Annotated in this window: 242 protein-coding genes, 7 tRNA genes, 2 rRNA genes, 3 riboswitches and 1 other annotated feature (1 of these 255 running past the window's edge); of the genes, 58 read left to right on the top strand and 193 right to left on the bottom strand. The window is 49.8% G+C overall.

Features of this window, described 5'->3' with window-relative positions:
* From DFR62_RS13355 to DFR62_RS13345, 3 genes are all read right to left on the bottom strand, one after another.
* Window positions 1-832: the 5' portion of a GMC family oxidoreductase gene (locus DFR62_RS13355; protein ID WP_121300845.1), read on the bottom strand. 881 nt of this gene lie to the left of the window's left edge; the window shows 832 of its 1,713 coding nt (coding positions 1-832); the start codon lies at window positions 830-832; its stop codon lies off the left edge, out of view.
* A 19-nt stretch (window positions 833-851) separates the two neighbouring features.
* Window positions 852-1,607: a gluconate 2-dehydrogenase subunit 3 family protein gene (locus DFR62_RS13350; protein ID WP_121300844.1), complete on the bottom strand. Its 756-nt coding sequence runs from the start codon at window positions 1,605-1,607 to the stop codon at window positions 852-854.
* Window positions 1,608-1,822: 215 nt separating this feature from the next.
* Window positions 1,823-2,635: a LysM peptidoglycan-binding domain-containing protein gene (locus DFR62_RS13345; RefSeq protein ID WP_121300843.1), complete on the bottom strand. Its 813-nt coding sequence runs from the start codon at window positions 2,633-2,635 to the stop codon at window positions 1,823-1,825.
* A 300-nt stretch (window positions 2,636-2,935) separates the two neighbouring features.
* Between DFR62_RS13345 and DFR62_RS13340 the strand changes: the two genes are divergently transcribed.
* Complete coding sequence (locus DFR62_RS13340; protein WP_121300842.1) at window positions 2,936-4,441, top strand: BCCT family transporter; 1,506 nt, start codon at window positions 2,936-2,938, stop codon at window positions 4,439-4,441.
* Between the two features lie 54 nt (window positions 4,442-4,495).
* Here DFR62_RS13340 and DFR62_RS13335 read toward each other — a convergent pair whose 3' ends face one another.
* A complete protein-coding gene (locus DFR62_RS13335) occupies window positions 4,496-5,482 on the bottom strand; it encodes an NAD(P)/FAD-dependent oxidoreductase (RefSeq protein ID WP_058381929.1) in 987 nt (328 codons plus the stop codon).
* A gap of 155 nt (window positions 5,483-5,637) precedes the next feature.
* Here DFR62_RS13335 and DFR62_RS13330 point away from each other — a divergent pair, with 155 nt between their 5' ends.
* A complete protein-coding gene (locus tag DFR62_RS13330) occupies window positions 5,638-6,429 on the top strand; it encodes an SDR family oxidoreductase (RefSeq protein ID WP_121300841.1) in 792 nt (263 codons plus the stop codon).
* 75 nt (window positions 6,430-6,504) lie between these two features.
* On the top strand, window positions 6,505-6,945 hold the full coding sequence (locus DFR62_RS13325; RefSeq protein ID WP_058381931.1) for a peptidylprolyl isomerase: 441 nt from the start codon (window positions 6,505-6,507) through the stop codon (window positions 6,943-6,945).
* Between the two features lie 1,252 nt (window positions 6,946-8,197).
* Here DFR62_RS13325 and DFR62_RS13320 read toward each other — a convergent pair.
* From DFR62_RS13320 to DFR62_RS13285, 8 genes are all read right to left on the bottom strand, one after another.
* On the bottom strand, window positions 8,198-8,926 hold the full coding sequence (locus DFR62_RS13320) for an amino acid ABC transporter ATP-binding protein (protein WP_058381932.1): 729 nt from the start codon (window positions 8,924-8,926) through the stop codon (window positions 8,198-8,200).
* On the bottom strand, window positions 8,923-9,567 hold the full coding sequence (locus tag DFR62_RS13315) for an amino acid ABC transporter permease (RefSeq protein ID WP_121300840.1): 645 nt from the start codon (window positions 9,565-9,567) through the stop codon (window positions 8,923-8,925). The genes DFR62_RS13320 and DFR62_RS13315 overlap by 4 nt, the downstream gene beginning before the upstream one ends.
* A gap of 55 nt (window positions 9,568-9,622) precedes the next feature.
* Window positions 9,623-10,405 (bottom strand): transporter substrate-binding domain-containing protein, encoded by a 783-nt coding sequence (locus DFR62_RS13310; RefSeq protein ID WP_121300839.1) that lies wholly within the window; start codon window positions 10,403-10,405, stop codon window positions 9,623-9,625.
* A gap of 124 nt (window positions 10,406-10,529) precedes the next feature.
* Window positions 10,530-11,615, bottom strand: a complete 1,086-nt coding sequence (locus DFR62_RS13305; RefSeq protein WP_121300838.1) for an AI-2E family transporter — start codon at window positions 11,613-11,615, stop codon at window positions 10,530-10,532.
* A 96-nt stretch (window positions 11,616-11,711) separates the two neighbouring features.
* Window positions 11,712-11,993, bottom strand: a complete 282-nt coding sequence (locus DFR62_RS13300) for a hypothetical protein (protein WP_121300837.1) — start codon at window positions 11,991-11,993, stop codon at window positions 11,712-11,714.
* A gap of 121 nt (window positions 11,994-12,114) precedes the next feature.
* A complete protein-coding gene (locus DFR62_RS13295) occupies window positions 12,115-12,813 on the bottom strand; it encodes a type 1 glutamine amidotransferase domain-containing protein (protein ID WP_158290777.1) in 699 nt (232 codons plus the stop codon).
* 119 nt (window positions 12,814-12,932) lie between these two features.
* Window positions 12,933-13,367: a YaiI/YqxD family protein gene (locus DFR62_RS13290; protein ID WP_121300835.1), complete on the bottom strand. Its 435-nt coding sequence runs from the start codon at window positions 13,365-13,367 to the stop codon at window positions 12,933-12,935.
* Window positions 13,348-13,929, bottom strand: coding sequence for a DUF1836 domain-containing protein (locus tag DFR62_RS13285; protein WP_121300834.1), 582 nt, complete (start codon window positions 13,927-13,929; stop codon window positions 13,348-13,350). Before DFR62_RS13285 ends, DFR62_RS13290 begins: the two co-directional genes overlap by 20 nt.
* Window positions 13,930-14,058: 129 nt before the next feature.
* On the opposite strand from DFR62_RS13285, the gene trhA reads away from it, so the two are divergent.
* Window positions 14,059-14,706 (top strand): PAQR family membrane homeostasis protein TrhA, encoded by a 648-nt coding sequence (gene trhA, locus DFR62_RS13280; RefSeq protein ID WP_121300833.1) that lies wholly within the window; start codon window positions 14,059-14,061, stop codon window positions 14,704-14,706.
* Window positions 14,707-14,743: 37 nt separating this feature from the next.
* Here the strand turns inward: trhA and DFR62_RS13275 are convergent, their stop codons facing one another.
* Entirely contained in the window at window positions 14,744-15,526 is a 783-nt protein-coding gene (locus tag DFR62_RS13275) for an STAS domain-containing protein (protein ID WP_158290776.1), read from the bottom strand.
* A gap of 190 nt (window positions 15,527-15,716) precedes the next feature.
* On the opposite strand from DFR62_RS13275, the gene DFR62_RS13270 reads away from it, so the two are divergent.
* A complete protein-coding gene (locus DFR62_RS13270; RefSeq protein WP_121300831.1) occupies window positions 15,717-16,493 on the top strand; it encodes a 2-keto-4-pentenoate hydratase in 777 nt (258 codons plus the stop codon).
* Window positions 16,494-16,554: 61 nt separating this feature from the next.
* Here the strand turns inward: DFR62_RS13270 and DFR62_RS13265 are convergent, their stop codons facing one another.
* The 4 genes from DFR62_RS13265 to DFR62_RS13250 all read right to left on the bottom strand — a co-directional run bounded on the left by DFR62_RS13265 (window position 16,555) and on the right by DFR62_RS13250 (window position 22,543).
* Window positions 16,555-17,823, bottom strand: coding sequence for an acetyl-CoA hydrolase/transferase family protein (locus DFR62_RS13265; protein WP_121300830.1), 1,269 nt, complete (start codon window positions 17,821-17,823; stop codon window positions 16,555-16,557).
* A gap of 146 nt (window positions 17,824-17,969) precedes the next feature.
* Window positions 17,970-18,182: a hypothetical protein gene (locus tag DFR62_RS13260; RefSeq protein WP_101805502.1), complete on the bottom strand. Its 213-nt coding sequence runs from the start codon at window positions 18,180-18,182 to the stop codon at window positions 17,970-17,972.
* A 111-nt stretch (window positions 18,183-18,293) separates the two neighbouring features.
* Window positions 18,294-21,383, bottom strand: coding sequence for an AAA family ATPase (locus DFR62_RS13255; protein WP_121300829.1), 3,090 nt, complete (start codon window positions 21,381-21,383; stop codon window positions 18,294-18,296).
* Window positions 21,380-22,543 carry an exonuclease SbcCD subunit D gene (locus tag DFR62_RS13250; protein WP_121300828.1) on the bottom strand — a complete coding sequence of 388 codons (1,164 nt, stop codon included), beginning with the start codon at window positions 22,541-22,543 and terminating at the stop codon, window positions 21,380-21,382. The genes DFR62_RS13255 and DFR62_RS13250 overlap by 4 nt, the downstream gene beginning before the upstream one ends.
* 128 nt (window positions 22,544-22,671) lie before the next feature.
* On the opposite strand from DFR62_RS13250, the gene DFR62_RS13245 reads away from it, so the two are divergent.
* Complete coding sequence (locus tag DFR62_RS13245; protein ID WP_121300827.1) at window positions 22,672-22,893, top strand: transcriptional regulator; 222 nt, start codon at window positions 22,672-22,674, stop codon at window positions 22,891-22,893.
* Window positions 22,894-22,959: 66 nt separating this feature from the next.
* Window positions 22,960-23,400, top strand: coding sequence for a YtoQ family protein (locus tag DFR62_RS13240; RefSeq protein ID WP_121300826.1), 441 nt, complete (start codon window positions 22,960-22,962; stop codon window positions 23,398-23,400).
* Window positions 23,401-24,229: 829 nt separating this feature from the next.
* Here the strand turns inward: DFR62_RS13240 and DFR62_RS13235 are convergent.
* The 11 genes from DFR62_RS13235 to DFR62_RS13185 form a co-directional block, all read right to left on the bottom strand.
* Window positions 24,230-24,538, bottom strand: coding sequence for a DUF4870 domain-containing protein (locus DFR62_RS13235; protein ID WP_121300825.1), 309 nt, complete (start codon window positions 24,536-24,538; stop codon window positions 24,230-24,232).
* 70 nt (window positions 24,539-24,608) lie between these two features.
* The gene (locus DFR62_RS13230; RefSeq protein WP_121300824.1) at window positions 24,609-25,592 is read right to left on the bottom strand and encodes a zinc-binding dehydrogenase; all 984 of its coding nucleotides are present in this window, start codon (window positions 25,590-25,592) and stop codon (window positions 24,609-24,611) included.
* Window positions 25,589-26,530 (bottom strand): ArsA family ATPase, encoded by a 942-nt coding sequence (locus DFR62_RS13225; RefSeq protein WP_121300823.1) that lies wholly within the window; start codon window positions 26,528-26,530, stop codon window positions 25,589-25,591. The genes DFR62_RS13230 and DFR62_RS13225 overlap by 4 nt, the downstream gene beginning before the upstream one ends.
* Before the next feature lie 24 nt (window positions 26,531-26,554).
* Window positions 26,555-26,818, bottom strand: a complete 264-nt coding sequence (locus DFR62_RS13220; RefSeq protein ID WP_101189361.1) for a cory-CC-star protein — start codon at window positions 26,816-26,818, stop codon at window positions 26,555-26,557.
* 118 nt (window positions 26,819-26,936) lie between these two features.
* Complete coding sequence (locus tag DFR62_RS13215) at window positions 26,937-28,679, bottom strand: carbon starvation CstA family protein (protein ID WP_121300822.1); 1,743 nt, start codon at window positions 28,677-28,679, stop codon at window positions 26,937-26,939.
* A gap of 90 nt (window positions 28,680-28,769) precedes the next feature.
* On the bottom strand, window positions 28,770-29,696 hold the full coding sequence (locus tag DFR62_RS13210; protein WP_121300821.1) for a ketopantoate reductase family protein: 927 nt from the start codon (window positions 29,694-29,696) through the stop codon (window positions 28,770-28,772).
* Between the two features lie 15 nt (window positions 29,697-29,711).
* Window positions 29,712-30,686, bottom strand: coding sequence for an MBL fold metallo-hydrolase (locus DFR62_RS13205; RefSeq protein WP_121300820.1), 975 nt, complete (start codon window positions 30,684-30,686; stop codon window positions 29,712-29,714).
* Complete coding sequence (locus DFR62_RS13200) at window positions 30,683-31,657, bottom strand: quinone oxidoreductase family protein (protein ID WP_121300819.1); 975 nt, start codon at window positions 31,655-31,657, stop codon at window positions 30,683-30,685. The genes DFR62_RS13205 and DFR62_RS13200 overlap by 4 nt, the downstream gene beginning before the upstream one ends.
* Before the next feature lie 12 nt (window positions 31,658-31,669).
* Entirely contained in the window at window positions 31,670-33,433 is a 1,764-nt protein-coding gene (locus DFR62_RS13195; protein ID WP_121300818.1) for an acyl-CoA dehydrogenase family protein, read from the bottom strand.
* 53 nt (window positions 33,434-33,486) lie between these two features.
* Window positions 33,487-34,260, bottom strand: a complete 774-nt coding sequence (locus DFR62_RS13190; RefSeq protein ID WP_121300817.1) for an SDR family oxidoreductase — start codon at window positions 34,258-34,260, stop codon at window positions 33,487-33,489.
* A 153-nt stretch (window positions 34,261-34,413) separates the two neighbouring features.
* Window positions 34,414-35,376 carry a threonine ammonia-lyase gene (locus tag DFR62_RS13185; protein WP_121300816.1) on the bottom strand — a complete coding sequence of 321 codons (963 nt, stop codon included), beginning with the start codon at window positions 35,374-35,376 and terminating at the stop codon, window positions 34,414-34,416.
* A 147-nt stretch (window positions 35,377-35,523) separates the two neighbouring features.
* On the opposite strand from DFR62_RS13185, the gene DFR62_RS13180 reads away from it, so the two are divergent.
* The 3 genes from DFR62_RS13180 to DFR62_RS13170 all read left to right on the top strand — a co-directional run bounded on the left by DFR62_RS13180 (window position 35,524) and on the right by DFR62_RS13170 (window position 39,213).
* Entirely contained in the window at window positions 35,524-36,087 is a 564-nt protein-coding gene (locus DFR62_RS13180) for an SLOG family protein (protein ID WP_121300815.1), read from the top strand.
* A 160-nt stretch (window positions 36,088-36,247) separates the two neighbouring features.
* A complete protein-coding gene (locus DFR62_RS13175; RefSeq protein WP_121300814.1) occupies window positions 36,248-37,738 on the top strand; it encodes a glycine betaine uptake BCCT transporter in 1,491 nt (496 codons plus the stop codon).
* 71 nt (window positions 37,739-37,809) lie between these two features.
* Window positions 37,810-39,213, top strand: a complete 1,404-nt coding sequence (locus DFR62_RS13170) for a Glu/Leu/Phe/Val family dehydrogenase (protein ID WP_241663044.1) — start codon at window positions 37,810-37,812, stop codon at window positions 39,211-39,213.
* An 82-nt stretch (window positions 39,214-39,295) separates the two neighbouring features.
* Here the strand turns inward: DFR62_RS13170 and DFR62_RS13165 are convergent, their stop codons facing one another.
* Entirely contained in the window at window positions 39,296-40,210 is a 915-nt protein-coding gene (locus DFR62_RS13165; protein ID WP_121300813.1) for a catalase, read from the bottom strand.
* Between the two features lie 100 nt (window positions 40,211-40,310).
* Between DFR62_RS13165 and DFR62_RS13160 the strand changes: the two genes are divergently transcribed.
* Window positions 40,311-40,580, top strand: a complete 270-nt coding sequence (locus DFR62_RS13160; RefSeq protein ID WP_121300812.1) for a GNAT family N-acetyltransferase — start codon at window positions 40,311-40,313, stop codon at window positions 40,578-40,580.
* Between the two features lie 180 nt (window positions 40,581-40,760).
* Here DFR62_RS13160 and DFR62_RS13155 read toward each other — a convergent pair whose 3' ends face one another.
* Complete coding sequence (locus tag DFR62_RS13155) at window positions 40,761-41,438, bottom strand: hypothetical protein (RefSeq protein WP_121300811.1); 678 nt, start codon at window positions 41,436-41,438, stop codon at window positions 40,761-40,763.
* A gap of 128 nt (window positions 41,439-41,566) precedes the next feature.
* Here DFR62_RS13155 and DFR62_RS13150 point away from each other — a divergent pair, with 128 nt between their 5' ends.
* Window positions 41,567-41,866: a hypothetical protein gene (locus tag DFR62_RS13150; RefSeq protein WP_121300810.1), complete on the top strand. Its 300-nt coding sequence runs from the start codon at window positions 41,567-41,569 to the stop codon at window positions 41,864-41,866.
* Between the two features lies 1 nt (window position 41,867).
* Here DFR62_RS13150 and DFR62_RS13145 read toward each other — a convergent pair whose 3' ends face one another.
* The 3 genes from DFR62_RS13145 to DFR62_RS13135 form a co-directional block, all read right to left on the bottom strand.
* Window positions 41,868-42,068 (bottom strand): hypothetical protein, encoded by a 201-nt coding sequence (locus DFR62_RS13145; RefSeq protein WP_121300809.1) that lies wholly within the window; start codon window positions 42,066-42,068, stop codon window positions 41,868-41,870.
* Window positions 42,069-42,322: 254 nt separating this feature from the next.
* Entirely contained in the window at window positions 42,323-43,276 is a 954-nt protein-coding gene (locus DFR62_RS13140) for an ATP-grasp domain-containing protein (RefSeq protein ID WP_121300808.1), read from the bottom strand.
* A gap of 133 nt (window positions 43,277-43,409) precedes the next feature.
* The gene (locus DFR62_RS13135) at window positions 43,410-43,889 is read right to left on the bottom strand and encodes a PaaI family thioesterase (RefSeq protein ID WP_121300807.1); all 480 of its coding nucleotides are present in this window, start codon (window positions 43,887-43,889) and stop codon (window positions 43,410-43,412) included.
* Between the two features lie 628 nt (window positions 43,890-44,517).
* On the opposite strand from DFR62_RS13135, the gene pepF reads away from it, so the two are divergent.
* A complete protein-coding gene (gene pepF, locus DFR62_RS13130; protein ID WP_121300806.1) occupies window positions 44,518-46,332 on the top strand; it encodes an oligoendopeptidase F in 1,815 nt (604 codons plus the stop codon).
* 45 nt (window positions 46,333-46,377) lie between these two features.
* Here pepF and DFR62_RS13125 read toward each other — a convergent pair whose 3' ends face one another.
* From DFR62_RS13125 to DFR62_RS13110, 4 genes are all read right to left on the bottom strand, one after another.
* Window positions 46,378-47,667, bottom strand: coding sequence for a purine/pyrimidine permease (locus DFR62_RS13125; RefSeq protein WP_121300805.1), 1,290 nt, complete (start codon window positions 47,665-47,667; stop codon window positions 46,378-46,380).
* A 72-nt stretch (window positions 47,668-47,739) separates the two neighbouring features.
* Entirely contained in the window at window positions 47,740-48,018 is a 279-nt protein-coding gene (locus tag DFR62_RS13120) for a hypothetical protein (protein WP_121300804.1), read from the bottom strand.
* Between the two features lie 85 nt (window positions 48,019-48,103).
* Window positions 48,104-49,123: an LLM class flavin-dependent oxidoreductase gene (locus DFR62_RS13115; RefSeq protein ID WP_121300803.1), complete on the bottom strand. Its 1,020-nt coding sequence runs from the start codon at window positions 49,121-49,123 to the stop codon at window positions 48,104-48,106.
* A gap of 78 nt (window positions 49,124-49,201) precedes the next feature.
* Entirely contained in the window at window positions 49,202-49,936 is a 735-nt protein-coding gene (locus DFR62_RS13110; RefSeq protein WP_121300802.1) for an MBL fold metallo-hydrolase, read from the bottom strand.
* A 115-nt stretch (window positions 49,937-50,051) separates the two neighbouring features.
* Between DFR62_RS13110 and DFR62_RS13105 the strand changes: the two genes are divergently transcribed.
* The 3 genes from DFR62_RS13105 (at window position 50,052) to DFR62_RS13095 (ending at window position 52,337) form a co-directional block, all read left to right on the top strand.
* Window positions 50,052-50,378 (top strand): YflT domain-containing protein, encoded by a 327-nt coding sequence (locus tag DFR62_RS13105; protein WP_121300801.1) that lies wholly within the window; start codon window positions 50,052-50,054, stop codon window positions 50,376-50,378.
* 237 nt (window positions 50,379-50,615) lie between these two features.
* Complete coding sequence (locus DFR62_RS13100; protein WP_121300800.1) at window positions 50,616-51,701, top strand: YkvI family membrane protein; 1,086 nt, start codon at window positions 50,616-50,618, stop codon at window positions 51,699-51,701.
* Between the two features lie 339 nt (window positions 51,702-52,040).
* Complete coding sequence (locus DFR62_RS13095) at window positions 52,041-52,337, top strand: DUF3219 family protein (protein WP_121300799.1); 297 nt, start codon at window positions 52,041-52,043, stop codon at window positions 52,335-52,337.
* 42 nt (window positions 52,338-52,379) lie between these two features.
* Here DFR62_RS13095 and DFR62_RS13090 read toward each other — a convergent pair whose 3' ends face one another.
* The 8 genes from DFR62_RS13090 to glgB all read right to left on the bottom strand — a co-directional run bounded on the left by DFR62_RS13090 (window position 52,380) and on the right by glgB (window position 62,517).
* Entirely contained in the window at window positions 52,380-52,643 is a 264-nt protein-coding gene (locus DFR62_RS13090) for a DUF3006 domain-containing protein (protein WP_121300798.1), read from the bottom strand.
* Between the two features lie 4 nt (window positions 52,644-52,647).
* Complete coding sequence (locus DFR62_RS13085; protein WP_121300797.1) at window positions 52,648-53,733, bottom strand: MBL fold metallo-hydrolase; 1,086 nt, start codon at window positions 53,731-53,733, stop codon at window positions 52,648-52,650.
* 86 nt (window positions 53,734-53,819) lie between these two features.
* Window positions 53,820-54,629, bottom strand: coding sequence for an SDR family oxidoreductase (locus DFR62_RS13080; RefSeq protein WP_121300796.1), 810 nt, complete (start codon window positions 54,627-54,629; stop codon window positions 53,820-53,822).
* A gap of 20 nt (window positions 54,630-54,649) precedes the next feature.
* On the bottom strand, window positions 54,650-57,034 hold the full coding sequence (locus DFR62_RS13075) for a glycogen/starch/alpha-glucan phosphorylase (RefSeq protein WP_121300795.1): 2,385 nt from the start codon (window positions 57,032-57,034) through the stop codon (window positions 54,650-54,652).
* A gap of 14 nt (window positions 57,035-57,048) precedes the next feature.
* Entirely contained in the window at window positions 57,049-58,473 is a 1,425-nt protein-coding gene (gene glgA, locus DFR62_RS13070; protein ID WP_121300794.1) for a glycogen synthase GlgA, read from the bottom strand.
* Window positions 58,470-59,492: a GlgC family sugar phosphate nucleotidyltransferase gene (locus tag DFR62_RS13065; protein ID WP_121300793.1), complete on the bottom strand. Its 1,023-nt coding sequence runs from the start codon at window positions 59,490-59,492 to the stop codon at window positions 58,470-58,472. The genes glgA and DFR62_RS13065 overlap by 4 nt, the downstream gene beginning before the upstream one ends.
* Window positions 59,489-60,640, bottom strand: coding sequence for a glucose-1-phosphate adenylyltransferase (locus tag DFR62_RS13060; protein ID WP_121300792.1), 1,152 nt, complete (start codon window positions 60,638-60,640; stop codon window positions 59,489-59,491). Before DFR62_RS13060 ends, DFR62_RS13065 begins: the two co-directional genes overlap by 4 nt.
* Window positions 60,634-62,517, bottom strand: a complete 1,884-nt coding sequence (glgB, locus tag DFR62_RS13055) for a 1,4-alpha-glucan branching protein GlgB (RefSeq protein ID WP_121300791.1) — start codon at window positions 62,515-62,517, stop codon at window positions 60,634-60,636. Before glgB ends, DFR62_RS13060 begins: the two co-directional genes overlap by 7 nt.
* Before the next feature lie 216 nt (window positions 62,518-62,733).
* Here glgB and DFR62_RS13050 point away from each other — a divergent pair, with 216 nt between their 5' ends.
* Window positions 62,734-63,321 (top strand): SCO family protein, encoded by a 588-nt coding sequence (locus DFR62_RS13050; protein ID WP_241663043.1) that lies wholly within the window; start codon window positions 62,734-62,736, stop codon window positions 63,319-63,321.
* Entirely contained in the window at window positions 63,318-63,647 is a 330-nt protein-coding gene (locus DFR62_RS13045; protein ID WP_121300789.1) for a hypothetical protein, read from the top strand. The genes DFR62_RS13050 and DFR62_RS13045 overlap by 4 nt, the downstream gene beginning before the upstream one ends.
* Before the next feature lie 28 nt (window positions 63,648-63,675).
* Here DFR62_RS13045 and DFR62_RS13040 read toward each other — a convergent pair whose 3' ends face one another.
* Window positions 63,676-64,710, bottom strand: coding sequence for a lactonase family protein (locus DFR62_RS13040; protein ID WP_121300788.1), 1,035 nt, complete (start codon window positions 64,708-64,710; stop codon window positions 63,676-63,678).
* Window positions 64,711-64,916: 206 nt separating this feature from the next.
* On the opposite strand from DFR62_RS13040, the gene DFR62_RS13035 reads away from it, so the two are divergent.
* Window positions 64,917-65,420 (top strand): shikimate kinase, encoded by a 504-nt coding sequence (locus tag DFR62_RS13035; protein WP_121300992.1) that lies wholly within the window; start codon window positions 64,917-64,919, stop codon window positions 65,418-65,420.
* 48 nt (window positions 65,421-65,468) lie between these two features.
* Here DFR62_RS13035 and DFR62_RS13030 read toward each other — a convergent pair whose 3' ends face one another.
* Window positions 65,469-66,770 carry an acetamidase/formamidase family protein gene (locus DFR62_RS13030; protein WP_121300787.1) on the bottom strand — a complete coding sequence of 434 codons (1,302 nt, stop codon included), beginning with the start codon at window positions 66,768-66,770 and terminating at the stop codon, window positions 65,469-65,471.
* 109 nt (window positions 66,771-66,879) lie between these two features.
* Window positions 66,880-68,295: a hypothetical protein gene (locus DFR62_RS13025; RefSeq protein WP_121300786.1), complete on the bottom strand. Its 1,416-nt coding sequence runs from the start codon at window positions 68,293-68,295 to the stop codon at window positions 66,880-66,882.
* A 372-nt stretch (window positions 68,296-68,667) separates the two neighbouring features.
* Here DFR62_RS13025 and DFR62_RS13020 point away from each other — a divergent pair, with 372 nt between their 5' ends.
* A complete protein-coding gene (locus tag DFR62_RS13020; protein ID WP_121300785.1) occupies window positions 68,668-69,579 on the top strand; it encodes a proline dehydrogenase family protein in 912 nt (303 codons plus the stop codon).
* Window positions 69,580-69,626: 47 nt separating this feature from the next.
* Here the strand turns inward: DFR62_RS13020 and DFR62_RS13015 are convergent, their stop codons facing one another.
* Window positions 69,627-70,565, bottom strand: coding sequence for a ring-cleaving dioxygenase (locus tag DFR62_RS13015; protein ID WP_121300784.1), 939 nt, complete (start codon window positions 70,563-70,565; stop codon window positions 69,627-69,629).
* A 65-nt stretch (window positions 70,566-70,630) separates the two neighbouring features.
* Complete coding sequence (locus tag DFR62_RS13010) at window positions 70,631-71,368, bottom strand: hypothetical protein (protein WP_121300783.1); 738 nt, start codon at window positions 71,366-71,368, stop codon at window positions 70,631-70,633.
* Between the two features lie 204 nt (window positions 71,369-71,572).
* Here DFR62_RS13010 and DFR62_RS13005 point away from each other — a divergent pair, with 204 nt between their 5' ends.
* Window positions 71,573-72,565, top strand: coding sequence for an alpha/beta hydrolase (locus tag DFR62_RS13005; RefSeq protein ID WP_121300782.1), 993 nt, complete (start codon window positions 71,573-71,575; stop codon window positions 72,563-72,565).
* 40 nt (window positions 72,566-72,605) lie between these two features.
* On the opposite strand, the gene DFR62_RS13000 is transcribed toward DFR62_RS13005, so the two are convergent.
* The 10 genes from DFR62_RS13000 to DFR62_RS17420 all read right to left on the bottom strand — a co-directional run bounded on the left by DFR62_RS13000 (window position 72,606) and on the right by DFR62_RS17420 (window position 82,070).
* The gene (locus tag DFR62_RS13000) at window positions 72,606-73,928 is read right to left on the bottom strand and encodes a nucleobase:cation symporter-2 family protein (RefSeq protein ID WP_121300781.1); all 1,323 of its coding nucleotides are present in this window, start codon (window positions 73,926-73,928) and stop codon (window positions 72,606-72,608) included.
* Entirely contained in the window at window positions 73,928-74,512 is a 585-nt protein-coding gene (locus DFR62_RS12995; RefSeq protein ID WP_121300991.1) for a xanthine phosphoribosyltransferase, read from the bottom strand. The genes DFR62_RS13000 and DFR62_RS12995 overlap by 1 nt, the downstream gene beginning before the upstream one ends.
* A gap of 142 nt (window positions 74,513-74,654) precedes the next feature.
* A riboswitch (purine riboswitch) is annotated at window positions 74,655-74,756 on the bottom strand.
* Between the two features lie 504 nt (window positions 74,757-75,260).
* Window positions 75,261-75,665, bottom strand: coding sequence for an acyl-CoA thioesterase (locus DFR62_RS12990; RefSeq protein ID WP_121300780.1), 405 nt, complete (start codon window positions 75,663-75,665; stop codon window positions 75,261-75,263).
* Window positions 75,666-75,726: 61 nt separating this feature from the next.
* A complete protein-coding gene (locus DFR62_RS12985) occupies window positions 75,727-76,698 on the bottom strand; it encodes a proline dehydrogenase family protein (protein ID WP_121300779.1) in 972 nt (323 codons plus the stop codon).
* Window positions 76,699-76,914: 216 nt separating this feature from the next.
* The gene (locus DFR62_RS12980; protein WP_121300778.1) at window positions 76,915-77,412 is read right to left on the bottom strand and encodes a TspO/MBR family protein; all 498 of its coding nucleotides are present in this window, start codon (window positions 77,410-77,412) and stop codon (window positions 76,915-76,917) included.
* A gap of 19 nt (window positions 77,413-77,431) precedes the next feature.
* Window positions 77,432-78,724 carry a DUF4139 domain-containing protein gene (locus DFR62_RS12975; RefSeq protein ID WP_121300777.1) on the bottom strand — a complete coding sequence of 431 codons (1,293 nt, stop codon included), beginning with the start codon at window positions 78,722-78,724 and terminating at the stop codon, window positions 77,432-77,434.
* A gap of 134 nt (window positions 78,725-78,858) precedes the next feature.
* Window positions 78,859-79,080: a hypothetical protein gene (locus tag DFR62_RS12970; RefSeq protein ID WP_121300776.1), complete on the bottom strand. Its 222-nt coding sequence runs from the start codon at window positions 79,078-79,080 to the stop codon at window positions 78,859-78,861.
* Entirely contained in the window at window positions 79,080-80,744 is a 1,665-nt protein-coding gene (locus DFR62_RS12965; RefSeq protein ID WP_121300775.1) for a formate--tetrahydrofolate ligase, read from the bottom strand. The genes DFR62_RS12970 and DFR62_RS12965 overlap by 1 nt, the downstream gene beginning before the upstream one ends.
* A 125-nt stretch (window positions 80,745-80,869) precedes the next feature.
* Complete coding sequence (locus tag DFR62_RS12960) at window positions 80,870-81,811, bottom strand: hypothetical protein (protein ID WP_121300774.1); 942 nt, start codon at window positions 81,809-81,811, stop codon at window positions 80,870-80,872.
* A gap of 115 nt (window positions 81,812-81,926) precedes the next feature.
* Window positions 81,927-82,070: a hypothetical protein gene (locus DFR62_RS17420; RefSeq protein WP_157073521.1), complete on the bottom strand. Its 144-nt coding sequence runs from the start codon at window positions 82,068-82,070 to the stop codon at window positions 81,927-81,929.
* 126 nt (window positions 82,071-82,196) lie between these two features.
* Here DFR62_RS17420 and DFR62_RS12955 point away from each other — a divergent pair, with 126 nt between their 5' ends.
* Entirely contained in the window at window positions 82,197-82,700 is a 504-nt protein-coding gene (locus DFR62_RS12955) for a methylated-DNA--[protein]-cysteine S-methyltransferase (RefSeq protein WP_121300773.1), read from the top strand.
* A gap of 40 nt (window positions 82,701-82,740) precedes the next feature.
* Here DFR62_RS12955 and DFR62_RS12950 read toward each other — a convergent pair whose 3' ends face one another.
* From DFR62_RS12950 to DFR62_RS12940, 3 genes are all read right to left on the bottom strand, one after another.
* Window positions 82,741-83,295 (bottom strand): TetR/AcrR family transcriptional regulator, encoded by a 555-nt coding sequence (locus DFR62_RS12950; RefSeq protein WP_121300772.1) that lies wholly within the window; start codon window positions 83,293-83,295, stop codon window positions 82,741-82,743.
* Window positions 83,296-83,437: 142 nt separating this feature from the next.
* Complete coding sequence (locus DFR62_RS12945; protein WP_206662496.1) at window positions 83,438-83,821, bottom strand: hotdog fold thioesterase; 384 nt, start codon at window positions 83,819-83,821, stop codon at window positions 83,438-83,440.
* Window positions 83,822-83,866: 45 nt separating this feature from the next.
* The gene (locus tag DFR62_RS12940) at window positions 83,867-85,423 is read right to left on the bottom strand and encodes a fatty acid--CoA ligase (RefSeq protein WP_121300771.1); all 1,557 of its coding nucleotides are present in this window, start codon (window positions 85,421-85,423) and stop codon (window positions 83,867-83,869) included.
* A gap of 299 nt (window positions 85,424-85,722) precedes the next feature.
* Here DFR62_RS12940 and DFR62_RS12935 point away from each other — a divergent pair, with 299 nt between their 5' ends.
* A complete protein-coding gene (locus DFR62_RS12935; RefSeq protein ID WP_121300770.1) occupies window positions 85,723-86,760 on the top strand; it encodes a C40 family peptidase in 1,038 nt (345 codons plus the stop codon).
* 72 nt (window positions 86,761-86,832) lie between these two features.
* On the opposite strand, the gene DFR62_RS12930 is transcribed toward DFR62_RS12935, so the two are convergent.
* Complete coding sequence (locus DFR62_RS12930; RefSeq protein ID WP_121300769.1) at window positions 86,833-88,227, bottom strand: protoporphyrinogen oxidase; 1,395 nt, start codon at window positions 88,225-88,227, stop codon at window positions 86,833-86,835.
* 205 nt (window positions 88,228-88,432) lie between these two features.
* On the opposite strand from DFR62_RS12930, the gene DFR62_RS12925 reads away from it, so the two are divergent.
* Window positions 88,433-88,990 carry a nitroreductase family protein gene (locus DFR62_RS12925; RefSeq protein WP_121300768.1) on the top strand — a complete coding sequence of 186 codons (558 nt, stop codon included), beginning with the start codon at window positions 88,433-88,435 and terminating at the stop codon, window positions 88,988-88,990.
* 35 nt (window positions 88,991-89,025) lie between these two features.
* Here DFR62_RS12925 and coaW read toward each other — a convergent pair whose 3' ends face one another.
* A complete protein-coding gene (gene coaW / locus DFR62_RS12920) occupies window positions 89,026-89,829 on the bottom strand; it encodes a type II pantothenate kinase (protein ID WP_121300767.1) in 804 nt (267 codons plus the stop codon).
* A gap of 249 nt (window positions 89,830-90,078) precedes the next feature.
* On the opposite strand from coaW, the gene DFR62_RS12915 reads away from it, so the two are divergent.
* A complete protein-coding gene (locus DFR62_RS12915) occupies window positions 90,079-90,285 on the top strand; it encodes a hypothetical protein (RefSeq protein WP_121300766.1) in 207 nt (68 codons plus the stop codon).
* 51 nt (window positions 90,286-90,336) lie between these two features.
* On the opposite strand, the gene DFR62_RS12910 is transcribed toward DFR62_RS12915, so the two are convergent.
* Window positions 90,337-91,326 carry a S8 family peptidase gene (locus DFR62_RS12910; RefSeq protein ID WP_121300765.1) on the bottom strand — a complete coding sequence of 330 codons (990 nt, stop codon included), beginning with the start codon at window positions 91,324-91,326 and terminating at the stop codon, window positions 90,337-90,339.
* Window positions 91,327-91,503: 177 nt separating this feature from the next.
* On the opposite strand from DFR62_RS12910, the gene DFR62_RS12905 reads away from it, so the two are divergent.
* Entirely contained in the window at window positions 91,504-92,574 is a 1,071-nt protein-coding gene (locus DFR62_RS12905) for a saccharopine dehydrogenase family protein (protein WP_121300764.1), read from the top strand.
* Window positions 92,575-92,848: 274 nt separating this feature from the next.
* On the opposite strand, the gene DFR62_RS12900 is transcribed toward DFR62_RS12905, so the two are convergent.
* From DFR62_RS12900 to hisC, 19 genes are all read right to left on the bottom strand, one after another.
* Window positions 92,849-93,598 (bottom strand): ABC transporter permease, encoded by a 750-nt coding sequence (locus DFR62_RS12900; protein WP_101189306.1) that lies wholly within the window; start codon window positions 93,596-93,598, stop codon window positions 92,849-92,851.
* The gene (locus DFR62_RS12895) at window positions 93,595-94,326 is read right to left on the bottom strand and encodes an ABC transporter ATP-binding protein (RefSeq protein WP_121300763.1); all 732 of its coding nucleotides are present in this window, start codon (window positions 94,324-94,326) and stop codon (window positions 93,595-93,597) included. Before DFR62_RS12895 ends, DFR62_RS12900 begins: the two co-directional genes overlap by 4 nt.
* 204 nt (window positions 94,327-94,530) lie before the next feature.
* Window positions 94,531-95,154: a 3-hexulose-6-phosphate synthase gene (hxlA, locus tag DFR62_RS12890; protein WP_121300762.1), complete on the bottom strand. Its 624-nt coding sequence runs from the start codon at window positions 95,152-95,154 to the stop codon at window positions 94,531-94,533.
* A gap of 27 nt (window positions 95,155-95,181) precedes the next feature.
* Window positions 95,182-96,018: an SDR family oxidoreductase gene (locus DFR62_RS12885; RefSeq protein ID WP_112232848.1), complete on the bottom strand. Its 837-nt coding sequence runs from the start codon at window positions 96,016-96,018 to the stop codon at window positions 95,182-95,184.
* 11 nt (window positions 96,019-96,029) lie between these two features.
* Window positions 96,030-97,088 (bottom strand): mannonate dehydratase, encoded by a 1,059-nt coding sequence (uxuA, locus tag DFR62_RS12880; protein WP_121300761.1) that lies wholly within the window; start codon window positions 97,086-97,088, stop codon window positions 96,030-96,032.
* Window positions 97,089-97,099: 11 nt separating this feature from the next.
* The gene (locus DFR62_RS12875) at window positions 97,100-97,723 is read right to left on the bottom strand and encodes a bifunctional 2-keto-4-hydroxyglutarate aldolase/2-keto-3-deoxy-6-phosphogluconate aldolase (protein ID WP_121300760.1); all 624 of its coding nucleotides are present in this window, start codon (window positions 97,721-97,723) and stop codon (window positions 97,100-97,102) included.
* A gap of 11 nt (window positions 97,724-97,734) precedes the next feature.
* A complete protein-coding gene (locus tag DFR62_RS12870; RefSeq protein WP_121300759.1) occupies window positions 97,735-98,754 on the bottom strand; it encodes a zinc-binding alcohol dehydrogenase family protein in 1,020 nt (339 codons plus the stop codon).
* 12 nt (window positions 98,755-98,766) lie between these two features.
* Complete coding sequence (locus DFR62_RS12865; RefSeq protein ID WP_112232842.1) at window positions 98,767-100,041, bottom strand: TRAP transporter large permease; 1,275 nt, start codon at window positions 100,039-100,041, stop codon at window positions 98,767-98,769.
* On the bottom strand, window positions 100,038-100,535 hold the full coding sequence (locus DFR62_RS12860; protein WP_112232841.1) for a TRAP transporter small permease: 498 nt from the start codon (window positions 100,533-100,535) through the stop codon (window positions 100,038-100,040). The genes DFR62_RS12865 and DFR62_RS12860 overlap by 4 nt, the downstream gene beginning before the upstream one ends.
* Window positions 100,536-100,605: 70 nt before the next feature.
* Window positions 100,606-101,604: a TRAP transporter substrate-binding protein gene (locus DFR62_RS12855; protein WP_121300758.1), complete on the bottom strand. Its 999-nt coding sequence runs from the start codon at window positions 101,602-101,604 to the stop codon at window positions 100,606-100,608.
* Between the two features lie 38 nt (window positions 101,605-101,642).
* Entirely contained in the window at window positions 101,643-102,653 is a 1,011-nt protein-coding gene (gene allD / locus DFR62_RS12850; RefSeq protein ID WP_121300757.1) for an ureidoglycolate dehydrogenase, read from the bottom strand.
* 10 nt (window positions 102,654-102,663) lie between these two features.
* Window positions 102,664-103,209, bottom strand: coding sequence for a 6-phospho-3-hexuloisomerase (hxlB, locus tag DFR62_RS12845; RefSeq protein ID WP_121300756.1), 546 nt, complete (start codon window positions 103,207-103,209; stop codon window positions 102,664-102,666).
* Window positions 103,210-103,224: 15 nt separating this feature from the next.
* Complete coding sequence (locus DFR62_RS12840) at window positions 103,225-104,181, bottom strand: sugar kinase (RefSeq protein WP_121300755.1); 957 nt, start codon at window positions 104,179-104,181, stop codon at window positions 103,225-103,227.
* A 26-nt stretch (window positions 104,182-104,207) separates the two neighbouring features.
* Window positions 104,208-105,212: a LacI family DNA-binding transcriptional regulator gene (locus tag DFR62_RS12835; RefSeq protein ID WP_121300754.1), complete on the bottom strand. Its 1,005-nt coding sequence runs from the start codon at window positions 105,210-105,212 to the stop codon at window positions 104,208-104,210.
* Between the two features lie 270 nt (window positions 105,213-105,482).
* Window positions 105,483-105,854 carry a nuclear transport factor 2 family protein gene (locus DFR62_RS12830; RefSeq protein WP_135449617.1) on the bottom strand — a complete coding sequence of 124 codons (372 nt, stop codon included), beginning with the start codon at window positions 105,852-105,854 and terminating at the stop codon, window positions 105,483-105,485.
* On the bottom strand, window positions 105,844-106,026 hold the full coding sequence (locus DFR62_RS12825) for a hypothetical protein (protein ID WP_121300752.1): 183 nt from the start codon (window positions 106,024-106,026) through the stop codon (window positions 105,844-105,846). The genes DFR62_RS12830 and DFR62_RS12825 overlap by 11 nt, the downstream gene beginning before the upstream one ends.
* Before the next feature lie 62 nt (window positions 106,027-106,088).
* Window positions 106,089-106,388, bottom strand: coding sequence for a hypothetical protein (locus DFR62_RS12820; RefSeq protein ID WP_121300751.1), 300 nt, complete (start codon window positions 106,386-106,388; stop codon window positions 106,089-106,091).
* A gap of 70 nt (window positions 106,389-106,458) precedes the next feature.
* Window positions 106,459-107,367: an NAD(P)/FAD-dependent oxidoreductase gene (locus tag DFR62_RS12815; RefSeq protein WP_121300750.1), complete on the bottom strand. Its 909-nt coding sequence runs from the start codon at window positions 107,365-107,367 to the stop codon at window positions 106,459-106,461.
* 142 nt (window positions 107,368-107,509) lie between these two features.
* Window positions 107,510-108,613: a histidinol-phosphate transaminase gene (gene hisC, locus DFR62_RS12810; RefSeq protein WP_121300749.1), complete on the bottom strand. Its 1,104-nt coding sequence runs from the start codon at window positions 108,611-108,613 to the stop codon at window positions 107,510-107,512.
* A 229-nt stretch (window positions 108,614-108,842) separates the two neighbouring features.
* Here hisC and DFR62_RS12805 point away from each other — a divergent pair, with 229 nt between their 5' ends.
* Window positions 108,843-109,616 carry a SurA N-terminal domain-containing protein gene (locus DFR62_RS12805; RefSeq protein ID WP_121300748.1) on the top strand — a complete coding sequence of 258 codons (774 nt, stop codon included), beginning with the start codon at window positions 108,843-108,845 and terminating at the stop codon, window positions 109,614-109,616.
* A gap of 325 nt (window positions 109,617-109,941) precedes the next feature.
* Here the strand turns inward: DFR62_RS12805 and DFR62_RS12800 are convergent, their stop codons facing one another.
* Window positions 109,942-110,226: a DUF6509 family protein gene (locus DFR62_RS12800; RefSeq protein ID WP_121300747.1), complete on the bottom strand. Its 285-nt coding sequence runs from the start codon at window positions 110,224-110,226 to the stop codon at window positions 109,942-109,944.
* Window positions 110,227-110,357: 131 nt separating this feature from the next.
* Here DFR62_RS12800 and DFR62_RS12795 point away from each other — a divergent pair, with 131 nt between their 5' ends.
* From DFR62_RS12795 to DFR62_RS12785, 3 genes are all read left to right on the top strand, one after another.
* Window positions 110,358-111,002, top strand: a complete 645-nt coding sequence (locus DFR62_RS12795) for an SDR family oxidoreductase (protein ID WP_121300746.1) — start codon at window positions 110,358-110,360, stop codon at window positions 111,000-111,002.
* Window positions 111,003-111,072: 70 nt separating this feature from the next.
* Entirely contained in the window at window positions 111,073-111,450 is a 378-nt protein-coding gene (locus tag DFR62_RS12790; protein ID WP_101189296.1) for a nucleotide excision repair endonuclease, read from the top strand.
* 169 nt (window positions 111,451-111,619) lie between these two features.
* Complete coding sequence (locus DFR62_RS12785; RefSeq protein WP_121300745.1) at window positions 111,620-112,474, top strand: dimethylarginine dimethylaminohydrolase family protein; 855 nt, start codon at window positions 111,620-111,622, stop codon at window positions 112,472-112,474.
* A 50-nt stretch (window positions 112,475-112,524) separates the two neighbouring features.
* Here the strand turns inward: DFR62_RS12785 and DFR62_RS12780 are convergent, their stop codons facing one another.
* Both DFR62_RS12780 and trpE read right to left on the bottom strand, forming a co-directional pair.
* Window positions 112,525-113,133, bottom strand: a complete 609-nt coding sequence (locus tag DFR62_RS12780; protein ID WP_121300744.1) for an anthranilate synthase component II — start codon at window positions 113,131-113,133, stop codon at window positions 112,525-112,527.
* On the bottom strand, window positions 113,130-114,482 hold the full coding sequence (gene trpE, locus DFR62_RS12775) for an anthranilate synthase component I (protein ID WP_121300743.1): 1,353 nt from the start codon (window positions 114,480-114,482) through the stop codon (window positions 113,130-113,132). The genes DFR62_RS12780 and trpE overlap by 4 nt, the downstream gene beginning before the upstream one ends.
* Window positions 114,483-114,561: 79 nt before the next feature.
* Window positions 114,562-114,763: a binding site (T-box leader), on the bottom strand.
* A gap of 190 nt (window positions 114,764-114,953) precedes the next feature.
* Here trpE and DFR62_RS12770 point away from each other — a divergent pair.
* From DFR62_RS12770 to DFR62_RS12760, 3 genes are read left to right on the top strand one after another with little or no spacing between them, the layout of a single operon-like run.
* Window positions 114,954-116,213, top strand: coding sequence for an ABC transporter substrate-binding protein (locus DFR62_RS12770; protein ID WP_121300742.1), 1,260 nt, complete (start codon window positions 114,954-114,956; stop codon window positions 116,211-116,213).
* A gap of 7 nt (window positions 116,214-116,220) precedes the next feature.
* Window positions 116,221-117,096 carry a carbohydrate ABC transporter permease gene (locus tag DFR62_RS12765; protein WP_121300741.1) on the top strand — a complete coding sequence of 292 codons (876 nt, stop codon included), beginning with the start codon at window positions 116,221-116,223 and terminating at the stop codon, window positions 117,094-117,096.
* 16 nt (window positions 117,097-117,112) lie between these two features.
* A complete protein-coding gene (locus tag DFR62_RS12760; RefSeq protein WP_121300740.1) occupies window positions 117,113-117,922 on the top strand; it encodes a carbohydrate ABC transporter permease in 810 nt (269 codons plus the stop codon).
* A 35-nt stretch (window positions 117,923-117,957) separates the two neighbouring features.
* Here DFR62_RS12760 and DFR62_RS12755 read toward each other — a convergent pair whose 3' ends face one another.
* The 3 genes from DFR62_RS12755 to DFR62_RS12745 all read right to left on the bottom strand — a co-directional run bounded on the left by DFR62_RS12755 (window position 117,958) and on the right by DFR62_RS12745 (window position 119,682).
* Window positions 117,958-118,581 (bottom strand): cell wall hydrolase, encoded by a 624-nt coding sequence (locus DFR62_RS12755; RefSeq protein WP_121300739.1) that lies wholly within the window; start codon window positions 118,579-118,581, stop codon window positions 117,958-117,960.
* A 236-nt stretch (window positions 118,582-118,817) separates the two neighbouring features.
* Window positions 118,818-119,351 (bottom strand): dihydrofolate reductase family protein, encoded by a 534-nt coding sequence (locus DFR62_RS12750; RefSeq protein WP_121300738.1) that lies wholly within the window; start codon window positions 119,349-119,351, stop codon window positions 118,818-118,820.
* Between the two features lie 55 nt (window positions 119,352-119,406).
* On the bottom strand, window positions 119,407-119,682 hold the full coding sequence (locus tag DFR62_RS12745) for a hypothetical protein (RefSeq protein ID WP_241663115.1): 276 nt from the start codon (window positions 119,680-119,682) through the stop codon (window positions 119,407-119,409).
* 127 nt (window positions 119,683-119,809) lie between these two features.
* Between DFR62_RS12745 and DFR62_RS12740 the strand changes: the two genes are divergently transcribed.
* Complete coding sequence (locus DFR62_RS12740; protein ID WP_121300988.1) at window positions 119,810-120,310, top strand: metallophosphoesterase family protein; 501 nt, start codon at window positions 119,810-119,812, stop codon at window positions 120,308-120,310.
* Between the two features lie 79 nt (window positions 120,311-120,389).
* Here DFR62_RS12740 and DFR62_RS12735 read toward each other — a convergent pair whose 3' ends face one another.
* Complete coding sequence (locus DFR62_RS12735) at window positions 120,390-121,241, bottom strand: STAS domain-containing protein (protein ID WP_121300737.1); 852 nt, start codon at window positions 121,239-121,241, stop codon at window positions 120,390-120,392.
* A 185-nt stretch (window positions 121,242-121,426) separates the two neighbouring features.
* Here DFR62_RS12735 and DFR62_RS12730 point away from each other — a divergent pair, with 185 nt between their 5' ends.
* Window positions 121,427-122,620 carry a hypothetical protein gene (locus DFR62_RS12730; RefSeq protein WP_121300736.1) on the top strand — a complete coding sequence of 398 codons (1,194 nt, stop codon included), beginning with the start codon at window positions 121,427-121,429 and terminating at the stop codon, window positions 122,618-122,620.
* Between the two features lie 71 nt (window positions 122,621-122,691).
* Here DFR62_RS12730 and DFR62_RS12725 read toward each other — a convergent pair whose 3' ends face one another.
* The 4 genes from DFR62_RS12725 to DFR62_RS12710 form a co-directional block, all read right to left on the bottom strand.
* The gene (locus DFR62_RS12725; protein ID WP_121300735.1) at window positions 122,692-123,093 is read right to left on the bottom strand and encodes a thiol-disulfide oxidoreductase DCC family protein; all 402 of its coding nucleotides are present in this window, start codon (window positions 123,091-123,093) and stop codon (window positions 122,692-122,694) included.
* 41 nt (window positions 123,094-123,134) lie between these two features.
* Entirely contained in the window at window positions 123,135-123,500 is a 366-nt protein-coding gene (locus DFR62_RS12720) for a nuclear transport factor 2 family protein (protein WP_167456534.1), read from the bottom strand.
* 58 nt (window positions 123,501-123,558) lie between these two features.
* Window positions 123,559-124,110, bottom strand: a complete 552-nt coding sequence (locus tag DFR62_RS12715) for a TraR/DksA C4-type zinc finger protein (protein WP_121300734.1) — start codon at window positions 124,108-124,110, stop codon at window positions 123,559-123,561.
* A 77-nt stretch (window positions 124,111-124,187) separates the two neighbouring features.
* On the bottom strand, window positions 124,188-125,117 hold the full coding sequence (locus DFR62_RS12710) for a phosphotransferase family protein (protein WP_121300733.1): 930 nt from the start codon (window positions 125,115-125,117) through the stop codon (window positions 124,188-124,190).
* 196 nt (window positions 125,118-125,313) lie between these two features.
* Here DFR62_RS12710 and DFR62_RS12705 point away from each other — a divergent pair, with 196 nt between their 5' ends.
* From DFR62_RS12705 to DFR62_RS12695, 3 genes are all read left to right on the top strand, one after another.
* A complete protein-coding gene (locus DFR62_RS12705; RefSeq protein ID WP_121300732.1) occupies window positions 125,314-126,642 on the top strand; it encodes a cytochrome P450 in 1,329 nt (442 codons plus the stop codon).
* Between the two features lie 730 nt (window positions 126,643-127,372).
* Window positions 127,373-127,420: riboswitch (PreQ1 riboswitch) on the top strand.
* 96 nt (window positions 127,421-127,516) lie between these two features.
* Window positions 127,517-128,011 (top strand): preQ(1) synthase, encoded by a 495-nt coding sequence (gene queF, locus DFR62_RS12700; protein ID WP_058382035.1) that lies wholly within the window; start codon window positions 127,517-127,519, stop codon window positions 128,009-128,011.
* A gap of 12 nt (window positions 128,012-128,023) precedes the next feature.
* A complete protein-coding gene (locus DFR62_RS12695; RefSeq protein WP_112232783.1) occupies window positions 128,024-128,653 on the top strand; it encodes a queuosine precursor transporter in 630 nt (209 codons plus the stop codon).
* A gap of 53 nt (window positions 128,654-128,706) precedes the next feature.
* Here DFR62_RS12695 and DFR62_RS12690 read toward each other — a convergent pair whose 3' ends face one another.
* The 6 genes from DFR62_RS12690 to DFR62_RS12665 all read right to left on the bottom strand — a co-directional run bounded on the left by DFR62_RS12690 (window position 128,707) and on the right by DFR62_RS12665 (window position 135,632).
* Window positions 128,707-129,555, bottom strand: a complete 849-nt coding sequence (locus DFR62_RS12690) for an endonuclease/exonuclease/phosphatase family protein (protein ID WP_121300731.1) — start codon at window positions 129,553-129,555, stop codon at window positions 128,707-128,709.
* A 96-nt stretch (window positions 129,556-129,651) separates the two neighbouring features.
* The gene (locus DFR62_RS12685; RefSeq protein ID WP_121300730.1) at window positions 129,652-130,398 is read right to left on the bottom strand and encodes an endonuclease/exonuclease/phosphatase family protein; all 747 of its coding nucleotides are present in this window, start codon (window positions 130,396-130,398) and stop codon (window positions 129,652-129,654) included.
* A gap of 96 nt (window positions 130,399-130,494) precedes the next feature.
* Entirely contained in the window at window positions 130,495-131,256 is a 762-nt protein-coding gene (locus tag DFR62_RS12680; RefSeq protein WP_121300729.1) for a MerR family transcriptional regulator, read from the bottom strand.
* A gap of 62 nt (window positions 131,257-131,318) precedes the next feature.
* Window positions 131,319-133,058: an ABC transporter ATP-binding protein gene (locus DFR62_RS12675; protein WP_121300728.1), complete on the bottom strand. Its 1,740-nt coding sequence runs from the start codon at window positions 133,056-133,058 to the stop codon at window positions 131,319-131,321.
* 32 nt (window positions 133,059-133,090) lie between these two features.
* On the bottom strand, window positions 133,091-134,305 hold the full coding sequence (locus DFR62_RS12670; RefSeq protein WP_175578540.1) for an MFS transporter: 1,215 nt from the start codon (window positions 134,303-134,305) through the stop codon (window positions 133,091-133,093).
* Between the two features lie 136 nt (window positions 134,306-134,441).
* The gene (locus DFR62_RS12665; protein ID WP_121300727.1) at window positions 134,442-135,632 is read right to left on the bottom strand and encodes a class I SAM-dependent rRNA methyltransferase; all 1,191 of its coding nucleotides are present in this window, start codon (window positions 135,630-135,632) and stop codon (window positions 134,442-134,444) included.
* Between the two features lie 121 nt (window positions 135,633-135,753).
* Between DFR62_RS12665 and DFR62_RS12660 the strand changes: the two genes are divergently transcribed.
* Window positions 135,754-135,957 carry a hypothetical protein gene (locus DFR62_RS12660; protein ID WP_121300726.1) on the top strand — a complete coding sequence of 68 codons (204 nt, stop codon included), beginning with the start codon at window positions 135,754-135,756 and terminating at the stop codon, window positions 135,955-135,957.
* Window positions 135,958-136,690: 733 nt separating this feature from the next.
* Here the strand turns inward: DFR62_RS12660 and DFR62_RS12655 are convergent.
* Both DFR62_RS12655 and DFR62_RS12650 read right to left on the bottom strand, forming a co-directional pair.
* Entirely contained in the window at window positions 136,691-137,047 is a 357-nt protein-coding gene (locus DFR62_RS12655) for a SpoIIAA family protein (RefSeq protein ID WP_121300725.1), read from the bottom strand.
* A 6-nt stretch (window positions 137,048-137,053) separates the two neighbouring features.
* Window positions 137,054-137,413: a SpoIIAA family protein gene (locus DFR62_RS12650; RefSeq protein WP_121300724.1), complete on the bottom strand. Its 360-nt coding sequence runs from the start codon at window positions 137,411-137,413 to the stop codon at window positions 137,054-137,056.
* 163 nt (window positions 137,414-137,576) lie between these two features.
* Here DFR62_RS12650 and DFR62_RS12645 point away from each other — a divergent pair, with 163 nt between their 5' ends.
* The gene (locus DFR62_RS12645) at window positions 137,577-138,239 is read left to right on the top strand and encodes a GntR family transcriptional regulator (RefSeq protein WP_121300723.1); all 663 of its coding nucleotides are present in this window, start codon (window positions 137,577-137,579) and stop codon (window positions 138,237-138,239) included.
* A 44-nt stretch (window positions 138,240-138,283) separates the two neighbouring features.
* Here the strand turns inward: DFR62_RS12645 and brnQ are convergent, their stop codons facing one another.
* Complete coding sequence (gene brnQ, locus DFR62_RS12640) at window positions 138,284-139,657, bottom strand: branched-chain amino acid transport system II carrier protein (RefSeq protein WP_121300722.1); 1,374 nt, start codon at window positions 139,655-139,657, stop codon at window positions 138,284-138,286.
* Window positions 139,658-139,991: 334 nt separating this feature from the next.
* Between brnQ and DFR62_RS12635 the strand changes: the two genes are divergently transcribed.
* Window positions 139,992-140,366 carry a CidA/LrgA family protein gene (locus tag DFR62_RS12635; protein ID WP_121300721.1) on the top strand — a complete coding sequence of 125 codons (375 nt, stop codon included), beginning with the start codon at window positions 139,992-139,994 and terminating at the stop codon, window positions 140,364-140,366.
* 2 nt (window positions 140,367-140,368) lie between these two features.
* Window positions 140,369-141,058, top strand: a complete 690-nt coding sequence (locus DFR62_RS12630) for an LrgB family protein (RefSeq protein WP_121300720.1) — start codon at window positions 140,369-140,371, stop codon at window positions 141,056-141,058.
* 98 nt (window positions 141,059-141,156) lie between these two features.
* Here DFR62_RS12630 and DFR62_RS12625 read toward each other — a convergent pair whose 3' ends face one another.
* The 4 genes from DFR62_RS12625 to DFR62_RS12610 are packed head-to-tail and all read right to left on the bottom strand — an operon-like array spanning window position 141,157 to window position 144,701.
* Window positions 141,157-141,534, bottom strand: coding sequence for a VOC family protein (locus DFR62_RS12625; RefSeq protein ID WP_121300719.1), 378 nt, complete (start codon window positions 141,532-141,534; stop codon window positions 141,157-141,159).
* 13 nt (window positions 141,535-141,547) lie between these two features.
* Window positions 141,548-143,149, bottom strand: coding sequence for an ABC transporter permease (locus tag DFR62_RS12620; protein WP_241663092.1), 1,602 nt, complete (start codon window positions 143,147-143,149; stop codon window positions 141,548-141,550).
* Complete coding sequence (locus DFR62_RS12615) at window positions 143,149-144,054, bottom strand: ABC transporter ATP-binding protein (RefSeq protein ID WP_121300717.1); 906 nt, start codon at window positions 144,052-144,054, stop codon at window positions 143,149-143,151. The genes DFR62_RS12620 and DFR62_RS12615 overlap by 1 nt, the downstream gene beginning before the upstream one ends.
* A complete protein-coding gene (locus DFR62_RS12610; RefSeq protein WP_241663091.1) occupies window positions 144,051-144,701 on the bottom strand; it encodes a TetR/AcrR family transcriptional regulator in 651 nt (216 codons plus the stop codon). Before DFR62_RS12610 ends, DFR62_RS12615 begins: the two co-directional genes overlap by 4 nt.
* A gap of 180 nt (window positions 144,702-144,881) precedes the next feature.
* Between DFR62_RS12610 and DFR62_RS12605 the strand changes: the two genes are divergently transcribed.
* The 6 genes from DFR62_RS12605 to DFR62_RS12580 all read left to right on the top strand — a co-directional run bounded on the left by DFR62_RS12605 (window position 144,882) and on the right by DFR62_RS12580 (window position 150,456).
* A complete protein-coding gene (locus DFR62_RS12605; RefSeq protein ID WP_407951622.1) occupies window positions 144,882-145,727 on the top strand; it encodes a transporter substrate-binding domain-containing protein in 846 nt (281 codons plus the stop codon).
* A 274-nt stretch (window positions 145,728-146,001) separates the two neighbouring features.
* Window positions 146,002-146,700 (top strand): 5-oxoprolinase subunit PxpB, encoded by a 699-nt coding sequence (pxpB, locus tag DFR62_RS12600; RefSeq protein ID WP_121300716.1) that lies wholly within the window; start codon window positions 146,002-146,004, stop codon window positions 146,698-146,700.
* A complete protein-coding gene (locus DFR62_RS12595) occupies window positions 146,684-147,664 on the top strand; it encodes a 5-oxoprolinase subunit C family protein (protein ID WP_121300715.1) in 981 nt (326 codons plus the stop codon). The genes pxpB and DFR62_RS12595 overlap by 17 nt, the downstream gene beginning before the upstream one ends.
* The gene (locus DFR62_RS12590) at window positions 147,661-148,431 is read left to right on the top strand and encodes a LamB/YcsF family protein (RefSeq protein WP_121300714.1); all 771 of its coding nucleotides are present in this window, start codon (window positions 147,661-147,663) and stop codon (window positions 148,429-148,431) included. The genes DFR62_RS12595 and DFR62_RS12590 overlap by 4 nt, the downstream gene beginning before the upstream one ends.
* 22 nt (window positions 148,432-148,453) lie before the next feature.
* Entirely contained in the window at window positions 148,454-149,659 is a 1,206-nt protein-coding gene (locus DFR62_RS12585; protein ID WP_121300713.1) for an NRAMP family divalent metal transporter, read from the top strand.
* A 14-nt stretch (window positions 149,660-149,673) separates the two neighbouring features.
* Window positions 149,674-150,456 carry a putative hydro-lyase gene (locus DFR62_RS12580; protein ID WP_121300712.1) on the top strand — a complete coding sequence of 261 codons (783 nt, stop codon included), beginning with the start codon at window positions 149,674-149,676 and terminating at the stop codon, window positions 150,454-150,456.
* A 58-nt stretch (window positions 150,457-150,514) separates the two neighbouring features.
* On the opposite strand, the gene DFR62_RS12575 is transcribed toward DFR62_RS12580, so the two are convergent.
* From DFR62_RS12575 to flgB, 29 genes are all read right to left on the bottom strand, one after another.
* The gene (locus tag DFR62_RS12575; RefSeq protein WP_121300711.1) at window positions 150,515-151,144 is read right to left on the bottom strand and encodes an NUDIX hydrolase; all 630 of its coding nucleotides are present in this window, start codon (window positions 151,142-151,144) and stop codon (window positions 150,515-150,517) included.
* Window positions 151,134-151,604, bottom strand: coding sequence for a GNAT family N-acetyltransferase (locus tag DFR62_RS12570; protein ID WP_121300710.1), 471 nt, complete (start codon window positions 151,602-151,604; stop codon window positions 151,134-151,136). Before DFR62_RS12570 ends, DFR62_RS12575 begins: the two co-directional genes overlap by 11 nt.
* A gap of 27 nt (window positions 151,605-151,631) precedes the next feature.
* Window positions 151,632-152,390: a hypothetical protein gene (locus DFR62_RS12565; RefSeq protein ID WP_121300709.1), complete on the bottom strand. Its 759-nt coding sequence runs from the start codon at window positions 152,388-152,390 to the stop codon at window positions 151,632-151,634.
* Window positions 152,391-152,485: 95 nt separating this feature from the next.
* A complete protein-coding gene (locus tag DFR62_RS12560; protein ID WP_058382060.1) occupies window positions 152,486-152,836 on the bottom strand; it encodes a PilZ domain-containing protein in 351 nt (116 codons plus the stop codon).
* 26 nt (window positions 152,837-152,862) lie between these two features.
* A complete protein-coding gene (locus tag DFR62_RS12555; RefSeq protein WP_158290799.1) occupies window positions 152,863-153,297 on the bottom strand; it encodes a YaaR family protein in 435 nt (144 codons plus the stop codon).
* Between the two features lie 13 nt (window positions 153,298-153,310).
* The gene (locus tag DFR62_RS12550; RefSeq protein ID WP_121300707.1) at window positions 153,311-153,724 is read right to left on the bottom strand and encodes a DUF6115 domain-containing protein; all 414 of its coding nucleotides are present in this window, start codon (window positions 153,722-153,724) and stop codon (window positions 153,311-153,313) included.
* Window positions 153,725-153,745: 21 nt separating this feature from the next.
* Window positions 153,746-154,504, bottom strand: a complete 759-nt coding sequence (locus DFR62_RS12545) for a FliA/WhiG family RNA polymerase sigma factor (protein ID WP_121300706.1) — start codon at window positions 154,502-154,504, stop codon at window positions 153,746-153,748.
* A gap of 27 nt (window positions 154,505-154,531) precedes the next feature.
* Window positions 154,532-155,389 carry a MinD/ParA family protein gene (locus tag DFR62_RS12540; RefSeq protein WP_121300705.1) on the bottom strand — a complete coding sequence of 286 codons (858 nt, stop codon included), beginning with the start codon at window positions 155,387-155,389 and terminating at the stop codon, window positions 154,532-154,534.
* Window positions 155,382-156,482, bottom strand: coding sequence for a flagellar biosynthesis GTPase FlhF (flhF, locus tag DFR62_RS12535; RefSeq protein ID WP_121300704.1), 1,101 nt, complete (start codon window positions 156,480-156,482; stop codon window positions 155,382-155,384). The genes DFR62_RS12540 and flhF overlap by 8 nt, the downstream gene beginning before the upstream one ends.
* Window positions 156,479-158,518: a flagellar biosynthesis protein FlhA gene (gene flhA, locus DFR62_RS12530; protein WP_121300703.1), complete on the bottom strand. Its 2,040-nt coding sequence runs from the start codon at window positions 158,516-158,518 to the stop codon at window positions 156,479-156,481. Before flhA ends, flhF begins: the two co-directional genes overlap by 4 nt.
* Window positions 158,519-158,839: 321 nt before the next feature.
* Complete coding sequence (gene flhB / locus DFR62_RS12525) at window positions 158,840-159,931, bottom strand: flagellar biosynthesis protein FlhB (RefSeq protein ID WP_121300702.1); 1,092 nt, start codon at window positions 159,929-159,931, stop codon at window positions 158,840-158,842.
* Between the two features lies 1 nt (window position 159,932).
* Window positions 159,933-160,709, bottom strand: a complete 777-nt coding sequence (gene fliR / locus DFR62_RS12520) for a flagellar biosynthetic protein FliR (RefSeq protein ID WP_121300701.1) — start codon at window positions 160,707-160,709, stop codon at window positions 159,933-159,935.
* A gap of 6 nt (window positions 160,710-160,715) precedes the next feature.
* Window positions 160,716-160,985: a flagellar biosynthesis protein FliQ gene (gene fliQ / locus DFR62_RS12515; RefSeq protein ID WP_058382069.1), complete on the bottom strand. Its 270-nt coding sequence runs from the start codon at window positions 160,983-160,985 to the stop codon at window positions 160,716-160,718.
* 17 nt (window positions 160,986-161,002) lie between these two features.
* Window positions 161,003-161,686, bottom strand: a complete 684-nt coding sequence (gene fliP / locus DFR62_RS12510) for a flagellar type III secretion system pore protein FliP (protein WP_058382070.1) — start codon at window positions 161,684-161,686, stop codon at window positions 161,003-161,005.
* The gene (locus tag DFR62_RS12505; RefSeq protein ID WP_241663145.1) at window positions 161,683-162,291 is read right to left on the bottom strand and encodes a flagellar biosynthetic protein FliO; all 609 of its coding nucleotides are present in this window, start codon (window positions 162,289-162,291) and stop codon (window positions 161,683-161,685) included. Before DFR62_RS12505 ends, fliP begins: the two co-directional genes overlap by 4 nt.
* A 25-nt stretch (window positions 162,292-162,316) precedes the next feature.
* Window positions 162,317-163,363: a flagellar motor switch protein FliN gene (fliN, locus tag DFR62_RS12500; RefSeq protein ID WP_121300700.1), complete on the bottom strand. Its 1,047-nt coding sequence runs from the start codon at window positions 163,361-163,363 to the stop codon at window positions 162,317-162,319.
* The gene (fliM, locus tag DFR62_RS12495; RefSeq protein ID WP_121300699.1) at window positions 163,353-164,297 is read right to left on the bottom strand and encodes a flagellar motor switch protein FliM; all 945 of its coding nucleotides are present in this window, start codon (window positions 164,295-164,297) and stop codon (window positions 163,353-163,355) included. The genes fliN and fliM overlap by 11 nt, the downstream gene beginning before the upstream one ends.
* A gap of 11 nt (window positions 164,298-164,308) precedes the next feature.
* Window positions 164,309-164,524, bottom strand: a complete 216-nt coding sequence (locus DFR62_RS12490) for a flagellar FlbD family protein (RefSeq protein ID WP_121300698.1) — start codon at window positions 164,522-164,524, stop codon at window positions 164,309-164,311.
* Window positions 164,525-164,552: 28 nt separating this feature from the next.
* Window positions 164,553-165,335 (bottom strand): flagellar hook-basal body complex protein, encoded by a 783-nt coding sequence (locus DFR62_RS12485; RefSeq protein ID WP_121300697.1) that lies wholly within the window; start codon window positions 165,333-165,335, stop codon window positions 164,553-164,555.
* A 31-nt stretch (window positions 165,336-165,366) separates the two neighbouring features.
* Window positions 165,367-165,825: a flagellar hook capping FlgD N-terminal domain-containing protein gene (locus DFR62_RS12480; RefSeq protein ID WP_121300696.1), complete on the bottom strand. Its 459-nt coding sequence runs from the start codon at window positions 165,823-165,825 to the stop codon at window positions 165,367-165,369.
* Window positions 165,826-165,842: 17 nt separating this feature from the next.
* On the bottom strand, window positions 165,843-167,135 hold the full coding sequence (locus DFR62_RS12475; protein ID WP_121300695.1) for a flagellar hook-length control protein FliK: 1,293 nt from the start codon (window positions 167,133-167,135) through the stop codon (window positions 165,843-165,845).
* A complete protein-coding gene (gene fliJ / locus DFR62_RS12470; protein ID WP_121300694.1) occupies window positions 167,132-167,593 on the bottom strand; it encodes a flagellar export protein FliJ in 462 nt (153 codons plus the stop codon). Before fliJ ends, DFR62_RS12475 begins: the two co-directional genes overlap by 4 nt.
* The gene (gene fliI, locus DFR62_RS12465) at window positions 167,590-168,912 is read right to left on the bottom strand and encodes a flagellar protein export ATPase FliI (RefSeq protein WP_121300982.1); all 1,323 of its coding nucleotides are present in this window, start codon (window positions 168,910-168,912) and stop codon (window positions 167,590-167,592) included. The genes fliJ and fliI overlap by 4 nt, the downstream gene beginning before the upstream one ends.
* A complete protein-coding gene (locus DFR62_RS12460; protein WP_121300693.1) occupies window positions 168,896-169,684 on the bottom strand; it encodes a FliH/SctL family protein in 789 nt (262 codons plus the stop codon). The genes fliI and DFR62_RS12460 overlap by 17 nt, the downstream gene beginning before the upstream one ends.
* Entirely contained in the window at window positions 169,677-170,693 is a 1,017-nt protein-coding gene (fliG, locus tag DFR62_RS12455) for a flagellar motor switch protein FliG (RefSeq protein ID WP_121300692.1), read from the bottom strand. The genes DFR62_RS12460 and fliG overlap by 8 nt, the downstream gene beginning before the upstream one ends.
* Before the next feature lie 11 nt (window positions 170,694-170,704).
* The gene (gene fliF / locus DFR62_RS12450; protein WP_121300691.1) at window positions 170,705-172,351 is read right to left on the bottom strand and encodes a flagellar basal-body MS-ring/collar protein FliF; all 1,647 of its coding nucleotides are present in this window, start codon (window positions 172,349-172,351) and stop codon (window positions 170,705-170,707) included.
* A gap of 22 nt (window positions 172,352-172,373) precedes the next feature.
* Window positions 172,374-172,670: a flagellar hook-basal body complex protein FliE gene (gene fliE, locus DFR62_RS12445; protein ID WP_058382082.1), complete on the bottom strand. Its 297-nt coding sequence runs from the start codon at window positions 172,668-172,670 to the stop codon at window positions 172,374-172,376.
* Window positions 172,671-172,695: 25 nt separating this feature from the next.
* Window positions 172,696-173,148, bottom strand: a complete 453-nt coding sequence (gene flgC / locus DFR62_RS12440) for a flagellar basal body rod protein FlgC (protein WP_058382083.1) — start codon at window positions 173,146-173,148, stop codon at window positions 172,696-172,698.
* 5 nt (window positions 173,149-173,153) lie between these two features.
* Window positions 173,154-173,546: a flagellar basal body rod protein FlgB gene (flgB, locus tag DFR62_RS12435; RefSeq protein ID WP_121300690.1), complete on the bottom strand. Its 393-nt coding sequence runs from the start codon at window positions 173,544-173,546 to the stop codon at window positions 173,154-173,156.
* An 82-nt stretch (window positions 173,547-173,628) separates the two neighbouring features.
* Window positions 173,629-173,715, bottom strand: a riboswitch (cyclic di-GMP riboswitch).
* 215 nt (window positions 173,716-173,930) lie between these two features.
* Between flgB and DFR62_RS12430 the strand changes: the two genes are divergently transcribed.
* The gene (locus DFR62_RS12430) at window positions 173,931-174,734 is read left to right on the top strand and encodes a flagellar hook-basal body protein (protein ID WP_121300689.1); all 804 of its coding nucleotides are present in this window, start codon (window positions 173,931-173,933) and stop codon (window positions 174,732-174,734) included.
* Between the two features lie 15 nt (window positions 174,735-174,749).
* Window positions 174,750-175,562, top strand: a complete 813-nt coding sequence (locus DFR62_RS12425; RefSeq protein ID WP_121300688.1) for a flagellar hook-basal body protein — start codon at window positions 174,750-174,752, stop codon at window positions 175,560-175,562.
* Window positions 175,563-175,768: 206 nt separating this feature from the next.
* Here DFR62_RS12425 and flgL read toward each other — a convergent pair whose 3' ends face one another.
* The 13 genes from flgL to DFR62_RS12360 all read right to left on the bottom strand — a co-directional run bounded on the left by flgL (window position 175,769) and on the right by DFR62_RS12360 (window position 185,094).
* Window positions 175,769-176,650 carry a flagellar hook-associated protein FlgL gene (flgL, locus tag DFR62_RS12420; protein ID WP_121300687.1) on the bottom strand — a complete coding sequence of 294 codons (882 nt, stop codon included), beginning with the start codon at window positions 176,648-176,650 and terminating at the stop codon, window positions 175,769-175,771.
* A 24-nt stretch (window positions 176,651-176,674) separates the two neighbouring features.
* Window positions 176,675-177,865, bottom strand: coding sequence for a flagellar hook-associated protein FlgK (gene flgK / locus DFR62_RS12415; protein ID WP_121300686.1), 1,191 nt, complete (start codon window positions 177,863-177,865; stop codon window positions 176,675-176,677).
* 27 nt (window positions 177,866-177,892) lie between these two features.
* Window positions 177,893-178,369, bottom strand: a complete 477-nt coding sequence (locus DFR62_RS12410) for a flagellar protein FlgN (RefSeq protein ID WP_241663137.1) — start codon at window positions 178,367-178,369, stop codon at window positions 177,893-177,895.
* A 40-nt stretch (window positions 178,370-178,409) separates the two neighbouring features.
* Window positions 178,410-178,682 (bottom strand): flagellar biosynthesis anti-sigma factor FlgM, encoded by a 273-nt coding sequence (flgM, locus tag DFR62_RS12405; protein ID WP_058382090.1) that lies wholly within the window; start codon window positions 178,680-178,682, stop codon window positions 178,410-178,412.
* A gap of 20 nt (window positions 178,683-178,702) precedes the next feature.
* Complete coding sequence (locus DFR62_RS12400; RefSeq protein ID WP_147433804.1) at window positions 178,703-179,104, bottom strand: flagellar protein; 402 nt, start codon at window positions 179,102-179,104, stop codon at window positions 178,703-178,705.
* Between the two features lie 119 nt (window positions 179,105-179,223).
* Complete coding sequence (locus DFR62_RS12395; RefSeq protein ID WP_241663136.1) at window positions 179,224-179,640, bottom strand: flagellar basal body-associated FliL family protein; 417 nt, start codon at window positions 179,638-179,640, stop codon at window positions 179,224-179,226.
* A 10-nt stretch (window positions 179,641-179,650) separates the two neighbouring features.
* Window positions 179,651-180,424 carry a flagellar motor protein MotB gene (gene motB / locus DFR62_RS12390; protein ID WP_175578531.1) on the bottom strand — a complete coding sequence of 258 codons (774 nt, stop codon included), beginning with the start codon at window positions 180,422-180,424 and terminating at the stop codon, window positions 179,651-179,653.
* Window positions 180,414-181,211, bottom strand: coding sequence for a flagellar motor stator protein MotA (gene motA / locus DFR62_RS12385; RefSeq protein ID WP_058382093.1), 798 nt, complete (start codon window positions 181,209-181,211; stop codon window positions 180,414-180,416). The genes motB and motA overlap by 11 nt, the downstream gene beginning before the upstream one ends.
* A 396-nt stretch (window positions 181,212-181,607) precedes the next feature.
* Window positions 181,608-181,982, bottom strand: coding sequence for a flagellar export chaperone FliS (gene fliS, locus DFR62_RS12380; RefSeq protein WP_058382094.1), 375 nt, complete (start codon window positions 181,980-181,982; stop codon window positions 181,608-181,610).
* Window positions 181,983-181,997: 15 nt separating this feature from the next.
* On the bottom strand, window positions 181,998-182,378 hold the full coding sequence (locus tag DFR62_RS12375) for a flagellar protein FliT (RefSeq protein WP_121300682.1): 381 nt from the start codon (window positions 182,376-182,378) through the stop codon (window positions 181,998-182,000).
* On the bottom strand, window positions 182,378-183,886 hold the full coding sequence (gene fliD / locus DFR62_RS12370) for a flagellar filament capping protein FliD (protein ID WP_241663135.1): 1,509 nt from the start codon (window positions 183,884-183,886) through the stop codon (window positions 182,378-182,380). The genes DFR62_RS12375 and fliD overlap by 1 nt, the downstream gene beginning before the upstream one ends.
* 18 nt (window positions 183,887-183,904) lie before the next feature.
* Complete coding sequence (gene flaG, locus DFR62_RS12365) at window positions 183,905-184,249, bottom strand: flagellar protein FlaG (protein ID WP_121300681.1); 345 nt, start codon at window positions 184,247-184,249, stop codon at window positions 183,905-183,907.
* 125 nt (window positions 184,250-184,374) lie between these two features.
* Window positions 184,375-185,094, bottom strand: coding sequence for a glucosaminidase domain-containing protein (locus DFR62_RS12360; protein ID WP_121300680.1), 720 nt, complete (start codon window positions 185,092-185,094; stop codon window positions 184,375-184,377).
* Between the two features lie 243 nt (window positions 185,095-185,337).
* Between DFR62_RS12360 and DFR62_RS12355 the strand changes: the two genes are divergently transcribed.
* The gene (locus DFR62_RS12355) at window positions 185,338-186,183 is read left to right on the top strand and encodes a DNA endonuclease (protein ID WP_241663134.1); all 846 of its coding nucleotides are present in this window, start codon (window positions 185,338-185,340) and stop codon (window positions 186,181-186,183) included.
* A gap of 64 nt (window positions 186,184-186,247) precedes the next feature.
* On the opposite strand, the gene DFR62_RS12350 is transcribed toward DFR62_RS12355, so the two are convergent.
* From DFR62_RS12350 to DFR62_RS12310, 9 genes are all read right to left on the bottom strand, one after another.
* Window positions 186,248-186,424, bottom strand: coding sequence for a YjfB family protein (locus DFR62_RS12350; protein WP_121300679.1), 177 nt, complete (start codon window positions 186,422-186,424; stop codon window positions 186,248-186,250).
* A 441-nt stretch (window positions 186,425-186,865) separates the two neighbouring features.
* Window positions 186,866-188,086: a flagellin N-terminal helical domain-containing protein gene (locus tag DFR62_RS12345; RefSeq protein WP_121300678.1), complete on the bottom strand. Its 1,221-nt coding sequence runs from the start codon at window positions 188,084-188,086 to the stop codon at window positions 186,866-186,868.
* 216 nt (window positions 188,087-188,302) lie between these two features.
* Window positions 188,303-188,524, bottom strand: coding sequence for a carbon storage regulator CsrA (gene csrA, locus DFR62_RS12340; RefSeq protein ID WP_058382099.1), 222 nt, complete (start codon window positions 188,522-188,524; stop codon window positions 188,303-188,305).
* Window positions 188,525-188,527: 3 nt separating this feature from the next.
* Window positions 188,528-188,974, bottom strand: a complete 447-nt coding sequence (gene fliW / locus DFR62_RS12335; protein ID WP_121300677.1) for a flagellar assembly protein FliW — start codon at window positions 188,972-188,974, stop codon at window positions 188,528-188,530.
* A 29-nt stretch (window positions 188,975-189,003) separates the two neighbouring features.
* Complete coding sequence (locus tag DFR62_RS12330; protein ID WP_241663168.1) at window positions 189,004-190,812, bottom strand: adenylate/guanylate cyclase domain-containing protein; 1,809 nt, start codon at window positions 190,810-190,812, stop codon at window positions 189,004-189,006.
* A 9-nt stretch (window positions 190,813-190,821) separates the two neighbouring features.
* Window positions 190,822-191,166: a DUF3307 domain-containing protein gene (locus tag DFR62_RS12325; RefSeq protein ID WP_121300675.1), complete on the bottom strand. Its 345-nt coding sequence runs from the start codon at window positions 191,164-191,166 to the stop codon at window positions 190,822-190,824.
* Window positions 191,163-192,308, bottom strand: coding sequence for a GAF and HD-GYP domain-containing protein (locus tag DFR62_RS12320; protein ID WP_121300674.1), 1,146 nt, complete (start codon window positions 192,306-192,308; stop codon window positions 191,163-191,165). Before DFR62_RS12320 ends, DFR62_RS12325 begins: the two co-directional genes overlap by 4 nt.
* A gap of 228 nt (window positions 192,309-192,536) precedes the next feature.
* On the bottom strand, window positions 192,537-193,367 hold the full coding sequence (locus DFR62_RS12315; RefSeq protein ID WP_121300673.1) for an STAS domain-containing protein: 831 nt from the start codon (window positions 193,365-193,367) through the stop codon (window positions 192,537-192,539).
* A 143-nt stretch (window positions 193,368-193,510) separates the two neighbouring features.
* Window positions 193,511-193,972, bottom strand: coding sequence for a DinB family protein (locus DFR62_RS12310; RefSeq protein WP_121300672.1), 462 nt, complete (start codon window positions 193,970-193,972; stop codon window positions 193,511-193,513).
* Between the two features lie 219 nt (window positions 193,973-194,191).
* Between DFR62_RS12310 and DFR62_RS12305 the strand changes: the two genes are divergently transcribed.
* Entirely contained in the window at window positions 194,192-195,193 is a 1,002-nt protein-coding gene (locus DFR62_RS12305) for an EAL domain-containing protein (RefSeq protein WP_121300671.1), read from the top strand.
* 95 nt (window positions 195,194-195,288) lie between these two features.
* On the opposite strand, the gene DFR62_RS12300 is transcribed toward DFR62_RS12305, so the two are convergent.
* The 4 genes from DFR62_RS12300 to DFR62_RS12285 are packed head-to-tail and all read right to left on the bottom strand — an operon-like array spanning window position 195,289 to window position 197,799.
* Window positions 195,289-195,657 (bottom strand): iron chaperone, encoded by a 369-nt coding sequence (locus DFR62_RS12300; RefSeq protein WP_121300670.1) that lies wholly within the window; start codon window positions 195,655-195,657, stop codon window positions 195,289-195,291.
* A 56-nt stretch (window positions 195,658-195,713) separates the two neighbouring features.
* Window positions 195,714-196,820 (bottom strand): mechanosensitive ion channel family protein, encoded by a 1,107-nt coding sequence (locus DFR62_RS12295; protein ID WP_121300669.1) that lies wholly within the window; start codon window positions 196,818-196,820, stop codon window positions 195,714-195,716.
* A 28-nt stretch (window positions 196,821-196,848) separates the two neighbouring features.
* Window positions 196,849-197,301 (bottom strand): PaaI family thioesterase, encoded by a 453-nt coding sequence (locus DFR62_RS12290; RefSeq protein WP_121300668.1) that lies wholly within the window; start codon window positions 197,299-197,301, stop codon window positions 196,849-196,851.
* Window positions 197,302-197,328: 27 nt separating this feature from the next.
* Window positions 197,329-197,799 (bottom strand): HIT family protein, encoded by a 471-nt coding sequence (locus tag DFR62_RS12285; protein WP_121300667.1) that lies wholly within the window; start codon window positions 197,797-197,799, stop codon window positions 197,329-197,331.
* A 141-nt stretch (window positions 197,800-197,940) separates the two neighbouring features.
* On the opposite strand from DFR62_RS12285, the gene DFR62_RS12280 reads away from it, so the two are divergent.
* The 4 genes from DFR62_RS12280 to DFR62_RS12265 all read left to right on the top strand — a co-directional run bounded on the left by DFR62_RS12280 (window position 197,941) and on the right by DFR62_RS12265 (window position 202,093).
* Window positions 197,941-198,615 carry a response regulator transcription factor gene (locus DFR62_RS12280; protein WP_121300666.1) on the top strand — a complete coding sequence of 225 codons (675 nt, stop codon included), beginning with the start codon at window positions 197,941-197,943 and terminating at the stop codon, window positions 198,613-198,615.
* Window positions 198,612-199,997 carry a sensor histidine kinase gene (locus tag DFR62_RS12275; RefSeq protein ID WP_121300665.1) on the top strand — a complete coding sequence of 462 codons (1,386 nt, stop codon included), beginning with the start codon at window positions 198,612-198,614 and terminating at the stop codon, window positions 199,995-199,997. The genes DFR62_RS12280 and DFR62_RS12275 overlap by 4 nt, the downstream gene beginning before the upstream one ends.
* A 387-nt stretch (window positions 199,998-200,384) precedes the next feature.
* On the top strand, window positions 200,385-201,419 hold the full coding sequence (locus DFR62_RS12270) for an ABC transporter permease (protein WP_121300664.1): 1,035 nt from the start codon (window positions 200,385-200,387) through the stop codon (window positions 201,417-201,419).
* Between the two features lie 2 nt (window positions 201,420-201,421).
* A complete protein-coding gene (locus DFR62_RS12265; RefSeq protein WP_121300663.1) occupies window positions 201,422-202,093 on the top strand; it encodes an ABC transporter ATP-binding protein in 672 nt (223 codons plus the stop codon).
* Between the two features lie 30 nt (window positions 202,094-202,123).
* Here the strand turns inward: DFR62_RS12265 and DFR62_RS12260 are convergent, their stop codons facing one another.
* From DFR62_RS12260 to DFR62_RS12250, 3 genes are all read right to left on the bottom strand, one after another.
* Entirely contained in the window at window positions 202,124-202,504 is a 381-nt protein-coding gene (locus DFR62_RS12260; protein WP_121300662.1) for a hotdog family protein, read from the bottom strand.
* Window positions 202,505-202,517: 13 nt separating this feature from the next.
* Window positions 202,518-204,158, bottom strand: coding sequence for a ribosomal protection-like ABC-F family protein (gene abc-f, locus DFR62_RS12255; protein WP_121300661.1), 1,641 nt, complete (start codon window positions 204,156-204,158; stop codon window positions 202,518-202,520).
* A gap of 284 nt (window positions 204,159-204,442) precedes the next feature.
* The gene (locus DFR62_RS12250; protein ID WP_112232716.1) at window positions 204,443-205,204 is read right to left on the bottom strand and encodes a TerC family protein; all 762 of its coding nucleotides are present in this window, start codon (window positions 205,202-205,204) and stop codon (window positions 204,443-204,445) included.
* Window positions 205,205-205,620: 416 nt separating this feature from the next.
* On the opposite strand from DFR62_RS12250, the gene DFR62_RS12245 reads away from it, so the two are divergent.
* Window positions 205,621-206,667, top strand: coding sequence for a hemolysin family protein (locus tag DFR62_RS12245; protein ID WP_241663170.1), 1,047 nt, complete (start codon window positions 205,621-205,623; stop codon window positions 206,665-206,667).
* Window positions 206,668-206,675: 8 nt separating this feature from the next.
* Here the strand turns inward: DFR62_RS12245 and DFR62_RS12240 are convergent, their stop codons facing one another.
* The 17 genes from DFR62_RS12240 to DFR62_RS12160 all read right to left on the bottom strand — a co-directional run bounded on the left by DFR62_RS12240 (window position 206,676) and on the right by DFR62_RS12160 (window position 221,894).
* Window positions 206,676-207,434, bottom strand: coding sequence for a DUF1129 family protein (locus DFR62_RS12240; protein ID WP_121300659.1), 759 nt, complete (start codon window positions 207,432-207,434; stop codon window positions 206,676-206,678).
* A gap of 1 nt (window position 207,435) precedes the next feature.
* The gene (locus DFR62_RS12235; protein WP_068459767.1) at window positions 207,436-207,765 is read right to left on the bottom strand and encodes a PadR family transcriptional regulator; all 330 of its coding nucleotides are present in this window, start codon (window positions 207,763-207,765) and stop codon (window positions 207,436-207,438) included.
* Between the two features lie 150 nt (window positions 207,766-207,915).
* Window positions 207,916-208,338: a GNAT family N-acetyltransferase gene (locus tag DFR62_RS12230; protein WP_121300658.1), complete on the bottom strand. Its 423-nt coding sequence runs from the start codon at window positions 208,336-208,338 to the stop codon at window positions 207,916-207,918.
* The gene (locus DFR62_RS12225; RefSeq protein ID WP_121300657.1) at window positions 208,335-208,712 is read right to left on the bottom strand and encodes a VOC family protein; all 378 of its coding nucleotides are present in this window, start codon (window positions 208,710-208,712) and stop codon (window positions 208,335-208,337) included. The genes DFR62_RS12230 and DFR62_RS12225 overlap by 4 nt, the downstream gene beginning before the upstream one ends.
* An 18-nt stretch (window positions 208,713-208,730) precedes the next feature.
* Window positions 208,731-209,597, bottom strand: coding sequence for a YitT family protein (locus DFR62_RS12220; protein WP_421958197.1), 867 nt, complete (start codon window positions 209,595-209,597; stop codon window positions 208,731-208,733).
* A 201-nt stretch (window positions 209,598-209,798) separates the two neighbouring features.
* On the bottom strand, window positions 209,799-210,359 hold the full coding sequence (locus DFR62_RS12215; RefSeq protein ID WP_121300655.1) for an NADPH-dependent FMN reductase: 561 nt from the start codon (window positions 210,357-210,359) through the stop codon (window positions 209,799-209,801).
* A 137-nt stretch (window positions 210,360-210,496) separates the two neighbouring features.
* On the bottom strand, window positions 210,497-211,372 hold the full coding sequence (locus tag DFR62_RS12210) for an AraC family transcriptional regulator (protein WP_121300654.1): 876 nt from the start codon (window positions 211,370-211,372) through the stop codon (window positions 210,497-210,499).
* Window positions 211,373-211,514: 142 nt separating this feature from the next.
* Entirely contained in the window at window positions 211,515-213,317 is a 1,803-nt protein-coding gene (gene glmS, locus DFR62_RS12205; protein WP_121300653.1) for a glutamine--fructose-6-phosphate transaminase (isomerizing), read from the bottom strand.
* 387 nt (window positions 213,318-213,704) lie between these two features.
* Window positions 213,705-213,977 carry a hypothetical protein gene (locus DFR62_RS12200; RefSeq protein WP_121300652.1) on the bottom strand — a complete coding sequence of 91 codons (273 nt, stop codon included), beginning with the start codon at window positions 213,975-213,977 and terminating at the stop codon, window positions 213,705-213,707.
* Window positions 213,978-214,555: 578 nt separating this feature from the next.
* Window positions 214,556-215,905, bottom strand: coding sequence for a phosphoglucosamine mutase (gene glmM / locus DFR62_RS12195; protein WP_121300651.1), 1,350 nt, complete (start codon window positions 215,903-215,905; stop codon window positions 214,556-214,558).
* A gap of 71 nt (window positions 215,906-215,976) precedes the next feature.
* Window positions 215,977-216,978 (bottom strand): CdaR family protein, encoded by a 1,002-nt coding sequence (locus DFR62_RS12190; protein WP_121300650.1) that lies wholly within the window; start codon window positions 216,976-216,978, stop codon window positions 215,977-215,979.
* Window positions 216,971-217,807 carry a diadenylate cyclase CdaA gene (gene cdaA / locus DFR62_RS12185; RefSeq protein WP_121300978.1) on the bottom strand — a complete coding sequence of 279 codons (837 nt, stop codon included), beginning with the start codon at window positions 217,805-217,807 and terminating at the stop codon, window positions 216,971-216,973. The genes DFR62_RS12190 and cdaA overlap by 8 nt, the downstream gene beginning before the upstream one ends.
* Window positions 217,808-217,907: 100 nt before the next feature.
* Window positions 217,908-218,543, bottom strand: coding sequence for a zf-HC2 domain-containing protein (locus DFR62_RS12180; RefSeq protein ID WP_121300649.1), 636 nt, complete (start codon window positions 218,541-218,543; stop codon window positions 217,908-217,910).
* Between the two features lie 12 nt (window positions 218,544-218,555).
* A complete protein-coding gene (gene sigW, locus DFR62_RS12175) occupies window positions 218,556-219,119 on the bottom strand; it encodes an RNA polymerase sigma factor SigW (RefSeq protein WP_101189215.1) in 564 nt (187 codons plus the stop codon).
* A gap of 271 nt (window positions 219,120-219,390) precedes the next feature.
* On the bottom strand, window positions 219,391-220,299 hold the full coding sequence (gene rocF / locus DFR62_RS12170) for an arginase (protein ID WP_121300648.1): 909 nt from the start codon (window positions 220,297-220,299) through the stop codon (window positions 219,391-219,393).
* Window positions 220,300-220,366: 67 nt separating this feature from the next.
* Complete coding sequence (locus DFR62_RS12165) at window positions 220,367-220,933, bottom strand: GNAT family N-acetyltransferase (protein WP_241663169.1); 567 nt, start codon at window positions 220,931-220,933, stop codon at window positions 220,367-220,369.
* A gap of 79 nt (window positions 220,934-221,012) precedes the next feature.
* A complete protein-coding gene (locus DFR62_RS12160; protein ID WP_121300646.1) occupies window positions 221,013-221,894 on the bottom strand; it encodes a LysR family transcriptional regulator in 882 nt (293 codons plus the stop codon).
* Window positions 221,895-221,997: 103 nt separating this feature from the next.
* Between DFR62_RS12160 and DFR62_RS12155 the strand changes: the two genes are divergently transcribed.
* A complete protein-coding gene (locus tag DFR62_RS12155) occupies window positions 221,998-223,077 on the top strand; it encodes a citrate synthase/methylcitrate synthase (RefSeq protein ID WP_121300645.1) in 1,080 nt (359 codons plus the stop codon).
* A 62-nt stretch (window positions 223,078-223,139) separates the two neighbouring features.
* Here DFR62_RS12155 and DFR62_RS12150 read toward each other — a convergent pair.
* The 9 genes from DFR62_RS12150 to DFR62_RS12110 all read right to left on the bottom strand — a co-directional run.
* Window positions 223,140-223,212 (bottom strand) — tRNA-Ala (locus DFR62_RS12150).
* Window positions 223,213-223,236: 24 nt separating this feature from the next.
* Window positions 223,237-223,309 (bottom strand) — tRNA-Lys (locus tag DFR62_RS12145).
* Window positions 223,310-223,320: 11 nt separating this feature from the next.
* A tRNA-Gln gene (locus tag DFR62_RS12140) sits at window positions 223,321-223,395 on the bottom strand.
* Window positions 223,396-223,409: 14 nt separating this feature from the next.
* Window positions 223,410-223,493: transfer RNA gene (locus DFR62_RS12135), tRNA-Tyr, on the bottom strand.
* A gap of 30 nt (window positions 223,494-223,523) precedes the next feature.
* A tRNA-Val gene (locus DFR62_RS12130) sits at window positions 223,524-223,599 on the bottom strand.
* A gap of 5 nt (window positions 223,600-223,604) precedes the next feature.
* Window positions 223,605-223,679 (bottom strand) — tRNA-Glu (locus DFR62_RS12125).
* 58 nt (window positions 223,680-223,737) lie between these two features.
* Window positions 223,738-223,810: transfer RNA gene (locus tag DFR62_RS12120), tRNA-Thr, on the bottom strand.
* Window positions 223,811-223,852: 42 nt separating this feature from the next.
* Window positions 223,853-223,968 (bottom strand): 5S ribosomal RNA (gene rrf / locus DFR62_RS12115).
* Window positions 223,969-224,028: 60 nt separating this feature from the next.
* Window positions 224,029-224,114: ribosomal RNA gene (locus tag DFR62_RS12110) — 23S ribosomal RNA — on the bottom strand; the annotation flags it as partial.

The raw sequence follows: 224,114 nt of genomic DNA, 5'->3' as shown, positions 1-224,114 counted from the left end.
GGACGCCCGTTACACGATCGCCTTCTTTCAATACTTCCACTACGTTGGCCCCGAAGCGGATGTCGTAGTTGCCAGTGGCACGAGCCGCCGGAACGACCGTAATTTCAGGTGATGTCTTTGCGCCGTACTCACAACCGAAACGTTCACAGAATCCACAATACTGGCAAGCAGCGATTTGCTGGCCGTCAGGGTTTTCATACGCTTCCGATAAGTTTGCAGAAGGCAGCATGAACGGCGTATAGCCGAGATTGCTAGTGGCAGTCTCAAACTTCGACAGTAAAGGCGTTTTCTTCATTGGCGGCGTTGGATAATCTGAAGAGCGTTTGCCCCAGAATGGGTTTTTGTCTTCGCCCGAAATACCTGCTGTTTTTTCGAATTTATCGAAATAAGGCTCCAGTTCATCATACGTGATGCCCCAATCCTGCAAAGTGTATTCTGGAGGCAGTTTATTGGCACCATATTTCGCATCCGTCATGGACTTGATTTCAAAATCATACGGCAAAAATCGCCAAGTTTGCCCGTTCCAGTGAGTCCCTGCGCCTCCAAGACCTTCTCCTAGAAGGAAAGAACCTAATTGACGCATCGGCAATGCCTTCTGGTTTCTGGAGTTGCGGAATGTAATCGTTTCTTTCGACAAATCCTGCATCAATTCATAACGGATAGCATAGCGGTATTCATCATGAACCATCGAGTAATCAGCAGTCGAACGCTCTTGCCCGCGTTCGAGCCCCATAACTTTCAAGCCTTCTTTAGCACATTCAGCAGCGATAATTCCGCCGGTCCAGCCGACCCCTACCGTCACTACATCTACTTTATCTAACGTCGTCGCCATACGTACTCCCCCTTCTAATTTAAGTCAGCATATCTCCTACTGAATGCGGATCCATTTCCACAAAGTCTTCGCTCTCGATTTCATTGATATAAGATGGGCGATGTCCTGGGAATCCTTTCATGCGCCAAGCATCCATGTTCTGGTTTCCTCCGTAAATCGGATCGGCGTATGCCCCGTTCAAAGTCGCCTGCCGTAGAAGGCGGAAAAAGAATCGGGCGTTCGCCCCTTGCATGTCCACTTCGTTATCTTGGAATGCTGTTAAGATTTCATCCATCTGCTCTCCTTCAAGGTCGACGAAGTTAGCTTCGAAGCGGCTTTGCGCTTCCTGCTGCATTTTTTGCAGTCCCTGCCTGAACAATTCATTGCGTTTCAAACGGCTTTGATAGCCTTGGGTTGTTTCGCCTACCTCAAATGGCGGCTGCATATACTCGCGCGAGTTCTCACCATAGCTGCCTGCCAGCTGATGATCGATGAAGAAAGGAACACCAAGACCTATTGCGCCCGGCCCTAAATCATCTTCCGGAAAAATTCGCTCGGTCGCTTGCTGTAAAACGGCAAATTCCTGTTGGTTCTTGAAGAACTGCAAGCCGCGTACGGTTTCGATTGTTTCAGCGCCGCCGTTTTGGCCAGCTTCACCGCCGCTAGGAGCTGCTGTATCCTGACGGGTATTTGCACCGATTACTCCGCCAATGATTCCTCCACCGACGAGAGCGCCTGCCGCGATCCCGGACGTCTTCAGGAAATCGCGTCTGGAAACATTTTTCTTCTCTGCCATCTCATGCGCCTCCTTTAAAATAGGTATAAAAACTATAAATACTCAATAACTATACCCCACATTATATGCCTCCTAACGTTGATTTCAACACTTTTCCGACTATTCACTAAAAAAATGTGCAATTAATCCCCAAAAAAGCCTTTGCATAGGTGCAAAGGCTGTCATAAAAAAAGGCCGAGGGAATGGTCACCTCGGCTTTGTAGCTTGTAAAGATATTAGTCTAGAACTTTGATTGTGATGTTTTTGCGTCCCCATTTCAAAGCTTCGCTTTGAGTCGGGATGAAGACGTCGATCTTGTTTCCTTTGATTGCTCCGCCAGTGTCGCCAGCGATAGCTGTTCCGTATCCTTCAACCCATACTTTTGAACCGAGTGGGATAACGGATGGGTCAACTGCGATGACTTTTTGGTTCGGGTTCGAACGCAAGTCAATTCCAGTACGCGTGATACCTGAGCAGCCTGCGCAATAAGCTGTGTAAGCTGTTGCGGATACTGTCATTTCTTTACCTGATTGTGTAGAAGCTGCTGCTGGTTTAGCAGCCGCTGGTGCACTTGCAGGTGTTGGTGCTGCTTGAGTTGATTTTGGTGCTTCTTTAGCTGGTGCTTTTGCTGCTGGTGCAGGTGTTGACGCTTTTGCTGCTGCGCCTTTAACTGCGAATTCTTGTCCAGGGTAGATCATGTGGCCAGAGATGTTGTTCCAGCTCATCAATTGATCCAATGAGATTCCATGAGCGGAAGCGATCTTGAACAAAGTGTCGCCGCTTTTAACTGTATAGGTAGATGATGAGTTCGATGATTTCTTAGATGCCTGTTCTTTTCCTTCAACAGAGAGCGTCTCGTTCGGGAAAATCAAGTCTGATGATAGGTCGTTCCAGTTTTTAAGATTTTGAACGGAAACGTTCTTTTCTTGTGAGATACCCCACAGAGTGTCACCTGACTGAACTGTATACGATGAATTAGCGCTTGCTGTTGTAGCTGCGCCTACACTTAATGCCGCGATTGCCGTTAGTGTAACGATTTGCTTTTTCATAATTGAAATTCCTCCTTTTCACTAACACAAGACACAGCTTAACATGTGCGCATTGCAAGAAGATGACAGGACGACCATTCAAACTTAACAATTACATTACGGCATTCTTTTAAATATGACAGGCTGTAATAAATCAGAACATTCTCTCTTATAAGCTGTAAATAAAGCTTTTTTGCCCATCTTCCCTTTTTTTCTTCTATTAATAACGATAGGATGGATTAGCTTCCCTTTGTTGGGGAATAACTAATTACAGCTTTATTCGTGTGGAAAAGCACAGCTTTCAATTTAGGAGGAACTCATTTGAAAAATGTCACGATCGTTTTTTGGATTTCGATCGCCATCTGCCTGGCCATGGTTGCCTGGGGATTTTTCGTGCCCGAAAACTTCCAAGCACAAACCGGTGCGCTCACTTCGTGGATCTCATCCACATTCGGCTGGTATTACCTGGCTTCTGTATTCGTCATCCTTATCTTTTGCCTTTATTTGATTTTTTCCAGGTTTGCCGATATCAAGCTCGGAAAAGCCGGCGACGAGCCGGAATTCAGTTTGATTTCCTGGTTCGCGATGTTGTTTTCCGCTGGAATGGGCATGGGGCTCGTTTTCTGGACCACCGCCGAACCGATTTCCCACGCCTTTATCAGTGCACCGCGTTCTGAACTCGGCTCTAATGAAGCCGTCAAGGAAGCGATGCAGTTTTCGTTTTTCCATTGGGGCATTCACGCTTGGGCCATCTACGGGCTCGTGGCTTTGTCACTTGCTTACGCTAAATTCCATAATGGTTCCCCAGGACTCATCAGCGCGACACTCATTCCGCTATTCGGCAAAAAACGGATGAGCGGCTGGCTCGGCAAGCTGATCGATACACTTGCCGTCTTCGCGACGGTTATCGGTGTCGCTTCTACGCTTGGCTTCGGTTCTGCGCAAATCAACGAAGGCTTGTCGTTCTTATTTGGCACACCAAATACGTTCGCCTTTCAATTATTGATCCTTGCCGTCGCCACGCTATTGTTCATCATCTCCGCTTGGTCCGGCATCGGGCGGGGCATCAAGTATTTGAGTAACATCAATATGGTGTTAGCATTCATCCTGCTCGGCATGCTGCTGATTGTCGGACCGACGCTTTACATCATGAATATGTTTGCCGATTCACTCGGCGGCTATTTCTCCAACTTCCTATCGATGAGCTTTAATTTGGAGCCATTGAACAGTGACCGTCGCGCCTGGGTAGACGGTTGGACAGTCTTTTACTGGGCATGGTGGGTATCTTGGGCGCCATTCGTCGGGATTTTCATTGCCCGTATTTCCCGGGGCCGCACCGTCCGCGAATTCATGCTTGGCGTTCTCGTCGTCCCGTCGCTCGTGTGCTTTATTTTCTTCTCGGTGTTCGGGACTTCTGCTTTGGACTTGGAGCAAAAAGGCATCGACAAAATTTCCGAATACAGTTTGGAAACTGCCACATTCGGCGTACTCCAGCATTATCCGCTCGGTACCGTCATGTCGATTTTGACTTTGTTCGTGGTCGCCATCTTCTTCATCACTTCTGCTGACTCCGCGACATTCGTGCTCGGCATGCAGACAACCGGCGGCTTATTGAATCCGCCGAACCTGGTGAAAATCACTTGGGGATTGATCCAGTCAGCGGTTGCGGCGATCGTCGTCTTCAGCGGAGGAACACAGGGCTTGCAGAATTCCTTGATTATCGCCGCCTTGCCGTTCTCAGTCGTCGTCCTGCTGATGGGGGCCGCGTTCCTGAAAGCGGCCAGTCAAGATCCTGTTGCAGTTAAGCAGAAAAAACAGCCATTATAATTACAGACAAAAATGCCCGGCAAGCTGAATCAGCTTGCCGGGCATTTTCGTTCTTTATTTAAATACGCTTGTGCTATGCAAAGGCTGTACTCTGGATTTCGGATCCAAGTAAGATTTCGCATTATTGATGGCGGTCGGTGCTTCACCGAAGCCGACAGCGATCAATTTCACTTTTCCTTCGTAGGTGGCGATGTCGCCTGCTGCATAGATTCCCGGGACGTTCGTTTCCATTTTGGAATTGACGATGACCGAGTTCTTCTCCATTTCGAGACCCCATTCCTTGATCGGGCCAAGAGATGTGATGTTGCCATAGTTGACGACGACATGGTCGACTTCTAGGCGTTCTTCATTTCCTTCTTTGTCTTCCAGCACAAGCTCACGGATTTCGCCGTTTTCGCCAACCAGTTCTTTGACATTGAAAGGCTTCTTCACTTCCACCGTCGACTGCATCATCGTATCGATATTCGCTTCGTGAGCCGTCATTTTCTCGCGACGATGGCTCAAAGTCACTTGCGAAGCCACGTTCTCAAGCATCATCGCCCAGTCAACCGCTGAGTCGCCGCCACCAAGGACCACAACTTTTTTATCGCTGAACAAGGTCAAATCTTTTACGCCGTAATGCAAAGTCTTGCCTTCGAATTGTTCAGCGCCATCGACTGCCAATTTACGCGGGTGGAAAGCCCCGACTCCGGCCGTCAAAAGGATCGCTTTCGAATAATGCGCGCCTTTGTCCGTCGTAATGACAAAATGCTCGTCTTCACGTTCGACTGCCGCAACCGTTTCTTCCAGGCAGATCTCGGGATCGCCATATTTAGCCTGCTCAACCAGATTATCCACCAAATCTTTTGCCAGCACTTTCGGGAAGCCGCCGATGTCATAAATGAATTTATCTGGATACAATTCCATCAATTGCCCGCCGAGCTGCGGAAGGCTGTCCAGCACTTTCACTTTCATTTTGCGCATGCCGCCGTAAAACGAAGCGAACAAGCCGGTTGGGCCGCCGCCGATGATTGTAATATCGAAGATTTCACGTTCTTCCATTTCCAACACTCCTAATCTGATCAATATATCCATCCTACCACATCTATATAGGGTCTCCGCCATTGGACTTATGGCGGAAATCCGAAACAAGCATTTCCATCCCCTCTATTCTATCGTAAACTGAAACAAGGAACCAAATGGAAAGGATGATAAATGTGGATCTTGGATTAAAAGAAAAAGTAGTTGTCGTCATGGCTTCCAGTAAGGGGCTCGGCAAAGCATCTGCCTTGGAGTTCGCCAAAGAAGGGGCGATTGTCATCATCTCAAGCCGCAGCCAGGAATCGGTCGACGCGGCTGCCGAAGAACTGCGCACAGCAAGCGGAAACGAACACGTTCACGCTTATGCGTGCGATATGTCAAAAGCTCAAGACATCCAGCAATTATTCCACAAAGTCAACGAACAATTCGGGCGCATCGATGTGCTGGTCAACAACACAGGAGGCCCAAAAGCAGGCGGATTTGACAATATGAGCGATGAAGATTGGTATGCGGCATTCGACCGAAACTTATTGAGCTATATCCGCACATGCCGCGAAGTGCTTCCTTATATGAAAGAACAGCAATTCGGCCGCATCATCAATATCTCTTCGTCTTCGACAAAAGAAGTGATCGATGGCTTGATCTTGTCCAACACGATGCGCGCTGGCATGGTCGGCTTCGCGAAAACACTTGCCCGGGAAGTAGCCGGTGACAATATCATGGTCAACACTGTCGGACCCGGCAAGATTTCAACCGGCCGCATCGCCGAACTCAATGAAGCCGCAGCCAAAAGACAAGGCATTACAGCAGACGAAGTATTGAAGAATACAGAAGCACAGATTCCAACTGGCCGCCTAGGCGAACCAGCTGAATTCGCCCGCACAGTGGTCTTTTTGGCATCTGCTGCCAATTCATATGTCACCGGCCAATCCATCGTTGTAGACGGCGGATTCCTGAAAGCGCTGTAAGCCCCTTATCAGTAGGCAGTAGAACCAAAAGCCGATATACTAAGGGATGAACCAATTGAAAAGGAGATGTTATATATGGCGAAAAAAGGCCACATGCACATGGAAAACGGCGAAGTAATCGAATTCGACCTTTTCCCGAATGAAGCACCGAACACAGTTGCAAACTTTGAGGAGCTTGCAAACTCTGGATTCTATAACGGCGTTGTTTTCCACCGCGTTATCCCAGGTTTCGTTTCCCAAGGCGGCGACCCAACTGGAACAGGTATGGGCGGCAGCGGCAAGACAATCAAATGTGAAACAGAAGGCAACCCGCATAAACACCAGCCAGGCAGCCTCTCTATGGCACATGCCGGCAAAGACACTGGATCAAGCCAGTTCTTTATCGTCCATGATTCACAGCCGCATCTTGACGGCGTACACACAGTATTCGGCCAAGTAACGAAAGGCCTTGAAACTGCAAAAGCCATGAAAAATGGCGACAAAATGGAAAAAGTCCACGTCTTTGACGCTGAATAATCCATTATAAAAAAACGTGCCCCTGCGGCACGTTTTTTGTTTTGTTTGAATTTAGGGGGTGGACTGTAAAAATTAATAATTAAGAGATTAGAAAAGCTTCCGCTTTTCGACTGCGTTTCAGGGGCACGCTTTCCGGAGGGCTCGCATTGAGCCGCTTCGTCGCTGCGCAAAAACCCGCCTGCTCAACTCTCACGATATTCGAGCTTCGCAAACGAATATGCTCAATACCTTTCGCAGATTCGCTTGCAGGGTCTCAATTGTCTCGCTAATCCTCCCGGAGTCGGCCCCCTTCCACTCCGCCTCTAGTTTTAGAAGGGAAAAAACTTCTTCTTTCCACTTGATGGAAAATGTCAAAATGCGTCGTATTTTGTAGCTCGTATCATTTGGATCAAAGAGAATGCGATTTTCAGTCCTCTTTCTCTATCAAGATATTCGGTTCAAATATTTACTAGTCGGATGTCGCATACAGGGAAGCGATTCCCCCACTAGCCGGGAACTAACTATAGAAGTAGAGCGATTTAAACAATGGATATACAATGAAATCTCCAAGCCGACGAGCGCCAAGGGTGAGCCGATGCAATAAGACAAGTGCTCTTCTTGGCTTATTGCTAAAGGTCAACCCAAAGCCCGGCGGCGACTGCCAAGATGAAGCTCAACTAGAAAGCCGAAACAATTCCGCAAGCAAACCCTCGCTATCTTATTTCAACTACCACCCGGTAAGCGATTCCTCCACTAGCCGGGAACTAACTATAGAAGCAGAGCTATTTAAACAGTGTATATACAACGAAATCTCCAAGCCGCCAAGCGCTAAGGGTGAGCCGATGCAATAAGACAAGTGCTCTTTCTGGCTTATTGCAGGAGGCCAACCCAAAGCACGGCGGCGATTGCCAATATGAAGCTCAACTAGAAAGCCGAAACACTTCCGCAAGCAAACCCTCGCTATCTTGTTTCAACCGCCACCCGGGAAGCGATTCCCCACACTAGCCGGCAACTATATATAGAAGCAGACCGATTTCATCAAGCAGTAAACAATGAAATCTTCAAGCCGCTAAGCGCCAAGGGTGAGCCGATGCAATAAGACAGGTGCTCTTTCTGGCTTATTGCAAGAGGCCAACCCAAAGCACGGCGGCGATTGCCAAAACGATGCTCCAGCCAACCCCAAGAACATTTCCACACATAGACTTTCGCTATTTAATTCCCGCTCTCGGTCAAACAAAAAAGCGCGCCCAATAGGCACGCTTTCCACTCATCTTTACAACACCTTACTCAAGAATGCTTTCGTCCGTTCGTGTTGCGGATTGCCGAACAATTCCTTCGGCACGTTTTCCTCGACGATATAGCCGCCGTCGATAAACAGCACGCGGTCGCCCATTTCCGCCGCGAAGCCCATCTCGTGGGTCACGACGACCATGGTCATCCCTTCTCTCGCGAGTTGCTTCATAACGTCCAGCACGTCCCCGACCATCTCCGGGTCGAGCGCTGAAGTCGGCTCATCGAACAGCATGATTTTCGGGTCCATCGCAAGCGCCCGCGCAATCGCGACACGCTGTTTCTGCCCGCCCGACAATTCGCCCGGATAGGCTTTCGCCTTTTCGCGCAAGCCGACCTTATCCAGCAATTCGTAAGCTTTCTTTTCGGCGGCTTTCTGGTCGCCTTTTTTCAATTTAATCGGCGCCAGCGTTACGTTCTGAAGAACCGTTTTATGCGGGAACAAATTAAATTGCTGGAATACCATCCCTACGTCTTGACGCACTTTATTGATATCGACTTTCGGGTCGGTGATGTCCGTCCCTTCAATATAAACATGGCCTCCGCTGATGTCTTCCAAGCGATTCAAGCAACGAAGAAACGTACTTTTACCGGAACCGGAAGGACCAATGACGCAAATGACTTCCTTCTCTTCGACAACCGTGCTCATGTCTTTGATGACTTCCAAATCTCCGAATGATTTTTTGAGGTTTTCTACTCTGATCATACTCATCGCAATACAAACTTCCTTTCCACAAAGCTCGCGAGCATCGAGAGCAAGTAAATGACGATAAAGTAAATGATGCCGAGGATCAAGTACACATTAAACGCATCGAATGTGGCACTTGCCTGGATGCGCCCTTCCTGGGTCAAATCCGCTACGCCGATAACCGACAGGAGCGAAGTATCCTTCAAGGAAATGATCGCCTGGTTGGTAATCGTCGGAAGCATACGGCGGAATGCCTGAGGCAAAATGATGTGGCGCATGGTCTGTGTCGAGTTGAGCCCGAGCGAACGCGCCGCTTCTGTTTGCCCTTTGTCGATCGACTGGATCCCTGCCCGGATGATTTCCGAGAAGTAAGCACCGGCGTTGATCGCAACTGTCACGATCCCGGCTGTCGTGTTATCGAGCGAAAAGAACCCAAGCGAGTTCAAGCCGAAGTAAATGAAGAACAGCTGGACGATGAACGGCGTCCCCCGGATTGCGTCGACGAAGATTTTGGCGATCCAGTTCAAGATTTTGAACGGTGCCAAGCGCAGCAACGCCACAACCAGTCCTAGCAAGAAGCCCAGGACGATGGCAATGCCGAAAATATATAACGTAACTTGCAAGCCTTCCATTAAGTACGGAAAAGCATTGATAATTGTCTGCACCCTCAGTTCCCCCTTGCATAAAAAAATGCAGCGCGCGAATGCGCGCTACATGATTTTATTCTGCGATGTATTTGTTTAAGATTTCGTCATATTCGCCGCTGTCGCGCAATTCCTGCAGGCCTGCATTGATCTTTTCAAGCAATTCCGCATTCTCGCCTTTCAACACAGCGATGCCGTATTGGTCGCCTGTCAAGCGGTCGCCGACAGTTTTCAAAGCCAATTCGCTTTCTGCGATGGCATAAGCGATGACAGGGTAATCTTCAAGAAGCACATCGGCATTGCCGTTTGATACTTCTTGGAACATCGATGGGCTGTCTTCGAACTGGGAAATTTCATAGCCGTATTCAGCTTCGTTGTCGCGCGCGAATTGAGCGCCAGTCGTTCCGCTCTTTACCGCAACCGTTTTGCCTTCTAAATCTTCAAGTGAAGTGATGTCGTTATTGTCTTCTGCTACAACCAATGAAAGGCCGGCGTCAAAATACGGATCCGAGAAATCCACGATTTCTTTACGTTCATCTGTAATACTCATGCCCGCAATCGCTACATCCAATTGTCCAGCCTGAAGGGCCGGGATGATGCCCCCGAAATCCATCGGGTTGAATTCGATTTCAAAGCCTTGGTTTTCAGCAATTGCGTTGATCAAATCGATATCGATTCCTGTGTATTCACCGTCTTTTTCAAATTCGAATGGTGGATAAGTAGTATCGATGCCGACACGGTAGGATTCCCCGTCGCCTCCGCCAGATTCACCGCCGCCGGATTCTTCTTCCGAACCGCCGCACGCGGCAAGCACTGTAAGAATTGCTAGCAATAATGCTAATAAAGTCCATTTCTTCATTAATAAACATCCCCTCTGTTCTGTATTGGTCATTCTACTGACTAATATATCACAATATTTGCAAATTCAGAACCTTTCGAATGAAATTTACTAGGAAGTAGGATGGATGCTTGCGTCTAAATGACTAGCCCTCATGGCTGACGGCACGCTTTTTATGGAGCCGATAAAACAAGCGGAAGTTATGTGTGAGCGTCTTCAAGACGGCATAAGTCGGGATGGCAATCAAAATCCCGATGAAGCCGTACAAGGAACCTGCTACCATCAATAATAAGATGATCGTTAAGGGATGGACATGAAGCCGGTTGCCCATGACGTTCGGCGTGACGAGATTGCCTTCGAGCTGCTGGACCACCAATAGCACGAGAACGACTTTGAATGCCATGAACAATCCGTCGTTCAAGAGAGCAACGAAAATCGCAGGGATGATCCCGATGATCGGCCCAAGAAATGGAACGACTACCAAGAACATCGCGAACACGGCAAGCGTCAAAGCGTATTCAAGGCCGATGATCAAATAGCCGATGTACATCAAGACGCCAATCACTGCGGCGACGATCGCTTGCCCGACCACAAACGTCGATAATGTCTCATCCAAATCCTTCATCAGTTTCTTGCCTTCCGGTTTATGGTCTTCGGGGAGGCGCTTCACCGAATACGGAATGAACTTATCATCGTCCTTCAACAAGAAAAACAAGATGAACGGCACTACGATTAAAACGATTGCCGCATTGACCAGCATCCCCAGGATGTCGAGTACATTCTCGAACAAATTGCTCGATAGACTTTCGGCATAGCCGTAGATGCGGTCGCTGATTTCCCGTCCGGAAATCCCGCCGAATTCAAATCCCTGTAAGAGATTATTCGATTCCGAACTCATTTCCTCCACTTTCTCAGGCGCCAAATCCACTAGGCTTTCTCCTTGTTCAATCAGCGTCGGGCCGAAGAAATAGACGAGGCTCCCGAACACCAGCGCAATTACCGTAAAAACAATTCCAATACCTGCAATCTTTGGCATGCGCCGTGCGAGCACCCTAACCAATGGCCTGAGCAGATAATATAAAATTCCGGCGATGACAATCGGCGCAAATAGCGTCGTGATGATGATGCGGATCGGTTCCCAAATATAGTCCAACTTGCTGAGTACGTATAATGTAAGGGCGAGTAATAATATTCCTGCTGTGTATTCAAAAAATGGCTTTCGGATCCACACTTGCTGACACTCCTTTCAAATTTAGTTCTACACTTAAATCATACACGAAGAAAAAGCGAAGGCAGATGTTTTTCTGCCTTCGCTCACTCGTCTGATTTATTTGTCTTCTTCGAGTTCGCGCAATTCCTTCTGGGTTTGCGGGAAAGCATTCGCTTGCCATTCTTCACGGTAAGCGGAATCCAATTGCGAGAGTCCCTGTTCACTTGAATCTTCGATGGCGTAGACACTTTCGCGCTCATCGATTTCTTTGCTGTTGTGCATATCGATGTCTTCCTGTACGCGGACTGTATTTTTTTCTTGATAGGCTTTGTAGACGAAAACTCCTGCAGCTGCTGCAAGTGCGCTGCCTACTACTGTATTCATGGTTGATCTCTTCATCAGAATCCCTCCAAAATATTGCGTCTTTCTGTCACTTCTCTTCTGTATACCCTGAATCTCGATTTTTAAGCCACCCCGACTTTTTTAGTCAAGATCGTCTTGTCCCCTTGACGCTCGCTCGTTACGAATAGCGCTCCATGTCTTTCAATTGCTCGCGCATCTTTTCCCCGACGCCTGAAGCAGAGGCTGGATTTTGCCCAGTGATTAGGCGCCCTGACTCAATGACGCATGCTTCGAGCGGCAGTTGGGCGATTTGAACAAGTGCGCCACTCTCTTTGAGTTCATGCTGCAAGGAAAATGGAATGTCTTTATAAAGGCCGAGCAACTTTTCTTCCAAATCCGAAAAGCCGGTGGCGAGATGTCCTGATAATAACGGGCTGCCATCAGACAGGCGGACATTCAATAATCCGCTTGGCCCGTGGCAGACGGCTGCTACGATGCCGCCTTTTTCGTAAATGCTTGCTGTCATCCGCTGTAATTCCTTATTGTCCGGGAAATCCCACATGGTCCCGTGCCCTCCGGTAAAGTAAATGCCGGCATATTCGTTGGCTTTCGCTTCGCCTGGCGTCAGCGGCCGGTCCAATTGCTTCTGGATGTTTTTGTCCAAATAATAATGCCGCGTCCGGCCATTCATTACGGCCGCCGGAAGGCTTCTTGGATCGATCGGCACTTTTTCGGCTTTCGGGCTGATGATATCGATTCTGAAGTCATCTTTCACTTCGTGGTAGAAATCCGTCAGTTCACGCAGCCACAAGCCCGTTTTTTTGCCGCGATTCCCTAACTCTTGATGATTCGTCACGATAACCGCTATTTTCTTCATGGCATATTCCTCCCATCGATTCATATCCCTTTCTATTCCCTATCGCCTGAAAATTACTCGCGCCACGGAGCGGAGGATGCGCTTGCCTACAGAAAAAGGCCCGCACTACGGCGGACCTTTCAGGCTTCCAATATACGCGTCAAGCTGTCGCGAAACTTGTCGTTGTCGGCTTGTTGGCGTTTTTTCGGCCCTTTCATGCGCCCGCCACTTTGGCGGATTTTTTTCGCGACGTGGCGGCCGTAGAGTAATTGTTCGATATTGCCTTCATTATAAACGCGCCCGTTTTGGTCGATCGGCACGCCGCGTTTCGCTAGCACCATCGCAGCGAGCCCATAATCCTGCGTAACGACGATATCGCCAGGTTGCACACGGTTTACCAACACAAAATCGACGGCGTCCGCCCCTTTCGATACCGTCAGCGTCTCCGCTCCTTCGCGATACATTTCATGGGACGTATCGCAAATGAGCAGCACCGGCCAATTGAACCGCTTGGCCAGCCCAATCGTCAAATCGACCACGGGACAGCCATCTGCGTCAATAAGAATTTTTGCCATCGGCTTCCTCCCTTACCAATTCATCGGCCAGTTTTTCAGCGGCCCTTCTGTACAAATTACTTTTATGGACCAGCGATGCAATGAACAGCACCTTGGCAAGTTCCCCCTCCTGTTCGCTTTGCGTATTGGCGACAGCCTCTGCCTGCCGCTCAAGCTCTTCTTTGAACGCAGCGTGATTGTCCTGTTGAAGCGCTAGGTAGGTTTCATAGAATTCGGATAGATCCAGTTCCCGCTCCTGCGCTTTTTCGTTCACTTTCTCCAGCACCTTTTTAACATCGTTGATCGATAGCGTACTTTTCATTTGGTAAATCAAGCTGATGAGCATAATATGGTCAGGCGTATATTTTTTATGCTGCACCGGGTAGAATAATTTTCCTTTGGCATAATTATTGATCATCGTTTTCGTCAATATTTTATCGTCTGGCTGCCTTTTCGTATCGCGGAAGGCCGTTTCGAATAATTGAATGACCTGATCTACGTATAAATCGATTTTCGGAATATCGCTCGTGCGGATTTGGCTGTCGAGAGCCAATTGGCCAATGAGCCGATCGATGCTTTCCATTCGCTTCACCTCAACTTCTATTCCCCCATTTTACCCTATGATGGAAAAGCCGACAAACTTGACCGAGGAAATCAATGCGTATATTATTATATGTAGTTTCAATAACTACGTATCAGGAGGTACAGATCCATGACTGCATTTATCCGAGAGCCTTTCAATGCTTTGTCCCATTTGGCCGGAGCACTTTTGTCCTTTACTGCCTTGCTTGCCATGGCCATCAAAGCTGCCTACACGCAAGCGCCTGCGTCACACGTTACAGCGGTCGTCATTTTCGGCATCAGTTTGATCCTGCTGTATACGGCTTCAACGGTTTATCATTCCGTCAAAGCGCGCCCAGGAGTCATCGCCTTTTTCCGCAAACTGGACCATTCCATGATTTTCTTGCTGATTGCCGGTTCCTATGCGCCGTTTTGCTTGATCGCGCTTGAAGGCACACTCGGCTGGTCGATTTTCGCTTTAGTGGCCGCGCTTGGCATCAGCGGCATCCTTTTCAAGATGATTTGGTTCCACTCCCCTCGTTGGCTATCGACCGCCATCTATATCTTGATGGGCTGGATCATTATTTTTGCAGTGGGCCCGCTCGCCTCCAGCCTGCCCGCTGCCGGGTTATGGCTGCTCGTTGCCGGTGGTCTTCTGTACACAGTCGGCGGTGTCATCTACTGGCTCAAGCCAGACTTCCTATCTTCTCGTTACCTCGGATTCCACGAAATTTTCCATATTTTCATCTTGCTCGGAAGCACATGCCACTTCCTGGCCGTCTATTTATACGTGTTATAACGCAAAAAGAGCCGCTCTCAAAGAGAACGGCTCTTTCTTAATGTTCGAGTGCATCCAGCGCCTGCATCAAGTTGGCGTAGACCTTGATATTTTTGAAATCAATGCCGAGTGTCACGGCGGTCTGTGCGATTTCAGGGCGAATGCCGGAGAGGACAGATTCCACGCCGATAATTCTCAGAGAATCCATCAACTGGAATAATTGATGCGCTACCATCGTATCGACGATCGGCACCGCCGACAGGTCGATGTAGAGCGTCGTCAATTGCTGTTTGGCACTTTCTTCAAGAGCCGTCTCCAAAATCACTTTGGCGCGATATGTATCGATACCGCCGACCAACGGCAAGATACCGACACCTTTACGGATCGGAATGACCGGGCTGCTCAACTCGTCGATCACTTCTTGCTGACTCGCCAGCAATCGCTGGTGGGCTTCATGATGATGGCGCGCAAAGCTTTCGATGATAAAGTCGAAAATATCATTCAGCATTTCGCTCCAGCGCAACGCATCCTGGCTATTCGCTCTATCGACTTCTTCAAAGAAATGGCGGACACACGTCCAATAGATTTTACGTAATTGCCCCAGATGCTCCATCACTTCATAAAGAGGCACGGATTGTTGGGCGCGTTCTTTTGCAATTGTCGATGACCAATCTTCAACGTAGGCAAGCGATTCTTCCTTGTCGTGGATAAAGATTGCCGTAACCGCCTCGATAAAGCCAAGCGATTCCTTTCTCAGTTTCTCTACCGTATCATCAGACGCAGTTGCGGAGTATACCGTATTTGAATGATTGCCGCGTGTAGCAAGCCATTCTTCAACCATGGAGTTTTTATTTTTTAGAATAAAATCATGTAGCTCTCTGCTAATTTCTCCCATAATGTATGCCGCTCCTTTTTCTAACTTGTCCCTATCATCTTATAAGATAAGCCAATCGAAAAGCAAATTAACCTTCTCCGGATGCAAGCCTCAGCTTTAAAGTGATAAGATGAAGCCAAGGAAAGGAGACTGAATAATGGGACCATTAGACTTAGAGAAACAGGAATACGCAGAACGCCTTTACAGCGCATATGAAAACCGGCAAGCTTTCGGGAAAGACCAGATTCCTGAATCGATTAACCCCCGCCTAGCCTATGAGGTGCAGCAGGCGGTGACAGACAAAAAAGCACAGAACGGCGAACCGCTCGCAGGCTATAAAATCAGCTTGACGAGCCCTGAAACGCAGCAATTGTTCAGCTCCGAAAAACCGCTGTACGGCGCATTGACCGCTCCCGCGATTTCCGGCAACACCATTGAGCTCTCAACCTTGCTTTCGCCATTGATCGAAATCGAATTGATCTTCCTCATCCAGGAAGACATCGATGCCGCCGATTCAACAGCGGCGATTCTTGAAAAAACCTTGGTGGCCCCGGGTATCGAAGTTCCCGACTCGCGATTCACCGAGTGGTTCCCGAACATCACACTCGGGCAAGTCATCGCAGACAGCGCAGTGGCTGGCCGCATTGTGGTCGGCGAACCTGCAAAGAGCCATTCCTACGATCAACTCGATCAAGTCCACGGCGAATTATTCCTCGACGGCGAACCGATTGCTTCTGGAAGCTCGTCTGAAGTGTTGGGGCATCCGGTAAACGCCATCAAATGGCTGGCAGCAGAACTTGAAGCGCATGGCTTGAAGCTAAAGCGCGGCCTGACTGTCTCATCCGGCACGTTCATCTTGCCGAAGCCGCTCCAAAAAGGGCGTTACGAAGCGAAATATGAAGGCATTGGCAGTGTCGAACTGACCGTCCATTAAAAAATCCCCGGCTGCTTTTGCAGCCGGGGATTTTGATATTCAACTAAAACACCATGTTCATTTACAGCAAGAAGCCATTCTTTTTCGCATCGAACATCAGCTCTTCCCGGAATTTCGGATGGGCGATGCTGATGAGTCGTTTTGCCCGCTCCGCAAGGGACACGCCGTGGAGACGCGCGATGCCGTATTCCGTAACGATGTTGTCGACATCGTTTTTGCCTGTTGTCACGACCGATTGAGGCGCCAAGTTCAGCTTGATGCGCGATAAGCTCCCGCCTTTTGCAGTGGACGGCATGCAGATATAGCCTTTGCCGTTTTCAGCGAAGCGAACGCCCCGCGCGAAATCGACTTGGCCGCCGCTGGATGAATAATATTTTCCGCCGACCGTTTCAGAAGCGCATTGGCCATATAAATCGACTTCTGTCGTTGCATTGATCGAAACGATATTCCTCTCTTTGGCGATTTCTCGTGGATCGTTGACGACACTTACCGGAAGCATCTCCACTGCCGGGTTTCCATCAATGAAATCATATAATTTCTTCGATCCGTAGGCGAATGTCGCGACGATCTTGCCAGGGTTCGTAAATTTGCGCGTACCGTCGATCGCCCCCGAATTGACCAGGTCCGCCACACCGTCCGGAAGCATTTCCGTATGGATTCCCAAGTGGCGATGGTCTTTCAGCATGCTAATGACCGCATTCGGCACAGAACCGATGCCAATCTGGAGCGTATCGCCGTTTTCGATATCGCCAATGATCGACGAGGCAATCTTCATGTCCATATCGCTGATTTCACCGACTTGCTCTTCTGCAAGCGGCGCGTGATGCTCCACATAGCCTTCGATTTGGCTAATGTGGATTTGGTTGCGTCCGAAAGTGCGCGGCATATGTTCATTCACTTCCAAAATGAACGGCACTTTGCCGATGAACTCAGCGACGTAATCGGCTTGTGTGCCGAATGTGAAATAACCGTGTTCGTCCATCGGCGAAGCGACTGTCATGATCATCGACATCTTCGTCGCTTTTTGCAATAGGCGCGGCATCTCGTGGAAATTATTCGGCACCAGGTCCATCTTCGCTTGCTGATACACTTTGCGGGTCGCGCCGCTCAGGAAATAAGACACATGGCGAAGCTGCTCGAGTTCCCCGCGGATATAGGCACGGTCGCGCAAGGCGAGCATTTGGTGAATCTTGACCCCGTCCAGTTCCTGGGCATGTTGTTCCAGAATATCGAGCAGCTGGATCGGCTCCCCGTTCGCGATCGGCACGATAATATCTGCTTGTGATTCGATCAAATCGACCACTTGCTGCGGACTAAGTTGTTTGGACATCTGCATTCACTCCTGATTTCTCATATTGTTTCCACTTTATCATAGAATTTGCGCTTGATTGAGTTGCCAAACTTTCATCGCTATTCTGCCTTTTCAGTCAAAAGAGCCGCCGCAAAACCATCGTGGGTTCTGCGGCGGCTCTCGCCCTATTTATTGTTGCGCTTTTTTACGGCGAAGCTCGCGATGATGCCGCCAATGCCAAATGCGGCCATCACACCCCATAAAATAAGCAAGATGATCGAGCCGATGCCTGTGCCGCCGTCCATGACTGATGAAAGCTGCAGAAGAAAGAAGCCAAGGCTGAAAAGGACAATCGCCCCGAAATATATCAGTCTGGCATTGAAACTGAAATTCTTCATCGTCACAACCCCTTTGCCGATCTGCTCCGCTTGCCTTTTTAAAAAGGCATGTTCCGAAAGCAAGCTTTGCTATTATCATTCACGTTCTTCTCTCATTGTAAACGTTGCTCGTCATTTCAATTGAAAACGTGTCTGGCTGATGCCTTCTTTCGTCTTTTCCACTTCCAAAATCGCAGGAATCGCCGCTTTCAATTCCTGGACATGGGAAATGACCCCGATCATCCGTCCCGATTTCTGCAAGTCGACCAAAGTCTCGATCGCTTTATTCAAAGATTCTTCATCCAGCGAACCGAAGCCTTCATCAATGAACATCGTTTCAATCGATACATTGCCTTCAAAGCTTTGAATGACATCGGCCATTCCGAGCGCCAGGCATAGGGAGGCATTGAATTTCTCCCCGCCGGACATCGTTTTGACGTCGCGCGTCTGGCCGGTATAGGCGTCGTATACGTCTAAGCCGAGGCCGCTTTGTTTCCCGCGCGCTTCCTGCCGGTCGCTTCTCGTCAAATGAAATTGCCCATTCGACAAATGTTTCAGGCGTTCATTTGCCGCTTCCAAAATCTGTTCCAAATACTCAATCTGTAAATACCGTTCGAAGGATAGCTTCACATCGTTCTGGCCGCGGATCGTATCGTAGAGGTCGACGATGCGCGCGAACTCCGCTTCGGCCGCCGCTTCTTTGGCAGACGCATCGGAGACTTCATCAAAGAACGCTTGCGCTTTTTTCTTATAATCGTTGGATGTATTCAACTCGGCAAGCGCCTGCTCGTAATCCGCTTTCAATTCGGCAAGTGCTTGCTCCGCATCCGACACGTCAATACGGCCACGTCCGTCGAGCGCGCTTTCGAGTTCTGCCGTTTGCCGCTCTGTCGTGTGGCGGTCTTGTCTGTACCGCTCAATTTGCGTTTTCAATTCTTCGTAGCGGGATGCTTCCAGTTTGGCCTGTTGATAAGCTTCCTTCGTAGCGAACGCGGATTTCACGAGCGCTTCCTCAAAACGGCTTTCGGCATGCGCACGCTTTTCTTGCAGTTCTTGCACGGACTGCTTGCTATGACGAAGCGATACAGCCGCTTCCGACACTTGCCGTTCGGCTTTTTGGAGGGCATCCTGCGCACGTTGCCAAGCCGCTTCCAAGCGGTCTTTCGTTTCCTGCGCTTTTGCGGTCTCTGTTCGAAGCGACCCAAGATCACGCAGCGCTTCGGGAATCGAGGTCAGCTTACTTTCCAGAACCGCTTGTGCCGATTCATGCGCAGAACGTTTTTCTTGCGTGCTGTGCTGGGCTTCCGCTTGCTGTTTCTTCAATCTTGATAACTGGTCTTCCATCTCTACGAATGTCGCTTTGCGCTTGCGCAGCTGCTCCTTATCAGACTGCAATTGCTCGAGCTCTCCAGTTAATGAATGCTGTTCAGCCCGTATCGTCTCCAATTGCGCTGACGCTTGTGCAGCAGCAATCGACATGTCGTCCAGTTCCTCGCGCTTCACTGCCGCCTGCTCATGAACTGCGGCTTGTTCCGCTTCCGTTTTACGGAATTTTTGCTCGCTTTGCGCCAACACTTGCTTGGCCTGTTCCATCGCTTGCTGGTCCACTGCTGCAGAACTGCCCAGCTGTTTTGCTGGGTGGTCGAGGCTGCCGCAAACGGGGCACGCTTCGCCGTCGTGCAGATTCGATGCGAGCAGCGCTGCCTGATTGGCAAACCAATCATGTTCCATCGTTTGATAGGCTTTTTGCGCTTGTTCAAAATTCGCCTGATTTCCCGCTGATTGCTCGGCCAAACCTTCGAGCTTTTGCTCCAAGCGAAGATATTCCGCCAAGACGCGCTGTTGTTCCGCCAATCGGTTCTGGCGGTCCCGCTTTTCGTCGAACTGCTCCAGTCTTTCTTCCAGTTGTTGAATGAATGATTTCGTTTGCGCCAGTTGTTGCTCGGCGCTTGCTGCTTGTTCATCCGTTCTTTGCAATGCCGTTCTGGCGTGAATGGCAGCTTTCTCCAATTGCTGGACAGCTGCACGCTGTTGTTCCAGCTCCTTTACGCCTGCTTCCATATCGATCAGGCGGATCAGCGCTTGTTGTGCAGCTTGACGCTGTTCATGGCGGTTTTCTTCTTCATCTTTCACTTGCTGCGCCTGCCGCTTCATTTCCTGGGCTTTCTGTTCAGCCGTCTCGGCACGACGCAATTCTTCGCGTTTTTGGCGTTCATTGGCTACAAGATCCAGCACCTGCTCTTCCAAGCCAGTGATCATGCCCGCTTGATCGGCTGCTGTGACTTGCTGTTCCCATTCTTTGACCGCCGGCAGTTGTTCTTCGAGTTCCTGCAAATGGCGCTTTTTCGCTTCTAATTCGTCGAAGCGCCCATTCCAGCCTTTCGCTTCGTGGAACTCGGCCATTTTTTTATTGTGGAAATCATAGGATTGCTGATAGCGCTCCTGCAGGCCAATGCTTTCCGATTCATAATGGCGAATTTCCCCTTCAAGCCCGGCGAGTAATTGGCTGCGCTGGAAATCGCCTTGTGCGAACACTTCAAAAAGAGCTGATTCACGCTGCGGCAAAGAACCCGCAATCGCCTGCACTTGCTCTTTGTAAAGCATCTGCTGCGCTTTAAAACGGTCCTGCGCCTCTTCTTTTTTGTGCTTGAGTCGCTCGGCAACCAAGCGGTACGGTTCGGTGCGGAAAATCTTCCGCAAAATCGCTTCCTTATTATCTGTTTCAGACGTCAATAGCTTGCGGAATTCCCCTTGCGGCAGCATGACGATCTGGTTGAACTGAGAGAAAGTCAGCCCGAGAATCTCCTCGATGCGCCGATTGAGCTCCGAGACGATTTGCCGCTCGACACATGGCTTTTCGCCCGCATCGGTCAATTCGAAAAATTCATAGCGTTCACCGGTCGCGCTTTTATTGCCTTTTTTCACATGGCTCATCTGGCGCAGGATGCGGTAAGTGGTGCCGTGCACTTCAAAGGTCAATTCTGCCGAAGTATGGACCGAATCCTTGGCGAAATCGCTGCGCAGGTTTTTCGGTTCACTGCGGTCCGAGCCGCTTGCCGAGCCGTAGAGCGCGAAACAAATGCCGTCGAAAATGCTGGTCTTGCCGGAACCGGTGCTGCCTGAGATGACAAATAGGCGATTGCCTTCCAAGTCTTCAAAATTAATTTCTTCACTGTCACGGTATGGGCCGAATGCCGTCAGTTTTAATTTGACCGGTTTCATGACTTCACCTCTTCCCGCTCAGAATCTGCTTGCAGGAATTCCTGCAACACGTCGCCGAACAGTTCAGCCGTTTCCGCAGACGGTGCATCTCCTTTTACTTCTTCATAGAAAGCGTTGAATAATTGCATCGGGTCCATTTTCCGCCGGCTGCCGATGGTCGATTCACCGGCTTCTTTTGCGAACGTTTTGCGCTGTACGTGCATCGCGTTCGGATACACCGAGCGCACTTTTTCCATCGGATACAAAACGGGCGTCTCATCGAGCAAGGTAACGAAGACATAATCGTCGCTTCTCTCATGCTCCATAATTTCCGCGATGGTCCCTTCCACTGAACGCATATCGCGCTTCGCTATGAATAAGCGCTTGTCGACCGTGACAGATCCATCTGCAGCTAACTCAACCACATGGAAACCTTTTTGATGGTGTTCTTCCGATATCGAATATTTCAATGGCGACCCTGAATAGCGGATCGTTTCATTCAATACATAATGCGCTTTATGCAAATGGCCGAGCGCTGTGTAATGGAACGGCTGGAAATGCTGCGCGCTGACGTGTTCCGCCCCGCCGATCGCAAGCGGCCGTTCGGAATCGCTCGTATTGTCTTCCTGTTCTCCGCGAGGCGTCACGAACGCATGGCCGACGAAGACATGGCGCGCTGAGGGATCCATTTCAGCGGAAATGCGTCCGGTCATCGCTTTCATCGCATCGTCATGTGTTTTAATGTCCGGATCGTCAAAAACATGGCGCACCATCAACGGATCCGTGTAAGGTACCAGATGGAAATGCACTTCTCCCGCTTCATCGCTCAAAACGACCGGATCGAATTCAGGCCGGATCGGGCCCGCGATATGGAGGCCGTTGCTTTTCAATGCGCGGCTCCCGAAATCAAGCCTTCCCGGGCTGTCATGGTTTCCTGCCACGGCAATAACCGGCACCTTCATATCCAGCACGATTTTCGCGAGTGTATCGTCCAGCAAACGCACCGCTTCTGTCGGCGGCACGGCACGGTCATATAAATCCCCCGCAATAACCAGTGCATCGGGACGCTCCTGTTCGATTGCTTTGATCAATTGGTCCAGCACAAATCGCTGGTCTTCTGTCATATGTACGCCCTGCACCAATTTCCCGAGATGCCAGTCAGCGGTATGGATGAATTTCATGAAAAGCTCCCCTTTCTTCTATATAAAAGAATATACGTTCGTTCCATTATACACGATTCATTTCACTTGTTTCATTCTCCTGCCCGGTATATAATGAGAACAAATGTTCTTATCCGAGGAGGGTTATCATGAAAGCGCAACTTCTAAAAGCATTCAAATACCGGCAATTGATCGACATGATGTATATCGCAAATGACGGTACCATCAGCAAACGCCGCGTCAAAATCCTGAAAGTCAGCGGTGATTCGTTCCAAGCTTACTGTTTTTTGCGCCGCGAGAAGCGCCATTTCAAAATCAGCCATGTGCTTTCATGCATGCCCGTCCGCACGAAAGAACGCCAAATTGTCTGAATCCTTTTCCGACTCTTACTGCTTTATGCTACACTAAGAGGAAATGGAAAATGGAGGATGAGACTCATGAGATTAACCGTTTACCTTGCCGGCGAAATTCACAGCTCCTGGCGCGAAGAAATCAAAAAGAAATCCTTGGCGCTCGATTTGCCAGTCGATTTCGTCGGGCCGATGGAAGACCACGACCGCTCCGACAATATTGGCGAAGAGATCCTTGGCGAACAGCCAAGCGCCATCTTCAAGGATGCCGCAGCATCCAGCTTCAATAATTTGCGCACGAGCGTGTTGATGGAAAAATCGGACCTCGTCATCGCCTTGTTCGGCGAGCAGTACAAGCAGTGGAACACAGCGATGGATGCAAGCGCCGCATTGGCAAGCCATAAGCCGCTCATCGTTATCCGCCCTGAAAAATTGCACCATCCGCTAAAAGAGCTATCCCAAAAAGCGAACGCCACCGTCGAAACTTGCGACCAGGCGATCAAAGCATTGTCTTATATTTTTGAATAACAAAAAGTGCAGCGGCTTAAGCCGTTGCACTTTTTTTAGATGTGTCATTCATTGTTGGGTGCTTCTCTGAATAGTAGCTTCCCGGATCGAGCGTTAACGAAGATAGCTAGAATTTTTGTGTGTAAATGTTTGGGTGTTTGCTTTAAGCTTCATCTTACTATTCGCCGCCCGGCTTTGGGTTGGCCTTTGGCAATAAGCCAGGGAGAGCACCTGTCTTATTGCGTCGGCTCACCCTTGACGCTCGGCGGCTTAAAGGTTTCGTTGTGTGCAGACTACTTAAGCAAATCTTCTTCTATATTCAGTTACCAGCTAGCGGGGGAATCGCTTCCCGAGATGGTGCGTCTGACAAGCCGCTAATTGAGCAAGTTAAATTTATGGGTTTGTTTTGTGGATGAAGACACGTGACCCTTCATTCTTCTACCTGTTTGAAGCAAGCTATATAATAAGATGAATTTCTACATTTCATTTTAAAGGAGCTGAAGAAATGATTTTCCCCTCTAAAGCTAGAGACGGAGTGGAAGGGGACTGACTCCTGAGGGACCGCGCGGGCTGGCGAGACAAATGTGCCGTGCACTTAGCGGCACATTGGCTCAACACCCGCCCCTCGGAAAGCAGCCCCCTGTAACGCAGTCGAAAAGCGGAAGCTTTTCTACTCACTTTCCTATACTATACTCTTCACGTAGTCCGAGCTATATGGGGTGTTCGATTGGAGCGCAATCCCCCATATAAAAATTACTACTTCCCCTCTCTCGTACTTCACACACTTGATTCCACAAAAAAACCGCCGAAAAATATTCTCGGCGGGTTTTGTGATGCTGCTTCTATTCCATTACTGGTACCATGCTCCAACTACCGGGTAGTCGTAAGGCTCGTTGTTCAAGGCTTTGATGATGGCGATGATCGGCACGATGATACCAATGGCGCCGAACAACAGCAAGAGCGGGAATCCGATTAAAACCACCGTCAGTAAGCTTGATACAAAAATCAATGCACTCATGACCAATTGGAACAATAAAGCTTGAATCGATAGTTTCTTCACTTCCTGATCGGCCGAAAGAATAAAGACAATCACCGGGACAAGAAACGGAAGGAAAAACGCACTGGCGTGGACGAGTATTTTCATTCCTGTGTTCTCCATTAGGTTGACCTCCAGTCAAATTGCTTTCTTACCCTTATATACGGCCGATGATCAAAAAAGTTTCATTTTTTTATTCGGAAGCACGCAAAACTACTTTGCCGAACTGCTTGCCTTCCGCCAAATAATCGAACGCTTCTTGCGCTTCCTCCAAGGAAAAGACGCGGTCGACGACAGGATGGGTATCGTGCTGTTCGATGTGCTGGATCATGTCACGCAGTTCCTCGCGGCTGCCCATTGTGGAGCCGAACAATTGATATTGCCCGTAGAAGAAGCTGCGCAAATTGAAATCGACATTATCAGCGGTCGTCGCACCGAAAATGACGATGCGCCCACCTTTTTTCAATACGTCGAGGGAACGGTTGAACGTTGCACCACCGACGCTGTCGATGACGAGGTCGATCGTTTGGCCTTCGAGTTCCTTGACCCAATCGCTGTCGGTCGGAATGGCGATGTCAGCGCCGATTTCTTTTGCCTGGGCAAGTTTGTCTTCACTTCTTGAGGTAACGATGACCGTCGCACCAGCGTTTTTCGCAAACTGAATCAAAAACGTCGCGACGCCACTTCCTGCGCCCGGAATGAACAGAGTATCGCCTTTTTTCAATTGCCCTTTCGTGAACAAAGCACGGTACCCGGTCAAAGCAGGCAAAGCGAGCCCAGCTGCTTCTTCCCACGATAGATGGGCCGGCTTTTTCTCGAGCTGTTCTGCGGAAATGGCGATTTTTTCAGCGAACGTCCCGTGATCCGGCATCCCAAGGATATCGAAGCCTGCTGGCGGGGCGTCACTGTTTTCATCCCAGCGCAGTGCCGGGTTGATGATCACTTCGTCACCCACCTCAAAAGCCGTCACGCCTTCTCCGAGCGATTCGACAACGCCCGCACCGTCTGATCCGATAATCAACGCTTCCGGGTTGTCCCCGTAGCGCTTCAACAGGCCAAGGTCGCGGCGGTTGACGCCTGCGTCGCGGATTTTCACGACTACTTCTCCTGGCTGCGCTGTTGGTTCGGGCATGTCTTTTAGTTTATATTGTCCTGCTTCCATTACGAATGCTTTCAAACTGCGTCACCCTCCTGAAAATGTTGGCTGAATTGTTCTAGCTGTTGCTTGCTGATGATGTCTTGCGAAAACAGCGGAATATACAATAGCTGCTGTTTTGGGAATGTTTCTTTAATCATGTCCATATACTTGGTTTCATGCTTTTTGCGTTCCTGGAAAAACGCGCCTTCCACTTTTTCCGGGAGCACTTTATTGATGATCAAGGTTTTCACGTGGAGATGGTATTTATCCAATAGTTCCAGTGCTTTTTTTGTCTCCAAAATCGGCAGGCGCTCCGGATTCAAGACGAAAACGAAACCGGTTTGCTTAGCGTCGAGTAAAATATCGCGCGCTTTCGAGAAGCGTTCCTGACGTTCGCGCAAGACATCGTAAATCGGGTCTTCGCGCGGTTCGCCATCATTCAACAGCGCCGTATAATTCTCATTGGTTTTGCGGCGCTTATCAAGCAAACCTTCAATCCATACGCCCATCAGCTCCGGCAGCGATAACAGCCGGATTGTGTGCCCTGTCGGCGCCGTATCGAACACCAGCTTGTCGAAATGCTGGCGCTCCTCGAGAATGATGTGGATCAGTTTGTCAAAAAGCGCCGCCTCATCCGCTCCAGGAGAGGCTTTTGCCGTATCGAGCTGGCGGTTCACTTCTTCCATCATGCTTGTGTGGACCGTCCCGCGGATATTGTTTTTGACGCCTTTGATGTAATTTTCCGTCTCGATTTCCGGATCGATTTCAAGTGCGTATAAATTGTCGGCGATTTCTTTTGTGCGGCCGCCGATTTGTTCGTTGAAGATATCCCCGACATTATGAGCGGGGTCAGTAGAGACCAGCAAAGTCCTGTACCCCGCTTTTGCGGATTGCCAGGCGATGGCTGCAGCGGATGTCGATTTGCCGACACCGCCCTTGCCTCCGACAAAAATAATGCTTTTCGATAACACGTCCATGCCATTCCCTCGTTTCGTTAAATATCAGCAGCAACGGATTCCAGACAGCGGGGATTTTTCCATTCCCATACGCAAATGCCAGTCGTGGAATTCTTCGATCATGTACGGATAAAGCTCGAGCGTGTAGTAATAGACCGGATTCGGGATGCCGAGCATTTCCGAATACAGCATCAATAAGAACAAATCGTCTTCACTTCGGAGTTCCCGTGCGATTTCCGTTCGGTGCGGATGTTCCAAGACAGCCTCATACCAGTCGATTAGTTTTTTCAGTTTGTCGCTGATCGGCATAATGGCACCTCTTCCTGAAAAAAGTACAAGGGATCATGAATATGATCCCTTGGCATTTCCTACTATAAATAATGAACGTTCTAATGGCGGCAGATTTCCTGCACCTTCTGTAAAGCCATTATTTCAAATCTTCATCCGAAAAGCCAGGATTTGATTTACTCATGAGCGCCTGTGCAGCCGTCAAGATGATCCATAAAGTGAACACGAAAATGATGGCCCCGAAGACAAACAGCAAGGTATTCGACCCTTCATTGTACCAAGCCCATTGCAGGAACACCTGCTGGAACATGGCCCATAACGTCATGAACATCAAGAACACCATCGGAATAATGGTGATCATGTAATTTCTTCCGAGCTTGCGCAGCCAGATCGAAATCAACAGCAAGCTGATCCCGGCAAGCAGCTGGTTGGAAGTCCCGAACAGCGGCCATAATAAGTAGCCGCCGGAACCGAATCCGTTCGGCCCTTCCGGCAAGATGACAAGCGCCATGCTCGAAAGCACCGCAATCGACGTCGCAACGTGCTTTTTCTCAAGCTGCGGCACTTTGTATTCCACGCCGAGCTCTGAAATGATATAACGCATGAGGCGGACTGAAGTATCGAGTGTCGTGGCAGCGAACGAAACGACGATGATCGAAACGATCGTCGAAGCGACCGAGCCCGGTATCATCAAACCGGAAGCAAGGATGGTCGCACCTTCAATGAAGTTTCCAAGACCGGCGCCGCTTGCGTCAGCAAAGCTGCTGTAAGAAGCACTGAATGCGGCACGGTCAGGGAATAGCGTGATGACGGCGATGATCGAGATCAACGCGAGCACGCCTTCACCGACAGCTCCCAAATACCCGACAAAGCGTGCATCTGTTTCTTTATCCAACTGCTTCGATGAAGTGCCGGAAGAAACGAGTCCGTGGAAACCGGAAATCGCACCACAAGCGATAGTGATGAAGAGCAATGGGAACCAAGAGACATCTGCGCCTGGGTTGGTTGCCGGAGCTGTGATTTCAGGATTCGTGAACAATAGCCCAAGATACAAAATTGCAAGGCCGACGATCAATTGGTGGGAGTTGATGAAATCACGCGGCTGGAGAAGTTTCCAAACGGGCAAGGTGGATGCGATGTAGACATAAATCATCAACACGACTATCCAGATGAAGAACGCGCTGGAAATCGCGCCAAGCCCGAATAAGCCGGCGCCTTCTTCCCCGCCCATATAGCGGACAAGATCGATTTGTAAAAAGTCTACTTGGCTGGAAATGACTGCTGTCCCGTACATGATTGCAAGCGCTATCAAAGAAGGGATAAGCATTTTCATATTTCGCTTGTAAGCAGCGTAGCCGATCCAAATCGCAAGTGGAATTTGGATGAATACCGGAATGACGCTGGCCGGATACGAGATGAATAAATTCGCGATGACCCAAGCGAATACCGCATTGACCATGAGAACCAAGATTAAGATGATAAACAAGAACAACACTTTCCCGCGCTGGCCGATCAAGCGGTGGGCGAGCGTCCCGACGGATTGCCCTTTGTTGCGGACTGACAGCGCAAGCGTCCCGAAGTCATGGACGCCGGCTGCGAACACCGTACCGAAGACGACCCATAGGACCGCTGGCAGCCAGCCCCAATAAACGGCGATGGCCGGCCCGAGAATCGGTGCAGCCCCTGCAACCGATGTAAAATGATGTCCCCATAAGACGAACTTATTGGTCGGGACAAAGTCGACGCCGTCTTTGTAACGGTGGGCCGGTGTCACGTAATTCGGGTCGAGCTTGAAGATCTTTTCTGCTACGAATTTGGAATAAAACCGGTATCCGAGAACGAATATAAATAACCCCATAGCAGCTAAAGCAATTGCATTCACATTTCCCAACTCCCTTTTGTCTTTTTTGAAATTTCTGCACGTCTTGTTTAATCATAGAGGAGTAATTTAATATTGTAAATGTTCTGTTTTTTATTTCTTTCTATTGTTATTTTCTTCATACAGTTTCAGCTTCGTATAAACGGTCTCGAGCACTGGCACCGGAACATCGGCTTGCTGGGCTTTTTCAATGAGATGCCCTTGCAGATGGTCGGCTTCAATGCCCTGGCTTTTCTCCATATCGCGCTGCATCGATGATTTCATGCTGTCGTCCATGCTGTTCACTTTGTCGAGCTGGATGGCGGCAATCCCTTTTTTGATTGGCGCGTCGATTGCCATCATGACCGCTTCAAGTTCTTCGAGCAGCGATTGGATGGCAGATTGGCCGGACGGCAGCTTGCGGATCGGGCCGATGGGCGATTCCATGAGCGAGGTGATGCCGGACATCGCCGTGATGAACATGTATTTATGCCACATGTCTTGATCGATATCCTCACTCAAAACAAATTCCGCTTTCGTTCCATCGAAATGCATTTTCAATTTGTCGATGCGATCTGTCCTTTCGCCTCCCCGTTCCCCGTAAACCAATTGATGAATCGGGCTCGTCTGGACAATCGAACCGTCTTCGGCAATGGTTGTCTCGATAAAGCATAAGCCGCCGATTACCGCTTCCTCCCCGAATGCAGAGATGAGCTGTTCAACGTGCGCAATGCCATTCAGCAGCGGCAAGATCATCGTCTCTTCGCCGACAAATGGACGGATGTCTTCGATGGCTTGTTCAAGCTGATACGCTTTCGTCGATAGCAGAATAATATCGAACGGCTCGGCTTGCATCGTTTTCGTCAAAAGAGCCGGCTGGAGATGCAGATCTCCGTGCCGGCTGTTGACGCGTAAGCCTTCTTCTTCAATCTTTTTCTTGCGTCCTTCCCTGACCAAAAATGTTACGTCTTCCCCTTTTTCCAGTAAACGCGCACCGAAATAACCTCCGATGCCTCCTGCTCCTACCATCAACATTCTCATCCTGACACATCCTTTTTAAATTTGTTTATAAATCCAGCGCTCCGCTTCCATCACCCGTTCGCATCTGCCCTCGGCGCGTAAATATTCAAGATGCGCCAAAGTTTCCCCAACTGCAAAACGCATTTCATGGACTGTCAACGGCCGGTCGAATAAACGCTCGCGCACTTCAAAAATCGTCAGCGGTTGTTCAAGCATCCGCCAAGTCGCATCCAAACGTTCCTCGTGATGGGCAAGCAATTCATCGATTCGTTTGTTAGCCCCTTGGAACGCTTCGCCATGCGATGGGATGACCCATTCCACATCCAGTTCACGGATTTTCTCCAAAGAATGCATATACGTCATAAGCGGATTCGGGTCGCCGTGAAACCAATAGGAAATATTCGGCGTGATACGCGGCAAAATATGGTCCGCCGCCAACAGCGTATTGTGCTCGCGTTGGTAAAAACACACCATGCCATCCGAATGTCCTGGCACGAACAGCACTTCATAATCAAAGCGGCCGATGCGCACTTTTTCCCCTTCCTCGAAATGATGATCGACTTTCGGAAGCGGGGAAATGAGCGGTCGAAAGGCTCTCGTATTGTCCGCCATTTCCTGCGACGCTTCCTGTGGGATGCCCGCTGCCTCGTAATAGCCTGGCAAGGCATTCAAAAATGCATCATCCCACGATTTCATTCCTGCGTCCGCATCGATTTTGCTCATCGACAGCCGTGCGCCGGTCTTTTGCTGCAATCCGCCTGAATAGCCAAAATGATCGGGATGGTAATGGGTCAGGAGGATCTGCTCCACCTTGTCATCCCCGATTTCCTGCTCCCACAACTCTCTCGAAGCGTCATTGTTCAACCCGGTATCGATAATCGTCCAGCCATCCTCCCCTTTTGCCATGAAGCAATTGACGTGGTTCAGCCTAAACGGCAATGGATGCCTCACGAGCTTCAATTCAAGTTTGTCAAAAAGCTCTTGGGTTTCGGCTTGTTGGACGTCGTTCATGGCTTCAGCACCAACTTCCCGATCGTTTTGCGGCTTTGCAGCAATTCGTGCACATCAGCGGCCTGTTCGAGCGGATACGTGCCGCCGATCGTCAATTTCAATTGCCCGCTATCCATATATTCGAGTAACTCCTGAAAGCTTTTCTGGAATAATTCCGGTTTGCGCATGATCTGCGGCAGGAAAAAACCAATGACTGATTGATTGCGCTTCATCAATTGACCCGGCGCGAATGTCGCTTGCTCTCCGCTTGCCGCACCAAAAATGACCAATCGCCCGAACGGCGCCAAGGTCTTCAGCGTATCGTTGAAGACGCTGCCCCCGACCATTTCAAGCGCCAGATCGACGCCTTTGCCTTCAGTGATTTCTTTGATGCGCCCTACCCAGCCATCTTCGCTGTAATTCACCAAATGAGTGGCGCCCATCTTCTCGGCATGGAACAGCTTTTCTTCCGTGCTCGCCGTAGCGATGATTTTCCCGGCACCAAAAAGTTTCGCGAGTTGCACGGCAATCGTCCCGACGCCTCCGGCAGCAGCGTGAATCAATACCGTTTCGCCCGGTTCCAAACGGCCCATCGTTTTTAAAATATGGTAAGCGCTCAAGCCTTGAAGCGGCAATGCGACAGCTTCTTCAAAACTGACGCCTTCCGGCACCGGCGTCAATACCTGCTCCGGAATCGCCACATATTCAGCGTAACCCGACGATTCGATCAAGGCGACGACGCGGTCGCCCGTTTTGAAACGCGTGACGCCCGCTCCTGCTTCGACGACCACTCCCGCCACTTCAGAGCCCGGAATATATGGCAATTCGGTCGGCACGACATATTTCCCTTCACGTCTTGCCGTATCGGCATAATTGACACCTGCCGCTTTCACTTCAATGAGCACTTCATGATCTTTCGGTTTTGGTTGTTCCGAATCGATATATTGGAGCACTTCCGGGCCACCATATTCCTCGAATTTCACCACTTTCATCTCGTTTCCCCCTTAGCTGATATACTGCCCTGCCTGATAAATCGTTTGGGCCAATTGGCGTTTAGCTGCAACTGTCCCGCCGCGTTGCAAGCGGCTGAGTTCGTCGGTCGCCATCGCTGTATAGTGCGCCAGTTCTTCTCCTTCCGTCATGCCTTGGAGTATTTGACGCGCCGTCATCTCGCTTTCGAGCAAGGCATCATCGATAAACACTTGGGTCATCTCCACTTTATGCTGAGCTTTGTTTTCATCCTGTTCGAGCGCTTGCTGCGTCCGCGCGACGGCTGATTCGGCGGCATACAAGCCAATCGCAAGGTCGGCGAGTTTCAAAAGCGCTTCTTGCTGCTCCCCGATCCCTGGGCCGTAAGATTTTGCGGCCAGCCCGAGCATACTGAGGAAGACGCGCCGCATCGCCCGCACGGCTTCCGTTTCGCGGGCAAGCGTTCCGATATACGGCACTTCCGGCGTCTGCATTTCTTCAACTGCTTGCGTCGCTGCTGCTTCCAGGTCAAGCGCGCCTTTTGAGGCAGCTTTCAATACATTGCCCGGAACGAGCAGCCGATTGACTTCATTCGTGCCTTCGAAAATGCGATTGATGCGTGAATCCCTGTACACTTGCTCGATTTTGTATTCCTGGATATAGCCGTAGCCGCCGAACAACTGCAGGCTCTCATCCGCGACGAAATCCAAGGTTTCTGAACCGTATACTTTGCAGATGGCGCATTCAGCGGCATATTCCATCATCCGCTTGGCGATCAATCCGTGGTCCTGCGATTCATACAATCCGCCGAGCGCTTCTTCAAGATAGCCCGCGGTCCGGTATTGCAACGATTCCAAAGCGAATATGCGCACAGCCATCTTCGCCACTTTCTCTTGCGTCGCCGAAAACTCCGAGATGGCGCGATTAAACTGCTTGCGCTCCTGCGTGTAGCCAAGCGCCAGCGACAAACTGAATTTAGCAGCGCCCATGCAGGCCGACCCTAAATTAAAGCGGCCGAGATTCAGGACGTTCAATGCCACAAGATGGCCTTTTCCGACTTCTCCAAGCACGTTTTCCACCGGAACTTTACAATCTTCGAAAATAACCGGGCGCGTCGAGGAACCTTTGATGCCCATTTTCTGCTCTTCAGGCCCGAGCGATAAGCCAGGATGTTTCTTTTCGACGATAAATGCCGTGAACGCTTTGCCGTCCACTTTCGCATAGGTAATGAAGGTATCGGAAAACGCGGCGTTGGTGATGTACAACTTCGAACCATTCAGCAAATAATGCGTCCTTTCTTCATTCAGCACCGCAGTCGTTTGGGCAGCTAAGGCATCCGAACCCGCTCCCGGTTCTGTCAGGCAATACGCTCCGATAAATTCGCCGCTTGCAAGTTTCGGTAAATAATATTGTTTCTGTTTTGGCGTGCCGAAATACGTGATGGGCAAGGTCGCGATGCATGTATGGTTGGAATGCGCCACGCCGTATCCGCCTGCCGGTCCGAGCGATTCGCCGACCAGCCCTTTGCTGATTTTATCGAGCCCAAGCCCGCCGTAAGCTTCCGGAATGCTGTGCGCGAGCAAGCCAAGTTCTCCCGCTTTGTGAAAGAGCTCCTGGACAAGTTCAAAATCCTGGCTCTCCAGCCGTTCGTTGTGCGGGTGCACTTCTTTCTCCAGAAACTGCTTCGCTGTTTTCGCAATCATTTTGTGTTCATCGGTAAACTGTTCAGGTGTAAAGATCGGACCCGCGGCTTTTATCAAGAAATCAGCGCCCCGGTATACATTCGCCTCAGCTTTCATCTTCTCCGTCCCCTTTGTTGTTCAAATATGTATTGCATCCAGTGGCCGATTCCTTACATGGCGTGCATGCCGCCGTCGACCATCACGACATCGCCCGTCACGTAATCCGATGCTCTCGCTGCCAGGAATAAAGCCGCGCCTTTCAAGTCTTCGTCTGTCCCGAAACGGTTTAACGGCGTCCTCGCCAGCAAGCCTTGCTCGCCGTGCTTCATCACGTCTTTCGACATTTTCGTCGGGAAGAATCCAGGTGCGATAGCGTTGACCTTGATATTATGGCGCCCCCATTTCGCCGCCAAATCTTTTGTAAATGTGATGACCGCGCCTTTGCTTGTATTGTAGCCGATTGCATCCATCAGCTGCGGGTCGATCCCCCCGAGCCCTGCGACCGAAGCGATATTGATAATCTTTCCGCTATTTTGGGAAATCATCACTTCCCCAACAGCCTGGCTCATAAGAAACGTGCCAGTCACATTGACCGCCATCACTTTATTCCATGCTTCAAGCGGCATCTCTGACACAGGCGCTCCCCAGGAAGCCCCTGAATTGTTTACGAGGATATCGACCGTCCCGAACGCCTCGACAGTCTTCTCGACAACATTTTTAACGTCTTGTGGATTGGTGACGTCGCAAGCGAGCGCCAAAGTTTTCACGCCCTTCGCTTCGAGTTGCTTAGCGACTTCCTCGCACGCTTCCACTTTGCGTGAACATAGCACCACATTGGCACCGGCTTCCGCAAATCCTTCTGCAATCTGTGCACCAAGCCCCCTGCCGCCTCCTGTCACGATTGCTGTCTTTCCGGTTAAATCGAATAAATCCATTACTGGCATATTGCTTCCCCCTTCATTATAAATACCGACTAGTCGGTATGTTCAGAATACTTAAACTTTATGTTACCGTTTTCATCGCCATTATGCAATCGCCTACCCGCGCCAAAAAGCCGAGCCCCATCACAATCAGGGCTCGGCTCAAAGCAATTCGATCTATTCATTTTCAGGAGCGTTCAACAGCGCCGCAAAACGCGGGAGGTCGACATTGCCGCCTGAAATCACTGCGATGATGGTTTGATCCGCCGTGCCTGCTTTGCCCGACATGATGGCCGCTGCGGCAACTGCCCCTGAAGGTTCCACCAGCTGCTTCGTGCGGACAGCGATATCGCGCATCGCTTCAATGATTTCCTGTTCTTCCACCAACACCAGCCCGTCGAGCAACTCGTTTACAATCGGGAAGGTCAAGTCGCCGGGCTGCGAGGTCCGTAAGCCGTCGGCAATCGTTTCGGTCGGGCCGATCGCTGTAATCTCTCCCCGCTCCAAAGATAAGGCCGTGTCATTCGCAAGCGCCGGCTCTGCGCCGATCACCAATACATCCGGACGCCGTGCTTTCACTGCCGTCAAGATGCCCGAAATCAATCCGCCGCCGCCGACAGGCACCACGATGACATCGGCATCCGGCATTTGTTCGACTATCTCTAAGCCGACTGTTCCTTGTCCAGCGATGATGTCACGATGGTCATACGGGGGAATGTAGACGCCACTCAGTTGGTTCGCCAGCGACTTGGCATGCGGAATCCGCTCCGCTGAAGTCGTGCCGCAATATTCCACCCGTCCGCCATATGCTTTGATCGCTGCGACTTTTGCCGGGCTTGCGTCCGTCGGCACGACGATAACAGAGGAGATGCCGAGCTCGTTGGCCACATAAGCGACCGCTTGTCCGTGATTGCCGGAAGAAGCGGCCGTTACGAGCGTCGCCCCGTTCGATACGGCATTCGTCACAGCATTCGCCGCCCCGCGAATCTTGAACGAGCCCGTCTTCTGCAAATGCTCGGCTTTAAAGAACACTCGGCGCTCCCATTTTTCCTGGAGCGACTGTGAATGCACAATCGGCGTTTTATGGATGATGTTTTGAATGCGGCTTCTTGCCTGCTCTACCTCTTCAATATTGGCCACTGATCTCACTCCTTTTTTCGTTCAGCTTACCATAAAGCGAATATTCAGTTACACAAAGACTGGTAATGCAAACGAGCCGTGCATTCTCCATAATGGAAGAAAATGCGTTAAACTGATAACACTGATTTGCATAAAGGAGGAGACGATATGCTCAAACGCTTAGTCATCACCGGCTATAAACCACATGAGCTCGGCATATTCGACGACAAGCACGAAGGGGTGCGCTTTATCAAGAAAGCGCTCGAAAACCGCCTGCGCGCACTGGTCGACGAAGGGCTCGAATGGGTGATCTTGAGCGGCCAGCTGGGCGTCGAAACTTGGGCTGCTGAAGTGGTGATCGAATTGCAGGAGGAATTTCCACAGCTGCATTTCGCCATTCTTACACCTTTCGAGGACCAGGAGAAAAACTGGGACGAAGCGAAACAGGAAAAATACGAATTCCTGTTATCCCAAGCCGATTTCCACCGCAGTTTGACGAACAAGCCTTATGAGGCACCGTGGCAGTTTGTCGAGAAAAATAAGTTCTTCCTCCGAAATTCCGACGGCATCCTGCTGATTTACGACGAGGAAACGGAAGGCTCGCCGAAGTTCATCAAACAAGAAGCCGAACGCTATGCTGAAAAGAACGAATACGACATCCTCATCATCTCGGCCGATGATCTGCGCATCGTCGCGGAAGAGGAACAGCAAAACGAATGGAACGGCTGGTGAATGACTCCCTTGCGCAATCTGTGCAGGGGATTTTATTATCCTCATTTTCCCAAATAAGAATATCAAATCACAAGTTTTTATTATCTGCTAAGCATTTGACTATTCTTCCGCATTCCTATACCTTTAATAGTTATGTTAAAAAAACATCATAGGAGGAAACATGAACAAAGCAACTAAAGTTTTCTATATCGCATTCGCACTTGTCATTTTGACCGTCGGCTTCGGAGTTATCGCGCCGGAAGTATTTGAACAGGCTACAGGAACAATCCGAACTTATATCAATACAGCTTTCGGCTGGTATTATTTGATGATCATGGCGCTTCTGCTGATTTTTGTCATCGTCATCATCGTTAGCCCCTACGGCAAAATCCGCCTCGGCCGGGATTCGGACCGGCCTGAATTTTCCACATTTACTTGGCTGGCCATGCTGTTCTCAGCCGGAATGGGCATCGGGCTCGTCTTCTACGGCGCTTCTGAACCGCTGTCTCATTTCGCCATCCAGCCAGCGACAGCTGAACCCGGAACGGATGAAGCTTTCAAGGAAGCTTTGCAGCGTACTTACTACCATTGGGGCATCCACGTCTGGGCCATGTATGGAATGGTCGCACTGTCCCTGGCGTTCTTCCAATTCCGCAAAGGGCAGCCAGCTCTGATTTCGACCACATTGAAGCCACTGTTCGGCGATCGCATGAACGGCCCGCTTGGCACATTAGTTGACGTATTGGCTGTATTCGCCACCGTCTTTGGCGTCGCCACATCGCTTGGCTTCGGGGCTGCCCAAATAAACGGCGGGCTTGCTTACCTATTCGGCGCACCCCAGGAATACTGGGTGCAGATGGTCATCATCGGTGTCGTTACACTTTTGTTCATCATCTCGGCTTGGTCGGGACTGAACAAAGGAATCAAGTATTTATCCAATACCAATATGGTCCTGGCCATCGTTTTGCTGGTATTGGTCCTCATTCTGGGCCCGACGATTCTGATCCTCAATCTCTTTACGGAAACATTCGGGGCTTATGTCCAGAATTTGATCAGCTTGAGTTTCCAGTCTGCACCGCTTGATGCGGAAAACCGCAGCTGGCTCGATGGCTGGACAATCTTCTACTGGGCATGGTGGATTTCCTGGGCGCCATTCGTCAGCATGTTCATCGCCCGCGTTTCCAAAGGCCGGACGATCCGCGAGTTTTTGATCGGCGTTGTCCTCGCTCCAACGATTTTCGGTTCGCTATGGTTTGGCGCATTCGGGACCACTGCGATCGATATCCAAAAAAGCGGTGTCGACTTGACCGCCTTCCCGACCGAACAAACTTTGTTTGCGACATTCAGCCAATTGCCGCTCGGGATCATCATGTCGATTATCGCGATCTTGCTCGTCAGCACATTCTTCATCACATCTGCAGACTCAGCGACTTTCGTCCTGGGCATGCAATCGACAAAAGGTTCGTTGCTTCCGAGCAACCAGATTAAGATCCTTTGGGGCATCGCCCAGTCACTCGTCGCTGCGATCCTGCTTTCTGTAGGCGGTTTGACAGCTGTGCAAAACACCATCATCATTGCGGCTTTACCGTTTTCGTTCGTCATGATCCTGATGGTCATCGCGCTGTTCAAAGCCTTGAACACTGAGCATCAATTGATGCAGCGCAAAAAATAAATTCCCGACCGCCGTTAAACAACGGCGGTTTTTTTTAAGCTTAACGCCGCATCCAAGGGGTATAAGGAAGTATGAATATCTTGGAGGTGCTCACGTTGGAAGAAGAAACGAAGAAAATCATTCAGGAGTCACTCGATGCCTTATACGAAAAAAAGGAATTTTTACCTGATTTGACCGACGGGGTCCGTACTCAAGCGTTTAACTCATTAAGCGCAATTATCTCCACACCGAACAATATCCATAAATCATTTTTACGTGTCCCGCGAGAAGACGGGACAATCGAACGAATTCCCGCTTACCGTGTGCAGCATAACGATAGCTTAGGGCCATATAAAGGGGGCATCCGATTTTATGAAGGCGTCAATGAAGATGAAGTCGTCAATTTGGCCTTTTTGATGACTTTGAAAAATGCCCTTCACCAAGTGCCTTTCGGCGGAGGCAAGGGCGGCATCGTCATCAATCCGCGCAATTACAGCGAAAAGGAATTAAATATCGTTTCGCGTAAATATGTCCGCTATTTTGCCGATGTCATCGGGCCGGATAAAGACATTCCAGCACCCGACATGGGATCTGGCGAACGCGAAATGGACTGGATGATGGCGGAGTATAAAAAGATCCACCACGGCAAGCCTTATCTCGGCAGCTTCACCGGAAAAAGTGTTGTCAACGGCGGTTCGCTCGGACGCCGGGAAGCGACCGGCAAAGGCGTCTATTTCACTTTCCGCTATTTGATCCACGATTACGTATTGGCACACAAAGAGCATCTGAAAAATTCCGGGAACCTGTTTGCGCAGACAGCTTTGGAGCATGCGGAACGTCCCTTGAAAATGGCGGTCCAAGGGTTCGGGAACGTCGGATCTGTCGCTGCACTTGAAGCCTATCAATGCCGCGCCTTGAACAATCAAGTGATCGCCGTCAGCGATCGCAATGTCACGCTGTATAATGAAGACGGCCTCGATATACCAAGTTTGATCGCTTTTACTTCCGGCAATCGGGGAGATTTGCCGAAAGATGCAGCAGAACTTGACCAGTCTGGCATAAAAGCAGAAATCCGGGGGCGCGAAGAATTATTGACTTTACCTGTCGATGTACTCTTTTTGGCGGCGCTTGAAGACCAGATTCACCAAGGCAATATGGAGGACATCCAAGCCAAGATCATCGTAGAAGGCGCAAATGCACCGACGACGCGTGTTGCCGATGAGTATTTGGACAATGAAGGGGTTATCATCATCCCGGATATCTTAGCCAATGCTGGCGGTGTCATCGTCTCCTATCTCGAATGGCTGCAAGGCCGCGAAACCCAATACCACGAAGAATCGGAAGTATTCCGCCTGTTGTTGGAAAAAATGCAGGAAACGATGGACACGATCCTTCCCCAATATTTCGGGAATCCATATCCACTTCGCGAAACTTGTTTTATCCATGCCGTACAGCGTTTATCGACGGTGCTGCATAAACAAGGAAAGCTCTATTAAAAAAGACAACCCGCTGATATGTAGCGGGTTGTCTTTTACTTTAGAAGCACATTTTCAGCAATCTTTTCAGACCGCTTTCCGTTCATTCATTTTCGGCTGTGCGTTTTTCGTAAGAATGCCGGTATGCACCGCGGCGGAACTGGAGAATCGGATCTTCCGAACAACTGATGCCTGCGGTCATTGCGGTTGGATCATACAAGGCTTGTTCAGCTTGCTCGTCGGGCGCTTCGATCATCAATCGCCCAAGAAAGATGCGTTCACGGTCTTTTGGCCAATCGCGCGTCGGATCGTCCGTCGGATCGCCTGCTTCACCAATGATGGCATACAGCTTGAAAAATACGGGGCTGCGTGTGGTTCGCTCAGCCAATTCCCGTTCGTAATAGCCGAAAGGCAAGTCTTTCATATCCTTTAATGAACGCTTGTCTTCACCTGCATCCGGCTCGAATACATATTTCACTGCCTGTCTCTTGCCTTCCTTTTCAAAATAGAACGCATGGATGGAATGGTAGATGCCTGTCGCAAAACTTTCTGGCACCGTCATTTTCTTCACGCTCGAGAACATCGCTCTCACTTCAGGAAAATCCGTCAGCAGCTCTGCCAGCTCTCCTAATTCCGGACGGCCCTTCTGAAAAGAGCGGGACACTTCAAGCATTTCCATGAAGCGTTCCGGCGAACGGGTAAAGAACACCGGTGAAGTCACCGACACGATATTTGTCACCTCTTCCGGCCCGATCTTGAATTGGACTGCCATGCCTTTGACTGGCGACATGGCATCCGCCCAAGTGGGATCCGGCGAGAAATGGGAAAAACGCACAAATACCGGCACCTTTGAATTTTGAAAATGCGCAGCATCGGTCAATTCACTGGCCTCTCCGCTGCCTTCGAACAGTCCTCTGTATCCTGCGCCTCTAGCATGCGCGCGCCGATAGCCTTTATGCTCACCGAAGACTTCTTCGATCTGGTTGACTGCCTGTTGTTCTTGTTGATTGGCTTCCATGCCATCCCTCCTTTTTTCTTTCATACCCGCTATGCATATTATTGAAAAGAACGGGAATACCTTTTAAGTAGAATGCTTTTTTAAAAAGGAGGAAATTGAAATGGATTTTCAACATCAAGACAATCGCATTGCCATGATCGACGGTTCAGAGGAAGTCGGCTTTGTCAGCTACGTCGAAAACGGCGATGTACTAACGGTTGATCATACCGAAGTGGCCCCGCAGCTTAGCGGCCAAGGCATGGGCAAAGAGCTGGTCGGCAAAATGGTTGAGCATGCAAGAAACGAAGGCAAATCAGTGGACCCGCAATGCCCATACGCCAAAAAAGTAATCGAGCGCACAGAAGAGTTCCAGGATGTTCTGGTGAAATAAAGCATAAAAAAAAGGAAGCCGCTGCGGCTCCCTTTTTTAGTATCGAGAAACTCCAAATGTTTAACTTTCATTTTGCTCAAGCTTCCCATAACAACTGTGCTCCCACATCTGCGTGGCAGATGCGTCGCAAATGAATGAACTCAGCGGTTGCTTCGTTCATTCACTTGCCGTCTTTTTTTATTAACGGAAATCGCCGTCCGCTACGTTGTAGAGGTAGCTCCAGTTGTCCGCTTTATGCAAGTCGTGGAACGTCAGCTTGTCACCTGTTCCAAGTGTCACTTCTTCACCCATGATCGCGACGACCATGGCCGTGCCTGTGTTATCAAGATTCAAATAGACATCGCCGATTGACGGGCGGATTGAACTTCTGTCGCGCAAATCATCTGCAAGCTGTGCGTCATGCTGCTGCTGTTCTGCTGACACTTTCCCTTTATCGTAATATGCAATGTCGTTGCTGCCTTGCTCTTCTCCCGGAACCATCACGAAAAATTCTCTCGACTTGACCGTGTTCTGTCTTGTCGTGATGACATTCTTGCCTTCAACCGATTCGATTTTCTCGAACTCATTCAAGGAATAATGGTCCATATAATCCGGGTCCGGCTTGGCGATCAGGATGTAGCCGCCTTCTTCTGCGGAAACGTCTTCGCGCAATGTGTAGCGCTCCCCGAAGAACAGGAACGAATCCATATGTTTCGGCTTATAGAGCGATACTTCGTCTGCACGGCTTGCTACTTGCTCCATGTCCTTGACGCGGAACATCAAAACCGATTTTTTAGCGAGCGGCTTAACGGAATAAACTTTGTGCAATTCGTTGTTGTAGTAGACGAATTGACCTTTACGTACTTGAAGTAATTTCATTCTTTCCCCTCCGATACTATCAGTGCTATGGACCATTCTAGAGCAAACAATGCAGGAAGTCCATGCAACCGAGTGATTTATCTGCTATTGTGAAAACATCCCAAGATTCTGTAAAAGGAGTGACCCGCATGGAATACGAAAGCCGTGAAGATTTCATCATCAAGAAATACCAGCAAGACGAAGAAACGATGGTCCGCGTCTTTGTGCAATGGTGCGTCAACCATAAAATCGACCCGCTCGCACTTTATACGGCAGCATACCCAGCACAGGCTGAAAATCAACTGTTGAAAACAGCAATGGAAGAAACCGAAGCATTTGAATACGACATCAGCGGTGATGTCCTGCTCGAAGTACTGCAATCATTCGGCAACGACGATTTAGCGTTTGAAGTCGCAAACGCCATGGCAACATTACCGCGCGAGGAATAGTTTAGCGGTGGCCTTTGCGCGCCAATTCCTTCGCCTTGTTTTCGATGTGGGTCGTGCGCAAGTTTTCCAGGCGGTTCGAGGAGACACGGCTATAGATGCCATCGAATTTCGACGCCGTTTTTAATTCCTTGCTTTCCACGTCCGCCACATCTTCCACTTCTGAAGGCGTCCGTTCTTCCACTTCCTGCGTTTCTTTATCCATCGCGAGTTCACTCCCTTCCGCAAACAAATCCCTTTTTTCAACCGTTCCCTTGAATGGCGGGAAGTAAACGTCCAGCCCACAGGCAATGAATGAGCGAAGCTGTGTTGAGTAGACGGTTTTTTAGTGACGAGGAAGCTCTCCTGCCCACAGGGTCTTGAGATCAGCTGTGGAAAATACGGCTTCTTAACTTTATCGACAATATGAAAAGAACGGCCGAATTTGCATCCGGCCGTTCTTTTCATGTTAATCTCCATTTACTTTGCAAAAGTGGCAAGGTTTTGCCGCTGATTTTCCAGATACTTCGCCAATTCAAGCATCCCGTACGTGCCGCTTTCTGCTTCCGCATCGGCATTGTAATTGGTGTTGGTGTTGACATCGTAAGTAAACAATTCGCCATCGGCATTTTGAATAAATTCGATTCCGGCCACTTCAATACCGTTTTCTTCAAGGAAGCGTTCGTATTTGGCGATGATTGGATCATCGAATCCTTCGATGATCTGGAATTTCGGGCGTGTTTCCGACGCACCATCTGCCGGGCAGGAGATGTCTTCAAGCCGGCATGCATCGGCCGGGCATAATTCGAACCCTTCCGATGTATCCACCTGCACCGCGTAGAGGAATTTGCCGCCGACAAATTCGCAGCGCGTGATGAACGGCTCAGGTGCTTGAATATATTGCTGCAATAAAGTGATGCCATCCACGGATTCGTCGAATTCACCACCGCCCACATATTCCTCCAGCGCTTCTAATGAATGGAACAACCGGACACCAAGCCCTTTTCCGGCACGGTTATGCTTAGTAATGAATGATTCGCCTTCAAAAGCCGAAGCAGCTGCGAGAAGTTGTTCCTTCCCGCTCACCGCAACCGTTTTCGGCGTCCGGATTCCCGCTGCGTCAAGCGCCATGTATTGGTTCACTTTGCTCACTTCAAGCCGGAGTGCGCGGCTGCCATTGACGACGCGCCGGTTGTGGCGCTCGAGCCAGGCGATTTTCGCTTCGGCCATTTCAGGCGCAAAGCGATGCCCTCTCGTATGCGAAGAAGCACTCATGCGGTTATAGAACACCCCTTGCGGCGGCTCATTCGTTAAATCGACCGATCCAGCGTCGGTAAACCAATCTTCATAGGGCACGCCGAGCTCTTCCAAGCGCCGAAACAAATGGACTGTCCATTCTTCGTTTTCATGAATTACATAAACTTTCTCCGTCATCCGGGTTCCTCCTTAGAAATAGAGCTTTGAATACATTGAGCATACAGCATCCTCTTAATCCCTACAAGTCTTATAGACTTTAAGGAATAAAACGCATAAAAAAACGCCGGATGGCTCCGGCGCCCATTTCATTTCAAGAAGTGAAAGTCGATGGCATCAACACGGCAACCACTTCGCCGTTTGCGACTTTTACACCCCCTGCAAATACTTCCACATTCACTTTGAATTTTTTCGGATGGATCTCTTCAACTTTCCCTACCGCTTTTAAGGTCTTGCCTTGAGGCGTCGGCTTCAGGAAATCGACATGCAATGAACCTGTCACGAAGCGCGGCGGCTCTTCCCCGCTGCCAGGCTCATGCCCATTTTTACGGTGAAGGGCGAGCGACGCCGATCCCGTGCCGTGGCAATCCACAAGCGAAGCCAATAATCCCCCGTAAACAAATCCGGGAATTGCCGTATGTTCTTTCCGCGGTTCGTAGAAAGTCACGGTTTCTTCGCCATCCCATCCTGTCCGTAAGTGAAGCCCGTCTTCGTTCAGGCGGCCGCATCCGTAGCACCAGGCAAAATCTTTTCCATACTCATCTTGAATTGCATGTTCTACCGTTTCACTCAATCTCGTCCACTCCTTTTGCAAAAGTTATCCTCTGCTCTATTCCACATGATCGCGAAAGATGCCTGCCAGAAGGCATAGAAAAAGCATGACCCGATAAACTCGGATCATGCTCTTCCTTACCTTATCCTCCGATTCGTCCGTGGAGGATTTTCGCACGCGGAAAATTCTATTCAATTCTTCTACAAACGTACATGTTGGCGATGTAAAACTCCCGCCTATGCAGTTTAATGGCGCTGGCCGTCTTTGGATTTCTCACATATACCTCTCAGTGATCAATAGACTTTGCAGCCAGGCGTTCAGTTGCACTTACACAAAAAACCTACCTCTTACTGTTGAAACTTCTTAGGCTGAACCATTTTCATCTGGTTCCCGACAAGAGCTATATCGCCAGTAAAGCAAATTTTCCGCCAAGGCTGTGCATATTCTCATCAGAAGGCGATTCCGGTAAAAACCGCTCGTGTCTTCTGACGGTCATTCCGCCTTGTACTGATTTATACCCGCCCCATTTATCGCTTAAACCTATTTTTCATAATTTTCTTATTAATTTTAAAACTTTTTTTACTTTTCATGATTTGGACATTATACTTAGAATTAGTTCGACATCCGGAATACAAGGGAGAGAAAATCATTGGTTAAAAGTTTACCGCCACGTTCAGAAATATCTATAGAAGAAACATGGAATTTAGAAAGCTTAATGGCAAGTCCTGAAGCATTCGATGCCGCTTTGGAAGAACTTGACCAGGAAACAGCAGCCTATGCCGAGAAGTTCCAAGGCCAGATCACCGACGCCCAGTCGGCATTGGAAGCACTTGAAGCGTATTTGGCAATTGCCGAAAAACTGGTCGCCCCGGGCACTTTTGCAAGCCTGTCCTACAGCACAGACCAAACCGATGCGAAAGCACAGATGCGCACCGGGAAATACAGCGCTTTTTCCGCAAAGATCGGCAGCCGCCTCGCTTTTGTGACGAGCGAACTGCTGGAATTGCCGGAAGACACGCTAAAACAGGCGATGTCAGAATCCAAAGAGTTTGAAGGCTATTTGAAGAAATTACTGCGCAAAAAACCGCATCAATTGCATCCGGCCGCGGAAAAAGCATTGGCTTCCTACTCCTCTGTCTTCCAAGCGCCTTACGAGCTATACAATACGACGAAAATGGTTGATATGGATTTCCCGGATTTTGAAGCAGGCGGCAAATCCTATCCGCTCAGCTATGTGTCGTTCGAAGGTGACTGGGAAGCGGAAACCGATACCGAGCTGCGGCGCGCCGCATTCAAGGCGTTTTCCGATAAGCTGCGCGATTACCAGCACACGACGGCCAAAACTTATGATATGCAATTACAGACCGAAAAAACGACTGCCGATTTGCGCGGTTATGAGGACATTTTCGAGTACCTGCTATTCAACCAGGAAGTCGACCGCACGCTTTATGACCGTCAAATCGATTTGATCCAGACGGAATTGGCGCCCCATATGCGCAAATACGCACGCCTGCTGCAAAAATCGCACGGTTTGGACAAAATGACCTTCGCCGATTTGAAGATTTCCTTGGATCCGGAATACGATCCAGAAATTACAGTCGAGGAATCGAAACAGTATATCAATGAAGCGCTCGGCATCATGGGAACGGATTATTTGAATATGGTGGAACGGTCGTACAATGAACGCTGGATCGATTTTGCCCAGAACAAAGGCAAGTCGACGGGCGCATTTTGCGCAAGCCCTTACGGCGACCATCCGTATATCCTCATTTCCTGGACCGGCCGCATGAACGAAGTATTTGTCCTCGCGCATGAACTCGGTCACGCAGGTCATTTCTATCACGCGAACCGCGAACAGAACCTATTCAACGCGCGCCCTTCGCTGTACTTTATCGAAGCGCCATCGACGATGAACGAAATGCTTGTGGCGAATCATTTGCTGAAGAATTCCGAAGACCCGAAATTCAAGCGCTGGGTCATTTCATCGATTGTCGCCAGAACCTATTACCATAACTTCGTCACCCATTTGCTTGAAGCGGCTTATCAACGCGAAGTGTATAAAAAGATCGATGCCGGAGAAAACGTCAACGCAGGTGTACTCAATGCACTGAAACGCGGCGTACTTGAAGAATTCTGGGGAGACGATGTAGAAGTCACAGAAGGCGCGGAATTGACGTGGATGCGCCAGCCGCATTATTATATGGGCCTTTACCCGTATACCTACAGTGCCGGGCTGACCATCTCCACGCAAGTGTCCAAGCGCATCTTGTCGGAAGGGCAGCCTGCCGTCGATGAATGGATCGACGTATTGAATGCAGGGGGCACGAAAACTCCTGTCGAATTATCCAAGATGGCGGGTGTCGACATCACGACCGAACAGCCACTGCGCGACACGATCGCCTATATAGGCGAATTGATTGATGAACTCGAACGCTTAACTGAAGAAATCGAACAGCAAAATTAATACAAAACAGGCGGCATAAAGGATCTCCCTTTATGCCGCCTGTTTTTATTTCACACGTACGAACCGAATCATTACTTGTTCGATAATGATGGCGATGATGGTGCCTGAAATCAACCCGTTGGATAAAATGGCCGCGACAGCTGAAGGCAGCCCGGCCATGCTTTCTGTCGGGATGAACATCAAACCAACACCTGTCATCAGACCAAAAGCCGCCACTTTATAAGATCGTTTACGATTTGGTTCCGCTTCAAGCGCGTTGAAAGCCATTTCCACCATTTTGGAGAAAATCGCAAAGATGACTGCATAGGCAACCGGAGCCGGCAAAGCGGCGAGCACGGCCATCAATTGAGGAAACAAACTGATGCCCGTGACGATGACGCCGCCAACGATAAACGGGCGCAGTCCTGGAGTCCTTGTTGCACTGACAAACCCAGCCGAACCGGAAATCGGCACAGGGCCAACAGAAGAAAAAAGCCCTGCAAGCAGATGGTTCAGCCCTGAGGCAACCGATGCCTGCTTCATGCGGTCTTCTGACTGGATGGAAAAAGCATTTTTCAGCAAGCTTTCCATCACGTGGACCGAAGCCATCATATTGGCGATGAGCAAGATGGTCAAGAACAAGGTCGTGACCAGCATTCCCCCGTCAAAGACGAGCGGGCCAAAGACCAGCATGTCGGGGAATGTCATCCATGCCCCGTCAGTTCGGGGAATACTTGGCGCTTTGCCGATCGCCCAAAACAACAGCCACCCAAAAGCGATGGATAACAGTACTGAATAACGGCTGATAAAAGCCGAACGGTGGAACATGAAATAGAAAGTGATTAAAATGACAGCGACCGCTGCCAACAGCACCCGCACATCCAATAAATCCCCTTCCGATGAAATACCAAACAGGCCTTTCATGATCGATTCGCTGATCTGCAGCACAAGCAGCAGTAAATAGATAAACGTGACTGTAGGAGTGAAAAATTGTTTCAGCTTATCCACTACACCCGTGACTGCGAAAACAATAAATAGAATGCCGCTATAGAACAAGCCGCTTTGCAGCACTTGCAAAGACTCCTCAGCAGTTGAGTACAAGACGCCGACAAGTCCGGCGTAGACGATAAACACGCCCCACCATAACCCTGCCGGTCCTTCGTTGATTGGCAAGCGGTGGCCGATAAAGGCCTGGATGAGGCTGGCGATACCGAGGACGAAGATGGTGCGCTGTAAGAACAGCGCGGTATCGGCAGTGTCCATGCCGAAGATGTTTGCGATGGCGATGGGGGCTGCAATGGATGAAGCGATGAGAAAAATCGCCCATTGAAAACCGCCCGCTAAATTTTTTGTCATGATGGCAACTCTTTTCATTTAAAGTATTGTTTCAGTATACACGCTCCACTAACGAGAAAAAGCCCTGAAACGTCAGGGCTTTTTGGTCGGCGGGCCGTTTGTGTCTTTCGGCTCTTCCGGTGTATTCGGATGTGCTTGCCGTTCTGCTGTTGCTTGCTCATCAGCATCTTCCCGTGTCTCACCGCGGTCGTAAATCACCGGGTATCCTTGCTCGTTCAATTTTTTGACTTGCTTCCGCGATGCTTTCGTCAACAGGCGGACGATCAGGATCGATAGGATGAAAATGATGACGACCGAGATGATTCCCGGAATATATTCTGATTTATCTTCAGGAAAATAGAGAAAGTCCATAACATTACTACCACCTTTAAACTTCAAGTTTCACTAGTATTATACATGAAGCCGAGCGGCTGTTGCCGCCGGTAAGGTGAACATTTCATGGCAATCGAACAGTATTCGATACCGCTTGTTTTAGGATTTCGTAAGAACGCACACGTTTTTCCTGGTCATAGATATAGGAAACAGCCATCAATTCATCGATTGGCAATGAACCGGCGAAACGGCCGATTTGTTCTCCCAATTGCTCGGCATTCCCTTTGAACGTATAGCGCGCCATCGATTTGACCATCGCTTCTTCTGCATAGCTCCAGCGGCCTTCCATTGTATCTACAGGCGGCATCAATGGATTTTTCGTGCCGCGGACGACGTTCAAGTAAAACTGGTCGCTCGATGTCGAAAGCTGCTCCGCTTCTTCTGCACTTTCGGCCCCGACCACATTCACACAAGCGATGACATACGGTTCTGATAATGTATCGGAAGGCTCGAAGCGGCTGCGATAGATGGCGACTGCCGACTCGAGTTGCTGCGGGGCGAAATGCGCTGCAAACGCATACGGCAATCCGAGCTTCGCAGCGAGCACGGCACTCGATGTGCTTGAGCCTAGAATGAATAACGGTACTTCCGTCTCTACGCCTGGATAGGCTTTCACGGATTCCTGTGCTTCGAGCGGGCCGAGGTAGCGCTGCAATTCTTCGACATCTTCAGGAAATTGGAACGCAGTTTCCTGTGTTGTCCGGCGAAGCGCGCGGGCGGTTTGCATATCCGTTCCCGGTGCGCGCCCAAGACCAAGATTCACGCGTCCGGGATGCATCGTCTCAAGCGTGCCGAATTGTTCGGCGACGACAAGCGGCGTATGGTTCGGCAGCATGATGCCGCCGGAGCCGACTTCGATCGTCTCGGTCGCTTCGAGCACTTTGGAAATGAGAATCGACGTCGCGGAACTCGCGAGCGTCGGTGTATTGTGATGCTCGGACAGCCAGAATCGCTTATAGCCGAACTGCTCGGCATGGCGGGCAAGGTTTTTCATATCTTCGAACGCTTGCACCATCGGAAAGCCTTGGCGTACTGGCACCAGATCCAGAATGGATACTGCAAGCTCTTTTGTTTGTTGTGTCATGTGTCAACTTCCTTTCATCCAATTCGGATGATATAAGGATAGGAGGAAATTCCTTCAAATTCAAACTATCTGCTCTGCCTATAATTGATAGCTTTTGCCGATTTCAGCGAATGATACATCTCCGCTGTAAGTTTTCTTCGCTTCCGCAAGGATTTCGGACAATTCGCCGTACTGCGGCAAATGGGTAAGCAGCAGCTGTTTGGCTGAAGCTTCTGAGGCGAGTTTTCCCGCCTGGTTGCCGCTCATGTGGCCTTGGATGATGCCGAGGTATTTTTCGTATAAATTCGATTCTGCGACGAGCAAGTCAGCGGATTCAGCAAACGGCACGAGTTCGTCTTTCCATGCCGTGTCAGCCGTAAAGACCGCTGTCCGCTCCCCATTCGTGAAGCGCATCGCCAGGCAGTAGACAGGATGGTCCGTTTCGCAGAAGGTCACCTGGAACGGCCCAATATCCAGCGTGTCGTCCGAGTGAATCGCACGCCCTTCCGTAACGCCTTTATAAGACAATGAAGCGAATCCTTCCTTGTCTTTATCATGCGCATAGATCGGCAAAGGCACATTCCATTCCTTCAATTGCATGCCGACCATCGCCGCATGCTGCAAGACGCCAATATCCGCCACGTGGTCGGGGTGGTAATGGCTGATGACGACCGCATCGATGTCTTTCAGTTCCGTATAATTCTGCACCGCTGCAACCACTCCACTGCCGCAGTCGAGCAGGCAGCGGTAGCCGTCCTGTTCGATCAAGTAAGCGCAGGTCGCTTCGTTTTTGTTCGGGTAGCCGCCCCAAATCCCGATTGGCGTAATTTTCATGGTCACCACTCCTCCCGTTTTTCCCCAGTATATCATTTCAACACACGCCGCATAGTTTAAGAGTTTTGGCACGTGGTATATAGGAAGTAAGAAGAAAATATTGGAGGGATTCGTTTTGGTAATTAAACTATCAGTTGAAAACGCGGTACAAGCAAAAGCAGAAATTGAAAAGCTTGAAACACAAGGATTCACGCATGACGACATCTATATTTTCGCTCACGACCCTAAACGCACGAAAGACATCACGAAAGCACTAGATACAGAATCGGTTGGCATGAAAGAACAAGGCTTCCTCGACAGCATGAAAAACATGACTTCTTCACGCGGAGATGAATTGCGCGCGAAATTGGAATCAGCCGGCCTCACAAAACAGGAAGCTGAAGAGTACGAAGAAGTGCTCGACACAGGAAAATTGGTCATTGTGGCCAATAAAGATCATTGATGATCACCTAAAATCCCGCACAGCATAGAGCTGTGCGGGATTTTTTTGTCACCTATTATTTACTTTCCAAAAAATGCTATATCACAAATATTATTTAGCTACATAGCCCTTACTGAATAACTAGTAAAATACTCTTGTTTTCCGAATTAGGTTTGTGAAAACGTTTTAATTTTGCTATATTTGAAAAAGGTTAATTTTCAAATAAGTAAATTTGCACGCTTAATGAGGGGGAGCAAGATGTTTAAAAGTATCAAAATGGGCAGCGCCTTTATCGGCATCATTGTCGGTGCCGGTTTCGCTTCCGGGCAGGAAATCCTGCAGTATTTCACCAGTTTTGGAATGATGGGAACTGTGGCAGCAGTGATCGCCACCGCATTTTTCGCTTATCTCGGGATGAGCTTGACGCGCCTCGGCAGCCGCATGCGTACCACTTCCCACAAAGAAGCCATTTTCGGCATCAGTGGCCGATTGATCGGCACCATCGTCGATTACATCATTATTTTGACTTTATTCGGCGTAGGGGTTGTCATGATCGCTGGAGCCGGTTCGATTTTCTCCCAGCAATTCGGCTGGTCAGCTGCTCTGGGCAGCACGGTCATGGCCGCCTTGATCATCTTGACGATCATGTTGAATGTCCAAAAAGTCATCAACATCATCGGGAGCATCACGCCGTTCCTGATTCTGTCAGTCATCGCACTCGCTGCCTATAGCCTAGTGACGATGGACGGTTCGTTTTCAGCGCTTGAGTCCATCGCCAAAGAACAGGAATCTGCGGTTGCAAACTGGTGGTTGTCTGCGATCAACTACGTCTCCTTCAACATCGCGGTCGGCGCATCGATGGCCATCGTCATGGGCGGGACGGAAAAAGATGAAAAGATTGCGGCACGCGGCGGATTGATCGGCGGGCTTGGGCTTGGTATCCTGATCATCTTGAGCCATCTGGCGATTTTCTCGAAAGTCGATGTCGTCGGCACGGCAGAAATGCCGATGCTGCAAATCGCAGATGATTTGTCGCCTGCCCTCGGCGTCTTCATGTCGGTCATTTTGTTCGGCATGATCTATAACACCGGCGTCAGCATGCTGTTTTCGTTCTCCGCACGCTTCGTGCCGATGGGGACAGCAAAATTCCGTACGTTCGTCATCATCGTCGGAGTCATCGCTTACGTCCTGAGCTTTGTCGGGTTCACAAAACTCGTCAGCATGTTCTATCCGGTTGTCGGATACTTAGGTTTGTTCCTCGTCGGCGCATTGATCTATGCCGATATCAAGAAACCGAAACGACAAGAAACACGCGCAGAAAAAATCAGACACCAAAGCACATGATTGTGCTTTAACATTTAGTGTGTTGAAGAAGTCTATGACCACTGTAATTTAAAACATAGATCATTTTTCACATTCAATACTCAATGATCTTTCTAAGTATTTGGAGAAGCGTTCGCTCGACTCCAGTGGTAAAGCGAGACGACCGAGACCCCGCAAGGCGCAAAGCGACTGAGGAGGCTTGGGCGCGAGCCCACGGTAAGCGAGCGATAAGCTTCGGAAAATACGATTTCTTATCTTTCTCAAAAAGCTAATACCAAAGCACATGATTGTGCTTTGGTGTTTTTTTCATGGTACCGTTACTATAATGTTTTTTCAGTAAACGGAACGGAGGAATAGACGATGAGCGAAATCATTCAATTGAACGGCCGCCGAATCGAAACAGATCAGCTTGAGCTTCGCAGCTTAACGGACGGCCGCAGACAGATCTCGTGTGACTTCAAAGTGACAAGCGATGCCTACCATGACATTGCCGTATTATTATATGAGATGAATTTCCGCGTCGCTTTGCCGGCTAAAGGCCAGGAATTCGACGCTGCCATTTCCAATTATTTCACCGATACGACCAATCTCTATAAAGGCAATGAAGTAGCGGACTATCACCTGGAACTGACCGAACTCGCATCCATTAAAAAATAAGCACAAGAAAAGCGTATGGAGAAAAAATCTCCATACGCTTTATCATTTTCGCTTGAAACGGCTGCCTGTGTTTTTGCTGCGCAAACGCGCCATCAGCTCTTCAGCTTTATCCATACGCTCATTCGCCTGCGTAAGATCTGCTTCGATATCCACGACCCGGCCGTCTTCGATGCTCAGCGTGAACCACATCCCCTGCCTGCTGCCTTCCGGCAAATAGCGCAGTGGCACATGGAATTCACGCCCGGCTTGTTCTGCGATGATGACGGCCACGCCGCCGTCTTCAAAACGATCCAATACCCCTCTCATCCGCTCACTCCCCTACACAAGCTAGTCCCTGTTCTTTCAATCCGGCGAGTTTTCCTTCGCCAATGCCGCTGACACGCGTCAGTTCATCAAGCGTTTCAAACGGACGCTCATCGATGATCGCTTCCGCCAATGCTTCTCCGATTCCTGTCAGCTCCGACAGCTCCGCAGTTGAGGCTCCATTGATGTCCACACAGCGGTTGCTGCCTTCTTTGGCGATGCCTTCCCGGTCAGTTTCGACGCTATATTCCTGTCCATCCGTCTCGACGACGATTGTGCCATTGACGTCAGTGCCATACACTTCCGCCCCTTCATTTTCCACTGATGCCAGCACTTCAGCGTAAGGATGTCCATATGGATTATCAATGCCCGCACTGTAAATCGCCACATCAGGTTCGACTGCCTGTAAAAATTCCAAGTCCGTGGACGTATTGGAGCCATGATGGCCCATCAACAAAATATCCGCTTCCAGCGGCAAGTTGCTGGCGACCATTTCCTGCTCCGCCTGGATATCGGCATCGCCTGTAAAGATGAATGCTGTCTCCCCGTAACTGATGCGGAACGACAGCGAATCGCCATTTGTATCGCCGCTCAATTCTTCGGGATGGAGTACTTCGATTTCCAGCAACCCGATTTCGTATTCGTCCCCGCGCCGCGGTTCTTCATATGGGATTCCGGCTTCATCGACTGCTTCGAGCGTCCGGATAAATGTATTGGAGGAACTCGGGTTTCCCGACATCCACACTTCCCCGACTTCGTAAGTCTCGATGACACGCGCCAATTGGCCGATATGGTCGGCATCCGGATGGGTCCCGACCGCGATATCGATTTTTTCGACTTCCAGTTTGTCCAGATACATCAGCACATCACTAGCGTTCCAATCGCCGGCATCGATCAGCATCGAATAGCCGTCCCATTCCAGATAGGCAGCGGACCCTTGGCCGACATCGATATAATGGACAGCAAGCCCGCCTGGTTGTTCCGGCGCGGCTTTTTGCTCCGGTTCCGCCGGTTTCGGGTTAGCCGGTTCGCCAAGCGGGACGCAGCCCACTAAACCCAGCAATAAAACGGCGAGCCACATTAGCTTTTGCATGTTTTCCACCTCTTACCCGAATTTTACCACAGCTCACGAAAAACACGGAAACTCCATATAAAAAAGCACGGGATATCCCCGTGCTTTCACGTCGACATATAGTCGCCGCCGTTCATATGCAAAAATTGCCCGGTCATATAGGAATTTTGCGGATCTGCCAAGAACACATAGGCTTTCACGAGTTCATATGGCTGCCCTGGGCGCCCCGCCGGCACGTCTTCTCCAAAATCGGATGCGACGTCCGGGTTCAGATCCCCGAAAGTCTTCGTGATGAGCGGCGTCCATATGGGGCCCGGCGCGATGCCGTTGACCGCAATTTCCTCGCGGACGAGCCGTCTTGCCAAGGAACGGGTCATCGCGACCATCGCCCCATTTGCCCCCGAATAGTCGATGAGATCCGAATGCCCCCGGTAAGCATTGATGGAAGCTGTGTTGATGATGCGTGATCCCTTTTTCAAATGAGGCAAAGCTGCGCGCACCAAGTAAAACATCGCAAACGCCTTGATCTCGAAGGTTTTCAGCATTTGCTCATCGCTGATATCGAGCGGCGAAGTTTGCGGGTATTGGAACCCGGCGTTGTTGACGACGATATCCACCGCGCCAAATTCATCGAGCGCAAAGTTCACGAGCGCATCGCAATTTTCGGATTTTCCAAGGTCTCCTCCTAAAGCACGTCCTTCGCCGCCGTAAGATTGGATGATCTCCAAGGTTTTTTCGGCGCCTTCTTCGTCATCAAGATAGCCAATGACCACACGCGCCCCTTCTTTTGCATAGGCGATCGCGACCGCTTGCCCGATGCCGCTGCTGGCACCGGTGACAATCGCCACTTTCCCTTCCAACGCGCCGCTCGCTTTGTAATCAGCCAGATCGGTATTATCGAAACTTGCTTGTGCCATTGCTCATCCTCCTGCCGGTTTCAGTTAGTCGGAACTTTCGACAATCCCCATACTTCTTCGGAATACTGCTGGATCGTCCGGTCGCTTGAGAAAATGCCGGAAGCGGCGATATTCCTTACGCACATGCTCGCCCATTCGACAGGATGCTCGTATGCATCGAGCACACGGTCATGCGTCTTTGCATAGTCCGCTAAGTCCTTCAGGACGAAAAACGGGTCTCCGTGTTCTGTCAATTGGCGTACGATGAAATCGGAATTATGGGGGCCATCCGACCATTCTCCACGCGCCAATTCTTCAATGGTTTCGCGGATAGACGGGTCTTGTTCGATGATGTCTTTCGGATTATAGCTTTTGTCATGCTCGAAACGCATGACTTCTTCTGAACTCATGCCGAAGACGAAAGCGTTTTGTTCGCCGACTGCGTCAAAGATCTCGACGTTCGCCCCATCATAGGTCCCGAGGGTCAACGCGCCGTTCATCATGAATTTCATATTGCCCGTGCCTGATGCTTCTTTGGAAGCCGTAGAGATCTGTTCGCTGATGTCCGCTGCCGGAATCAGGAACTCTGCGTGGCTGACGTTATAGTCCTCGACGAACACAACGTGCAGATGGCGCCTGGCGACCGGATCATTATTGACACGCTCGGCTACCGTATTGATCAGCTTGATCACTTGTTTGGCAAAATGATAGCTCGGTGCGGATTTTCCGCCGAACAGGAAGGTCCTTGGATACGGCCGATAATTCGGGTCGCTTTTAATGCGCTTGTATAACTGTTGGACATGCAATATATTCATCAGTTGTCGCTTGTAACCGTGGATTCGTTTGATGTGGATATCAAAAATCGAATCGGGGTCAACGATAGTATTGTGCTCTCGTTCGAGGTGATGTATCAAATGCTCTTTTTTCAGCTTTTTGATCGCTTGGAATGCTTCCAAAAATGGCCGGCTGTCCGCCAGATACGCGAGTTCACTTAATTGTTCAGGCCGTTGGATCCAATCAGGGCCGATGTGTTCGGTAATGAGTGAGGACAACTCCGGATTTGCCGCAAGCAGCCAGCGGCGATGCGTGATCCCGTTGGTTTTGTTGTGGAATTTATGCGGGAAGTATTCATTCAGTTCTTTCATTTCGCGTTTTTTCAGGATTTCGGTATGGAGCTTTGCTACCCCGTTCACTTTATAGCTGCCCACGACTGCCAAGACGGCCATTTTCACGACGCCTCCGTCGATGATCGACAGTTTGTGGATCGCCTGTTCATCCAATTCCTTCGATTCCCATTCGGCCCTGAAACGGCGGTCGATTTCTTCAATGATCTCGTAAACGCGCGGCAATAGCTGGCGCAGCAGTCGGCTTTCCCATTTTTCCATCGCTTCTTCCAAAATCGTGTGATTCGTATAGGAAATAGTCCGCGTCGTCAACGACCAAGCTGTATCCCAATCCAGCTCATAATCATCCATCAAGATCCGCATCAATTCCGGAACGGATAAAGCAGGGTGTGTATCATTGATTTGAATCGCCACTTTTTCAGGCAGTTCTTCAATATCGAAGTTACGTGTCGCGAGGATCGTGCGGATAGAGGCGCTGCACAGGAAGTATTGCTGTTTTAGACGCAGCAGCTTCCCGCTATCAAGTGCGTCATCCGGGTAAAGACGGTCGGATATTTTAGCGGTCTCGAGTTCATTCACCAAATAACCGAGCCCATAAGGCAACGGCTGGTCGGACGGTTCCGCCTGCCAGAGCCTGAGCGTGTTGATCGTGCCGCCCTTTGCCCCGACAATCGGCATATCGTATGGCACGGCTTTGACCCACACCGCATTCTTCAGTTCCGTACGGACGCCTTGCTCTTCGACAGTCATGCTGGCTTCCCCATAAAACGGGATATCGAGTGCAAGGTCTTCCCTGCGTACTTCAATGCCTTGCCCTTCTTTAATCCAATTGGTCGGCAATTCCACTTGAAAGCCTTTGATAAAATGCTGTGTGAACAAACCACCGCGATAGCGGATCCCGCAGCCATGCCCGGGCAAGCCAAGCGAAGCGAGTGAATCCAGGAAACACGCAGCCAAACGCCCGAGCCCGCCGTTTCCAAGCCCCGGTTCCTGTTCGAGCTCTTCGATTTCCGATAGTTTATAGCCGAGTTCGCCGAGCGCTTCTTCTACCATATTGTAAGCACCCAAATTGTGGAGGTTTTGCCCGAGCAAGCGGCCAAGCAGGAATTCGATCGACAGATAATACAATTGCTTATCGCCGCTATCCCGATTGGCTGCTTGCTGCTTGTCCCATTCCTGCAGGACTTGTTCACAAACCATTTTCCCTAATACGTTATAGGCTGTGCCTTCTGTTTTATCCCCATTTTCCACTGTTAATCGCCGGTTGAATTCTTCTTTGAATTGCTCCTTGGAGTAAAACATTCTCAACACACCCTTCAGTTTAAGCTCGTATATAATTTCTCGTATTCTTTCGCCGAACGCGACCATGACGAATCTCTCGCCATGCCGTTATGGATCAACGCATTCCAATGGTCCGGCTTGTCATAGAAGGATAAGGCGCGCGATGAGGCTTCATCGAAATGAATGCCGGCTTTGAAATCGCTTAGGAAGCCCGTTCCTGTCTTATCATCTTCATTATATTCATCTACCGTATCACGCAAGCCGCCCGTCCGGTTCGCAACCGGAACCGTGCCATAGCGCATTGAAATCAATTGGCTCAAGCCGCACGGTTCAAAATGCGAAGGCATGAGGAAGATATCCGCGCCTGCGTATAATTGATGGGCAAACGCTTCATCGAAGCCCAGATGGACGGAGACTTTCCCCGCATAATCCACTTCAAGGCGTTGGAAAAACTCTTCGAAATGCGTTTCTCCTGAACCGAGCAGCACAAACTGGACATCGCCTTCCAAAAACTCAGGCAAGCTTTGTTCGAGCACATCGATCCCTTTCTGCCCCGAAAGCCGCGACACCATTGTCAATAATGGAATATCCGGCTGTTCTGGCAAGCCGCAGCGTTTTTGGATGGCGCGCTTGTTCGCTTGTTTCCCCTGCAAATCCTCTGCGCTAAAAGTCTGTGTGATGTGTTCATCGGTTTTCGGGTTATAGGCTTCCGTATCGATGCCATTCAATATGCCATGCAAATCCGCTTGCCGTTCAATAAGCAGATTTTCCAAATGTTCCCCGTAAGCTTCGGTTAAGATTTCATCGCGGTAGTTCGGGCTGACAGTCGTCAATTTATCGGCATACAGCATACCGGTTTTCAAAGAATTGAAGTTTTCGAGCCATGCAACTTGGCCGTTTTCGTAAAATTTTTCGTCCATCCGGTACTGCTCCAAAAATACTTCTTTCGGAAAGTTTCCCTGAAACTGGATATTGTGGATGGTCAGGACGGTTTTCACGCGACCGGACAGCTGCTGGTATTGCGGATCTTCCTTCAATAAAAATGGCAGAACAGCCGTATGCCAATCATGAACATGCAGAACATCTGGAGCTGTATCAGAACGCGTCAGGAAATCCAGGACCGCCCGGCTGAAAAAGGCGTAGCGCTCGGCATCGTCCGGACCGTAAATGCTGTCCCGTTCAAAATAAGAATCATTTTCCAAAAACAGGAATCTGACACCGTGCACATTCAGTTCGTACATTGCATAGTTTTTCTCTTCGCCTTTAAATTCCAAGGAATGTTCTTCCGTTTTCTGGAATTGCTGCTGGTAGCGTTCGTGAATCAAACTGTATTTCGGGATGATGACCTGCACCTCGTGTCCGAGGCGGGCCAATTCCTGCGGCAACGCGCCGATTACATCAGCCAGGCCCCCCGCTTTAGCAAAAGGGGCGCATTCCGCGGCGGCCATCACAATCTTCATTGGGAATCCTCCTTTGTGACCCGTTCGCCTTTTCTAAGGACAATCGGCCGGTCAGCTGTGCCGATCAACTTCACGCCTTTTTCGATATAGACATCTTTGTCCGCAATGACATAAGCGAGCTCGCAATTTTCCTCGATTGTGCATTTCTGCATAATGATGCAGCTATCCAAACTCGCATTGATACCGATTGTGACCGCCCGGCTGATGATGCTGTTTTTGACATTGCCCAGGATCGTGCTGCCGTTTGCCATCATCGAGTTCGATACGTTCGATCCGTCCAGATAACGGGTCGGCGGCTCGTCTTTCACTTTCGTATAAATCGGTGCTTGAGGCAAAAACAGCAATCTGCGGTTGTTCTCGTCCAATAATCCGAGCGATTCTTTAAAATATTGCTGGATCGAGTCGATGATGGCGAAATACCCTTTATATTCATAAACGCCATATGAATAGGGCGCTTTTTTCAAGTTCACTAAATCTTCGACGCTAAGAATGCGCTTTTCCCGATAGGAACGGATCAATTCAAGCATCAACCTGCGCGACAGGATATACGATTTCAAAGAACCGCTCGCACCGACCGCTTCCGTGATGTCCTTTCCGGATGCCAGGTGATGGGCAAGCATTTCTTTATAATCCAATTGCCCCGCGACAAAACTACTCGTGACCACCACATGCGTTTGGCGGCTCTTTTCAAAAAACTGGAGATGCTCTTCAAAGTCACGGAATGAACCGACTGTCGCGATGCCCCCGTTTTGATGGGTGGTCGGAAGGAAGAACAAGCCTTCTTTACGTCGATCCAGATCCCAGCTTTTCCCGACGCCGATATGGTCAATCAGCGACCCAAAGGGCTGCGAAGCGAAAATGCCGACGGAGTTGATATCCGCATTCACCAAATTCGACAAAGCGAAATCGATCAGGCGGTATCTTCCTGCGAACGGAATCGAGGAGACCGATCGATGAATGGTCAGGTCTTGGAGCCCCGCTACTTTTACAGATGCGTCCACTGCGGCCATCAAAGTCATTGCTGCCCACTCTCCTTCCCTGAATCGATTAAGTCTTGCGTTAACAGCGTGATGCCCGCTGCCGGTTCGAGCAGCCGGTAATTTTCCGGAACCGTCACGTCTGGTGGAACGATGACCCGGCTCAAATGGGCCCCTTGCCCGATTTTCGTGCCGCTCATGACGACGCTATCTTCTACAACCGCTTCTTTCTCTACCAGGACATTCTGGAAAATGACCGAATGCTTGACCGTCCCGCTAATGACACAGCCTTCATTGACCATCGAACCTTGTACACGCCCGGTTTTCGTGATGACTTGTGGCGGCAACTGGGGATTCGATGAATAAATCCGCCAGGCCGGATCGTGCAGCACGAGCCCTGCCGAGGGATCAAGCAAATCCATATTCGCCTCCCATAGACTGTCGACCGTCCCTACATCTTTCCAATATCCCTTGAACGGATACGCCACCATTTTTTGTTGGTCTTTTAGCATTTTCGGCAAGATATCTTTTCCGAAGTCATGGGTGGATTCTTCAATATTATTGTCTTCCTCTAAATAACGCTCCAGTTTTTCCCAATCGAAAACATACACGCCCATGGAAGCCAGGTTGCTTTTCGGTTTTTCGGGTTTTTCGTCGAACTCAACGATGTTCATGTCTTCATCGGTGTTGACGATGCCGAAACGGCTCGCCTCTTCCCATGGCACTTCCAACACAGAAACCGTGACATCCGCCTGTTTTTCTTTATGGTATTCCACGAGTTTTTCATAGTCCATCTTGTAAATATGGTCGCCTGATAAAATCACGACATAATCAGGTTCGCAGCTGGTCAGGAAATTGATGTTCTGGTAAATCGCGCTGGCTGTGCCGGCATACCATTTGATGCCGTCGATTTCGGCATAAGGCGGCAGCATCGTCACCCCGCCTTGATGGCGATCCAAATCCCAAGGCGTACCGAGCCCGATGTAGCGGTGGAGCGCATGCGGCTGATACTGCGTGAGGACACCGACTGTGCTGATACCCGAATTGGTGCAATTCGACAAAGGGAAATCGATGATCCGGTATTTCCCGCCGTAAGGAATGGCGGGTTTCGCAATATCGTACGTCAATGATTTCAAGCGGCTTCCTTGTCCGCCTGCGAGAAGCATAGCAACTACTTTTTCATTCACAATAAGTCACTCCCATCTTTTCTTTTTTTCCAGATGCTCATCGTGAACGGCGGCAAGTCAAGCTTCAATGAGAAAGGCTGATTGTCGCACGGAACATCGAGCGTTTTTGCCGCCTGCTGCAACTCTGCAGCCGTGCCGCCAAATTTTGCTGAATTGGTGGAGAAAATTTCTTCATAGAAGCCTTTGCGCGGTGCTCCCACATGAAAGCTTTCATAATGATGCTCAGAGAAGTTGCACAGCACGAGGCATTCGTCTTCCGGCAAAAATCCCCTGCGGATAAAGGTCGCCACGCTTTGTTCATGGTTGTCGGCATCGAGCCACATAAAGCCATCGCGTTCATCATCGAGTTCAAAAAACGCTTTTTCGCTCCGGTAGAATGCCAGCAATTCCTTCATGAAGTCAGCGACCCCTTTATGTTGCGGATCTTCGAGCGATGCCCAGTCGAGTTCGGGCTGGAATTCCCATTCCTCGAAGTGGCCAAACTCTTGGCCCATGAACAATAATTTTTTGCCGGGATGCGCCATCCAAAATCCGAACAGCAAACGCAATTGGAGGAAACGCTCTTCCCTTGTGCCCGGCAGCTTGTTGAGCAGGGATTTTCGCCCATCCGCTACAGTGTCGTGGGAAAAAATCACTTGGTAGCGCTCTTCATATTGATACACCATCGAAAAATTCATTTTCCCATGGGCTTTCGACCGTTCTGCCGGCGGCGTTTTCATATACTCGAGCGTGTCATGCATCCAGCCGAAATTCCATTTATAGTCAAAGCCGACACCGCCGGATTCGACCGGGTGGGTCACTTTCGGATAATGCCAGGCATCTTCTGCAATCAACAATTTCTCCGGATAATGGAGCTTCAAACTAGCCGTCAACTTCCTGAGGAAATCCGCCCCTTCCGCATTGTGCGGACGCTCTTTGATGTTCGGGATGAACAATAGGTTGACGAGCGCATCCATCCGGTAGCCATCGAACTTGAATTCCTCCAGCCAATAATGGGCACTCGACAAGATGAAGCTCACCACTTCGCCTTTGTTGATGTCAAAGTTCAACGTGCCCCAATCCGGATTCATCCGGCGCTCTTCCCGCGCTTCTTCGTAAAGCAGCTGGCCATTGAAATTCGCCAATCCGTGCTGATCGACGCAAAAATGGCCGGGGACCCAGTCCAAGAACAAGCCAAGGCCATGCTCTGTGCAGGATGTGACAAAATATTTTAAGTCTTCAGCTGTTCCGTAACGTCCTGTCGGCGAAAAATAACCCGTTGTCTGGTAGCCCCAAGATTCATCAAGCGGATGCTCGGTAATCGGCAAAATTTGAATATGCGTGAAGCCCATCTCGATGACATACGGAATCAACTGATCTGCAATTTCACGGTACGTATAAAATTCCCCATTTTCTTTGCGCCGCCAAGTGCCGAGATGCACTTCGTAGATGGCCATCGCCCGTTCCAGATGCTTATCGTTGATCGTTTGCTTGCGTTTCAGGACCTCCAACGGCCAAGCGTACTCCCCAGGACCCGAGACGATTGATTTGGTGAATGGCCGTTTCTCGCTTTGCCGTGCATACGGGTCCGATTTCCACAGCACTTCGCCTCTTGGCGTCCGAAGCGCATATTCATAGAGACGGCCTTCCAAATTTTCCGGGATGCTCACCCCCCATATACTCGCGTCATGCGGATGCCGCTCTAACGGATAAGTGGATGTGTCTTCCGTATCGGGATTCACGCAGACTACGTCGATGCCTTCAATCTCAGGGGCCCAAACCGAAAATGTCGTTTCTTCCCCAAATGCATGTGCGCCGAAATACAAATAGCCATCGACCATCTGTCCTTCATGAAAAGCTTGCAGCCGTTCTTTCGTCCATGTGTTCAACAAAAATTCCATGCAGCGCCTCCTTTTGGCCAAAACCAAGTTTAGTTTCTATTCTACATTTGAAATGTAAAGTCCTTGTTAAGATGCCGATGACTGCCAAGAAATTCCACAAACGGCTGGAATGTCGCAATGTCTTCATATTTTTCCCGATCTAACGGCTTGTCGTCAGGCGCGGTTTGGAATAGGCTAAAGACAGACCAGCTTCAACATAGAAAGGACGCGAAATTTTTGCGAGCCCAAACTTATTTACTGAGCTTCTTACTAATTGCCATCTTGTTTTTGGCTGCCTGTGGCCAAGGCATTGACGACCCATTGAATTGGGAAACAGAAGAATTCACATTCACTGACCATAATAATGAAGATTTCGGATCTAGCGACCTCGAAGGAAAAGTCTGGCTGGCCGATTTTGTCTTCACCAATTGCACCACTGTCTGCCTGCCGATGATGGCGAATATGAAAGGCGTCCAGGAAGAACTTCAAGCGCAAGGGCTTGATGTCGAAATCGTTTCATTCAGCGTAGACCCGACCGTCGACACCCCAGAAACCTTGAAATCTTATGCGGAAAACTACGATGTCGATTTAACCAGCTGGCATCTGCTGACGGGCTACTCCCAGGAAGAGATCGCCGACTTTGCGCTTGAAAACTTCAAGGCGATTGCCCAGAAGCCGCAAGATGACGATCAAGTGATCCATGGCACTTCGTTTTATTTGATCGACCACGAAGGCGTCATCATGAAAGACTATGATGGCCTGAACCCCCCGGTTGAAGATATCGTCCGCGATGCGGAGATTCTCGTCGAGGAGGCGGGAGGATGAAACGCAAACCGCTCGTCATAGTTGCTGTAGTCGTGCTCATTGCTGCTGCGGCTGCCTGGTTTTTCATGCCCCAGGAAAACGAACCTTCCACACAAAGCCGGATTGTGCTTGAACATACGCATCGCACGTTTATCGCACCGTCCTGCTTCGAACAATCCGACCCGACGAATTTTCTGGAAGAATCGACGCTTGGCCATGCACAGGAATTGAATTACCCGCCGCATTCCGAATGTACGGAAAAAGCGTTCGAAAGCAATAACGACAGCCCGGCAGTCCGGTTATTGAAAGAACTAGGGCTGATGGAAAAAACGCAAACCGATTGGTGAATGGGCAGGGCTTCGGCTCTGTCTTTTGTTATTTCAGCAAGCGTACACAGACGGGAGCGACCGTGTCGACACTATCCGCTGTCTCGCCTGGCATCCCGTCTTCGCCGATTTTCTTGACGGCGATCGTTCCCGACTCTTCATGAGCGATGACAATCCACGGGCTATTAGGCACCAATGTGAAATGGCGCGGCCCCGCTCCTCCGGCATCCGCATGGCCAACCGATTCCAGTAAGCCTTCCGCAACCTGGAACACGGCTATGCTGTCATGGCCTCGATTTGAAACATAGACAAAGCGCCCGTCTCCCGATACGGCAATTTCAGCGGAAGTATTAGTTCCTGTGAAATGTTCCGGCAGTGCTGAAATGTTCTGTACCTCTTTCAAGCCCTTGCCTTCTAGCGTATAAACGGAAACGGTCGAATCGAGTTCATTCACGCCGTAAGCGAAATCATCGGATGGATGAAACGCCAGATGCCTTGGCCCTGCACCAGGTGCCGTCTTGGTCACAGCTTCCTGCTCAAGCTTTCCTGAATGAAGGTCAAGACGGTAGCGGACAATTGCGTCCATTCCGAGATCGGAGACGAAAAAGCGATTCGTTCCCGGCAACTGAAAAGCCGAATGCGGATGGGCGGCATCTTGCCGATCCGCATTCGCCCCGCTTCCTTTATGGCGCTTGGAATCGGTCATTTCACCAATCGACCCGTCCGCAGAAAGCGGATGAACCGTGACGTGCGCCCCGGAATACGTGGCGGAAACCGCCCATTGTCCGTCTTCATCGATCGTGATATGGGCTGGATGGTCGCCCCCCGCTTTTTGGCGGTTCAGTTCTTGAATCAAGCCTTTTTGGGGATTTAGCCAATAGGCAACCACTTCTCCGTCGCCTGTTTCACTGACCGCGACAAAGCTGGTGCCATTTGGATGGACCGCCAGGAATGAAGGGCGCTCCACTCCCGCCACCTCTGCTTGTTTTGTCAATTTTCCTGTAGCAGATTCTAATTCCCAAAGCGTGATACCCGCCTGTTCAGCAGTCGCATAGGATCCGCTTAATATGTATGTGCTGCTCATCCTATCCCTCCTTTTTTTCTCTACCCTTTATCTTCATCAAGCTGCGGTGGAAAGTTCTTTATATTTTCACTTCCCTCTTTCAATTCGCCGATGCAGTGCGGTAAAGTGGTGAAGTGGAAACTTACATTATTTAAAACAGAAAGAGAGTGGTTGCGTTGAATTTCCCTTTGTCCGTCCGTGAGAAAAGCATCGTCTGCACAGGTTTTATGGGAGCCGGAAAAACGACAGTCGGCAAATTATTGGCACGCCGGCTTTACCGCGATTTTATTGACATCGATGAAGAAATCGAAAAGGCATTCGGCTTGCCGATCCCGGAAATTTTTAAGGCCTACGGGGAAAAAGCGTTTCGCGACAAAGAGCGGGAACTGATCCAGTCGTTTGGCAGCCAGCCCTTGCTCGTGATTTCTGTCGGGGGCGGCGCTTTTCTAAAGGAAGAAAACCGTAATCATTGCCTGGCCAACTGCACCGTCCTGTATTTCGATATTTCTTGGGATTCCTGGAAAGAACGCATTCATGTGCTGACAGAAACGCGTCCGCTCCTTAAAGATAAGACCTTACAAGAGATGGAGCAGCTTTTCCGCGAGCGCCAATCGATTTATGCAGCCAACCACTCAGAGTTTCAAGTCGATGATTTTGAAGCCGTGGAAGCTGCCGAGTATTTGGCCGATTCGTTGAAAATGTCCTGGGATATCCATGCGCCGCAAGCTTAATAGATGCACAAAAACCCGCCATTCATCACTTGAATGGCGGGTTTCCTATTATCCATATTGCGCTTTCGCAAGGTCGAATAAGCCCGCTTTTTTCAAATAGCTTTCCGGTGCCAAGAACGTCACGGTGACCACGCCTGGATGGCGGCCGATTTCGATTGATCCGGTCACCGTGGCACGGTTCATAATTTCTGGCACTGTGACACCGAACAAATCCGCAGCACGCTGCATGCCATTTTCCGTTGCATCGTTCAAGGTCGGCCCTGATCCGACAAATGACACCGGCAGCGAATCTTCCAGCTTTTCTACGCCAAAACGTTCAGCGAGTTTTTGGGCGGATGCTTTTTCCGCTTCCGTGAACGGCTTTGCGGTATAGGGTAGATCTTCGACGTTCGGGAACAGGATGGGCCCAGCGTTTCCAAGCCCTTTCAACACATGTACCTGCAAATGGCTGATACCCGATACATCGGAAGTATGCCCTGCAATTTCACCGTCTCCTTGCATGGCGTGCATATCTCCCAAATAGACACCGCCGCCTTTCACTTTGACCGGGCATACGAGAACTGCGCCGGCGCGCACGCGGCTGATGTCCATATGGCCATCTGTCCGGTGCGTTTCGAGCTCTTCCTGCGTGCTCGTGTATTCATGAGGCGCCCCGACAAGAAACGACCCAAAATCACCCGCATTGTGCGAGTCGGGCGTCGGGCGGGAGGGTGTCGTGCCGAGCTGTCCGAGAAACGGGCGCATGCGCGCGATCGTACCGACCAAATCATGCGGTGCAAATGTGACCACAGGGTTTTGCACCGAATGTTCAGGAGTTTTCATGTATTCTTTGCCGTCTTGCGCAATGGTTTCTGCTGCTTGTTTTGACACCGTAATGCCGACATCGCCTTTGTCGCTGAACGTCATCGTGTAGCCGTGCGTAAATTCAAACGGGCTGACGTCTTCACCGCAATTGGCACAGCGGATCGCACCGCTGCCAACGCCCTTAATCACCGTTTCGGGATACAATGTCCCACAGCCCGGACATTTCACTGCCACAAACGGATCGCCCAGAAAGCGCCCTTCGATCGGCTTGTCATTTCCGGAAGCCGTAGCAAGTGAAGTCACTTCCACCGACTTGATGCGGATCACGATCGCATCGCCTGGCTCTGCACCTTCAACGTAAACCGGCTGCGTCACTTCATGGCCGCCCCGGATGCACGGCGTGATCATCGGCCCCCAGCATCCCGGCGCGGTGTGGGCAATAATGTGCCCGCCGTCCTTCACAGGGCCGAGCATTTCCTTGTCAGGATCGAGCACTCCATTGACATAACGGTTGACCAATAAGGTATCGACAGCATTCTCGGACATTAGACAGCCTCCCTTTTCTATATTTTCTAAATTATATGACAAAAGGGATCTACTTTCAATTAAGACCCAAAAATGCCCGAAGAACCGTTAAGCTCTTCGGGCATTTTTTTTAACTCCAGAAATACAGTAAAGTCTGGACGAATAATTGGATCATGATATAGAAAGCAATGGCGAATTTTAAATTGAAGCGCAAGCCATTGCGGATGCCACTCAACCCGTTGACGCTGCTTAAGATGATCACCGGCATGACAAACGGCGACAGGATGATCGAGATGACGCTACCTGAGGTCACCGCAAGCACGATTAGTTCAGGCGGAAACGGCAGCACCGCCGATTCCAATACCCCTGTCACGAGAACGATGACCGGCAGCGGCCCGAGCCCGATAAAGCCCAAGAAGATGACGATAAACGGAATCAGGAACAACAAATTCAAAAACGGCACATGGCCGGTCAAATAATTCATCGCCCCGATGACGTAATCGCCGACTGCGGATTGATTGAGCGCATAAATGAGCAAGCCAGCAGCGAGCAGGATGCTGAACTGTTGGGCTTGCCTCGATACACCTTCTCTATAATAAATCGCCGCTTCCCGTGCATAGCTTCCTGTCCGTCTCTTGAGCAGGAAGTACAGAAAGGTCCAGACAAGAATGACCAGCGGGATGACGACAAGAAAGTCAGCGCCCGTCCATTCGTGGAGGATGAAGATCGTGCCGAACAGCGAGATGAACAGAAAAGCGAATTCGGCTACGTCTTTGTTCCAGCTGCCGGCATTTCGGGAGTTCGCCACCGCCTTATCGATTTCATTCGTCAGCACGGCCGAGAAATCCTTGCCGTAGCGTTTCTCATCCGCCGTCGCAAAGGCCACAGACAGCAAGGTCCCGGCAATGGCTGCGCCGAGGCCGAGCAGCATCGACTTCCATAACACCGCATCCATTGCGCCCACCGCGAAGATGAAGCTCGGAATGCTGATGACCCACATGGTCGACAAGGCGAAGCCGCGTAGAATCGCAGTGCCCTTGTAATTTTCCCATGCTTCATCTTTATGGTCTTTCAAAAATGAATCGATGAACCTGTACATCATCGGCACGACCCCGAACAACAAGAAATGCGAGATGATCTGCGTCATCCCCATCAGTCCTGCGTAAAAAGTTTGGCTCTTGTTCAGCCATTTGTTGCCGAAGCTCATGATCTCTTCTATGTAAGGCTCTTCCCTGAGCACCCAGCTGATCATCGGAACGATCAGCAATAAGGCGATCAGGCTTTTCATCTGGACGAACGCTGACGCCAGATCCTGCCAGAAATTCTGGCTCGTCGCCGCCAGCACACCGATTGCGGTGACCGCGAGGAATGTCTGCAGCTGCAACTTGCGGAGCGGCAACACGCCGAACGCAAACACCAAACTGAATAAGCCGGCAATCGGCAGCATCGCCTCGGTCCAAGAATTGGCATAAAAATACTGGGTGAAATGAAGAACGGCATATATAAGTACAGATAGAGTGAATCCTTTTTTCGCTAATGCCCTCATCTGCAAGCCCTCCTTCCGTATGCGGCAAATAGTTGTAAACACATACCGCCTATTTTACACCTTTTACCTTTCCATTGCGGCTACAAAGGCTTTCTTTTCATTCAAAAGACAGGATTTTCATTTTCTAGAAAAACTTTTTTGAATAATTTGTTTACGAAAACCCAATAAGTGGAAGGTAGACAATAAGAAATATAATTATTTCAATAGTTGTTTTTATTTTCAGTCATTTCTATGATATGCTCTAGCCACACGGAGAACGATCCCTTGCAGAAGCTCAGCATCCGCTGGTTCTACTGGGTTGATTCACGCTTAGATCCGCTGTTGTCAACGGGCGGATTGCCATTGATATTTTATTTTACTGGAGGGCTAGTAATGGGAATCACAAGGAGTTTTTTTATCGCATTATCCAATAACCGGCTATTGAACAGCGGAGCTAAAAAATGGGGCTTTCAGCTGGGCGCTGCAAAAGTCGTTGCTGGAACCGATATTCCGAATATGATGGCGTCCGTTCGCGCATTGAATGAGGACGGCATTTCCGCCACTATTGACCGGCTCGGGGAATTCGTCACCAGCCGCGCAGAAGCCACACAAGCAAAAAACGAAATCATCCAAACAGCCGAAGCTATCACAAAAGCCGGAGTGGATGCCCATTTATCCGTTAAATTGACACAAATCGGGCTCGATATCGATGACCAATTCTGCCTGGAAAATATCCGTGAAATTGCGGCTGAAGCAGAACAGCGAGGAATTTACGTCAACCTGGATATGGAAAATTACGAGCATCTCCAACCCACTCTCGATATATTGCATACTTTAAGAGAGGAATTCGACAGTGTCGGAACCGTTATCCAGGCTTATCTCTTCCGCTCGGAACAAGACTTGGACGCACTTCAAAACGTCAGGCTGCGGCTTGTGAAAGGAGCCTACCAGGAAAGCGAACAAGTGGCGTATCAATCCGCTGAGGAAGTGGATGCCAATTTCCTTAAGCTTATCAAGCTGCGGCTTGACCAGCCGGTGTTCACCTCAATCGCTACGCATGACCACCATATTATCAATGCAGCGATTGACTATATAAAAGAACAAGGCATCCCAAAAGACCGTTTTGAATTCCAAATGCTCTACGGCTTCCGCACGGATTTGTTGAAGGAGCTGTCAGAAGAATACCAGGTGACGTCTTATGTCCCGTTCGGCAAAGATTGGTACGGTTACTTCATGAGACGACTCGCTGAACGGCCACAGAACATCCAATTGGTGTTAAAAGGCGCGCTCTCCAAATCCTCATGAAACCGAAAAAGCAGCCCGGGTTGAAAACCCAGACTGCTTTTTCTTTGCTATTCAAGCGGGCGCGCATACACTGGCGGCAGTTCCGCCAATAAACGTTTTCGGTACTGCTCGTATTGCTTCGGCAATTTCAATTCCTCACCGAGCGCGTCCGGGCTTTCGTCAATCGTGAAGCCTGGTGGGTCAGTGGCAATTTCAAAGAGCAGATCGCCATATTCACGGAAATAAATCGACCGGAAATAATTGCGGTCTTGGACAGGCGTAACGCCGAGCCCATAAGCTTCAATGCGGTTTTTCCATTCCAATTGATCGACGTCGTCGTCCGCACGGAATGCGATGTGATGGACGGTGCCAACGCCCATTTGGCCCGTTCCGACACGGGTTTGCTTGATATCCAATATGTTTCCAAACTCACCATCCGAGACAAAGCGGACATAATCGCCTTGCTCTTCTTTGCGCACGAAGCCAATCACTTCTTCCAATAATTCGGCAGTTTTGGCCGCATTGGCCGTAAACAATACAGCGCCGGCAAAACCTTTGATGGCATTGTCTTGTGTAATGCCGCCTCCGGTCCAGCCGCTCGCTTCGCCCATTCCGCGCTCCACCAGCTCTAGCTGAAGGCCATGCGGGTCTTGAAAACGCAAATACGTTTCACCAAAGCGCATTTGCTCTTCGAACACAACATTATGGCTCTCCAGCCGGTTGCGCCAAAATGAAAAAGCGCCTTCCGGAACAGCAAAAGCCGTAACGCCGACTTGGCCGTCTCCCACTTTCCCTTGATAGGCTTTGCCCCACGGGAAAAAGGTCATGATAGTGCCGGGCGATCCCTGGTCGTTCCCGAAATATAAATGGTACGTACCCGGATCGTCGAAGTTCACCGTTTTCTTGACGAGGCGCATGCCGAGCACCCCTGCATAAAAATCGGTGTTTTCCTGCGCTTCCCCGACAATCGCTGTAATGTGATGAATTCCTTTTGTTTTTTCACCCATGTATATTCACTCCCTCTTTTTCGACATGACCATCATATCATGACAAACCTGATTGCATATTGCCTTCACTCAGGGCGCTGGCCTTTTGGCTCGTGGCGCTGTTTAATCGTCAATTTCTTCGCTTTTTCCAATTCCTCTTTCTGCCGCTCCTTGCTTTCTTCAATATCCTCTTTCTCACGGCGTTCTTTTTCCTGTTGCTCTGCTGAGTAATCTTCATCGTCTTCAATGATGTCTTTTTGATTTTCCTTCATCTCTTCTACTTTTTCCATTTCCTCTTCGTATTGCTCTTCGACTTCGGTTGTCGATGGCAGGAAAGGTTCATCATTAAAATCAGTGCGTTTTCCATAGCGCAGCATTTCATAGATGATCATGCCGTTGTTTGGCATGCCATTCGCCGTTTTCATCGGCACAGCGTCAAACAGCACAAAATAGAAACCGTAGAACACAAACCGGTTCCAGAAAGTCTCGTATTGATCCAAAACCCCATTGGCAACTAGTGCGTTGACGACGAATGCCACGATGACATTTGCCAAAATCGGGCCGGCATAAAGCATGATGTATGCGAATTTGCTTTGCCTCTTCAAATCATCGTAGGCAAACCAACTATATAAATGATAATATTTTCTCACGTCAAACATGCCGATCTTGAAGACTCGGGGACCTGAACCGATTGTTAAACGCGGATTCTTCGCGCCAAGCAAAGCACTGACGATTAAATAGCCTGCTTCTCGGATAAAGACAACGACCGGTAAAATGATAAATGCAGATATGACCAGTGCTATCAAATCGCTCAATCCGAACATGAAAACCCCTCCTTCAACTCTTAGAAATGACCCATTGGCCTCTCCTCTAAATACCCGATTTGGCAGGCGTCGAACCCCCAATACCTTACAGTTCCATTTCAATTTCATGACAGTTAATCTTTTGAGGAGCAGGATGGCACGTGATAGGATGGCAATAAGCTTGATTGAATTTTCGGTGTAGCTGCCGTGCAGAGGATGGAACTCATGAAACGCAAACGATCCGTTTCCAAAAAAATACTTGCACTTCTCGCAGCGGCTTTCTTAGCCTCTGCTGGATTTGTGCTGGCCAGCCAGTTGACGGAAGAGCAGAAAGCTGCCCCGATTATTGGCTCTGCCATATATAGCCCGCCTCCGAATTTTGCGGAAGTCGCTTCCCATGTCGAGGTCGTCAAAGACATTCGCTACCATGCGTCCGACAACGCCTTCATGGACCTCTACTATCCAGCAGACGCTACCGGCCCCTTGCCAGTTATCTTATGGATCCATGGCGGCGGCTTTATCGGCGGTTCCAAAGACAGCCGCCAGGATTATGGCATGACGTTGGCAAATGCCGGCTATCTGGTCGCCAATATCGACTATGCACTGGCGCCTGGCCAATTATATCCGGGACCTGTCATCCAGGCCAATGAGGCTTTGAAGTTTTTAAGTGAATCCGCTATACAGTACGGCGGCGATATGGAACGGATTTTTGTCGGCGGTGATTCCGCCGGCGCGCAGATCGCCAGCCAGCTGGCCGCCCTGCAGACCAATCCGGATCTCGCTGAAACGATGGGCTTATCGTCAGCCGTTTCCCCTCAACAATTGCGCGGGGCAATATTATTCTGTGGATTATACGATATGGCAACCGTGCGCGAATCCGGCTTCCCGAATATCGATTTCTTCTTGAACGCTTATACGGGTGCCGAAAGTTTTGAAACATTCGGCAACATCCATGAAATGTCGACCATCCAGCACGTGACGCCCGCTTATCCGGACGTCTTCATATCAGCGGGCGACGCCGACCCGCTGGAGCCGCAATCGGTCGCACTTGCCGATAGCCTGCGCATCAAAGGCGTCGATGTCACTGATGTCTTTTTTCGCGGCACCGATAAGAACCTGAAGCATGAATATCAATACGCCTTGGACACGAACGACGGACAGGAAACTCTCCAGAAGACATTGGAATTCCTGCTCGAAAAAAGCCAGGCGCAAAAATAAAAGCTGTCCCCTCGCGTTACGAAGGGACAGCTTTTTCTATTCACCCATGGGGTGTGACTGCTTGATTGGATTGTACCGCTTGCGCCTCGCGTTTTCGTTTGCGGGACGGCAGCATATGGAAAACGATGTTCAAGGCGATCGCCGTCAAGCTCCCTGCAACGATGCCGTTGCTCGTCAAGATCTGGACGCCTGCAGGCAATAGCGCGAACAATTCCGGAACTACCGTGACGCCGAGCCCGATGCCGACAGAACAAGCGACGATCATGGAGTTTTCCTGCGATTCCGAGATGACGCCGCTGAGCATTTTAATGCCTTGTGCGATGACCATGCCGAACATTGCGATCATAGCCCCGCCAAGCACCGGTGTCGGGATAATCGTCGTCATGGCGCCGATTTTCGGTACGAACCCGAGTACGATCAACATGATGGCCGCGATAAAGATGATCTTGCGCGACTTCACGCCGGACATTTGGATCAACCCGACGTTTTGCGAGTAAGCCGTATATGGGAATGCGTTGAAAATCCCTCCAAGGAAAATCGCCAAGCCTTCAGAACGGTAACCTTTCGCCAAATCTTTTTCATTGATGTCTTTTTTCGTGATATCACTAAGGGCGAAATAGACCCCTGTCGATTCGACAAGTGACACAAGCGCTACTAGGATCATCGTCAGGATCGCGGACCATTCGAATGTCGGCATCCCGAAATAGAACGGCTCCACCATATGGAAATACGACGCTTCTGCGATTGGCGTGAAATCGACTTTGCCCATAAATCCGGCAACGACCGTTCCGGCAATCAAGCCGACGAGGATCGACACGGCGCGCATAAAGCCGCGGGAGAATTTATAAAGGAAAATGATAAAGGCTAGTGTCCCGAAAGCTAAGGCAATATTGGACAGCGAACCGAAATCTTCCGCGCCTTGCCCGCCGCCCATATTATTGATGGCGACCGGAATAAGTGTGATGCCGATGATGGTGACGACTGAACCAGTGACGACCGGCGGGAAAAAGCGGACGAGGCTGCCGAAAAATCCGGAAACGACAATGACAAATAGGCCAGAAACGAGAATCGACCCGTAAATTGCCGAAATGCCATATTGGCCGCCAATGGCAATCATCGGGCCGACCGCCGTGAATGTACAGCCAAGCACGACCGGCAAGCCGATGCCGAAAAAGCGGGAATTGAACACTTGCAGCAGCGTCGCAACGCCGCACAGCAAAATATCGATCGAAACGAGGTACGTCAATTGCTCCGGCGTCAACCCGAGCGCTGCCCCAACAATCAAGGGAACGAGAATCGCTCCCGCATACATCGCCAGGACATGTTGAAGGCCGAGTGCCGCTTCTCCGAAGGCTTTTTTCATCAGTTCGGCACCTCCCCGTAAAACTCCACGTGGCCAGGTTCCATCCATTTAATATTCGCCAATGTTTCCACGCGGATGCCTTTATCGCGCAGCAATTTCCCGCCTGGCTGGAATCCTTTTTCAATGACGATGCCGATGCCTGCACATGCCGCACCAGCTTGTTCAACGATATCGAGCAAGCCGAGTGCTGCTTGGCCATTCGCCAGGAAATCATCGATGATCATCACGACGTCGTCTTTCCCGAGAAAATCACGGGACACGGAGATATCGTTCGTTTCATTTTTGGTAAAGGAATGGACAGGGGCTGTGTACAAACCATCCGTCAAGGTCAGCGATTTACGCTTTCTCGCGAAGACGACCGGCACGCCGAGCGATAGGCCGGCCATGACTGCAGGCGCGATGCCTGACGATTCAATCGTCAAAATCTTTGTGATTCCCGCTGCTTTAAAACGGGAAGCGAACTCTTCCCCGATCGCTTGCATCAAGGCCGGGTCGATTTGGTGGTTCAAAAATGAATCAACTTTCAATACGGCTTCGGACAAAACCCGCCCGTCCGCTAGAATCTTTTCTTCCAACTGCTTCATGTTTTCCGCTCCTTTTCCCGCATCCTCCGCACAAAAGCCCGGAGGACGCGCATCCATTCATAACCATGAGTGGAGCAAGGTCCTCCGGGCTTTCCCGAAAGGAAACGCAAAAGGAAGCCGCCTGTCGAAATAGGCGGTTTCTTTTCGTTCCATTGCTTCTCATAGTCAGTCCGTTTACGGCGGACCGATAGAAACTTGCGGGCCATATTCCCGCTATTATATGAGTGAATATTCTTTTGAATGGACTTATTATAGCATGTCCAAATGGCCTTTCAAGAGCCGCATTAATTAAAAAACTATTCAGAATCCGCAAAGCATCAGTGAAGTTCGATCAGACCAAGTTTACTATAATAGGTTAAATTAAAGGTTGATGATACCTAAAGAGATTGGTGAAATCGCTCCAGGCGGACGCTTTCGGGCCCACAGGATGTGGGTCATGCAGCTGGCGCGACAGGACGTCGCGATGCCAGCTGCCAGGGCATGGCTTCAGCCACCCCTTGTTCGCTAAGGACTGAGTTCAAAACTCAGCTGCTCCCACATCTGCGAGGCAGATGCGTCGCAAATGAACAAGCTCAAGTGCCTTTCGCTTATTCATTAGTCGCCGCCTTCCACTCTTTCATCAAGTAGACAAACAATAAAATAGTGGGTTTTTCAACTTCACCTGCTAATGAACGAATAGGGTGTGATTTGATGATTTCCGTTTTTTTGAAATATCGTTTCGTGTAGGTAATGATTTAACTTATATAGTTTAGTGTCCGTTCGCCTCACGCAAATGCTTGTTCAGTTCAGCGCGGATTTGGGGCGGAATCGGCTCACTGTGCTGCTGTGCCAGATTGAAATTGACATAGACGGCGCGGTTTTTTGCGCATAAGCGCCCTTCCTGGTGCAGTTCCTCGTACAACTCGAGGCTGCTGTTGCCAATGCGCTCGACCCAAGTATGGACTTCGGCGTCTTTTCCGAAATATACTTGCCCGGTGAATTCGAGCGTCGTTTTGACGATGACCATTTTCCACTTGGAGAAATCGTGGTCCGGCGTAAATAATTCAAAGAGCGGATTGCGGCCGGCTTCGAACCAGACCGGCAAACTCGTGTTGTTGATATGGCCGACCGCATCGGTCTCAGAGACACGCGGCGTAATTGTCGTTTTGTACATGCTTACACACCTCCATTTTTTTAGGAATTGAAAAAAGCGCCTCCGGAAGAGACGCCTTTGTTTACTTGCGCTTTTTGGTGGCGCGGCCCAGGATGAATGCTCCGGCAAGCGCCCCGATAGCGATATTGTTCTTTTTCGTGAACACTTGCTTGAATACGAGATTCAAGTTTTGCGGCCGCTCGGCCAGACGGCGCATGAAATAGGCATACCAGTCATCGCCGAACGGCACGTATGTGCAGAAGTTATAGCCTTTATTCGCAAGCTCACGCTGCAACTCTTTGCGGAAGCCATAAAGCATCTGGAATTCAAATTTATCGTATGAAATATCATGTTCTTTGATGAAGGCTTCGACATGATTGATGATGTGATGGTCGTGTGTCGCGATCGACGTGAATTTGCCGTTCAGCAAATGATACTCGATCAATTTGATGAAGTTTTCATCGATTTCTTCGCGCGTCTGGTAAGCAACATCTGCCGGCTCTTTGTAAGCGCCTTTGACGATGCGAAGGCGGAAGTCTTTATGTTCCTGCAGATCGTCCATGGCACGGAAGAAATACGCTTGGATGACCGTTCCGATATTATCATAGTCTTTCGAAAGCGCATTCAAAAGATCGTACGACGGCTGGACATGTCCGTAATCTTCCATATCGATATTGATGTGCATATGGTAGTTATGGGCAAGTGCGACAATGTCTTTCAAGTTTTCCAGGCAGAAATCATAATCGATATCCAAGCCGAGCTGGGTCGGTTTCAAAGAAATATGGGCATCGACTTTATTCTTGTGGATCGCTTCGATCATATCCATGATATTCTCTTTCGCTTCGAGCGCTGCTTCCTTTTCGAAAACGAACTCACCCAGGTTGTCGACCGTCGCGCTGATTCCCTGCGCATTCAAACTGCGGATACTTTTAATGGTCTCTTCGATATTGGTCCCGGCCACTACGGTTTGGGCACCCAATTTCAAGCCGTACTTTTTGGCCGCAGCCGTAAGGAGACGGTTTTGAGACAAGCCGATAAACACATCTTTTAACATTGATTTCCCTCCTGATACCATTCAACTGCGTTGATTTCAACAGTCCCAAAAAGGCCATGCCTCGAACGTTGTCAACTTCCTTCATTGTAGTCGTTTTCTTACCACTATGCATCATAATTTTTTAACAGTTTGCAGTGTTTGAAATACTTTTTTAAAACCAGGTCAAAAAATGGACAAAAGTGCCGAAACCGCTGGGGATTCCGACACTTCGGGCGATCATTTATTCAACTGCCAGAATGAATAATTCAACCCGAGCGCAAACGCCACCCAGGCGATATACGGCACCATCAACACTCCGGCCAGCTGATCGACTTGATAGAATTCATACGCCGCCCAAATGACTGCACCGAGAAGCGCCGCCATTTCGATGAGCGCCGTCCCCCGAAGACCCCATTTAAAGAACAAAAATGACCACAGGAAATTCAAGCCGAGCTGAAGTTCATACGGGGCCAGCACCTGACGCTCCCGCCCGAGTGGTTTGGCTGTTTCTTGCGCGCGGTATTTGGCGACGCCCATCATTTTGTACAACGCTGTCCAGACGACCGGGAACACCCAACCCGGCGGCGCAAATGAAGGGTTTTTCAGCCGCTCGTATTGCTCGCGGGTGCCTCTATTGGCGAGCGCTCCGACAATCGATCCGCCGACGACTGGGACCAGTATGCTTGCGGCCAAGTTCCTCACATGTATGCGTCCATTGACTGATGCGACTTCCATGATGTTCTCCTCCTTTTTTCTAATAGCCTCGCTCTTCTCGCCGTTTATCGACTTTGTACGTGAACTCCAATTCTACCGTGGCCTCGGGCTGGATCCGCACGACGAATTCCACTTTCGAACTGCTTTTCCGTTCATAATCGTGGCTGGACGATTCCATTTCCCAGATGGGCTCAACTATTACGTGTTCGACCAGTAAACGGATGCTTTCCGTCTTTTCATTTTCAAGTTTGTACACATAAGTGATGTATTCATGGACGCCATGCTTTTCACGCAATTTTTCATAGCTGTCGCTCGTGATGTCCGTCGCTTTTCCGATATGGACACGCAGGTTTTTCCCAGGCGCGGTGTGTTCGATTCGATCTTCGCCGGTGAAAAACACTTCACCTGAATCCCCGGCTTCGTATACTTTCACCACGCCTTCCGGAAGCGGCATGCCGAGCCCGTTTTCGCTCGTGTTGGGAAATTCGAGTTGGATATCTGCATGTGTATCGCCTGACCTCACTTGATAAGCCCGTTTGAATTGTGCGCCGTGCCCCGAGAATAGCGATAATTGCTTAAGCTGTTCGTTCATGACGGTGACTGGCCGGTTGATCCGGTAGACAAGACGGTCCGGCAAGGTTTCCGCTGTAATCAAGGACTCTTGCATGCGCGAATACAATATCGGCGAATCGCCATTATTCATCTCCCGTTCCCGATGTACATCACCAGCCACCAAAGCAAGCTCTGCTTTCTCGTAATGTGCGCCGCTATGATTCAAAATCTTCACCCAGCCGTCAAATTGGAACCCGTCGTCTTTGATCTCCAATGTGTAATGGGCATGCCATTCCAGGCTTTTCGTCAAATACGAAACCCTGATTTCCTGGTCCACCGCTGCTGTCGCTATTTTCCACACCAGTGCCGGTTTCAGCAATAAGCCTTCCGGCAATGCCGGAAGAATCAGTTCCCCGGCCGGATCGATGACGATTTCTTTCGTATCGGCCCGTTCGCCGATGATGCATTCCGACACGCTGAGCAGGCGCATCTCCAGCTCTTCCCCAGTTTCGTTGTTGCGCACATGGACATTGCGGTTGATATAGCGTTCCAATAATTTCCCTTTGCTGGCCAGGTCATAATCGTAATTCTGCTCCAGGACATCGAGCCCTTTCACAATGATCGAATCCGTCTCCACCCGTTCGGCAACATCCAAAAATTGCACTTCTTCCACTGGGCCGTCCGATTTCAAATAACGCATCTCCCGCACAAGCGCAAATCCCCCGTTATACGCCGCCACTGATAAATGTTTTTGCTCGCTTCGTGTAGACTGCAGTTTCATGGCAACCGCTCCTTTTTGAATCGATTATTCATTCAGCCTATTCATTTCTTTCACCTTAGCACATTCGGCATGGAAGCGACCATTAATAATTGAATATTCAGTCACTAAAGCCGAAGAAAAACCCACTCCGGAAATCATCTTCCGAAATGGGTTCTCAAATAAGCGATCGTTTCAATACGCGTCGTGTCTGTCAGCGGTGATTTCTTTTCGTGAATCAATTCTCCGTAAAGCAATTCTCCCAGAAAACGGACCTCGCCTTCAACCGACGCCCCTGTCTCTGCATCCACCACTTTCAATTGAATATAGAGGGATTGGCCTTGTTCGACATAATCCACAATTTGCACGCTGGCTGTCATCAGAACAATCCGAGCGCTTGCCCGTCTTCTGCCACATCCATATTGAGTGCAGCAGGTGATTTTGGCAGGCCTGGCATGGTCATGATATCTCCTGTCAGGCAGACGATGAATCCTGCGCCGAGCTTCGGGATCAATTCGCGGATCGTCACCGTGAAGCCTTCCGGGCGCCCGAGCAGTTTCGGCTGATCCGACAAGGAATATTGCGTTTTCGCCATGCAAATCGGCAATGCGTCCCAGCCGTACTTTTTCAGTTCGGCCAATTGTTTCTTTGCTTTATCCGTCAACTGGACATCCGCACCGCCGTAGACTTTCTGAACGATTGTCCGAAGCTTTTCTTCGACGGCGTCTTCTTCTGCATACAGATAGCCGAAATCAGCGCCTTTATCGAGTTGCCGTTTGACGAGTTCTGCAAGTTCAAGCCCGCCGGCGCCCCCTTTGCCCCATACTTCCGTCAGCGCAATCGCGACTTCTTCCGCTTTCGCCCAGTCCATCACTTGCGCGAGTTCCGCATCGCTATCGCCCGTGAAGCGATTGAGTGCTACGACCGGCTCGATGCCAAACTGGCGGATTGTCTCCACGTGTTTCGCCAAATTGACGATGCCGCGGCGCACCGCATCCGCGTCTTCTGCGCCGAGCTCTTTCTTATCCACGCCGCCGTGCATTTTCAGCGCACGCACTGTCGCAACGATGACGACCGCATCCGGATGGAAGCCGCCTTTTCTTGATTTGATGTGCATGAATTTTTCAGCGCCAAGGTCCGCGCCGAAGCCAGCTTCTGTGACCACGACATCCGCCAGGCTTCTCGCCGTGTTCGTCGCCATCAAGGAATTGCAGCCATGCGCGATGTTCGCAAACGGACCGCCGTGAATGATCGCGGGCGTTCCTTCGATCGTCTGCACCAAATTGGGCTTGAATGCTTCTTTCAAGAGCAGCGCGAGCGCACCTTGTGCTTCCAAATCTCTCACTGTGATCGGCTCGCGGTCATACGTATAGCCGATCACCATGCGGGCCAAGCGTTCTTTCAAGTCTTCGCGAGAAGTGGCGAGGCACAGCACCGCCATGATTTCCGATGCGACCGTTATATCGAAACCATCTTCACGCGGCACGCCTTGCGCAGGGCCGCCGAGACCGATCGTCACGTGACGCAGCGCCCGGTCGTTCATGTCCAGCGCACGCTTCCATGTAATGCGGCGTGGGTCGATGCGAAGTGCATTCCCCTGGTGCAAATGGTTGTCAATTAATGCAGCGAGCGCATTGTTTGCCGACGTGATGGCGTGAATATCGCCCGTGAAATGAAGATTGATGTCTTCCATCGGCAATACTTGTGCAAAGCCGCCGCCTGTCGCGCCGCCTTTGACCCCCATCACCGGTCCGAGAGAAGGTTCGCGAAGCGCCACCATGACCGACTCGCCGCTTTGTCTCAATGCATCCGCAAGTCCCACTGTCACCGTTGATTTTCCTTCGCCTGCCGGTGTCGGGCTGATCGCCGTCACAAGTACGACTTTTCCGTCCTTCGTGGTTTTCGGCAATTTATTCACATCGATTTTCGCTTTGTATTTTCCGTATAATTCCAAAGCGTCTTCCGCAATCCCAGCTTGCTGTGCAATTTTCTGGATCGGCCGGATAGCCGCTTCTTTTGCAATCGTCAAATCGGTCATCGCCATGCATAGTCCCAACTTTCAATTTTTCTTCCCATTATAAACGGGATGCCGGAAAACACAAGCCTGCCAGCGTCCACAAATCCCTTCAGCCAATTTAAAAAAACGCACCCACTATTGGGTGCGTTTGGTCAGAAGCGCATTTCTTCGATGAACAAAAGTTCCGGGAAATCCGCTTCAATATGTTCCTGCAACTCGTACTCTTCCAGCAAATCATAGAAGCCTTCATCGTCCAGTTTTAGAAAACGAGGGGAATCCGGTTCATCGTAATGATTGAACTCCACGATGTATTTTTTCCGGCTATTACGGGAAATGCTATAGACTTTGAAGCTCTCGTATTCCACTGCCTCGCCAATCTGCTGGCACGCCAGAATCGTCTCTGGGTCCATCTTTTCCAGATGCATGTAGAGAAAGGCTTCCGAGCGCGGCTGTTCCGCAGAAATCGCCGCCATCTTATCGCTATGCCGATTGATGAACCGCTCCGACAACGCCTGATGGAACGACAGCGTTTCCCATTCTACTTGCCCTTTGTGCTTTTCGATAAACCGTTCTGTCAATTTTTGTCCACGCGTCACAGCGAGCCAATCGACTTTATCGGCGTGGCGGCCAATTAATGTCATCGGCAATTCCTGCTGGTCGCTGAGCGTCTGCCAATCGACTTGGTCCTGGTGCTTCTCGATGAACATCGGCGATAAGCGTTTGGTGGATACGAGCTTCCAGTATTCCCGTTCATCAAAAGGCTGGCCATGCGCTTCCAAGGCTTTCAACTGCTTTGGGGATAGCTGGCTTTCTTCGGGCTGCCACTTTTCAGGGACTGAAAATTCTTCTAGAAAGCGCTCCGATACTCGCTGATGGCGGAGGATTTCATCCCAGTAAAGAAAGCCGCTGTATTGGCGGATAAACTCTTCGGACAGTGGTTGATGCTTGGAAACCAGCTGCCAATGGAGATTACGCGCATTATCAGCGAGAAATCTTTCCGATAAGCGCTCTTCTTCACTGATTTTCTTCCATGCGACCGAACGCTTGCTGTTTATTCCTTTTTCTTCCATCAATTGTTCAAGGGTGTCAAACATGAAAACCACTCTTTCCTAAAAAAGTATTATGTACCATACTACCATGCTTGCACGCATAGTGAAAAAAGCCCGCCCACCGGATTTTTCGGTGCGCGAGCTAGTTTTGGCATTTGGCTTATTTTTGCTGGTTCTGTGTATCGTTCATCCGGTTCTGTTCGTCGAGGTTTCTGGCACTGTCCTTAAAAGCCTGTTGTTCTTCACGCAACTCTTGTTCGCGGCGCTCTTCTTCCAGTCTTTCTTTGTTCTTGTCTCTTGCCATGTAGATCCCTCCTTATGTCTTATCCCCCGTATTCCCGTTCTCCAAAAGCTCAAACAAGAAATCTACTTGCTGAAAAACGGCGTAGCTGGGCTTATACTGAAACTAAAATACGGAAGGATGATGGCTATGGCACAGACCATCCGCTGGGCGTACGCCGAGCAATATGAATTCCGCCTGCTTCTCGCCAAAAGCGGCAAGGGTCTTTGTTATGTCGGTTCGCCGGGCGAAGGCCTTATTGAAATGCAGCAGCATTGCGCAAAACGATTTCCAAGCGCCGACTTCGTCCAAGACCCACAAGCATTAAAGGAATATCAATATGCAATCGAAGCTTGGCTTGCAGGTTCCCGCGAAACATCTTCGTTGCCTCTTGATATCGCAGGTACTGAATTTCAACATTCCATCTGGCAAGCCTTGCAGGAAATTCCTTACGGCCACACCATTTCTTACTCCGAACTGGCTGAACGCATCGGCAAACCGAAAGCTGTCCGAGCAGCCGCTTCTGCAGTGGGCGCAAACCCTTTGCTCCTGTTCATCCCCTGCCACCGGGTCATCCGGAAAAGCGGCAGTGTGACAGGCTTCCGGGGTGGTATGGAACTGAAACATCATTTGCTGGAAACGGAAAGAAAATGAATAAGTAAAAGCAGTTATCCGACTTGATGGATAACTGCTTTTACTTTTGCGCTGGCACAATGCCATGGAGAATGAAATCGGTATAAAGTTCTGCCAATTCGCCAGTCGCCAGTTCACCCCCCGGCTGAAACCATTGATAGCTCCAATTAGTTACGCCGAGCACGGCGAAAGCGATCATCTTCGGATTTAACTCTTTGCGGAACTCACCACTTTCGATGCCTGACAGCAGGACCGATTCGATCTGTTCGCGGAATTGCGCCCGTTTTGCACGAATCGTCTTGGCGTTTTCTTCTTTTAAATGACGCAGTTCGCGGAAATAGACATTGGCAATGGGCCCTTGCTTTTCCATGTCGCCGATCAACAAACGGACAATCGCTGCCAGCTTGTCCTTCGCCGGCGCCGCCTCCTGCAGGATCAATTTTTGCCGCACGAGCAATTCATCGATGTATTGCTGGTGGATGTCCATCAACAATGCGTCTTTACTTTTGTAATGATAGTAGAAAGAGCCTTTTGTCACGCCGAGCGCATCTACAATGTCTTGTATCGACGTTGCGCTATAGCCTTTGTCGACAAATAGCGCAATGCTCTGTTGCATAATTTCCCTTTTCAACACTTGTCACAGCCTTTCCGGACCCCGGATTCCTTGTTCTTTCACTATAACATGGCCGCTTCGACGAATTAATTTCTGGAGCGGCTAAAAAGGCCGGAGCCTCAGCGCGAGGTCCGGCCTTTTGCCATCATTCAGTTGGTTTTTGGACAATCGCTACCGTGCAGCGCGACACGCAAATGAGCCGCTCTTCTTCATCCAGGATTTTAATATCCCAAATCATCGTCGTGCGCCCTTTATGAAGCGGCGTGCCGATGGCTGTCACGACGCCATCTTTTTTTCCACGTATGTGGTTGGCGTTGATTTCCAGCCCGACCGCAATCTCGTTTTGCTGGTCAATCGCGTGCCATGTCCCGAAACTTGCCACCGTCTCTGCGAGAACCACCGATGCCCCGCCGTGTAATAGGCCGAATGGCTGGTGCGTCGCTGCATGCACAGGCATCGTCGCGACAATCCGTTCAGCAGACTGCTCCGTCAGCTCGATGCCGAGCACGCCCATGATCGTTTCTTCCATAGGCTTCATCTTCACCATATTTGCCCCTCTTTTCTCATCGCCCATTCAAGACGATAGTTCTCGATATTGTTCGCGCAGCAGGAATTTCTGGATCTTTCCGCTAGCATTGCGCGGCAGTTCCTCCACAAAACGGTACGAGCGCGGGCGCTTGTAGCGCGCGAGATTTTCGTGATTGACACAGTATTCTTCCAAATCCTGCTCAGTCAATGATGGGTCTTTCGAGACCACAAAAGCCAACACCGATTCGCCCCATTTCTCGTCTGGGACGCCAAGCACTGCGACATCCTGTACTTTATCATGGCCATGGAGCGCATCTTCCACTTCACGCGGATAGATATTCTCTCCGCCGCTGATAATCATATCATCGACGCGGTCAGCGACGTATAAATACCCTTGTTCATCCATATAGCCCAAGTCACTCGAATGATACCAGCCTTTATAAAGCGCTTTTTCTGTCGCGTCTTCGCGTTGGAAATACCCTGCCATCATGCTCGGCCCGCGCACGATGATTTCTCCGACTTCAAAAGGCGCAAGCACATCTTCCGGTTCTGACGGGCCGTCTTCATTCGGCCGGACGACGCGGATTTCGTGATTATAGGCAGGTTGTCCGGCAGAGCCTGCTTTCGCCAACTGGTCCTCTTCCGATAAAAAAGTGATGGCCGGCCCCATTTCCGTCTGCCCATATGCCTGGATCAAATCGATGCCAAGCACCTCTTTGACACGTTTTACAAGCACAGGTGCCATCGGGGCCGCGCCGTAAAGACCGCGCGTCAAGCTCCTTACTTTCTGCTGCACGCCGTCGATTTCGGCAATCATGCTCCACATCGTCGGCACCGCGAACATCACCGTCACTCGTTCTTTCTCGATCGTATCTAGCGCCAAAAACGGGTCGAATTGATGCATGATGATACTCGATGCCCCCGCCTGGACGCGTGGGATGATGTTGCAATGCAACTCTGCGCAATGGAACATCGGCGCGGCGACCAAACCGACATCATTCTTTGTCGTTTTGAGCATGGCGATGCACATCATGCTCTGTTCGGCCATGCTGCGGTGGCGGTGGATGACGCCTTTCGGGCGGCCAGTCGTTCCGCTCGTATACATAATCGCATATGTATCCGATTCATCCAACTCCACACCCGGATCTTCCGATGACGCTCCTGCGACCTGTTCATGATAATTCTTTGCAAACGATGGCGTCTTGTCATCGATTGTCCAGAACTGAACCGCCGGAAACTGCGGCGCAATGGTCTGTACGACGCCTTCTAGCACTGCTTCGAACAGCACCACTTCAGGCTTGGCATCTTCTAAGATGAACGCCAGTTCTTCCGCTTTCAGGCGGAAGTTGATCGGGTTGAAGATTGCGCCAATTTTGGCACAGGCAAATAATGCAGTCGCCAACTCTTGATTATTGAAAAGATACGTGGAAACGCGGTCCCCTTTAGCGACACCAGCTGCCGTTAGCGCATTCGCCAAGCGGTGCACGTCGTCCCGCCACTGCGCATACGTCCAGCGCTTATTTCTTCTTAAATCGACAAACGCTTCACGTTCCGGGTGCAGGGAAACCGTATGGTCAAATATACTTCCGAGTGTCGCATACATTATTTTTTCCTCCCTCTACTGAATGGTGATTCACCAACAAACTACTTCCATGATGTCAGATTAGAATAAATATTTCAACAATTGTTTTAGGAATAGCTTGTTATGAGCCACATCTAATAGACTAGAAGGAATTTTTACCATTATTATTTTTATAGGCAAAATAAAACTGTAAATTAAGCCTTTAGATTTTTGTAACACAAATGTAATATAAAACTTATTGCCTATATTCTTGAAACTGAATACACTTAAAGAAAATTGCATACGCAAATTAAGTTGCAGAAACCAAAAGGGGAATGAGCATGAAGAAGCTGATCGGCATGGCAATCACGGCAGGAGTCCTATCTTTGGCACTAGGGGCTGCGGATACAGAAGCAAGTTCGTACAAAATCAAACCAGGCGACACATTATGGAAAGTAGCTTCAAGCAACGATGTATCTGTTGCCAACTTGAAAACATGGAATCGCCTGAGCACGGATGCCATCTATCCAAACCAAGTGCTGCGCTTGACCTCACCAGCTGCAGCGAGCACTCCGGCGCCATCCGCCCCGGCCGCACCAGCTGCCGCAAAGACTAGCACTTATACTGTCAAAGCCGGTGATACTCTTTATAAAGTTGCCAAGGCACACTCCACATCGGTCGCAAAAATCCAGCAATTGAACAATTTGAGCAACTCCACTATCCGCATCGGACAGAAGTTGAAAGTTAGCGGCACGGCATCAGCCGTCATTGCTTCGCCTTCACCGGCCCCCGCTGCACCGCCAGCACAAGCCAATACGACTACATACCGTGTTGTCTCAGGCGACACGCTCAGCAAGATTTCCAGAAGCCATAAAGTTTCCGTTGCGCAATTGATGAGCTGGAATAATTTGAGCACAAGCAATATCCACGTTGGCCAAGTGCTGAAAATCCAAGGAGGCGCGACTCCTGTTCCTTCGCCTGTTCAAGTTTCCAATCCGGCTTCTTCTTCAAAAGCCGGGCAAGTGCTCTCTATCGCACGCACGCAGCTCGGAGTTCCTTATGCATGGGGCGGCACTACTTCAAGCGGCTTCGACTGCAGCGGCTATTTGTACTATGTCTACAACCGCGCAGGCATCACGATCCCGCGCACGAACACAATCGGCTATTACGCAAGTTCATTTACAGTCAGCTCTCCGCAACCGGGAGACTTGGTATTCTTCAAAAATACGTACCGCCCAGGGATTTCCCACGTCGGTATCTACGTCGGCAACAATAGTTTCATCCATGCCGGCGGGGACCGCGTCCAAATCACCAGCCTCAACGACAGCTATTGGGGCAAGCATTTCGACAGCTACAAACGACTTAACGCCATGAGATAATACGGCATATAAAAAAGCTCCGGAATTTTTCCGGAGCTTTTTTGCGTGTTGATGCAAGTATTTTTGTTTTTTCTATCTTTCTCCCATTGCTTGTGCGATTTTTTGCGCCAGGTCTTTGCCGTTTTGGATGCAAGCGCCGATGCCAACCCCGTAATAGGAAGAGCCGGCCAGATAGACGCCCGGATAGCCACCAGCTAGACGCGCTTCAAGCGACATGACCGCCGTTTTATGGCCCATATGATAGTTCGGCATGAGCTCATTCCACGGCGTGATTTCAACGACAGCGGGCTGTTCCTCGATTCCCAGGCTTTTTTGGATATCCGCTTTCGCTATAGCCGCGACCTGTTCCTCCGAGCTGTTTTGCAGTTCAGCGAATAGCGGGTTTGTGCTCTTATAGAACAAACGCACCAATAATTTTTGCTGCGCGGAGGTATGCGGCCATTTGCGGCTCGTCCAGGTGCAGGCATTGCACGCCAGGTCGCTGCCTTCCGACACGATAAAGCCGGTGCCATCCGCCGGCAATTGTTCGTCTGGCAAGTCGTATCCCAGATACACGCTGATCAACGATGAGTTGATCAATTGGCCAAATTCCTCATCAAGCGTGTCGTCTTTCACCAATGCTTGGGCTTGCTGGTGCGGAATCGCCAACACGATGAAATCCGCCTCGCTCGATGTGCCGTCTGAAAAGCCTAATTTATAGCGTCCGTCTCGCTTCTCCAACGAGTTCGTCTCGACGCCTTTTCGGACGAGAGCCGTTTCCATCTGTTCTTCGAGGCGGTCGATCAAAGCCGCCATCCCTCCGTCGAATGAAATGAATTTCTTGTTCGCTGCACCTTGGAAGGTTTCCTTATGCGCTTCGAACCCTTTGATGATGCTGCCGTAGTCATTTTTATAATCGATTAAATACGGCAAGGTGGACGCTAAGGTCAATTCTCGCAATGAACCCGAATAAACGCCGGACAAGACAGGCGCAATCTGGCGGTCCACCAATTCTTTGCCGAGAAACGCTTCCAGGAATTCCCCGATTGAGCTGTCTTTCGTAAAACGGTCGTTTGCGGTCTCAAAATCTTGCATCGCCCGCTCTTTTCCCTGCTGTGACACGAGCGTCGAACTAAACAGCGCTTCGCGGTCCATCGGGATGCCGAATACTGTATCTTTTGGGATGGCATGCAATTGATTGTCAGTATACAAATAAGAAATGCCGGTCCCATTGTAGACCATCTGTTCTTCAAGCCCAAGCTCTTCAACGAGCGGCAATACGCTGGCATGTCTCGCGACGATGGAATCCGCCCCTACCTCCATCGTAAAGCCCTCTTTTTTTACCGTGCGGATCTTCCCGCCCAGCTCCTCATCTTTTTCAACAAGCTCCAATTCCAACTCGAGCCCGTACTGCTTTTTCATCCGCTCTAAATAATGTATGGCGGAAAGGCCTGTAATCCCTCCACCAATGACCACGGCTTTCTTCATCCGAATCACTCCTTGCTTATATAATTTCCTGTTTTCTATAATGGTAATAATTTCAAAATATCTTAATCAACCTATTGCCTCTGTTTATATTTTACCAAGAAGTTGCACAATTCAAATCGGGCAATATGTCATTTTCAACACGATTTTCGCCATTCGTGGTAGGATTTAACCGAAGGCATTTAAAGGATAGGAGAGGTTCAAATTGATGAATCCGATTGATCAATTGATCGTGGAAAGAAGATCGATCAAAAAATTCAAACCAGACGCTGTCGATGTCGAAGAGATCATCGACTTGCTGAATATCGCCAAATGGGCACCTAACCATAAAGTGAACGAACCTTGGCGCTTCCAGCTCTATGCCGGCGCCGGCAAAGAAAAATTCGTCCAAGCATTCCTCGATTCGATGAAAACACCGGATGGCGATATTCCGCAAAAAGCGCTCAATAAAGCTCAGTATTTCCGTGACATCCCGCTCCATTTGGTCGCCATCATGCCAGTCGACCCGCGTCAGCGACGCTTCGATGAAGATTACGGTGCGCTTAGTTCCATGCTGCAAAACTTCCAATTGGCTGCTTGGCAACGTGGCATCGGCATGATTTGGCGTTCGAACGACTGGATTTACAGCCCCGTCTTCCGTGAAGCCATCGGGGTCCAACCAGGCGAAAAAATCGTTGCGACCATGATGATGGGCTACCCTGCCCACGTGCCGGAAAAACAAGCCCGCACCGATATTCGCGAAAAGCTGGAAATCATCGATCAATAACGAAGAAAAAGAGCATCAAGGCTGATGCTCTTTTTTTATTCCAAAACAGATAAAGCCCCGACTGCGCCGGAATATTCGCCGTTATCCGGGAACAACGGCGTCGAGCCACGCAGAATGGTGTAGCTTGTGACAACTTCTTTCAAAAGGGCATTGTCGCTGAATGAAGACCCGATATAGACAATCGTCGAACTGCGGCATTGGCGCGCTGCATGAACACTGACTGTGCTGACCGTTTCACCGACCAATCCGATGACTGTTGCAAGCAGTTCCTCTTTCGACAATTCATGTGAAATGGAGAACAGGTCTTGCCCAAAATTACTGGCAGTCAACTCACCCGAAATCGGCGGCTCTTTGCCCTCATAGATATGTTTCACTTTCAAATCGATGCGTTCACGCGATCCGCGCTTCGCGTGTTCAACGATTTCATCGAAGCTGGTGATCCCCGTCAGTAAATGGCTGAGGCCGATCAGCGTGCCGCCCCCGATTCCGGTACCGCCGAGACGCTCCTGCGTATTATCCTGCACGCAGTGGATTGACGTGCCGGTTCCGACATTGGTGACCAAATAAGCTTCCTCGTGAAGCCCCATGCGTTCAAGCAAGACTTGGACGCCCAAATGAGTCGCTTCAAATTCCACCATTTCCTGGACGGATTTCTCCAGCAGCGACGCAAGCACACCTGATTTACCGCCGGTCAAACATACTTCACTAGCCGAAAGCCCGTTGATCCACTCCGCTACCAAACTGATTTCAGCAATCGGGTATTTTGCAAAATGAATCGGGCCCCCATCGGTATAGGCCACCTTGATCAGTGTCCCGCCCGCATCTATTCCGACTTTCATCTATCTGCACCTTCTCTTCTTAAAAGCACTTTTACTGCCTTACATAGTTTTTAACATATGGGGAAATTCTAACATATTCGCGCAGCGAGCGGGAGGAGTTTGCCCCGTTCCACTTTGTGCTTTAAAAGTTTTTCATTTTTTAGGATTAACCTCTAGAAAATATGGGAATAGAATCTTCAGCAAACCGTTTAATAACTCGTACTGAATTTTCTTTGCTTCTGCAAGGAAGATTTTGTGGGAGGTGATTAAATGGGGAAGATCCAGGGAATACCGAAATTGCTCGAATATCTGGAGCAGCGAAGTTGCCCCATGACAGAAGAGCAGATTCAGCAGCTCCTGTCGGAACGAACAATTCCGCATGCCCGGCCTTATGGCGATATGATCCTGTTCGACGAAAACCACATTGAGTGGTGGATTGAAGAGCAGCGGAAAACGGATAAATCAGTGATGGATTAAATGCAAGAAAACCCCCAGACTTTGTGTCTGGGGGTTTTTGAATGGTTTCAGTTACCGGTCCAATCCATTAGCATAAGAATTGCTGAGAATCTTGAACAATTGTTCGAATTTATTGAGGATGTCGAGCGCCAATAAACCATTGCCTTCCGCGGTTTTCGGATAACCAAGTGGAATCGTGCGCCGGACAAGCTGCGCATACAATTCCGCCTCTGTCAGCTCCCGGTCGAAGTCACGCTCGGAAATATTGCGGATCAATGCCAAGGCTCCCGACACATGCGGCGTCGCCATCGAAGTGCCGGACAGACTGGCATATTTCCCTTCCAAGTAAGTCGAATAGATATTGATGCCCGGCGCTACAAGATCGATCTCGTTATTGGTATTGCTGAACGGTGCAATGCGCCGGTCGAAATCGACAGCGCCGACTTGAATGACTTCGCCGTACGCGCCAGGGTAGGCGAATTCGTCGGTATCATGCGCATCGTCTCCTTCATTTCCAGCTGCACAGATAACCGGAATCCCAGCATCCACCGCCCGTTTCACGGCTTCGTACAATTCAGGGTGGTCTTCAGGGCCGCCAAGCGACATCGAAATGACCGTCGTCTTTTGCCCTTCCGGACCGCGCCAATCGATGGCATAATGAATGCCTCCAATGATTCCTTCATAGCTGCCGCTGCCTTCTTTATCGAGTACTTTGACAACGAGCAGATCAGCAAGCGGCGCTACGCCCACTACGCCATCCTCGTCTCTTAAGGAAGCGGCGATCGTCCCGGCGACGTGGGTGCCATGCCCGTTATAATCCTCGAATCGTTCTGGGTCCCCTCCGTCATCATGCGTGAAGTTTCGTCCGCCCACAATTCGCGCCTCCAGATCGGGGTGATCGGTCTGACAGCCTGTATCCAGTACGGCGACCACGTTGCCTTTGCCGTGTTCGGCATTCTCCCACACTTCAGGAGCCTGGATCATCCGTACGCCTTCCGGGATGCGCGGCGGTGCGGCCGTCACTTGTTCAACGCGGTATGGAATCAAATGAATATTTTTCATCGAAAATTCCTCCTTCAGATCATTTCCTTCATTCTACATGACTGGCGCAACTAAAATCAAACGTTTGTTCGTATTTTCAATTGGAAAGTTGTTCTTATTAGTTTCAAGAAAGAGACAGGAATTTCCTGCTTATTGAAGAACACAAGAAAGATGCCGAATAACGAGGAGACCATAACAATGACTACATGGCTATTGTACGGAGCGACAGGCTATACAGGAAAGTTGATCGCACAAGAAGCAGTCGAACGCGGATTGCGCCCGGTCCTAGCTGGGCGCAGCAAAGAAAAAGTGCAGCCGATCGCCGAAGAACTCGGCTTGGAATTTCGCATTTTCGAATTGAATAACCAGACAGCTGAGCATTTAAAGGGCATCGATCTCGTGCTGCATTGCGCCGGCCCATTCGAAAAGACCAGCAAACCGATGATCCACGCCTGCTTGGAAGCCGGCGCCCATTATCTCGACATCACTGGGGAGATCAGTGTGTTCGAACATACCCACTCTTTGCACAAAGAAGCGCAAAAGAAAAATATCATTTTATGTTCCGGAGTGGGCTTCGATGTCATCCCTACCGATTGCACCGCCCTGAAGTTGAAACAAGCATTACCCGATGCCGTCGAGCTCGCACTTGGTTTCGATTCGGATTCCGGCATCTCTCCAGGCACGATGAAGACGATGGTCGAAGGGCTAGGCGGAGGCAATATCATCCGCAAAGATGGGCAGCTGACCGCTGTCGCGATCGGCAAGCACCAGCGGGTGATCGATTTCGGGCGCGGCCAAAAATCCGCCATGGCGATTCCCTGGGGTGATGTGGCTACTGCTTATTACACCACCGGCATCCCCAATATTACGGCGTGGATTCCGACACCGAAACCTGCTGCCAAAGCGGCACTGCTCATGAATGCAGCGAGCCCTTTGCTGTCTTCTGAAAAAGTGAAGCAGCCCTTGCTGAAATGGATCGAGCGACGCGTACAAGGGCCAGATCAGGAAGAGCGCGCCGGAAGCACTGCGTACATTTGGGGACAAGCCAAAAATGCAGACGGTGTCGTCAAGACGTGCCGAATCGATACCGCGAACGTCTATGACCTGACCGTTTACGGCGCACTGGAAGTGACAGAGCGCTTACTGTCAGGCGACTACCCAGGCGGCAGTTGGACCCCCGCCGCATTGTTCGGCCCGGATCTGCTCGAAAGCCTGCCCGGCTCGGGGCGCTTTGAAATCGACAGCTTTTATCCGGGAACCGCCAACTAGATCTATCCAAAACAAAAAGGCTGACATAGAGAAGAAGTCCATGATCCGCTATGAATAAAAAAGGGATTCCTTTTTTTACATTTAAAATTCAATTTTCTATCTGAGTATTTGGAGAAGCGTTCGCTCGACTCCTGTGGGACTAGCGGGTTTGAGAGCCCCCGCAGTGAGCGTAGCGAACGAGGAGGCTCGATTCCCGCCCCACGGAAAGCGAGCGGTAAGCTTCGGAAAATACAACTTTCTGAGCTTCTCGACACTAAAAAAGGCTGACATAGCGTCAGCCTTTTAATAATTGCATGCGTTTATTGAACAAGGTTGGATAGGACAAGTATCCGAGGAAAACGCTCGTCACAGCAGCCGTCGTCAATAACAGGAACATGATGAGCAACTGGAATTGCACCGCTTGTATCGGGTCTGCGCCCGCGATGATCTGCCCGCTCATCATGCCCGGCAGTTGGACGAGACCAACCGTTTTCTGGCTCTCGATCGTCGGGATCATGCTCGCCTTGATCGAGTTGATCAATTGGCGGTGAATGGCCTGTTTCGGCGTTCCGCCAAGCGACAAGATCAATTCCGTCTGATCCTGATGGTCTTCGACTTCCGCCGTGAAACGATTCAAGAACAGGATCGACAGCACCATCGAGTTCCCGATGACCATGCCGCTGATCGGGATGATGTATTGGGCAGTCGCCGGCGTGATGTTGAAGCCGATCAGAATTCCTTGCGTCAACACTTCCACAAAGATTAAGGTAACGGCAATCTTCCAAGTAATGCCTTGGATGGCTGCGCCTTTTTTCTGCGCGTTATGGGTTGCCGCGATGATCATCAACGCGACCATCAAGAAGATGTAGAGCAAACTTTCGGAGTCGAAGACGAATTTCAAGACATACCCAACAGCGAGCAGCTGGATGATTGAGCGGATTGTTGCGACCGTCATATCGCGGCCCAGCCCTAAATTCAATGTTTTCGACAATAAAAGCGGGATGAGGACAAAAATGAGCGTCAGCGATAAAGCCCAGTAACTCATGACACCACCCCTTTCACAAATTCATTGACGCGCTGATTCTGTGGATCTTCAAGCAGCGAACTCTCGCCGGTTTCTACCACTTGGCCGTCCATCATGACCCATGTGTAATCACCGATTTCGAGTGCCTGCTGGAGATTATGGGTAATCCAAATGATTGTCGTCTTGTATTTCCGGTTGATTTTGCTGATCAACTCCTCCACTTCGAGCTTTGAAGCGCGGTCGAGCGAAGAAGTGATTTCGTCCATCAAGAGAATCTCTGGCTTGTTGACAAGCGTTCTCGCGATGGAAACTTTCTGGCGCTGCCCACCTGATAGCTCTTTCACTTTACGGTCCAGCAAATCACCTTTCAAGCCGACATCTTCAAGCAGCTCAAGGGCATCTTCTTTCGCCAATTGCTGCCCCTGCAATTCCAAAGGCAAATTCAAGTTTTCGTATACAGTGCCGCTGATCATCGGCGCGCTCTGCAACGCCATTCCAACCATCCGGCGCAGTTCCACCGGATCGTATTCGCCAATCGCTTTATCTTTCACGAAAATTTCTCCGTTCGCCGGCGATATAAGGCCATTGCATAATTTCAGCAGCGTCGACTTCCCGGCGCCAGAAGGCCCTACTAGAGTGGTGATACGGCCTTGTGGAAATGAACCGGTAATATCGTTTAAGATTTCTATGTCTCCAATGCGATAATCCACGTGCTGAAAGTGGATCGCAGGTTTGTACTGGGTGCTCATGCCCACACCTCCCAAATTCTCAAGTTTCTTATTTATAATTATTCTAATGTAGATATCATAGCACAACTTTACAGCCGAACCAAGTAATTGAGAATAACTATTTTTAATTGATAATACATATCAATTAATGCGTTTTCACAGGCTTCTTAAACGATAATTATTATCATTAAAAAAGAGTTGAATCCTTTTTGGATTCAACTCTTTTCACTTCATTAAGTTTTGGATTTCTTTTGCGGCTTTCTTTGGATTGTCCGAGGCTGTGATGGCACTGCCGATAATCAACACATCAAAGCCTTTCCCTTTCAGCATCGGGATCGAACTTGCAGTAATACCGCCCGCCAGCGTAAACTTCAATTTCGGGTTTGTGAACTGCTGAAGTTCTTTCTGGAAGTCGATATGCTTTCCAGCCGCTTGCCCATCTTTTCCAATGTGCAGGGCAAAAAGCTTAGCACCCAAACTTTCCAACTCCTCCATCCGGCCAATTCCCTCCACTTGGAGCATATCAATCATGATTTGGCCATTATGTTCTGCCGCTACCGACAAAGCGGCCTCTATGGTCTTGTCATGTGAAAATGCCATGACGGTCATAATGTCCGCTCCAGCGCCGAAAGCTTGTTGGGCTTCAAATTGTCCGGCATCGCATGTTTTCATATCCGCCACCAGGACAATGTCAGGGTAACGGAGTTTCATTTCCCGCACGATATCCATACCGTACTCTTTGATTACCCCAGTACCAATCTCAATCCAATCAACAAAAGGGAGCGTCTCTTCTACCATAAGGAAACACTCTTCCTTCGTTAACCTGTCTAATGCCAATTGAAGTTTCACATACTCGCCTCCAATGATCGACCGACCTTATACGCCCGAGTACGCTAGGAAGCCACCATCCACTGGAACTGTAATACCAGTCACGAAGCCAGAATAATTTTCATCCAATAACCATAGCATCGTACCCACTAGATCTTCGGGTTTGCCGAAACGTTTCATCGGCGTGCTCGCCATAATTTTACCGGAACGCGGAGTCAATGAACCGTCTTTGTTGGTCAGCAAATCTTTATTTTGTGCAGTCAGGAAAAAACCGGGAGCGATCGCATTTACCCGTAAATTTTGTTCAGCAAAATGAACAGCCATCCACATAGTGAAATTATTGATCGCAGACTTTGCTGCACTGTAAGCCGGAACTTTCGTCATCGGTGAATATGCACTCATGGACGAAATATTTAAAATGACCGGAGATTCCTGCTTAAGAAGTTCTTTGCCGAACACTTGGCTGGCCAAAAACGAACCGGTGAAATTACTGGCAAAGACACGGGAGAACCCGTCTTCTTCCAAATCAAAAAATGTTTTTCCTTGGCCGTCTTCAGAGTGAAGCTCAATGTCTGTGATGGCATCGGGATGGTTTCCTCCAGCGCCGTTTATGAGGATGTCGATGTGGCCGTAAGCATTTAAAATTTCTTCTTTTGCCCGTTCCAATGATTGCCGATCCAATACATCCGCAGCTACAGCGATAGCGCTCCCGCCAGCTTGTTTAATCTCATCAGCTACCGTTTGTCCTTTTTCCGCCGTTCTATTCAAAATAGCGACATTTACATTTTGAGTGGCAAGCGCTCTGGCCATTTCCGAGCAGAGAACACCGCTTCCGCCGGTAATAACTGCTGTGCGCCCTGCCAGATTTTCGTGTGAAGAAAACATTTTCCTACCTCCTATTTTGCTTGATAGGCATCCCATAGCCCAAGCAGATACATAATTCCAAGCGCACGGTCATACAAACCATATCCAGGCCGGCATTGCTCGTTCCAAATATGGCGGCCATGATCTGGCCGCGCATATCCTTCGTAGTTTTGCGAAGCAAATTCCCGGACAACTCCAGATAGATCAATGGAACCATCCTGCGTATAATGGGACGTTTCAATGAAGTCGCCGTTTTCGAAAATCTTTACATTGCGTAAATGGGCAAATGGCGAATGCTTAGCATACTTCGCGGCCAGTTCCACCATATCATTTTCTGGATTCGCCCCCATGGAGCCTGTACAAAACGTAATGCCGTTGGACGGAGAATCAGAAATCGACAACAGTTTTTCCCAGCTTTCCCCACTCGTCATGATGCGCGGCAAACCGAAAATTGACCATGGCGGATCATCCGGATGGATAGCCATTTTGATGCCGCTTGCTTCTGCCACTGGCAAAATCGCCTGAAGGAAGTAGCTTAAGTTCTCCCAAAGCGTTTCTTCCGTCATTCCTTCATATTCCTCGAAAAGTTCCTTAATGCGCGACATTTTTTCGGGTTCCCATCCAGGAAGCGTTAAATCAGAAGCTGAAGCCACTGTTTCGATCAACTCTGCCGGATCCAGTGATTCGATTTTCTCCTTTTCGAAAAACAGAGCAGTCGATCCATCAGGCAAAGGCTCGTAAAGTGCTGTTCTGGTCCAATCAAAGACCGGCATAAAGTTATAGCAAATCACCTTAACTCCCGCTTCCCCTAAATTCCGGATCGTTTCTTTATAGTTTTCGATATACCGCTCGCGATCTGCATTTCCGAGCTTGATCGATTCATGGACATTGACGCTTTCCACAACATCTGCGTGGAAGCCGTGCGATTTGATATAATCCACTTCCTGCTGAATTTCTTCTTTTTGCCAAACTTCACCGACTGGCTTTTGATGCAAAGCCCAAACGATCCCCTTTGTTCCAGGAATCTGCTTGATTTGCTCTAATTGGACGCTGTCATTATCCTGCCCATACCAACGAAATGTAATATTCATGATTGCCTCCTTTACCTTAATCGTGCCCGGTATTGTTTTGCCAAATCAGTTACTTGGTCTGCCCCGCCTGCCTGGTAGGCTTTCGTTAAGTCACTCCCGATGCCTACAGCTACTGCGCCAGCATCCAGCCAATCGTTCATATTATCCATATTGATGCCGCCTGTCGGCATGATCCGCACTTTCGGAAGCGGCCCGTTCACTGCCTTGATAAATGAAGGCTCAAACCCGTTGGCGGGAAACAGCTTCAAAATATCGCAGCCCCATTCCGTTGCCTGCACCATTTCTTTGATGGTCATGCAGCCAGGGAGGTAAGGCACGTTATAGCGATTGCAGACTTTGGCGATTTCCGCGTCAAAATGAGGGCTGACGACAAATTGCGCTCCGTGGAGCAATGCGTGGCGTGCTGTCTGTGCGTCCAGTACGGTGCCCGCGCCTATTAATGCACCGGCAGTTCCTTCCAATTGATCAAACGCTTTAGCGACGTTCGGAGTCGTATAAGTCAGCTCGATTGCGTTTACGCCGCCGGCAATTGCAGCTTTTGCTACCGCAACCGCTTCATCAGCATCTGCGCCTCGGATGACGGCCACTACCTTGGCAGTTAATAGCGTTTCATACACTTTCATTTTTGGGACCATTCCATCGCTCCTCACTCAAAGACAATTAATGCTTTTCGCACTTTGTCCGGATTATTTTCTACAAAAGAGAATGCCTCTTTGACATCGTCCAATTTGAATTTATGGGTAATCAACCCGCCTGAAGTCAGTTCGCCGCTATTCAAATATTTTACGACCGGCCCAAATTGATTGGTCTGAAGCCTTGAACCGACGATTGTCACTTCTTTTTTGGTGATCGGCAATTGCGGAATCGCAGACGGCTGTTCAGTAAAGCCGAGCACTACAACGCTTCCTGCCGGAGAGACCACATCAATGGCCAGTTCGACTGTTGACGGAATGCATACAGCATCGATGACAACATTGACACCGGTGTCGTTGGTGAATTCGAGCACTTTCTCTTTTACTGATTCCACTCCTGCGTTGATGACTTTATCTGCACCATTTTCTTGTGCGAACTTAAGCCGTTCTTCGCTGAGATCGGACATATAAACCGTGGCCCCGGCGATCTTCGCCAGTTTCAATATGCAAATACCGATTGGTCCACAACCTTGAATCAGGACGGTATCACCTTTTTCCACCTGTCCGCGCCAAACCGCCTGCGCACCGATCGTATAAGGCTCCGCCAATACGATTTCGTCCCAGTCCAGCTGTTTGTCTACCGCATGAAGTTGCTTTTCTGGCAATACGATGTATTCGCGCATCCCGCCGTCTTCATGAACCCCGAATACGGAAAGTTTTTCGCAGACATTCGGACGTCCTTTACGGCAAGCATAGCATTCACCACAATAATTGATTGGCTCGACCACCACGTGATCGCCTTCTTTCAGAGAGGCTACGTCTTTGCCTGTTTCGACCACTTCTCCGGCCACTTCATGCCCCACCACCCGGGGATAGGTCGCAAGCGGGTTACTGCCATGAAAAATGTGCATATCGGATCCACAAATCCCGACACGCTTTACTCGAACTAAGACATCCTCGGGGTTTTGAAGCTGCGGTCTATCTTGTTCTATGATTTTCATTTCATGCGCTTTCGGAACTTGTACTGCTTTCATTGATATAACCACCTATTCGAATAGACTTGGTAAGAACGTCGTAATGGAAGGAACAAATGCGACGAGCATTAAAACGGCTAAACTCACACCGAGAAAAGGCAATAGTTCCCTGGCTGTTTTTCCGATGGACACTTTCCCGATTTGAGAAGCCACAAATAGACAGACGCCAACTGGCGGTGTGACCAATCCGATCACCAAGTTCAAGACCATCATGACACCGAATTGGATCGGGTCCATCCCGACCGTCACCGCTACTGGAAGCAGTACAGGGAACAAAATGACCAATGCGGCAATCGTCTCCATAAATGTGCCGACAAACAATAATAGTAAATTAACTAACAAGATAACGATAATGGCATTTGTTGAAATACCAAGAATGGACTCTGCTACGAGTTGTGGGATTTGCTCCCGCACCATGATCCATCCGAACAAATTCGCAAACCCGACCAACAGCATGATAGAGGCAGTTGTCGTCATCGAATCGAGCATGATTTTCGGTATTTTTTTCACTGGTAATTCGCGGTAAACAAAGATCCCGATTACGAAAGCGTATAGAACAGCCACGATAGAAGCTTCTGTAGGTGTGAAAAGACCGCCCAGGATTCCATACAAAATGATGACTGTCATCAAAATTGCCCAGAAAGCACCGACAAAACTTTTTCCGATAGCTTTCAAGGATTGACGCTCGCCTTTCGGGTAATTCCGCTTAACGGAAATCAAGTACGTAGGAATCATCAAACCGATTCCAAGCAGCAAACCAGGAATAGCCCCAGCAAGGAAAAGGTCCCCAATTGACAGTGAAGCCAGCGTTCCAACAATGATCAATGGAAGAGAAGGCGGAATGATCGGTCCGACAGTCGAAGAAGATGCCGTAACGGCAGCGGAGAATCCTGCGCCGTAGCCTTGCTTTTTCATCGAAGGAATCATAACCGATCCGATGCTCGCCGTATCTGCAAGTGCCGTACCCGAAATTCCGGCAAACCCCATGGAAGCGCCGACGTTCGCGAGTCCTAAACCACCTCGGATATGCCCGAAGAAATTATTGGCAAATCCGATGATTCGCTCTGTAATCCCGCCTGCGTTCATCAAATTCCCCGCCAGGATAAATCCTGGAATACAGAGAAGGACGAAAGAATTCAATCCGCCAAACATTCGTTGGGGAATGATATTCAAAGGAATATCTGCAATGAATAAATACAGCAAAGAACTCAAGCCGAGGCTGAACGCCACGGGAACTCCAAGAAAAATCAATGCGATAAATGAAATGAAAAGTAGGGCTGCCATTATAAATCATCCCCCTCAAAATTCTGGCTGTAATCCTGTTTGTTTTTCAGTAAGTCGATGATTTTGATAACGGCGTAGAACACCAAAAATACACTCATGACCAAAAGTGAAGCATGCACCCATGATAATTGGAACGGCATAGTAGCTGAATTCTGGTTATGCCCGAGCAATGTGAAGTTGTATCCTTCGATTACCATGACTGAGCTTAATAAAATGATCGTCAAGTAAATCACTACTTCGTAATATCTCCGGAAATTATCAGGCATTCTTGCCAGCAGAATATCTACGTTGATGAATTCGTTGCGCAACAAGGCCAACGGTGCTCCGAAAGCAATGGAGAACAGAAACAGGTAACGAGTCAATTCTTCCGTCCAAACAAAAGAGAACGGTAGGAAACGCGAAAGAATTTGTACACTGACAATAATGATTACGCCTGCAAAACTCGCAATCGTCAAGAAGGCCAGCGTTCGGTCGATCAACTTCCGGAATATGGACATCCGAGTTCATTCCTTTCATAGTGGAAAGGCACATTCGACCTATTGGCCGAAAGTGCCTTATTCTTCTATATTATTCAACTGCCAAGATTTGCTCGTATAGCTCCAATTGTTCAGCAGAAAGTGAGCTTTCAACTGCCGGAGTCATCGCTTCGCGGAATGCATCTTGGTCAACATCGACGAATTCCATTCCTGAATCGATCAAGTCCTGTTCAATTGTTTCAATTTCTTCGTTATACAATTCTTCTCCATATACCTGTGCTTCAGCAGCTGCATCTTGAACTACTTGTTTCAAGTCTTCGGAAAGGGCGTTATACTGCTCATTTCCGACAAGGATATAGATCCAAGAGAAAACGTGTTCAGTACGGTTCACATAATCCTGCACTTCATAGAGGCCGCCACTTTGGATAAGGTCAACTGGGTTTTCCTGGCCATCAATAACGCCTTGTTGCAGCCCTGTGAACACTTCGTTAAAGTCCATGACTTGTGGCGCTGCACCAGCTGCCTGCCAAGTGTCCAAGAACAATGGAACGTTTGGTACACGCATGCTGAAACCGCTCAAATCGTCCGGCGACGTAATCGGTTCGTTCGACGTCAAGTTACGCGGAGCGCGCGTGTGGTAATAAAGCGCTGTTAGACCCGCTTCGTCGCTGATTTCCTGTTTGATTTGTTCACCGATGTCGCCTTCTACTACGCTTTGGACGTGCTCCAAGTCACGGAACGCATAAGGAACGGCCATCAAGGCTGCATTCGGCGCCCAGTTTTGCAAAGTCTCTCCCGAAATAACCATGTCGGCTGATCCCGCTTGAATCGAGTTGATCGTATCTGTTTCCCCACCGAGTGAGTTGTTCGGGTAAATGGTAATTTCCAGTTGGCCGTCTGCATTTTCTTCCACTAATTCTTCAAACTTCAAAGCCGTTTTGTGCCAGATGTGATTTTCATCTGCCAAGTGGCCGAAACGCCATTCCGTTGTACCACCCGAAGATTCGCCGCCCTCGCTCGCGTCATCTGAACCACATGCTCCTAAAACCAATGCTGATGCAAAAACTCCAACCATCCATTTTTTCTTCATTATAAAAACTCCCCTTTGTGTAATTTTTTTATGAATGCTTATGCTTTTAGAAACTCATAAGTTGTTTCCGCGATTGTGATGCCCTGTTGCCGGTTGTGTTCTTCGTTCGCCTGTTCGATTTCCCCAGGCACCATTACTTTCTCAAAGCCTTCAGCAGCTGGAACTTCCCTAACTTCCCGGATCATCCGGTCCATCTGCGCTAAAAACACCTCGGGGTCTGTGAAGTACGAAGGGTTGATGACGCAAATATAATGTCCGAGTTTGCGATTTTTATCCAAGTCGCCGTACATTTTATTGATGTGCGGTCCGAAAGCCATACCGGCAAGCAAGCCAGAGAAGATATCGACTACCATTGAAAGGCCATATCCTTTGGGACCGCCGAATGGCACCAGTGCAGAAACTTTCCCAGGATCTGTAGTGGGCGTGCCCGTTTCATCGACTCCCCATCCTTCCGGAATAGCATTTCCTTCTTCTTTCTGCTGCAGGATTTTACCCAATGCAACATTTGAAGTCGCCATGTCGAGAATAAACGGCTTCTCCGATTTTGCCGGAACTCCATAAGCAATTGGGTTAGTGCCGAGAAATGCTTCCTTGCCGCCGAAAGGGACGACGATTTTATCCGTATGGGTCATCGCTACGCCAATCAGGCCGTGCTTCGTCGCTTCTTCTACAAAATAGCTGAGCGCGCCGCAATGGCTGCTGTTCGTTGCCGTGACCATCCCAACTCCGTTGGCTTTCGCCATATCAATCGCATGAGCCACAGCGATTCCAGCGACTACGTGCCCGAATCCATCGTCTCCATCTACAGTTCCCGTAACAGGGCCAGTTGCACTGAAAGATATCTCAGGATCGGTATTGATCCCGCCAGCCTGGATTCTGCTGATGTAGTGCTCGGTCCTTAATGCTCCATGTGAACTGACACCGCGCAAGTCAGCATGGATGAGCACGTCTGCGACTTTCCTTGCATGGTCTTCACGCAAGCCAGCTTTGATGAGTTTCTTCTGGATTAGAATTTTCACTTCTTCGAAAGCTACTGTAACTGTTGCCATAGTTTTTCTCCTATTCGAGATTAGTATGCCGCTTCGTTAAACTTCCCATTGAATCTTCACTGTAAGGACCATCGATTATGGCTGCGTCCAATAATAGATGCACAGCTTGGTCGAATTGGTTGCCTAGCGGCTGAATCGTAGCAGGCTCCCATTCGCGTCTTTTTTTCGTAGCTGCAGGGATGGCAAAGCCATATTTGCAGCGGTGCTCTTGCAGTTTGGAAGAATCTGCGGTGAGCATGGCTACTTCAGCACCAAGTTCATGCGCTATCTTGCAAAGCCCGTCGAGTTGAATCGAACTTCCCGAACCGGAAATGATGAGTAAGATGTCTTCTTGACCCATCGAAGGTGTTGTCGTTTCGCCGATCACGTAGACCGTTTTACCACAATGCATCAAGCGCATCGCAGCCGCCTTCGCCATCAACCCCGACCTTCCTTCACCGAAGAAAAAGAATCGCCTGTCCTGTTTCAATAAATCCACGAGGTCATCATACTGGGTTTTATCCACCCGTTTAATCAGCTCATTCAGTTCTTGTAATATGATCAACGGTGTTTGCATCAAGTCACTCCCTCCTCAACGCTCGACAACTTTCCTATCTTCCACGAAATCGCTTACATCTTCTAAATAAGGAAGACCTTCATTATCACCGGTTACGGTGGTCACCAAAGCCCCAACCCCATTCGCAAAGCGCAGAAGTTCTTCTGGGCTGTAGCCTTTTAGCCATCCATAAACATATCCCGCATCAAAGCCGTCGCCAGCTCCCACTGTATCTATCGGGGTTACGGGAAAACTGGCAGCTTCTGTCCAGCGGTTATCTCTCCACAACCTGGATCCGTTTGCTCCATCTTTAATGACGAAATCGGTAATGTTGAATTGCTGAATATAGGAAAGCAATTCATCCACCGACTCTTTCTGGGAAATCATTTGAATTTCATCAAGACCAGTCAACAGGATATCCACGTCAGGGAATATGCTTTCATATACAGCTCGCGCCTCTTTCATGCTCCATAGCTTCAAGCGGATATTCGGGTCAAATGAAACCGGTATGTTCAACTGCTTGGCGTATTGGATGATGGTATGGACCACCTCCCTGTGCTTTTCCGCTATCGCTAAGTAAACACCAGTTAAATGAATCAATTGAATATCGGTAAATAATTCCTCAGTGATATCTTCTGGCCCCAAGTCCGCCATTGGAGAAGGGTTCCGGTAGTAATACGTTTTACCAGCTCCGCTTTCATGGATTTCCTTAAAGTTGAGGGAAGTTGGAATCCCTTCCACAAAGCGCACCGCCGACACGTCAATGCCTTCACCGCGTGCAAAATTGTAAATCACTTTACCGAAATCATCATTTCCTAAGCGGCTGATCCATTTGCTGCCCAGCCCTAAGCGTGCACAGCCGATCGCAAAATTCATTTCTGCTCCCCCGATTTTCCGGTCAAACTGTGTAACATAACGCAACGGCCCTGTGGTGACCGGATTCATCGTAATCATAGCGTCACCGATTGTTAACACATTGAATTCATTCGACAATTAGGCCCCTCCTCGCTCACTCTTTTTTAAGTAGATTCTCTTGCCACCAGTTCTGGGGCGTATCTTTTTGCTTCATATGCTTCATCCAAACTTGAGCTGCTGATTAACGACTGCAAAGTTTGGGCTGCATCTTTTCCAATTGAAAAGGTTGGCTGCTTAATGACACTGATCGGAGTCGTCGCAATTTCTAAAAATGGCGAGTCATCGATGGCAATCACTCCGACGTCTTCGGGGATCGACAGCTTGTTTTTGCGGATAAATTTCAATAACTCAATCAGCGCCAAATCATTTGTTGCAAAAAATGCATCAGGGCGATTGTTGGAATCCCATAATTGCTGCAATCGCTCTGCCAGCAATTGCCGCTCATCCGCTACAATCCAGTCAGGATCGACAGTCAAAGACTTTTCAGCCATGGCGTTTTTGAAACCACTGATACGCTCAAGGCGGGGCGTTACTTTTTTCGCAATGGATGTTGATACCAAGCCGATTTTTTTATGCCCTTTTTTACTTAGCTCTTCCACCGCTATACGTGAAGCGCTTTCATTATCCAGCAATAGCGTCGGGTATAAAGGCTGGTCGATCAAGCGGTCGACAAAGACGATAGGAAACTGCGCATTTTTCAGTTGCTTATAGTACTCCTGATTCCCATTGGTCGGAAAGATGATTAAGCCATCTACTTGCTTGGCTATCAACATATCGATATATGCCCGTTCTTTTTCGGGTTGGTCGTCTGCATTGCAAACGAACAAATGAAATCCGTTGCGTTCGCATTCATCTTCGATGGCCCTGATTATTTCCGTCGAGAAGACGTGAAGAATATTGGCAACGATGACACCGATCGTGCCGGTTTTCTTTTGCTTCAAACTTTTGGCAACGTAGTTGGGGATGTAACCCAATTCTTTTATTGCCTCTTCAATCCTCGTCTTGGTAGCTGGCGCCATATACTCGAAGCGATTATTTATATACTGGGAAACCGTGCTCTTGGAGACTCCAGATTTTTCCGCGACATCTTGCATAGTTACTTTTTTCATTACATGATCCTCTCTACTAAACCGGTTTAGTAAATCGATTTAGTCAAAGTATATTTGAAAGCCCTTTCAAAATCAATAGTAATTTTTAGAAAAATCAATTTTAATTCTTTTGGCCTAAACAATAGGATTTCGAGAGGCGTACCGATTATGTCAACAACTTATAAATGCAGCAACGACAAATAAGACCCTCCCATAAATTCCAATAGGAACTGGGGGAGGGCCTTGGTTAATTTTCGTATACAACCGAATTGTTGCACTCAAAACTTCTTTTCATTTTACTTGATCGCTCTCGCTCAATCCGCTTTCCCCAAAAGCTTCATCCAGTTCATCAAAGCGCCCGATGCGATGGATTTTCTTATCGTCCATCTCAAAATAATTGAAGATGTGGGATTCTCCTGGCTCGCCTTGTTTTTTGGCGAGCTGTTCGAAGATGACCCGATTGTCTTTGGCGAATTTGTTGAGCGTCTCCAATTGCATGCCAGAGCCTTTCACCCATTCGGCAAGCATTTCGTGGCCGGCAGCTGATTTCCCGGGACTGATCAATTCAACATTATGGTCCGTGACGGAAAGCACTCCGTCGACATTTTGTTCATTGACATAATCGGTAAAGCGTTCCGCAAGCTTGATCGGTTCAATCATCATGTATGCCCCCTTCTTCCGGTAATTTTTCGAATATCACCAAGGCCAGCGTAGCGACGGGTCCCAGAAGGAGCGACGCCAGGAACCACATAAGGCCGCTCCGATTTTTGCCTTGGGCGAGACCTGCATTGATCAGCGCAAGTGTTCCCCATCCGACTGCGTATTCGTTTCCCATATCCATTCCCCCTTTTCTCCCATTCTACTCGAAAAAAAGAAGCCGAAAAAAATTCCGGCTTCTCAATAATTGGTGTTTTTTAGTTTTTTAAAGGTCTTGACGAAACGGTCAGGATCTCTTGGCACTTTATAGGTCAAGACGCCACGATGCGTGTGCAAATACAATAAATTGGCATCGTCGGAAAAGGTCTTATAGGAAATATCCCAGACATGCATCAAATTGAACTCGTTTGTCGAAGCGGTCAATTTATCTTCGTATAAATGAATTTCATATTCGGTGTGCGTGATTTTCATCTGGCCGGCTACGATCGAGCGTTCCGTGTCGACATAAGTGATGGAAGACAGTAAACTTTTCGGATCCATTCGGTTCGCCTCCCGGCTGTTTTCCTAAAGTCTACTGCACCTGCGCGCGACTATGCAACTGATACGGCGCCTACATTTCATCGAAATATTCGTTTATCAAATCCCCACATACCCCGATGGCTGCGGCACTGCCTTCACCAGCTGCGATGACGAGTTGCGACGGAACGATCAGCGAAGCATCTCCTGCCGCATACACATTCCACACATTCGTGCGCCCGTAATCATCCGTCAAGATCCCGCCGTGCTCGTTTTGTTTGCAGCCGAGCTCTTTGGCAAAATTAGTCGCATGGCTCCATAAAGGCGTGACGAACCCGGCACTGCGGTCGATCAATGTGCCATCTTCCAGCCGGACGCTTTTCAGCTTGCCGTTTTCCCCTTCCAGGCCGGAAATCGTATCTTCGTAAACTTTGATTCCCTTAGCGAGCAGCTTCTGCTTTTCCTCTTCTTCCAGACGCCCTTCACCGTTCGTAAAGACCGCCAAGTCGCGGCTCCACGTATAGACTTCCTTCGCTAGCGTAAATACTTTTTTATCGGCAATGACCGCGAGCGGCTGATCGCGCATTTCCCAGCCATCGCAATAAGGGCAGCTGAACAGGGTCGTCCCGTAAAACTTCTCGATATCCGGCACATTCGGCAGTTCTTCTTTCAATCCCGCCGCGATGATGATTTTGATGCTATGAAAAACCTTTCCACTTTTGGTCGTCAATTCGTAATGGGTTTTAGAAATACGGTCGATGTTGACGATGCGTTCGTTTTCCGTTTTGACGCTTCCGTATTTGCGGATCTCCTCATGCCCGAGCCGTTTGAACTCTTCCGGGCAAATTCCGTCTCTTGTAATGAACCCATGCGCTTCGCGGGTCACCAAATTGCGCCCATTGTCATCATCAAATAACACAGCATTCTTTCTCGAACGGCCAAGCACCAGTGCAGCATTCAAACCTGCAGGGCCTCCGCCGATAATGGCACAATCGTATAGCATAGCGTTCATCCTTTTCTACTTTCGTTTTCCTCCCCTCTTCCCCCTTCGCATCTGCATTAAACAGGGGGACAGCCTAAAAAAACCGATTGCCCAGGATCTCCAGGACAATCGGTTTTTAAACGCAGACTTCGTGCCGCACGCTTTATTTTTGGATCAATTCACGTAATGCCTGGACAAAGAATTTGTTTTCTTCCTCGGTGCCGACTGAAACCCTGACGTATTCTGGAAGGCCCCACCCTTTGCCGTAGCGGACGATAACGCCTTTTTTCATCAGATCTTGATAAAGCGCTTCTCCTTCATCACCCAATTTGACCAAGACGAAGTTGGCCATGCTCTTCGTATACGGGAGGCCCAGTTCTTCGAATGCTTCATAAAGGAACTCACGCCCGCGGCTATTCGCCTCGCGGGATTGCGTCACGTGTTCGTGGTCTGTCACTGCCGCCGTCGCAGCGAGCTGTGCCAGCGTATTGACGTTGAAGGGCTCTTTCACTTTCAGGATTGATGTGATGATTGAATCAGCCGCGATGCCGAAGCCGACGCGCACTCCCGCAATGCCATAGATTTTCGAGAAAGTTTTCAAGGTCAGCAACGGATAGCCTTGGCGGATGAATTCAGTGCCGTCCGTATAATCGTCCGCGTCCGCGTAATGGCTATACGCGGCGTCAAACACTACCAATACATCTCCCACAGCGTCCAATAATTTTTGGACATCCTGTTTCTTCATATAGGTGCCGGTCGGGTTGTTCGGCGAGCAAATGTAGATGATTTTCGTCTGGTCGGTCACTGCCGCGATCATGGCATCGACATCAAATGTGAAGCCTTGTGCGAACGGCACTTTCACGACTTTTGCACCCATGATGTGCGCACCAAAATCGTATTCGCTGAATGATGGGTCCGGCACGACGATCTCATCGCCCTGTTCCAAGAACGCTTCCGAAATAAGCGTGATCAATTCGTCCGCGCCATTTGTTGGAATGACTTGGTTTTTTTCGACGCCATGCTCTTTGGCGATTGCCGTTTTCAGATCACTGGCATCTGCATCCGGGTAGCGGTTCAAGCCAAGAACGCCTTGTTCGATGGCTTCGACAGCCTTTTTCGACGGGCCAAGCGGGTTTTCATTGGACGCCAGCTTAATGACGCGCTCCAAGCCCAGTTCTTCCTGCACTTCCCAAATCGGCTTGCCTGGTGAGTAAGGCTGGATTTGATCCAAGGTTTTGCGTGCTTTGATATTTTCCAAATTCGCCATTATGTACGCCTCCGTCATCTATTTTTAATAATATTGAATGAATATGTACTGCCATCAATAATGATACCATTAAAGCTGGATTTCCTGCATATCCACCTTAGTTAAAGCAAAATAATAGTCTCTATTATTACAGAAAAATCCGTTTCCTGAAAGGGCCACGTCCTACAATTTGAAACCCTCACCTAAATGTGGTTTACTTTAACGAGACTGACGAAAGAGGAGTTTTCACATGATTAAAAAAATGACATTTGTTTTCGCCCCATTCGCCCTCGCCTTAGTGCTCGGCGCATGTTCTGATAATGAAGAATCTACCGCAAACGAAGAAGCAGCGTCTCCTGAGACCGAACAGGCAGAAGGAACTGAAGAAAGCACTGAAGAAGCAGCAGGAAGCGAAGAAGCAGTACCTGCTGAATCGGCGCTCGAACTTCCTAAAGAAGACGCCGTCGTAGCAGTTGTCAACGGCGAAGAAATCCAAGGGAAAGTGTACAATAGCGTCGCCCGCCAATTCGAATCGACACTAGCTTCACAAGGACAGGACCCGTCAACTGAAGAGAACCTTCAATTGATTGAAGACGAAGCGATGTCCGTCGTCATCGGCAACACCGTGCTATTGCAGGATGCCAAGGATAAAGGCCACGAAGCGGATGATGCGGTCGTCGAAGAGCGCATGGAAGAATTGAAAGCCAACTTCGAGGACGAAGAAGCCATGAACGAAGCACTTGCTGAAACAGGTTTCACCCTTGAAGAAATGGAAGAGCAATTGCGTGAACAGCTTGTCTACGAAAGCTATATCGAAGAAGAAATCGATTCACCTGAAGTGACGGACGAAGAAGTCCAGGCAGCGTATGACCAATTCGTTGAAAGCTCAGAAGAAGAAGCACCGGCTTTTGAAGAGATGGAACCGACCATCCGCCAATCATTGCAAGAGCAAAAAGACCAGGAAGCTACTTTCGCGCGCGTAGAGGAATTGCGTGAAGAAGCTGAAGTCGAAGTAAAACTTTAATTTCCAAAAACCCCTACCGCAATTGGTAGGGGGTTTTTTCGGAGTGTTGAAGAAGTCTATAATCCGCTATGAATGAAAAAGGGAATCACCTTTTCTACATTCAAAATTCAATGTTCTATCTGAGTATTTGGAGAAGCATTCGCTCGACTCCTGTGGGACTAGCGGGTTTGAGAGACCCCGCAGGAACGCAGTGACGAGGAGGCTCGATTCCCGCCCCACGGAAAGCGAGCGATAAGCTTCGGAAAATACGGCTTTTTACCTTTCTCGACAGCTTGAAAAACCCCTACCGTAATCGGTAGGGGTTTTTCGATCTTACAGCCGTTATCTATTCAGCGAGACGCTCTTTGCAAAACGCCAAAATTTCCTGTTCTTCCTCTTCATCCAACGCAAAATCAAGCGGCTTCTCACTGTCATTGTCGATAAAATGATAATCGGCGATGCGCGCATTGCCGTCTTCGACCGCCAGGATCAGGCGCAAGTCAAGGCCGCCCGGGCGGTACAGTTCGTCTTCCTCGTCCACTTTGATCGCCATCGTGTACTCATAGCGTTCACCTGTCAGGATGCCGGTCGGGTCTTGCAATTTTTCAACTTCGTAATTAATGATTTCCATTATTGCACCTCCATTGCTCTATTTTAGCTTTCATCTTGCCATTTGGATAGCATGGCGGGAAGGTTTGGCGTTTAAGTGCAGTGGATACGGGAAAACACCAAACAGACATAAAAAATTAGGAGTGGATTTTGATGAACGTATTAGTTTTAGGAGCAAATGGCCAAGTGGGCCGCAATATTGTAGAAGAATTAACCGAAAGAGGCCATGACGCGGTAGCGATGATCCGCAAAGAAGAGCAGCGCGCAGAAATGGAAAAACGCGGCGCGAAGAAAATCGTCCTTGGCGATTTGGAAAAAGACTTCAGCCATGCATACGACGATGTCGACGCGGTCATTTTCGCAGCAGGCTCAGGCCCGAAAACAGGCGCTGACAAGACTTTGACCATTGATTTGTGGGGTTCTGTCAAAGCAGCGGATTACGCGAAGCAAAAAGGCGTTAAACGTTTCGTCCAGCTTGGCTCGGTCGGATCTGATGACCCGGATGCCGGCGGCGAGGAAATGAAGCCTTATTTGGTAGCTAAGCGCACAGCCGATGACCTTCTTGAACAAAGCGGTCTCGACTATACGATTGTCCGTCCCGGCCCATTATCGGATGATGAGAAAACTGGCCGTATCGAAGCAGCCACACACTTTGAGTCTTTCGAAAACCGTTCGATTCCACGCGCAGATGTAGCACGTACACTTGCTGAAGTGGTCGACCGTAAAAACACTTACGGAAAAGTCTTCGAGATCCTCCAAGGCGAAGCTGAAATCTCCCAGGAACTCGACCGCCTGTAAGCTTTAGGCGGATGGCGTTCGCGGCATTTCTATGGTAGACTAGCTTTACGATAATAGAGGACGTGATAACATGATTAATATTCAAGCACCGAAAGCTGACATTACCATCACTCAGCGCAAACAAGAAATCCAAGGCGATGAAGCAGTCATCAAACCGCTATACGGGTTTATCGACTTGCATGAAATTCCGCGCGACAAAGGCGGCATTATCCAATTCTTCAACCACAGCGGCGAGTTGCTGTTTGTCGGCAAAGCCCGCAAACTGCGCCAGCGCGTGAAAAAGCATTTCGAAGACAATGTCTCGCCATTGAAAAACCATCGCGATGAAGTACATCGCATTGCGGTTTCCATCGTGGAAGACCCGATGGAACGCGAAATTTATGAGACTTACCTGATCAATACAGGAAAAGCGAAATACAACGTCGATAAAGTATTTTATCGCGACTAAGGAAAACGGGCGCTCCCGATAGAGCGCCCGTTTTTTCTATTATTGATTTTTATACACACTTCTTGTGTAAGCTGTATCCAGCCAAATTTAAATAAACCCTTTTCCAGGTTTTATGAGAGTTTGAAAAAGGAATAGTACTGTAAAATCACGTTCTTTGGAGGAACTCACTATGTCCACACATGCCAAGCCAGTCCCAGCGGCCGATTGCCGCAGCGAATACGATACCCTGCGCCACGTGCTCCTATGCCCACCACGTTTCATGGAAATTCGAGACGTTATTAATGATGTACAGAAAAGATACAAAGATGAAAACATTGACGTAACGGAAGCTTTGCGACAGCATACTGCCTTTGTCGACGCACTAGCTGCAGAAGGCGTCGATACTGCTTTTCTAGAGGCCTCTGAAAAATATCCGGAGCAAGTGTTCACACGCGACATCGGCTTCACGATCGGCGATACGGTCTTCATCAGTGAAATGGCCGCGAATGTCCGCCAAGGAGAAGAACAGGTGCTGCAAAACTGGCTCGCTGAAAAAGGCGTCCGCTTCAAGCATTTGCCGGGGCACCGCATCGAAGGCGGCGACGTCATGGTCGATCAAGATACGGTATTCATCGGGATCAGCAGCCGCACTTCTGAAGAGGCGATTGAGGAATTGCAGCGACATATGCCGGATTTCCGCGTTGTCCCGATCCATCTCAACGAAAAATACTTGCACCTGGATTGCGTCTTCAATATTTTATCGCCGACCGAAGCACTCATCTATCCGGAAGCGCTGGAACAAGCGACAATTGAAATGCTGAGTGAGCGCTATATGCTGATTCCTGTCGAAAAGGACGAACAATTCAAGCTCGGTACGAATGTGCTATCGATCGGCGAGCGCCGCGTCTTCAGCCAGCCGCAAAACACCAAGGTCAATAAGCAGCTTCGCGAACACGGCTTCCGCGTGATCGAAACCGATTTTTCGGAAATCATCAAATCCGGCGGCGCTTTCCGCTGCTGCACGATGCCTGTCGCCAGAGGCTGAACAGAAACAGCTGCCCGCATTAGCGGGCAGCTGTTGTTATGTCCATATCTTTAATCACGGTCGGCTTGTTGCATGTGGAGCCGGCTTTCGCGCGCAAGTTCCACGAACCTCGCCATCATATCGGTGCCTTCCGGCGTCCCGATCGATTCCGGATGAAACTGCAGTCCATAGACCGGATAGTCTTTGTGCTTAATGGCCATCATCGTGCCATCATCCAACGCTTCTGCCTGTATAGTAAAGCATTCGGGCAAGGATGCCTTTTCGATAGCCAGCGAATGATAGCGCATAACAGGAACCCGCTCGTTCATGCCCGCGAACAAATCCGTTGCGCTATGCGAAACTTCCGAGACTTTGCCGTGGCGGATAGCCGGCGCTTCTGTGACGCGGCCGCCGAATGCCTCACCGAGCAATTGCTGTCCCAGGCAAATGCCCAGAATCGGCACCTCACGGTAAAGTTCACGGATCAACTCGAGCGATTCAGGGACATCTCTCGGATGACCTGGGCCAGGAGATAAAATAATCGCCTCAGGCTGTTTGCTGCGGATGTCATCCAAGCTCAATTGGCCATAGCGTACAACTTCCACATCTTCGCCGAGTGCCGCCACCGCTTGATAGATATTGTAAGTGAATGAATCATAATGATCGATTAATAAAATCATCCGAACACCTCCGTCAACGAACGCGCTTTATGGAGCGTTTCCTCGTATTCGGCTTGCGGTTCGGAATCGAAGACAATGCCCGCTCCCGCTTGAACGTGGACCGTGCCGTCTTTAACGACGAAAGTCCGGATGGCGAGCGCCACATCGAGATTGCCGTTGAAGCCGAGGTAACCGACAGCGCCGCCATAAACGCCGCGCCGTTCCTCTTCAAATTGCTGGATGAGCTGCAGCGCACGCACTTTCGGGGCACCCGATACCGTACCAGCAGGCAGGCAGGACACAAGCGCATCTAGTGGATGCATTGCGCCTTCCAATTCGCCGGTTACTTCCGACACGATGTGCATGACGTGCTGGTACTTCTCGATGACCATGTATTTCGGGATCGCGACCGTACCGACTTTTGCGACGCGGCCGACGTCATTGCGGCTGAGGTCGACGAGCATTTGGTGCTCTGCCCGCTCTTTTTCATCCCCCAGCAATTCGTTCTCAAGCGCTGTATCTTCCGCTTCGGTCTTGCCGCGTTTTCTCGTGCCGGCGATGGGATTGGTCACCATCTCGCCACCACGGATCGTCAATAGGCTTTCAGGCGAAGCGCCGACGACGGCATAGTTGCCGAAGTCGATATAAAACTGGTAAGGCGACGGATTTTGCTTGCGCAGTTTCCGATATAGAGTGAAAGCATCGCCTTGGTAATCCGCAGACAAACGCTGCGACAATACCAACTGGAACACTTCGCCTTTGCGGATTTCCTGCTTGGCCAGTTCGACTTGTTCGCGGAACCGTTCAGCCGTCGTTGCGGAATGGAAATTCAATGTTTCCGGCTGGTCGCCCGGTTCTTTCTCTGCTGCCTGCTCAAGCTGCACTGCGATTTCATCTGCGCGCCCTTCAAATGAAATGACCGTTACATCATGGCGGACATGATCGAACACGACGATCGTTTCGTATAGCTGTAAATGGATGTCCGGCATGTTCAGGCTGTCTTTACGGGCGCTCTCGACCGGCTCATACGCCGCGATGGCGTCATAGCCGATATAGCCGATCGCCCCGCCGGTAAACGGCAAGCCTTCTATATCACGATCGTCTTTCGGCATCAATTCCTTGATTCTCTCAAGCGGGCGCCCTTGTTCTATTGAACGCTCGCCGCTCCGATAATCGACCACTTCCAACTGGTCCTTCAATCCGATGAATGCTTTTGACGGATCCGCCGCAATAAATGAATACCGGCCGCTTGCGCTCGTTTTTAGCGAGCTTTCGAGCAGGCATTTGTAAGGCCCTTGCAAACGATGGAACACCATGATCGGCGTCAAGCTATCTCCTTCTACTTTCTTGATCTGTACATCTCTTCTCATCTCGGCTCAACTCCTCTTTCTTCTGGGCACCGCCGGTTCAATAAAAAAAAGCCCCCTGCACGAAATAAGATCATTTCGTACAGAGGACGGATCGACCGCGGTGCCACCTCATCTTGAAGCTCTCAGCTTCCACTTGAACCCCAATAACGCGGGGCAGACGGGCCTTCTTTTCAGATGGCCACTCATAAGTCCATTCACGCAGGTGCCACACCGGTTTCCAGCTGTCCCGGCTCTCTGTCAGAAGCTATCCATGCACTACTTTTCTTATTCAACGTTTTTTTATGTGGCGCTTTGTTTCCGCAGTCCTGTAAAGTTGCCGCGCAATTAAAAGCTTGTGACCATCTTATGGAATTCAGAGCCGTCTGTCAACTGAAAGCAAACGCTTAATTTAGATAATTCTGTATTTATAAGAAGATTTGGGTTATAAATATAGTAGAAGAATGTTTCTAAAATCGAAGGGGGTATCAGAAAATGAAAAACAAACTTTGGCTGGCAACAGGAACAGTAGGACTCGGGCTCATACTCGGCGCTTGTGCAGGCGAAAGCGGAGGCGGTGATTCTTCTTCTGAGAGCGGCGATGCGACGCAGATTAGCTTCATGCACTGGCGCGGAGAAGACAAAGCCGTGCTTGATGAAATCATTGCCGATTTCGAAGAAGCGAACCCTGATATTCGCGTAGAGCAGAACATCTATCCGTCCGACCAATACCAGGCGACGGCACAGCGCATGCTGCAGGAAGGTTCAACAGGAGACGTCTTCACTTCTTTCCCGGGCGCGCAATTTGAATCGATCCAAAGCGCCGGCTTTTTTGAAGACTTGAGCGGAGAAGACTTCGTCTCGAATTTTGACGAAAGCCTGATCGCTGTCGGCCAGAAAGACGGCACGCAATATGCCCTGCCTTACCAGCTAGTATTCAATATGCCGGTCTATAACAAAGGCATGTTTGACGAACTCGGCCTTGAAGTGCCGAAAAGCTGGACGGAATTCCAGGAAATGGCCGATACTTTGCTAGAAAATGATATCACGCCAATTGCGTTTCCAGGCGCTGACATCGGGCCGAACCAATTCATGAACAGCATGATGATGAACAATGCACCGGATGAAGATGTCTTCGCCAAACTCCAAAACGGCGAAGAATCCTTAACGAATGAATGGTGGGTTAAGACACTCGAAGACTTTAAGCTTCTAGCGGATAAAGGCTATATCCAGGACGATGCACTCGGCACCAACCAGGATTCCGCAATGGCCATGGTAGCGAACGAGGAAGCAGCCATGCTTGCGACCGGTTCCTATCACATGAATTCCCTGCTCGACTTGAACCCGGACCTTGAACTCGACTTGCTTGCCCCGATTACAGTGGAAGAAAGCGAAGCCACTTATGAAGGCATCAATACGGCGACATTCATGCTGGCCGTCAATAGCAATTCCGAAAAGAAAGACCAGGCAAAAGCGTTCATCGACTATTTGAGCCAGCCGGAAGTGGCTTCCAAATACGCCAATGAAACCGGGCAGCATTTGACGGTCAACGGCGTCGAATACGAGTCTGAAGCGCTGCAAAACACTTCGTATTGGATCGACGAGCGCAATACGCGTTTCCAGCCGCGCTTTTTGATCACCAACGCCCAGATTGAAGATGCGGTCCTCAGTTCAATTGAAAACGTTCTTGGGGGCGAAGATCCGATGGCAGCGGCTGAAGCTGCCCAGCAAATCGTAGAAGAAAACAGGGAATAACCAGTCCATGAGAATCTCCAAATCCATCTACCTGTTCTTTCTTCCGGGGCTAGTCCTATACAGCTTGTTCTTTTTGTACCCAACCATCAGCGCCCTTTTCTATTCATTTACCGACTGGGACGGCTTAAGCACCGCCTTCCAGTTTGTCGGCATCGATAATTACACCCGGGCATTTACGGGCGATTCAATTTTCCAGAAAACGATCGGCAATAACTTGAAGTTCATGCTGACGGTCGTCGTGTTCCAGACGCTTGTCGCACTTGCTTTCGCGCTGATCGTCATCAAGAACACGAAAACGAATGTATTTCTCCGGGCGCTTTACTTTTTCCCGACCATTCTTTCTTCGGTATCGGTCGCCTTCATCTGGGCGTTCATCTACGATCCGTCGATGGGCATCCTGAATCAAGTGCTCGAGCTCATCGGCCTTGATTTCCTGGCACAAAACTGGCTCGGCAATTCCAATATCGCGATTTATTCGCTGGCCATCACACAAGTGTGGTTCCATGCGGGACAGATGCTGATCATCTTTGTCGCGGGACTTCAAGCCATTCCAGAGGAACTGTATGAAGTGGCAAAAATCGAAGGCGCCAGCAAGTGGCAGACGTTCAAAAGCGTTACTTGGCCGCTGCTTGCACCTTCCGCCACCATTGTTGTCGCCTATACGACGATTCAGTCGTTCAAAGCCTTCGACTTGGTCTTTGCGATGACCGGCGGCGGGCCTAATAACTCCACTGAAATTATCGCGACGTATATTTACGATGTCGCGTTCAAGAGCTATCAATTCGGTTACGCTTCTGCGATTTCTATCATTTTCATGGTCATCATCGCGTTGATCACTTACCTGCAGTTCAAGGCCTTGCGCTCAGACCGCGTATCTTACTAGAAAGGAGGCGGCAATTTTGCTGTTCAGGAAATTCTCACTGCTCATCTATGCGCTGCTGATCCTGATTCCGTTAGTGGTCGTCCTGTTGACGTCCGTTAAAACACTTCAGGAAACATTCCGTGACCCGCTCGGCTTACCGGACGGCGGCTTTAAATTCGATAATTATGTCGCGATTTTCCAAGAACAAACGATGGCCGGCTATTTTCTCAACAGTACCATCGTCACCTTGTTCTCGGTGTCGTTCACTTTGCTGCTCGCCGCGATGGTGGCATTCGGCATTACGCGCATGAATAATTGGATCGGCAATGTGCTGTTCGCCGTGTTCACGCTCGGCATGATGGTGCCGGCACAAGTCATCATGGTCCCGCTTTATTCGCTCATGCTGGATTTGGGACTGACGAATAGCCTTCTTGGGCTGATTCTCGTCAACATTTCCTCGACCTTGCCGATTGCCGTATTCATCCTGACCGGCTTTATGAAAACTTTACCGAAAGAATTGTTTGAAGCGTCGACGATCGACGGGGCCGGCAATTGGAAGATGTTCACGAAAGTGGCCATTCCTTTGTCCTTGCCCTCCATCTCGGCTACAGCGATTTTTCTATTCGTCATGCACTGGAACGACCTTTTGTACCCGCTCCTGTTCATCACGGACAATGCCTACAAAACCTTGCCACTCGCACTTCTTGAGTTCCAAGGGCAATATTCCACCAATTATCCGATGCTGTTCACAGGCGTCATCATCGCCTCAGCACCGATGGTCATCGCCTATGTCTTCCTGCAACGCTACTTCGTCGCAGGCATCACAGCCGGTGCGGTCAAAGGATAACAAAAAGCCTCCGGAATGTCCGGAGGCTTTTCTTGTTATCTGGCAAAGACATGCTTGCCGATTTTCTTGATGGTCGAACGAGTAAAGATCCACTGGTCAGTTGCCGTGACCGGGTTGTAATAGTATGTCGCGCCGGAAGATGGATCCCAGCCTTTCGCCGCTTCCCGCACAGCACGGTAAGCGGAAGCGTTTGGCGTCAACCAATATTGTCCGTCATTCACTGCTGTAAACGCATTGCGCTGGAAAATGACGCCATATGTACTGCTCGGGAACGCGCGGGATTGCACACGGTTCATAATGACTGCCGCTACCGCGACTTTTCCTTCGAATATTTCACCGCGGGCTTCGCCATGGACGGTGCGTGCCATCATATCGACTTGCTTCATCTTTTCGCGTGTCATCGGCCCAGTAAAGCCGGTTGCTTTCACGCCGAAATCGCGTTGGAACTGGACCACGGCATCTTTCGTGATCGAGCCATAATAGCCGGTCGGTGCGAGATGGAAATAACCGAGTTTTTGAAGCTTCGCTTGAAGTTCTGTTACTTCGCTTCCGGAAACACCTTCGTGTAAATCAGGCGCATGGGCGGAAACTGCTGAATGTGAAAATGTTAGAAAGAAAATCGTTGCTAAACTGAATAAGAGCGCTTTAATTGTTTTCATGCTTCCTCTCCTTTTCCTTTTTGACAAGAATCGACAATTGATTCCTTTTTAAAGTATATCTTTGACATATATCAAAAACAACATGACGGAGTTACTTTGTTTTCGAATTTTTCTATCAACTCGCTAGGCCTTTCTATGTCCAGTGCATTCTTTAGACCTACAAAACCGCACTTGCACAATCGGGGAAACGAAAAAAAGGCGAGCTATACGCCCGCCTTTCTATACTTTCCATCGATTCACTTTCTTCGTCTCGAGTAATGCAATTGCGCAATTTGGCCGTCTTGCCCCACATTTTTCAAAGTGAAATCGAGTTGCCGCTGCGCTTTTTGAAATAAGGGGATGCCGCCCCCAAGTGTTACTGGTGCAATGGAAATGATGAATTCATCGACCAGGTCTTCTTGCAACAGGCGCTCCAGCAGCAAGCTGCCGCCGACCGGCCAGATGGTTCCGCCGGGTTGCTGCTTCAACTTTTTCACGACACTGGCTGGGTCTTCCGATGTGAAGGTGATCTGGCCTTCGTCTTCTTTCGGATGGCTGGTGAATACATAGGAACGCTGATCGACGTAAGGAAATTCTCCGCTCTCATGCGAGACCACCCATTCATAGGTGCGCCTGCCGAGCAGAATGGTATCGACCGTTTCGATGAATTGCCCATACCCCGCGTCTCCATTCATTTCCACATCCAATAGCCAGTCCAACGTTTCTTCGGGGTCAGCGATATAACCGTCCAAACTTTGCGCGATATAACAAATGACTTTCCGTTCAGCCATCGCAATTTCCTCCTTCAGCGGTTGGTTGCTGCCGCTTTCTTCGCCATTCGCCCAATCAGGATTCGAGTTCTTCCAATTGTTTTTTTGTTTGCGGGAATGCATTTGCCTGCCATTCCGAACGGTAGGCCGAATCCAATTGGGTCAATCCTTGTTCTGCATGGTCATAAGGAGCATTAACGCTTTCCTCATGGTCGATTTCGTAGCTGTTGTGCATATCGCTGTCTTCATATACCCAAACATTGCGCTTTTTACCATTATAAGCCTTTAGCAAGACCAATCCTGCGCCGAGTGCCGCGCCTGATGCAATGAATTTTTTCATATCGATGCCCATAACGATCCCTCCAACTTGTTCTTTCTAACTTGTCTTCCCCTTTTTCAACCGCCTTAACCTCTGCGGCTTTTAGACGTAAGCCCAAGAGTTTGGTAAAGTGGAACAAAATGATCCTGGAGGCGATTTGATGAAGAAAATAGTTATCGTATCTGATACGCATATTCCGAACCGCGGAAAAAAACTCCCTCAACCGCTTGTCGACGCCTGTGATGGAGCCGACTTCATCATCCATGCCGGCGACTGGCAAATACTCGATGTCTACCATGAATTATCAGCTTATGCTGAAACGGATGGCGTGGCAGGCAATGTCGACCCTTGGGACATCGTAGACCGTTTCGGGCGGAAAAAGATTTTCACATTCGGCGACTTGAAAATCGGTGTTGTCCACGGAGATGGCATACGCAAAACGACCGAACAGCGGGCTCTAGATAGTTTTGAAGGCGAAAACGTCGACATCATTGTTTTTGGCCATTCCCATCAGCCGCTCATGCGTGAAACGGACGGCCTGACTTTATTCAATCCCGGCTCACCGACCGATAAACGCCGTGAACCGCAATACTCGTTTGGGCTGCTTGAAATCAGTGATACTTGGGAGCTCAAACACGTTTTTTTCGATAATAAAGATTAACAAAAGGCCATTTCCTGATTTAAAGGAAATGGCCTTTTTTATGAACGGAAGATCAGCGGCATTGGCAAAACAGAGCATCTCAATTTTTTTCGAAGCTGAACCCGAGCCGCTTAAGCGCTGTCTCGAGATTTGCTTCAATCATCGTCCCTTTCAAGGCCTCGGCGAAATGGGGGACTTTCAACGCCATAAAAGGCTGGATACCTGTCACGACCGGCTGGACGCCAATCAAGCCCAACACCTTCACGAGCTTCAATAAATATTCGCCGACTTGTGAATTGATCTGCGATACGCCGGATACATCGATCACCAGTACTTCGATGCCTTTTTCTGCACAACCGTGCATGGCATGGTCGATGATAGCCTGTGCCCTCAATGCCCTGACTTCGCCGATAATCGGCAAAATCGCCACTTTCCCGACAATGGGAACCATTGGCGCAGCTAACGATTCAATTTCCCCATATGCCCGTTCCAGTTCCAAGACATACGTCAATAAAGTGGCGAGGGTTTCAAAGATGAACGACAAATCCGCCGGCAGCTCGCATGGGCCATCATCGAGACCACAGACGGTGCCATAGCTTGAGCCATCTTCATAAAAAATCGGCACGCCGATAAAACATCCTGCTTCGAATCCATCCGCAATTCCTAGAGAACGCGTCAATTCATGCTCTCCGATGTGTTCGATGATTAATGCCTGCGCCCCATGCTCGACGCTCAAAGCCGACAACATGCATGGCAGCGGGGCAGCTTCCCCTTCTTCTATCAAATGATGCTTCGTATTATGTACCTTGACGATCTTTTGGGAGCCCCTTTCCTGCTTTGCGATATAGAAGCTGTTCATGCCTGCTTGCTTGCTGAGAATTTGGAGAATATATGAAGCCGCTTCGTCGAAATCACTGAAATCCCTTATTTTTTCCAGATTCCCCTTCACCATTCAGCCATCTCCCCTTTCCCACTTATGTTTGAACCGAAAATAACGCCAATTCTTTTGTCTTCTTTCATTATAACGCTCTTTATTATCTGAAATGTTTAAATTGTGTAACAAAATCAGTTTTTTTAGCATGTTCACTATTTCCAAATATCGGGTATACCTTATCACAAGCGAAAGGAGGCTCATCCATGAACAAAGAATGGGACATTGAATTATTGGAACAAACCGATAGCATGATTTCTTTCAGCTGGACCCCGACAGATGAAGTTTCACGGATTAAAAAAGACGGAGAGATCGTCTATACAGGTACACAAGCGTCATTTCGCGAGGAAGGCCTGAGCCCTGGCGAATTGTTCTGTTATACGATAGAACGCCAAACCCCACAAGGCAGCTGGGTACCTTCCTTGAAAGTTTTGACCGGCACCGAAAAGCGCGACCCTGATTGCATCAATCAATTGGAGCAAATCGTTTTATCGACCATTGTTTCACACAAGCGGATCTCGCTTGCCTGGGGAGCAATCGACGGCATCGACGAATACGAAATTTATCGCGATGGCGAGCAAGTTGCGAAAATCCAGAAGACCCAGTTCACCGACCGGGAGGTGCCGGAAGACCGTGAAGTGATTTATTGGGTGCGCGCAAGACGCCCCGTTGAACGGACTGAAAGCCCATTACGCAAAATCAAATCGCTCGCTGCCAATATATTCGGAGCCTTGAACCTGGGTTCGTCGCAAGAACAGGCAGCCGTTGAAAAATTCTGGCTATCGAAAAAGATCGCCCCGCTCAACCAGTTGCTCAAGGAAGGCCAGAGCAAGCCGCCGGAGCTGAAATGGCATCTGCGCTACCTGACCTTTTTGCCCGATGATGTCTTAAAAAATCCCAATCTGACATCGCCAAACCCTTATTTCCAAGGGGATAATCGCACATTCGATCCCGAATCGAAACATTACCGATCACTCACCAACTCCATCGTCAACCTGGTGGAACAGCAGAGCACGTTCGATTTCGACAAAGATATCGGCACCAGTATCGCCTATAATTGGCGACGGAAATTCCGTAAAGCGGATGTTGCTTCGAGTGAAGGCGTCAGTGCCAAAATATCGGGAGAGACACCCCTGAAAACCGAAATCCTGATCACCCACAGCGTCGGAAATCCGTTGACGACATCGCCGAACATCGATTACGAATTATCTGCGACGTTTTACCGGAATGGCGTATATGATTTCATTGGCATCCATGACCAGTCGCCAAATCACGAAATCTACTTAAAGCTCGGCGATGATGGGACATGGCAGCCGCTTCACCAGACCGAAAGCGAAGGACTTGCCTGGATGGCCGATCCGATCGCGGCCCATTATTGGCGCTTTTCGAACTTCCTGTAATGAACAAGGGCAAAACAGTTCCATATAAAAAAGGGCGGTTCCAGTCTTTCTGGAACCGCCCTTTTGCGTGTTTAGAATTGGTCCAAAAAACGCTTGCGGATATGCGGAGGCGGCAGCATGCAGCTGTCGAGCTTGCCGAATACTTTATAGCGGTTTTTTGCGATGACGTCGTATGCGCCGTCACGAAGTACGCGCGGGAATGGCTGAAGATGATATGCCAATTTCCAAAGCCCCGTCAAATGGTGTGAAATCTTGAGTGCGCCTTCTGACTTCACATACGCTTCGCCGCCTTCAATCAATACAAGGCTGTCGACGTCGTCCGGCACATTGTGCTTTTGGGAAAGCTCTTGCCCGATCTCGCTTTGCAGGGAAGCGAATTGAAAGTAACCTGCCGGGTCATGATTGATGATGAATTGCACACTGGAATCGCAGAAATTGCAATCCCCATCGAATAACACAATCGCATGCTCCATAAATGATCCTCCTTTAAACTAATGCCTGTCTTTCGTTTTCCCTATTCCCATTTCTTGAAACCATCTGTCTTCGTCCCTTGATGGAAGAAGAGCTTCCAGCCGTCCTGTCGTTTTTTCCATACTGAACTGCGGTGGCTCCAAACCCCTGTTGTCCGGTTCTCCAAGACATATATTGTCAGGACCGACTCCGGCCCAAGAGATTTTGCTTCAAAGCGGGAAATGTGATAGTCATCTTCTTGCAAAGCATAGTCCCCGTTAAAATCAGAACGCTGGCAAATCCCGCCGGAGATGCCGAATTCAAAAAACTCATCATCCAATATTTCCGCCATGTTGCGGTTCGACTCCCTGGCAGCCGGCGCCAAATGGCTGTTCTCTAAATCTAGAAATTGTTTATGCAAGCTTTCCATCCGGATCCCCTTCCATCTATCTGTATTAAAAAAAGCCCCGGCGAGCGCCGGGACCAGCTTATTTAAATTGTTCGTCTTCCTCTGCCTCGTCGTCCTTGTAGAAATCTTCCTGGTCTTCCCCTGGTTGGTCTTGAGGGCCATCCGAGGAACCGAAATTCTCGACATCTTCAAAGCTGTTGTCGTAATCGCGGATTCGGCTATCTTCCGTTTTGGCCGGGCGGTCTGTCGACGAGCCGATGACATCTTCTTCTGATGGGCGGCTTTCCAAATCCAAGCTGTGGTCGGCGTGGTCGATGCAAGTCAGTGCGGTAGGAATGGCTTCAAGCCGCTCATATGGAATGTCTTTGCCGCACACTGCACATTTTCCGTAGGTTCCATCTTCAATGGCTTTTAGCGCAGCAAGCACGTCTTCATGCTCTTCTTCCTTGAACTGCTCCATCGCCATCCCGCGTTCTTGGTCATACAAATCAGTGGCGTTATCGCCTGGGTGATTATCGTAATTGGATAATTCGCTGGTTTCAAATTCCTCTGTATGTTCCATCCGTTCCTCGAGCGATTTCAATTGCGCTTCGAGTTCTTGCTTCAAGTTCTTTTGCTGTTCGTCCGTCATTATGACTCCTCCTCCAAATACTCGCTTGTGCTATATATATTGCCTTTCTCGGAGAAATCAAACCTCAGGGGCACAGCTTAGAAATCATCAAAGCGGTCCATCAAGCTCATCAAATACTCATCCAAGCGGTAACGGACCAATTCATCGGATAAACCGGTCATGCCAAACGTTTTCCATCCAGGGTAGACTGCCGGCTTGCCGTCCAAGATATCGATCAGTGACAGCAAATCCCAATATGGATCGTACACAAACGATTCACCGGCATGGCGTTCGTAAGCATCCAAAAATTCGTTGGCGATGCGTGTGCCGTAAAGCTGCGCTAAGTTGACACGGCAATGCCCAACATCGACACCCGCAGGCCCACGGCATGTATTCACCCAATCAACGACGCTGCTGACGTGACCCTCTTCCCATAAAATATTTCCCGGGTGATAATCGCGGTGGATTAAGCAATACTCAACCGGCGGCCCACCCGCGGCTACGATATAGAACGCGCGCATCCAATCGCCTTCCACGCGCGACCACTTCGGCCGCTCGAGGCGTCGTGCATCGTTATAGGCAAAATACTCATAAGGAAATCCTTCTGCTTTATGGCGGTGGATTTCAGCGAGCGTCTTGGCAAGCCCGTCAAGCCATGCCCCATCATATGCAGGAGGCAAGATGACCGCTCCCGGAACTTTCGTCATCAATACGGCCGGCATGCCGCATGCTTCGCCGCTTTCATCAAACGCCAAAATGCGCGGGGCGGGAATGCCCGCTTTCTCTGCAAGCTCCAGGCTCATCGCTTCATGCTTCGCCAAGTCCGGTTCCTGGTCGAGCCACTCCCCTTTATGGTGAAGCCGCAACACGATGCTCTGCTGCTCTCCATCTTTGCTTGCGCGAATTTCATAAAGCAGTGAAGAAGTCCCACCTTCTAAGGGAATAGCTTCTTCCAATGCAGCTCCTGGCCATTTCGACTCGACCCATTCGAGTGCCTGGCGGGATAAGCCGCCGAATCCATTTGTCATGCTTGCCGCTCCTTTCAGCCTATCTTTTGTTTTAAGTGTACCATGAAAAAACGCCTACTCCAGCTTTTTGATAGGCGCTACCCTGAAATTCCGGAAGCGTTTACCGAGGCCCCAGAAGGGTATGGTTTTCTACAATGAATTTTCAACTTAACAGGTGAATCACCTGCATTGAACATACTGAAGGAGCTGACGTTACATGAAAGTGAAGCACCCGATCCCGAAAGCAAAAGAATTGGACAATACCCTATCCCTTCTTGGAGAAGGATTTGATTTCCTGCCCGGCCGCCGCAAAGAGCTGGGTTCGGATATTTTTGAAACCCGCCTGCTCGGGAAAAAGGTAGTGTGCATGGCCGGCGAAGAAGCGGCTGAACTGTTCTACAATAATGCTTATTTTAAGCGCAGTGGCGCAGCGCCGCTTCCGCTTGAGCAAACGCTATTCGGGCGAGGTGCAGTCCACGGCCGCGACGGCGAAGACCATCACCAGCAAAAGCGCATGTTCCTGTCGATGATGACACCTGAGCGTTTGGAAGATGCCAAACGCATGATGATCCAAGAACTTGATGCCAAGGCCGAACAATGGGAGCAGATGGACGAAGTCGTCTTATTGGATGAAATTGAAGAAATCTTCACGCGCTCCATGATCCACTGGGCCGGACTGCCGATGAAAGAAAGCGAAGTCAAGCAGCGCACATGGGAGCTCGTAACGATGGTCGATTCATTCGGCCTTACTGAAGGGCGCTACCTTGAAGGCATGAAAGCCCGCAATGCGCACGAAGACTGGCTGAAGAAAATCATCAAGCAAATCCGTAAAGGCGAATACAATCCGCCGGCCTATACGGCAGCATATATCGTCGCCCATCACCGGACACCGAACGGCAAACTGCTCGACCTCGAGACGGCAGCTGTCGATTTGAACAATGCCTACCGACCGATGATCGCCACCGCTTACTTTATTGTCTTCGGCGTCATGGCGATGCACGAAAACCCGGTCACGCGCGGAAAACTCCAGGCAGACGAAAACAACTACAGCCACAATTTCGCCCAGGAAGTACGCCGTTATTATCCGTTCGCACCAGTCATGGCAGCGATCTCCAAAAAAGATTTCAACTGGAACGGCGTCCACTTCAAAAAAGACATGCGCGTCATTCTGGATCTGTACGGCACGAACCATCACCCGGATTCCTGGGACAATCCCGACGAGTTCATCCCGGAACGCTTCAGCACATGGGACGGCAGCCCGTTCTCCTTCGTCCCTCAAGGCGGCGGCGACCACCATACTGGACACCGCTGTGCGGGGGAATGGATGACGGTCATGTATATGCAGTCAATCTTTAAATATTTTGCAGAGAACTTGAAATACAGCGTGCCTGAACAAGACTTGTCCTACGACATGTCCCGCATGCCAACTATGCCAAAAAGCCGCCTGATCCTAAAAGACGTCCAAAAACTGAAAAACCGCCCAGACAATGTGTTCTATCACGAACAAAAGAACACGACTGTGCAATCAGGTTGCCCATTCCATTAATAATGAAAGGCTAGAGATTCTTTCTCTAGCTTTTTTTATTTCTGGAAAAGAAGATAGTCAGGGTTTGCTTGTGGAATCATTCCTGTTCATTAGTTGAGCTTCATGTTGGTATTCGCCGCCCTGCTTTGGGTTGGCCTTTGGCAGTAAGCCAGGAAAAACACCTGTCTTACTACGTCGGCTCACCCGTGGCGCTGGGCGGCTTAGAAATTTCGTTGTGTGCAGTTTGTTCAAACAGATCTGCTTCTATATGCAGTTGCCGGCTAGTGGGGGAATCGCTTCCTGAGATGCGGCGTCTGACACATTGGCGCTACCGTCTAAAATGTTGTGGGTAGGGTCAGAACTAATTAGCTTCTCGACACTAAAGATGAGTCTAGTTAAAAATATGAAGCATCTCAGCATTTCCTATCTAATGGACAGAAGAAATTCCCTTCCTTTCTATAACTAGAGACGGAGTGGAAGGGGGGCTGACTCCTGAGGGATCGCGCGGGCTGGCGAGACAAATGTGCGGCGCTCTCTGCCGCACATTGGCTCAACACCCGCCCCTCGGAAAGCAGCCCCCTGCAACGAAGTCGAAAAGCGGAAGCTTTTCCAATCACTTCTTTTCATTTCACACTTTCTATCGCATCGCCTACATACCTCTCAAATTGCAGAGGCTAATCCCTAACAAACCAACAATTGACAGAACCGCCCCTATCTTATACGATAAGGCAGGAAATTAAATAACCCGGCAACGGGAGAGGTTCATAGCATTCCACCCTCTATAAAAAACTATGGATTTTGAAATCAAGCCGAATCCACATGCGATTCGGCTTTTCGTTTGTCCGAATTTTTTATAGCTCTCCCCCAGCCGGCCGAATATAAGGAGGCCACTCACATGGCAGGAAGAAATGAAGAAACACTCGAGCATTTGTCTTTGCTCGGCAACCAGAACACGCGCTATAAATTCGAATACGACCCAGGCATTCTAGAAGCGATCGACAATCTCCACACGCGCGATTACTTCGTTAAATTCAATTGCCCGGAATTCACCTCGCTGTGCCCACAAACCGGCCAGCCGGATTTCGCGACGATTTACTTGAGCTTCATTCCCGACAAGAAACTCGTCGAAAGCAAAGCGTTAAAGCTGTATTTGTTCAGCTTCCGCAACCACGGCGATTTCCATGAAGATGTCGTCAACATCATCATGAATGACTTGATCGAGCTGCTCGATCCGCGCTATATCGAAGTATGGGGCAAATTCACTCCGCGCGGCGGCTTGTCGATCGACCCGTATACGAACTATGGCAAGCCTGGCACGAAATACGAAGAAATGGCGACGTACCGGATGATGAACCACGACATGAATCCGGAAACGATCACCAACCGATAAGGAGAACCGCTCATGCTACTTTATTTAAACGGCGCTTTTGTCGGTTTGCTCATCCTGTCGAATATTTTGGCCGTGAAATTATTTTCGATCAACGAATGGGCGGTGCTGCCGGCTGCAGTCATCGTCTATGTCTTCACGTTCCCAATCACTGACACGATCGCGGAAGTGTACGGAAAAGAAGCCGCGCGCCAAACGGTCATGGCTGGGTTTATCACACAACTCGCAGCGCTGGCGTTCATCTTTGCGGCCATTCATTTGCCCTCTGCGCCGTTTTTTGCGGACCAGGCAGCGTTTGAATCGATCTTCTCAGCAGGCTTTCGGGTGACGCTTGCGAGTTTGGTGTCTTATTTCATCAGCCAAAACCTAGACGTCACGATTTTCCATAAATTAAAAGCACGTAACGGCGAATCGAAATTGTGGCTGCGTAATAATGCCTCGACGATGGTTAGCCAATTGGTGGATACGACGATTTTCATCACCATCGCTTTTTATGGGACGATGCCGCTGTCGGCGTTGGCTGCCATGATTTTGACGCAGTATTTATTCAAATGGGTGGTTGCAGCAGCGGACACGCCGCTCGTCTACTTGCTCGTCAAACTCGCGCGCCGCTCCAAGACAGCCACTCAAAAAAGCTTCGCTTGAACGATTCATGCATAAAAAAGCCGCCGGCAATTTGGCCGGCGGCTTTTTGGTGTTTAAATTTTTTGTTTGGCTGGTTGAGCTGCAGGTACGATAATCGCAGCCGAGTCATGTTTCTGTGTCCAGACGAGCTCTGCAGTGATCGGCAAATGATCCGATACAGCCGTTTCGATTTTTTCTGCATCCCGCACGTCAAAGCCGCGGTCGGCAAAAATATAGTCGATGCGCGTCATCGGCTTAAACGATTCGCCAGTTTCATGATTTTCATAAGGAGATGGGTACGTGTAGGCGTCGCCGCGCTTCACTTTCAAGAAGACATCTGTCATGGTCTGATGAAGATGCGCCAAATGACGATGGGTCGGCGGTGCATTGAAATCACCCGCGATGATTTTCGGGAAATGGCTCTTGCCGGCAATCTCCAATATTTCCGCAATGCTCATTTCAAGCTCTTCATCTTTCAACGCTAAATGGGCATTCAACACTTTGAGGTAAGTGCCTCCGACTTCAATTACTGTCTCGAGAACGCCTCGCTGCTCATTATTATAGATGTCGGTTACGACTTGCGTCAAAAAATGGTTTTCTGCGTACTTGATTGGATAAAGGCTTAACGTAGCATTGCCGTACTGGCGGTTCGGGCGTTCTGGGTCATCCGGCGCTTGGTTCAAATTGGCGCCATATGCGGCGTACATCCCGAGCCGTTCGGAAAGCCATTCGACCTGATCCATATAAAAACTGCGGGCTGAAAAATAACGGTCGACTTCCTGAAGTGCCACTATGGTAGCTCCCGACGCTTCAATCACTTGTGCGGTTCTTTCTAAATCCACTTCGCCATCCATTCCCATTCCATGGGCAATATTGAACGACATCACTTTCACTGTTGGTGTCCTGCTGGCATCGCCGTGCATGAGACCATCTCCTTTTCTGGTTGAAACGAATCAGTGGCAGCTGCAATTGTCCCCTTAATTATAGCAAGGATGGCGCTTTTGTAAGTTAAAAACAGGTTAAAAATTGTTAGAGTTTTGTAAATTTCTGATTTTTGCCACAATTGGAACATGATCCGATGCCTCGGTATCGATGGTCCATGTCTCCAATGATTGAAAATGGGCATCGTGGAAAATATAATCGATTTTTTGTCCGTGGTCGCCTTGTTTTTTATACGTATCGGGATAAGGACCCGAACCGAACGCGTTATAAAAATGCTTGGAAAATCGCTGGATATGTTTGGTAGAAGGCGCAGCATTGAAATCCCCCACCAGCACTTGCGGCAGCGGATTATCGGTCGTGATGGCAATGATTTCCGTCAAGCTGCGGTCCACTTCCTCATCAATCAGCGATAGATGCGTGTTATAGAAAGAAAACCGGAACCCCTCCATTTCAATGACCGCTTCGAGCATCCCGCGCGGCTCGAATTCTTCGGGATGGACTTCGACTGCGCTCAAATCATGGTTGCGGAATGACACGACCGGATAGCGGCTCAATATGGCGTTGCCGTATTCACGCTTCGGCCGCACGCCCCCGGCTCCCCTGTCAACCAGATTTGGCCCATACGCCATGTGCATGCCAAGCCGGTTGGAAAGCCATTTGGCCTGATCCCAAAAACGGCTGCGGGAAGAAAAGTTCCGGTCCACTTCCTGTAATCCGGCGACATCCACTTGTCCTTGTTCAATCGCTTGGGCCGTTAGTTCAAGGTCCAGCTTTCCGTCGATTCGCTTGCCTGATGCAATATTAAAGCTCATCACTGTTAGCATCTTCCCCACCCCCGTCTTCTCTTATTATTGTTTACTTCCATTCCCGTGCCTTGCCGATTGAAACCAAAAAAGGCCCGCAAGCAGGCGGGCCCATTTTTATTCAATTTGCTGATCTGTATAGACGATGATCGCATCCCGCAAATATTGTGCTGCCCCTTCGCCGGCTTTTTCATAATAAGCCGCGAAGCGTTCATCCGCGACATACATTTCCGCCAGTCCGGCATGCGCTTTCGGCTCGTAGCTGCCCCATGTAAACCCAAGCCACTGCCGGTGTAAATCGGCAATTTCCTGTCCCGCGGCTCCCGCCGGTTCGCCTTCTTTCAGCGCATGCTCCAGCTTTTCCAGGATCTCCTGCTCAAGGCGTTTGAATGCTTCATATTGTTCCTGGCCCATGCCGAGCATTTTGGCATTTGAACGGTCGACTTCCGCGTCGCCGTATTTCTCGCGGATTTCTTTCCCAAAAGCCGCTTCATTGTCCTCGACCAGCTGCTTCTTGAATCCTTCGAACTTTTCATGATCTGCCATTCGACTCTCCCCTTGTTTTGTGGAAATCGTTTTCTCCACATTTGTAATCAAAAGGTCCAGGCGGCTGCGTTCCCGCATCAACTGTTCCCGCTGCCCGATCAACGCTTCGGTTTCATCAAAACCCGGCTCGTCCAACAGCTTCGCGATGTCATGAAGCCCAAAACCGAGCTCCCGGTAAAACAAGATGAGCTGGAGACGGTCAATTTCTGCGCTCCCGTACAATCGGTAGCCGGATTCGTTTTTCTGCGGCGTCAATAAGCCGATCGAATCGTAATAGCGCAAAGTGCGCGCGCTCACACCGGCAAGCGTTGCCAATTTCTGCACTGTATACATGCCGCCACCTCCTGATGACTTCATCTTAAACCTTGACGCAGCGTCAAGGTCAAGAAAAAACATTACGTCAATTGTTGCTCGGCGAATTCGCGGTAGAGCATATGCTTCCCGGTTAACTCCCGGTGGTTTCCAATACCGGTGACCCGCCCGCCTTCGATAAAGACAATTTGATCGGCATCGACGATCGTCGACAAGCGATGGGCGATGACGAGTGTCGTGCGCCCTTCCATCAAACGCCCGAGCGCCTGTCCGACGATGCCTTCCGATTGGCTGTCGAGGCTCGCGGTCGCTTCGTCCATCATCAATAATTTTGGATCGCGCAAAAATGCGCGTGCGATGGCAATGCGCTGCCTCTGCCCACCGGACAATTTAACACCACGTTCCCCGACTTGCGTATCCAATCCATCCGGAAACGAAGCGATGAACTCCTCGGCATACGCCATTCGGGACACGCGCCACAACTCTTCATCTGCATAACTGTCCGCATCCGGCAAACCATAAGTCAGATTGGCACGGATCGTCCCGCCCATCATGGCGCTTTCCTGTGACACATAGCCGATCTGGTCGCGCCAAGAAGCAATCGCCACATCCCCAATCGGCACATCACCGATTGTAATGGTCCCAGCGGTCGGTTCGTAAAAGCGCTCGATCAACCCGAAAATGGTGGTCTTGCCTCCGCCACTCGGCCCGGCAAAGGCAATCTTCTGGCCAGGCCGTGCTTCAAACGACACGCCCTGCAGCACCGGCTCGCCGTTTTCGTAGGCAAAACTGACGTCTTCGAGGCGCAGCGTTTTGCCGGTGATGTCCATTTCGATGCCGCGCTGTTGTTCTTCAAGCGGCAATTCCAAAATATCGATAATGCGTTCTGTCGCTCCTCTCGCTTTTTGCAACTCTGTAAAGAACCGCGCAAACGTAGCGAGCGGCACAACAATCTGGAACAAATAGAGAAGAAAAGCGACTAAGGATCCGGTCGACATCGACCCTTCCGAAACACGGATACCGCCGTAGCCGATGATCATCACGATAACGACCATGACAACCAAGTACATCAGCGGGCCGATCAAGGCATAGACTTTCGCTTCTCTCATGCCGAGCCCGTATAATTTCTGGACGCCCGAAAGCCCGCGCTGCTCTTCCACTCGTTCCGCTGTCGATGATTTCATCAAGCGGATTTCCCCGAGCGTCTGCTGGACATCGCCCGTGAATACGGCGGTCTCATCCTGCAAGCTGCGGGAAATCTTCGCCATCTTGCGACCTAACGGAATCATGATGGCAATCGTCAGCGGCACTGCGAGCATCATGATCAAAGTCATTTTCCAGTCCAGCACAAGAAGGATCGCGACCGCCCCGATGATCGTAATGATGCCGGTCACGAAATTCGGGAAATGATCGGTGATGAGATTCCTGACGATGCCGGTATCATTGACGACACGGCTCACCGTTTGCCCGCTTGCGTGCTGGTCGAAATAACCGACACGCAAACGCAGCAAATGAAGCCACATGCGCTCGCGCAGCCCTGCCACGATCCGCTGCCCGACCATGCTCAATAAATAAATCGATACGCCGTTAATGACAGCCTGCACGATAAACGCAGCGGCAAGCGCGGCAATCAATCCTCCGCTCAATGCCTCTACTGAAAACCCGTCCACCAACTCTCTCGTCAACAACGGGACGAGCAAGCCGACGATCGTCGTGACCAAACTGGTCGCCAACCCAAAAATCAATGCCCATTTCGGGATTTTAATCGAGGTTAACAGTGTGAAAAACGGCTTGATGCCTTGTTTTCTCTGAATTGATTCCATAACTTCATCTCCTATCTATCCGTTCAAGCCATTTACGCAGCAGCAATTTTCCGGTCTTTCGGCAAAGCAAGGCCAACCAGCCCGACTATCGGCAGCACAGAAATAATGACCATCGTTTCATAAACTCCGATCGAATCCATCAACACACCGATCGCGACCGCTCCAATGGCCCCCATGCCAAATGCCAAGCCGACCGTCAGCCCAGACATCGTGCCGATTCTGCTCGGTACGAGTTCCTGGGCGTAGACGACCATGACAGAAAAGCTCAACATAAGGAAAAAGCCCAATACGGCAAGAATGACAGCGACAATCGGCAAGGCCACATATGGCAGCACAAGCGCCAGCGGGATCGGCACGATCAATGACAGCACGATGACGCGCTTGCGGCCGATGCGGTCTGCAAGCGGCCCGCCGAAAAAGGTCCCGAACGCCCCTATTCCAAGAAATAGGAAGATGAACATTTGCCCTTGCTGAATCGTCACACCATAATTATCCATTAAATGGAATATATAAAAACTCGTAATGGTCGTTATGTAAAAAGTACGCGCGAAAATGATCAACAGCAGCAAAGTCAAAGCAGTGCCCACTTGCTTTTTCGTCAAAGGAGGTAAAGAAGACAATACCGCTTTTTTCACTTTCTCCAGCTTATCGCGCTCTAACTGAGCCTTGTACCAGGCAGAAATTTTGGATAATACGAAAATGCCAAGTGCTGCGACAAAAAGAAACAAGGCCGCTCCCCGTTGCCCAAGCGGCACCAGGATAAAGGCACTGATCAAAGGCGCCAGTGCCTGTCCGGAGTTGCCGCCGACTTGGTAAATCGATTGCGACAAGCCGCGTCTTGATCCCGCTGCCATATACGACACGCGCGAACCTTCCGGATGAAAGACCGCAGAACCGAAACCGAGGAAAATGACCGATAGCAAGATGAGCCAATACTCGGGCGCAAACGCCAAGCCCGCGATCCCGATGAACGAGAACACCATGCCGAGCGGCAATGCGTAAGGCATCGGTTTTTTATCGCTCGCAAAACCGATGACTGGCTGCAAGACAGACGCCACCATATTGAGCGCAAAAGCGATCAGCCCGAGCTGTGTGAAGGACAAGCCCAGGTCCTTCTCTAAAATCGGGAACATCGCCGGAATCACTGCCTGCAAGGAATCATTCAGTAAATGGACACCGCCGATCGCGAACATCACCGGGTAAACCGGATTTCCCGCGAGCGAAGATGAGGATATTGCTTTTGCCATTATGCCGCCTCCAAATTAGGTAATTATTTTTCCATTATAAACCAATTCATTCGGGCAATAAAATGCACAAAAAGCGCAGTTGCACATTCGCCATTGAATGCCCATCTGCGCTCTTTGTTCTGCTTATGAGCCCGCCTTACAGTAAACGGAGGAATAGCACTTTCAAATAATCGCCTTCCGGAAATCTTCTGTCGACGTGGAAATCGGCCGGCAAGCTATAAGTTTCCACCACTTTGTATTTCTGGTTTTTATCTTTGAATGCTTTATCGATCATTTGGGTGAACTTCTTCATATTGAATGAAGCGCTATTGGTGGAAGCGACGATCAAGCCTTCCGGCGCCGTAATATCGATCGTTTCTTTCATCAAATTAGTATAATCTTTCGCCGCACTGAAAACGTGCTTTTTCGAGCGCGCAAAGCTTGGGGGATCGAGGACGACCATATCAAATTTCAGGTTTTTGCGCTTCGCGTATTTGAAATAATTGAAGACATCCATCACCAGAATGTCCTGCTCGTCGAAATCAATGCCGTTGATGCTGAACTGCTCAATCGTTTTCGCTGAGCTGCGCTTCGCGAGATCCACGCTCGTCGTCTTATCGGCACCGCCAAGCGCCGCTGCCACGGAAAAGGCCCCTGTGTAAGAAAAGGTATTGAGTACGGTTTTACCGTCTGCATATTTCGTGCGGATCGCCTGGCGCACATCGCGCTGGTCAAGAAAGATTCCGGTCATTGCGCCGTCGTTTAAATATACCGCGAAGTTCATCCCATTCTCTTGAACAATCAACGGGAATTCTCCGCGCTCGCCCGATACGAAATCATCGTCTTCGATATACTGGCCTTTCGTATCGAACCGTTTTTTCTCATAGATTCCGATGCACTCCACTACATTCTCCAAAGCTGCCACGACGTCTTCGCGGAATGAATAGACGCCTTCGCTATACCAAGACAGCAGATAGAATCCGGCATAATAATCGATCGTCAACCCACCGAAACCATCGCCTTCGCCGTTGAAGACACGGAAAGCGGTCGTCTCCGGATTGTTGAAGAATTTCTCGCGGCGGCTGAACGCCAATTCCAGCTTGCGTTCGATAAAGGCTTGGCCGACTGCCTCGTCCTGGTTTCTCGTCAAGATCCAACCAGCGCCTTTGTTCTGTTCGCCGTAATAACCCGTGCCCAAATATTCCCCGTCTTTATCAACGAGGCGCAGCAATGTGCCTTCCGGAGCATCGATTTCACTCATCAATCCGTCTTTTGTGATGAGCGGAGACCCTTTCGCCAATTCATTTCTCAAAACATCTTTCACTGTTACCGTCATTTCGTTTCTCACAATTCCTCATCCTATCTATGCCGTTGCGTTTTGCATTATAATCAGTGTAAAGGAAATCCGTCGCCCTGCCCACTTTCAAACGCCTTTTTCAGTGAATTGGATCAGGAAAGGAGGAGCCGTCGTGAAAAAGAAATTCTACGTCTACAACATCTTGCTGACAAATGGGGACATGTTGGAAGGCATTCGCATTGAAGGCGCGCTTGAAGACCATTTCATCGGCATTGCCGTCAGCCTGCTTCCGGTAGAAGATGCAGCGGGCAAGACGATTGTCTTGAACCTCTTCCACATCGTGCGTGCTGAGCTTGTGCGCATTGAAGAAGCTTAGTGGAGATAGTGAGGGTTAGCTTGCGGAAATGTGTTTGCTGTTCTATCGGAGCTTCAGGTTAGTAGGGGAATCGCTTCCCGGAAGAAATGTATAAGAAGCTAGAAGCTAGTGAGAGTTTACTTGTCGAATTGTTTTTGCCTTTGTTTGAGTTTCGCCTGAGTAGTCGCCCCCGTGCTTTGGGTTGGCCTTTGGCAGCAAGCCAAGAAGGACACTTGTCTTACTGCGTCGGCTCACCCTTGTCGCTCGGCGGCTGAGTGATTTCATTGCCTAAGGTGCGTTCAACTAGGTCTGCTTCTTTAGTCAGTTGCCGGCTAGCGGGGGAATCGCTTCCTGTGATGTAGAGTCTGGCACATTGGTGCTTTAGTCGAAAATGTTGGTGGCAGGATCAGGATTAGATCGCTTCTCTACTCCAAAGATAACTTGAGCTAGAAAACCTGAATTGTTTCTACATTTAATATTTAATGAGCAAAAAAATGATCTTTCACTCTAAAACTAGAGACGGAGTGGAAGGGGGCTGACTCCTGAGGGACCGCGCGGGCTGGCGAGACAAATGTGCGGCTCTCTTTGCCGCACATTGGCTCAACACCCGCCCCTCGGAAAGCAGCCCCCTGAAACGAAGTCTCATAGCGCAAGCTATTGTAATCACTAAGCTTCAGCTTCTATCTTTGCATCTGCATGATTTTCTCAACAAAAAAGCGCTCCGCAGTAACGCGGAACACTTTGTATTCATTGGTTATTCTTGCATCCATTCCCATGCATCGTTCATTTCGTCGAGCTTGAAATGGCGTGTCTCCAGGCCGTCTGCAAAGCCTTGCCAGCCCGTCGCTGCCGAAGTCCAGTCCTTTTCGCTGATGACCGCGAACTTGCGCGCTTGGCTCCAGCTTTGCCGGTCGATTTCTGCACTGTCTGCCGCATCGAACAAAGTTGAATCTTCCACTTTGTAGATAATCGCGTACATATTGAAATGCCCTTTTTCGCTCACTTTGTCGCGGATGACGTGATCCAGTTTCTCTATATCGGCTTTGCTGGCACGCCCCTCTACTTCAATCGCAATCGTTTCTATGTCTTTACTCGGCACAATTGACAGCATGTGTCTTCACCTCTCCTTTATCCAATCCCAGGCTGCTTCCATCTGGTCGATTGGGAAATGTTCGGCTTGCACGCCCGGCAGTTTGTCGATAGCGCCCGACACTTTATCGAGCCAGTCCTTTTCACTGACGACCGCAAGTTTATTGTATTGGCTCCAGCGTTTGGCATCGACGGCCAGCTCTTCGAACATTGCGCCTGCTGTAGGTCCATCGATATCGCCGATTACGGCGTAAACATTGAATTTCTCATCGTTGCGGAATTTTTCGAACACCACATTGTCGAATTTCTTCAAATCGTCTTTGGTTACTTTTCCTTCGACTTCAATGGCAAGGGTTTGTTCGTCTTTACTGGTAACGAATGATAACATGGCGGCTCCTCCTTAAAGTTTCCTGATAATGCTGTTATTCCCTCTAGAGAGGGCCTCAAACTGACATTCGGAAATCAGCGTTTTAGATATATCGCATTCTGCATTTTATTGCTTTGCAGATTAGTGTATAATGGAGTCAGATAATTTCGAAAGGAGATTTACTATGCCGATTCCTGTAGACCATACAAGGCCGGTACGCGTTTCCGCTAAAGAAAGTGCCCATTTGCAATTGCAGCAATGGATTATCGATGGCACCTTGCAGCCCGGTGAGAAACTGGTCGACACTGAACTTGCCGAAGCGCTCAATTTGAGCCGGACGCCAATTCGTGAAGCCCTGCAACTTCTTGAAGTCCAAGGGTTCATTGAAATGTTTCCCGGCAAAGCGACACGCGTTACGGATATCCATATCGAAGACATCAAACACCTCCTGCCCCCCCTTGCTGTACTGCAAGCACTTGCCGGTGAGCTGGCCATTCCGAATTTAACCCCTGAGATCTTTGGGCTTTTGGAAGAAACCAACCGGAAGTTTGCGCGCGCCATCCGCAACAGCGATTCCTTCTCTGCTCTGAAGATTGATGAAGAATTCCACCAGATTATCGTGGATGCAGCCGGAAATCCTTATATAGATTCCATGCTCGGCCAGCTTCAATCACACGTCCGCAGACAATTTTTCCATCATTCCTTAGTCTTGACGATGCGCTCCCATGACGAGCACATCGAAATCATCGAAACACTGAAAGCCGGAGACGCAGAAAAGATTTCACATTTGATGAAATCCAATTGGGTGCGTACTATCGAAGACTTGACCGCTTCGAAAGGCATTTAAAAAAGCTGTTCCCAACGTGTCAGACACGTTGGGAACAGCTTTTTTTAGCGATTTGTAAATGCCGGAGATTCCGCTTCCCCGCGGTTTCCCAAACGGGCGGCCACACCTGAAATGATGATAGCGGCCAAAGCCGGCACCAGCCAGCCGAGCCCATCGCCGTACAGCGGCAGGACCTCCGCATAAAAATCGATGATACTTTGAAGCCATGCCGGGTTTTCCATACCGAGCGAGCCTGTTAATGTTTTCAATCCGTCGACGATTGCGATGAAGAACGTCACGCCGATAGCGGATACATAGACGAGGCGGCTGTGGTTGAAAAGCGGCGACATGAACGCCAGCATAATCAGGACGATTGCGAGTGGATACAAGAACATCAATACCGGAATCGAATACGTGATGATGTTCGAAAGGCCGGCATTGGTGACCACCAATGAAAATACCGTGAAGATGAAGACATATGTGCGGTAGCTGATGCCAGGCGTCAGCTTATGGAAAAACTCTGAAGTGGCAACAGTCAATCCGACCGCTGTCGTGAGACATGCCAATGTGATGATCACGGCTAGCAGCATGGCGCCGAACGTTCCAAAATAATGTTCAGAAGCCCCGCTCAGAACCGGCCCGCCGGTTTCCAAAAGGCCTAACTGAGAGGTACTGGTCGCACCAAGAAAGGCAATTCCTGTGTAAACGGCAGCCAACAATCCTGCTGCCACGGCACCACTCAGAAGCGTCGCCTTCAGCAAGCCTTTAGAGGACGTGACGCCCATTTTCTGGACGGCAGAAATGACGATAATCCCGAACACAAGCGAAGCGAGCGCGTCCATCGTGTTGTATCCTTCCGTAAAGCCGGTCAAAAAGGCGCCGCTTGCGTATCCCTCTTGTGCAGGGCCAGTTTCGCCCATCGGAGAGACGAACGCCGCGACCAGCAAGATACCAAGGACGATCAAGATGGCCGGAGCCAGGAATTTGCCGATACTGTCGACCATTTGCGTCGGATTCAATGACAACAATAAAGAAATCACATAAAAGATAATCGAGAAGATGATTAAGCCGAGAGCAACCGATCCCTCTCCGATAAATGGCACGATGCCCACTTCATAAGAAACGGCTGCCGTCCGCGGCAATGCGAAAAACGGCCCGATCGTCAAATAAAGCGCGGCGGTGAACAATAAGCCGTAAACCGGGTGCACACGGCTTGAGAGATCTTGCAAGTCCCGGCTTTTTGAAAAACCGATCGCTAAGATGCCGAGAAGCGGCAAGCCGACACCTGTCGTCAAGAAACCAGCCATTGCCACCCATACATTTTCACCGGCGTATTGTCCGAGCTGCGCCGGGAAGATCAAATTCCCTGCCCCGAAAAACAATGCGAAAAGCATTGTCCCAATGATAAGATAAGCCTTCATCGATAATTTGCTGTCCATACTTACTAACTCCCTCACTTTTTGAATATTCATTCTTCTTTATCCCAAAATACTATCAGCGAATAATTGTATGCGATATATTGCATAAGGTAATACTACAACATCCTCTACAAAATGCAAGTGTTAAATTCTTATTTTCGGAAAATTTCATTATTCGTTTGAAACCCTGTTATATAGAGCTTTCGCGCTATAACATTTTCTTCCTTTCCTTACAGTTATTCCGCTTCAATTCCCGAAACTATGGGCTCGCATTTCCAGTCGATTGCTGTAAAATATCTACATATATGAAGACGTCCATCGTTTTCCAAAACTGACCGGAAGGCGGAGGTTCCCAATGAAGATCGTACGTATCGTTTTACAATTGCTTGTCCTTTATGGCTTTTTGCTGATCGGCGAAGCCATTCAGACCTTACTCAATTTGCCGATGCCCGGCAGCATCATCGGCTTTTTGCTGTTGTTCAGCGCTTTATTGCTAAAAATCTATCCACTCGAGTGGATAGACGCCGGCGCTACTTTTTTATTAAGCTTTCTTTCCTTATATTTCATTCCGGCAACGGTCGGCGTCGTTGACTATGGTCCCCTATTTTCCGGGAAAGGCGTGTTGCTGCTGCCGATTGTGATCATCAGTACGCTTATCACGATGGCAGCTGCCGGTTTTGCAAGCCAGTCCATTGCGAATCGAAGCGCAGCGCAAAAGGAGGAATCGTAATCATGGCATTCACTCCCGCAGCCATTGTATTCTCTGTCCTGACCGTAGCGACTTACGTTATCGCCAATTTCGTGTACTTGCGCTTTCGTAAAACGCCGTTGAATCCGGTCATCACAGCGACGGTAGCGCTCGTGGCTATTTTGATCCTGTTCGACGTCCCTTATGAAACCTATATGGAAGGCGGCGACTGGGTCGCAGCTTTTCTCGGCCCGGCTGTCGTCGCGCTTGCCGTTCCGCTCTATAAGCATCGTGAATTGCTCCAGAAAAACCTGGTCCCGATTGCTGCCGGGATTGTCGCCGGCGTCATCGCAGGCCTCGTCAGCGGCACGCTCTTTACGCGTTGGCTCGGTTTTACGGAAGAATTGATCTTGACGGTCTTGCCGAAATCATTGACCACCCCTGTCGCCATGCAAGTCGCGACCACAATCGGCGGCATCCCATCGCTGGCCGCCGTATTCGTCATGGTTGCCGGCTTCACGGGCATCCTGCTCGGGCCGTATTTGCTGCAGTTATTGAACATCGATTCACCGATCGGCCGAGGCATCGGCCTTGGCGCTTCTGCCCATGGCCTTGGCACAGCGAAAGCGTTCGAATACGGGCCGGAAGATGCCTCGATGAGTTCTGTCGCGATGACCTTGGCTGCCGTTCTTGGCGCCTTGCTCAGCCCGCTCGCCGCCTGGCTGTTGCTTTAGCCTGCATTCAAGTACAAGTAGGAATCATATCTTCTTACCATCATCGCAATTCAATAGCTACAAAAAAATCCCCGGTGCATCGGTGCACCGGGGATTCTCTATTTGATCGTCACTTGCCAGGATACGCCGAAGCGGTCATTGCACCAGCCAAATTTCGGGCTAAAGCCGTAATCGCCAGGTTCCATCAGTACTTTTCCACCTTCGCTTAAAACACTATAGACTTTGTCGAATTGCACTTCATCATCCACTTGGACAAATAGCGAAACAGCTGGCGTAAAAGTGAACTCATGCGGAATCGGGCTATCGATGCACATGTATTCGGTGCCCGCCAATGTAAATCTCGCCTGTTCTACTTTACCATCCTCCCGATACCTCACTGAATCGATATGGGAATTATTGAAAATGGAGGTATACAGCTTCATCGCCTCTTCTGCTTGCCCTTGAAACAATAAAAATGTTGTAATCGTTTGGGCCATATGTTCAACCTCCTTAAGTTTTCAAATCACGCCGTCGGAAACCGTATGCCCCTGCCACAGACAGGAGAACAGCGATTGCAATCATCAGCGCGAGCACGCCGTAATTGACTTCATCCAGTGGAATTGCTGGAATATGCCCGTAAGGCGTCAGCTTTTCCACCCAATCCGGAAGCTGCAGCAGCTCGCCCAGATAAACAACGAAAAACGATAGACCTAAGTAGAGCCAGATGACGCTCGCAAAATTCGGCAAAAAGCCGATGAACGCGAGCGCCAAACCGATCATGATCAGCACGGCCGGCAAATACACAAATGAAGCACCGATATACGTGCCGAGCGGCAAATCTTCAGCAAGCACGGCATTGCCTGCGAGGCCGAGCCCGATACCGGTCAAGAACAGCATCGTGATCGCCGTCAATGCGGCAAGCAGCCAATAGCTGAACGCCACGCGCCAGCGGGAAACCGAGCGGCCGATGACGTGTTCCATGCGCCCGTTCTTTTCTTCTGTCTTCACTTTCAGCATCACCATGATTGCCGGGATCGAGGCGAGAATCGCCATGACCGAAGACAGCACAGGGATGAACAGCTCGATCAAGCTAAAGCCTTCCTGCTCGACGATCAATTGCTGGAACAAATCGATGCCTTCAAAAAAGCGTTCGATTTCACCGAGCACCGACCCATACGAGATGCCCAAGATGAACAACGCGACCGCCCAGGCAATCAAGCCCGTGCGCTGAAGCCGCCACGCCAAGCCGAATGGCCCGCGAAGCGTCGCCGGGGCTTGCGTACGGCCCGCACGCGTCGGCAAAAAGCCGGAGTCGTGATCACGGATGCTGTTCAGATACAGCGCTAATAGGGACAACGCCACCGCTAAACCAACCGATAGCAGTACCGGCCACCATAAGTTTTCGACAAAAGGCTTGGCGCGCAGGATCCAGCCGAGCGGCGAAGTGAGCGCCAAGGCCTCACTCATGACGTCGCCAATCGCGCGGATCATGTAAAACACCAGTAAAGCGGCGATCGACAAGCCCGTCGTTGCACGTGCATTTTGCGTAAGCTGTGCAAACACGGCCGTCAGCGCAGCGAAGAACAAGCCGGTCGCACCGAGCGCCGCACCGAACAAGAGCGAACCGTGAAGGTCGACGCTCTCGACTTGCAGCGCTGCCATCGAAACACCGGTCAATACCGCAAGCAGTGCATTGACAATTGTCAGCACCAGCAGCACCGCCGTTAAACTGGACAACTGCCCGACCGGCAGCGCACGGACAAGTTCAAGCCGCCCTTCCTCTTCGTCGCCGCGCGTATGGCGGCTGACCAGCAGGATATTCATCAAGGCGACAATCGCCGCGGTCATGACCAGCATTTCATGAGCCGTCATTGCGCCGGTCGTATAATCCGCCCCGCCGTAATTGGGCCCGACCATCGCGACCATGGCCGGGTTTTCCATCGTTTCCGCAATGGCCTGCCGCTCGATATCGTCTCCGTATAAATTGTCGAAGACGAGGACAATCCCTGCCGATACAAAAACAAACGACAAGATCCAGATCGGCAACCGGACGCGGTCGCGCCGCAGGATGAAACGTATCAAACTCCATGTATGGTCAAAAAGCTGGCTCATCACACGCCACCTCCTGCTCCTGTCTCCGTTTCCTCGTAATGGCGGATGAACAAATCTTCCAGCGTTGGCGGCCGGCTTTCCATCCGCTTGATGCCAAATGCGCTTAAATGACGGACCACTGCATCGAGTTCATCGGCGTCCACTTGGAACGACCAGCCGCCGTCGAACACCTGCACACGATGCACGCCCCGAAGCTCCGCCAAATCCGGTATCGGCTTTTCGGTTTCAATGAACATTAGCGATCCGGTCAAATGGCGCATTTCTTTCAGTGTTCCGGTTTCGATGATGCGCCCTTTGCGGATGATCGCTACCCGGTCGCATAGTTTTTCCACTTCCGACAGGATATGGCTCGATAACAGGATGCTCTTGCCTTGTGCTTTCGCCTCGTGAACGTATTCGGAAAACACGCGCTCCATAAGCGGATCGAGCCCTGAAGTCGGCTCATCGAAGATATAGAGATCCGCATCTGCGGAAAAGGCGGCGATCAGCGCCACTTTCTGGCGATTCCCTTTTGAATAGGTCCGGCATTTCTTGCCCGGGTCGAGCCCGAAACGGCTAATCAGTTCATCGCGCCGGGCCTTGTCGTAGCCGCCGCGCAATCTTCCAAACAAATCGATTACTTCGCCGCCGGTCAAGTTCGGCCATAAATTGACGTCACCTGGCACATACGCCACCCGTTTATGAATATCGACCGCATCTTTCCAGACATCTTTGCCAAAAATCTCGGCGCTGCCCTCGGATGCTTTCAAAATGCCGAGCAGGACACGCAAGGTCGTGGACTTCCCTGCACCGTTCGGCCCGATAAAGCCGAACACTTCCCCTTCTTTCACTTCGATGTCGACACCATCCAGCGCTTTGAAATCCCCGAAGGTTTTACTGAGCCCTTGTGTTTTGACGACCGTCATCGCGATTCCTCCTCCGTTTCATAAAAGCTCTTCTTCAAAATAGCCAAATACGCATAGAATTCTTCCCAATACGGTGCGAAATCAATCTCGGCAAGTTTTTGCCCTGTCAATCTGGCGAGCAGCTCCTGTTGGTAGCCGTCGATCGACCAACGAATTAAATGGAACACTTTATCCGGATCCGCGTCTTTGCGAAAACGGCTTTTGTCGATGCCTTCATACATGAGCCTGTAACCGGCTTGTTTCAATTCCTCTATTCTCGTTGCCAGCTCTTCCGGCAAATGCGCTTCGCCTTCTTGCAAAAAAACAGCCGAGAACTTGAACACTTCTTCATTTTCCGCTTGGGCTTCCATTTTCAGACGGGCCAGCTGCGTGAGCCGTTCGATTAAATCCGGTTCTCCTGCATCTACTTTATCCAAATACCGGCTCTCGATGAATTCAAGGCTATACTTCACCAAATACTCGTAGAGCTCCTGCTTGCTGGTGAAATAATAAAACAACATTCCCTTGCCGATCCCTGCCGCTTTGACGATGCGGTTGGTCGACGCCTTTTTGTAGCCCTGCACCGCAAATTCCTCGAGCGCCGCTTGGCGGATGGTGTGTTGCTTGCTTTCTTCTAAACTTTCAAATCGTGCAATGATGATGTCCACCTCCTCTTATCCCACGCAGTTAGACCACCCTGGTCGACTTAAATATACACCATTCGACCACCCTGGTCAAATTAAATAATCAGATAATTGAAACTTTATTTTCAAGAGCATTCCGGCTTTCCTGAAAGCGCTTGTCGTGCTATGTTTTACATAAGTATGACAAGACAGGAGGAGCTTCTTTTGAATAAAATCATGACACCTAAGTTTTCTGTCGCCGCACTCACTGCAGCTGCAGCACTCACTTTGTCCGCATGCGGAAGCGACAGCGAAGAAACCGCTGACACTGCAAGCGCTTGGGATGAGATCCAAGAACAAGGCACATTGACCGTTGCGACATCCGGCACCCTTTATCCGACTTCGTACCGCGAGGAAGGCACCGATGAATTGACCGGCTTTGAAGTCGAAGTGGTCCGTGAAATGGCTGAACGCCTCGAACTCGAAGTGGAATTCTCTGAAATGGGCTTTGACGAGATGATGACATCCGTCCAGACCGGCCAAGTTGATATCGCAGCGAACGATATCGAGATCAACGAAGACCGCAAGGAGAAATTCGTGTTCTCCACGCCGTTCAAATACTCATACGGTACTGCTATCGTCCGCGAAGGCGACCTTTCCGGCATCGAAACGCTAGAAGATCTCGAAGGCAAAAAAGCAGCCGGCGCTTCAACATCCGTCTATATGGAAACAGCCCGTTCTTACGGAGCTGAAGAAGTGACGTATGACAATGCGACGAATGAAACCTATTTACGCGATGTGGCAATCGGCCGCACCGATGTCATCCTCAACGATTATTATTTGCAGACGCTCGCCATCGAAGCGTTCCCGGAACTCGACATCGTCATCCACCCGACGATTAAATACCGTCCTTCTGAAGGCGGCATGGTCATGAACAAAGGCAACGATGAACTGGTCGAAAATGTCAACAACACGATTGATGAAATGCTTGAAGACGGCACCATCGCTGAAATTTCCGCTGAGTTTTTTGACGGAGCTGATGTGACGCAGCCGATCGAAATTGAAGAATAAGCTTTACTGACCCGATGCCCGCTTCTGAGGCATCGGGTTTTTATAAAATGCTATTATTTGAATAGCATTCTCTACCTCCATTTCGAAAGCGCTTCCTTTTTCTATTTCCACATTCCTCCTGTTCACTGGGCCAAATTATTGATTCCATTCACCGATTTCCGCCAATTAATGTTAAATCCATTTGATAAACTCCGACTATACTCCACTTTCATTCACTAGGGAAAAGCATTATACTGTTAAAGTATTCAGAATAATCTGCAGATGAGGTGAACTTTTGGAATTCACATTTTCCCCACTCAGTGAACAGGCGCTGGTCATCGAAACTGGCACCATTATCAATAAAGAGTCGGAACAAGCTGTGCGCAAACTGTCTTCTCTTCTGGAAAAGCAAAAACCGGATTGGCTAGTTGAATTCATCCCGGCATTCACGACAGTGACCGTTTTTTACGACCCGTGCCAGATCAGGCAAGCAGAAGTTGAACAGGAATTGCGGCTCCTAGCGGCCCATTTAGATGATGTCGAAGCACCCACACCACGTCAAATCGAAATCCCAGTTTGCTATGGTGGTGATTTCGGCCCTGATCTCAGCTTTGTCGCGGAGCATAACGGCCTCACCGAAGAAGAAGTCATCGAAATCCACACGTCCGGCATCTACAGCGTTCACATGATCGGCTTCGCCCCAGGGTTTCCGTTCATCGGCGGCATGTCCGAAAAAATTGCCGCCCCGCGCAGAAAATCACCGCGTTTGCGCATCCCAGAACGTACCGTCGGGATTGCCGGCATGCAAACCGGCGTCTACCCGATCGAAACACCGGGCGGCTGGCAATTGATCGGCCGGACGCCGCTGCGACTGTTCGTTCCGGAACAAGACATTCCGAGCTTGCTGCGTGCAGGCGATGAAATCCGCTTCACGCAAATCGATGAAGCCGAATATCGCGAACAGGAGGCGAAGCGAGATGCTGAACATTCGTAAAAGTGGACTGCAGACAGCGGTCCAGGACCTCGGCCGCACGGGTTTCCAGCGCTACGGCGTCATCGCAAGCGGCGTCATGGACCCGTTTGCCCACCGCATCGCCAATTTGCTCGCGGGCAATGCGGAAACCTCCCCAACCTTGGAGATTGCCTTATCCGGGCCGGTCATCGAGTTCGAAGCCGACCATTTCATCGCCATTTGCGGAGGCGATCTTTCCCCTTCACTCGACGGGGAACCGCTGGCCATGTGGCGCGGCCATTTCGTCCGAAAAGGCAGCATCTTGTCGTTCGGCGAACCGAAGCGCGGCGCACGCAGTTATTTGGCGGTAGCCGGCAGTTTTGACGTTCCGCCCGTCATGAATAGCCACTCGACATATTTACGGGCAGGCATAGGCGGCTTCCAAGGGCGCGCGCTAAAAAATGGCGATAGTTTAAAGACGCTCCCCATTTCGCCTGCACGCTTGAATGCCTTGAAAAACCAAAACGCCCAAACGCCTGATTGGCTTATCCCGCCTGCCCGCTACCATGAGCAGCCGATTGTCCGGATGATGCCAGGCCGGCAGTACGCGCTCTTTAATGAAGCGAGCCGCTTGCGCATATTCGAGGAAACCTTTACCGTCTCTGCCAATTCGGACCGCATGGGTTATCGCCTGGAAGGGCCTGAGCTGGCGCTCGAAAAGCAGGAAGAATTGATTTCGGAAGCGGTGGCGTTTGGCTCCGTGCAAGTGCCGGCAGACGGCAATCCAATTGTCTTGCTCGCCGACCGCCAGACGACCGGCGGCTATCCGAAAATCGGCCAAGTCGCATCGGTCGACTTGCCGCTGATCAGCCAATTGAAACCCGGCGAATCGCTCAAGTTCCGCCACATATCCGCGGATGATGCACAACAGCTTTATATCGAGCAGGAACAGCAGATCCGCCAATTGAAAATTGCTATCCAAATGAAACGGGAGGAATGGACATGAACCACAAAGTAGATTTGAACTGTGACATGGGCGAAAGCTTCGGCACGTATACACTCGGCAACGACCGGGTGATCCTCGACTACGTCACTTCCGCCAATATCGCTTGCGGCTTCCACGCAGGAGACCCAGCGACGATGCGCGAAACCGTCAAGCTCGCACTCGAGAAAAATGTCGGCATCGGCGCCCACCCTGGACTTCAAGACCTGGCTGGATTCGGGCGACGCCATATGGCCGTCACGCCACGGGAAGTATACGACCTTGTCATCTACCAAATCGGCGCGCTTTATGGATTTGTGAAAGCTGAGGGCGGCAAATTGCAGCACGTCAAAGCGCACGGCGCCATGTACAATATGGCAGCGGGCGATGCAAAACTGTCCGAAGCGATTGCGGAAGCGGTCTATAAAATCGACCCAGAACTGGTGCTGTTCGGCTTATCGGGCAGCGAAATCGTCAAAGCCGGCAACAAGATCGGCCTGCGCACTGCCAATGAAGTATTTTCCGACCGCACGTATCAACCGGACGGGACGCTCACCCCGCGCAGCCAAGACAATGCGCTCATCACCGATCCGGACGCTGCGATCCAGCAAGTCATCCGCATGGTCAAAGAAAACAAAGTCATCAACACAGAAGGCACCGAAACCGCCCTGAAGGCAGAAACGATTTGCATTCATGGCGACGGCAAGACCGCGAAAGAGTTCGCGCTGCATATTTCCAGTTCCTTGAAAGAGGCGGGAATCGATATCCAACATATCCAGAAAATCGTCTAACACCGCCTAAGGAGGAACTTCCATGAACAATGTCAAAAAGATGAAAAACACCAACCGCAGCGTACTTCTCGGCGCTGCCTTCCTGATGGCAACTTCTGCTATCGGGCCAGGGTTCTTGACCCAAACGACCGTTTTCACTGAAACCTTATTGGCTTCATTCGGTTTTGTCATCCTCATTTCCATCATCATCGATATCGGTGCGCAAACAAATATCTGGCGCATCATCGCCATTTCCGGCAAACGTGCACAAGACATTGCCAATGATGTGCTGCCAGGCCTTGGCTATGTGCTGGCGTTTCTCGTCGTCATCGGCGGCCTCGCCTTCAATATCGGAAACATCGCCGGTGCCGGGCTCGGTACGAATGTGCTGTTCGGCATTTCTCCGGAACTCGGCGCCGGTCTCAGCGGCTTGCTTGCGGTCGGAATCTTCATGGTCAAAGAAGCCGGCCGCGCCATGGACCGCTTCGCCCAGATTCTCGGATTTGTCATGATCGCCTTAACTGTTTACGTGATGATTACGGCACAGCCGCCTGTCGGCGAAGCCGTTGCGAAAACTTTCGTACCTGACACGATCGATATTTTCGCCATCGTCACGCTTGTCGGCGGAACGGTCGGCGGCTATATCACTTTCGCCGGCGGCCACCGCTTGATCGATGCCGGCATGACCGGCAAAAGGCATTTGCCGCAAGTGACACGCAGCTCCATCTACGCAATCGGTGTCGCTTCGATCATGCGCGTCATCTTGTTCCTCGCCGTACTCGGTGTCGTCTCGCAAGGGCTTGCGCTCGATCCGTCCAATCCGCCAGCGTCAGTGTTCCAGCTCGCCGCCGGCAATATCGGCTATAAAATCTTCGGCGTCGTCATGTGGGCAGCTGCTGTCACTTCGGTTGTCGGCGCTGCTTACACATCTGTTTCGTTCATCCGTTCATTCAGCCCGGTACTCGAGAAATATCACCGCTACTTGACCATCGGCTTTATCGTCATCTCGACCATCGTCTTCATTTCCATCGGGCGCCCGGTCCTGATCCTCGTGCTTGTCGGCTCGCTCAACGGCTTGATCTTGCCGATCGCACTCGGCGTCATGCTCATCGCCGCACACAAAAAGAAAATCGTCGGCGACTACAAACACCCGCTGTGGATGACAATCTTCGGTGTCGTCATCGTCATCGCGATGTCATGGATGGGCGGCTATACGCTATTGAACGGCATCCCGCAATTATTTAAATAAGGAGTGATTGAATCATGCAATTCACATCTCCAGAAGAGCTGCGCAGCGCCATCCGAAAAGGCGAATTCCAAGCACCGACTTCCGGCTTCGCCCCGGGATTCATCCAAACGAATCTGGCCATTTTGCCGAAAGACATGGCGTTTGAGTTCCTGCTGTTCTGCCAGCGCAATCCGAAATCCTGTCCGGTCATCGATGTCACAGAACCCGGTTCGTTCGTTCCGGCCCTTTCTGCGCCGACCGCCGATTTGCGCACCGACATCCCCAAATACCGTGTCTACCGAGACGGCGTATTGACGGAAGAAACATCGGATATCCGCTCATTATGGACTGACGACATGGTCGCGTTCCTGCTTGGCTGCAGCTTTACATTCGAAGAAGCGCTGACACAAAACGGCATCCCGATGCGCCATCAGCAACAAGGCTGCAACGTGCCGATGTATAAGACATCGATTCCTGCCGTTCCAGCTGGCCGCTTCCAAGGCCCGACCGTCGTCAGTATGCGCCCGATCAAAGAACAAGATATCGTCCGCGCGGTCCAAGTGACGAGCCGCTTCCCGAACGTCCACGGTGCGCCCGTCCATATCGGCAATCCCGAATCGATCGGCATCCAAGACATCACAAAGCCCGATTTCGGCGACGCGGTGGAAATCAAGCCAGGAGAAGTGCCGGTCTTCTGGGCTTGCGGCGTCACGCCTCAAGCTGTCGCCATGGAAAGCAGACCTTCCTTGATGATCACCCATGCACCAGGGCATATGTTCATCACTGACTTGAAATCAGAAGACTTCAGCGTGTTTTGACAACCTAAAAAAGCGCTTGTATGGAAAATTTCCATACAAGCGCTTTTTGTTTTTCTGTTTAACTATCCATCAATTGCCGGCGGATGCGAATCGCCACTTGCTTCCAATAATCCGGTTGATGCGGCACAAAATCGGACAAGCTGAGCTTTTGCTGGAACGGTTGCCTGCCTTCTTGTGTTTCAGTAAACCCAAAGGCATCGATGGTCTCCGTTTGCTTCATGCACAATTCAAAGAATGCCTGAAAATCGACAGCCGCCATGCCCGCTACTTCCTCCGGCTGCAGGCGATAATCCGCCAAATCCATTTGCGTGCCTTCGTATAAATGAATGTAAGCCCGCTCACGATCGGTGAATCCAGGCAGTGAAATCTCATCGTTCACTACACCAAGCGGCGTCAATTGCTCAAACGCCAGCGTGAGGCCAAGCTCTTCTTCGATTTCACGCACGCCGTCTTTCATCGTTTCATGCGCTGCAATATGGCCCGCTGCCGTAATGTCAAAAAGCCCGGGAAAATCCGCTTTGTCCTGGCTCCTCAACTGGAGGTGAATTCGGGTGCGGCCCAATTCTCTTGAGACCACCCAGCAATGAAAAGTCTCGTGCCACAAACCTTGCCGGTGGACTTCATCACGAGTCGCGACGCCTGTCAGCGCGCCCTCTTCTGTCACGCAGGCGATTTTTTCAATAGCCATCGCGCAATCTCCAAAACACCAATTCTTTTGACTGCGCGGTGCGTTCAAACCCCAGTTTTTCGAGCACACGGATCGACGGCATATTGTCTTCGTAGCATTCCGCCGTCACTTCACGCACTTCCGGAAATGAAAAAGCCCAATCGATCAAGCCTTGCACGCCTTCTGTAGCGTAGCCATTCCCTTGAAAAGATTCTTTTACGCCGTAGCCGATCTCCACTTTTCCGGCTTTATCCGGACGCCCTTTAAACCCCATATCGCCAACCGGCGCGCCGGATCGATCGAAAGCGATCCATGCGCCCCAGCCGTAAAGCCGCTGGTCTTGTTTCAAATCATCCAAATGCAGGCTGATATGCGCGCCCATTTCGTAGCTGCCGTATAAATTGCGGTACAGTTCTTCCGTGATAGGCACCAGCTTCAGCCGCTCTGTCTGGATTTCTTTTGGTAATGAATTGGTGTTCATGCGTTTTGCCTCCTTGCCTTGCTTTGCTCAGTCCATGCTTTTGTAAAATGCGAGTGCTTCTTCTATTATATCGCGGTCATACCCTGACCGCTCATGAATGCGCTCCACCCATGCGTCAAAGGAAGGCGCAGGCTCTTCCTGGAACAAGCCCTTGCTAGTGCTGAGCTCGCTGTGCCAATCGCCGAACTCCCAATGTGCCACTTCGCCTTCAAAAGGGACACGGACTTCGATGAGCGGCGTTTTGCCGAGCTGATGCTGTGAATATTCCGCTGCCTCCCAGAAGGCTTCTTCGCCGACTGGGTCGAGTGAATATTTCTGCACCGACAATTTGCCGCCCGGCCGTTGATAAATGATCGTCATGCCATCCGGCTCAGCCGACAACTGCACGTCCGCTCCTGGAAAAAATCCTGATTGCGGAGCATCCGAGAAAGCCGGATCTTGAGTATCCACTAAAATCGGCTGTATCCACTGGTCTCCTAAATCACACAGAAAACGCCTGCCCGTGTCATCAAGTGCCAATACCGCTGCATGCGCTCCTTCTGTGCTGAGTTCTGAACCGACCGCATATGCCTCGATTCCTGCCTCGCGAAATTCCGCCATCAGCCAAAGCGCCAAGTCGAAGCAATTTCCGCCAAGCCCATGCGCTTCACGATGCTCCCGCATTTGCTCAACGCTGCGCTGCTTTTTCAATCCAGCCCGTTCGTAATTCCAGGCTTTCACCAAATTATCCATCGGCAACCCGTCAAAGCGCCGCCATACATTCAGAAGATGTTCACCTGCCCGCATTTCTCGATCCCCTCTCCTCATCCATCTTCCATTACTTTCGATTCGAGACATCTATATTCCTGCATGAAAAAAAGAAGGCCGGAGCCTTCCTTTACTTAATCGTTCAACACGCTTTTTCTTTTGCGGATCTGGTATGTATTTAATTGCTGAAATAATTTTGATACAGAACGCTGGCCAGCATTGAATTGCACTGCATATTCAAAATTATGCTCTTTGGCCACTTTTCGGATGATTTTTCCTTCCAATTGGAAAGGTTCGCCGAGCAATTCGAAGCTGCAGATGACCTGTTCATACAGCGCGAAATCAAGATAGGCTTCAAAAACGAGCCCTCCGGCACTCAAGCTGGAAATATCTACAAGAACCTCTTCTTTTTCAGAAAGCCCTACCTTTCCAGTAATCGCGCGGACAAAAGACACGCGAAAAAATTCCCTGCGGTTATCGCTCACATTGTTTCTCCCTTTCCCCAAGCTTGTTACATATACAGATTGAGCAGCAAGCCTTTTATTTCCCCTACTGTTTCCAGTATGCCAATATATTCCACTTCATTATCTAATAATTGATCCTGAAGCGCAATTACTTTTTCGTCGATGACCTTTACGATTTGTTGAGGCGGCGCCCCTTCTCCAAAACCGGATGCAGTTTGGTCGCTCAACTGGATTCCGTGGCGAAGCGATTCTCCGAGAAATTGCTTAATCGATTGTTTATACGCAACCAAATTCTCCAGAGTCCGGTGTTCTGCGAGGCGTTTTCCGCTCTTTTCGACATTCGCGAGTAGCGGCGTGAGCGCATCCCGCCTCAGCTCAGTCCGCGACTGTTTCATGGCCTCTGCAAATGCGCCGCCTGGCGGTTTGGCAATTGCTGTATTGGGTTGTTCCGAAGGCCTAGGCCTTGCTGCATCAATGCGCATCTCCATGTCCCACCTATCGAATCTGTCTTTTCTTCTCTAATTGGACGGCGACTTCCGCTTCGCCGATTGGCAACTCCAGAAGCTTCGCGATATGGGCAGCCGAGAAACCTTGTTTCGTGAGCTGCCTCACTTTTTCGCGCCGGCTTGTTTCCACCGGAGGCTGATCGGCGGAGAAATCTGCGCTTTTCGGCTCTTCTGCTTTATGGTCCGCTTTCTCCCACTGCGCCATTTTCGCTTCCGTCTGCTCCAGCCGGTCCATCAGTTTATCGTATAAGGCATCATTTTCCTGTTCGACGGCTGTGATGAATTCCGCCATGGCCGCTTCGAGCCGTTCGGATTCCTGTTCGACCATCAGCTTTCTCGACATCATCAGTTTGACGTTCAGCAATAACAATAAAGTGCTGACCACTATCAACAGTGCTACCATCTGCTCCCTGCTTTCCCTCGATTAATAATGTTCATGGACCGATAGCATCGCTGCGTGCAGCCGGAGCATCGCTTTCGAATGCAATTGCGACACCCTCGAAACGCTGAGGCCGAGAATTTCCGCGATTTCGGTCAGCTTCATTTCTTCAAAATAACATAACGAAACCGTCAATTTCTCTTTTTCCGGCAATGTGGCAATGGCTTTCGCTAACGCCTCTTTGGTCACCTGCCCAGACAGCTCGCGTTCCGGTGAACCGCTACTGGCGCGCGGCATGCGTTCTTCCAAGTTCGCCTGGTCGTCATCCATCGACAGCATTGCCGACAAGGCAGCTTCCGAGACGGCGCGGTTCAATTCTGCCGGGGTCATCCCCAAGTATTCGCTCACTTCCTGGTCGCTGGCACTTTCGCCTTTTTGTTGTTCCAGTTCGGCGTACGCTTTCTCGATTTTCTTCACTTTGTCCCGCAATGAACGCGGCAGCCAATCGCTTTTCCGGAGGCCATCAATGATCGCCCCTTTGATCCGCCACGCGGCATAGGTTTCGAATTTCCAGTCTTTCTCCGGCTTGAATTTATCGAGTGCGTCCAGCAAGCCTTCGTAGGCGTAGCTTCGGACTTCGTCTTTGTCAACGGTTTTCGGCAGGCTGATAAGAAAGCGTTGAATCACATAATCCACCAAGGGCAAATACTTCGCGACTAAATAATCGCCAGCATCCTGGTCCCTGTGCTGCTGCCAGTTGCCCCATTGCGCTAGTTCTGCATTCGACAATTTCTGATTTACCAAGCTGTCCACCCCACTTCCGCTATGCCTTTATTTGAAGAATAATTTCATGACGAATCCCCGAAGCCCGATCTTGAATGGCGACGGCAACTCCAGGTACTGTGCCGCGAGCGTACGCATCGCTTTGCTCGCCGAACTGCCCGGATGCGCCAACAAGAACGGTTCCTGCTTTTTCACCGCTTGCGGCACATAGAGATCTGATGGCAATATGCCGAGCGTCCGGATGTCTTTATCCAAGAAGCGCTGTGCGACTTCCGCAAAGTTTTCGGCTGTCTGCCGCCCTTCTTTGCCGTCGGTGCATTGATTGACAACGAGGCGGATGGCTAGGTCCGAGTCTTTGGCGTGCATCATCTTGACGACCGAATAGGCATCGGTGACCGACGTCGGTTCAGGCGTCGTGACCAACAGCACTTCATCCGCTGCGAGCAGAAAACGCATATTGTTCTCCGACAATCCCGCTCCTGTATCGAGCAGCACAAAATCCACTTTTCCTTGCAGGCTGCCGAGCTGTTCCATAAAACGTTTCATTTTATCGGCATCGAGTTCAAACAATCCCGAAAACCCTTGCCCTCCGGCAATCAACTGCAAGCCGAGCGGGCCGCGCTCAATCACGTCTTCGATCGCCAATTGCTTGTCGAGCATGCCCGCAATCGTTTCGCGCGGCGCATGGCCGAACAAGATATCGATATTGGCAAATCCCAAATCGACGTCGATGATCAACACCGATTTCCTTTGTTCGATCAATGCGAGCGCGAAATTCAAGGTGAAATTCGATTTGCCGACGCCGCCTTTCCCGCTTGTCACAGCCAGCACACGCGTATTGCGTATGCTGGGCTTCGTATTCTTACGGGACATCTTCTCTCTTAACTGAACGGCCTGGTCACGCATGGCGCAGCTCCCCTGCAATGTAATCAGCGATGCGCCCAGGCGTTGCCGCAACCAAATCATCCGGCACGTTTTGCCCTGTCGCGATGCGGCGAAGCGGTATCCGGTAGCGGTGCAATAAATTAAGGATGACCCCGGCAGAAGCCGTTTCATCTTTTTTCGTCAACAATAACTCATCGATCGACAGCGCTTCGAAGTTGCCGATGATCTGAACCATGTCTTCATATTTTGCCGTCATGCTCAATACTAGAGTCGTATGGATATGCTGCGTTTCCGGCAGCAGCTTCTGTAAATCTTCAATGTATTCGGCCTGCTGGTAGTTGCGCCCTGCGGTATCGATCAAAACGACGTCGCAGGCTTTTAAGGCATCAAGTGCTCCGGCCAGTTGTTCACGCGATTCGACCACTTCGACCGGCACATCCAGGATTTCGCCGTAAGTTTTCAATTGCGCCACGGCTGCAATACGATACGTATCGGCGGTGATCAAACCGACGGTGCGTTTATGTTCCAGCAATTGCTCAGCTGCCACTTTCGCGATCGTTGTCGTTTTGCCGACACCTGTTGGCCCGATAAAGCAGGCAATCGAAGGCGATTCATTTTTGACGGCCTGTTGATGCTGTTCAATAAAGCGGACGAGCTCCGTATGGAACGCCTCCTGTACCGGCGCTTCATTTTCTGATGCCTGCAGCAATTTGGCGAGCAGCTCTGTCTGGACCGCCTGTTCGACACCTTGCTTTTCCAGCAAGCTTCGCAATGGACGCAATGATTCAGGCAGCCGATCTTCCGGCCCTTCGTGCATCATGAGCCGCTTCAAACTTTGCAGCTCTTCCAGCAACGCATCGTTTTCCTGGCCTTTTGCCGCTGGCGCTTCAGCAGGCATTGCTTGCTCTTTAATTGGCGAAACAATTTGGGGTTCCGGTTGTTCCGCCGTTTCGGCTGCTGCGGTCACTTCCAGGCAGTCTTTTCGGAACAAGCCGAACAAGCCGCCGGTCTTCACTTTTTTCGTATTGAGGATGAGGGCATCATCGCCCAAATCTCTTTTGATGAGCGCCATGGCTTCAGGCATCGTAGCGACTCGGTAGGTTTTTAATCTCATGGGATATTCACGACTCCAACACTTTGGATTTCAATTTCAGGCTCCAATTCGTTATAGGACAATACCGGCAGATCCGGCGCAAAGCGTTCCACGAACTGGCGCATATAGATGCGGATCGCAGGCGAAGTGAGCAGGATCGGCTGGACGCCGTTTTGTTGCAGCTGACCTGCCTGCTCGGTGATTTTCTGGAAAATCGTCTGGGACGATTCCGGATCGATCGACAGGTAATTGCCTTGCTCGGTGCGGTGGACCGAATCGGCGAATTTCTTCTCTAAGCTTGCTCCTGCCGTAATGACTTTCAATGCCTCGTTATCAGGCGCATACTGGCGCGTGATTTGTCTCGCGAGTGCCTGGCGCACGTATTCCGTTAGCAAATCGACATCTTTTGTCTGCGGCGCGTAATCGGCCAAGGTTTCCAAGACGACCAGCAAATTGCGGATCGACACTTTTTCCTTCAATAATTTCATGAGTACTTTTTGCACTTCGCCGATGCTCATCAAATTGGGAATCAATTCTTCGACGACGGCTGGAGAAGAATCACGGATATTTTCGATCAATGATTTCACTTCCTGGCGGCCGACGAGTTCATGCGCATGGCGTTTGATAATTTCCGTTAAATGCGTCGAGACGACAGACGGTGGATCGACGATGGCGTAGCCCGCCATCTCAGCTTCTTCTTTCATGTCTTCATCAACCCATAACGCCGGCATGCCAAACGCAGGCTCGACGGTTTCGATGCCAAAGACGTTTTCATCATCGACGCCCGGGCTCATCGCGAGATAATGGTCTAGCATGATGTCGCCGCGCGCGACCCGGTTGCCTTTGATCTTAATGACGTACTCGTTCGGCTGCAGCTGGATATTATCGCGGATGCGGATGACCGGCACGACGATGCCGAGTTCCATTGCGCATTGGCGGCGGATCATGATGACCCGGTCCAAGAGGTCCCCGCCCTGGTTTTTATCAGCGATTGGAATCAAGCCGTAACCGAACTCGAATTCGATCGCATCGACATGTAGCAGGTCGGTGACGCTTTCCGGGCTTTTCAGATCGGCCGCTTCTTTTTCGCCCGGGTCGCTGTCTTTTTCGACCGCTTCCTCGGCGTTGAGCGTTTTTTGCATCCTAAAGGCGCTAAAGGCAATGACGCCAGCGACTGGCATAATCAACAGCGGACTGATGGGTGTAAAAACTGCAAGCATCATCAGCGTTCCAGCGACGACGTACAGCATTTTCGGGAAAGCGAACAATTGACGGGTAATATCGGATCCGAGGTTGCCATCCGATACGGCACGGGTGACGACAATCCCCATTGCCGTCGAAATCAACAGCGCCGGGATTTGGCTGACCAGTCCATCGCCGATCGATAGCAAGGTGAACAATTGTGCCGCTTCGCCAATCGGCAAGCCGTGGACGACGACGCCGATCATCAAGCCGCCGATGATATTGATGATGGTGATAATGATGCCGGCGATGGCATCGCCTTTAACAAATTTACTAGCACCGTCCATTGCGCCGTAGAAATCGGCTTCCTGGCCGACTTTTTCGCGGCGCGTTTTCGCTTCGCGGTCAGAAATCATCCCTGCTCCAAGATCGGCATCGATGCTCATCTGTTTACCGGGCATCGAATCGAGCGTGAAACGGGCCGCAACTTCTGCTACCCGTTCCGAACCTTTGGTGATGACGAGGAATTGGATGATGACCAAAATCAAGAACACCAAGATCCCGATGATGGCACTGCCCCCGACCACGAACGAGCCGAAGGTTTCGATGACTTGCCCGCCCGTTTGATTGGTCAGAATCGAGCGTGTCGTCGAGACGTTCAAGCCAAGACGGAATAAAGTCGTCAGCAGGAGGAGCGTCGGAAAGATCGAGAACTGCAACGGTTCTTGTGTGTTCATCGCCACCAGGATGATGGTCAGCGCCAAGCTGATATTGATCATGATTAAAATATCCAATAACAGCGGCGGCAGCGGGATAACCATCATGATGACAATCATGATCACCGATACCAATATCGCATAATCTCTGAATTTCAAACTGCTTCCTCCTCTTTCGTGTTGCGGTTTGCTATGTATGTTGAAGTTATATTTTGGGAATTCCTGGGAAACCGTGTTTTCCGAAGCTTACCGCTCGCTTTCCGTGGGGCGGGAATCGAGCCTCCTCGTCACTGCGTTCCTGCGGGGTCTCTCAAACCCGCTGATCCCACAGGAGTCGAGCGGACGTTTCTCCAAACACTCAGATATTTCACTGATAGTTGGCGGATTGAAAAGTTCTACTTCTTAAAACTCTATAGCGTATAAATTTATTCAATACTCTTGATCCGTTCTTACTTCATTTAGTTCAGTTTATATACACATTTATGAAAGCTTCCCTTTCAAAGCGTAGATATAAGCCAGGACTTCGGCGACCGCGAGGAATAATTCTTCCGGCACGGAATCGCCGATTGACACTTGTGCGTAGAGCGAGCGGGCGAGCGGCTTGTTTTCCATTGTCACGATGCCGAGCCCTTTCGCTTTTTCTTTGATCTTGAGCGCCGTAAAATCTTTTCCCATCGCAATGACTTTCGGCGCTTCCATCGTTTCGGCGTCGTATTGGATCGCGATCGCGTAATGGGTCGGGTTGGTGATGACGACGTCAGCGTTCGGCAAATCCTGGATCATGCGGTTCATGCTCATTTGGCGTTGCTTTTCCTTGATCTTTTGTTTGATCAACGGGTCGCCTTCCGCTTTTTTATATTCGTCTTTAATGTCTTGCTTGGACATCCGGATGCCTTTTTCGAACTCGTATTTCTGATACATATAGTCGAGCGTTGATAAAGACAGCAAGATGAGCGCCGCGACCATGCCCATCTGGAGGACGAGGCCGCCGACGAGGCTCAGGGAGTCGCGCAGGCTTTGCCGCGACAGCGAGAAAATTTCTTCCTGTCCAAACCACAAGACGCCAAACGCCGCGCCCCCGACAATCGCAATCTTCATCAAGGATTTGGCCAGTTCCACAAGCGCACGAACCGAGAAGATCCGTTTGGCGCCTTTGATCGGATCGAGCCGCTCGAGCTTCGCTTTCAACGGTTCTGCCGTAAACAACGGTCCGACCTGCATGTAGTTTCCGAGAAATCCGAAGACCACTCCAACCAACATAATCGGCACAATGACCAAGAACGCATCCATGGCCAGTTGTTCGAACATGAGCCGGATCGTGTCTGGCGTGATATCCCAACTGATGTATTGGATATAATTGATGCGGTAAATGGCCAGCAATTGATCGAGCATCCACTCTCCGAGAAAACTCAGGACGAGGATGCCGCCGAGCATGATGAGTGCGGCCGCGACTTCCTGGCTTTTGGCCACTTGGCCTTTCTTGCGTGATTCCTGGCGCTTTTGGGGCGTTGCCTTTTCGGTCTTTTCGCCGGCAAAAAACTGCAGGTCCAGGTTTAATGGATAGCGTTTCATCCTATCCGCCTCCCAATAAGCTGATTAATTCGCCCATGCTGACCATCATTTTTTCAAAGAGGACCTGCAGCAAATAAAAGAACACGCTCATCGTCAAGAGCAACAATACAAAGCCGACGAAAATTTTCAGCGGCAATCCGACCGCAAAGATATTCAATTGCGGTACGGCTTTCGTCAGGATGCCCAGTGCCACATCGATCAAAAACAACGACGCGACGATTGGCAGGGAAATCTGAAAAGCGATGATGAACATTTCAATAAACAAATCGGTCATAAAACGCGCGATGGATTCCGCGCCGACCGACGAAAACTCTTCCGCCGGCAGGGCGCGCAAGCTCTGCATCACGCCGTCGAGCATCATATGATGACCGTTCACGGTCAATAGGAACAACAGCGCGAGCGTGTATTTGAATTGCCCGATGATCGGCACTTGGGCGCCCGTCTGCGGATCCAAGACATTGGCGATGGCAAAGCCCATCTGGAAATCGATGAACGCTCCGGCGATTTGCACCGCATAAAGCAAAAGCGCAGCCGTAAAGCCAAGCGCCAAGCCGACCGCCAGCTCCTTGAAAATCAGCAAAGTGTAGCTGCCATCGAGCACCAATGCGGTTTCCGGAGCCCAAGCGGTCGTCGCCGTCAGCGCGAGAAAAGCGGCGATGCCGATTTTGAATTGATTGGGCACGCCCCTCATCGCAAACAGCGGCGCAATCAGGAAAAAAGCGGTGAGGCGGATGAGCACGAGCAGGAAGAACGGCAGCAGATTAAGAACATCATTCATCGGCGCTTATCCGATAAACCGTGGAAGCTGCTCGAACAAATCGCGCGTATAATCCAGGAGCATCGTCAGCATCCAGGGGCCGAAAATGACGAGCGACAGAAAAACCGCCAGTATTTTCGGGATGAATGCCAGAGTTTGCTCCTGGATTTGGGTCATGGCCTGGAAAACGCTGACCAATAGCCCCACTCCCAGTGCGATGAGCAATAACGGTGCTGATATGAGAATGATGAGGTAAATGGATTGTTCTGCTAGTTTGATGACCATATCCGGCGTCAAATAAATTCTTCCTCTCGCTAAAAGCTGACAAGCAGCGATTCGATGATTAAGTACCATCCATCCACCAGGACGAACAATAAGATTTTAAAAGGCAGTGAAATCATGACCGGCGGCAGCATCATCATCCCCATCGCCATCAAAGTCGATGCGACGACCATATCAATGATCAAGAATGGGATGAAAATGACGAAGCCGATCTGGAAAGCGGTCTTCAATTCACTAAGTGCGAATGCCGGGATCAGCGAAGTCAATGGAATGCCTTCGATGCCGTCCGGCTTTTCCAGTTCGGCGTATTTGAAGAACAACGCCAAATCTTTTTCACGCGTATGCTGCGCCATGAATTCCTTGATCGGCAAGATGGCGGCATCGAGCGCTTCTTCCTGGTTCAGTTCTTCGTCCAAATACGGCTGGAGCGCGGTATCATTCATTTCCGTCGCGACCGGCGCCATGATGAAAAAGGTTAAAAATAACGCCAATCCGACCAGCACCTGGTTCGGCGGCATCGATTGCGTCCCGAGCCCTGTCCTCACGAAACTCAAGACGATGATGATGCGCGTGAAACTCGTCATCATGATCAGGATGCCCGGTGCGAGCGATAACACTGTCAGCATCAATAATAATTGCAAAGTCGTCGAGACATCTCCGGGATCGGTATTATCGAGTGAGATGCCGGGAATGGCCAATAATAATTCTGGGATCATCGCTGGTCCTCCCCGTCATCCGTGCGCTTTTCGCCGAAAGACAAGCGCCGTTCTTTTTGCTTGTCCAAACTGCGGGCGAAGTATTGCTCGAAATTCGTGAATGGCGCTTTCGCTTTGCCACCGTTGCCGAACAACGCGGATGCAGCTGGACGCTGTTGATCCAAGTCTTGTTCCAAAGCGGCGATCTCCGCTTCTCCCGAAAATTCCTTGATGAGCGTCACTTCGTTGCCCACGCCAATCAAGTAAAATTGGCCTCCGACTTTGACCAGCTGCAGTGATTTGTTCTGGCCGAGCGGCGAGCCGCCCATCAACTGGACCGCATGCTGCGACTGCACCCCTTTTTGGCGCATGGCCAAAAATTTGATGAGCCCGTAAATCAATCCGGCGATCAGCAAGGTATAGAAAATCAATTGCCCGATGATCGCAGCGAAACTTTTCTCTTCGATCTCCGGCACCGCTTCCGCTTCTGCCGGTTCCGTTTCGCTTGCCGGGTCTTCTTTCAGCCAATCGGCTACATTTCCCGTATCCGCAGACGCCATTGCCGGTGCAGCAAACCAAAGGGCAGCGAGCGTTATAAGTAGTAAAATCCATTGTCTGTAATTCACACTTGCCGTACTCCTTCGCCTTGCATCAACGCAATTTGGAAATGCGCTCTGCCGTACTTAAAATATCGGTGACCCGCACGCCGAAGTTTTCGTCGATGACGACCACTTCGCCGACAGCGATCAGTTTGTTGTTGATAAGGATGTCCACCGGCTCTCCTGCCAGTTTGTCGAGTTCGACAATCGACCCTTGCGACATCTCGAGGATTTCCTTGACCATCCGCTTCGTTCGGCCAAGTTCCACCGTCACTTGCAGCGGAATGTCCAAGAGCATGTCGAGGTTGTTCGGCGCCGATTGTTCAGCGGCGATCTCATCAAAGCTCGAGAATTGGACGGACTGGACGTTCGGCCCGTTAGCATTCGCCGGCTGTGAAGTTTTTTCTGGTTGTTGCTGTTCATTTGATGACATATCCTGTGTCTCCTTCGTTTCTTCCGCTTGCTCGCAGCCTGCCAGCTCTTCGGCCAATTCTCGGCACGGTCCGGCTGGCAAATACATGCGGAACGCTACATTTTGGCGGTCGCCGACAGTCAGCGTAAACAGCGCTTCAGCAAACCATTGCTCTTTCGTGAAATGAGTGAACGGAAACTTCTGACCTGCCTCCAGAATGTCCATACCCGATAAGGAATAGCCGATCTCTTGGCCGCTCACCATCGACAAAGCTGCCGCTGATGATCCGAACAGGCGCATGAGCATATCCTGGACTGCCGCAAACAGCTTATCGCTGTCTGTTTCATCCGACAGCTCCGAAGCCACCGCATCCGCCTCTGCTTGGTCGAGCGTGACGATTTGCGGCATTTTCAACAAGCCGCTATATTCACCGAGCGCAACGTAGACCGGCGTCTCGGTTTCAGCAAACAGCTCATCCTTGCTCTTTACGCTCCAAACCGGCCCTTTGATGGCTGCCGTTTCCGGAAACAGTGGGTCGCGAAGGGCAGCGGTGCCGCCGAACGCTGTACAGAACAATTCTTTCAATACGCTAAGTTCGTGGCCCCCCAAAGTTTCCTCTGGGACCGTATTGTCTGTTTTATTCAGCAGCCCTTTCATCTCTTCAGGCGATAGGCGCTCATCCTTCATCGCAAACTTCCCCTTCCACACACAAGCCTGTAATTTGTACCGCCAAGCGGCCTTTTGAAATTCCCGGCTGTGCAAGGAATTTCTGCTTCTGGTCGATATACAGCTTTACCGGCGCATCAATTGATTCATCTAAGCGAAGAATATCGCCTTTCTTCAGGTCCAGAAAATCCTTGATATCGATTGCCACTTCGCCCAGCACTGCCGCTACGTCCATCTTCGTTGCGTGGAGACGCCTTTCGAGCACTTCCACTTCCTCATGCTCGACTGCTTTTTTCTGGCTTGCCAGCCAATGGCGTGCAGATAATTTCGGCAAGACCTGTTCTAGCACCAAATGCGGCAGGCATAACTGAATCTCGCCTTCCGTTTCGCCAATCTTCGCCTGTAATTTAACGATGATGACCGTTTCATTCGGCGAAGCCATCGGCAAGAATTGCGGGTTCACTTCCACTTCCTTTAATTCGGGTGTTAGCTCAATGACCGATGTCCAAGCTTCCTGAAAGCAACCCAGAGACTGGGCAAAGATCCGGTTGATGACACTGATTTCGATTTCGGTCAAATCACTCGGCTTTTGCCCCACATTTCCTTGACCGCCAAGCAAGCGGTCAAACATGACATATGCCACTTCCGGCGAAAACTTCATCACCATGCTGCCATTGAGCGGAGAGGCTTCGAATACGCCGAGAATCGACTTTTTCTCAATATTCTCGAGGAAATCTGTATAAGACACTTGCTCCACTTTTTCAGCAGTAATTTGCACGTAGGTGCGCAATTGTGTCGAAAAGTAGGAAGTCAACAGACGCGCAAAATTCTCGTGGATGCGGGATAGCGTCCGGATCTGGTCTTGTGAAAACCGCAAGGCCTTCTTGAAATCATAGGTATGAATTTTTTTGCTGCTCAGGGCTTCTGTGTTGCTGCCTGAAAAATTTGTTTCCATATTGACTCTCCTTACTCTTCCCTAGGTGCATCGTGCAATTTCGGCAGGATGTTGATATCACGGTAATAAGCCGATACTAAGTCAATCACTGTCCGTACTGGCTCCAACACATGCACTTTTCTTCCGGTAGTAAGCGTAACAACCGTGTCCGGCATGGCTTCAATGCGCTCAATATAAACCGCATTCAAGACGATTTCAGAACGGTTCAATCTTGTTAAGCGAATCATTGTGCTTCACTCCGTTCGGCTGGTTTTATCATCGTTTCAAGTTCACAACTTCCTGAAGCAGTTCATCGGAAGTCGTGATGGTCCGTGAATTCGCTTGGAAACCACGCTGCGCGATAATCATTTCCGTGAACTCTTCCGTAAGGTCAACGTTGGACATTTCCAACATGCCAGAACCGATTTCAGTTCCCGCTTGTGCCGCATTTTCAATCACCAGGCCACCAGGGCTTGCGATATTGGTCATTTCATACAAAGAACCGCCAAACTTGCGCAGGCCAGCTGGATTTTCAGGAGTGGCAATACCGATATTCGCTGCGACTTCCTCTGTGCCATCCGCTTGCTTTCCAATGACTTCGCCTAGACGGTTGATTGTGTAAGAATCGTAGCCGCTGATATTGATTGGCTGTCCATCATCGCCCAATACGTTATAGCCTTGAGCTGTTACCAGATTCCCTTCAGCTGTCACCGTGAAATTACCTGCACGCGTTAAATATTGCCCCTCAGCGCCAGGTGCTTCCGGATCTTGTACGACAAAGAACCCATCACCCATAATCGTCAAATCCGTTCCGACGCCTGTTGACATCGCTGAACCGGCGTTGTGATTGACGTTCAAAGAAGCGCTGGTCGAACCGAGGCCCACTTGCATCGGATTTGCCCCGCCATTGGACATGTTCTGGCTCAATAGATCTTGGAACGTGATGGTGCTTTTCTTGAATCCGACCGTATTGACGTTGGAAATATTATTACCGATAACATCCAATTTCACCTGGAAGTTTTTCATGCCGGAAATCCCGGAGTACATGGAACGCAACATTTTTCATTTCCCCTTTCAGCTGGCTGCAAGTTTAAGCTTGCTCGGCCGCCTGTTCGTTTTTGATTTCGCCTTGCTGTTCAATCCGTTCAATAGCCGACAATGGAATCTTCGTTTCTTCGCCTTCCAGCTCGACCATGATCTCACCGTTCTTCATCGTGACTGCTTTGACAATGCCGGTGCCAGCTTGTTCATTCGCCGACCAGCTGACTTCGGTCCCGAGCAAATGGGCAGAACCTGCAAGCGATGCGCTCCCGCCTTCTCCGGCGTAGCCTGTCATCGTCTTATTCAATTGCGTCAACTGCTCGAGGCTGCTGAACTGTGCCATCTGCCCAATAAATTCTGCATCTTTTTGCGGTTCCATCGGATCCTGGTATTTCAGCTGGGCGATCAGGATTTTCAGGAAAGCGTCTTGCCCGAGTGCATCCGGCTTTGTTTTTTCTGCAGCTGCCGCCGGCTGGTTCGCCGCCGTCGTTGCTGTGGTGATATTCATCCAATCAGTCCCCTTTGTTAAACGGTATAATTCACTTGGCCATTGGCTGAAACAGCTTCACGCTGGCGCCTCTGCGGTATATCAGCATCATCCGAAACGGATTCACCGCTGCTTCCGCCGCGCCGGCCAGCGCTATTTCCAGACGCATCCGCGAAAGGCGATTCCCGCTGCCGTTCGTGCTGTTGGAATTCAGATGAATTGCGCTCTTCCCGCACTTCCAAGCGATCGATCTCCACACCTTGCTGAGACAGTGACATGCGCAATTGATTTAATTGGAACTCCACGGCTTCTTTCGCTGTGCCGTGGCTCGCGATGATTTGTGCGCTGACTTTGCCGCCTGCCGTGCTTACCAAAATCTCCAGATGGCCGAGATGTTCAGGAAAAATATTGATACGCAAGCGCGTTTCATTTCCACCAGTGCTCAAGCGGGCCGGTGAGCTGATCCATTCTGCGAGTGTTTCTGACAGCTTCTGCACCGGCACTTGCCGAACCGGAACATCCACTGGCTTTTGATCAGCAAGAGCAGCGGGAAGCACAGCGGCCTGCACTTGCCCTTCTGTTTTCACAGGAGCTGCAGCTTGAACTGCTTCCGCTTTTGGAATCGTTTCGCCCTCTGCAGGCACCGCTTTCGCAGCTTGCGTCTCAGGCGCTTGCTGTTCAACCGCATTGTTAGCTTGAGTGCTGTCCTTCGACAGCGCGTGCAACCAGGCGGCAGGCGTCTGTGCAAATGGCAGGCGCGCTTCCGTTTTAATCGGCGTGAGCTCTTTCAATAACAGCAGCTTTTCTGAAGGAAGCGTTTCTTCTTTCAGCTGCGCAGCCAACTCGATGAGCGGGCGCAGCGCTTCTTCCGGCGCCGCTTCAGCTGAGGCAATTTCTTTTTCCGCGACCCCCGAAAATCCCGCGGGCTGTACGAATTCTTTAGCAGTCAGCAATAAGGATTTTATTTGTTTTACCAGCGCAGCCAATTCACCCTGCACCTCTTCGTCGGAACTAAAGGCTTCGATAGCTTGCTGAAGCTGCTCACCGTTGACATCTGCAAGCAATTGGAACACTGCGTATTGCAAAGCCTGCTGCTCTTCGATCAATTGTTCTTTAGGCATGTCCGATAATTGCTCGAGGAGCGCTGCGAGTTCTTTCATCGGCAACTCTTCTAGTGCGGTTTCAGGCTCCACTATCGGCTGCGCCGGTTCTTTCGATAACGCCATGAGCAATTGCCCAAACTGTCCTGCGGGCTCATTGCTTGCCGGCGTTTTCACAGCAGCTGCGGATGCAGCGGGCCGGCCGGTTAATGCAGACACCAGTGCGTTCACTGTGCGTCACCGGTTCTGCCGAGGCGATAATAGCGGCTGCCGGCCAGGTCATCGAAAAAGCTCTGCTCTGCCGCTTGATGTTCTTTCTGGTGGGCGGCGTAGTTCTGCTCTTTTAAATTGCCCCAGGTTTTTTCTTCACGCGCTTTTTCTTTTAAGGCATCTTGGCTTCTTGAGACATGGCGTTCGTGGTTCGCGACTTCTCGGTTCGCCATGAACGACTGCTCATAGAGTTGGTGGATGTATTCTTCTAGCATGCGCAGCTCGGAGATCGGAATGCCTTTTTGTTCTTTTGCTTTTTTCATTTCTTCCGCTTGGGTGATTTTGCTGTGCAACGCTTCACTTTGTTCACGGACGGCCTGCTCTTTTTTCAGTGCTTCGGCCATCTCCACTTGTGCCAGCTGTGTTTCGTTTTCTTTCAGGTCGAGAATTTTCTGGAATCGGAAATTGAATCGTGTCACGTTTCAGCACCTCCAAATTGTTGTGCGAGCCGGTCGACGCTTTCCGCCAATTCGGCCTTCTCGTATATATCTTGCTGTAGGTAATTCCGTATTAACGGGTATGCGCGAATCGCTTCATCGATTTCTTTATTGGCGCCGCTTTTATAGGCCCCGATATTGATCAAGTCTTCTGCGGAATCGTGAGCTGCGAGCAATCGCTTCAATTCAGTCGCTGCTCTTTGATGGTCGCGCGTCGTCACTTCATTCATGATACGGCTCACGCTGGCCATGATATTGATCGCCGGGAATTGCCCTTTTTGCGCCAATTTACGGTCTAGGACGATATGGCCGTCCAAGATGCCGCGCACCGCATCGGCAATCGGTTCGTTCATGTCATCGCCATCGACCAAGACGGTGTAGAATGCCGTAATCGATCCTTTGGAGGAAGTGCCGGAACGCTCCAATAAACGTGGCAATAATGCAAAGACACTCGGCGTATAACCTTTGCTAGTGGGCGGTTCACCGACCGCAAGACCCACTTCGCGCTGCGCCATGGCAAAACGGGTAACGGAATCCATCATCAACATGACGTTTTTTCCCTGGTCGCGGAAATACTCCGCGATCGCCGTGGCCGTCAATGCGCCTTTGATGCGCTGCATCGGTGTCTGGTCGGAGGTTGCCGCGACGACGACCGAGTTTTTCAATCCTTCCGGCCCGAGATCGCGTTCAATGAAATCACGCACTTCACGTCCACGCTCGCCGATCAGCGCGATGACGTTGACATCGGCTTCGGTGTTGCGGGCGATCATGCCCATAAGCGTGCTTTTTCCGACGCCGCTTCCGGCGAATACGCCGATGCGCTGGCCTTGCCCGACCGTAAGCAAACCGTCGATCGCACGCACGCCGACTTCCAAAGGCTTGTCGATGCGCGGCCGTTTCAGCGGGTTCGGCGGCGTGTTGGTCGTGGAATATTTCTTTAAGCCTTTCGGCAGTTTATTGTCATCCAATGGCTTACCCGTGCCATCGAGAATTTTCCCGAGAATGGCTGGGCCAACACGGATCTGCAACGGCACACCTGTTGCAACGACGAGACAGCCTGGCCCTACTTGTGCCAAATCGCGCAATGGCATGAGCATGATTTTGTTTTCCTTGAAGCCGACCACTTCCGCCTCGATCGGCGGGTCAAAACGGCTCGGATACAATAAGCACAACTCGCCGAGCTTGGCGTTTGGGCCTTGTGCTTCGATGGTCAAGCCGATCACTTGGACGACTTTCCCGTGTTTTCTCACCGGCTCGATTTCTTCCAGCAGCGTCAAATATTCGCTATCTATCAGCTTCATCATTGGATTTCTCCTCACAATAAACGAGCAATTGCTTTTTGATTTCGTTCAGCTGGCTATCGAGTGTCGCATCAAACGAACCGTTTTTCGTATGAATCGTACACCCAGAAGGCGTTTGCCCTGCGACTGGCATCAGCTTAAGTTCTGCGCCTGCCCGTATATAGCTTTTCAGCTCGTCTTCAAAAGGCAGCATCGCCGGATAGTCTTCAAGCGCTACATGGATAGCGACTTCTTCCGTATCGTCCGCTTGCCGAAGCGCGTGGCGGATAATCGACAAGAGCTGCACATCGTCTTGCATCAATTCGTTGCGGATGATTTTCCGCGCGATTTCGGTGCTGAGCGATAGCAAGAACGGTTCCGATTCACGGATGATGCGGCGCTGTTCTTCGTAAGCCGCAGCGATCAAGCTTTCCATTAGCTCGCGCTTTTGGAGAAAATCCACTTCGGCTTGAGCGAGCCCTTGGGTAAAGCCTTCTTGAAAGCCGGCTTCCGCGGCAGCTTGCGCCTGTTGCTCCGCTTGTTCTAGCGCTTGTTGCTGTTGGGTTTCACGCCATTCGGCGATTTCTGCGTGTGCTTGTTGCTGTTCTTCGGCCAATTGTTTTCTCAGCGTGTCCAATTGCTGCTCCAGGCCGTTGACTTCGCCTTTCAATCGCTCGCCATACTGCTCGATGTCTGAATCCGCTTGAGCTTCGAACGGCCGGCGAGTTTCCACTTTGCGTAATCCGATGATTTTTGTGCCGCTTTGTTCGGTGCTACGGATGATATTAGACAATCAGTTCATCTCCCTCTTCCCGGGAAACGGTGATTTCGCCTTCTTCTTCAAGCTTGCGGATCAGCGCTACGATTTCAGTTTGCGCATTTTCCACATCCTTCAGTTTCACAGGCCCCATCACTTCTATCTCTTCTCTAATCAGTTCTGAGCGTCTTGAAGACATGTTTCTAAATATGCTTTCTTTAACTTCATCACTTGCTGCCTTCAATGCCAGGCTTAATTCCACATCGCTCACTTCGCGAATAACCCGCTGGATTGAACGCACGTCCAATTTAACCAGGTCTTCGAAGACAAACATAAGTTTTTTGATTTCCGCGACAAGCTCTGGGCTGCCGCTTTCAAGTTCAGACAAAATGGCTTTTTCTGTACTCCGGTCGACTTGGTTGAGGACGCGGACAATCGCTTCCACCCCACCGGTCACTGCGTAATCCTGGACACCGTTCACAGAAGATAGTTTCCGCTCCAAAATTTGTTCCACTTGCTGGATAACATCGGGTGACGTACTTTCCATTAACGCAATTCGTTTTGCTACTTCCGCCCGCTGCTCAACCGGCAACTGCGAGAGGATTTGCGAAGATTGCTTTGGATCAAGATAAGACAACACCAATGCAATCGTCTGTGCCTGTTCGTTCTGCAACACGGTCACAAGCCGGGCCGGATCCAAGCGCCTCGCGAAATTGAACGGCTTGACTTGAAGCCGATTTGACAGGCGGCCGATCGTGTCGATGGCCTTTTCTTTGCCGAGCGCTTTTTCGAGAACTTCCCGCGCGTAGCTGAGCCCGCCTTCGTTCATATAATCCTGCGCCAGGACCATTTCATAAAATTCGTTGATCACTTTTTCTGTCTGGCTGTTCTTCAATTGGCGCACATTGGAGATTTCCATCGTCAATTGGTCGATTTCCCTTTCAGATAAGCGCTTGAATACTTCGACGGAAACGTCAGGACCCATACCTACAAGCAATACGGCGACTTTTTGGATTCCCGTCAATTCTTTAATGCGTTCTACCATTCAATTCTCCCCTAATCATCCGCCATCCATGAGCGCAGTAGATTTGTGAAATCATCAGGACGCCCTTTAGCAAGCTTCTCGATGGTTTTGCGCTTTGGATTGGTCCGATTATTAAATTCAGACAAATCGACTCCACCATCTTGTTCGGTGGCGTTTGCTGCTGGCTGCATTTTCGCAGCCGCCCGCTCGAAATAATCCATCTCAAGTTCTGCTGCCAATTCTTCCTGCTGCTTTTTGCGTCTCTTGGCTACAAGGAGAATGATCCCCGTCAACAAGATCACAGCCACTCCGGCAAGTACGTACCAAAGAAGCGGAACGCCTGTCCAGAATGTCGTGACCGGCTCTTCTTCGGCCAGTTCCGGACGGCCTTGGAATTCTGTCGCAAAAATTGAAATGCGGTCATCGAGTTCGGCCGGCGTCGGCTGGAACTCGTTCATGCTGAGCGATGCGCTGACCGTATTCCCGAGTAGATTGCGGATATCGGTCATGTTCTGCTCGGTCAAACTTGCCGGATTGTCCGGCACCGGCGGCTCGACGCCGACATTGATCGTAATATCGTCGATGACATAAGGGCTCATCTCGATCTGGCGGCTGATGCGGTTGACTTCGCGGTTGATGCGCTCTTCGGTGCGTTCGGATTCACTCGTTCCGGTGCCGTCTGCTGCGGGATAATTGGCAATATCCGTTTCCCCGGTTCCGGCATCATCTGCCAGCGCCGCCCCTTCACTTGCAAAAGTTTCGACGATCCGCTCGACGCTGATGTCGATGCCTTCGCCCGTTTCGAGATCAACCGGCTCCACCAATTGCTCTTCGCGTTTTTCTTTCGTGAAATCGATGTTTGCCATAACGGAAACAACGACTTTGTCCTGCCCGAGCAATAGCCCGAGCATCTGCTGCAATTCACGTTGAATATCTTGTTCGATGCCTTGCTGAATTTCTCGGTTTTGCTGATAGACCGTCAAATTGGTGTCCGGAGCGCCTGTATCTTGCAATTCAAATACTTGTCCGTTCTGATCCATAATGACGATTTGTTCCATCGGCAAATTCGGCACCGACTTGCTGACCAAATGGTATAAACCATTGATTTGTTTTTGGTCCAAATTCAAAGTGCCGTCGCCTTGGATGACGATCGATGCGGTTGACACTTGTTCTTCATCGGTCAGCCAGACATTTTCTTTCGGCAAGGTAATCATGACGTTGGCATCAGTCACGCCAGCGATTTGTTTCACCAAATACGCAAGTTCGTTTTGCATCGCGTCACGTTCCACGACATCAAAATGGCGGTCGGTCATCCCAAGCCCCATGTTTTCACTGAATATGCCGTACGTGACATTGCCGTTTTTCGGCAAGCCCTCTGCCGCTAGGCTCACTTTCAAGCTGGCGACTTGCTCGTCCGGGACGGAGATGGTCGAGCCGTCCGTCGACACTTCGACTGGAATTCCTTGGGTTTCGATCGCTGCCTTGATTTCGCCTGCTTCCGCAGGATCCAAATTGGAGTACAAAGGCGACATATTCGTTTGGCTATTGAAGAAAACAAAAAGCCCTAGGGCAAGTAATGTGATGAAAAAGGACGCGGCCATCAGCCATTTGGTCGCTTTCGATAAACTGCCCCAGGAGTCTTTTGTTTTGGTTTTATAGGTTTCGAACTTCTCTTTCATTGAACGCACACCTTAATTTCTTTCATACTTGCATTCTCATCACTTCTTGGTACGCTTCCACCACTTTATTGCGCACTTGCATTGTCATTTGAAGCGATAGGCTCGCTTTTTGCGAAGCGATCATCACTTCATGGACGTCTTTCACTTCGCCCGTCAACAATTGATCCGTCTTTTTATCGGATACATTTTGCGCCGCGCTGACTTCTTTCAATGCATTCTTGAAGACATCGCCGAACCCTGTCGCTTGCGGCTCCGGCTGCATTTTTTCCAGGAATTGATTTTGCAGAAACGGTGTTTGCAACTGTGCAATTTTCTCCATGCTGCCCCTCCTAAACTAAACTTCGTTATTTTCCGATTTCCAATGCTTTCATAAACATGCTTTTCGAGGCATTCATCGCGGTGACATTCGCTTCATAGGAACGCGTCGCCGACATCAAATCGACCATTTCCTTGATCGGGTCCACATTCGACGTGCGCACATATCCTTCAGCATCTGCGTCCGGATGTTCCGGATCGTAAGTGACCGGAAACGGTGTAGCGTCTTCACGGATGGCACTTGCTTTTACGCCTGCCCCGGCTCCTTTATTTTCCATGGCGGCCGTTAATTGCTTAGCGAATGGCGAAGCGCCGGCGGTCGATAATTCCACAGTCTTGCGGCGATAAGGTACCCATTCCCCGTTGACCAACTCTGCACGGTTCGTATTGGCGTTGGCGATATTCGAAGACACAACATCCATTCGCAAACGGTTGGCGGTTAGACCAGATGCGCTAATATTCAGACCATTAAATAAAGACATAAGCGTTATCTCCCTCCATTGATGACTGAACTCAAGCTGGAAAACTTGCCGTTGACGCGCTCTGTCACGGCGTTATACCATAACTGGTTTTTCGCCAGTTCTGCCATTTCAACATCCATATCGACATTATTGCCGTTCGGTGTCATTTTCGTGTTGTGGTTGACCGTTACTGGCGTTGCCCCCGCCCCATTTTGGAATTCTAGGTGGCGTGCATCGGTGCGGTAGCTCTTCATCTGCGAGGCGCTTGCCTGTTCCATCGCCTGTTGAAAATTCACTTGCTTACTTTTGTAATTTGCTGTATCAACATTGGCGATATTGCCTGCATGAACACGCTGTTTCAATGTCGAAGTCGACAATGCCTGCTCCATTTTTTGAATGCTTGATGGAAAGATGTTCATCTTTTTTCTCCCCTCGTCCCCAAATTTGCCCAAATAAAAAACCCACTTTGAAAAAGGCGGATTTGAGTCAAATCTACCATCTTTCGGTAACCCGGCGATCCTGTGTCTTAGACAGTTAGACCCGTGGCTTTGCGTCCTTAACTTTCGTATAAGTTTGCTATTTTCGTCATGATATGGGTATATTTTTCTTTAAACTCGTCTTTTAGAATCATTTTGAGTCGTTACTACCTCGGTATAGTATCATGCTTTTTTTATTTTGGCTATTTTATTTTATAAAAAAATTCTACTATTTTTTCCATTTAATCTACGGTTTTCTGTTAAAATGAAGACACCACAAAGAATACATAGTCCAAAAGACTATGAAAAGGAAGGTGACTAGGTAATATGTTTCGAGGATTATACACAGCTACCTCAGGAATGATGTCTCAAAATAGAAATCAACAAATATTGACAAATAATCTATCAAATTCCAATACCCCGGGATTCAAGACAGATGAAGCGGCTATTCGCTCGTTTCCACAGCAATTGATCAAAGCGCAAAATGCCAATCAGCCTGCGCCGATTGGCCGACTTTCCACTGGCGTTTACGTTCAAGAAGCGATTCCTTCATTCCTGCAAGGGCCGATACGCGAAACGGGGAATGCGACCGATTTCGCCTTAGTCAACGATAATTTGCCGCTAGATGCCGAAACCGGGGAACGCGGCACGTTATTGTTTGCGGTTGAAACAGAACAAGGCGACATCCGCTATACGCGTAACGGGCAATTCACGGTCGATGCGGAAGGATTCCTTGCGACTAGCTTCGGCCAGCGGGTGCTCGGCGACAACCTCCAGCCGATTCAAGTCGGCGATGGCGAATTTTCTGTCCAAACGAACGGCGAACTCACGCGTTCGGATGGCGTAGGTGCCGGAAGCATCTGGATTGGCGCTGCGGACGAACCGGAACAATTGATCAAGCAAGGGCACAATTTGCTTGCCTGGGCAGGAGACGATGCGGATGCACCGGCACTTGCTGAAGATGCCCAACGATTCGTAAAGCAAGGTTTTGTCGAACAATCGAATGTTGATTTGACCCGCACGATGACCGACATGATGACCGCTTACCGCGGATTCGAATCCAACCAAAAAGTGATCCAGGCCTATGACCGCAGCATGGAAAAAGCGGTTAATGAAATCGGCCGGGTCTGATAAGGAGCCAATCACATGAACATCCAAATGAATGCGGCAAGCAGCTCGATGCGCGAACTTCAGAAAAAAATTGATATGATCGCCAATAATGTCGCCAACGTCAATACGACGGGCTATAAAAAACAAGAAGCCAATTTTGCGGACGCCTTGCTTCACAGCGTGAATAAGCAAGCCGGTCCTGCCAACGAAATTGGAAGAAGCACACCGGACGGGCTGCGCATCGGCGGTGGGATGTTATTGTCTGATGGCATCACCCGCCATTCGCTTGGGCAGATGCAGGAAACAGGTCGCGAACTGGACTTTGCGATTGATTCGCCGAACAGCTATTTCCGCGTCTCGAACGAAGATGGCATTTCTTACACTAGAAATGGATCATTCCAAACCGAGCCAATTGCGGGCAGCGACCGTTTGGCGCTTGTCACCGCTTCCGGCGATTCGGTCTTGGGCGCTGACGGCACACCGATCACGCTTGCAGCGGGATACGAAGAATTGAGCATCGGATCAAACGGCACCGTGACCGCAACTTATGCCGGCCAAGCAGCTGAAACGTTCCAATTCGGCACCGCTCAAATCAACCGTACCGCCCTTCTGGAAAAAGCAGGCGATAACCGCTATCGCTTGCCAGGCACTGAAGCTGAACAAATTGCCGCCGGTGCCTTGGAACTGGGGGGTTCTCCTATTTCACAAGCGGTGCTGGAAACTTCGAACGTCGACATGGCGAGTGAAATGACCGAACTGATCGCCACGCAGCGCCTGTTTCAATCGCAAGGCCGAGCCATTTCCTTTGCAGATGACATGATGGGTCTGGTCAATACGATGAAATCCTAATATTCCCCAATTTATATTTGATCACTATAATAATAAAAAAACCCGCATTTCCAGGAATTATCTGGAATTGCGGGTTTTTATGCAAAAGGCTGAGTACTAGCCACTTAATGGATAAACATATTCTATACCTGATCTTCATCGAATTCTAAGTTTATATGGCTCTTCCTATAAAATAAAAACAGCCGATGCCTGCATGCATCCGCTGTTTATCGAAGAAAATCCATCAAGTTTGTCTGCATAATCTTGGCAGATGATGACAGGCTCGCTTGGTAAATGCTTTCTTCACTTTTTAATTTTATTAGTATTTCAGCATAATCTACATCTTCTATAGAAGATAACGCAGTTCCAAGAGAAAGCTTGGCGTCCAACAAGCGGCTTTCGGTCGATTCAATGCGATTTTGGCGTGCGCCGTTTTCAGCAGCTGCTGTGAAGAGACGCTCCATCGCTTCGTCAATGCCATCGAGTCCGACTTCCCTGCCAGCTTGTATGCTGTCAGCAAGTTGGCCGACCACCCGGAACAAATTGCTCGGATCTTCTGCATTGCCCACGAGTGTTTGAGGCAAAATGCCGATTTCAATTTGCATCCCCGGGCCGATTTTCGCCGTTTTCAGTGGCCCGTTCGCTGGTGCTGCTTCAAAAGAAACAGCATCCGCAAACGGCTTTACCGTGCCGTCGCCGCCTCCGAACAAATATCTTCCATCAACTTCCGAGTTGGCAAATTGGCGCAATTGCTCATTTAGCACGCCAACTTCCTTGAAAATCAATTCGCGATCTTCCGGAGACAATGTCCCGCTCCCGCCTTGAACACCGAGCTCGCGGATGCGTTGGGTGACATCAACCATTGCTTGGATGGAACGATCGTTTTCATCCAGCCACAAATTGGCATCTCCGATATTTCGTTCGAATTGATCGTTCGCCGACATGACGCTTTTTAAGCTCATCGATTTCGCCACCGCTTGCGGATCATCAGACGGTTTGTGAAGCAATTTGCCGCTTGATGCCTGCAAATTGGTTTTCTCAAAGCGCCCGAGATTTTGCTGCATATGGTTGACGGAATTTTGATGCATCATTTGTTGGGTTACTCTCATTGGATTGTCCTCCGTTTATCAGCTTTAACGTGCAGCCATTCGGTTTATGATTGTATCAAGCATTTCATCGGTAGTTGACACCAATCGGGCTGCTGCATTGTAGGCATGCTGGAATTTCACCAAATTCGACATTTCCTCATCCAGTGAAACACCCGCAACTGACTGGCGGCGATTTTCCGTCGACACCATCAATTGCTGTTGCGTCGATACCGCATAACCCGCGCTTTGTGCTTCTGCTCCCAAGCCGCTGACCAGTGCCCGAAAATCGGCTTGCACTTTTTCCACATCTTCATCAAGGCCTTTCGGCAGTTCGAGCTTGGCATCTTTTGCCACGCTCAATTCACCTGGTGCCGTATTTTCAAAAACATTGCCGTTCGCTTCCGCGAATTCTGTCACCGCAACGTTAATTTTTTCTTGGTAGCTCGTAACAGTGGCTGCGGCTTCCGCGAGTCCGCCAAGCTTGCCGCCGGCTGTTTCAGGGTCGAGTGCTTCACCGGCTTTCACTGGCTGATTGTTTGACGCCAATGCAATCGCATAGCTGCCATCTGTTTTTTCTGTGACTTTGATGTCCATCAACTGCGACAGTTCATCGACAGCCGCGTCGCGCTCGTCACGCAAATTGTTTGCCTGCGAGCCTGTACGCATAATGTTTTTGTTCAATTCTTCAATGCGCGAGATTAAGGTCTGGGCTTCTTTCTCTGCAGCCGGTGTACGCTCTTTCAACTCCGCGGTCAAATCCCCCATCGACCGGTCAATTGTTTTCGCTACGTCCGCAAATGCTTGCGCCCGCTCTTTCACGACTGCTTGAACCGCTGAGTTCGACGGGTCACTTGCCAAGTCTTGCCAAGCGCTCCACAAGCGGCCCATCGATGCATTAAGGCCATTATCTCCCGGCTCGCCGAGAATCGTTTCGACATTTCCGAGCGCTTCGCTTTTGGTTTGCCATTCCGCAAATTCTGCCGTATGTGCCCGGTACTGCTGGTCGAGAAAGCGGTCGCGCACGCGCATGACCGAGTCGATGGATACGCCGGTTCCAAGTTGGCCTGATCCTTGGCTGGTCCAGACTTCCAGAGAAGCAGAGGAACTCGTATTCACTTGTTGGCGCGAATAGCCTTTCGTGTTGGCATTCGCGATATTCTGGCCGGTCGTAGAGAGACTTGCTTGGCCTGCAGACAAGCCACGGCTCCCGGTTTCCAAAGTGTGAAAAGTTGACACGTGATCCCCTGCTTTCTTCTCGGGACTTTACGCTTTTGTATCGAAAAAGCCCCGATTTGTTGACTGTGTATGCTTGGTGCTGGATTGTGGCTGGTAATTGTACGGCTGTTTAGCAGGCGTCGTGATATGCCCGATCATGCCTGAAATAAAATCTACGGAATCTTGCACCAGTTTTTCGTTCTGGCGGTTTTTCGCTTGCAGCTCCATGAGCAATTGCTTCAAAGTCGTTAATTGGTCTTGCAGCGCAAGTTTTGCCGTCTCATCCGACAATTGCTCTGTGAACTGGCTGAAGCTGAGCCCAGGGTGTTCTTCAAGAACTTCGATCACCAGGCGTTCGCGCTCATCTTCCAGCTGCCCGAGCCTGCGGATCAGCCGCGTCTCTTCTTTGACGAGTTCTGTCAGTTCATCGACCTTATGCTCGATCAACACCGTTTGCTTGCGCTCAGCGTAGCGGATCAACTGATGCTGAATGGTAATCAGCTCATCAAGTGTTGCAGTCATCATTTTCAACACCGGAGTTCCCTCTCTTTCCATCGCTCAACTGTTATTTGTCAAACCAGTACTGATGGATTTTCTCAGCTACTTTGTCTTGGTCCACCTTGTATTCCCCGGAGGCCACCTGTGCTTTTAGCAACTGTATTTTTTCCTGACGGGCGATATCCGCTTCCGTATTCTTCTCGAACATCGCCTTCGCCTCACTTGAAATTTGCAGATGGTCTTCCTGTTGAAGCGGGCGCGCCTTTTGGGCCGGCGTCACCTGCATTTGTTTTTGATAAGATTGTATAAAGGAAGAACTATTCGTTTTATCAATATTCATTCCTTCACCACCTCTTAGTTTTAGTTCTTCAGTCTCCAGTGCGCTTGGTTGCTGTTCGTCCAATCGCCATCTTCAGCCAGGATCTCATTGGCGCTTCTCAAGAAATCCAGCCGGCAATCTTCACAGAGCATGTGCCGATGGATGATTTCTTTGCAATGGGCGCACGGATAACCGAGATTCGGATAATCTCCCGTTAAAATCCGCCCTTCCCGCAGGAATTCGGAAATCTTGTGGACGGAGACGCCCGTAAATAGATGGACATCCTCGAGAGACGCGTTCCGGTGTTCATGCTCTTGCAAAAACGTATAGACTTTTTTGAATGCCGTTTCGTTTTCCTGATGGCATTTCAAGCAGCAAGCGATTTGATCACGCAGAAAGAGCGCTCCGCAGCTGGGGCAATTGTCCAGTTTCGGGGTTGTCAAATGGATCACCTAGTTTCTTATCGCAATCAGTTCTATGTTGTCCGGGACTATTCGATTTACTATCTATACTACTAATATCGGCCATTGTTGAAAAATGTTTAGCCTTTTTTAAAAAAACATTATTGCACTTTAAACTGCGTGACGAGTACGCGTTCGACTTTTCCTTTGCCGACCAGGTTTTCGAGCTGCGCCGTCATTTCATCCTGGAGCAAGACAATACCTTCTGTCCCGACCAATTGCTCTTTTTCCATGCCGGCTACAGTCGCAATTGCCGCCGCCCGAATTTCCGCATGGCGTTTTTCCATCTCTTCTTTTATTTTTTTATCTGCTGATAGGATATTGAATTGAACTACTGCATAAGATGCCGGCGTAGCGAGATTCGTCGTGATTTCTTCCGTGTCGATGCTCAGCTCCACCATTTCATCGGCCGTGAGCGGTGCATCTGCGTCCACATCTTTTTGCGTTAGGAGAAAATAAATCGCTCCTCCAGCGCCCAAAAGCGCCGCAATCAATAAAACCAACAATACTTTTTTCATCATCCACCTCTTACTCTTCGGTTTCCGGCTCATCCTTATAAGGAGAAATCAGCACTTCGACGCGGCGATTTTGCGCACGCCCCTCTTTTGTATCGTTCTCGGCAATCGGCTGATATTCGCTATAGCCGGTCGCGCTGAATTTTCTTGGGTCCAAGTCGCCGTTTTCAAGCAAAATCTTCATGAAATTGATGGCACGCGCTGAACTGAGTTCCCAGTTCGAATCAAACTCGCCGCCAACTGCCGGCACGTTATCTGTATGGCCTTCAATATAGATCATCCGCGGCGGGTCGCTGACGAGCAGCTCCGATAATTCACTCGCGATGGTGCGCGCTTGCTCATCAATATTCGCGCTTCCGGATTGATACAAGACCCCTTCATTAATCGTCAGCATGAGCCCTTTATCGGTCAACTCCGTTTGAAGTTTCGGCGATAAGCCCTTTTCATCAATATACGATTCAATTTTCTCCTGGAACTCGCCCAGTTCCTGGCGGTCGCGCACCGCTTCCACTTCTTCCATCATTTCCTCAGTGATGCCTTCTTCAGGAACAATCGCAAACGGCGAAGTGTCGGTGTCCAATTCTACAGGCGCTGACTGGTCAAGCAGGCCGGTGCCTCCTTGCAATTCCACATTGAACGATTCGGAAATGGCCTTGAATTTCTTCGCATCGACTTCGCTTGCCGCAAACAGCACGATAAACAGTGCCAAGAGCAGCGTCAAGATATCGGCATACGGAATGAGCCAGGATTCGTCGACATGTTCCTCGTGCTTTTTTTTACGCTTCAACTTCAACACCACTCTGTTGTTCGTCTTCTAAGACACGGTCTTTGGCCGGCAGATACGTCAAAAGTTTTTCTTCTACAGTTCGTGCAGGCAAGCCTTCTTGTACGGCAAGCAAGCCTTCAAGCATGATTTGTTTCACGCGCGCTTCCTTTTCGGATTTACGCTTTAATTTATTGGCGAATGGGTGCCACAGGACATATCCTGTGAAAATCCCGAACAGCGTTGCAATAAATGCCGCTGAAATCGATTTTCCGAGCAATGCCACATCGTCCAAATGACCTAGTGCTGCGACGAGCCCGATAACCGCTCCAAGCACGCCGAGCGTCGGCGCGTATGTACCGGCTTGGGTGAATATTTTCGCTCCGAGTTCGTGGCGGTCTTCCATTGCCGCGATGTCTTCTTCCATCAAGTCACGGATGTGCTCGAGCGATTGGCCATCGACGACCATTTTCAAGCCGCGCTGCAAAAACGGGTCTTCCACTTCTTCTGCACGCTCTTCCAAGGCGAGCAAGCCTTCTTTTCTTGCGACCATCGCCCAGCCGGTGAACATCGGGATCAGTTCTTTGATCGACAATGTTTTCTGTTCACCGAACAACACTTTGAACAGCCCCGGGATGCGCTTTACTTCGTCCATCGGAAAGGCGATCAAGATACAGGCGGCGGTGCCCATGAAAATGATGACCAATGCGGCTGGGTTATATAGTGCGGCCGGGCTGGACCCTTTCAAGGCCATGCCGCCGACGAGCACAAGTACGCCCAAGATGATGCCTAACCAAGATGTCTTATCCACGTCCATACCTCATTTCACTTTGGATATTTGTTGAGTTGAATAATGAGCCTGTGAGATTTCATTGTTTGCGATATTCCGCAAAACAGCTGGCTTTCCGGGGGGCTCGCGCCGAACTAATTCGGGCTAGGCGCCCGAATGGATTTCGGCACTTCATCGAAACGGAGTTGGAAAGCCCCCTCCGTTTCTGCTCCCCCAGGAGTCTGCGCTGTTTTGCTCCATATCCTTTTTTGCTAATTATAAAAAGCGGAAGGCGGCGACTCCTGCGGGAATAGCATGAGTCTTGAGACCCCGCAGGAAGCGAAGCGACCGAGGAGGCTCAAGCCATGCCCGCGGAAAGCGTCCGCCTGAAGCGGTTCCTTTAAGTTTCTCCCTCAGTTATTCAACCCAACATATCCCTTATTGTTTTGCTAATGCCATGGCTTGCTTCCAGGTGTTGCGCAGTTCTGTTAAGTCTGCGAGTACAGCGTCGAGTGCTGCTGCGTCGTTTTTCATATTCGCTTCCATGAGCGAGTTGTTTTGGTATTCATACAGCTGTTCGAGTTCTTTCGACAGCGCGATGTCCGGGTTCAAGGTGCTGCGCAGTTCCTGGATGATAGCTTGCGCTTTCAGCAGGTTTTTGTTCTTTTCTTCAAACTGTTTATCGAGCATCGCTTTTTTTGCGAGTTTGATGAACTTCAAGCAACCGTTATAGAGCATCAAGGTCAATTCTTCAGATGATGCGGTCATGACGGAATTTTGCTGGTAGGTCTGGTATGGATTGATCGTTGCCATTATAGTGCCCCTCTCTTACTTGCGTTGGTCGATAAATGAGCCGCCGCTCGTCGGTTGGCGGTAAGCGCCGGCATATTGCCCGGAGACTTTCCGCGCTTGGCCGAGCCGGGCCATCTGTGCGGCAAACTGTTCGTGCACCGTCTGCATGAGTGGCTGCAGCTGGATTTCTGTCTGCTGGATCTTGGCGATGATCGCTTGTTCGTCCGCCGCCCATTCGCTCGTTACTTGTTCAGCGAGCGCTTCGATTGTTTCTTGCCGGCTGTCGAACAACTCTTGAAGCCGTTCGAGTGGTGCCAGTTCATTTTTATCCATATCTGAATCAATTAATTGTGCTTGTTCATAAATCGCTAGCGTCTGCGTCAGAAATTTGGTGAGCCCATCGATTCTTTTTTCCATTACATGCCTCCGAACATATTCTGCTGCATCCAAGCGCTTTGCGAATTCATTTTGCTGAGCGCTTTTTCCATCGCCGTGAACTGGCTCCAGTAACGGTCTTCGATGCTCGTCAAACGATCCTGCCAGCGCGTGATTTCCGTTTCCATGCGGCGCAGTTTCTTGGACATCGTGCTGTTGTCGACCGGACTCCCTAGGCTCCCCGCCTGTGTGCTCAGGTTTTTAACGATGTCGTTGAGCTTGTCATAGACACGCGCACCGATGCCGTCACCCGCTGCACTGCGGACCGTGAACAAGTTCATCACTTCATCCGGTTTTTCCGAAAGAGCGGTCCTCAATTTATCTTCATCGATGAACAACTTTCCGCCTTCGCGGTAATCGCCTGTATTGATCCCGATTTGGGACAATAAATTAATACTGCCATCCCCAATGCTTTCGACTTTATCCATGAATTCACGTCGCAGATCCTGCAGCGCCGATTTCATGATCGGGTCATTGCGCAACAAGCCACTGCGTGCTTTTTCTTCCCATAATTCGATTTCATTGTCGCTCATGTCTTTTTTCTGTTCATCCGAAAGCGGCTGGAAATCCGGGTAGCGTTTCTCCACAATCTGCTTTTGGAGGTCTTCAATCGTTTTGTTGTACGCTTCTACAAAATCTTTAAGCATCTGTACTGGCTTTTCCGGATCTGATTTGACGGTTATGGACGATGAACTGCCGTTTGTATCAACTTTATTCAACTCGATAGCCAAGCCATTGATGATCGTTTTATTACTAGTTAGCCCGTTTACCCGAATGCCATCAAGACTGACAGAGGCGTCTGTTGCGGTGCTTGAAGCTTTTGAAGCTTGCTCAATTCCGGTGACCTGCTTGCCCAGAGCCACATTCGGAGTGCCATCCGTATTTTGGAAAGCCAAGGTGAAGTTTTGTGCAGCACCAAGATCTTTCGATGAGATAAAGAAATGCGAGGTCGTGTCATCGAAATTGACGCGAAGTGCGGGCTGCTTTCCTGCAGTCGCTTCCTGAATCTTTTTCGCTACATCCGCGTAGGTCGTAGTTGCTTCGATATCTACATTGATATCGGCCTTGCCTACGACTTGAATAGCGATTCTCCCCGCGACACCAATGACATCGGTTGATTTTGCCGCACCACCGCCTGTTTTTTGGACTGCCACTTCGGAGGTCATTTTCGCAGCAGTTGCCAGAGAATGAACTTCCACTTTATAATTCCCACTCATCGCAGTCGCGGTCGCTGTAACTTTCGCACTACCGGAGCCTGTGGTTTCGGCGCTATAGGCATTGAAGCTCGATTGCAAGCGCAAATTGCTGGCACTCGTGCGCAGACTTGAGAACGCGAGATTCTGCTCGCGTGTCGCTTCTTGCTGCCACTCGGTCCAGACTTTTTGTTGCATTAGTTTATCTAAGGGCATTTTCTGTATTTGCATCATTTGTTTCACGATGGAGTCAGTGTCCATCCCGGAAGCCAATCCGCCGATTCGCATTGCGCTCATAGCTCGTTCACTCCTGTCTTATCGTTTTTCATCAATCATCATGCCCGTAATTTCGGCCATCGAAGCGTACATGTCCAAAAACTTCCGGTTCGGGATTTCCCGCAGTACTTCATCGGTTTTGGTATCAATCACTTGCACGTAATACACTTCCAATTGCTCATGCAGCTGGAATTTGATATTGGTTTCAGTTGGCACTAAAAATTCGTTCATGACAGCTACTTTATCCGTCACCATTTCTTTCGTGATAACTTGAGCGGGTTCTTGGAACTGATTTTTTTCAGGGATTCCCGTTTCTTTTGCAACAATCGGATCTATTTTACTGGTCTCTTGAAGATGTGGCATTGCTTGATTAGTGACTTCCATGACGACACTCCCCGTCTTCTCAAATCGATCTAAAAAGCTCTCTATCCTTATTATCGGCACGATCCTGGATTTTTTTAGTACAGAATCAAAAAAATAAGACAAGCCCGTAAAGAGCCTGCCTTATCTTATGTGAGTTGCGTATAAAACTTGCTGACGCCTTGCGTCCAGTGGTTGTTGAGGCCCGTCGGATCGTTCGCTGCGCCAACCGGAGCATATTTCGCGCCGATTTGCGCGATGCTTTCCTTGCCTTGGTTCAAATAATTCTGCCGCAAATTGCGTGCCATGTCGTAAATGCTATCTGCCACCGATTCATAGCTGCGAAGGCCGTTTTTGCCCATCATGCCGGCGATATTGTTTTTCTCATTTGCCGCGCGTGAAGAGCCATTTCCGGTTTCATGCACCGCAATCGCAGACAAAAGATTCGGGTCGATATCGTATTTCTTGCCGGCTTCAATGAAATGCACCGCCGTGCCGCTCAATTTCCCGTCGAGCTGCCCGTCGAGTTTCAAAAACTGGACAGGACGGAATTTCAGATCGCTTTGATCCGCAGCGCTCGTCGCCACGTCTTTATGCTGCATCGTCAGATTCGCGACGGCCGGATTATACGAAGAACTTGCCGGTGACATAAACGACAAGTTGTTTGCGGCTGGCGCTTGCTGCATCGGCGTTTGCATTTGCTGGACATTCTCCATCATCGCCGCCATCAACAGCATCATAAACGACCCTGGCCCCGCCATCCCGGACATTTGGCTATTCGCCGCTCCGCTTCCGTTTGTTGCTGACGACTGCTGAAGCGAACTCATCGCCGACTGAAACAGCCAATTTGAATTGATCGGCCCCATCATATTCTCCCACACCTTCCGTTTCCATTTATTCGTTTAGTTTACAAGAAGATGTTGGAAAAAAGAATAGGCGTATTGATGGTAGGTTTTATGTAGAGTAATTTTGTTTGGAATGGAAGCTATGACTTTTTACCGCTTCACGCTTAAATAACTTTGAAAACTACTTAAAAATTTTCTCCAGCTAGTATTTAAAATAGAATAGATATATAATTAAATAGAACACACGTTCTTGAAGGAGGGATTTTAGTGGAGTTATTGAACCTGACTGCTATAGAACAAAATGTACTAATAGCCAGTATTATGGGAGATGGTGAAATCACAAAAATCTACCCGGGTTCCCGCCGAAAGAATAATAGTTACCGAGAACATTTCAGTATCCAGCAACTTGATTATCGCATTTGGAAGTATAATTTATTACCTTCCTATTTTTATTTTAATTCCAGAAACACTTTACTACTCTCCCCTTCTCTTCCGCTCTTCACTGAACTATTCCCTCGCTTTTATAATGTCGATGGAAATAAAGTCATCTCCGACGAAATGTTAAAACTCTGCAACCTCCCTATTTTTCTTACCACCTTATTTTTAGACGACGGATCATTGTCCATAACAGTGGATAAGAATAAGCTAAAAAAGCGAATTTATCTCACTCCGCATATCTATCTATATTTGCAATGCTTTTCACGTGAAGACCTTAGCAAGTTACAAACCCATATTTTTTCGACCTTCTCCATAGAAATGCGACTAAGTAAAAGAAAAGATGGTTTTGGCTACGTGCTAAAAACCACAAAAGTAAGCGAAACCTTGAAGTTTCTTCAGCTTGTCTATAATGAAGCCTCGGACTGCCCCTCTATGTTCTATAAAACAAATTGGGATTTTCGTTTCGAAAAGGAAATCTCAAGATACAGAGAATCGCATCCAGAATACGCAGTCATCGCCAGTTCATCTGAACGCAACAAAAACTATTCAGAAGAAGAATGCAATCAAATCCGGTTGATGAAAAGCCAGGGCTTTACGGATAAAACAATTGCAGAAAAATTAGGTCGGAGCTATTGGTCTATTGTCTATAAATGGAGAGAAATTCGCGAAACTTAGAAGTTTCCTCTCTAACGGAAAGAGGCTGGGGAAAATATTCCCCAGCCTCTTTCCATATTTAAGTTCAGCCTTTCAAATCAATCGAACCGCCAATATGCGGCTGCACGGATTGCTCAAGCATCTTTACAACACTAGCACTATTCGTCTCGGCCTGGTCCATCACTTTCTTAGTGACTAAAACACTTGCTTCTTGCCGGACATTCATCTGGCTCAGCGACATTGATAATGCGGCAATATCCATATGAATTCCCCCTCATGATCTTGCTTATAAAAAAAGGAGCCTAGAATCAGGCTCCTTTTGGTGTTTAAAATTAACGCAGCAATTGAAGAACTTGCTGTGGTGCTTGGTTGGCTTGCTTTGCCGCTATGTCTTTCGATCATAGAATAGACTATATCTTCACCCTCTACTTAGAGGGGCTGGGCACTTCGAACGGCGCTTGCCGCCCTACGGATTTCATCGTCATAGCCTTCGCCTTAGACGGTCTATCCTAGTCGTTGAACCTTCTCCAGAGTTTCCTCACAGGAGCTTGGCTGCTGATTATCCATTGGTGCATCCCCGTCATTTTCAGACCATCACGCCGACCGTTTCCAGTTACGTTGTGGTTGATGGGGCTTTAGGAAGTTCCAGCAATTCACCCAGTTATATTCTAACCCGTTACCCGGTTAGACGCCCTAGAATCAATTATCTCAACAGTTGCAATACTGATTGAGTCATTTGATTGGATTGAGCCAACATCGCTTGTGATGCTTGTGCAAGAATCGAGTTCTTAGTTTGTTCCATCATTTCTTTCGCCATGTCAACGTCACGGATACGTGATTCCGCAGAAGTAAGGTTTTCAGCAGAAGTATTTAAGTTATTAATAGTGTGCTCTAAACGATTTTGAGTAGAACCTAGTTTTGAACGTTCTGCTGAAACTTTCTGGATAGCACCATCCAAAACTTTCATAGCTACGTCTGCTTGCCCTTGATTTCCAACTTGAAGACCTTTAACGCCTAAAGCTGATGTAGACATATTCTCAAACGATAACTGGATATTTTGTCCTGTATTTGCACCGATTTGGAAGGTTGCTTGACCATCGTTACGGACATTTGCTGCAGCAGTCGTTTCAGAAAAACTTGAAAGAGCGCTGGTAGCAGACGTTCTTGTTTCTCCAGTGGCTGTCTTGACTGAAACAGTTAATCCATTCACGGCACCTTCAAAGCCTGCTGCACCTGCAGTCAAAGTAGCACCATTGGCATCTGCCGCTAAAGTTCCTGCACCTGAAAAGATAGCAGCAAGATCTGTGGTAGCACCAACAGTAACTTCGCTTTCAGTTTTTTCACCGTTGATTACGTATGAAACTTTAATCGTATCTCCTTCAACAATTCCCAAACTATTTCCTGCAGCATCTTCAAGACCAGTTGCTAAAGTAGTAGTCACAGTACCACTATCTAGCGCTTTGTTAGTGTTAATATTTGCTACAGCAGTATCTACTCCTTTACCCATGGAACCATCAAGTAAATTTTTGGTGTTAAACTGAGTAGAGCTTGAAATTCTATCAATCTCTTTACCTAATTGATCTACTTCTTTTTGAATTTCGTTACGATCTGTATCTGTGTTTGTATCGTTGGCAGATTGCACAGAAAGTTCACGCATGCGTTGAAGAATATCTTGCGTTTCACTCAAAGCACCCTCAGCCGTTTGGATAAGTGAAATACCACCTTGCGCATTAGTTGAGGCTTGTTCTAATCCGCGAATCTGTCCGCGCATCTTTTCAGAAATCGTAAGTCCAGCTGCGTCGTCTTTTGCGCTATTAATGCGCATACCAGAAGACAATTTCTCCATGCTGTCCATTTGTGCGCTTTGAGCTGAGCCCATTTGGCGGTGCGTGTTGAGTGCTGCGATGTTGTGATTGATAATCATTGTGTATTACCTCCGTGTAATGTTTTTTTGTTTTTTTTGCAAGCGCCCAAATCCGTTTGGACTGCCTTACACTCTATTTATCGGTAGGCGTTTTAAAATGTTTAGCTTTTTTGAAAAAAATTCTAAAAACTTTTTGAAGCCACTTCATCCTATATATATTTAAACTTTATGAAGCAAGCAAAAAACCTGAAGCAGGCTAGTTGCCCGCTCCAGGTTTTATTTTTTCATTTTCAAGAAATCACTGATATCAATCACATTCGACACCGCGTTCTTGTTCTCTTCCTGAATCTCCAAATAGATCTCTTTTCGGTGAATCGGAATTTCCTTCGGTGCGGAAATGCCCAGTTTGATGAGGTCGCCTTCGATGGAAGTGACCGTGATTTCGATGTTGTCGTCGATGACGATCGATTCGCCGACTTTGCGTCCGAGTACGAGCATCGCTTACACCTGCCTTGCCGCTTGTTGGAACAGCGGATGTTTCACTTGGTAGTTTGGGTTTTGGAGGACGATTTGCTTACCGAGCTGTTGTTTATTGTTTATGACGACCGGCGCTTTCAAGTTCGCTGTCGCTTCCCCAATGTTTTGATTCGCTGTGACGGTCACCAAGACGATCGCATCGGACGGGTCTTCCAGTTTCAGTTGCTCAGTCAAGGCGTCATCAAGCTTCACTTCATAATCCGGCAAAAAGACGAACGGGTCCGCCATGAAGAAACTGATTGCCGCATGTTCTGTGGACTGAAGGAAAAAGAACGGCGAGTCTCCTGCAGGGTCTGCCGGAAGTAAGACGAATGTCGTTTCGTCTTCGAATCCCGGGATGCCGCGTTCGAATGTCAATAAACGGTTGTCTTCAAGTTCGAGCTCGCCGAATTGTTCTGTGTGGATTTTCATGGCTGACTTCCTTTCTATGTAAACCTGATTTAGCCTGCTTCTATATGAGCCATTTCTTGCATACGCAAACGCACCAAGGCTTGCTCGCCTGTGATGCCTTTCAACTCGGCGTTAAAAGGCTCAATCGATAGCCGTTGCGTATCCAATAGCGCCGCTACGTCTGGCTGTTCGAGCAACTCCTGGCTCAGGATTACTTCCCCCGCATCTCCCTGCCCCTGCACACGCGCCGCCAAATTCACCGTACGGCCGAAATAATCGAGCCGGTCATTCGAGTTGACGGCGATGGCCGGTCCGCTGAATAGGCCGAGCCTTAGTAGCAGTGTATCATTTGTCTGTTCGTTAAAGGCGTCCAGTTTTTCCTGGATGGCGAGCGCCGCTTTGACGCCGTCCGCGGGTTTTGAGAATACCGCCATGACTGCGTCGCCAATCGTCTTGACGACGCTGCCGGAATTCTGTTTGATGTGTTCGGTCAAAAAATCGAAATGGCCACGCACGCGTCCGTAGGCATTGGCGTCTCCCGCTTCTTCGTACAATGCGGTCGAGCCTTTCAAATCGGTGAAGAGGATTGTCACATGACCGATGGCGATTTTCTGCCCCGGCGCCAGCACTTCCGACGAAAACAAATCGCGGAATTCCTGCATGGCGGTCACTTTCGCCGCCGTCACCGTGTCTTTGCTCCAGTCGGCATTTTCCAGCGCGACGACAATGTCTTTTTCGCTGTCGTTGATGACGGAAATGTTCGATGCTTCCCGAGCTTCCTCTATCCATCCCGCTTTCGTATAACGGAACGAACCCTTCTGCCCGACTGGCACTTGATCATTTTTTTGCAGCACCCTCAAGCGCATTGACGCCTGATCCGTCAGCAAAAATTCCGCATGATCTCCCGGATGCAGAATGCGCTGTGCTTTAATATGCGGCGTTATCACCGGGCCGCCGACGCAATACACTTCTGCATAGGCTTGGCGGACGTTCGGATGCACCGCGAATTGCAGCTCGACGGATTGGTCGAAGTTCACATCGTACAAGACGCCGCACAGGTCGCAATGGAATTGCTGCTCGAGGTCGGACAAGCTGCGGTGGTCATCTTTGGACACGCGGCAATTTGGGCAAATGACGTGCCAGCTCATGTCCGAGAGTCCGGTTTTCGTTGCGTACAACAAGCCCCTCAACACTTGCTCACTGTCCATCTCCCAACACTTCGCGAGCTGGCTTGGCACCAATTGCGCTGCGTTTTGGTCGCTGCTTTCAGCGAGATGCGCTTTTAGCTGCGCAATAAATTCTTCTGCAACTGGATAAGCGCGCAAATCATTCGACAACCGTTCGAGTTCGGCATGGTTCACTTTCGGTGCGGCCGGTTTCGCTAATTTGGATGACTGTGCATCCAGTTGGACGTTCTCCAAATACAGCATGATCTTTTTGACCGCCGGCAGCCCAGTCGTCTGGATGGCCGGGTAAGCGAGTGCATTACGCGGTGCGAACTCGGCGGTTAAGCGGATTTTCGTTTGCATGCCCCCACTCGCTGCATCGGACAATTCGACTTTCAATTTATAATACAGCAGCGGGCCAGACAAATATCGGCGCTCGACCGTGTAATACTCCTGTTCCTGCCATTCGAACGGAAACTCCTGCCATTTCATCGGCACCAGCCCCATCACTTTCGCTGCCGCTTCCCGGTAAAACACGCCGCCTGTCTCCGTTTTCGCCTGCCCGAACGATACAGGAAACAAGCCGATCGCATCATTCATCTGGTTATTGTCGGCGAGCAGCTGCCACGCCATTTTACGGTCAATCGGAAATTCCTGTTCCAGTATGTAGACTTTCGGTTTCAATTTCATCATTGTTCACTCCTATGTCAATGCGATCGCCAAAGCCAGAAACAATAGGTGGAAAATTTGGTCCGCGACAATCGTGAGCCATCTGCTTTCGGATCCTGTGGTCATTTGAATGCGCTCCACCCAAAACTGGACAAAGCGCCGCCGGTCGAGCGCGATGTGGCTTATGAAGACGAGCGCAATCGCCGGTAGCGACAAGCCGCCTGCAAATAAACCGAACAACGCGATGACCGCCGTGTACACCGACACATGCGCCAGGAGCGGCAGCCACTGGGTCGCTTTGTGTTTCGCCATCCACGAAGTCTGCAACAAAAAATCGCCGACTAAGTGGCCCAGTAGTAAATAATCAAACATGCTCATATCCGGTATCTCCGCTCTGTTTTATACGTGCTTAAATCGTAGTCGCATTCTTCTAAGATCGAGATCATCGCATCGACCAATTCCGCTTCAAACAACTCGCCTTGGCAGCGCAAGAGTTCTTCTGCGCTTTCTTGCGGAGTGAACCCTTTGCTATACGGGCGGACAGTGGTCATCGCATCAAAGGTATCCGCGACGCCGACAATGCGCGCGAACAGCGGGATCGCATCGCCTTTTAGCCCTTCCGGATAGCCGCTGCCGTTCAGGCGCTCATGGTGGGATTTCGCCGTTTCCACCGCTCGCTCCATCGCATGCCGCGGCTCCATGTTCGCAAGAATCCCTGCACCGATCACTGTATGCTGTTGGATGGCGCTGAATTCCTCTTTCGTTAAGCGCCCAGGTTTTTGAAGCAATTCATCACGGATGCCGATTTTTCCGATATCGTGCAACAGCGCTGCTTTATACAGCTCTTCGCATTCTGATGGTGCCATACCGATTTTCTGCGCAATCCACAAGGCATAATTCGCGACGCGCCCCGAATGCCCCGCTGTATAAGGGTCGCGTGCATCGAGCAGCGTCGCGAGCGTGCGGATCATACTGATGAGCATGCGGTTGAGCTCATCGTACATTTGGCTATTATGCAGCGCGAGCGCAGATTGATGCGCCAGCGCTTCTGCTAGGCGCAGATCTTGTTCGGTAAAAAATTCGCCGTCGCGCTTGTTGAGCAATTGCAAAGAGCCGAGCAATTGGCTTTTAACGATCAACGGAACCGTCAGGAGAGAACTCGTGATGAAGCCGCTCTCCTGGTCGATCCGCTCGTTCCAATCGGCGTGCCGCGTGACGTCTTCGATGCGCTCGGCCTGGCCCGTTTCGAGCACTTTCCATACGACGCCTTGCCCTCTCGGCACTTTCACATCGAGAATTTCTTCGGCAGCCGCACCGAATGCGGACACAGCCTGCAAGTGCTGCCCGTCTGTATCCGCAATCCATAAAGTTCCCGCTTCCGCTCCGATGACATGCATCATCTGCTGCAAAATATTGTCGAACACTTTATCCTGTTCAAGATGGGAATTGAGCTCTTTCGATGCATCCCATAACGCCATCAGCTCCTGGATGCGCTGTTCCAATTGTTCGGTTTCGTTCATGAAGGGCCTCCGCTATAAGTTTTTACTTTGAAATCAAGATGAATTATTTATTCCAAACGATAGCTTATTATCACGTTTCTCACAATACCTCATGGATACTTAAATGAAAATATTTACATTTCCATACACATCCAACCTACTAAGCTCTCTCTTTTATTATCGGCAGTTTCACGAAAATATTTACTAAACCCCACAAAAAAACCGGACCCCTATAGAGTCCAGCTTTGCTTACGATTCGACTTTCTCCAAACTTTCCAGCGCTTGCTTGACGGTCGCATAGGCATCCGCCGATGCTAATTGAATGCCCGACTGGACGATGGTCTGCACCAAGTCCGGACGCAGCCCCGCCACGACGACGTGGATGCCCATTAGGCTGAGCGTGCTGCCGATATGGTGGATCGCTTCTGCGGTCTGGTCGTCAATCTTCAAGACGCCCGAGAAATCCGTGATGACGTGATAGACATCCATTTCCGCAATGCGCGGGATGACATTCGTCAAAATGTGGTTGACACGGTAGCTGTCGAGATAGCCGATTAACGGCAAGACGACGACATCGTCCGCGACTGGAACGATCGGTGCCGACAGCGCAATCATCTCGCTTTGCATTTCCGCTTCGTATTTTTCCTGGAGCCGTTCGAACGCAAAGAAAGTTTCGTTCAGGCTGACATCGAGCAAGGTGTTGATGCGTTTGATGACTAGCGCATTCTCTTCCAGGCTGAGCCCTGATTTGACGCTCAGTTCCGTGAACAATTCCGCCATGACGACGCGCGTCGGTGGATAACGCACGACGATCTCTGAAATCTTGCCGCCGGAAGATACTTGCATCTCTGCATTTTGCTTGCTCCACTCGATGAGGGCGTCCGGCACCTCGAGGTCGGCTTCATTGCCGATGGTCTCGCCGAGATAGCCAAGCAATTCTTCGTACATGTCCACCGCGCGCAAGCGTTCCTCTGCCGGGATATCCTGGTCGATTTTCGCAAGCACCCGGTCCACTACTTGTTCAGCGAGCGTACGCGGGCTCGCTGTGATATATCCGCAAAACTCCTTAAATGAAGACATTCTGCCTGCCACCTTTTCCAATGAATTGCTTTCAGTATACCACTTTGTATAAGGGCAGGCACGCCGATATGACCATGGAAATGACAATGACATACTCCTGTAACAAAGCCCCGACTGCAGATTCAGTCGGGGCTTTTGTCTAGTTATTGAATTTTGATCGTTTTGCGGATAGCGCTCATCGTTCCGAGATGAAGCGCGTCATGTGAAATCATGAACGCCAGGACTTCCCCGAGCGTCTCCATGCCAAGAAACGGCTCGAGCAATTTACTATCGAGTTTGCCGGCGGTCACACGCTCGATTTGGTCGGGCTGGTCGCGCAGCACTTGCTTAAGTTCTTCTAATGACGGCACGTCGCCTTCCCAATTTTGCGGGGATGTTCCGCTGGCGAATAATTCTTTATAGCGTTGCGGCAAAAACGGCTCCGTGTCGAGTGATTTCGAAACGAAACTATCGATTCCCGTGGCCAGATGCCCCGCGTTCCAGCGGATCGAGTTGCGGAACGGTGTCGGCATTTGGTCTGCTTCTTCTTCGCTCATCTTATCCAACAGTTTGATGATCATGCCGCGCCAGGTTTTCCATTGCCGAAACATTATTTCTTCATTCATCCTATCGCCTCCCGAAAAGTTAATATTCCCATTTTAGCGTTTTCACAGGAAGCTAGGCAAAGCTTCCGACTCGCAGCAATAAAGCAATATCATAAAGGTAACCATTTTTTGTTATATACTTTGCCTTTTATGCCTTAAAAGCTAATTTTGTAAAAAATTCTTGTGAATTAAGTCACATCCGATATACTTTAATTACCACAAATTTAAGGGGGAGCATGTTTGAACTGCAATAATTGTTCTGTCTCGACACTGACATTTGATATTCGCCTAAGCGGTGAATTAAACCATTCCATTATTCCCATTGCCATAGATCATTTAGAACGCCAAGGCTTGGACGTCTCTTTGAAAGACAGCCGGGTGCGCATGGGCGAGTTCGGCGCTCGTGAATTTTTGAGTTTTTGTGAAGACCTGCTGGAAACCGAATTGGCTGAATTCCGCATCAACCAGGAAAGTTACCAGCCGATTACCGACATGCACCAAGTATTCGATATGGAATGGATCGATGAAGTCATCCAAAACGAACGCATCGTTTCCCATTTCCAGCCGATCGTCGATCAAGACCGCAACATCTTCGCCTATGAAATGCTCGCACGGTTCCATGACGCCGACGGGCAAGTCATTTACCCGAACACCATCTTCCCTGCAGCGAAAAGCCGCGGCCGCTTGTATGCACTTGACCGCGTCTGCCGGATGACCGCCGTTCGCGCGGCCGGCCAACTGTCCGGTGAAAAAGCGTTCATCAATTTTATCCCGACTTCGATTTACTCGCCGGAGTTTTGCCTGCGTTCGACAATCGACCTGGCCCACCAGACAGGCGTCGACCCGAACCAATTGGTGTTCGAAGTCGTCGAATCCGAGAAAGTCGATGACCTCGAGCATTTGAAGCGCATCCTCGGCTATTACAAATCGAGAGGCTTTCAATACGCACTCGACGATGTCGGTGAAGGCTATAGCACCGCTGAAGTGCTCGACGAATTGAAGCCGCATTTCATGAAGCTCGATATGAAATACGTCGATGGCGTGGCGAACGATTCCGCTAAGCAAGCAGTCGCACAGAGCTTCCTCGAGAAAGCCCAGGCAGTCGGCTCAACGCCGCTTGCAGAAGGCATCGAGACCGAAGAAGATTTCCTGTGGCTGAAAGCACAAGGCTACGAATTATTCCAAGGCTATTATTTCGGCAAGCCGGCGGCAGCACCGCTTGCGGCGAAGACGGCTTCATAACAAAAGGAAGAGACCACGGTCTCTTCCTTTTTTCATTGTCCTAATCAAGTCATGAGAGGAAAATCCCAAACCCTCTCGTTACAGAATAGTTTTATTTACCGCCAAAACTTCTCATAATCCGCTTTGTCTTCGATATTGAATTCAATCAGTTTACCCAGCAATGCGTAATCGACAGGGCTGTCCCAGCTCATGCGGATCAATTGCTTCGTGCTCGAATGGCCGCCTGCTTCAATGTCCTGCTCGAAGCGGTCGATCGCTGCTTTTTCCGGTGCCACCGCCATATGTTTTTTCGCGGTGCTGAACGCGATGATAAAGGTGCCATGATCGGTGAACATCGGCTGATTCCACGCAACACGCGGAACGAGCTGAGGATAGGTTTCCATGACCCATTTCAACACTTCTTCGACCCGTTCGCGGTGATCCGGGTTGTCGATCTTCGCCAAGTACTCTGCAAATTCATTCATCTGTTGTGCCTCCTCTTGTTTGAAGCGGATTTAAAATCCATGACGCTGGAAGGTTTTCATGGCTGCTTCATGTCAGGCATGCTCTTAATATGCAGATCGCGCTGAGGGAATGGGATTTCAATCTCGTGTTCCGCAAACAGTCGGTTGATGCGGAAATTCAATGCGCTTTTTGTGGCGATGACTTGGTTCGAGTTGTCGATCCAGACCATCAGCTCAAAATCGAGCGACGACTCGCCGAACGCTGCAAAATTGACGAACGGTGCCGGTTCTGACAAGACGACACCGCCTGCTTGTTCTTCTTCTTGTGCCGCTTGCAGCAAGACCCTTTTCACTTTGTCGGCATCCGTCCCATATGCGACACCGACCGGCACCACAAGCCGCATGCGCGGATCGCCGTAGGAACGGTTAACCACTTGCTCCTCCAGGAAATAGGAGTTCGGCACGATGACGTGTTCATTGTGAATCGTCTTGATGACGGTCGAGCGCATCGAAATTTTATCGACATCGCCGATCAAATCATCGATGATCACCCGGTCGCCGACTTTAATTGGCCGCTCGAACAGCAAGATGATCCCGGAAATAAAGTTCGAGGCGATGTTCTGCAGACCAAAACCGATCCCGACGCCAAGCACACCGGCGAACACTGTCAAGGCACTTAAATCCAACCCGACCGTCGTCAAGCTGACGACGATGGCGATGGCCATCACCGTATAGTGGAACATCCTATCGAATGTATAGCTCATGCCACGGTCCAAGTGGTAGCGCTGATAGACATTCGGCAAAATATAACGTGTGATGATTTTCGACGCCCGGTTGGCAAGCGACACAATCAAGACGACAAGGATTAATAGGAACGCCGTGATTTCGACATTGCCGATTTCAAACAGCCGATCGAACATCCATCCCGAGTTGGAAAAATAAAAAATCATAAATAGCAAAATCCCATAGGTTGTGGCCCAGTTCAATAAGCTCCGGAGCACAGGGTCCACGTGGCGGAAGACCCGATTAGTGCTTAAGCGGCGAGAAATGCCGAGCACAATTGCCCTGACGAGAAAAATACACGCCACGTAAAACAAGAACAGCAATACTTCTGTCCATTCAATTTGTTCGAACACATCATACCAGCGTTCGGTCAGCTCTTCCGGTTGAATCGTCAATAGCATATCTACGCCCCCTTTCCTATCCGAAGATTCATTCCTCTTCTGTTTCCACGAAATACTGATCTTTCCGGTACGCTACCCCGTCAACCGTCGCGATGATCTCGTCTCCGCGCAGCACGTCGACGCGGTAGAAACCGACGCGGAAATTGCGCTTCGTCTCGATCGCGCGCGCCGTCAACAGGTCTCCCGGTTTTGCTGCTTGGATAAACTGGGCATTGGTCGACAAGCCGACCGATGCTTTGCCGTGCGCATTGCTTGCGACCGACATGACATGGTCAGCGAGTGCGTAAATGACCGCACCGTGCGCAGTTCCGTACGCATTGACCATATGATCTTGCACGACCAACTCCGCCTCGGCCAGCGTCTCTTCGAATTTCGTCAAACGGATGCCGAGCGACTTGGCATAGGGATCGCTTGCCACTTTATCGCGGATTTCCGCGTAATATTGTTGATGGAGTGCTTGTTCATCGATTCGTTTTGGCATAACAGTCTCCTTCGTCTTCGCTGCACATTATTTCCCGGGAAACCCCGAGAGTTGCTTTTCAACAGCCGCCGCCAATTGAGTGCGCGTATCGGCCAGTTGGTTCTTCAACGCTTCATTGTCCCACTCATCTCCTGTATAGAAACTCGCGAAGGGCTGATTTTTCTCTCTTGGCACGATGTGCAAATGAAAATGCGTCAATTCATCAGGTCCGCCGCCATTTTGCGTCTGCGTAATGCCAAACGGCGCGTAAAGTTCCCGGATGGCCCGGCTCACTACTTGTGAAGCGTTTAAAATGGCAAGTGCTGTAGTATCGTCCATGTCGTCGATAAACCGGTAATGGGCTTTCGGTAAAATGAGCGCATGCCCTTCATTGAACGGATCGTGGTCTAAAAAACACGCGACCCACTCGTTTTCATACACCATGTGCACCGGCAGTTCGCCGTTTGCCAGCCTGCACCCTAAGCAATCTTGTTCATTATGCCGTGAAATTCCACTCATTGCCCGCACCCCTTATTCACAGCGACATCAGTTACACTGCAGTTGTTTTCTTTCCATTATACAAGCCAACTTCATCCAGGAAAGGAAAATCTAACGCCTTTTCGCACGATGTCCTATACTAATAGGCAAGGAGGGTTTTACATGATCCGTATTCTCGCAGTAGACGACGATTTACATATGCTTCAGTTTGTCACCGGGGAGCTCCGGCAACATGGCTATGAAGTGATATCCGCTGAAAACGGTGAACAGGCATTGGCGCGTCTCGAACAGCAACCGGTAGACCTGGCGATTGTCGATGTCATGATGCCCGGAATCGACGGTTTTGAATTAACCGAACGCATTCGCACAGACTACGACATCCCGGTCATCCTCTTGACAGCGCGCCACCACATCGAAGACAAGGAACGCGGATTTCTCGCCGGATCTGATGATTATTTGGTCAAACCGTTCGAATCCAAGGAATTGCTGTTCCGTGTCAAAGCGATTTTGCGCCGTTACGACCATCCCGAAAACAATACCCTTACGGCAGGGTCTTTAACGATCGACTTAAAAAGCTACGAACTGCGCTCGCCGAACGGCTTGTCATTCATTCCATTGAAGGAATTCGAGCTGCTCGCCTTGCTCGCCTCGAAACCGCGCCACGTATTTACGCGAGACGCCATTATCGAAAGCGTATGGGGGCTCGATTTTCAAGGGGACGAACAGACCATCAACGTCCACATCAAACGGCTGCGCACCAGGCTCGAGCAATTCGCACCGGATGTCAAAATTGTCACGGTACGCGGCGTCGGCTATAAACTGGAGGCCGATTCATGAGCTTGTACGTCAAATTCATCTGGTTCACATTCCTGACGATGCTCATCAGCAGCGCCATTTCGTTTTTCGCGATGAACACGCTGTATCACCAATTTTTGAAAGAAGACAATAACGACAAAAACCTCGCGATTGCCGAATCGTTTGCCGGCCATTTGAACAGCCTGCCGCCGAACCAAGTGGAAAGCACACTCGACGTTCTCGGTGACGCCGGCTATCAATTGTATTTGACCGATGGCAGCGATGTTTCGCGCTTCGGCGGCAAATTCCGCGATGAAACGATCGCCCAAGAAGATGTCCAGCACGTGCTCGGCGGCGACACCTTCAACGGCATCCGTGATTTTCCACGCCAAACTTTCGTCACCGGCTTTTTCGCCAATGAACTGCAAAATTCCATCGGCGTCCCCGTAACGCTCGGCGGTGAATCCTATGCTTTATTCCTGCGTCCCGACATCGAGCTATTGTTCCAGGAGCTTCATCTACTGTTCGGCGGCCTGGCCGTTGGCATTGTGCTGTTAAGTTTTCTTGGCATGCTGTTGGTTGCGCGTTTATTGATCCAGCCGATCACGAAATTGACCGAAGCGACCGAGAAAATGGCGACGGAAACCTTTGACGTGCCGCTCGCGATCGACCGGAGAGATGAAATCGGCCGCCTCGCCGACCAGTTCCGGTTGATGCGTTCGCGCATTGAGCAGTCGACCGTCAAGCGCAAGGAATTCGTCCATAATGTCTCACATGATATCCAGTCGCCGCTTCATACGATTCAAAGCTATCTCGGCTTGCTGGAGAAACCAGGCATCAGCGATTCCGACAAGCAGCACTACGCGGACATCATCCGCGAAGAGACGGCGCGCTTGTCTCTTTTGACAACGCAACTCTTGACCTTGGCCTCGGTCGACAAGGAAACGCCTGAAGCGCTCGAGACCGTCGCACTCCACGAGCAATTGCATGCGACACTTAGCCATTTGCGCTATGCGTTCGACAACAAAGAACTAGCGCTGTCCGCACAGCTCACCCCAGCTTACACACTAGGCAACACGGTGCTGCTTCAAACCGTCTGGGAAAACTTGTTGACCAATGCAGTGAAATACAGCGAACAGGGCGGCTCGGTCGATGTAACCCTCACGCAAAGTGATGGCCATGTCCATGTTACGGTGCGCGATTACGGCATCGGCATGACAGAGGACGAAACGAAACATGCTTTCGAGCGCTTTTACCGCGCCGACCAAGCCCGCACCCGCGGCCAAAAAGGCTCCGGGCTCGGCCTATCGATCGCCAAAGAAATCATCGAACTCCACGGCGGAAGGATCGAACTCGACAGCGCGCCCAGTGCCGGCACCACCGTCACGGTCACTTTGCCGGCTTCACAGAACGAGCCAGTTTAATAAAAATTCCTTATTTCTAATTAAACGGGCAAATATATAGTGAACAAGTTAGTTAGCTATCGAAGTGTTTGGAGAAGCGTCCGCTCGACTCCGGTGGATCAGCGAGACGACCAAGACCCCGCAGGGAATGAATGTGCGAAGCATCGCTGAGCGCATTCATTTGCGATGCTTGAGCATAGCGAAAGTAGAGCAAACCGAGGAGGCTTGGGCGCGAGCCCACGGAAAGCGAGTGGTAAGCTTCGGAAAACACGTTTCTCAATGTTAGTTGAAAATTTTTAGCCCTCCACAACCGGAGGGCTTTTTTTATTCCAAACTGTCAACGCCCGTTCACCTTCCATTCACCTTGCCTCTGTAAACTTAAAGTACAACAAAACGGAGGCGAGTAACGTGAACTTAGCATGGAAAGAAATGAAGAAAAGCAAAACGAAATTCGTGATTCTCGGATCGATTGTCTTTTTGATCAGCTTATTGACCTTCATCATCTCAGGGCTCGCGAACGGCTTGTCACAAGACAATGCCGCATTGATCAAGAACTTGCCAGACGGAACGATCTATATGGAAACGGCGGCAGAAGAAACCCACGCCTTATCCGTAATCGACACAGAAACTCTGCAATCAGCACTGTCGGAAAACGACGGCGCGTTTGCATTCTCTATCCAGATGGGTTTTTTATTGAATGAACAAGACGAACAGCAAAGCGTCGCCTTCGCCACATCAACCGATTCGGCTGAATTTCCGGATGTCAAAAAAGGCAAAATCATACTCGACCGTTCGCTCGAAGAAGACGGCATCAAGCAAGGCGACATCTTTACCAACCGCCAGTTTGATGGCGAATTTACCGTAGCAGGCTTTACCGACGGCGCGAAATACAGCCATGCACCTGTCGCCTTTATCCATCCGGACGATTACGCGGAAATGTACCGCACGGAAGACCTGCAAATGCTGTTCCTGCCAGACATGGCACAACCCGGCGTAATCCCCGGCCTGCAAAGCTTCTCTACAGAAGAATTCCTCAACACTTTGCCGAGCTATAGCGCCGAGCAATTATCGCTGTCGATGATTGTTTGGTTTTTAGTGGTCATCAGCGGCATGCTGTTCGCGATTTTCTTCTATATGATGAACATCCAGAAGCTCGGGCTGTACGGCATCTTAAAAGCGATCGGCGTAAAGACTGGAGCCTTGTTCCGCATGATCTGGACACAGATGCTCGTCATTACTGCGATGGCACTCATCTTATCGATCGCCGTCAGCCAAGTGTTTGAGACACTGGCACCAGGCGACATGCCGTTCTACTTGCCGATTGATGCCACGCTGCAATTAACAGCGGTGTTCTTTGTTATCGGATTTGCCGGAGCCACTTTATCGGGCCTTCAGATCCGCAAAGCCAAGCCGCTTCAAGCCATTCAACAAGGAGAAGGATAAGCATGATTTTCACGACACAAGGCATCCGAAAGACTTTCAAAACGGGTGAGGTAGCAGAAGAGATTTTAAAAGGTATCGACTTGTCGCTGACACAAGGCGAAATCACCGCACTCGTCGGCGCATCGGGCTCCGGCAAAAGCACGCTTATGACGATCGCGGCGGGGCTTCAGCCCGCTTCCGGCGGCGAGATCCATTTTGACGGCGAAGAATTGACCGCCATGAACCAAGAACAGATTCGCCAAATCCGTGCGGAATCGTTTGGCTTTGTGTTCCAGTCCGCGCACCTCGTGCCATTTCTCACGGCCGAAGAACAATTACTGCTCATGCTCGAGACAGCCGGCTCCCCGCTTTCGAAAAAACAACGCCGCGATGAAGCCGCGCGAATACTCCAGTCGGTCGGCATGGACCACCGGAAAACCGCCTATCCTGCTTCGCTGTCAGGCGGCGAAAAGCAGCGAGTCGCCATCGCTCGGGCCATCGTCCACCAGCCCAAACTTTTGTTCGCGGATGAACCGACCGCAAGTTTGGACTCCACTAAGTCGCATGAAGTGATGGAATTGCTTCAGCAGCTGACGAAAACTTTAAACATCGCCACCTTGATGGTCACCCACGAAGAAGACATGCTCGCCTACGCGGACCGCGTCATTACCATGAAAGACGGGCGCTTGGCATAGAAAAAGAGACGGCCGCGGCCGTCTCTTTTTCTATGAAGCCAATATAATTCCTGCAAACCCACCGGTCAGGACTTGTTTCCCGTGCTGGTTGCTGCAGGTAAATGAGGCGTCGATCTGGATACGCCCGTTTTCCATCTTGTCATAGCGGCCGATCTCCACCTCACAGCGGATCGTATCCGTCGTAAACACCGGTCGCAGAAATTCGAAATTCATCGTCCTGGCCAATACATTATGGTCGCCGCCGACTTTGGTCGGCAACGTCGCCGTCAACAGCCCTTGCACGACCAAACGCCCCTGCTCATCCGGCGCCAAGTGATGGTCACCCTCATCCCATGAAAGTTTCGTGAAAAGCTCGACTTCCTGCTCCGTAAATGTCCGTTCAAAGCTAATAATATCCCCTGCTGTCAGCATGTCTTTCCCCCTTCTACTCCAGTTCCTTTAGTTTTTTCGTCAATTCCACAAAGCGCAGATCCAATTCTGCGTAGCCCTTGTCTTTCGGCTGCAGAAAGCTCAGTTTGCCAAGCACGGCCTGGCGCTCCGTCTCGAGTTTCAGCCGGAGTTCACCGGTACTGCCGAGCGCTTCTTTTTGCGGCTCTTCCCCGAACTGTTTGCGAATCGTTCCGCCTTCAAACACCAGTTTGCCATCCGTCGCCTTATCGAGCAAATAGCGGTCATGCGACACAACGAGAAGCGTGCCGCGGTAGTCCGCCAAGGTCGACTCCAATTGTTCGCGCGACGGCAAATCCAAATGATTGGTCGGCTCATCAAGCAATAAGGCGTCTTTGTCCTCCAAGATGAATTTCATCAATTTGCATTTGACCCGCTCGCCCATGCTCATCTCACGAATCGGCTCCAGCCATTGCTCTTTACGGAAACCTAAATGCTTCAATAGATTCTGCACACGCCCCCGCTCTTTGAACGTGAACTGCTCAAATAATTCGGCAGGCGTCCGGTCGAGCGGCAAATCAAAGACATCTTGCGTCAAATATCCGATAGAGGCAGAAGGCGATAGCCATAGCTCCCCTACGCTTACCGGCTCTTCGCCTGCCAGCATTTTCAAAAACGTCGTCTTGCCGCTGCCGTTTGCGCCGACGACCGCGATTTTCTCCCCGTGCTGGACTGTAAACGAAGCGTTCTTGAATAATGGCATGTCGCTAAACGATTTCTCTAGCTTCTTTACTTCCAAAAAGCGTTTCCCGGCTTTCGGATTGGCACGGAAAGCAAAATTCACTTCGTATTCGGGTTCGACAGCGTCGATCGCGGTATTTTCCAATTCCTTCTCCAAGCGTTTTTGCTTTGATTTCACTTGCGCGTCCATACTTTTGGCTTTGACCCGATAATATTCCTTATAGCCTTCTTGCTTGGTGGAATTGGCATGTGCCGATTCAGACCATGAGGAAAGCTGCTTCATCTGGCTTTCGATCCGGTCGATGCGTTTTTGTTGTATGTCATAGGCGTGCTGTTGGTTTTTACGCTGTTGTTCGCGGAATTCCATATACTCGCTGTAATTGCCGTTATGGCTGTGGACCTTCCCATTTTCAATCGACCAGATCTTCGTCGCGATGTGATCGAGGAAATAACGGTCGTGCGAGACGATTGCGATAGCGCCGGGATAAGCGTTTAATTCGTGCAGCAAATGGGCTGTGCCTTGTGGATCCAGATGATTGGTCGGCTCATCCAATAACAAGAGGTCCGCTGGCTGTGCTAAGCCTTTCGCGAGCCTTGCCTTTAGTTTTTCGCCTCCGCTCAATTGAGCAAAATCGCGGAATGGCACTTTCCATCTGTTCAATAGCGCTTGTTCCGCTGCCGTCACGTCTTCAAAAGCGTAATCCGGCAATTCCTGCTCGACCGCCTGCACTCCTATGTCTGGTGCACCTTGAATCAACTGTCCACTGGCCGGTACGATGTCGCCGGCAATCAGCCGCAACAGCGTCGTTTTTCCGGCGCCGTTTTTCCCGACAATGCCGATGCGGTCGCCGCTCATGATGCTCGCCGTTACATTCTCAAATAACGCTTGTTGTTCGATTTCCACAGATACGTCCAGTAATTTCATTAGTTCTGTCATGCAGAACCACCCCTTCTCGTTTTGGACAGGGAGAATTAAAAAAATCCTCCCAAATCTAAATTTGGAAGGATTAGCCAGTACATTTTGGGTGTGCCGAATAAACTGCAACACCTTATGGATGAAATGGGCAGACTAATCCTATGTTTTTGCCTTCGAAAAATAACTATTTCAAATGACTAAAAATATAGGTTAGTTACGCATTGTCCACCCATCAACTCGTTTCATTTCAGAATTGAGTTGATTTTATCATGCAGGAACTTTGCTTGCAACCGGGCCAGCCGGAATTACGCAGCGCTTTGTTCGCGCTTTTTCTTGACGCTGACAATTGCGCCGACTGCCACGATGGCAAGAAGGACGCCCCAGAAAATCAATTTCCATTCCGTCGAGTGGGCAAATTCGTATGGCAAGATGCCGACGCCTTTGTGCCCGAGCGTCAACACGGTCAATTTGACACCGACCCAGCCGACGACGACGAACGCTGTCGTTTCAAGCTGCGGGTAATTCGACAATAGCTTGACGAATTTATGTGCCGCAAAACGCATAATAACGAGTCCGATCAAGCCACCAGCAAGCATGACGGCAAACTGCCCGCCGTTGATGCCGCCGATTTCCATAGAGCCAAGATGCGGCAAGGTGATCGCAAGCGCCACCGCTGCGAGCATCGAGTCGACTGCGAACGCGATATCTGCAAGTTCCACTTTCAATACCGTCATCCAGAAGCCAGAACCTTTTGTCTGTTCCGGCTCAACCGAATGTTCTTTGCCTTTTCGCTGATCGTAAATATGCTTAAACGCAATGAACAAGAGATACGCTGCACCGAGTGCCTGGATCTGCCAGACATCGACGAGCAAAGTAATCATGAATAAGGCCGCAAAACGGAACACGAACGCCCCGAGTAACCCGTAGAACAATGCTTTCTTTTGTTGCGCTTTCGGCAAGTGCTTGACCATGACCGCCATGACGACAGCATTGTCCGCAGCAAGCAAACCTTCAAGTGCCACTAAGACGAGCAGCACCCATGCATACTCCAATAATATTGCTTCCAATGAAAAAAACCTCCTTGAATTTGACAACAAAAAAGACCCCTGCCTATAGAAGGCAAAGGTCTTGCTAAGCAAAATGATTTTGCTATCACAACCGATGGAACGGGTCCATGTAATGACGACTGTGAAATAGGTTTCCCCATAGCTACTCCCCTTTGACGTGATGTCAAGGTCTATTGAGTTGTTACAAAAAGTATAGCACAAAAAAAGTAAAAAGCTACTGTGAATGCATGGGAAATTCGAGCAGATGAACGTAGCCATATGCAAAAGGTTTCTGAATTGCTTTCTCCTGAAACTTTAATGGTGTCAACTGAGAGTTTTTGTTGAGTTTCAGCTAAACTGGGCTTATAAACTATTATTCATCCGTTTCAAGGTTCAAATTGCTTTTGATCTCTCAATCAAAAGGAGGTTTTCAAGTGATGGGATGGGCACTTGGAGTATTGATTGCATTGATTTTCGCCAACGCCTTGTTTGCGGCGTCTGAAATCGCGTTGATTTCATTGAATGACTACAAGATCAAGAAGATGGCCGAGTCAGGCAATAAAAAAGCCCGGCTAATCGACGCCATGCTGTCGCAGCCGAGCCAGTTCCTCGCAACGATCCAGATCGGCATTACGCTCGCAGGTTTTTTGGCGAGTGCCTTCGCTGCGGACAGTTTTGCAGATGAATTGTCGCTTTATGTCCAAGCCACGGCACTTCCGGTATCACCCGGTATCGTGCAAATCACGTCCCTGATTTTCATCACCTTGCTGCTGTCTTATTTCACGCTCGTCTTCGGCGAATTGGTGCCCAAACGCCTCGCCCTGCAAAAACCGGAGCCCATTGCAATGGCACTGATCTATCCGCTTCGTATGCTCGCGATCCTCACCAGTCCATTCGTCACCATTCTTTCCTGGTCAACCAATGCGGTAATTCGCCTGTTTGGCATCGACCCCCATCAACCCGTGCCGGAAGAAACAGAAGAAGAAATCCGGCTGATGCTCGAAGCCGGCAAGGAAAAAGGCACCATCGAAGACATGGAACAATTCATCATTACGCGTGCGTTTGAATTCAACGACAAAGCCATCGAAGACATCATGGTTCACCGGACAGACATCATCGCCATCTCTGCCGACGATTCGCTCGACGATATCGTGCGCCTCGCCACGCTGCACCCTTTCTCCAAATTCCCGGTCTATCAGGCTGATAGAGACCATATGATCGGCAGTATCCACATTAAGGATTTATTTCGCTATCGGGAAAATTCGCCACAGCCAGCCTTCGATATCCGACAAATCATGCGGGCGCCCCATTTTGTATTCGAAAAGCGCGGAATTGATGAAGTGTTCCTGGAAATGCAGAAAAGCCATAATCATTTAGCCATCGTGCTCGATGAATACGGCGGAACGGCCGGCCTCATCACCTTGGAAGACTTGCTCGAAGAACTAGTCGGCGACATCCATAGTGAAGATAAGCCTTCTACCTAACTCATGGCTTAAGCCGTTTTATGCCTTTTTCGCATCAACCACCAGATGAAGGCAATGCCGATCAAGGCGAAAATCCCGATAGTCATGGCGATGTATAGCGGATCTTCATTTACATCCTGTGGGATCCATTTTTCCGCAAGCGGCCCCGCACTCATCAATGCCGCGACGATAATGGTAATCCAGGATTTCGTGTACAGCGCATAGGCGATAAACGCGACAAGGCAGACGGCGACAATCATATAATTCTGTTCAGCCGTTGCCGTAAAATAAGCTGATGTAGACTCCGGAACCATCCACAAATAAAATACCACCCAGAAGCCGATGACCAAAATCGAAACAGCCACCGCGATCACGCCGAGCTTCACCGGCTGATCGTGGAACTTCGGAAACACTTTGAAAATCAGGGAACTGTAGATCGCAAGGCTCAAGACGACAGGAATGATGCCCCAAAGCACCGTTTGCGATAAGTTGAAATCCCCTGACAAAGCCGGGATGTATGCCAAATACGCGAGAATCACCAACACCGTCGCTGGAATGAGGACCATCAATTCTTTCGCCGCAATCGGCAGCGTCGCCCCGATGCTCTTCATATACTGTTTCGGGTTTTTCCCGACGATGCTCTCGACACTTTTGCCGTGTTTCTCCGATTCGATCAAATGGCTTTCTAGTTCATCAACCACTTCGTTGATGTCCTCATCGCTTTTTCCCCGCTGCACCAAATACATGCGCAGTTCAATCAGGAATTGTTCAGATTTTGCAGATAGCATATCATTGCCCTCCTTTAGTGATGACCGCATCGACCGATTGCTTCAAATCAGCCCAGCGCCCAAGAAATTGCTCCAGTTCCGCTTGTCCCGCTTCCGTTAATGAATAATATTTACGCTTCGGCCCGGCTGTCGATTTCCGTTGCACACTCGACACGAGCCCCTCTTTTTGCATCCGCAATAATAGCGGATAGATGCTGCCTTCGCTGAATGATTGAAACCCGTAACTCTGCAGCTTTTCGGCCAGTTCATAGCCGTAAATCTCGCCTTCTTCGATAATCGACAAGATGCAGCCGTCTAAAATCCCTTTGAGCATTTGTGTAGAATCCGCCACTTTGCGCATCAACCCTTTCTTTGTCACTCCGCTACCTTGCAATGCAAGTGTTATAAAATCATCATAAACGATAAACCCTTGCATTACAAGTTAGTGAATGAAATTTTTTCCATAGAAAAAACCAGCCTGCATTCAGGCCGGCCTTGTGCTTTAATTCTCTAGTCGTTTTTGCAGAAAATACTGGCTGAATCCTTTTGGGTGGTCTTCAAGCATGCCGAACACTTCGTAGCCGTTTCGTTTGTAGAAATCAGGCGCCTGGAAGCTGAACGTATCGAGCGTGATCAAGCGGCAACCTTTTTCTTTCGCCGCCTGCTCCATCTGCTCAAGCAATGCACTGCCTTGACCTTGCCCTCTCAGGCTGTCATCCACCCACAAAAAATCGACATGCAAATGCTGCCAGAACGTAGTAGCGGTGAGGCCGCCCATGATTGTCCCGTCATCGTCTTTCAGCACAAAATTCAGATGCTCCACCGGTGTCTTGACCTCGTCCGGCAAGTTTTTCATATTGTGTTCGATCACTTTTTTTCTGATGAATTCACTGTCTTGTTGATTTGACCCAGCAATAATTTTCATTGGTTGCTCTCCTCCACGGATTGAATCATTTCCACACGGTTGCCGAACGGATCACGGAACTCAAAACGCGCAAATCCCGGAATCGGCACCGCCTCCAGAATCTCCACACCGCTTTCTTCCAGCCGATCGCGCCAATAGCGGATATCTTCCACTTGATACGCGAGATGCGCCTTTGTCGCCAAACGGTCAACGCCGTCTTCAGTCCCGACATGCACTTCCTGATGGCCGACTGAGAGCCAAAAGCCGCCGCGCCCTTTCAAAGCATCCGGCTTGTCGATTTCCTGCAAGCCCAATAGCTCACAATAAAACGCTTTTCCTTCCGCTTCCGTTCCTTTTGGAATGGTGATTTGTGCGTGATGCAATCCGATGATCATCTCGAATCCCCCTGTTCATTAATGGATATCGCGCTTCTTGAAATTCCCGCCTTTTACTTCAGCGACATCATACACTGCCACAAAGGCCTGCGGGTCGATTTCGTAAATGATTTCCTTCATCTTGCTGTCTTCGAGGCGGTTGATGATGCACGTAATTTCCTTATAGTCTTCGTTGGTATACGCCCCTTTGACCAAATTGTATGTAGCACTGCGCCCCAAGCGGTCGCGGATCGTCTCGACCATATTCTCAGGCTCGCTGGTGATGATCTTATAGGTCTTCGAACCGCTCAAGCCTTCCTCCACCATATGGATCACTTTGGAGGCAATGAAATAAGCGATTCCCGACAAGAACGCGCCCTGCAAACCGAAAACTGTCGACACGACGATAAAGACGAATAAGTTCAGGAATAAAATCAAGTCACTCGTGCCAAACGGCAGTTTCCGCGACAGCAATACCGCGAGCATATCGATGCCGTCCAACGCGCCACCGTTGCGCAGCGCAAGCCCCATGCCGAAACCGATAATGATGCCCCCGACCACTGTCACGAGCAGCGAGTCGCCTTCGACAATCGGCGGGACATGGTGCATGATGGTCGTCCCGTATGCCAAAGCGGCAATGCCGATCACCGAATAGATGGCAAAACTCTTACCAATCTGTTTGTATCCGAGATAGACGAACGGGATATTCAGCAAGCCGATTAAAATCCCGAGCTGCATGCCGGTCAGCTGTGAACCGACGATGCTCAGCCCCGTCACACCGCCGTCCGATACATTATTCGGAATCAATACGGCTTCGAGCCCATAAGCTGTAATGAAACCGCCGATGATGACGGCAAGTGCCCGCAATATCTTCTTAGCCCGCTTGCTTGTTCTTTTTTCTGTTATCTTCCCCACTCAATTTCCTCTTTTCCCGCTAAACTCTTTGCTGTTCATTTTAATGATACACTTTCTTCCATTCGTGTTGAAACGATAACGCAAGATTTTCCAGGCTTCGGAATCTATACTCTGCCACAATAAAATCCCGAATGCGGCCGCTATTGTTCGCGTTCCTCATCCAGGATTCGGTGGAAAAGTTTATTCACATGATCACTTGCGCAAAGGCTCCAGCGCATTCGTCCAGGCATTGACTTGATCGAGCATGGCATTGACCGATTTTTCGTGTACTGCTGCCGGCTTAAATTCGCTCATTTTCACGAAATCTGTAAACAAGGACATGGCCGGATGGGCCCTCACCGTGGCCACTTGCAGTTCCGCCATGATGATGCGCAAGGATTCGGCTGCCCGGACGCCGCCTGCCGAACCGTAGCTGACAATGCCTGCCGCCTTATTGTTCCATTCGATGTACAAATAATCGATGGCATTCTTCAACGCTGACGTAACGCCATGGTTATATTCCGGGCAAATGAATACATAACCGTCCAACTCCGCAATCTTTTTCGCCCATGGAATGGCTTCAGGAGTTTGATAATCCTGGCTATACGCCGCAGAAACCGGCTCTGCATACATCGGCAGATTGTATTCAGCCAAATCCACGAGTTCGTAGTCAGCGTCGCCGCGCTGGTCGGCGATGCCTTTCACCCATTCCGCCACTTGCAGGCTATTGCGTCCCGGACGTGTGCTGCCGGTAATGATGCCTATTTTCGTCATAACTCCGCCTCCTTTATGATGAACCTCTCGTGCCGCATGTATGCAGATCTCGATGCCCTTTCATCATAGGAGAAAAATCATTTCTTTTCAATTAAAAGATTGAATATTCTTTCTTTTGTGCGTTCCTGCTTATTCTATTACTCATTTGGAACCGGTTTTTTCACCGCCATCCAAATTTCGCTTTTCACATGGGCGGGATCTGATAAATCCCCCGTAAATGAAATTTCCGGTGCTTCGGCCAGTTCATAGCCAGACGATGGCAGCCATTCGGAGACGATTTTCCCCCAAGTTTCTTGCATCACCCGGGGAAATTCCCCTTCTGCTGTAAACACCGCCCACGTAAGTGCGGGCACTTCGACTCGATCAAGTCCGTTAACAGGCTCGGCATTTTTCGCCGTCAAAAAGCCGATCATGTGATCCAAACCGCCTTGTTCATCCATTCGCCCCTCGTCAAAATTGAACGAAGCATTAACCACTTGAAGCGGTTCCATATCCGCATAGCTGCGCATTTCCTCACGTTGTTCCGTTGAGATGCTTTTGGCAAGCGCCATAATCTCTTCATTTTCCCCTTCGAATTGGATCGCCACTCGTTTTTTCACTCCGATAATAGTGAACGCCTGTTTTTCTTCGATGCGGTATTCCATTTCTACTCCTCCTTTTATTGTTAATTGGAAGGTCAATTTTGGGAACGACTTCAACATGCCGCTCTTTTGGACCGTGGAAGGACTGATTCCTGCCCACTCCTTGAAAGCACGTGAGAATCCATCGGCCGAATCATAGCCATATTTGAACGCCGCTTCCGTCACGCTCATGCCACTGTGCAAGTCCGCTGCGGCATTCGATAGCCGCCGCTTTCTCATATACTCGCCCAATGTGAAACCTGACAGGAAAGAGAACATCCGGCGAAAATGGTAAATGGACGTGCCGGCTATGCGCTCTAGCTCGCGTTCGTCGATCTCCTCTTCCAAATGTGCTTCAATATAGGCAAGCGCTTCATTCATTTGTTTCAGCATATTCCCTGCCTCCTTCCTGCTTTCATTATAGATGCCCCCGTTTTTTTACACCCGACAAAAACGATACGGCTTTTGGCGGATTCCAATATATTCCCCAGGAAATAAAAAAACCCCCGCACGGATGCGGGAGTTCGCTCATTGCTTATTCAACTGTTACGGATTTTGCCAAGTTGCGCGGCTTGTCGACATCGCAATCGCGGTGTAGAGCAGCATAATAGCTGATCAACTGAAGCGGGATGACCGATACAAGCGGCGTCAACAATTCATGGACTTTCGGCAAGACGTGGCTGTCGCCTTCTTCATTCAAGCCTTCCATGGAGATGATGCACGTATTTGCGCCGCGTGCCGCCACTTCTTTGACGTTTCCGCGGATGTTCAAGTTAACGGATTCTTGCGTCGCGAGCGCGATGACCGGTGTACCTTCTTCGATCAATGCGATCGTGCCGTGCTTAAGTTCCCCGCCAGCAAAGCCTTCTGCTTGGATGTAAGAGATTTCTTTCAGTTTCAATGCGCCTTCAAGGCCGACGAAATAATCCATCAAACGCCCGATGAAGAAGCAATTGCGTGTAGTCGAAAGATAATCCGTTGCGATTTGTTCAAGTTCTTCTTTCATATCGACTTGTGCTTGCACGGCGTTCGCCACGATGCCCATTTCCTGGACCAAATCGAAACCGATATCACGGCCGCGGCGCTCTGCCGTTACTGCTGCAAGGATTGAAAGTACAGCTAACTGCGCTGTATACGCTTTTGTTGACGCTACCGCAATCTCAGGGCCTGCATGCAACAATAAAGTATGGTCCGCTTCACGCGAAAGCGTAGAGCCTGCCACGTTAGTGACCGTCAGTGATGGATGGCCCAATTCCTTGATGCGCACCAATACTTGGCGGCTGTCCGCTGTTTCGCCGGACTGGGAAATGAAGATGAACAACGGGTTTTCAGAAAGAAGCGGCATGTTGTAGCCGAATTCGCTCGCTACATGTACTTCTACTGGAATGCCTGCCATTTTCTCCAAGTATTCCTTGCCGATCAAACCTGCATGGTAGCTCGTGCCTGCAGCAATGATGTACAGGCGGTCTGCTGATTCCAAAGCATCCAAAATCCCGGAGTCGATCGTCAATTGATCATTCTCGTCTTGGTAAGCTTGGATGATTTTGCGCATAACCGCTGGCTGCTCATCGATTTCTTTCAGCATGTAATGCGGGTATGTGCCTTTATCGATATCGCTCATGTCGATTTCTGCTGTGAATGGGTCGCGTGCCACTTCTTCGCCGTCGAGCGTCAAGATCTGTACGCTTTCTTTTTTCACGATGACGACTTCTTTGTCCATCAATTCAACGAACTGGTCTGTCACTTGCAGCATCGCCATTGCATCAGATGCGATGACATTGAAGTTCTCGCCAAGTCCGACAAGAAGCGGGCTCTTGTTTTTTGCTACATAGATCGTCTGCTCTTCTTCTGCATCAAGCAAAGCGATTGCGTACGAGCCTTTCATCAATTTCAAAGCCTTGCTGAACGCTTCTTGTGTCGTCATGCCTTCCTCAACGAATTTGCCGATCAATTGCACGATGATTTCCGTATCCGTATCAGACTCCATTTCCACGCCTTCCAAATGGTCGCGCTGGATGTGGTGGTAGTTCTCGATAACGCCGTTATGAACAATCGTGAAGCGGTCTGATGTATTCTGATGCGGGTGAGCGTTAACTTTGCTTGGCTTGCCGTGCGTTGCCCAACGTGTATGCCCGATTCCTGTGTTTCCAGTTACATCGTCTTCCACGACTCCGCGCAAATCTGCAATGCGGCCTTTTTCCTTGAATACTTTGATGCCTTCGCCGTTGCGTACTGCAATCCCCGCTGAATCATATCCACGGTACTCCAGACGCTCCAAGCCTTTCAATAAAATCTCTTTTGAATCCTGTTCTCCAATATACCCGACAATTCCACACATAATTTATATTCCTCCAATTTTCTAAATGTCAAAATAAGCGTTCGCAAACGCTTTGTTGTGAGCCCGTGCAAGCTGGTTGTCCAATCGATCACTCGACTGTTTTAAGCATGCACATAACGACCGGGCTTCGCGGCCGGGAGGTATCCGCCGAAATCTCGATACTCCTCCTCCTCGTCTACTGAAGACTGACTGGTCCGTCCGAGTTCTTCAGTACAGGCGCTATAATTGGTTTCCTTCGCACTTACCTCTATCCCCCTTTTGCATCGGCATTAAACCGACCTCCTTATCATAACCGCTCCATACAATTCCGTCAATCAACGCACAACTTTCCTTAGGACAATCCGCACAGTCATCTTCCAGCGGCTGGTTCATAGCTCCTCATGTTTTCTAACTATTTTCAGCTCTGAATAACTTACAGACGGCACGAAAACCTGTGAGGACAAGCATGCTAGCTTTCCATTGCGTATCTGTGCCAAAAACCCCAAAACCTATCTTTTTGAATTCCTTGGTAACCTTTTGACGGCGCAGCCCCTTGAAATGACGATAAATAGCCGTAAAGGTTTCAGCTAATGACAATCTCGTGGCGCTAGTTGGACAAGCGGCTGAGAAGAATTCATCATTGATCTTTTCATCGCAAAACAAACGCCTTCCGCTTTGCATGCCTCCCGCAATAAGCCAAGGAGAACACTTGTCTCATTGCTCCGGCTCGCCCCTGTGCGCGGTTTGGCTATTAGATTTCATTGATTGCTTTGAGCGACTGAGCTTCAGCTTCTTTTATTGCACCCACTGGTTGTCGATGCTTAGTGGGATGTGTGAGTGTGGCGTTATGGCCGTTGATTGTTTCATCTGTAAGAAGACGCCTAGCTAGAGTTGATAGTGTAAAAGATGGTTAATTAGATATTCTTTATGTAATTACAAAACTGTCTAAAACTATTCCTGCTAATTTCAGTGATAGTTGAATTTGATTTCCGTACTACACTTAGAGATGGAGCGGAAGGGAGTCGACTCCGGGAGGATTAGCGAGACAATTGAGACCCTGCAAGCGAATATGCGAAAGGTATTGAGCGTATTCGTTTGCGAAACTCGAACATCGTGAGAGTTGAGCAGGCGGGGTTTTGTGCAGCGATCGAAGCGGCTCAATGCGAGCCCTCCGGAAAGCGTCCTCCCTGGAGCAGAATCTCCCCCTCCACTTTTTCAACAAAAAAAGGCCAGAGCATCCGCTCCGGCCTTTAGCTTATTTATTTCATGCCCATTTCTTCGCGTACAACTGCCGCGATCCGCTCCACGTACTCTTCGCACGCTTCTGCAGACGGCGCTTCGACCATAACGCGAACCAGTGGCTCGGTTCCGGAAGGGCGCACGAGCACACGGCCGTCGCCGTCCATGTCGCGTTCCACTTCCGCAATCTTCTCGGCAACGACAGCGTTATCTGTCACGCCGTGTTTGTCCGTCACGCGGATGTTCACCAATTTTTGTGGGAAAATCGTCATTTCATTCGCCAGCTCAGACAATTTCTTGCCTGTGATTTTCATGATGTTCACCAATTGAAGGCCTGACAACAATCCGTCGCCTGTCGTGTTGTAATCAAGGAAAATGATATGGCCCGACTGTTCGCCGCCCAAATTGTATTCGTTCTTCTTCATTTCTTCCACTACATAGCGATCGCCGACAGCCGTCTTGACGCTCTTCATGCCGTTTTCTTCAAGCGCTTTGTAGAAGCCCATATTGCTCATGATTGTTGAAACGACTGTATCCTGTTTCAAGCGGCCTTCTGATTTCAAATGCTTCGCGCAAATATACATGATCTGGTCGCCGTCGACAATCGTTCCCTTTTCATCTACCGCGATCAAACGGTCACCGTCGCCATCAAAGGCAAGGCCAACATCGGCACCTTTATCCACGACCAGCTTCGCAAGTGCTTCTGGATGTGTCGATCCGACGCCTTCGTTGATGTTCAAGCCGTTTGGCGAAGCGCCCATTGAGCTGATGTCCGCGTCCAAATCGGCAAATACGTGAGTCGCCAATGTCGATGTCGCACCATGCGCGCAGTCAAGCGCCACGTGGATGCCGTCGAATTCCTCGTCCACTGTTTGCTTCAAATACTGGAGGTATTTTTGGCCACCTTCGAAATATTCGGTGATGCTGCCAAGGTCTCCGCCAGTTGGGCGTGGCAGATCGTCTGTTTCTGCATCGAGCAAAGCTTCGATTTCCGCTTCCTGGTCGTCCGACAATTTAAAGCCGTCTGAACCGAAGAATTTGATGCCATTATCTGCGACCGGGTTGTGGGAAGCAGAAATCATGACTCCCGCTTCCGCGCTCATGACGCGTGTCAGATATGAAACACCTGGAGTGCTGATGACGCCGAGGCGCATGACTTCTGCACCGACTGACAATAATCCAGCCGCTAATGCGTTTTCAAGCATTTCCCCGGAAATTCGTGTATCCCGCCCTACGAGCACTTTCGGTTTTTCCTTTGAGCTTTTCGTTAAGACATAGCCGCCAAAACGCCCAAGCCTAAATGCCAGTTCCGGCGTCAATTCGCTATTGGCTACCCCTCGTACACCATCGGTCCCAAAATATTTTCCCATGCTTTTCGCTCCTTCAATCACTCTGTATTATGATTTGTTTATATTAACCTAATTTTACATTTTTAGCTATTTTATTCTTCGTTACTTTCGGCAATTTCCGGATTTTCCAACTCTTCCGGTACAATCAAAGATTCATCCACTGAAATGTCTGCTTCTACTTGCATCTCTCCTGGAGAAACCCCGGACGCGCCCGATGGAATCGGCAATTCCACTGTCACCGTCGTATCGGAGGCCGTGACGCTATTCGCTTCCACTTCGATGACATATTCCTCCATCGCATCCACTACGCTACGCGGCCCAAAGACCCGTACTTGTTCACTTGTAGGCGTCCAGGAGTTGATGGTGATACCTGTTTGCGGATCGCCAGTCGATTCGATGCGTACCGGCAATTCACGGCTGTATTCCTCTACCGTAACGTCAACCGCCACGGATTCCGGCTCGATCGTGACATTGTCGAGTTTCGTCAAATCTTCTGCCAGCACGCGGACACGCGCTTCAGCAGTGAAAGATTCTTTGATTTCCGGTTCACCGGTCACTGTCGCTTTGACAAAGCTGATGGCATTGATGACGCTTTGCGGTCCCGTAACGGTCACAGTATCCGGTTCGACAGACAGGCCGTCCAGGACAAATCCTTCCGCCAGCAAGCGCTCGTTCATTTCAGCGTCGATATCGAATTCCTGGGACACCCGCTCCTCGAGCACGACATTAACGAATGCCGGATCCACGCGTGCACTCAGTTGTTCCGATAGGTTTTCTGTCTGAATCGGCACTTGATGCTCCCCTAAAGGCAGGCTGCGCAAATCAATGAATAAGGTATAGTCATCGAGCTGGCGCGTCGTCTGGATAATGCTTGCCGGTCCGCTCAAATACAGGTCGACCGTATCGGGCACGCCGCTGACCATCAAGCTTTCATCGTAATACACTTGCAGTTCCACGTCTTCTATCATTTCCGACACTCTTCCAGTTTCAGTGGTGGTCGTATTATTTTCCGTCTGGACGGAAAAGAAGAGCAGAAAGGCCAGGAATAATGCCATGATCCGAAGAAACCACGGATTGTCCATCATCTTATCCATTCTTTTTCCCCCTCCAATTCCACCAAGAACTTGCCGTCTGTTGTTGTTCGACACCGAACCAGATACGGCGGAGCTTCACTTCAAAGTCTTCGAGCGACAAATTGCGGTGCAAATCGCCGTTCGCCGTCAAACTGATCGCCCCGGTCTCTTCCGATACGACAATGGTGATGGCATCCGTCACTTCACTGATACCGAGTGCTGCACGGTGGCGCGTCCCCAGCTCTTTCGAAATGAACGGGCTCTCGGACAGCGGCAAATAGCAGGCTGCCGCAGCGATGCGGTTCTTCTGGACGATGACCGCACCGTCATGCAGCGGCGTGTTCGGAATGAATAGATTGATCATCAATTCGGAAGTGATGTCCGAATTCATCGGAATGCCCGTCTCTATGTATTCGCTGAGCCCGGTTTCACGCTCGATCGAAATGAGTGCCCCGATGCGGCGCTTTGCCATATAGCTGACCGATTTGCTCATCGCCTCAATCAAGCGGTTGCGCTCGGATTCTTCATTAAGCGTACTGCTCGAGAACAGTTTCCCGCGCCCGAGCTGTTCGAGTGCGCGTCTCAATTCAGGCTGGAAGATGATGATGATGGCAAGAAAACCCCATTCGAGCACTTGCTGCATAATCCAACCAAGCGTTTCCAGGTTGAGCGCCTGGGTCACAAGACGCGCGATGATAATAAAGAAGATTCCTTTTAATAATTGGACAGCCTTCGTTCCCTTGATGACAGTAATAAGTTTGTAAATAACGAACCAGACCAACAGGATGTCGATAACATTTCCGATCATCTGAAGCGGCGTCTGGTCATTGAAGTTTTCCAAAAAAGGCATCTGCAACCCTCGCTTTTCTCCATGTACATATAGTTTCAGTATATCATATCCCGAGACATCTGCCCCCATGCAAAAAGCCCATCCATTGAATGGATGGGCTTTACTCGTCTATTGATTGGTCATTGCCGCCAAAAAAGCTGACCGCATCCTGGAATGTCCCTTTGATCGTATACCAGAGCCACTCGAATACTTGGTCGATTTCCTCGATTTCACCGTTAATGACGCCACTCGATGCCATGTACTGGCCGTTGACAATCGTCACGTCGCCTTCAAGTTCCCCGTCCACGCGCAAATCGCCATTGCGGATCGTCAAATCCCCGACAACCGTTTGGCCTTCCGGAACGACGACGGTCTGCCCTTCAACTACCAAGTTCTCTTGTTTGGTAAATGAAAACTGCTGGTCGTCGCTAAAGCTCGACATCATCGCCGCACTCATCAACAAGACGAACAGTGCCGCCGCGATCATCAGCGGATGATGGCGCATAAAGCGTTTCATCCCGACGCGCTGTGATTCTTTCGGCAAACCGGCCATCGTCTTTTGCACAAAGTCCGACGGTGCCTGGACGTGTGAAGCGCTTTGGACAAACGCAATGGTTTTGGTCAGTTCTTGATATATTTTTCTGCAGTCGCTGCAGCTCTGCAAGTAATCTTTCAGTTCTTTTTCCTCTGATGGGCTGATTTCCCCGTCGAGGTAATCGTCCATCATGCGAATGACTTTTTCCGGACACGCATTCATCATGCTCGCCTCCTACAAATTGCTCAATTGCTTGCGAAGTGCTTCGCGCCCGCGGTGTATCCGCGTTTTCACCGTGCCAAGCGGCAAATCCAGGATCTCGCTGATTTCGGCCAGCGGCAATTCCTCGATATATTTTAACACAATCGCTGCCCGGTACTTATCCGGCAAGCGGCTTATTTCGTACTGCACCCGCTCCTGAACTTCCATCCGCATCAATTCTTCTTCCGGAAGCTCTTCATCATTGGCAATCTTCGAATACATATTCAAGCCTTCCGTGCCTTTGACTTCCGCATCCAAATGATAATCCGGCTTTTTCTTGCGGATCCGGTCAATGCACAGGTTGGTGGCGATGCGGTAAAGCCACGTGGAAAATTTACGGTTCTGGTCGAAGGTGTGTATGTTCACATAGGCCCGCGTAAATGCTTCCTGTGCAATATCTTCCGCTTCATGCCGGTTGCCGAGCATGCGGTAGCAAATCTGGAACAACTGATGTTGATACAGCTCCACGATTTCGGCAAATGCGTCTTGGTCGCCCTTCATGACTCGTTTTATTCGTTTATTCACTAACGCATCCATGATCTCATTTCCCTCCGCCATGCGGCTGTCTTTTATATACGGTCCAGTTCTGAAAAGGTTTCATTTTTTTCTCTTCTTCTATCCTATCAAACCATCCCCAGAAAAAACCAGCCAATTTCCAGTTCTTTGAATGAATTCATCAGTTTATTATTTCGCTGATAAGAATCATGCAATGTGCTGTCTGACAGTCCTACACCCTTCTTCCTAATCCCCTATACATTCCGCAAAATTAAAAAAAGCTGCCCGGAAATTCCGGACAGCCGCTTTATTCTTATACTAATTTTTCACCAAGCAATGAACCGATCAATGCGACCGCCACATCTGCTGTACGGTTCTTTTCATCGAGGATCGGGTTGACTTCAACAAATTCTGCAGAAGTGATCAATCCTGCATCAAACAGCATTTCCATCGCCAAATGGCTTTCGCGGTAACTAATGCCGCCTGGTACCGGCGTACCGACACCTGGTGTATACATCGGATCGATGCCATCGAGGTCGAGCGACAAATGGACACCGTCCGTTTTACGCTCTTCACGCAAATAGCGGATCGACTCCTGCATAACATGATCCATGCCCATTTTGTCGATTTCGTGCATGCTGAACACTTTGATGCCGTGCTCTTTGATCAATTCACGCTCACCTGGATCGACAGAACGCGCCCCGATGATGACAATGTTTTCCGGCTTCACTTTTGGCGAGTAACCGCGGATGTTCGTCAATTTCTCATGGCCATGCCCAAAGCTCGCCGCAAGCGGCATGCCGTGAATATTGCCTGATGGCGACGTTTCACTCGTGTTCATATCCGCATGCGCATCATACCAGATGACGCCCAAATTCTCGTAATGCTCTGAAATGCCGGCAAGCGTTCCGATCGCAATACTATGGTCGCCGCCTAGCACTAATGGGAAATTCCCGGCTTTGGCTACGCCTGAAACGGTTTCTCCAAGTGCTTCTGTCGCTTCGGTAATTACGTCCATATTGCGCAAATTGGTGTTTTCATCCACTTTGCCGTCCGCTTTGCGGATTTGGATATCGCCTTCGTCATTTACTTCATGCCCGAGATTTTCAATACGGTCCACTACGCCCGCGTAACGGATTGCGCTTGGCCCCATATCGACGCCGCGGCGCATTTGCCCGTGGTCCATTGGTACACCTATAATAGAAACATTTAATTTATTCATTATTTTATACCCCCTCAGTAAGATACATTTATTGTACCCTCTGAGGTTCTCTTGGCTCAACCTGACATTATTCCGAATATTTATTCATTTTTTCTTCCAGTGATTTTTTCACTTCCGGCCATTCACGATCAATGATGGAATAGACAATGGCATCTCTTGGTTCACCTGTCGAGCGGATTCGTTCGTTGCGCAAATGCCCTTCTTTCACCGCTCCTATCCGTTCGATCGATTTTTGGGAACGGATATTTTCAGCATCGGTTTTGAACTGGACGCGGATCATCTCCCGTTCTTCGAAGCAATAGCCTAGCAGCGCATGTTTGACGGCCGTATTGACATGGGTGCGCTGTGCTTTTTCGCTATAGAAAGTCGCTCCAATTTCACAACTCTTGTTCGTATCGTCAATCGAATAAATGCGGGTGGTGCCGACAATCTCACCACTTTCCGGAAGCTCCACGGCAAATACTAGGACATTGGATTGGTTCATTCCAGCCGATAACCACGCTTCTAAATCTTCGAAACGTTCCACCTTAGTCAGCATATATTCGAAGATGTCCGGTGTATAAAGCGCCCATAATGCCTCAAAATCCTCACGTTTCAGCAAACGAAGCCGAATATTGCGCTGTTCAATATACATATCCATCCCCTCCTTATCTGCAGTATACCAGTGCATCCGTCAAATTCGCCATTTTCAATAAAATTATCGCTTCTTCAACTCACCGGAAATAAACCGATTGCACACGGCTCAAAAAATCTTTCTCCAGTTCCCCCATGCTGAGGGACAGGAAATACGTCGCAACAGTGGGCAACGGGAACAAGTCAAAACGCGCTTCCATCAAACGCCCTTCAATCAACTCTCGGCGCACCATCGACTTCGGCAAAAACGATACGCCGAGCCCTTCCTGGATAAACCGTTTCGCGATATGGGCCTGCGTCACTGTCATCGTGCGGATACCCGGCAGCTGCACGCGTAATTTCACCAGCAACTCTTCCCAAAAAACGGGATGATGATGGGTAAAGATGAAATTCTGCTGCAAAACCTCTTCAGCTGAAACCACCGGGCCCCGCTCATCATCATAAGCATCCCTCGGCACAATGAGCAGTAGAGGATCTTCATAAACCACTTCATGGAGAATCACTCGTTTTACCGGCAGCAAAGCGGAGATGCCAGCAGACACTTCCCCGCTCTCTACCAGTTCTTCAATCGCTTCCGACTCTTCCACACGGATCACCAGCTCAAGGTCCGGATGCGCTTTCGTAAACGACTTTAGGATATACGGCAGCACCGTCTCTGCCATTAACGGGGAGATCGCGATGGTCCATTTTCGCCGGTAGCCTTGGGCAAATGATTGAAGCTCATCCACCGTTGAATCGAATTTTTCTACCAATATTTCTGCCTGCTGTTTAAAATGGCGCCCTTCCTCTGTTAACACCACGCGGTTCTTGATACGGTCAAACAGGCGAATCCCCAAATACTCTTCCAATTGCCGAATATGTACCGTCACACTCGGCTGCGACAGCATCAAGCGTTCGGACGTCTTACGGAAATTCAAGGTTTCCGCAGCATCTGCAAAGGTTCTTAGCCATTGCATCTCCATTTCATATCTCCTTTCAATTAGTTTTTTTAATTATTTCAATTATAAATCTTTAATTTTTATAATTAAAGCTGCAGCTTATACTTGAAAAAAAGGAGGAATTTCCATGTTTCAAAAAGGCCTTAAAGGCATTGTCGCCGTTCAAACTGCCATTGCATCTGTCGAAGGGGATAAGGGGGAACTCCGTTACCGCGGAACATTGATCAATGAAGTGATCAATCAAAAGAGCTTCGAACAGACCGCCTACTTCCTGTGGCACGGCCATCACGCTTCAAATGAAGAACTCGCAAGACTTATTGAACAACTAAAATCCTATCGTCAATTGCCGGATTATCTTATGGCCATTGCGCAAGATTTGCCCAAAGAAATTTCATTAATGGATGGCATGCGGACACTCGTTTCAGCTTATCAGCATGCCGAATTCAAAGAATTGGAGATCCAACAACAAGCCATTGCCCTTACTGCTGCACTTCCTGTAATGACGGCTCTTCTATACCGGCAAAGCACCGGACAGGAATTCGTCGCGCCAAGAAGCGACCTGGGTCATACTGCAAACTATCTATGGATGATCAAAGGACAAATACCGACACACGTACAAACTGAAGCCTTGGAAACCTATTTGAACTTAACAATGGAACATGGCATGAATGCATCCACTTTCGCTGGCCGTGTCACCATTTCCACAGAATCCGACTTAAGCGCTGCCATCGTTTCTGCAATCGGTACGATGAAAGGCCCTTTGCATGGAGGCGCCCCGTCCGGAGTGCTTGAATTGCTTGATGAAATCCAGTCCCCTGAAAGGATCAGTCCGGTCATTGAACAAAAACTGGCGCAAGGCGAGAAAATCATGGGCTTCGGTCACCGTGTATACCGTACAGAAGATCCGCGCGCTATTCTGCTCCGTGAAAAATGCCAGCAGCTGCAGCAAGAAGACCCATGGCTGGACCTTGCAGTCAAAGCGGAAAATAAAATTACCCAATTGTTAAATGAGCGAAAACCAGGACGTGCCCTTTATACCAATGTAGAATTTTATGCAGCAGCGATTATGCGATCTATCCAAATGCCGCCTGAACTATTCACCCCCACCTTCAGTGTTGCACGCATAGTTGGGTGGACAGCCCATGCCATCGAACAGCAGCAAGATAACGTGATTTTCCGGCCACAATCGGAATATATCAGAAACTAAAAAAAGCCCGTATCCAATTGAATGGATACGGGCTTTTTACACATGGATTGCACATGGAACAATGGAGCCTAGGGGGCTCGAACCCCTGACCTCGACGCTGCCAGCGTCGCGCTCTCCCAGCTGAGCTAAGGCCCCGCGCGAAAAATGCGCAAAGATAAATGAGCCATGAAGGATTCGAACCTTCGACCCTCTGATTAAAAGTCAGATGCTCTACCAACTGAGCTAATGGCTCAAAATAAAAAATGGCTGGGGTACCTGGATTCGAACCAGGGCATGACGGGATCAAAACCCGTTGCCTTACCGCTTGGCTATACCCCAAAGCAATAAAAAACTGGTGGTGGGGGGCAGATTCGAACTGCCGAACCCGAAGGAGCGGATTTACAGTCCGCCGCGTTTAGCCACTTCGCTACCCCACCGTTATTCGATTAATAGCCTAAATGGATACATGGTGGAGGATGACGGGATCGAACCGCCGACCCTCTGCTTGTAAGGCAGATGCTCTCCCAGCTGAGCTAATCCTCCGTGAATGGTGACCCCTACGGGATTCGAACCCGTGTTACCGCCGTGAAAGGGCGGTGTCTTAACCGCTTGACCAAGGGGCCTTACAAAAAAATTATAAAGAAAACAGTTTCCGATGTAAAGAAACTTTAAAGAATCAAAAGCTTCCAACCGGGTTCGAACCGGTGACCTCTTCCTTACCATGGAAGCACTCTACCTGCTGAGCTATGGAAGCAAGGTAAAAGGAAATCTCGGTACAAAGTAAAAAAAGATAATTGCCCAGCGACGTCCTACTCTCACAGGGGGAAACCCCCAACTACCATCGGCGCAAAAGAGCTTAACTTCCGTGTTCGGGATGGGAACGGGTGTGGCCTCTTTGCCATCATCACTGGACTCTTGAGCTTGTTCGCTCAAAACTGGATAAATCGACATTGGAAACGCATGTTCAGTTTGTTGGTTAAGTCCTCGATCGATTAGTATTCGTCAGCTGCACGTGTCGCCACGCTTCCACCCCGAACCTATCTACCTCATCGTCTTTG

This window comes from Planococcus citreus (assembly GCF_003664125.1).
Classification (GTDB): domain Bacteria; phylum Bacillota; class Bacilli; order Bacillales_A; family Planococcaceae; genus Planococcus; species Planococcus citreus.
Note: the sequence above shows the minus strand (reverse complement) of the source record. Positions and strands in the feature narration are given on the sequence as shown.

What these genes read in the sequence shown, in the direction of transcription:
- DFR62_RS13350 (WP_121300844.1), bottom strand. Translation starts at nt 1,607, where the DNA reads ATGGCAGAGAAGAAAAATGTTTCCAGACGCGATTTCCTGAAGACGTCC.
- DFR62_RS13345 (WP_121300843.1), bottom strand. Translation starts at nt 2,635, where the DNA reads ATGAAAAAGCAAATCGTTACACTAACGGCAATCGCGGCATTAAGTGTA.
- DFR62_RS13335 (WP_058381929.1), bottom strand. Translation starts at nt 5,482, where the DNA reads ATGGAAGAACGTGAAATCTTCGATATTACAATCATCGGCGGCGGCCCA.
- DFR62_RS13325 (WP_058381931.1), top strand. Translation starts at nt 6,505, where the DNA reads ATGGCGAAAAAAGGCCACATGCACATGGAAAACGGCGAAGTAATCGAA.
- DFR62_RS13320 (WP_058381932.1), bottom strand. Translation starts at nt 8,926, where the DNA reads ATGAGTATGATCAGAGTAGAAAACCTCAAAAAATCATTCGGAGATTTG.
- DFR62_RS13310 (WP_121300839.1), bottom strand. Translation starts at nt 10,405, where the DNA reads ATGAAGAAATGGACTTTATTAGCATTATTGCTAGCAATTCTTACAGTG.
- DFR62_RS13300 (WP_121300837.1), bottom strand. Translation starts at nt 11,993, where the DNA reads ATGAAGAGATCAACCATGAATACAGTAGTAGGCAGCGCACTTGCAGCA.
- DFR62_RS13295 (WP_158290777.1), bottom strand. Translation starts at nt 12,813, where the DNA reads ATGAAGAAAATAGCGGTTATCGTGACGAATCATCAAGAGTTAGGGAAT.
- DFR62_RS13290 (WP_121300835.1), bottom strand. Translation starts at nt 13,367, where the DNA reads ATGGCAAAAATTCTTATTGACGCAGATGGCTGTCCCGTGGTCGATTTG.
- DFR62_RS13285 (WP_121300834.1), bottom strand. Translation starts at nt 13,929, where the DNA reads ATGGAAAGCATCGATCGGCTCATTGGCCAATTGGCTCTCGACAGCCAA.
- trhA (WP_121300833.1), top strand. Translation starts at nt 14,059, where the DNA reads ATGACTGCATTTATCCGAGAGCCTTTCAATGCTTTGTCCCATTTGGCC.
- DFR62_RS13275 (WP_158290776.1), bottom strand. Translation starts at nt 15,526, where the DNA reads ATGGTTGAAGAATGGCTTGCTACACGCGGCAATCATTCAAATACGGTA.
- DFR62_RS13270 (WP_121300831.1), top strand. Translation starts at nt 15,717, where the DNA reads ATGGGACCATTAGACTTAGAGAAACAGGAATACGCAGAACGCCTTTAC.
- DFR62_RS13265 (WP_121300830.1), bottom strand. Translation starts at nt 17,823, where the DNA reads ATGTCCAAACAACTTAGTCCGCAGCAAGTGGTCGATTTGATCGAATCA.
- DFR62_RS13260 (WP_101805502.1), bottom strand. Translation starts at nt 18,182, where the DNA reads ATGAAGAATTTCAGTTTCAATGCCAGACTGATATATTTCGGGGCGATT.
- DFR62_RS13255 (WP_121300829.1), bottom strand. Translation starts at nt 21,383, where the DNA reads ATGAAACCGGTCAAATTAAAACTGACGGCATTCGGCCCATACCGTGAC.
- DFR62_RS13250 (WP_121300828.1), bottom strand. Translation starts at nt 22,543, where the DNA reads ATGAAATTCATCCATACCGCTGACTGGCATCTCGGGAAATTGGTGCAG.
- DFR62_RS13245 (WP_121300827.1), top strand. Translation starts at nt 22,672, where the DNA reads ATGAAAGCGCAACTTCTAAAAGCATTCAAATACCGGCAATTGATCGAC.
- DFR62_RS13240 (WP_121300826.1), top strand. Translation starts at nt 22,960, where the DNA reads ATGAGATTAACCGTTTACCTTGCCGGCGAAATTCACAGCTCCTGGCGC.
- DFR62_RS13235 (WP_121300825.1), bottom strand. Translation starts at nt 24,538, where the DNA reads ATGGAGAACACAGGAATGAAAATACTCGTCCACGCCAGTGCGTTTTTC.
- DFR62_RS13225 (WP_121300823.1), bottom strand. Translation starts at nt 26,530, where the DNA reads ATGGACGTGTTATCGAAAAGCATTATTTTTGTCGGAGGCAAGGGCGGT.
- DFR62_RS13220 (WP_101189361.1), bottom strand. Translation starts at nt 26,818, where the DNA reads ATGCCGATCAGCGACAAACTGAAAAAACTAATCGACTGGTATGAGGCT.
- DFR62_RS13210 (WP_121300821.1), bottom strand. Translation starts at nt 29,696, where the DNA reads ATGAGAATGTTGATGGTAGGAGCAGGAGGCATCGGAGGTTATTTCGGT.
- DFR62_RS13205 (WP_121300820.1), bottom strand. Translation starts at nt 30,686, where the DNA reads ATGAACGACGTCCAACAAGCCGAAACCCAAGAGCTTTTTGACAAACTT.
- DFR62_RS13200 (WP_121300819.1), bottom strand. Translation starts at nt 31,657, where the DNA reads ATGAAAGTGGTGAAATTCGAGGAATATGGTGGCCCGGAAGTGCTCCAA.
- DFR62_RS13195 (WP_121300818.1), bottom strand. Translation starts at nt 33,433, where the DNA reads ATGAAAGCTGAGGCGAATGTATACCGGGGCGCTGATTTCTTGATAAAA.
- DFR62_RS13190 (WP_121300817.1), bottom strand. Translation starts at nt 34,260, where the DNA reads ATGCCAGTAATGGATTTATTCGATTTAACCGGAAAGACAGCAATCGTG.
- DFR62_RS13180 (WP_121300815.1), top strand. Translation starts at nt 35,524, where the DNA reads ATGCTCAAACGCTTAGTCATCACCGGCTATAAACCACATGAGCTCGGC.
- DFR62_RS13175 (WP_121300814.1), top strand. Translation starts at nt 36,248, where the DNA reads ATGAACAAAGCAACTAAAGTTTTCTATATCGCATTCGCACTTGTCATT.
- DFR62_RS13170 (WP_241663044.1), top strand. Translation starts at nt 37,810, where the DNA reads ATGAATATCTTGGAGGTGCTCACGTTGGAAGAAGAAACGAAGAAAATC.
- DFR62_RS13165 (WP_121300813.1), bottom strand. Translation starts at nt 40,210, where the DNA reads ATGGAAGCCAATCAACAAGAACAACAGGCAGTCAACCAGATCGAAGAA.
- DFR62_RS13160 (WP_121300812.1), top strand. Translation starts at nt 40,311, where the DNA reads ATGGATTTTCAACATCAAGACAATCGCATTGCCATGATCGACGGTTCA.
- DFR62_RS13155 (WP_121300811.1), bottom strand. Translation starts at nt 41,438, where the DNA reads ATGAAATTACTTCAAGTACGTAAAGGTCAATTCGTCTACTACAACAAC.
- DFR62_RS13150 (WP_121300810.1), top strand. Translation starts at nt 41,567, where the DNA reads ATGGAATACGAAAGCCGTGAAGATTTCATCATCAAGAAATACCAGCAA.
- DFR62_RS13145 (WP_121300809.1), bottom strand. Translation starts at nt 42,068, where the DNA reads ATGGATAAAGAAACGCAGGAAGTGGAAGAACGGACGCCTTCAGAAGTG.
- DFR62_RS13140 (WP_121300808.1), bottom strand. Translation starts at nt 43,276, where the DNA reads ATGACGGAGAAAGTTTATGTAATTCATGAAAACGAAGAATGGACAGTC.
- DFR62_RS13125 (WP_121300805.1), bottom strand. Translation starts at nt 47,667, where the DNA reads ATGACAAAAAATTTAGCGGGCGGTTTTCAATGGGCGATTTTTCTCATC.
- DFR62_RS13120 (WP_121300804.1), bottom strand. Translation starts at nt 48,018, where the DNA reads ATGGACTTTCTCTATTTTCCTGAAGATAAATCAGAATATATTCCGGGA.
- DFR62_RS13115 (WP_121300803.1), bottom strand. Translation starts at nt 49,123, where the DNA reads ATGACACAACAAACAAAAGAGCTTGCAGTATCCATTCTGGATCTGGTG.
- DFR62_RS13110 (WP_121300802.1), bottom strand. Translation starts at nt 49,936, where the DNA reads ATGAAAATTACGCCAATCGGGATTTGGGGCGGCTACCCGAACAAAAAC.
- DFR62_RS13100 (WP_121300800.1), top strand. Translation starts at nt 50,616, where the DNA reads ATGTTTAAAAGTATCAAAATGGGCAGCGCCTTTATCGGCATCATTGTC.
- DFR62_RS13095 (WP_121300799.1), top strand. Translation starts at nt 52,041, where the DNA reads ATGAGCGAAATCATTCAATTGAACGGCCGCCGAATCGAAACAGATCAG.
- DFR62_RS13090 (WP_121300798.1), bottom strand. Translation starts at nt 52,643, where the DNA reads ATGAGAGGGGTATTGGATCGTTTTGAAGACGGCGGCGTGGCCGTCATC.
- DFR62_RS13085 (WP_121300797.1), bottom strand. Translation starts at nt 53,733, where the DNA reads ATGCAAAAGCTAATGTGGCTCGCCGTTTTATTGCTGGGTTTAGTGGGC.
- DFR62_RS13080 (WP_121300796.1), bottom strand. Translation starts at nt 54,629, where the DNA reads ATGGCACAAGCAAGTTTCGATAATACCGATCTGGCTGATTACAAAGCG.
- DFR62_RS13075 (WP_121300795.1), bottom strand. Translation starts at nt 57,034, where the DNA reads ATGTTTTACTCCAAGGAGCAATTCAAAGAAGAATTCAACCGGCGATTA.
- glgA (WP_121300794.1), bottom strand. Translation starts at nt 58,473, where the DNA reads ATGAAGATTGTGATGGCCGCCGCGGAATGCGCCCCTTTTGCTAAAGCG.
- DFR62_RS13065 (WP_121300793.1), bottom strand. Translation starts at nt 59,492, where the DNA reads ATGACTTTGATGGCCGCAGTGGACGCATCTGTAAAAGTAGCGGGGCTC.
- glgB (WP_121300791.1), bottom strand. Translation starts at nt 62,517, where the DNA reads ATGGAATTTTTGTTGAACACATGGACGAAAGAACGGCTGCAAGCTTTT.
- DFR62_RS13045 (WP_121300789.1), top strand. Translation starts at nt 63,318, where the DNA reads ATGAAACGCAAACCGCTCGTCATAGTTGCTGTAGTCGTGCTCATTGCT.
- DFR62_RS13040 (WP_121300788.1), bottom strand. Translation starts at nt 64,710, where the DNA reads ATGAGCAGCACATACATATTAAGCGGATCCTATGCGACTGCTGAACAG.
- DFR62_RS13035 (WP_121300992.1), top strand. Translation starts at nt 64,917, where the DNA reads ATGGGAGCCGGAAAAACGACAGTCGGCAAATTATTGGCACGCCGGCTT.
- DFR62_RS13030 (WP_121300787.1), bottom strand. Translation starts at nt 66,770, where the DNA reads ATGTCCGAGAATGCTGTCGATACCTTATTGGTCAACCGTTATGTCAAT.
- DFR62_RS13025 (WP_121300786.1), bottom strand. Translation starts at nt 68,295, where the DNA reads ATGAGGGCATTAGCGAAAAAAGGATTCACTCTATCTGTACTTATATAT.
- DFR62_RS13020 (WP_121300785.1), top strand. Translation starts at nt 68,668, where the DNA reads ATGGGAATCACAAGGAGTTTTTTTATCGCATTATCCAATAACCGGCTA.
- DFR62_RS13015 (WP_121300784.1), bottom strand. Translation starts at nt 70,565, where the DNA reads ATGGGTGAAAAAACAAAAGGAATTCATCACATTACAGCGATTGTCGGG.
- DFR62_RS13010 (WP_121300783.1), bottom strand. Translation starts at nt 71,368, where the DNA reads ATGTTCGGATTGAGCGATTTGATAGCACTGGTCATATCTGCATTTATC.
- DFR62_RS13005 (WP_121300782.1), top strand. Translation starts at nt 71,573, where the DNA reads ATGAAACGCAAACGATCCGTTTCCAAAAAAATACTTGCACTTCTCGCA.
- DFR62_RS13000 (WP_121300781.1), bottom strand. Translation starts at nt 73,928, where the DNA reads ATGAAAAAAGCCTTCGGAGAAGCGGCACTCGGCCTTCAACATGTCCTG.
- DFR62_RS12995 (WP_121300991.1), bottom strand. Translation starts at nt 74,512, where the DNA reads ATGAAGCAGTTGGAAGAAAAGATTCTAGCGGACGGGCGGGTTTTGTCC.
- DFR62_RS12990 (WP_121300780.1), bottom strand. Translation starts at nt 75,665, where the DNA reads ATGTACAAAACGACAATTACGCCGCGTGTCTCTGAGACCGATGCGGTC.
- DFR62_RS12985 (WP_121300779.1), bottom strand. Translation starts at nt 76,698, where the DNA reads ATGTTAAAAGATGTGTTTATCGGCTTGTCTCAAAACCGTCTCCTTACG.
- DFR62_RS12980 (WP_121300778.1), bottom strand. Translation starts at nt 77,412, where the DNA reads ATGGAAGTCGCATCAGTCAATGGACGCATACATGTGAGGAACTTGGCC.
- DFR62_RS12975 (WP_121300777.1), bottom strand. Translation starts at nt 78,724, where the DNA reads ATGAAACTGCAGTCTACACGAAGCGAGCAAAAACATTTATCAGTGGCG.
- DFR62_RS12970 (WP_121300776.1), bottom strand. Translation starts at nt 79,080, where the DNA reads ATGACAGCCAGCGTGCAAATTGTGGATTATGTCGAACAAGGCCAATCC.
- DFR62_RS12965 (WP_121300775.1), bottom strand. Translation starts at nt 80,744, where the DNA reads ATGGCGATGACCGATTTGACGATTGCAAAAGAAGCGGCTATCCGGCCG.
- DFR62_RS12960 (WP_121300774.1), bottom strand. Translation starts at nt 81,811, where the DNA reads ATGTTTGACACCCTTGAACAATTGATGGAAGAAAAAGGAATAAACAGC.
- DFR62_RS17420 (WP_157073521.1), bottom strand. Translation starts at nt 82,070, where the DNA reads ATGGCAAGAGACAAGAACAAAGAAAGACTGGAAGAAGAGCGCCGCGAA.
- DFR62_RS12955 (WP_121300773.1), top strand. Translation starts at nt 82,197, where the DNA reads ATGGCACAGACCATCCGCTGGGCGTACGCCGAGCAATATGAATTCCGC.
- DFR62_RS12950 (WP_121300772.1), bottom strand. Translation starts at nt 83,295, where the DNA reads ATGCAACAGAGCATTGCGCTATTTGTCGACAAAGGCTATAGCGCAACG.
- DFR62_RS12945 (WP_206662496.1), bottom strand. Translation starts at nt 83,821, where the DNA reads ATGGAAGAAACGATCATGGGCGTGCTCGGCATCGAGCTGACGGAGCAG.
- DFR62_RS12940 (WP_121300771.1), bottom strand. Translation starts at nt 85,423, where the DNA reads ATGTATGCGACACTCGGAAGTATATTTGACCATACGGTTTCCCTGCAC.
- DFR62_RS12935 (WP_121300770.1), top strand. Translation starts at nt 85,723, where the DNA reads ATGAAGAAGCTGATCGGCATGGCAATCACGGCAGGAGTCCTATCTTTG.
- DFR62_RS12930 (WP_121300769.1), bottom strand. Translation starts at nt 88,227, where the DNA reads ATGAAGAAAGCCGTGGTCATTGGTGGAGGGATTACAGGCCTTTCCGCC.
- DFR62_RS12925 (WP_121300768.1), top strand. Translation starts at nt 88,433, where the DNA reads ATGAATCCGATTGATCAATTGATCGTGGAAAGAAGATCGATCAAAAAA.
- coaW (WP_121300767.1), bottom strand. Translation starts at nt 89,829, where the DNA reads ATGAAAGTCGGAATAGATGCGGGCGGGACACTGATCAAGGTGGCCTAT.
- DFR62_RS12915 (WP_121300766.1), top strand. Translation starts at nt 90,079, where the DNA reads ATGGGGAAGATCCAGGGAATACCGAAATTGCTCGAATATCTGGAGCAG.
- DFR62_RS12910 (WP_121300765.1), bottom strand. Translation starts at nt 91,326, where the DNA reads ATGAAAAATATTCATTTGATTCCATACCGCGTTGAACAAGTGACGGCC.
- DFR62_RS12905 (WP_121300764.1), top strand. Translation starts at nt 91,504, where the DNA reads ATGACTACATGGCTATTGTACGGAGCGACAGGCTATACAGGAAAGTTG.
- DFR62_RS12900 (WP_101189306.1), bottom strand. Translation starts at nt 93,598, where the DNA reads ATGAGTTACTGGGCTTTATCGCTGACGCTCATTTTTGTCCTCATCCCG.
- DFR62_RS12895 (WP_121300763.1), bottom strand. Translation starts at nt 94,326, where the DNA reads ATGAGCACCCAGTACAAACCTGCGATCCACTTTCAGCACGTGGATTAT.
- DFR62_RS12885 (WP_112232848.1), bottom strand. Translation starts at nt 96,018, where the DNA reads ATGTTTTCTTCACACGAAAATCTGGCAGGGCGCACAGCAGTTATTACC.
- uxuA (WP_121300761.1), bottom strand. Translation starts at nt 97,088, where the DNA reads ATGAATATTACATTTCGTTGGTATGGGCAGGATAATGACAGCGTCCAA.
- DFR62_RS12875 (WP_121300760.1), bottom strand. Translation starts at nt 97,723, where the DNA reads ATGGTCCCAAAAATGAAAGTGTATGAAACGCTATTAACTGCCAAGGTA.
- DFR62_RS12870 (WP_121300759.1), bottom strand. Translation starts at nt 98,754, where the DNA reads ATGAAAGCAGTACAAGTTCCGAAAGCGCATGAAATGAAAATCATAGAA.
- DFR62_RS12860 (WP_112232841.1), bottom strand. Translation starts at nt 100,535, where the DNA reads ATGTCCATATTCCGGAAGTTGATCGACCGAACGCTGGCCTTCTTGACG.
- DFR62_RS12855 (WP_121300758.1), bottom strand. Translation starts at nt 101,604, where the DNA reads ATGAAGAAAAAATGGATGGTTGGAGTTTTTGCATCAGCATTGGTTTTA.
- allD (WP_121300757.1), bottom strand. Translation starts at nt 102,653, where the DNA reads ATGGCAACAGTTACAGTAGCTTTCGAAGAAGTGAAAATTCTAATCCAG.
- hxlB (WP_121300756.1), bottom strand. Translation starts at nt 103,209, where the DNA reads ATGCAAACACCGTTGATCATATTACAAGAACTGAATGAGCTGATTAAA.
- DFR62_RS12835 (WP_121300754.1), bottom strand. Translation starts at nt 105,212, where the DNA reads ATGAAAAAAGTAACTATGCAAGATGTCGCGGAAAAATCTGGAGTCTCC.
- DFR62_RS12830 (WP_135449617.1), bottom strand. Translation starts at nt 105,854, where the DNA reads ATGATGATTGAACCGATCAAGCTTGCGGAACGCTTTACCGATTATGTC.
- DFR62_RS12825 (WP_121300752.1), bottom strand. Translation starts at nt 106,026, where the DNA reads ATGGGAAACGAATACGCAGTCGGATGGGGAACACTTGCGCTGATCAAT.
- DFR62_RS12820 (WP_121300751.1), bottom strand. Translation starts at nt 106,388, where the DNA reads ATGGATCCGAAAAGTTTACTGTCTTCCATCACTTATGTCGACACGGAA.
- DFR62_RS12815 (WP_121300750.1), bottom strand. Translation starts at nt 107,367, where the DNA reads ATGCTATACGATTGTGCCATTATCGGCGGAGGCCCTGCAGGTTTGAAT.
- hisC (WP_121300749.1), bottom strand. Translation starts at nt 108,613, where the DNA reads ATGGCGAATTTGGAAAATATCAAAGCACGCAAAACCTTGGATCAAATC.
- DFR62_RS12805 (WP_121300748.1), top strand. Translation starts at nt 108,843, where the DNA reads ATGATTAAAAAAATGACATTTGTTTTCGCCCCATTCGCCCTCGCCTTA.
- DFR62_RS12800 (WP_121300747.1), bottom strand. Translation starts at nt 110,226, where the DNA reads ATGGAAATCATTAATTACGAAGTTGAAAAATTGCAAGACCCGACCGGC.
- DFR62_RS12795 (WP_121300746.1), top strand. Translation starts at nt 110,358, where the DNA reads ATGAACGTATTAGTTTTAGGAGCAAATGGCCAAGTGGGCCGCAATATT.
- DFR62_RS12790 (WP_101189296.1), top strand. Translation starts at nt 111,073, where the DNA reads ATGATTAATATTCAAGCACCGAAAGCTGACATTACCATCACTCAGCGC.
- DFR62_RS12785 (WP_121300745.1), top strand. Translation starts at nt 111,620, where the DNA reads ATGTCCACACATGCCAAGCCAGTCCCAGCGGCCGATTGCCGCAGCGAA.
- DFR62_RS12780 (WP_121300744.1), bottom strand. Translation starts at nt 113,133, where the DNA reads ATGATTTTATTAATCGATCATTATGATTCATTCACTTACAATATCTAT.
- trpE (WP_121300743.1), bottom strand. Translation starts at nt 114,482, where the DNA reads ATGAGAAGAGATGTACAGATCAAGAAAGTAGAAGGAGATAGCTTGACG.
- DFR62_RS12770 (WP_121300742.1), top strand. Translation starts at nt 114,954, where the DNA reads ATGAAAAACAAACTTTGGCTGGCAACAGGAACAGTAGGACTCGGGCTC.
- DFR62_RS12765 (WP_121300741.1), top strand. Translation starts at nt 116,221, where the DNA reads ATGAGAATCTCCAAATCCATCTACCTGTTCTTTCTTCCGGGGCTAGTC.
- DFR62_RS12755 (WP_121300739.1), bottom strand. Translation starts at nt 118,581, where the DNA reads ATGAAAACAATTAAAGCGCTCTTATTCAGTTTAGCAACGATTTTCTTT.
- DFR62_RS12750 (WP_121300738.1), bottom strand. Translation starts at nt 119,351, where the DNA reads ATGGCTGAACGGAAAGTCATTTGTTATATCGCGCAAAGTTTGGACGGT.
- DFR62_RS12745 (WP_241663115.1), bottom strand. Translation starts at nt 119,682, where the DNA reads ATGGGCATCGATATGAAAAAATTCATTGCATCAGGCGCGGCACTCGGC.
- DFR62_RS12740 (WP_121300988.1), top strand. Translation starts at nt 119,810, where the DNA reads ATGAAGAAAATAGTTATCGTATCTGATACGCATATTCCGAACCGCGGA.
- DFR62_RS12735 (WP_121300737.1), bottom strand. Translation starts at nt 121,241, where the DNA reads ATGGTGAAGGGGAATCTGGAAAAAATAAGGGATTTCAGTGATTTCGAC.
- DFR62_RS12730 (WP_121300736.1), top strand. Translation starts at nt 121,427, where the DNA reads ATGAACAAAGAATGGGACATTGAATTATTGGAACAAACCGATAGCATG.
- DFR62_RS12725 (WP_121300735.1), bottom strand. Translation starts at nt 123,093, where the DNA reads ATGGAGCATGCGATTGTGTTATTCGATGGGGATTGCAATTTCTGCGAT.
- DFR62_RS12720 (WP_167456534.1), bottom strand. Translation starts at nt 123,500, where the DNA reads ATGGAAAGCTTGCATAAACAATTTCTAGATTTAGAGAACAGCCATTTG.
- DFR62_RS12715 (WP_121300734.1), bottom strand. Translation starts at nt 124,110, where the DNA reads ATGACGGACGAACAGCAAAAGAACTTGAAGCAAGAACTCGAAGCGCAA.
- DFR62_RS12710 (WP_121300733.1), bottom strand. Translation starts at nt 125,117, where the DNA reads ATGACAAATGGATTCGGCGGCTTATCCCGCCAGGCACTCGAATGGGTC.
- DFR62_RS12705 (WP_121300732.1), top strand. Translation starts at nt 125,314, where the DNA reads ATGAAAGTGAAGCACCCGATCCCGAAAGCAAAAGAATTGGACAATACC.
- queF (WP_058382035.1), top strand. Translation starts at nt 127,517, where the DNA reads ATGGCAGGAAGAAATGAAGAAACACTCGAGCATTTGTCTTTGCTCGGC.
- DFR62_RS12695 (WP_112232783.1), top strand. Translation starts at nt 128,024, where the DNA reads ATGCTACTTTATTTAAACGGCGCTTTTGTCGGTTTGCTCATCCTGTCG.
- DFR62_RS12690 (WP_121300731.1), bottom strand. Translation starts at nt 129,555, where the DNA reads ATGCACGGCGATGCCAGCAGGACACCAACAGTGAAAGTGATGTCGTTC.
- DFR62_RS12685 (WP_121300730.1), bottom strand. Translation starts at nt 130,398, where the DNA reads ATGCTAACAGTGATGAGCTTTAATATTGCATCAGGCAAGCGAATCGAC.
- DFR62_RS12680 (WP_121300729.1), bottom strand. Translation starts at nt 131,256, where the DNA reads ATGTATACAGTGCAGAAATTGGCAACGCTTGCCGGTGTGAGCGCGCGC.
- DFR62_RS12675 (WP_121300728.1), bottom strand. Translation starts at nt 133,058, where the DNA reads ATGGAATCAATTCAGAGAAAACAAGGCATCAAGCCGTTTTTCACACTG.
- DFR62_RS12670 (WP_175578540.1), bottom strand. Translation starts at nt 134,305, where the DNA reads ATGGCAAAAGCAATATCCTCATCTTCGCTCGCGGGAAATCCGGTTTAC.
- DFR62_RS12655 (WP_121300725.1), bottom strand. Translation starts at nt 137,047, where the DNA reads ATGCTGTCAATTGTGCCGAGTAAAGACATAGAAACGATTGCGATTGAA.
- DFR62_RS12650 (WP_121300724.1), bottom strand. Translation starts at nt 137,413, where the DNA reads ATGTTATCATTCGTTACCAGTAAAGACGAACAAACCCTTGCCATTGAA.
- DFR62_RS12645 (WP_121300723.1), top strand. Translation starts at nt 137,577, where the DNA reads ATGCCGATTCCTGTAGACCATACAAGGCCGGTACGCGTTTCCGCTAAA.
- brnQ (WP_121300722.1), bottom strand. Translation starts at nt 139,657, where the DNA reads ATGGACAGCAAATTATCGATGAAGGCTTATCTTATCATTGGGACAATG.
- DFR62_RS12635 (WP_121300721.1), top strand. Translation starts at nt 139,992, where the DNA reads ATGAAGATCGTACGTATCGTTTTACAATTGCTTGTCCTTTATGGCTTT.
- DFR62_RS12630 (WP_121300720.1), top strand. Translation starts at nt 140,369, where the DNA reads ATGGCATTCACTCCCGCAGCCATTGTATTCTCTGTCCTGACCGTAGCG.
- DFR62_RS12625 (WP_121300719.1), bottom strand. Translation starts at nt 141,534, where the DNA reads ATGGCCCAAACGATTACAACATTTTTATTGTTTCAAGGGCAAGCAGAA.
- DFR62_RS12620 (WP_241663092.1), bottom strand. Translation starts at nt 143,149, where the DNA reads ATGAGCCAGCTTTTTGACCATACATGGAGTTTGATACGTTTCATCCTG.
- DFR62_RS12615 (WP_121300717.1), bottom strand. Translation starts at nt 144,054, where the DNA reads ATGACGGTCGTCAAAACACAAGGGCTCAGTAAAACCTTCGGGGATTTC.
- DFR62_RS12595 (WP_121300715.1), top strand. Translation starts at nt 146,684, where the DNA reads ATGCTGAACATTCGTAAAAGTGGACTGCAGACAGCGGTCCAGGACCTC.
- DFR62_RS12590 (WP_121300714.1), top strand. Translation starts at nt 147,661, where the DNA reads ATGAACCACAAAGTAGATTTGAACTGTGACATGGGCGAAAGCTTCGGC.
- DFR62_RS12585 (WP_121300713.1), top strand. Translation starts at nt 148,454, where the DNA reads ATGAACAATGTCAAAAAGATGAAAAACACCAACCGCAGCGTACTTCTC.
- DFR62_RS12580 (WP_121300712.1), top strand. Translation starts at nt 149,674, where the DNA reads ATGCAATTCACATCTCCAGAAGAGCTGCGCAGCGCCATCCGAAAAGGC.
- DFR62_RS12575 (WP_121300711.1), bottom strand. Translation starts at nt 151,144, where the DNA reads ATGGCTATTGAAAAAATCGCCTGCGTGACAGAAGAGGGCGCGCTGACA.
- DFR62_RS12570 (WP_121300710.1), bottom strand. Translation starts at nt 151,604, where the DNA reads ATGAACACCAATTCATTACCAAAAGAAATCCAGACAGAGCGGCTGAAG.
- DFR62_RS12565 (WP_121300709.1), bottom strand. Translation starts at nt 152,390, where the DNA reads ATGCGGGCAGGTGAACATCTTCTGAATGTATGGCGGCGCTTTGACGGG.
- DFR62_RS12555 (WP_158290799.1), bottom strand. Translation starts at nt 153,297, where the DNA reads ATGCGCATTGATGCAGCAAGGCCTAGGCCTTCGGAACAACCCAATACA.
- DFR62_RS12550 (WP_121300707.1), bottom strand. Translation starts at nt 153,724, where the DNA reads ATGGTAGCACTGTTGATAGTGGTCAGCACTTTATTGTTATTGCTGAAC.
- DFR62_RS12540 (WP_121300705.1), bottom strand. Translation starts at nt 155,389, where the DNA reads ATGCGTGACCAGGCCGTTCAGTTAAGAGAGAAGATGTCCCGTAAGAAT.
- flhF (WP_121300704.1), bottom strand. Translation starts at nt 156,482, where the DNA reads ATGAGATTAAAAACCTACCGAGTCGCTACGATGCCTGAAGCCATGGCG.
- flhB (WP_121300702.1), bottom strand. Translation starts at nt 159,931, where the DNA reads ATGAAACGCTATCCATTAAACCTGGACCTGCAGTTTTTTGCCGGCGAA.
- fliR (WP_121300701.1), bottom strand. Translation starts at nt 160,709, where the DNA reads ATGAATGATGTTCTTAATCTGCTGCCGTTCTTCCTGCTCGTGCTCATC.
- fliP (WP_058382070.1), bottom strand. Translation starts at nt 161,686, where the DNA reads ATGATCCCAGAATTATTATTGGCCATTCCCGGCATCTCACTCGATAAT.
- fliN (WP_121300700.1), bottom strand. Translation starts at nt 163,363, where the DNA reads ATGAAGGATGAGCGCCTATCGCCTGAAGAGATGAAAGGGCTGCTGAAT.
- fliM (WP_121300699.1), bottom strand. Translation starts at nt 164,297, where the DNA reads ATGGAAACAAATTTTTCAGGCAGCAACACAGAAGCCCTGAGCAGCAAA.
- DFR62_RS12490 (WP_121300698.1), bottom strand. Translation starts at nt 164,524, where the DNA reads ATGATTCGCTTAACAAGATTGAACCGTTCTGAAATCGTCTTGAATGCG.
- DFR62_RS12485 (WP_121300697.1), bottom strand. Translation starts at nt 165,335, where the DNA reads ATGTTGCGTTCCATGTACTCCGGGATTTCCGGCATGAAAAACTTCCAG.
- DFR62_RS12480 (WP_121300696.1), bottom strand. Translation starts at nt 165,825, where the DNA reads ATGAATATCACCACAGCAACGACGGCGGCGAACCAGCCGGCGGCAGCT.
- fliI (WP_121300982.1), bottom strand. Translation starts at nt 168,912, where the DNA reads ATGAAGCTGATAGATAGCGAATATTTGACGCTGCTGGAAGAAATCGAG.
- fliG (WP_121300692.1), bottom strand. Translation starts at nt 170,693, where the DNA reads ATGGTAGAACGCATTAAAGAATTGACGGGAATCCAAAAAGTCGCCGTA.
- fliF (WP_121300691.1), bottom strand. Translation starts at nt 172,351, where the DNA reads ATGAAAGAGAAGTTCGAAACCTATAAAACCAAAACAAAAGACTCCTGG.
- fliE (WP_058382082.1), bottom strand. Translation starts at nt 172,670, where the DNA reads ATGGAGAAAATTGCACAGTTGCAAACACCGTTTCTGCAAAATCAATTC.
- flgC (WP_058382083.1), bottom strand. Translation starts at nt 173,148, where the DNA reads ATGTCTTTATTTAATGGTCTGAATATTAGCGCATCTGGTCTAACCGCC.
- flgB (WP_121300690.1), bottom strand. Translation starts at nt 173,546, where the DNA reads ATGAACATCTTTCCATCAAGCATTCAAAAAATGGAGCAGGCATTGTCG.
- DFR62_RS12430 (WP_121300689.1), top strand. Translation starts at nt 173,931, where the DNA reads ATGTTTCGAGGATTATACACAGCTACCTCAGGAATGATGTCTCAAAAT.
- DFR62_RS12425 (WP_121300688.1), top strand. Translation starts at nt 174,750, where the DNA reads ATGAACATCCAAATGAATGCGGCAAGCAGCTCGATGCGCGAACTTCAG.
- flgL (WP_121300687.1), bottom strand. Translation starts at nt 176,650, where the DNA reads ATGAGAGTAACCCAACAAATGATGCATCAAAATTCCGTCAACCATATG.
- DFR62_RS12410 (WP_241663137.1), bottom strand. Translation starts at nt 178,369, where the DNA reads ATGATGACTGCAACACTTGATGAGCTGATTACCATTCAGCATCAGTTG.
- flgM (WP_058382090.1), bottom strand. Translation starts at nt 178,682, where the DNA reads ATGAATATTGATAAAACGAATAGTTCTTCCTTTATACAATCTTATCAA.
- DFR62_RS12395 (WP_241663136.1), bottom strand. Translation starts at nt 179,640, where the DNA reads ATGAAAAAAGTATTGTTGGTTTTATTGATTGCGGCGCTTTTGGGCGCT.
- fliS (WP_058382094.1), bottom strand. Translation starts at nt 181,982, where the DNA reads ATGGCAACGATCAATCCATACCAGACCTACCAGCAAAATTCCGTCATG.
- DFR62_RS12375 (WP_121300682.1), bottom strand. Translation starts at nt 182,378, where the DNA reads ATGGAAAAAAGAATCGATGGGCTCACCAAATTTCTGACGCAGACGCTA.
- fliD (WP_241663135.1), bottom strand. Translation starts at nt 183,886, where the DNA reads ATGAGCGCAATGCGAATCGGCGGATTGGCTTCCGGGATGGACACTGAC.
- flaG (WP_121300681.1), bottom strand. Translation starts at nt 184,249, where the DNA reads ATGGAAGTCACTAATCAAGCAATGCCACATCTTCAAGAGACCAGTAAA.
- DFR62_RS12360 (WP_121300680.1), bottom strand. Translation starts at nt 185,094, where the DNA reads ATGATGGGGCCGATCAATTCAAATTGGCTGTTTCAGTCGGCGATGAGT.
- DFR62_RS12350 (WP_121300679.1), bottom strand. Translation starts at nt 186,424, where the DNA reads ATGGATATTGCCGCATTATCAATGTCGCTGAGCCAGATGAATGTCCGG.
- DFR62_RS12345 (WP_121300678.1), bottom strand. Translation starts at nt 188,086, where the DNA reads ATGATTATCAATCACAACATCGCAGCACTCAACACGCACCGCCAAATG.
- csrA (WP_058382099.1), bottom strand. Translation starts at nt 188,524, where the DNA reads ATGCTCGTACTCGGACGCAAAGTCGGCGAATCGATCGTCATCGACGAC.
- fliW (WP_121300677.1), bottom strand. Translation starts at nt 188,974, where the DNA reads ATGAAAATCCACACAGAACAATTCGGCGAGCTCGAACTTGAAGACAAC.
- DFR62_RS12330 (WP_241663168.1), bottom strand. Translation starts at nt 190,812, where the DNA reads ATGATGAAATTGAAACCGAAAGTCTACATACTGGAACAGGAATTTCCG.
- DFR62_RS12325 (WP_121300675.1), bottom strand. Translation starts at nt 191,166, where the DNA reads ATGAGCATGTTTGATTATTTACTACTGGGCCACTTAGTCGGCGATTTT.
- DFR62_RS12320 (WP_121300674.1), bottom strand. Translation starts at nt 192,308, where the DNA reads ATGAACGAAACCGAACAATTGGAACAGCGCATCCAGGAGCTGATGGCG.
- DFR62_RS12315 (WP_121300673.1), bottom strand. Translation starts at nt 193,367, where the DNA reads ATGTCTTCATTTAAGGAGTTTTGCGGATATATCACAGCGAGCCCGCGT.
- DFR62_RS12310 (WP_121300672.1), bottom strand. Translation starts at nt 193,972, where the DNA reads ATGAATGAAGAAATAATGTTTCGGCAATGGAAAACCTGGCGCGGCATG.
- DFR62_RS12300 (WP_121300670.1), bottom strand. Translation starts at nt 195,657, where the DNA reads ATGAATGAATTTGCAGAGTACTTGGCGAAGATCGACAACCCGGATCAC.
- DFR62_RS12295 (WP_121300669.1), bottom strand. Translation starts at nt 196,820, where the DNA reads ATGCTATTGACGATTCAACCGGAAGAGCTGACCGAACGCTGGTATGAT.
- DFR62_RS12290 (WP_121300668.1), bottom strand. Translation starts at nt 197,301, where the DNA reads ATGCCAAAACGAATCGATGAACAAGCACTCCATCAACAATATTACGCG.
- DFR62_RS12285 (WP_121300667.1), bottom strand. Translation starts at nt 197,799, where the DNA reads ATGAGTGGAATTTCACGGCATAATGAACAAGATTGCTTAGGGTGCAGG.
- DFR62_RS12280 (WP_121300666.1), top strand. Translation starts at nt 197,941, where the DNA reads ATGATCCGTATTCTCGCAGTAGACGACGATTTACATATGCTTCAGTTT.
- DFR62_RS12275 (WP_121300665.1), top strand. Translation starts at nt 198,612, where the DNA reads ATGAGCTTGTACGTCAAATTCATCTGGTTCACATTCCTGACGATGCTC.
- DFR62_RS12265 (WP_121300663.1), top strand. Translation starts at nt 201,422, where the DNA reads ATGATTTTCACGACACAAGGCATCCGAAAGACTTTCAAAACGGGTGAG.
- DFR62_RS12260 (WP_121300662.1), bottom strand. Translation starts at nt 202,504, where the DNA reads ATGCTGACAGCAGGGGATATTATTAGCTTTGAACGGACATTTACGGAG.
- abc-f (WP_121300661.1), bottom strand. Translation starts at nt 204,158, where the DNA reads ATGACAGAACTAATGAAATTACTGGACGTATCTGTGGAAATCGAACAA.
- DFR62_RS12245 (WP_241663170.1), top strand. Translation starts at nt 205,621, where the DNA reads ATGGGATGGGCACTTGGAGTATTGATTGCATTGATTTTCGCCAACGCC.
- DFR62_RS12240 (WP_121300659.1), bottom strand. Translation starts at nt 207,434, where the DNA reads ATGCTATCTGCAAAATCTGAACAATTCCTGATTGAACTGCGCATGTAT.
- DFR62_RS12230 (WP_121300658.1), bottom strand. Translation starts at nt 208,338, where the DNA reads ATGAAAATTATTGCTGGGTCAAATCAACAAGACAGTGAATTCATCAGA.
- DFR62_RS12225 (WP_121300657.1), bottom strand. Translation starts at nt 208,712, where the DNA reads ATGATCATCGGATTGCATCACGCACAAATCACCATTCCAAAAGGAACG.
- DFR62_RS12215 (WP_121300655.1), bottom strand. Translation starts at nt 210,359, where the DNA reads ATGACGAAAATAGGCATCATTACCGGCAGCACACGTCCGGGACGCAAT.
- DFR62_RS12210 (WP_121300654.1), bottom strand. Translation starts at nt 211,372, where the DNA reads ATGCTGAAACAAATGAATGAAGCGCTTGCCTATATTGAAGCACATTTG.
- glmS (WP_121300653.1), bottom strand. Translation starts at nt 213,317, where the DNA reads ATGTGTGGAATTGTCGGGTATATTGGAGAACAGGATTCAAAAGAGATT.
- DFR62_RS12200 (WP_121300652.1), bottom strand. Translation starts at nt 213,977, where the DNA reads ATGCAAAGCGGAAGGCGTTTGTTTTGCGATGAAAAGATCAATGATGAA.
- glmM (WP_121300651.1), bottom strand. Translation starts at nt 215,905, where the DNA reads ATGGGAAAATATTTTGGGACCGATGGTGTACGAGGGGTAGCCAATAGC.
- DFR62_RS12190 (WP_121300650.1), bottom strand. Translation starts at nt 216,978, where the DNA reads ATGGATAAGATGATGGACAATCCGTGGTTTCTTCGGATCATGGCATTA.
- cdaA (WP_121300978.1), bottom strand. Translation starts at nt 217,807, where the DNA reads ATGCCTTTTTTGGAAAACTTCAATGACCAGACGCCGCTTCAGATGATC.
- DFR62_RS12180 (WP_121300649.1), bottom strand. Translation starts at nt 218,543, where the DNA reads ATGAATGCGTGTCCGGAAAAAGTCATTCGCATGATGGACGATTACCTC.
- sigW (WP_101189215.1), bottom strand. Translation starts at nt 219,119, where the DNA reads ATGGATGCGTTAGTGAATAAACGAATAAAACGAGTCATGAAGGGCGAC.
- rocF (WP_121300648.1), bottom strand. Translation starts at nt 220,299, where the DNA reads ATGAATAAATTAAATGTTTCTATTATAGGTGTACCAATGGACCACGGG.
- DFR62_RS12165 (WP_241663169.1), bottom strand. Translation starts at nt 220,933, where the DNA reads ATGTATATTGAACAGCGCAATATTCGGCTTCGTTTGCTGAAACGTGAG.
- DFR62_RS12160 (WP_121300646.1), bottom strand. Translation starts at nt 221,894, where the DNA reads ATGGAGATGCAATGGCTAAGAACCTTTGCAGATGCTGCGGAAACCTTG.
- DFR62_RS12155 (WP_121300645.1), top strand. Translation starts at nt 221,998, where the DNA reads ATGTTTCAAAAAGGCCTTAAAGGCATTGTCGCCGTTCAAACTGCCATT.